This window comes from Nocardioides sp. NPDC127503 (assembly GCF_040302165.1).
GTDB lineage: Bacteria > Actinomycetota > Actinomycetes > Propionibacteriales > Nocardioidaceae > Nocardioides.
On the sequence record NZ_JBEORH010000004.1, the window covers coordinates 1 to 225,386 of the forward strand.

Sequence of the window (225,386 nt, forward strand, 5' to 3'; positions counted from 1 at the left end):
GCCCCCCCGCCCCCGCCCCGGGCCTGCCGGGGCCCCCCCCCCCCCCCCCCCCCCGACCGGGGTGACGTCTCGGCTAGGGGGTCAGGGTGAGGCCGTCGCCGTTGCGGTCGACGGTGACCTGGCCACCGTCGGTCACCTCGCCACCGATGAGCTTCCTGGCGAGGGGGTCGCCGATGGCGGACTGGATGAGGCGGCGGAGGGGGCGGGCGCCGTACGCCGGGTCGTAGCCGGTCTCGGCCAGCCACTCCCGAGCGGCGGGGGTGACGGAGATCGAGATGCGGCGGGCGGCCAGGCGCTTCTCGAGCAGACCCAGCTGGATGTCGACGATCTTGGTGAGGTCGGCGAGCGAGAGGGCGTCGAACATGACGACCTCGTCGAGACGGTTCAGGAACTCGGGCTTGAACGACGCTCGGACCACCGCCATGACCGACTCGTGCTTCTCGTGCTCGTCCATGACCGGGTCGACCAGGAAGTTCGAGCCCAGGTTGGAGGTGAGGATGAGGAGCGTGTTGCGGAAGTCGACCGTACGGCCCTGACCGTCGGTCAGACGACCGTCGTCGAGCACCTGCAGCAGGATGTCGAAGACCTCGGGGTGAGCCTTCTCGACCTCGTCGAGCAGCACCACCGAGTAGGGGCGGCGCCGCACCGCCTCGGTCAGCTGACCACCCTCGTCGTAGCCGACGTAGCCCGGAGGCGCTCCGACCAGCCGGGCGACCGAGTGCTTCTCGGCGTACTCGGACATGTCGATGCGTACGATCGCGCGCTCGTCGTCGAAGAGGAAGTCGGCCAGCGACTTGGCGAGCTCGGTCTTACCGGTGCCGGTCGGGCCCAGGAAGAGGAACGAGCCGGTGGGGCGGTTGGGGTCGGCGATGCCGGCGCGCGAGCGGCGCACCGCGTCGGCGACGGCGGTGACGGCGGATTTCTGCCCGATCAGCCGACGTCCGATGACGGACTCCATCTCGAGCAGCTTGGCCTGCTCGCCCTGGAGCATCTTGCCGGTCGGGATGCCGGTCCAGGCCTCGACGACCTCGGCGATCTGCTGGGCAGCGACCTCCTCACCGACCAGCCGGTCGGTGACGTTGTCCTCGTCCTCGGCCTCGGCAGCCTCGGCGATCTGCCGCTCCAGCTCCGGGATGCGACCGTAGAGGATCTCCGAGGCCTCCCCCAGCGAACCCTCTCGCTGGAGCCGCTCGGCCTCGCTGCGCAGCGCGTCGAGCTGCTTGCGCAGGGCACCTTCGCCCTCGAGAGAGGCCTTCTCCTGCTCCCAGCGCGCCTCCAGCCCGCGCAGCTCCTCCTCCTTGTCGGCGAGCTCCTTGCGCAGCGCCGCGTGACGCTCGAGCGAGGCGTCGTCGGACTCCTTGGAGAGTGCGAACTCCTCCATCTTCAGCCGGTCGACGGCGCGCCGGAGCTGGTCGATCTCCTCGGGAGACGACTCGATCTCCATCCGCAGCCGGGAGGCGGCCTCGTCGATCAGATCGATCGCCTTGTCGGGCAGCTGCCGGCCGGTGATGTAGCGGTCGGACAGGGTCGCGGCGGCCACCAGAGCGGCATCGGTGATGCGGACACCGTGGTGCGCCTCGTACTTCTCCTGGATGCCGCGCAGGATCTGCACCGTGTCCTCCACCGACGGCTCGCCGACGAAGACCTGCTGGAAGCGGCGCTCCAGGGCAGGGTCCTTCTCGATGCGCTCGCGGTACTCATCGAGCGTGGTCGCACCGATCATGTGCAGCTCACCGCGCGCGAGCATCGGCTTGAGCATGTTGCCGGCGTCCATCGCGGAGTCGCCGCCGGCGCCCGCGCCGACGACGGTGTGCAGCTCGTCGATGAAGGTGATGACCTGCCCCTCGGCGGCCTTGATCTCCTCCAGGACGGCCTTGAGCCGCTCCTCGAACTGGCCGCGGTACTGCGCACCGGCGACCATCGCCGCCAGGTCGAGCGACAGGAGGCGACGGCCCTTCAGCGAGTCGGGTACGTCACCGGCGATGATCCGCTGGGCGAGCCCTTCGACGACGGCCGTCTTGCCGACGCCCGGCTCGCCGATGAGGACCGGGTTGTTCTTCGTACGCCGCGAGAGCACCTGGATGACACGGCGGATCTCGGAGTCACGGCCGATGACCGGGTCGAGCTTGCCGCGCTCGGCGGCCTCGGTGAGGTCCTGGGAGTACTTCTCGAGCGCCTCGTAGGAGTCCTCGGCGTCCTGGCTCGTCACCCGGCGGTTGCCGCGGACCGCCTTCAGCGTCTCGCGCAGCCCCTTCTCGGTGAGCCCGGCCTTCTTGAGCACCTTCTGCGCCGACGACTCGACCGTGGCCAGCGAGATCAGCAGGTGCTCGGTGGCGGCGTAGTCGTCCTTCAGGGACGTGGCCAGGGTGATCGCCCCGGCCAGGACACGGGTCAGCCCACCCGAGGCAGCGGGCTGCTGCACCGTGGACCCGCTGGCGCGCGGGAGCCCGGCGAGATCGGCGGCCGCCGCTCGCGACAACTCCTCGGCGTCCACACCGGACTTGGTGACCATCGACGTCGCAGTGCCCTCGTCCTGCTGCAGCAGCGCGGCCAGCAGGTGGATCGGCTCGGTCGTCGTGTTGCCCGCCGTCGTGGCGGCGAGCTGCGCGGCCTCGATCGCCTCGCGAGCCTTGGTGGTGAACTTGTCTGCCGAAAACTGGCTCATCTGTGTCTGCTCTCCTCCTGGGGACGCACCTGAGTCTGCCGCGAGTGCCTGTCACCCGCATCTATCTCAACACAACCAAAGTTGAGTCTGTTCCACTCAACTTTGACATTTATATATTGCGGCGGCGGACCAAACGATCGGGCACACTCCTCACGTGGACTCCCGAGGCGCGCTACGCGACCAGCTCGCCGCGCGGCAGCGCGAGGTCCTCGACGACCTGCTGGCGGGACGTACGCCGCCGGGGTTCGATGTCGCCGGAGCGACCGCGACGACGCGGGTCCTCCACCACAAGCGCTCCTCGGCCGCCGAGCACGCCGCCCCGGAGCTCGACCTGCTCCCCGACTGGCGCGCCCGCTTCCACGCCTGGGCCGCGCAGCATCCACAGCAGGGCTGCGCCCACGATGACGTACGCGACTTCCTGACCACCATCGGCGCCGGCTGGCTCCGCCTGCACGAGGTCTATGACGGCCGGCGGCGGTGGGCGCTCACCCGGATCGGCGGGCGCCGGGTGCTCACCATCGGTCTCGGCTCGCAGATCTGGCACCTCACCCGCCGCACCTGGAAACGGAGCTCTTGATGAACCTCACGGACGCCTTCGGCATCTTCGTCTTCGTCGCCCTCGGCATCTTGATCCTGGTCCAGGTCGCGATCAGTATCACCCGCGGTAGGCGACGCCGAGGAGCCAGGAGGCGCAGCGGCAGCAGCTCGAGCTCGTGTGGCTCCACCTACGACTCCGGCAACGACCACCATTCGTGCAGCAGCTCCTCCTGCGGGTCGAGCTGCGGCGGCGGAGGCGGCGGCGACTAGCCGCCCTCCCCGACCCGATGATCAGAAGAGGTCGAGGGCGGTGACCTTCCACTGGCCGTCGACCTTCGCGGCCTCGACAGCGATCTGGGCGGCGGAGATCGACGACTCCTTGTCGGTCGAACGCTGGGAGGCCTGGTCCAGGAAGACCAGGAGCTCGGCGGAGTCGGCGTCGAGGGACTTGACCGCGGCGACCTGGACCTCGGCGCTGAGCACGAGCTTCTGACCGGGAGCCTTCTCCTGGAGCTGCTTGAAGAGGAGGTCGTACTCCTTGCGGGCGTCGCCGGCGAGGAACTCGTCAGCGGCGGCAGCGGTCGGCGAAGGGTCGGAGAAGTCGTAGGAGAAGACCTGGAGCAGGCCGGTGGTGACGGCCGACTGCACCTCGGTGGTCGCCTCGGCATCGACGACGGCGCGGTTGCCGACGTGGTCGGTCCTGCGTTCCCGGTCGGCCTGCCAGAACGCGCCGAGTCCCAGGATCAGGGCGAGCGCGGCGAGGAACGGGGCCCAACGGCGTACGAGATGGCTCATGACATGTTCACCGCTACCTGCTCGAGGCTCTCCAGGAGCCAGTCGTCGCCGACCTTGACCAGGTCGGCCGCGAACCTGTTGCGCTTGACTGTCGGCTCGGCGTCCTCACCGGAAGCAGAGCCGTCGCGGACCGTGATCTCGACCGCCGCGATCACGGTCGCGCTGTCGTCGTCGAGCTCGGTCACGGCAGCGTCCATCACCGAGCCGGTCGAGATCTTCTCCTGCTCGGCGAGGACCTTGCGGTCCTCCTCGGAGACGCTGGTCAGCTGGTCGTGCAGGGTCCCGGTGGTGACCGCGGCCCATCCCTTCAGCCCCTCGTCCACCTTCCGGTAGTCGAGCGAGTTGAGGGTCTCGATGTGGCTGGTCGCGACGATCAGCACCCGGTCACGCAAGGCGGCCTCGTCGACCATCTCCTGGTCGTGACCGCTCGCGCGCCACCATGTGAGCGCGCCCGCGACCAGTACGCACAGCGCCACCAGCGGCAGGGCCCAGGTGAGCACCCGATCGCGCCTCGACGGCGGGGGCTCGACCACCTCGACCACCGAGGCCTCCGTTCGTCTCTCCGTTGTCGTGCTCATCGCTCCCCCATCAGTCCGGCGAGCGTGGTGGGGACGCTAACCGTCCCCGGCTCGACTGTCTCCGTCTTCGTGGTTTTCGGCTTTGGCACGGCCTCGCAGCCGGCCGCGGTGTTGAACGGCTTGCCCTTGCTCTCGTCGGTGCCGGCGCGCAGGTCGGTGCCCTCGTAGCCGGAGACGCAGGCGGGCGGGTTGAAGAACGACGGCACCAGGCTCAGCCTCGGCCCGTTGGAGGTGTTGATCGCCCAGCCGATGCTGACCGCCTCCGGCACGGTTACGAAGGTCGACTCGAGCGCGGCCGCGTTCGTCCCGAAGAGGGTCGCGGGTGTGACCAGGTTGCTCATCAGGATCCCGAGCGGCTGACCGACCTCCTTGACCAGCAGCGAGATCTCGGTGGCCGTGCCGGGCGCGGCCCCGATCAGGTCGCGCAGGTCCTTGTCGGAATCAGCAAGGGTGGAGGAGAAGAGCGCGAGGTCGTTGCTCCACGCCTTGATGCTGGTCGCCGACTCCTCCTGGGTCGCGAGCACCTGGTCGGAGTTGCGGATCAGGCTCGCCGAGACCAGGAAGTTGCGGTCGGCCTCCTGCTGGAACGAGAGCGAGGTGTCGACCAACTTCCGCAGGTCGGAGCCGGCTCCCTGGGACAGCAGGTAGGACTCGTCGATCGTCGTCACCAGCGCCTCCTCGGGCACCGAGGCGACGAAGTCACGGCCGGTCTCGATGACCTGGGAGGCGTCGTACGGCAACGCCTCCTCCCCCGCACTCAGCCGGTCGCCGGCGGAGAGCCGGGCGGAGCCCACCGCGCCGCCGCGGAGGTCCAGATACTGCTCGCCGATGGCCGACCGGTTGGCGACCTTCACGGTCACGTCCTCGGGGATGGCGGGGGCGTCGCCCTCGATCTCCAGCACCGCGCGTACGCCGTCGGAGCCTGCTTCCAGCGAGGTCACCTCCCCCACGGGCACCCCGCGGTAGGTCACCTCCGAGTTGACGAAGAGGCCGCCGCTCTCGGGCAGCGAGACGTCGACGCGATAGGGCTCGTCGAGCAGGTCGAGGCCGACATAGCGCGCCCCGACATAGCTCGTGCCCACGAGCGCGAGGGCGACGAAGAGGCCGAGCTTGACGCGTACGCCTCCGGTGAGCCGTTGCATCATTCGCTCCCTTCCACGGAGCCGGCATCGCTCGCCGCGCCCTCCGGCGAGGTCTCGGAGGTCGCCGAGCCCGACTCGATCGGTGACTCAGATGGCGATTCGGAGGGATCGGACGGGGACGACGAGGGCGAGGAAGACCCGGACTCCGACGGATCCGAGGAGGACGAGGACGAGCCGGGATCGGAGGGCAGGATCGACTCCCCCGGGATCGACGGCGAGGACGAGCCCGGCACCGGCGACGTGGTCGACGGCAGCAGTCCGGGCGGTGCGTCCGACGACCCGGACTGGGAGCTGACCGAGCCGCCGGACCCGCCAACGACTGCCGGCTGCAGCCATTCGCAGCCCTTGGACTGGCAGCCGGCAGGAGTACGGAAGTTCGTGATCATGAACAGGTTCATGTAGTCGCCGCGGATCGCGTTGAGCACCTCGTCGGGGAAAGGGTAGGTGAAGAGGATCTCGAGCGCATAGGGCAGGTCGGAGCCGGCCTTGGCGAGCTGGTCGAGGATCGGGTCGAGCAGCTTCAGGTCGGCGACGATGTCGTCCTGGGCCGCGTCCAGGGTGCTGATGGTGACCTTGGAGAGCTTGTCGAGCGCCTCCAGCATGGCGACCAGCTGCGGGCGCTGGTCGACGAGCACCTGCATGCCCGGCGAGAGCCCCTCCAGCGCGTTCGAAATCTTGGTCTTGTCATTCTCCAGCGTGACCGCGAGCTCGTTGAGCGACTCGATCGCCGAGGTGATCGAGGCCGAGCGTGAGTCGAGGACCGAGACGAACCGGTCCATCTCCGACAAGAAGGCCTTGATCTCCTCCGGGCGTCCGTCGGAGATCTTCTGCATCTCGCGGGAGATCTCCTGGAACTGCGCGATCCCGCCGCTGTTGAGCACCATCGACAGGGCCCCGAGCACCTCCTCGACCTGCGCGGCCGCCTCGGTGTCGCCTCGCCCGACCACGGAGCCGTCGCCCAGGGGCTCGCCCGCGACCGGCCTGGCGGGGCGGATCAGCGCGACGTACTTCTCTCCGAGCAGGGAGGTCTGCTGCAGTCGCGCCGTGGTGCCGGCGGGGAGCGAGACGTCGTCCCGGACCACCAGCGACACCCGCGCGCTGCGGCCGTCCTCGGTCAGCCGGATCTTGGAGACCCGGCCCACCGCGACGTTGTCGACCTTGACGCTGGACTGTGGAACCAGATCGAGTACGTCGCTGAACTCGGCGCTCAGCGTGATCGGATCCTCCCCCACGTCGGCGCCGCCGGGCAGCGGGGCCTCGTAGACGCCTCCGCTGACGGCACCGAGGCCGCAGCCGGAGAGGGTCAGGGCGGCCGTGGCCAACACGGCGACGAGCGGTCTCGACAGGCGCGACATCACTGCTCCTCTCCGACACCGGGAAGCAGGACCGGTGGCGCGTCCTCAGAGGTCTGGCCGGTGAGGCCGTCGCCGGACCAGACGCTCAGCTCGTTCAGGTTGGTGCGACCGACGAGGCTGTTGGTCGCCGGGTCGTAGGCGTTGACGTACTTCTGCAGCACCAGCGGGATCGTGGCGACCGCCTCCTCGAGCGACTCGTTCTGGTCGACGAGGACCTGGGTCGGCCCCTGCAGGTTCTCGACGCTGGTGCGCATCTCGCCGCGGTTGTCCTTGATGAACGACTCCAGCAGCGCGAGCGCCTCGCCGAGGTTGCTGACCGCGGAGGCGAGGTCGTCGCGGTCCTCGGCGAGGTACTCGGTGACCTGCGCGAACCGGCGGTTGGCGTCCTCGACCCCGTCGTCGTGCTCGAGCAGGGTCTTGTTGAAGGTGTCGAGGTTCTCCACGGTGGCGAAGAAGTCCTGGTCGATGTCGGCCAGGGTCGCCGATGCGTCGGCGCCTTCCCGGATCACCTGGTTGATGTCGGCGCCCTGCCCGTCGAGGTTGGCCGCCATCACCTCCAGGAACCGCGAGAGCGCGCCGTTCTTGTTCGCGCCGTTGGGACCGAGCTGATCGCCGGCCTCGGTCAGCGAGGCGTAGAGGTCGTCGATCTCGACCGGCACCGCGGTCTCCTCGATGACCGTGCCGTCGCGGAGCTCGGGCCCGTCGACGTACGGCTCGGTGAGCTGGACGAAGCGGTCCGAGACCAGCGTCGGGGCGACGATCACGGCCTCGGTGTCGGCCGCGGCGGTCTGGCCGGGGTCGAGGGTCATCGAGACCTTCACGTGCTCGCCGGCCGGGGTCACCGAGGTCACCTCGCCGACCGGAACGCCGAGAATCTGCACGTCGGAGCCAGGATAGAGGCCCACGGAGGCCTCGAAGAGCGCGGAGAACGTGGTCCCCTTCCGCCCCTCCCGGATCCCGTACGCAGCACCCCAGCCGATAACGCCGACGGCGGCGATCACGAGGAGCCCAGCGATGAGCCGTCTCATCTCGTCCCTCCCGGCTTGCAGTCGCGCTGGGCGTCGTTGTCGAGAATCGGCGCGTTGTTCTCGTCGAAGAGGCCGCAGCCGTAGACGTCGATCCACGGACCGTTGCTCATCGAGGCGCCGATCACCCGGTAGAAGGCGCCGATCTGCGAGAGCGCCTTGTCGAGGTGGTCCTGGTTGCGCTGCAGGATCTCGGAGACCTGGTCGAGCTTCTTCAGGGCCGGCTGGAGACGCTTCCGGTTGTCCTCGACCAGGCCGGTGACCTGCTTGGCGAGGTCGTCGGTGTAGGTGAGCATCTGGTGGATCGCCTGGCGGCGGGCGGCGAGCTCCTCGAGCAGCTTGTCGCCGTCCTCGATCAGGAGCCCGATCTCCTCGTTGCGCTCGGCGAGGGTGCCGGTGACCTCGGTTGTCGTCCTCATCAGCTCGGCCAGCTCCTGGTCCCGCGAGGAGATGGTGCGGGAGAGCCGGGTGAGCCCGGAGACCATGCCGCGTACGTCCTCGGGGGTGTCCTCGAAGACCTCCGAGAGGGCGTCCATCGACTGCTCGACCTGGGCCATGTCGATCTCCCCGACGGTGGTGGAGAGGTCGGAGAAGGCGGCGTTGACGTCGTAGGGGGTCGTGGTCCGGGAGACCGGGATCGGCTCGCGGAGACGGCCCGAGCCGCCCGGGTCCAGGGCGAGGAACTTGCGTCCGAGCAGCGTCTTCACCTTGATCGACGCGGTGGTCTGCGAGCCGAGCGAGACATCCTTGGCCCGGAACCTGATCAGCACCTTGTCGCCGTCGAGCTCGAGCTCGGAGACCTCGCCGACCTTCACCCCGGCGACCCGCGCCTCGTCGCCGGGACGGATCCCGGCGGCCTCGGCGAAGTAGGCCTCGTAGGTGTCGCCACCGCCGATGACGGGGAGGTCCTCGGCGTAGAAGGTGGCGAAGAAGACGCCGGTCATGGCCAGGATCCCGACCACGGCGATGACGATCTTGTTGCGTTCGGCGAACGACTTCGGATAGCGGGCCATCATTGGCACCTTCCTGCCGGCGAGTCCACACCGAGGTCGCCGTAGTAGCCCTCGGGTTTCGGGATCCGCCCGTCGATGGAGCAGATGTAGAAGTTGAGCCAGCCTCCGTAGGTGGCCATCCGGCCGATCTGGTCGGTCTTCTGCGGCATGGTGGTCAGGAACTTGGTCAGCGCCTCGTCGTTCTCGGCGAGGTTCTCCGAGACGTCGCCGAGCGAGTCGATCGAGTCGCGCAGCGGCTCGCGGCCCTCCTCCAGCAGCCCGGTGACGCTCTGGGAGAGCTCGCCCATCCCCTCGATGGTCGAGCCCAGCGTCTTCCGGTCGGCGGCCAGTCCGGAGACCAGCCGCTGCAGCGTCACCAAGGTGGTGTCGAGCATCCCGGTGCGCTGGCTGACCACCTCGAGGACCGAGTTGAGGTTGGTGATCAGGTCGCCGATCACCTGGTCGCGGTCGGCGAGGGTCGAGGTCAGCGACGCCGTCGAGGAGAGCAGCGACTCCACCGTCGCCCCCTCGCCCTGGAAGACGGCGATGATCTGGGCGCTGAGGTTGTTGACGTCCTCGGGATTCAGGAACTTGAACAGCGGCTGGAAGCCGTTGAACAGCATCGTCAGGTCCAGCGCGGGCTGGGTCTCGTCGAGCTCGAACGTGTAGCCGGCGCGCAGCGGCTCGCCTCCGGGCGAGCCTGGTTCGAGTGCGATGTAGCGCTGCCCGATCAGGTTGCGGAACCGCAGCTCCGCCCGGGTCCCTTCGACCATCGGCGCCGACTCGGCCGCGGTGAAGACGACCTCAGCGGTGTCGTTGTGGCGCAGCCCGATGGACTGGACGGTGCCGACCTTCACCCCCGCCATCCGCACGTCGTCGCCCTTGTTGAGGCTGGTCACGTCGGTGAAGAGCGCCGTGAACGTACGCCCCGACGAGGTCGATCCGTTGGAGATCGTCGTCGCCAGCGCCGCCATCGCGAGCACGGTCACCAGCGCGAAGACCACTGACTTGGTGAGCGTCACCGCGACCGAGCCGCCACTGTTGATCCTCATCGCACGATCACCTCCGTGCCTCGCAGGGTCGGGCCGAGCAGCAGGCTCGACCAGGTCGGATACTCATCAGGTGCCAGGCCTTCCGCTGGTGCCATCACCTCGGCGATCAGCTGGTTCTCGCCCTTGGAGTTCTGCTCGCCGAGGCCCGTGGTCGCACCGAAGGTGCGCACCCGGTCCGTCGGTGGTGCCTCGATCCGCTCGGCGGTGTCGGCCGTCCCGGTGACGGCCGGCTGGCTGCCGGTCTGGCCGGTGACGTACGGGCATCGGGGGCCGCCGGTGCGCAGCTTCGGGACGTAGCCGGAGGGGTAGGGCTGCCGGATCTCCGAGACGCTGACCAGCGCATGGAAGCCGGGCTCGTCGGTGCCCTTGCCGAGGTTCTTGGCCATCGCCGGCGCGTAGTCGCGCAGGGCGCTGAAGAGGCACGGGAAGGAGGAGGCGTACGGGCTGACCGCGCGGAGCGCGTCGCGCGAGGTGTCGGAGAGCACCACGATCGTCTCCCGGTTGCGCTCGAGCCAGCGGTCGGTGTCGGCAGCCGTCGTGGTCACCGAGCGGAACGTGTCGGCGAGCTGTCTCTGCTGGTCGACGAGGGTCTCGGCGGTCACCGTCATGGTGTCCAGCGCGTCCAGCAGATCCGGCGCGGCTTCCTCGTAGTGGCCCGCGACCCGGCCGAGCGCGGCGAGGTCGTCGGCCATCTGCGGGACCAGCGGGTTGAGCTTCCTCAGGTAGTCCGCCCACGACGAGAAGACCTGGCCGATGTCGTCGCCGTTGTCGCGCAGCATCGTGGCCAGCTCGCTCAGCGTCGCGTTGAGCTTGTGGGGCTGGATCGCCTTGAGCACCGGGAGCAGCTCGTCGAGCACCTGCTCCAGCTCGACCGCCTCGTCGGAGCGGTCCTGCTCGATGGTGCCGCCGGCCGCCAGCACCGGCCCGCCCGGCGTCGGCTGCAGCGCGACGTACCGCTCGCCGAAGAGGGTCTTGGGCAGCAGCCGCGCGGTGGTGTCGGCGGATAGGTCGGAGAGTACGTCCGGCTCCAGCGCCAAGGTCAGCTCGGCGCCGCCCTCGCGGGCCGACACGGTGCGGACGGTGCCGACCGGCACGCCGCGCAGCTTGACATCGGAGCCCACCTGGAGCGCGTTGCCCAAGGTGCCGGTGGTCAGCGTGACCTCGGAGCGGTCCACGAAGGTCTGGTCGTAGGCGAGCCAGGCGCCGAGCGCCACCGCAGCGACCACGGCCAGGTAGCACAGGCCGAGGAAGGCGTCGCGAAGCCTTGAGAGCGTCATCCCGCGATCCTCACCGTCGTCGTCGCGCCCCACATCGCCATCGAGAGCGCGAGGTCGAGCAGCGCGACGACCACGATGGCCCGCCGCACCGATCGCCCGACCGCGATCCCGACCCCCGACGGCCCGCCGGTGGCGTAGAAGCCCAGCCGGCAGTGGATCAGGATGATCAGGATCGAGAAGATCAGCACCTTGCCGAAGCTCAGCAGGATGTCGATGGGCGGCAGGAAGAGCTGGAAGTAGTGGTCGTACGTCCCCGCCGACTGCCCGTGGAAGTAGACCGTCACGATCCGCGACCCCGCGTAGGAGGTCAGCAGCCCGACGACGTAGAGCGGGATGATCGCCACGAAGCCGGCGACCACGCGGGTCGAGACCAGGTAGGGGATCGTGCCCAGCCCCATCACCTTGACCGCGTCGATCTCCTCGTTGATCCGCATCGCCCCGAGCTGGGCGGTGAACCCGGCGCCGACGGTCGCCGACATCGCCAGGGCCGCCACCAGCGGGGCGATCTCGCGGGTGTTGAAGTAGGCGGAGATGAACCCGTTGAGCGTCGATGTGCCGATCTGGTCGAGCGCTGCGTACCCCTGCATGCCGACGACCGTGCCGACGAAGATGCTCATCCCCGTCATCACCCCGATGGTGCCGCCGATGACCGCGAGCGCGCCGGTGCCGAAGGAGACCTCGGAGAGAATCCGGAGGATCTCGCGCGGGTAGTGCCGGATCGCTGACGGGATCCCGACCAGCACCTTCCCGTAGAAGCGGATGTCGCGTCCGGTCTGCACCAGCCCGTCCAGCGAGCGGTCCAGCCGCGACCGCTTCTTGACCACGTCAACGGTGGCCATGTCAGGCCCCCTTCCCGGGAACGAGCTCGAGATAGAGCGTCGTGATCACGAAGTTGACGAAGAAGAGGAGCAGGAAGGTGACGACGACCGACTGGTTGACCGCCTCCCCCACCCCCTTCGGCCCGGGCTTGGTGTTGAGCCCCTGGTACGCGGCGACGAGACCGGCGATGAGCCCGAAGAGCACCGCCTTGAGCTCGCCCACCCACAGGTCGGAGAGCTGGGCGAGGGCAGTGAAGGAGGAGAGGTACGCCCCGGGCGTCCCGCCCTGGATGATGACGTTGAAGAAGTAGCCGCCGAGGACGCCGACGACGCTGACCAGGCCGTTGAGCAGCACCGCCGCGAGCACGCAGGCGAGCACGCGTGGCACCACGAGCGCCTGGATCGGATCTACCGCGATCACCCGCATCGCGTCGATCTCGTCGCGGATCGTCCGGGATCCCAGGTCGGCGCAGATCGCCGCTCCACCGGCCCCCGCGATCACCAGCGAGGTCACGATCGGCGCCGCCTGCTGCACGACGGCGAGCACCGAGGCGGCGCCGGTGAACGACTGCGCCCCGATCTGAACCGTCAAGGTGCCGAGCTGCAGCGCGATCACCGCCCCGAACGGGATCGCGACAAGCATCGCCGGGATCCAGGAGACCGAGGTGACGAACCAGAACTGGTCGAGCAGCTCGCGGGCCGCGAACGGCCTGCGGAACGGCGCCCGGAAGGTGTCCAGACCCAGCGCGAAGAGCGCCCCGACCTGGTCGAGCCCGCGGCTGACCGGGTCCTTGGTGCGGACCGCTGCAGGCGCTCGGTCGACCTCGTCGTCATCGGCGGTGTAGAGCGTCGCGGCTCCGCTCGCGACCCGGTCCGCGTGCCGCGAGGCACCCTCGCGAGGTGCGCCGCTGGCCGGGGCGAGCTGGCGCGGCAGCACCTCGATGGCGCGGGCGCCGGCGCGTACGGTCGCCACTCCCCCGGACGGGTAGTAGGCCTCGCCCTCGACGTAGTCGTCGTTGACGCCGTGGTCGGTCTCCTCGCTCATCCCGATCGGCCCGATCGGGTCGCCGCTCATGAACTGGGAGACGACCGGGTGGTCGGTGAGCAGGAACTCCTCGCGCGGGCCGTACATCACCAGGCGCCGGCGGTAGAGCATGCCGAGGTTGTCGGGCAGCGTACGTGCCAGCTCGATGTTGTGGGTGACCACGAGCATCGTGGCGTCGGTGGCCGCGTTCACGTCGACCAGCAGCTGGGCCAAGTTGGCCGTACGCACCGGGTCGAGCCCCGAGTCGGGCTCGTCGCACAGGATGATCGAGGGCTCGGTGACCAGCGAGCGGGCCAGACCGGCGCGCTTGCGCATCCCGCCGGAGATCTCGCCGGGCAGCTTCTGCTCCTGGCCCATCAGCCCGACGAGGTCGAGCTTGTCGCATGCGATCTGCTTGATCTCCGACTCGCGTTTCTTGGTGTGCGCGCGCAGCGGGAAGGCGACGTTGTCGAAGACGCTCATCGAGCCGAAGAGCGCACCGTCCTGGAAGAGCACCCCGAACCGCTTGCGCAGCTCCTGCCGCTGCGACTCGCGCGCCTTCACCATGTCGACCCCGTCGACCAGGCAGATCCCGGCCTCCGGCCGCAACAGCCCCATCAGCGACTTCAGGAACACCGACTTCCCGGTGCCAGACGGTCCCAGCAACGCGGTGATCTCGCCCTGCGGCAACGTGAGGGTCACGTCGCTCCAGATGTTCTGGGACCCGAAGCTCTTGGTGAGCCCGGTGACCTCCACGGTTCCGCCCATCGCGGGACCTCCTGATCTGCCGTTGTGGGGTGTGCTTCCGATCCGGGACAGTACGTGTGGCCCCGGTCACACGGGAGAGGAAATCGAGGCGCCCGACAAATGCGGGCCGGGTTTTGTCATGCGCATGACAAATCGACCCCGTCGGCGACCGGATCAGGCCGCGGGCTGACTCGGTTCCATGCCGTGACCGCTGACCGCGAGGAGGACGCTCGCGGCGAAGTCAGGGTCGGTGATCAGGCGCGGGCCGAACAGGTCGATGAGACGCTTGATGCGGTTGTCGAGCGTGTTCGGGTGGACTCGGAGGCGCGCCGCGACCTCCTTCTGGCCGTCATGAGCCACGAGCCACGTACGAAGCGTCTCGATGAGGACGGCGCGACGCCGCTCCGGGACGGAGCGGAGGGGCCGGAGGAGGTCTTCTCGCAGATGCTGCAGCAGTCGCCGGTCCGACCGCGCGAGCAGCACGAACCGGTAGCGCGAGCAGTCGATCTCGTCGCCGGAGGGGATGCACTGCTCGGCGTACAGCTCCAGGGCGCGGTCGACCCAGGCGAGTGCCGACGGAGCGTCGGCGATCCCCACCGGCCAGGTGAAGGCGACCGGGCTGCGGCGGGTCAGGCGTTTCAGCTCGTCGAGTACGCCCGCCGCCGCGTGCACCGGCACGACCACGGTCGCCCTGGTGCCCTCCAGCCGAACGAGCGCGACCGAGCGCAGCTGTGGCGAACCACCCTCGACGATCTCGACCTCGGTTCCGAGGACCACCACTCGATCGGACAGCGGCCACCCGACGCGGCTCGCGATCGACTCCACCTGCGCCGGGTGCGCGCCGCCGAGGACCAGGTCCACGAGACGTCGGCGCAGGTGAAATGGATCGGACGAGCGCCGCCGGATCTCGCGTCGGTAGCCGGCGACGACAGCCTCCATCAGCAGGTCCATGTAGGCCAGCAGCGCGTAGGTCAGGCGCGCCGCCGACTCATCGCGACGGTCTCCTTCGGCCAGCTCGCCGAGCATCTGCCGGGCGGCATGGGTGGCGACGTCGAAGGCCGCATGCATCGCATCGAGCGGCTGCCCTTCGGCGGCCACCCCCGATCCCAGATCGGCGAAGAGCCCGTCGACCCTTCCGGGCACGACGGGCTCCTTGTTGACCACTGCCACGAACTGACTGACCGCGGCATCGGCCGCGCCACTGATGATCCGGCCGCGTCTCCCGTCTGACGGCCCCGCGTACGCCATGACCTGCCGCTGGATCCGGCTGCTGATCGTGCGGGCCGCCGTCATGGCTACGCGGTCGTCCAGCGGCACGCTGGCCGCCGAGCACATGTCGAGTCCGATTCTGGCCCTCAGCCGTCGGGTCTCACCGCGACTCGGCATGTTCTGCAACGCGCTACCCGGAACCATTGCTGCCTCAACTTCACTCGTTGGTCGTCGGCAGATCAGGAGCGGGCGGGATCGTGCATCCGCCGTCTCGCCATTGCTCGATCGTCGTTCCCGGCGGGGCCGTTGTACCGCTGGGAAGCCCAAGGGGACCGCAACCGGTGGGGCCGGTGACGCGAATCCGAACGGCGTTGCCGGGGCCGGATATCGATGCCGTCAGCAACGGCGCGAGGTCGTCGCCCGTAGTGGTGCGGCAGCCGTCGAAGGCGCCGACCTCCAAGGTGCCCTCCAACAGCCCGCCTGCGCCGGCAGTGAAGTGGCCGGACTCCCACAGCGGGTTGCCCACACTCGGGTCGTCCTCGCGATAGCCCTTGCCACGGACCCGGAGCCGGGCAGGCTCCTGTGTCCGACACGCCCCAGCGAAGCTGATCCGTCGCCCATCTATCTCGAGGCTGTTGACCCGGACGTAGAGACCCTGGTTCAGGGTCGAATCGTAGTATCTGCTCACTCCAACCGCGTTGGTTCCGGGGCGAAACAGAACGACCTCGCTGCTCCTCAGCAGGATGGATTCGGGAGTGCCGTCGGCCGCCCGTTCCTGCTCGAGCTGAATGGTTGCCTCGACGGGCACCGCACCGAACGAGACAGTGCGGACCAGGATCTCCGGCGAGATGCCGTAGTTGTGCGCCGATCCCGGTGGCGAGACGAGGTTGACCATCGAACCCGCGACCCAGCACGACTTGAACTCGTCGGGACATTCTCGTGCGAATGCCTCCGGGTCGTCCGTATCGGGGAAGTCCGTCGCCGGATCGGCCGGAGCCCTGCGGTGGTTCTCGGTCCAGATCGGTGCCGCCGCGGACATCAACAGGTCGCCGGTGCGGACCCACTGGCGCTGACGCGACACCTCAGATATTCCCGACTGAGTTGCGCCAGACCACCAGCCGGCAGCCAGCCACTCCTGGCCGAGGCCGTACGCCGGTAGAGGCGGGTGCCCCGGATGGGACTCGTCTGCACCCTGCCCCGGAAGAGCTGACGCCAAGCAGATCGCTGCCCCGAGGGCAGCCGCTTGGGCGAGTCGGACTCGCCATCGTTTCGTCATGGCCCGACTGTCGCCCAGCGCCCTCGCGGTCGGCAACCGAACGGCTCGCCCCCAGCACCCAGAGCGCCAGAAGTTGTGACCTGCGTTACAAGTTTCTTCTGGCGATCCGCCGACGGGTGGCGCCCGGCACCACTGTGAAAGGGACGGCCGCGGCAGAACTGGCGATCGATACGACGTCAATTGTGACTCAGCCACAGATTCGGGCCATCGGCGACGAAAACTTCCCGCTTCCGGTCGACGCGAGGCCGTACGCCACGTCTGAATGAGCGAGTCCGAACCCATCCCCAGGAGGATCCATGAAGCTCATGAAGCTCGGCGTCGCCACCGCGGCTCTCTCCAGCCTCGCCTTCGCCGCCCCCGCCATGGCCGCACCGCCCTACGACGTTCTCGTCGGCGGCAACAGCGCCGACGCGGACTACCCGTTCACCGGGACGGCAGCGCCCATCGACTTCACCGCCCACGGCTCCGTTTTCGACGTCGAGATGGACTGCGCACAGTCGGTGGCAACCGGCACCGTGCACGGCGGTCCTGGACAGTCGGGAGCCAATGTCGCCACCATCGCCAACACCACCTGGACCGACTGCACCGGGCCCCTCGGACTCGACATGACCGTCGAGCACATCGGCCAGTGGCAGCTCAACGTCACCGACACCACGGTGACGGGTCCGCCGGCCGCGGACGCCGCGGTCGAGGGCAACATCTCCAGCGTGGGTGCCTACGTCCACGCGACCAACGACGAGGCCGGGTGCGCCTTCACCGTCTCGGGAGTGGCCGATGGCCACTTCGATGAGGTGAACCAGGATCTCGTCGTGGCCGAGGACGGCCTGGGCGCCGGCGACACGCTCACCATCTCGGTCGCGGGCGGCGGGTCAACCTGCAGCGGCCTCATCGCTGACGGTGACACCGCCAGCTTCGGTGGCACCTTCGGCGTCGCGACCAGCGGCGCGATCGACATCACCGACGGCGCCTGAGTCGAACAACCCATCGCGGAAGTGGCGCACTCTCCCTCCCCGGTGCGCCACTTCCGCCTGTATCCAGCACCTCGATCATCACCGAAGGACACACCATGAGAACCATCCTCCGCAGGTCGCCGCTTCGCCGATGGAGTCCGCTCGCGGCCATCGGCGCTGCCGCGGCACTCCTCATGCTGAGCGCCACCTCGGCGCAGGCGGCCACGCTCACGTTCGGCTACGACGCCTCGGGCAGCACCCACATCGCCAGCACCGACTCGACCGTCGCCCTCGGGCCGACCCAGCTCATCACCACGGTCGACATGACCACCGGCGCCTTCACCGGGTCGATGGAGCTGCCCGGCAGCCGTTCGTCGTTCAAGGTCGCCGGGTTCATCCCGGTGACCGCCGACGTCTCCTTCGAGCCGGTGACCCCGGTCTCGGGGACCCTGACCCCGCACCCCGAAGGCGGTGGCCACGTGGTCCAGGCGAGCACGTCGTACGACATCCGTCTCTCCAACATCGACATCGCCGGGTTCCCGACGTTCACCGGGTCGCACTGCCGCACCATCGATCCGGTGGCGATCAACCTGGCCACTCCCGCCGATGAGCGGTTCCAGCTGTTCTCCGGCGGCAACGTCTCCGCGACGTACGACATCGGCGACTTCGAGCACTGTGGTCTCAACACCTGGCTGATCAACCTGCTCGTCCCGGGGGACGGCAACACCCTGAGCTTCGCGCTCAGCAACGGTCAGGTCATCCCGTAGTGACCCGCGACTGAACCACGTACACAGTCCGCCGGGCGGCCACACGGCCACCCGGCGGGCTTCGCCCTTTCGGCCGCTCAACGGCACAGGCGTACCGAATTTCGGGGGCACGCCAAGCAAAGACGTGCCATGGTGGTCGATACCTTCTCGGGCATGTTGGACGAAGGAGTTTGACGTGCGACGGAGCACGAGATGACGCAGACCCATCAGTCCCCCGGGCTCCCCGGGTCCGCCGTGTGGATGCTGAAGAGCCTCGAGAACGAGGTGCGGCCGATCGCGCGCAAGATCACCCGCCACCTGCGCGAGGGGCTGCCGGCCGAGACCGAGGGCTTCGAGGAGCTCATCTTCACCGCCGTCCACGGCGCGATGTCGCACTTCATCGACCTGGGGCTCGGACGTTCGGCGCCCTACATCGCGATCGACGACCACTTCCGCAAGGTCGGCTTCAAGGTCGCCGCACTGGGCCAGGACCGGGCCATCGTCGACCAGGGCATCCACATGGCCACCACCGAGCTCTGGGACGAGCTGCGCCGCCGGGCGGTCGAGAACGAGCTCTCCGCCGCGGCGCTGAACGCGCTCAACGAGATGATGACGACGTACGTCGAGCACCTGACCTCGCAGGTCAGCAAGGGCTTCGAGGCCGGCACCGAGGCTCGGGACCAGGACAACGCCGTCGCCCGGGCGCGGCTGATCGACCGGATGCTGTCGGGCGCCTCCGCCGACGAGATCGAGGTGCAGGCGGCGCTGGGCGACTGGGCGCTGCCCGAGAAGGTGACGGTGATGGCGGTCGAGCTGCGTGACGGGGGCCGGATCCCCTCCGACGCCCTGTCGGCCACCGCCCTCACCCGTCGCCGCGAGCCGACCCAGGTGGTGATGTGCCCGCCTCGCGACACCGCGGCGGTGACCAAGGAGGTACGGGCAGCTGCGCCCAAGGCGCGGGTCTCGATCTGCTGGCCGGTGCCACCCGAGGACGTACCCGCCGCCTGGCGCTGGGCCAACCGCGCCCTGGCGCTGGTCAACGCCCGGGTGATCCCGGCCAAGCCGGTCATCAACTGCCTCGCCTACCGCACCGAGATCTGGCTCCACGCCGAGCCGGTGATGCGTCGCCAGCTCGCCCAGGAGCTGCTCGAACCGCTGCTGGCCGAGTCGGCCAACTCCCGCGAGATCCTCACCGAGACCCTGCTGGTCTGGCTCGAGACCCGGGAGAGCGCCCCGGCGATCGCGGCGGTCCTCGGCGTGCATCCGCAGACGATCCGCTACCGCTGGAAGCGGATCAACGAGCTCTTCGGAGAGTCCCTGCGCGACCCCGAGTTCGTCACTCAGCTCCTGCTGCTGCTGAAGGCGAGCGTGCCGCTGTGGGTCGCCGGCGACCAGAGCGACTTCGACCGCTATCAGCAGCAGACCGGCTGATCCGGAGCCGCTCATGGAGATGTTCGTTCTCGTGGCCGGTGCTGTCGCTGCGTACGTCCTGGGATTGGCGTTTCCGCGGGTCGTGGCGGGCTGGGCCGGGCGCCGGCGCGGGATCGAGTCGGTGCCGCGGTCCTCGTGGGCGGTCGCCGCCCGGGTCGACACGGTGGTGCTCGACCGGTGGGGAACGGTGACCACCGGGCGGCTCGTGGTGACCACCGTCGACCCGCTCGACCCGGATCATCTGCGCAACCTGCGCTGGTTCGCGGGGGCGCTGGAGCACGAGGCCGAGGGCCCGCTCGCCCGCGCGGTCGCCCGGCTCTCCGCGCGCGGCAAGGTCACCGACTTCGGTGTCGTTCCCGGATCGGGGGTGCGGGGGTCGGTGGACCGGCATCCCGTACGCGTCGGGCGGCCGTCCTGGGTCGGCATGGCCGAGCGCACCGACCGCGGCACCGTCCTCGGCGTCGAGCTCGACGGGCGGCCGCTGGGCTATCTCGTGGTCGGCGACCAGCCGCGCGAGGACGCGGGCGCGTCGGTGTCACGGCTGACTGCCGCGGGAGTGACGCCGGTGCTGGTCTCCGACGACACCGACCGCGAGACCGAGCACCTTGCCGAGACCTGCGGGATCGAGCGGTGGCACTCCGAGATCGCCCCCGAGAAGCGGGAGCGGTTCGTCGCCGAGCTGCAGGAGCAGGGGCAGGTCGTCGCGTTCGTGAGCTCTCGCCCCGAGGACGCCGAGGCCCAGGCGGTGGCCGACCTGGCCGTGGGCGGGAGCTCCGGCGTACGCCTGACGGATCTCGACGTCCGGCGCGTCGCCGAGCTGATCTCGCTCGCGCGCGGGGCCGTCGCGGGTCGTCGCTGGGCCGGGCCGGTCGCGCTGGCGCCGGCGGCGATCGGGGCGGTGCTGGCGATCCTGGGCGCCGGCTCGGTCGTGATCGCCGCGGGGTGCGCGTTGCTCTGCCTGGTGACGGCGGCCGTGGCCGGGGCGGTCCCGGTGGCGAGGTCGGGAAACTTGTCACGTACGTGAGTAGTTTCGGGGATTCTCGGCCCGGATCGCGCTCAGCGCGTTGTGGCGGGGCTCACATGATGGCTGGATCGGTGACATCGACCCACCCCGCCCGACCCGAGGATGTGACCGAGGATGACCCCACGACCCGGTCTGCTGTTCAAGGCAGCTGCGCTGCCCGTCGCCGCCGCCACCGCCGCCTGGACGATCCACGCGATCCAGGAGGGCCGGCCGCTCGACGCCACGGCCAGCGTGCGTCAGGTGCCGGTCGAGGTGCCGGCCCAGGAGCTGCTGCCGCCGGTGAGCGTCTCCGCGGTCAAGCCCGTCCCCAAGGTCAGTCCCACCCTCGCGGCCAAACCCGCCGGGTTCGCCGCCAAGGCCGCCGCCGGGTTCATCCCCGATACCGCGCTCTCCGCCTATCAGCGCGCCGCGACGGTGCTGGCCGATGCCGACCCGGGCTGTCATCTCGACTGGTCGCTGATCGCCGCCATCGGCCGGGTCGAGTCCGACCACGGCCGGGCCGGGGGTAACACGCTGTCCGCTTCCGGGGTCGCGACGCCGGGGATCTTCGGCGTACCTCTCACCGGGGCCGCCGGGACCGCACGCATCCTCGACACCGACGGCGGCACCTACGACCGCGACCTCGTCTACGACCGCGCCGTCGGGCCGATGCAGTTCATCCCGTCGACCTGGTCCGACGTCGGGGTCGACGCGGACGGCGACGGGCGCCGCGACCCGCAGGACGTCGACGACGCCGCGCTCGCCGCCGCGGTCTACCTCTGCTCCGGCTCCGCCGACCTCTCCACCGAGGCCGGGCAGCGCTCGGCGGTGCTGCGCTACAACCACAGCGAGGCGTACGTCTCTGCCGTCCTGCAGATCGCCAACGGCTATCGGCTCGGGACCTTCGAGGCGCCGATCGACGTCGTCCTGCCTGCCGCGCAGATCCCGGTCACCTCGTCCTCCGATCTCGAGCCGCTCTCTGGCGCCTCGTCCAGCGCCCAGCCGCCCCGGGGTGGATCCGGCTCCTCCTCGGGCGGGAAGGACACCACGCCCAGCGGCGGCTCGACCACGCCCTCCTCGCCGTCGCCGTCGGACTCCCCCGGCGACGGCGGGTCCGTCGTCCCGTCGCCCACCTCGAACCCGGATCCGACCGGCTCTCCCACGGGGTCTCCGACGGAGACACCGACCGAGACGCCCACGGAAACCCCCACGGAAACACCCACCGAGACGCCCACGGAGACGCCGACCGAAACCCCCACTGAAACACCCACCGAGACGCCCACCGCAACCGAGTCGGCCGGCGAATCGACCGGCGAGTCCGCCGGTACCGAGGCCTCCGCGAGCACGTCCTGAGACTCGGCCCCGAACGTGTTGGCCTCGGCACGCCCGCCGCGCCTCGTCTCGACCACCGCCCTCCCCCGCTGGTCGAGCCGCCGGCCCGCCGCGCGAACGTGTCGAGGCCAACACCCCTCGGTTACGTTAAATCGCGTTACAACCCCACGTAGTGCGGGCACACTGGATGCGCTGCAGACACCCCACCGGGAGCCGCCTCGATGCCGACCGATACCGACCGCCTCGTTGCTCATGTGGAGCGCCTCGGCGAAGAGCACCCACCGATCCCGATGGACTCCGTCGACTTCACCGTGAACGACCCGGCCGGCTTCGGAGCCCGCTTCGGCCATGTGCTCGACTACATGGCGCGGGTCGAGCTCGAGGTCGATCGCAACGTACTCGAGATCTCGACCATGCTCCCCAACCCACCCGAGGTCGACAAGCAGTTCTACGCCGAGGTGTGGCAGCCGCAGGAGATCCAGCACGGGCTGATCCTCGACCGGCTCCAGCAGATCCTCGGCCGCCCGCCGGCGACCACCGACCTCGACCACGTCGGTCTGAAGCTGAAGGTGCTCGGCCTACTGGCTCATCTGGAGCCGTTCCAGGACGTCTGCCGGATGCTCTACTACCTGACCGGGATGGCCACCGAGCGCTCCGCGGTGATCGCCTACAACCTGCTCCACGACGGGGTCATCGAGACCGGCGAGCACGCCGTCGCCGACACCGTCATCGCGCCGATCAAGCGCCAGGAGCCGGGCCACTACGCCTTCTACCAGCTCTCCGCCCGTGCCCACTGGGCCACGCTCGCCGCCTGGCAGAAGTGGCTGGTCAGACGCATGCGCCGGATCTCCTTCGCCCCCGTCGGGGTCAACAACGTCACCCAGCTCGCCGACTTCGGCGACGTCATGGAGACCCTCGGCGTCGACCACGAAGGCCGCGACCTCGCCGCCGACGTGGCCCGGGTCGAGCAGGAACTCCTCTGGGCTCGCGACCGCGGCCTCCCCGTCCCCGACTACGTCACCCGCGCCTTCCGCGACGCCGTCGAGGCAGCCCGAGTGCGCGCGGCTGCCTGAATGCTGACCGAGGTAACTCGGTCAGCGGTCACTTACTTCGTGGAACTCCACGAAGTAAGCGAGCATCCACCGAGTTACCTCGGTGAACATCCAACCCGTCACCCGCGCCACTTCGACACGAGCATCTCGACCGTCGCGCCCTTGATCGCCCGGCTGCCCGGAACCGTCCCGACGACCGTGCCCGCCTTCCAGCGCGACGTGACCCGCTTGCCGACGACCGGCTTGAAACCGGCGGCCTTGAGCCGGGCGGTGGCCCGGGCGACGGAGAGCCCCTCGACCTTCGGGATCTTGATGCCCTTGCCGTTGACGACGCTGGCGCCGGGGCGTACGAAGTTCGCGGAGCCGAGCTTGCCGTCGATCGCGCGCATCGCGTCAGCCCACATCGGGCCGGCGACGGTGGAGCCCGACGCCGACGCGACGTACCCGCCGCGGAGGCGCTGCCCGTTGAGGGAGACCCACTTGCCCTCGTAGTTGGCTCCGGCGATCATCGACGCGGTCGCGAGCTTGGGCGTGTAGCCGTTGAACCACACCGCGCGGTTGCTGTTGGTGGTCCCGGTCTTGCCGGCGGACGGCACGCTCAGCGCGAGCCGCTGCCCGAACCCGCCCGGCTGCAGCACCCCGCGGAGGATGTCGTTCATGGCATCCGCGGTGCCCGTACGCATCACCTGCTCGCACGAGGAGGCGTACTCCTTCATCGTCTTCCCGTCGGGGCCGACGATCTCGGTCACCGGCCGCGAGTCGCAGTGCTTGCCGCGGGCACCGAAGGTCGCGTACGCCTCGGCCATCTCCAGCGGGCTGACGTCGACCGGGCCGAGGGTGAAGGACGGCACCCGCTCGTGGGCGGGGTTGGTCAGGCTGATGCCCATCTTCTTCGCGAGCGTGTAGGGGGCGCAGACGCCGGTGAACTGCTCGAGCCGGACGTAGAAGGTGTTCACCGACTCGCGGGTGCCGGTGTAGAGGTTCTTGTTGCCCGAGGTCGTCGAGTTGCCGACCGGGTAAGGGTTCGGGTTGAAGTTGCCCTCGCCGGGGCAGTTGGCGAACGACGCCTGGTTGAACGTCCGCTTGGCCGGCGACGGGATCTCCTGCCTGAGCGGGAAGCCCTTCTCGATCGCCGCGGCGCCGACGAAGACCTTGAAGGTCGAGCCGGCCTGGAAGCCGTTGGCGTCGCCGTACTCCTTCGGCACCAGGTAGTTCAGGTAGGACTCGCCCTTCCTCCGGTTCTCACCCATCGGCCGCGACTGCGCGAGCGCCTTGACGTTGCCGGAGCCGGGCTCGACCATCGCAAGGGCGCCGACGGCGTTGTCGGTCGGCGAGACGCGGCCGGTCACCGACCGCTGTGCCGCCTTCTGGAAGCTCGCGTCCAGGGTCGTCCGGATGGTCAGGCCGCCGGTCTGCAGCAGCCGCCAGCGCTCGGCCTCGGTCTCACCCAGCGACTTGTCGGCGAGCAGCCACTGCAGCGCGTAGTCGCAGAAGAACTCCGCCGAGGATCCGAAGCAGCCGTTGCGGCTGTCCTGCACGTTGAGCCCGAGCTCACTCTCCTTGAGCTTCTCCGCGTCGGCCCGCGGCAGGTCGCCGACCTGGGCCAGCCGCTCGAGCACCAGGTTGCGGCGGGCCACTGTGGCGTCGGGGTAGTCGGTCGGGTCATAGCCGGTCGGGTTCTTCACCATCCCGGCCAGCATCGAGGCCTGCCCCCAGGTCAGGTCGGCGGCATCGACGCCGAAGTAGTGCTTCGCGGCCGCCTGGACCCCGTAGGCCGAGTCACCGAAGTAGGCCGCGTTGAGGTAGCGCTCGAGGATCCAGTCCTTGTCGTGGTTCTCCTCGAGCCAGATCGCATAGCGGAGCTCGCGGATCTTGCGGGCCGTGGACTTCTCGGTCGCGGCGGCACGCTCCTCGTCGGAGTCGGCCCCGTAGACGAGAGTCGTCTTGACCAGCTGCTGGGTGATCGACGAACCGCCCTGCACCGAACCCGACTCGGAGGCCGAGTTGCGCAGCAGCGCCCGCAGGGTGCCCTTGAGGTCCATGGCGCCGTGCTCGTAGAAGCGGCTGTCCTCGATCGCGAGCAGCGCCTTCGGCATGTTGGGCGAGATCTGGTCGAGCGCCTTGTAGGACCGGTTCTGGTCGTAGAGGGTCGTGATCACCTTGCCGTGCACATCCAGGATGCGGGTGGTCTGCGACAGCTCGCCCATGTCGATGTCCAGGGGCAGATCGTCGATCGCCTGGGCGCCGGACTTGGCCGCGACGCCGGTCAGGTGGATGAACGGGATTGCCATACCAGAGGCGACCAGCCCCGTCACCGCGGCGACGCCGATGAATGCCGCGAACCGCAGCGCGGCGCGGTGAAACGGCATGGAACGTACGACTTTGCGCGCCAAGATGGGGGCTCCTACCCGGGCCTCGAGCCAGGACCGGCGGTGGAAACTGAGCAACGGGAAAACGTTGCCAAGAATACCGGACCGGGGAAGGAATTCGGGAGACGGTCTACCACCGTCCGGTCCACACTCGATCCATGACGCGACAGGTCCAGGGGACGGCGGTGGCCTGGCGTCCGTCGATCGCCGACCTCCTGATGTCGTACGCCTCGTCCGGCCGTCTCGGATTCACCGAGGTCGTCGCCGAGAACCTCTCCGCCGAACGGCTTCCTCCCGCACTGACCTCGCTCGGCGTGCCCGTGGTCGTGCACGGGGTCACGCTGGGCCTCGGCGGGGCGTCCGAGCCGTCTCCCGAGCGCCTGGCTCATCTGGCCGGGCTCGCCCAGGCGCTCGACAGCCCGGTCGTGTCCGAGCACGTCGCCTTCGTACGCGCCGCCGACTCCCCGTCCGACCTCCACGGCGACGTACTGGAAGCCGGGCATCTGCTGCCGCCACCGCGCACGCGGGAGTCGCTGGACGTGCTGTGCGAGAACGTCCGCCTCGCTCAGTCGGCCCTCCCCGTCCCGCTCGCCGTGGAGAACATCGCGGCCCTCTTCACCTGGCCCGAGGACACCTATACGGAGCCGGACTTCCTCACCGAGCTCGTCGAGCGCACCGGCGTAGGGATCGTCCTCGACGTCGCCAACCTCTACGCCTCCGCGACCGCCCGCGGCACCGACCCGGCCGCCGAGCTCCGACGCTTCCCGCTCGATGCGGTGGCCTATGTCCACGTGGCCGGCGGCATCGAACGCGACGGTCTCTATCTCGACACCCACGCCCACCCCATGCCGCCGCCGGTGCTCTCGCTCCTCGAGACCCTGATCGACGCCTACGCCGGGCGAGACCTGCCGGGCATCATGCTCGAGCGCGACAGCGACATCTCACCGAAGACGGTCGCTCCGGAGTTCGAGACTCTGACAGGAGCAGTCAGTTCAGGCCTTCGGTAGATCGGCCCCACCGGTGACCGGAGCCTGATGCTCCGGGAAGGTGGACTCGGCCGAGACCTCGTCGACCAGCGTGGTGCGGCCGAAGGCCTCGCCGAACGGCGTCAGGTGCACAGAGCGGCGCACGATCTTGGCGAACTTCACCGAGTGCAGCGCCCCGAGCACGTCGGGCTGAGCCTCGAGGACCTGGTATTCCAGCGGGTCGGGCAGCGGCTCCTTGGAGAACCACACCAGCCCGAGCCGGAACAGGTTGTTGAGGTAGGCCGGCACCCGGTCCGGATAGCGCACACCGCTGCGGCCGGCGATCATGTTGAGACCGGGCGCGATCATGGTGCTGCCGACGAGACCGGCCGGCCCACCGGTGCGAATGTCCACCGAGGGCTGCGGCCCGGCCAGGAGCAGGTAGAGCAGCATCCGCGCCTCGTCCGGCGCGAGCTCGTCGAGGATCCGGGCGTACGCCGGGTGCCCCTGCTCATCGGCCCAGACGTCGCGGGACCGGTCGAGCAGCTCGGCCCCGCGTCGGCGCAGCACCGGCAGGGAGTCCTCGGACGCCTCGGCCTCCCGGGAACGGGCGAGCACGACATCGCGGCCGGCGGCCTCGTAGTCGGCGTCGGAGAGCTCCATCACCTGGTTCGAGCTGGGCAGGATGATCCGGGCCGCGGTGCCGGCGACGATGCCCACCGCCTCGGCGGTCTCCCGCGCCAACCCCGCGCGTACGTCCTGGTCGACCATCGCCCGGGCGACCCGGATGCCGGCGCGGCTGGAGGTGCGCAGACCCCAGCCGGCCGTGTGCCAGGCAGCACCCGCCGCCACCCTCGCCAGACCGGGAGCGGTGCCGGCCACGGCGGAGGCGGTCGGGATGACCTTGCCCAGGAGACTCATGTCGGAAAGATTAGAAGGTGAAGGAAGCCGCCCGCGAGTCCCATGATCGCGCCGTGGGCGTAGAGCATCCATTCGTCCTCCTTGATCGCTGACCTCATCATGTCCACGAAGTCGCCCGGCGGAAGCTCCTTGGTGCGCCGCGCGACCAGGTCACGGATCTTGTCCGCCTGGTGACGGCTGAAGCCGGGATCGCGGAACGGCACCAGCGTACGATCCGCCGCCTCGTTGGCGACCGAGGTGCTGATCCGGTCGAACCGCTCCGAGCCGAGCGCTATCCGCACCGCGCCTCGGTAGGGCCCGGCCGCCCTGTCCACCGCGGGCATCAACGCGTTGATCAGCAGCTTGCGCGTTGCGTCGCCGCGGGGGCCGTCGAGCAGGAAGTCGCCGATGCGCTCGAGCGTGATCACGTCGGTGGCGATGATGTCGGCGTAGACCTCCGCGGCCTGCTCCTGGCGGCGCGGGAAGAGGCCCTGCACCTTGATCCCCAGGATGCGCCGCGGCTCGGCGGGCTCGAAGATCAGCCACATGCCGAGCAGGTTGGTCACCCAGCCGACGACCACGCCGAGCACCGGCAGCAGCCACGACACGTGGAAGGTCTGGTCGACCAGCGCCACCGGGATGCCGAGCAGGAAGCCGAAGATGAACCCGAAGGCGACCATCAGGTTGAGCTCGCGCTGACCGAAGTCCCGGAAGATCCTGACCACCAGCGCGGGGTTCTTGCGGAAGTGGTCGATGACCATCAGCTTCGGGTCGAGCAGCTGGTCGATGTGTACGCCGATGTCGTCGGTGACCTTGTGCACGATCGAGGGGAGCTGCGCCTGCACCCGGACGGCGATCGCATCCTTGACCGGCCGCGGCAGGTCGCGCCAGAGGCGGGGGTGCTCGCGCATCATGATCTGTTCGACCAGCTCGGGAACCTCCGGGCGGAAGGTCTCCACGATGTGCGTGGCGATCTCCGAGGGGCCGAGCTGCTGGTAGAAGTCGCTGGGTGTGCCGAGCTTGGCGATCGCCTTGTCGACGGCGATCGAGCCCATCTTCGCGGCCCGGGCGGGGATGATGCCCTGCCAGCCGATCCCACCCTGGGCGAACCCCGGCACCTCCTGCAGCTTGTGCGGCAGCACCCTGGTCAGCTCGCGCAGCCCAGGGACCTGGAATCCCTTGAAGGCAAGCGGGGAGAAGAGCATGTAGAGGCCCGACCAGTTGATCAGCCAGCCGATCACACCGGTGAAGATCGGGATGGTGATCAGCGAGAGCCAGTGGACGTGGGCAGCCCAGTCCTCGAACCAGCTGACCAGCGAGTCCTGCCACTCCGGCGACATCCGAGCTCCTTCCGCCAGAGTTCCAGACCGTCAGTATGCGTACCCTACCCACAGGCGAACGCAAACACCCCGAAGCGTCTGCTATTCGGTTGAGGCTTCCGTCGCCGCGCCGGGCGGGATCTCATGGCTCGGCAGCCGGTCGAGATCCTGGACGTCAGCGAAGCAGGCTCGGGCGAAGTCCTGCCCGAACGGGGTCAGGTGGATCGAGCGCCGCTTGATCCGGGCACCACCCTTGGCGTGAAGAGCCGCGAGTACGTCGGGCTGCGCCTCGACCACCTGATAGCGGATCAGCTCGCTGACCGGATCCTCGGACTGCCAGACCAGACCGAGCCGGGTCAGGTTGTTGAGGTATTGCGGCACCAGTGACGGGTAGCGCACGCTGGCCTGCGCGCCGATCATGGTCAGGCCCCGGGCGATCATCCGCGCCCCGCGCAGATGGCCGATCAGACCACCCTCGACCACGTCGACTGCCGGCTGCGGGCCGTCCTTGAGCATCAGCACCAGGATGCGCGCCTCGTCGGGAGCCAGCTCGTTGAGGATGCTGACGAAGGCCGGATGGCGCTCGTTCTCGTCCCATACGTCGCGCGAGCGGCGCAGCAGCTCCTCGCCGGTCCGCCGCAGCCGGTCGGGTTCCGTGCCCGGAGCGACTCCGTTGACCCGTGCGGCACGACCCTCCATCGCCGCCCTCGCACTCTCGGCGGCCGGTAGCGCGAATCGTTCCAGCAGACCGGTGACCGGGTTGCCCGTGGCGACCCGCTTCGCGAGAGCGGTCACCTGGCGGGCGTTGGTCGCCACGTCCTCGGTGAGCCGCACCGCCTCGTCGGGGTCGACGACCGCCTTCGCGACCCGCCCCACCCCTCGCGCGTACGTCCTCAGACCCCAGCCCGCGGTGTGGGCGACCGTGACCGCGGAGATCCTGAGCAGGCCCGGAAGGACCTCCATCGCATCGTCGACGAGACCGCCGCTCGGGGCCGGCGTCGGCATGCGGTGCATCCCCTCACGGCCCTCGACGAGCTCTTCGGGCGGCTCGATCGAGCGGGGCCGACGGGCCTCCGGCTCGGTGTTGATGTGGAGGGCGCTCACAACACGTTCCACCATTCGAAGACTGCCACGTGCAGAAACCCGCCCGCCAGCCCCATGATCGCCCCATGGGCGTAGAGCAGCCACTCGTCCTCCTTGATCGCGGCTCTCATCATCTCAACGAAGGTCTTCGGAGGCAGAGCCCTGCACCGGTCGGCGATCAGCCGGCGGATGTTGCACGACTGCTGCTGACTGAAGGCGGCGTCGCGCAGCGGGGTGAGGGTGTATTCGACGGCCTGCTCGGCGACCGAGGACCGGATCGCATCGAACCTCCTGGTCCCAACGGCGACCCGGACCGCGCCGTAGGCCGGTCCGACCGCGGCGTTGACCGCCGGCTCGAGGGCCGCGGCGAGCATCTGCCGGGTGCGGTCGCCGGACGGCCCGTTGAGGAGATGCTCGCCGATGTGCTCGAGCGTGATCACGTCCTTGGCGATGTGCTTGCCGTAGACGTCGGAGGCCTGCCACTGCCGCCGGGCGAAGAGCGCCTGGATCTTGAACGGCCCGATCCGCCTGGGCTCGGCGGGCTCGAAGATGAGCAGCATGCCGAGCAGGTTGGTCGTCCAGCCGACCAGCACACCGAGGATCGGCAGCAGCCACCAGATGTGGAAGGCCTGGTCGACGACGGCGACCGGGATGCCGAGCAGGAAACCGAAGATCGCCCCGAAGACGACCATCATCCGCAGCTCACGGGCCCCGAAGTCCTTGAAGATCCGCACGATGATCGAGGGATCCTTCTCGAAGTTCTCGATCACCATGATCTTCGGGTCGAAGATCTGGTCGATGTGGTTGCCGATCTCGACGGTCACGTCACCGACGACCTCGGGGAGCCGGTCCTGGACCCGCTGGATCACGACCGTACGCAGCGGGCGTGGCAGATCGCGCCAGAACCGAGGATGCTCACGCCACATGATCTCGTCGACGAGCAGCGGGATCTCAGGACGGAAGACGTCGACGATGTGGGCGGCGATCTTGTCCGGCTCGAGCTGCTCGTAGAAGTCGCGGGCGGTCGCCATCTGCGACAGCGCCCGGTCGACGGCGATCGAGCCCATCTTCGCGGCCCGCGCCGGCACGATCCCCTGCCAGCCGAGCCCGCCGCGCAGAATGCCCGGGATCTCCTGGATCTTGCGCGGCAGCGAGCCGGCGATCTGCTTGAGCCCCGGCACGGTGATCCCGTGGAAATGGATCGGGGAGAAGAGCATCCACAGCCCCGACCAGTTGATGAGCCAGCCGATCACGGCGGTGAAGATCGGGACCGACCAGAACTCGAACCAGTTGAACTCGCCTAGCAGGGTCAACCCCGCCGAAATGGTGTTAGACACAAGACCTGACCTTCATTTCCTCATCCACGAGACCGCCCCAGGTTCAAGCGGTGTCGTGGTCTCCCTGGCGCGAAGGCTAGTCCACCGTTTGACAACTTGGGGCAAAATGTCCACCGATCACTCAGATATCGATCCAAAGATCGAGCCTGGCTCGACGGGAGCGAGTCGTACGTCCCGGGTGATCATCCCGTTCCGACGGAGGGGGAGCATTCGGAAGACCACCCTGCCATGGACGGCGTCGGCATCGACGAAACCGAAGCTGCGCGAGTCGGTGGAGGCGCTCCAGTTGTCGCCGAGAAGCCAGTAGGCATCCTCGGGAACGGTCAGCCACTCCAGCTCCGCACCAGCCTCGGCGGACCAGGCCGGGTTCTCGACCACGAAGGTCTCGTCCTCGCCCGCCGGCCGGACCAGCACCCGCGCATCACGGGAGATCGAGACCCGGTCCCCGGGCATCCCGATCACCCGCTTGAGGATCTGGGTGCCACCACCGGACACAGCGCTCGGCGCGTCCGCCTCGACGACGTCGAAGCGTTCGATCTCGTCGTGGGTCCAGAACTCCAGGAACATCCGGTCGCCGTTCTTCAGGGTCGGCTCCATGCTCGTGCCGTCGACAGTGACGGAGAAGGCGAGCGCGGCGACCACCAAGACGAGTGCGACGAAGGCCGCGACCCCGGCGCCGACACCGCTCGCGGTGAGGACCCTCCTCACGGCCGTACGTCCAGCCCGGAGACGGGCGCGTCCACCTCGACCAGCTCGACACGGCCGTCACCGAAGCCGCCGAACGATCCGGCCGGGAGCAACCGCAGCCACGCCTTGCCGGAGACGTCCGCCACCGGCAGGAAGCCGAACCCGCGGGAGTCTGTCGAGCCGCCCCAGTTGTCCCCGAGAACCCACAGCGAATCACCCGGGACCGTCGCCCAGACCCCGGACGCGGCATCGTCGTACGTCCCGTCCTCCCCGCAGCACATGTCCACCGCGGTCCCGATCCGGGTCGGCCAGGCAGGGTTGTCGACCCGGTAGACCTCGCCAGATCCGGCGGGGCTCACGTAGACGATCGGCTTCTCGCCGCCGACGATCGCGACCCGGTCCCCCGGCAACCCGATCACCCGCTTGACCACCTGCGCGCCACCACCGAAACGCTCCGGCCCCGGCTCGATGCCCTGGACCAGGTCGAAGCGTTCGATGTCGTCGTTGTGCAGCGGGTCGAGCAGGATCCGCTCGCCGGAGACCATCGTCGGCTCCATGCTGCTCCCCTTGACCGTGAACGAGCCGAAGAGCGCGGCGACGACCACGGTCATGACCAGCAGGAACGCCACCAGCGCGACCCACCCGACAACCGTTCCAGCAACGCCGCTTTCGTCAGCGACACGAGCGCTCCGAGGCCTTCCGAACACAACCAGACTCTCTTTCGGGCACGTCGACGACAGCAAGGCCAAACCCACGCAAGGATCGCCTCACTAGGTAGACATTTACGGATCAAATGTCCAGATTTGCTTGACCGTAGCACGTGGCGACCGTCACAGTCTGTGATGCCACCCAGGGTATTAGGGACCGTGGGCGGCGCAGTTTCTCGGGTTCATCAGCCCGTGAGGGACGGGTTCAACGAGGGAGACATATGAACAAGATGGGGCATACCAGTCTCGGCCGCTTCGCGGCCGTGACGCTGCCGGCGGCGGTCGTCTCCGCCGGTATGGGGTACGCGATGCTGTCCGGCATGGTCGGAGCGGTCATCTCGTCCACCGGCGGTTTCGACATGAGCACGAGCCTCACCGCCGACGCGCTGAAGATGCGCACCGGCGCCACTGAGATCGGCTCTGCCGGCAACAACCAGGGCACGATCTACGCCCAGACCGAGGGCTCCGTAGCCAACGGGCTCAACGTCGTGACACCCGAGGTCGAGGTGCTCCCGGGCCTGAGCCTCAACCTGGGGATCACCTCGACCGACTCGGCGATCAACCTGGGCGACGTGGCACTCAACGCCGCCTCGCTCAACACGCCGAGCGGCGCCACCATGGCCAACGTGACCTTGGGCCAGTCGCAGGCCGACGCCGGGTTCGACCCGGGCGGCCCCGGCTACGTGGCGGACGGCTTCGCGCTCCAGGCGGCGCAGTCCGCCGGCGAGAGCGGGCAGCAGGTGCTGAACAACCTTTCGGCGAAGGCGTACGCAGTGCAGCTCAGCTCGCTGAGCCTCGACAACCTGTCGATCACGCTCAACCCGTAGCACTCCAACTCATCAGCCCGCAGTAGTTGGCGGGCGTTCCGGAGCGCCCGCCAACACCTCTGCCCCCAGCCCCGCCGGAGAACCCATGCCTGACAAGACGCCCATCGATCCCGAAGCACCCACCGTGAGCACCTCAGCCGCCGCCTTCACTCCGAGTGGCTTCAAGGGCTTCCGCCGCACCCGCCCCTTCTGGGGCAGCCTGATCCTGCTGTGGTCGTCGTGGATGATCGGGTCCTCGATGCTCTCCAAGCAGCTCGACTTCACGATCTTCGCAGCCTTCGGCGACAGGACCCTGCCGCCGGTGCTGATCTCGTTCACCATGGCCGCCGCGGCGTTGATCGCGATGTTCATGCCGGCGCAGCGGACGTTCCCCGGGATCGTCTCGGTCGCGCTCGCCATCGCGGCGCTCCCGCTGGCCAACCTCGGCGGCCTGATCATCGGCACCGTCGCCGGCATCACCGGTGGCGCCCTGATCGTCGCCTGGACCCCCTACTCCGAGGAGCAGCTGACCAAGATGGCCGAGAAGGACGCCCGCAAGCGCGCCCGCAAGGCGGCCGGCAAGCCGGCCCGGAGCGGAGCGGCCGCATGAGCCCGCGCGCCCGCCGCTTCGAGCGGCCCGAACCCTGGGGCGAGGAGTCCGGCGTGCTCGGCCTGTGGGGCCGGCTCACCGGCCGCATGTACCGAGGGGCGTACGCCGCCGTCGACCGTGCCGCGGAGCAGTCGGCACAGATGAAGACCGATGCGGAGTCCGTACGCCGCGGCAGCCGCAAGCGCTCGCTGCCGCTGATGATCGTCGGGAGCGCCGCGCTCGTGGCCATGTTCGGCGCGGTCTCGCAGAACGCCCTGGCGGTCAACTTCACCACCGGGAACGCCAAGTTCAAGCTCTACTCCAACTACCTCGACGCCGAGCACGCGGCGGGCTACCTCGCCCCGACCAGCCGCCAGGGCGCCACCGACTGCGATCCCGGTGTCGCCGACGTACAGACCCAGTGCGGCGTCACCGAGCTCGGCATCCACCAGGCCAAGCTCGCCGGGCTGTGCGGGATCGCCACCGAGAACATTCCGCTCGTCGGGAGCTACTCGCTGATGATCACCGCTGGCGACGACATCCCCGACAGCTACAGCGGCAGCACGATCCCGACCGGCACAACCACCGACCCGAGCACGGGCAAGCTCACCGACGGCAGCCTCGGCAACGCGATCTCGGCGACCAACCTGTTCATCAACGCCGACGCGCTCAGCGGCTACGGGAACAAGATCTCCGGCATGAACCTCGGCCAGTCGGCCGAGACCGTCGGCGACTCGGCCGGTCTCACCTTCGAGGGCAACGCCAACCAGTTGCCCAAGGCCGGCGCCTTCGGCCTCTACGCCCGCCAGCTCAACGTCGCCGGTCTCAACGGGAACAGTTACGGGCTCAACCTCAAGGGCAACATCACCCTGCCGGAGCTGAACATCAAGGTCGTCCCCGGAGCCAGGACGCAGGCCGACTGCTCATGACCGAATCCAACACCCAGTCGTTGACAGACGACCTCGGCTTCTCCGCCGACTCCGGACAGGAGAACGTACGCGGCAACCGGCTCGGCGCGTTCCTGGCAGCGGTCCGCTCGTGGTTCCGCGCCTGGCGGCGTACGCGACCCTTCTGGGGTGCGTTGTGGCTCATCGTGGCCGGCGCCTGGATCATCTACTGGATGTCGTTCGACATCGGCATCGCGTTGACCGGCGGCTGGTCCTACTCCGCCGGCTACGTCATGGGCGGCGCGCTGATCATGTTCGGCCTGGTCACCTGGCTGGCGCCGCACTACAAGTCGCTCTCGGGGATCGTCGCGTTTCTGATCGCGCTCGGCGCCTTCCCGACGGCCAACCTGGGTGGCTTCGTCCTCGGCTCCGTCCTCGGCATCATCGGCGGCGCGATGGTCTGGTCCTGGGGCGAGAAGAAGCCGCGGCCGCCCAAGCGTGTCACCTCCGGCGGCTGACCGCCGTGTCCCACCAGCTCACCGTCGGCAAGCAACGCCTCGTCGTCGTCACCGCGATCGCGCTCCTCATCATGTCCTCGGCCCTGCGGCCCTCACCGGATGACCGGGCCGAGGCGAACAGCCAGAACAACAGCTATCAGCCGTTCCAGTGCGACCAGCCGGGCAGCACAAACCCGCAGCAACGGCGGCAGGTCGTACCGCTCAAGAACAGTGGCGACAACGGCACCTTCCAGAGCCGCCTCTTCGGGACGCGGATGTTCCCCTGCCTGTCCGGGACACGGTGGGTCCTGACCGCGGGCGAGCCGAACGGGAGCGGCACCACCAACGTGGCCGCCGACGTACGCGGCATCTACACCAACAGCAACGACGGCAACTGCGACAGCAACAAGGGGTTCACCTACTACTACGCCGCCACGGGCAGCATGTGCCTGTTCCAGATCGCCTTCAGCGACCTCGTCTTCCGCAGCAACGTCGCCTCGTTCGGCGCTCCGGTGCTCTCGGCGAGGTCGACGACGGCCCCCGCACCCAGCGCGAAGGTGGCGCACACCCTCCGCATCGCCCCGGACGGTCCGTTCACCGTCGGCGGGCCGGGAGTGAAGACGAACCTGCTCACCACCGGCGACTCCTGGGTGGCGATCCCGTGGAGAACGGTCACCAACCTGGCCGGCCTCCTGATCATCGCCGCCGGCCTGACCACGACCTCGCAGAAGAACACCATCTGCACCGCCGGCTGGAACGGTGACTCGTGCCGGCTGAAGATCCGTACGCTCGCCGGCGACGGCACCGGTGGATGGAACGACCTGGTCACCGCGATCCTCAGCGGTCTCGCGGCCGGCGGTGACTACAACATCCTGGCGGCGAACCTGGAGTTCTACTACCTGTTCACCCACGACAACAACGCGGGCAACGACCCGTACGTCTATCCCCCGGGCGGCACCACGAACCCGCTCAACTCGATCCAGCTTCCCAACACGACGATCACGGTGACCGCGGGATGAGCACGTACGGGACACGATGGCGCCGCATGGTCGCGGCGACGACGGTCGGCTTCGGCCTGCTCGCGGGGATGGTCGCGACGATGGGCTCCTCCGCGTCCGCAGTCTTCAGTCCCACGCTGACGATCAACAACGGCAGCTCGACGTTCTCCTCGACCAACATCCACGCCGCCGACGCGGCCTTCGGCACCTCGCTGGTGCAGACCCAGGCGGCCGCCAGCAGCGGTGGCGACTGGACGCCGGTGCTGCGTGCCGGCTTCGCGAGCGCGACGATGAACGGCTTCTGCCTCTCCCGGGTGGAGGAGGTCGGGATGCTCGGCAGCTACACGATCAGGCTCACCTCCGGGGACGACGACCCGGCGACCAACGAGATCAACGCGCAGATGGCCGTCTTCGACATCACCCAGCTCCGTGCCGCGGCTGCCCCTGGGATCAACCTCCAGGGAGTCGCCCAGATCGGGCTCGCCTCCACCGACCTGACCACCAATCCGGGAAGCGCGCCGTACGCCGCCAACCCCATGGGCCTGCCCCAGGCGTTCGACTCGAGCTGGTACCAGGCCAGCGGCAACGGCGGCCACAACAACGGCCAGGGCTTCACCGGCATCGACGCGACCGTCGCAGACCTCAACTCCGTCTACGGCGACGTCTGGCAGGCCCAGATCGAGGGCGAGGTCACCCTGCCGAACCTGGAGATCGAGCTGCTTCCAGGCAACCAGTCCTGCAAGGCGGCGGCCCAGGCCGGGAGATTCCCGAACTGAAGGCGCCGGCCGCGGAGCTCGCTTGAAATTGGAAGGACCCGGCGGGTCCGTCTCGGGTCGGCTCCACCGGGTCCGCCGCGTGTGCCCCGACCATATGGGGGTTGGTCCGACACCCGCGGCTTACTCATCAGTATGCGGGTATTGCACCAACATCGGTTTTACCCGAAATCCACAACTCGCCAACAAATCTGTCAAGCGATCAGTAGGGCGCGTGTTAGCCGTGTTGCTGCCGTCGCCAGACCACGATCGCCTGTCCTGGCGGCGCCTCGCGAACCGCCGGAAGCCTGCTGGCCGGACCCCTCGGTCCGGGCGCCGCCGCCCTCGCCTGGGCGAGCGCCTCGCGGGTCGCGGCCAGCTCGTGCAGCAGTTCCTCGTTGCGCCGGCGCAGAGCGTCGACGTGCTGCTCGAGGGCCAGGATGCGACGCACGCCCTCGATGCCGATGCCGGACGCGGTCAGGTCCGCGATCGAGCGCAGCAGCTCGATGTCGCGGAAGGAGTAGCGGCGCCCGCCACCCCCGGTGCGACCGGGGGTGATCAGGCCCATCCGCTCATAGGTACGCAGCGTCTGCGGGTGCAGCCCGGTCAGCTCCGCGGCGACGCTGATCACGTAGACCGCGGCATCCGGAGCCGGGCTGCCGAATCCCTCGCTCATCATGACTCCTCGAGAAGAGACGTACGCAGGGGCTTGCCGGCCATCGCGGCCCGGTAGGCCTCGACGGCGGCCTTGGCATCGGCGTCGAGCACGGCCGGAATCTGCACCTCGACGGTCGCGAGCAGGTCACCTACGGTGCCGTCCGAGCGCCGGAACCCCTTGCCGCGGACCCGGAACGTACGTCCGTTGGGGGTCCCCGCCGGGATCCGCAGCGTCACCGGCGAACCGGACAGCGTCGGCAGCTTGGCCTCGGCACCGAGGGCGAGCTCGTCGAACCCGACCGGTACGTCGATGGTGAGGTTGTCGTCCTTGCGGCCGAAGACGCGGTGCGGCGTGACGTGCACGGTGACGTAGAGGTCACCGGCCGGGCCGCCGTTCTCGCCGGCGGCACCCTTGCCCTTGAGCCGGATCCGCTGACGGTCCTTGACGCCAGCCGGGATGCGCGCCTGGATGGTGCGCGCGGAGGTGCCGCGGCCGGAGCCGTGGCAGGTCGGGCAGGCCTCGTCGTAGATCAGCTGGCGGCCACCGCAGCGCGGGCACGTCTCGTTCATCGAGAACGCGCCGCCGACGGAGTTGACGACGTAGCCGGCGCCCTCGCACTCCGGGCAGACCCGCGGCCTGGTGCCAGGCTTGCCGCCGGTGCCGTTGCAGTCTGGACAGGCGGCGTCCGAGGTCAGTCGCAGCGAGATGGTCACACCCTCGAGTGCGTCCGTGAACCCGATCGTGGCGCTCGTCTCGACGTCGGCACCCTTGATCGGCCGAGCCCTCGGGGTCGTACGCCGCCCACCGAAGCCTCCGCCGGCGCCACCGGCACCGCCGAAGAGGTCGCCGAACATGTCACCGAGGCCACCGCCCTGGGCGCCACCGGCGCCGAAGAGGTCGTCGAAGTTGTAGCCGCGGCCGGCACCCGTGCCGCCGAAGCCGCCCGGGAACCCGCCCGAGGCGCCGAGGGTGCGTACCTCGTCGTACTTCTTGCGCTTGTCGGTGTCGCCGATGACGTCGTAGGCCTCGGCGACCTTCTTGAACTTCTCGTGCTTGGCTTCGTCGCCCGGGTTGGAGTCGGGGTGGTTGGCCCGCGCGAGCTTGCGATAGGCCTTCTTGATGTCGTCGCCCGAGGCGTCCTTCGTGACACCCAGCTCGGCGTAGTAGTCCTTGTTGATCCAGTCCGGCCGGATCCCGTCGTTCTCAGCCACCTAGCCCCTCCTCCCTTCTTCTCGGTGGCCGAGGCTGTCGATGTCTCGACAGCCTCGACCACCCATCGTTGTCACTCCGGGTCACTCCGGGTCTACGACCAGGACCTGAGCGGCCCTGACCACCCGGTCGCCGATCGTGTAGCCGGCCTTGGCGACCAGCTTGACCGAGGTCTCCTCGACCTCCGGGTCGGTGCCCATGTGGCTGAGCGCCTCGTGACGGTTGGGATCGAAGACGTCGCCCGGCTCACCGAACTTCTTCAGGCCCAGGTTGGTCACGATCTTCTCGAGCTGGTCGGCGACGGCCTTGAAGCCGCCCTCGACCTCGCCGTGCTCGCGGGCACGGTCGATGGTGTCGAGCACCTCCACGATCGGAGTGAGCACCTTGTAGGTCGCGTTCTGCGAGACCAGCTCGCGGTCACGGTCGACCCGCTTCTTGTAGTTGATGTACTCGGCCTGGAGACGCTGCAGGTCCGTGGTCAGCTCGGCGACCCGCTTGTCGACCTCATCGGCGGCATCGCCCATGAAGTCCAGCTCGCTGTCGTCCTCGATCACCACGTCCTCCTCGACGGCCTCCTCGTCCGCCTCGTCCTCCGCCTCCTCGACGGAAGCCTCCTCCTCGGCGGCGTCGTCCGAGTCCGAGGTGTCGCCCTCAGGAGCGTCCACCTCGGCGTCCTCGGTCGACTCCTCGATGTGGTCGGTCTCGGGCTGCGGGGCCTCGGAGGTCGTCTCCTCGACGGCCTCGTCCGCCCCGCCGGGGCGGCGCTTCGTCACTTCTTGTCGCCCTCTTCGCCCTCGACAGGCTCGTCGACGATCTCGGCGTCGACGACGTCGTCGTCGGCCTCACCGGTCGCACCGGTGGCACCACCGGCAGCGGACTGCTCGGCCTCGGCCGCGGCGTACATGGCCGCACCCATCTTCTGCGACGACTCACCGAGCTTGGTGATCGCGGTCTGGATGGCGTCCTTGTCGGCCTCGGTGTCCTCGAGGACCTTCTTCAGGGCATCCAGGTCGGCCTGCACCTCGGTCTTCACGTCGTCCGGGACCTTGTCGCCGGAGTCGGTGATGAACTTCTCGGTGGTGTAGACGAGGCTGTCACCCTGGTTGCGGATCTCGATGGACTCGCGACGCTTGGCGTCCTCCTCGGCGTACTGCTCGGCCTCCTTGACCATGCGGTCGATGTCGTCCTTCGACAGCGCGGAGCCGCCGGAGATCGTCATGGACTGCTCGCGGCCCGAGGCCTGGTCCTTGGCGGAGACGTGCACGATGCCGTTGGCGTCGATGTCGAAGGTGACCTCGATCTTCGGCACGCCACGCGGCGCCGGCGGGAGACCGGTGAGCTCGAAGTTGCCCAGCGGCTGGTTCTCCGACCACATCGGGCGCTCGCCCTGGGCGACCTTGATCTCGACGCTCGGCTGGTTGTCGTCAGCCGTGGTGAAGATCTCGGAGCGCTTGGTCGGGATGGTGGTGTTGCGCTCGATCAGGGTGGTGAAGACACCGCCCTTGGTCTCGATGCCGAGGCTCAGCGGGGTGACGTCGAGGAGCAGTACGTCCTTGACCTCGCCCTTCAGCACGCCGGCCTGCAGCGCGGCACCGACGGCGACGACCTCGTCGGGGTTGACGCCCTTGTTGGGCTCCTTGCCACCGAGCAGGCTCTTGACCAGGTCGGTCACGGCCGGCATCCGGGTCGAGCCGCCGACCAGGACGACGTGGTCGATGTCCTTGAGAGCGACGCCGCCGTCCTTGAGGACGGACTCGAACGGCTTCTTGGTGCGGTCGAGCAGGTCAGCGGTGATCTTCTGGAACTCCGCCCGGGTCAGGGTCTCCTCGAAGTGGAGGGGGCCGGACTCACCGTGGGTGATGTAGGGCAGGTGGATGCTCGTGTTCTGCGACGAGGAGAGCTCGATCTTCGCCTTCTCGGCGGCCTCCTGGAGGCGCTGCGCCGCGATCTTGTCGGCGGCCAGGTCCACACCGTTGGCGGCCTTGAACTTCTCGACCATCCACTTGACGATCGCGTTGTCCCAGTCGTCACCACCGAGGTGGTTGTCACCGGAGGTCGCCTTGACCTCGACGACACCCTCACCGATCTCGAGCAGGGACACGTCGAACGTGCCGCCACCGAGGTCGAAGACGAGGATGGTCTGGTCGTCGCCCTTGTCGAGGCCGTAGGCCAGCGCGGCGGCGGTCGGCTCGTTGACGATGCGGGAGACGTTGAGGCCCGCGATCTCACCGGCCTCCTTGGTGGCCTGGCGCTGCGCGTCGGAGAAGTAGGCCGGGACGGTGATGACCGCGTCGGTCACCGGCTCACCGAGGTAGGCCTCGGCGTCGCGCTTGAGCTTCTGCAGGACGAACGCGCTGATCTGCTGCGGCGTGAAGTCCTTGTCGTCGATGTTCACCTTCCAGTCGGTGCCCATGTGACGCTTGACCGACCGGATGGTGCGGTCGACGTTGGTGACGGCCTGGCGCTTGGCGACCTCGCCGACCAGCACCTCACCCGACTTGCTGAACGCGACCACGGAAGGCGTCGTACGGGCGCCTTCGGCATTCGCGATGACGGTGGCCTCGCCACCCTCCAGAACCGAGACGACCGAGTTGGTGGTCCCGAGGTCGATACCGACGGCACGTGCCATCTTTGCTACCTCCGCTTGTTGAAGCTGTGTGTATGTGGAAATCCGGGGAGCCCCGGAAGACTGGGTGGTCTGCGCCGCCCCAGCGGCTGCCGCCGCCGAGTGTTGCAAACAAGTTGAGCCGATTCAACTCAACTTCGTTCACTGTCCACAACGAAGACCCTACGCCCCCTATTCCAGCGCCAGCCAAAAGCAGGCCGAGTCGGCTCGTCGTGACGAGCCGACTCGGCGTTTGCTTGCGTCAGAAGGACGGGATCCAGTCGAAGGTGTCGGGGTTGGGGCCGGAGCGGCCGGACTCACCCTTGTCGAGGGCCGCGAGGGCGTTGACCTGGTCGTCGGTCAGCTCGAAGTCGAAGATCGCCAGGTTCTCCTCGAGCCGCTCGCGGCGTACGGACTTGGGGAAGACGATGTCGCCGCGGTCGATCTGCCAGCGGAGCAGGACCTGGGCGGGCGACTTGCCGTGGGCGGAGGCGATCTCGGCGACCACCGGGTCGGTGAGCTCACCGCCGCCCTGTCCGAGCGGGGACCACGACTCGACCTTCGCGCCGTGGCCCAGGGTGGCGGCACGAGCGGCCTCGTTGGCGAAGTAGGGGTGGACCTCGATCTGGTTGACCGCGGGGGCGACGCCGGTCTCGGCGACGATCTTGTCGAGGTGGTCGGGCTGGAAGTTGGAGACGCCGACGGAGGTGGTCAGGCCCGCCTCGCGGAGGCCGACGAGGGCCTCCCACGTCTTCGCGTACGTCCCGTCGTACTGCGTCGGCAGCGGCCAGTGGATCAGGAACAGGTCGACGCGGTCGAGGCCGAGCAGCTCCAGCGACCTCTCCAGCGATGCCTTGGCCTTGGCCGGGTCGTGCTGGGAGTTGTTGAGCTTGGTGGTGACGTAGAGCTCCTCGCGGGCGAGTCCGGCGCTCTTCAGCGCGGCGCCGACTCCGGCCTCGTTCTGGTACATCTGCGCGGTGTCGATGTGGCGGTAGCCGACCTCGAGAGCCTGGCTCACCACCTGCTCGGTCTCGTCCTGGGGAACCTGCCAGACGCCGAGACCGAACTGCGGGATCGAAGTGCCGTCATTGAGCTTGATCGTGGGAACCGTCATACCCACATACAACCAAGCGTCCAATGGCCTATTCCATCCTCAGCCGATCGTCACGGTCACCACGTTGGAGTAGGTGCCGGCGTCGATGTCCTTCATCCGGAACTTGTGCTTCCCGACCCGGCCGGACTGGATCGGGGTGGAGAACTGCTCGCCGGTGACCCGTAAGTCGGGGATCCCGAAATCCTCCCAGCCCTGACCGTCGTTGCGCTCCAGGCGGAGAATCGCGCCCTCACCGCCGGGGTAGATCCCGGTGAGATCGATCCGCTCCATCGGCTCCGCGGCGACGGTGCCGGCCTGGAGGGTGATCTCCTTCGCCGGCTTCTCCACGACCGTCTTGGAGGGCGACGGGCTCGTGGAGGCTGTGCCCGCCTGCTTCTCCGGAGCGCTCGTCGGTGATGCGTTGAGGGTGATCGCAGGCCCGCTCGCGGACCTGGTCGGCTTCGGCGACGGCGCGTAGAGCGAGGCACCCGCGTCCGGGTCGGTGGCCTGGTCGTCGGCGGAACCGCCGCCACCGAGGCCCAGGATGTTGGCACCGACGAACATCGCGATCCCGATGATCAGCCCCACCCCCACCGCGACCGCCACGAGCGCCGTGACTCCGGCTGCGATCGGGTGCTGCCCGCCCTGCTTCACATCTGCTCCTCGACCCGCCTGTGGTGATGGTGACAATTCAGCCACACGTTGCTATCGAGCACCACAAGTTCAGCTGATCAGCTGCTGTCGGCGCGCGATGGCGGCCGCCTCCGTGCGGCTCCCAGCGCCCAGCTTGCCGAGGATGTTGGAGACGTGCACGGAAACCGTCTTCGTGGAGATGAACAACTGCTTGCCGATCTCGCCGTTGCTGCGTCCCGCGGCCACCAGCGTCAGGATCTCGCTCTCCCGCGGCGTCAGGGACGTCGATGTCGCCTGCTGCTGCTTGACCGCCGTCGCGCCGAGCGACCTCAGCTCGTCGAGCAAGGGCTGCAGCCCGAGTCGCTTCGCGGTCTCCCGGGCCTTGTCGGCGGTCACCCGCGAGCCGGCCACGTCGCCCGTGGCCCGCTGGATGGCGGCGTACCTCGTCCGGACGGCGGCCAGACCTGGGACGTCGCCGTAGGCCTCGACCTGCTGCTCGGCGCGCTCCCACGCCGCGAGCAGCGACTCCTGGGGCGGGGCGTCGATGCCGGCCAGCCAGTGGACGCGGAGCACCTCCGCCTCCAGCCTGGCGGTCCAGGACCGGCCTTCGGGGCCCCACTCCCCTGGCTCGTACTGCGCGACCACCTGCTCGCCGTCGCTGTGCAGACCGTCGACCGCCTCCACCAGCGCCGGCCATCGCGCGGCCGGCAGCGAGGGCAGCATCTGCGCGATCCCGGAGGCGGCCACCACCGCCAACCGCACCCGCCCACCGAACCACTCGGTCCAGAACTGGGAAAGGGTCTCGACCGCGTCCGCGTAGACCCTGAGCACCCCCTCGGGGTCGCCGGCACGGGCCCGCGCGGTCATCTCCACGACCGAGCCGTAGAGGGCGATCAGGCCCTCCTGGGTCCAGAACGGTCGCAACGCGTTGGCAGCCTCACCGACCGATGCCCCCTGCGCCTGCTCCATCATCATCCGGAGCATGTCGAGGAGCGCGACCGGGATCGGCGGCGCGTCGGGCAGGTTGCCGCCGGTCAGCGCGAGCGCCTCGTCCCACTCCCCCAAGACCATCTGGATCCGGACGATGTCGGAGCGGGCCCCGGCAACGTAGGGCGACCACTGCAGCGACTCCCCGCCGGCCTCGTCGATCACCGCCCGGAACCACTTCAGCGCCTCCCGGTAGTCCCCGGCCTCGTCATAGGAGCGGCCGAGCGTGTAGAGCCCCCGGCTGACGGCGTACGTCGATCCGACCTGCCGCGCCTGGTCGATCGTCTCGCGCAGCACCTGCCGGAAGCCCTCGACCTTGTCGCCGCCACCGCGACCGGTGCGGACCTTGAGCATCGACAGGCTGGTGGCCATGTCGGAGGCCAGCTTGGAGAGGCTGTGCCGCTCGGCGATCTCGATGCCCTCCAGCCCGACGGCCTCGGCCTCCTCGCTGCGGCGGTAGGTCACCAGCGTGCGGGTGCGCACGGCCAGGACGGAACACCGCACCTTCGGCTCGGCGTCGGCGGGGAGCGCGACCATCGCGTCATGGGAGTAGGTGAGCGGGTCGCCGTTCTCCATGAGGAGGGCCGCCTCGGCCCGGGTCGCCAGCAACAGCGCCCGGCCCACCGACGGGCCGGCCGGGATGGCGTCGAGCCGCTCGGCCAGGATCGCGTCGGCGCGCGAGGGCAGCCCGGCGAGGATGAGGGTGTCGGCGGCGCGCTCGTAGACCCGATCCAGGTTGACCGCGGCCGCCTTGGTGACCTTCGGGTCGGCGGCGAGGCCCAATGCCTTCTCGTAGTGGTGGGCCGCCTCGCCCACACCACTGACGCTGCGGGCCTCCTCGGCCGCGGCGATGCGAGCCCGCAGCGCGGTCGCGAGGTCGCCGGCGTGCTTGGCGTGCAGGGCGAGCTCCGCGGCGGCGCCCAGCCCGGGCGTCTCCTTCAGCACCTCGGCGAACCGGGCGTGCAGACGCACCCGCTCGCCGGGCAGCAGGTCGTCGTAGACCGCTTCGGCGAGCAGCGCGTGGCGGAACGTGTAGCGGGAGCCGGTCGGCTCGAGCACCTTCTGCTCGACCGCGGTGCGCAGCGCGTCGTCGAGCTCGTCGGTCTTCATCTCGGTGACCGCGGCGAGGAGCTCGTGGGTGACCCGTCGGCCGGCGATGCTCGCCGTGCGGACGACGTTCCGGGCGGAGCCGTCGAGCCGGTCCAGACGCACCAGCAGCAGGTCGGCGAGATCGACGGGGAGGTCCTCGTCGCAGCCCGCCTGGACCAGCTCCTCGACGAAGAACGCGTTGCCCTCGGCGCGACGTACGACTCGCTCGGCGTCGACCTTGCCGGGCGCCAGCTCGTGGACCAGCAGTCGCACCGAGTCGTCGGAGAGCGGCTCGAGGACGATCCGCTCGACGTCGGGCAGCCGGCCCCACTCGCCGACCTGGCGGCGCAGCGGGTGGCGGCGGTGGATGTCGTCGGCGCGGTAGGACGCGACCATCGCGACGGGGCCGACATATGGCCGGGTGAAGAGGTAGGTCAGCAGGTCGCGGGTGGACTGGTCGGCCCAGTGGGTGTCCTCGACCACGACCAGCAGCGGCGCCTTCTCGGCGGCCGCCTCGAAGAGGGTGTGGACGGCGTCGAAGAGCTGCCCGCGGTCGGTGCCCGTCGGGGCGGCTCCCTGGTTGGCGCCCATCACGCGGCGTACGGGCCTCAGCCTGGCCAGCGCCGGGTAGTCGGCCGCCACCCGCTCGACGACGTCGGGCAGGTCCGCGACGATGCGGTCGAGGATCTCCGAGAACGGCATGTACGCCACAGCGCTCTCGCCGAAGTCGACGCAGTGTCCGGCGTGCACCTGCCAGCCGTCGGAGACGGCGCTGTCGCGCAACGCGGTGAGCAGGCGCGTCTTGCCGACGCCGGCGTCGCCGGCGAGGAGCACGTGCTGGCGCCGGGCCTCGGTGGTCGAGGCGACTCCGAGCAGCCCGGTGAGGGTCCGCAACTCAGGGTCGCGGCCTACGAATGACCGAGCACTTTGCGCCATGTCCCCTATCATCGCGCCTCCGGGCCCGGGATTCTCCCGCATTACCGACCTCCGAGGACTCAGTTGTGTATCGAGTCCATCCGGCGCGGACGGCGGCGCTTCACCTGGCGGGCGAGACGGTCGGCCGCGGTCGCGCGGCGAATGGTCTGCTGGCGGTAGGCCAGCTCGGCGTCGTAGCTGATCTGGTTGCTGTAAGTCATGCATTCAGCCTCTGCCCCTGAGGTAGCACCACGCATGAGGCGCCTGCCTTAGGCGTACGTCAGGGGTGCCTCATTCGGCCGTGATGAGCGTCACTCCACCAGCCCCCGGCGGCGTCCGATGGCCGCTGCCTCGGTGCGGCCGGAGGCGCCGAGCTTGGCCAGGATGTTGGAGACGTGGACGGAGACGGTCTTGGTCGAGATGAACAGCTGCTTGCCGATCTCGCCGTTGCTGCGCCCGGCCGCGACCAGAGCGAGGATCTCGCTCTCACGGGCGGTCAGCTGGCCGGAGGGACCGGCCGTCGACCGCTGCGGCGTGGTGCCGAGGGTGAGCAGGTGGTCGAGAAGCGGTCGAGCGCCGAGCCGCTTCGCCGCATCCCTGGCCTGATCAGCCAGTACCCGAGCACCGGCGGTGTCGCCGCCGGCCCGGAGGATCTCGGCGAGCCGGACCCGCGACCAGGCGAGCTCGTGGACGTGCGGATAAGCGTCGAAGGCGGCCACGGTCTCCCGCCAGGCCTCGACGAGCTCGGCCTGTTCGGGAACGGAGACGCCGGCCAGCCAGTGGGCGCGAAGCCCCTCGGCCCGCAGCCGCGCCGACCACGCCTGCCCCTCCAGCCCCCAGGGCTGCTCGGTCCCGACTGGCCGCGTGCCCGCCTCGAGGATGCGGTCGACCTGCGCCATCACCTGCGGGCGCGCACCGACGGGCAGGTCCGGGACGGCGGAGCCGATCGCGCCGACGGCGATCGCCGCGAGCCGGGCATGGGCGCCGAACCACTTGCCCCAGCCGGTCGTGAGTGCCACGACACCGGCGTCGTAGGCCTCGATCGCTCCGTCGATGTCGCCACGAGCCGCGGCCGCTCTGATCTCCACCGGCGCCGACTCGCTCGCGGTCGCCACCTCCTGCTTCCACGACGGCCGCAGCCGCCGCGCCTCGGCGCCGACGTCGGCGCCGCGGGCCTGCTCGATCATAAGCCGCTTGGACTCCAGCCATGGCCACAGCGCCGGCGGGATGCCGTACGCATCCGTCAGCGCGAGCGCCTCGTCCCACCGGCCGGCGGTGCGGAGGTAGTCGAGCCAGGCGATCCGGGCGTCGAAGGCGTACGGCGCCCAGGGGACGCCCCGCTCCACACTGAGCTCGAAGGCGCTGCGGTAGCTCTCACCGGCCTCGTCGAAGCGGTCGGCCGCGTCGAGGGCGAAAGCGAGCTGGAGCCGGGCGCGGAACTCCGGGTGCAGCGCGCCGACATTGGCGGCCCGCGCCACAGCCGTACGCAGCGGCTCGATCCAGAGCTGGGGCGGCCGCCCCCACGACCCGGCCAGCGTCGCCGCGACCTCCGCGGCGAGGCCGGTCCGGCCGAGCTCCTCGGCCAGCGCCAGCGCCTCGCGGCCGGCCTTCTCAGCGTCGTCGTGACGGCGGTAGATCATCAGCGAGCGGGCGTACGCGGCGAGCAGTCGCGCACGCACCAACGGCGGGGCGTCCTCGGGCAGCTCGGCCATCGCCTTCTCCGCGAGCGCCCCCACCCGGACGTCGTTGACGTAGGCGAAGCTGGTCTCGATCTCGACCGTCATCAGCTGCGCCCGCCACAGACCTGGCGCGTCGGCCGGGAGCGATTCCCGCTGCTCACGGGCCAGTTTCCCGGCCCGGTCGGCGTGCCCGGCGGCCACCATCGCGTCGCTGGCCTTGACCACTAGGTCGACGAGGCGCTGGGTGTCACGCTCGGAGCCGGCACGACCGGCGAGCTGGGCGATCGCCTGCTGATAGTGCTGCGATGCCTCGTCGGGACCACCGGCGGCAGCCGCCTCGTCCCCGGCGGCGATCCCGGCGGTGAGCGCGGTCTCGTGGTCGCCGGCAAGACGGGCGTGACGCGCGAGACCGGCCGCGCTGCCGGTGGTGATGTCGCGGCTCAGCGCCTCGACGTATCGCTGATGGAGCCGGACCCGCTCGCCCGGCAGCAGATCGTCATAGACGGCCTCGCCGAGCAGCGCGTGCCGGAAGACGTAGTAGCCGTCGTCGCGCGGCACCAGGATCGCGCGCTCGATCGCCTGCCTCAGCCCGGCGTCGAGGGTGGCGCGGTCGAGACCGGCGACGGCCTCGAGGAGCTCGTCACTGACGTCGCGCCCGGCGGCGCTGGCCGTGTCGACCACCTCGCGCGCGGTCGCGTCGAGCTGGTCCAGCCTGATCAGGAGCAGGTCGGCGAGGTCCCAGGGCAGCTCGTCGGCGCCGGCGGCCTGCACCAGCTCCTCGACGAAGAAGGCGTTGCCGTCGGCGCGGCGTACGACGCTCTCGACGTCGACCCCGTCGGCGAGCTCACCGGCGAGCTCGCCGACCAGGACGCGTACGTCATCGTCCGAGAGCCTGCCGAGGTGGAACCGCTCGACCGAGGGCAGCCGGGTCCACTCCGCGAGCTGGCGACGCAGCGGGTGGCGGCGGTGGAGGTCGTCGGCGCGGTAGGAGGCGAGGATCGTGACCGGGCCGTCGAACGGCCTGGTGAAGAGGAAGGTCAGCAGGTCACGGGTCGACTGGTCGGCCCAGTGGGTGTCCTCGACCACGACCAGCAGCGGCGCCTTCTCGGCCGCGCGCTCCAGGAGGGCGTGGATCGCGGCGAAGAGGTTGCCCCGGTCGAGCGCCTCCTGGACGGCGGTGTCAGCCCCGCCGAGCGCACGGGCAACCGGCGCCATCCGCAGGAGCGCCGGATGTACGTCGGCGACCTGCGCGACCACGTCGGGCAGCGCGGTGGTGATGTTGTCGAGGATCTCGGTGAAGGGCAGGTAGGCCTCGGCGCTGTCGCCGAAGTCGAGGCAGTGCCCGACAAGCACCTGCCTGCCGTCGGCGGCGGCCCGGCCGCGAAGCTCGCGCAGGATCCGGGTCTTCCCGACCCCGGCGTCACCCGCCAGGAGGACATGCCTGCGCTCGCCCGGCTGTGTGGCGCCGTCCAACCCAGCCAGCCCCGCCAGCATCTCCAGGTCGGCGTCACGCCCGACCAGCCTCTCGGCACTCTGCGCCATGGACGCAATCATCGCGCCTCCCGACAACACCGGGTCGGCCCAGGGGTCGAAGCTGCGTGCCCTGGACATGAAGCAACGCCGAGCGGGATCTCTCCTGCTCGGCGTTGATGGTCCCGCGCCCGCATCTCAGCGGGTGCGGTTGCGTCGCGCCTGACGAGCCTCGCTGGCCCGCTGGCGCTTGGCCAGGTCCTTCTGGATCTGCTGGCGGCGGTACTTGACCTCTGCTTCATAACCTACGGTGCTGTACATCTCGATCTCCTGCTGAGTTGTCCTGCTTCGGTGTCCTGCTGACATCGAGAAGACTCCTCCGCTGAGGTAGGCACCCGAATCGGTCGCGCGCCCTACTTACCGACCCGGGCGCCTTACTTTCCGACCTAGGGCAGGCGCTCCTCGCCTTAGACGGGACACTGGGCCTATGGAGTTCTCCGAGGTCGTACGCCGCCGCAAGATGGTCCGCAGCTACACCAGCGATCCGGTGGACCCGGTGGTGATCGACAAGATCCTGCACAACGCCACCCGGGCGCCGTCGGCGGGCTTCTCCCAGGGCTGGGCCTTCCTGGTGCTCGACACCCCCGAGGACGTACGCCGCTACTGGGAGGCCACGGCCGACGTAGACAACCCCGACAAGTGGCTGACCGGGATGATGCAGGCTCCGGTGATCGTGATCCCCTGCTCCTCCAAGGCGGCCTACCTCGACCGGTACGCACAGCCAGACAAGGGCTGGACCGACCGCGACGAGGCCCACTGGCCGATGCCGTTCTGGCACATGGACACCGCGATGGCGACCATGCTGATCCTGCAGACCGTGGTCGACGAGGGCCTCGGCGCCCTCTACTTCGGCATCCCGCCGGAGGCCGACGCCGCGGTCCGCAAGGCGTTCGACATCCCCGACGAATTCGACCCGATCGGCGCCGTCACCATCGGCCACCCCGCCTCCGGCGGCGCCAAGGGCTCCCCCACCCGCCGCAAGCGCACCCCGCTCGAGGACGTTGTCCACCGCGGCCGCTGGTGACGGCGCGGCCCTTCATCGAAATACCAGGCAATTCAAATCGAACTCACAGGTTCTCGCCGGACCGTCCTGCCACGATGATTCCACTGGCGAGCACCGACCGATTCACGGGAGCCTTGTCCGGACGTTGCCACCGAAATCTCTGAATTTCGAGCAAGGAGAATGCCCGTGAAAACCGTCGGGAAGACAGCCATATGGACGGGGATCGTCCTCATCGGACTGTGCGGAATCGTGCTGCTCGGTGGCGGCAAGATCGTGTCCGGGACGTTGCTGGTCATCACGGCCTTCGTCATGGTGCTGCCGATCTGGCGACACAGGTCCCTCCGGTGGATCATGGCCGTCCTGACCTGCGCGATCTTCGGCCTGGTGATCTGGAACATCTCCACCACGGACCTCCCGGCCCCCTCGGACGGCATGGTGGTCGCCTGCACCGAATCCGCCATCGATGTGCCGCCCTCGACCGGCATCAAGTTCTTCGACCAGGTCGCCTATATCTTCAGCGGATTCCTCTCCCAGGCAGAAGGCTCATAAACCACACGGCCAGGACGAATAGGCAGGCGGTTCATCTCGCTCTCGGCGAGGAATCATCTCCACGAGCAGCGGCAGAATCCGGAGTACGTAGGTGGGAGACCGCCATCGCGAGATCGGCCAGACGCGGGGTGAGGATGTTGAGGACCTCGAAGACCGAGCCGAAGGCGCCGTCGACCGTCACCGGCCGGTCCTCGAGCGCGCGGACGACGCGCTCGGCGCACTCCTCGGGGCTCTCGCCGCGGCCCTCGTACTCGGCGGTCGGGGCGATCATCGGCGTCCGCACGATCGCGACGCGCATGTTCGTGCAGGTCACGTTCTCGAAGTAGGCCTCGCGGCTCAGGATCCGGCCGAACACGTCGAGCGCCGACTTCGCGGCGATGTAGGCGGCGAACTTCGGCGCCTTGATCTGGTTGCCCCAGGTGACGATGTTGACCACGTGGCCGAACCGCTGGGCGCGCATCGCCGGCAGCAGGCCCATCGTGAGCCGGACCGCGCCGAAGTAGTTCACGGCCATCATCCGCTCGAAGTCGTGGAAGCGGTCGTGAGTCAGCTCCAGCGACCGCCGGATCGACCGGCCCGCGTTGTTGACCAGGTAGTCGACCGCGCCATGCTCGGCGAGCAGCTGCTCCACCAGCGCGTCGATCGAGTCACCGTCGGCCATGTCGACGAGGTAGGTCGACGCCCGCCCACCGCTCTCCTCGACGGTCTTCCGCACCCGCTCGAGCTCCTCGGCCCGGCGGGCGGCGAGGAGCACGTGCGCGCCCCGTCGCGCCGCGGCGTACGCCGTCGCCTCCCCGATTCCCGAGCTGGCGCCGGTGACGAGCACCGTGCGGCCGGCCAGCGGACTGGGACCGCCGGTCACCGCCCGGACCGTGCGCGCCACCCGGGCGCGGGGTGTCTGCAGAAGCGGGAGCGAGAACAGGCTGGCCACGCCCTGCACCCTAGTGGCGTCAGGGGCGCACCGGTGCGTAGCGCAGGTCGACCTCCAGGTGCGGATCGTCGCCGATGAGGTTGTGCAGCCGGATCGGGTCGCCGCCGGGGTTGTCGTAGAGGCGGATGCCGTCGCCCAGGAGGACCGGCGCGATGTGCAGGTCGATCTGGTCGATCAGGCCCCGCTCGAGGAGCTGGCGGCCGATGTCGGCGGAGTGGACCTCGACGTTCTTCCCGTCGGCCGCCTCGATCGCGATCCGCAGCGCCTCCTCGACGTCGCAGCTGAGGAAGGTGACGTGCTCCTGCGGCCGGGCGTCCTCGGGGTGGTGGGTGAGGATGAAGACCGGCCCCTGCCAGTCTCCGTACGGCATCGCGTCGGGGTAGGCGTCGTGACCGTTGCGCCCGCCCAGGACGGCGCCGAGCTGCGAGGAGTACGCCTCCTCGACCCCGGGCTGTCCGGTGACGTCGCCCAGCCAGGCCATCCCCGGCTCGGGACCGTCGACGAACCCGTCGAGCGACATGGAGAAGTGCCACAAAACCTTGCCGCTCATCACGAGACCTGCTTCCGGTCGAAGGTGACGTGGGTGACGCCGCTCGGCGTGGTGGTCGACGCCACCTCGTAGCCGTCCTCCAGCGCCTCCAACCCGTCCCACAGCCGTACGCCACGGCCCAGGATGATCGGGACGACGGCGACGTGCAGGTGGTCGACGAGACCGGCTGCCAGGAAGTCCCGGAGCGAGGACGGGCCACCGCCGATGCGTACGTCCTGGCCGGCGGCCGCCTCCTTCGCCTCCGCCAGCACCTCCTCGATGGGGGCGTTGCGGAAGTGGAAGGTGGTGCCGCCCTTCATCTCGATCGACTCGCGAGGCTGATGAGTGAGCACGAAGGTGGGCGTGTGGAACGGCGGCTCCTCGCCCCACCAGCCGGTCCAGTCGGCGTCGTCCTGCCATCCCGGCGGGCCGAACTTGCCGGCGCCCATGATCTCGGCGCCGATCCCCTTCCAGGCGCGGGCGGCGAAGGCGTCGTCGGGATCGGCGGCCGGGTCGACCTCCATCCGCTCCCGCTCGCCGGACGCGCTCTGGAAGGTCCTGGTCGGGAAGAACCACTCCATCAGCCGCATGCCGGCGTGGCCGAACGGCGTCTCCAGGCTCTGGCCCTCGCCGGTGGCGAAGCCGTCCAGCGAGATGCCGATGGTGTGAGCACGTACGAGTGACATGTGGATCTCCCTCGATTCAGAGTGGTTGCACTTTGCAATCACCACGACCGAGGGTAGACTCAGCGATTGCAGATTGCAACCACTATTTTCGAGTGCAGGAGACGCCGAGTGAGCGAGCCCAGATCGGGGTGCCCGATCAACGCAGCCGTGGAGGTCTTCGGGGACCCGTGGTCGGTGATCGTGCTGCGCGACGTGATGTTCGGGAACCGTCGCTACTTCCGCGAGCTGCTCGGCAGCTCCGAGGAGGGCATCGCCTCCAACATCCTCAGCAGCCGGCTGAAGAAGCTCGTCGACGGCGGCCTGCTCACCAAGGAGGAGGCCGCGCGCGGCCAGAAGGCCGCCTACGCGCTGACCGAGGCAGGCATCCAGACGCTGCCGATCATGGTCGCCCTCGGCAACTGGGGGCTCGCCCATCGCGACGGCACCCGGCAGCTCCGGGTCCGCGCGGAGCTGCTCCGCGATGCCGGCCCGGAGATGGTGGAGTCGTTCATGGACGAGCTGCGCGAGCTCCACCTGGGCACGCCGCGCCCCGATCCGGATGCTCCGCGGGCGAGCGAGCAGCTCGCCGCGGCGTACGAAGCCGCGATGGCCGGTTGACCTGTTCCTCCATCAAGGTATGCAGGTGAGAGCACGCTTCCCTGGCGGACCTCCGCACGGGATCTGTTCCTTCGCCTGCATACCTTGACGAAGGAACCGCCTCACTTCTCCTTGGCGTGGAGCTTCAGCTTCGAGATCTGGTTCTTCAGCTCATCGAGGAAGAGCGACCTGATGCTCTCGGTGTCGAGCGCGCCGTTGACGCCGCGCAGCTTGCCCTCGCCGAGCTTGACGCAGACGGCCGACCAGGCGGCGCCGATGGCGCCGGTGAAGCCCGCGGCGACGGTGGCGTTGATCGCGCCGCCGCCGACGGTCCCGAACCCGGGGATCATCTTGAGCAGGTTGCCGGCGACGGTGCGGCCGGCCTGGGTGGCGGCCGCGGTGGCCGCGATCGAGGCCATCGCCGCCCTGTCGACCTCGATGCCGTAGATCGCCGAGATGCGCGCCATCATCCCGAGCTGGATCGGCACCAGGATGACGGCGTCGGAGAACGGGATCGGGGTGGCTCCGGCCGCCCCGGCCGCGGTCGCGGCACCCGCGATCACGGTGTTCGCCTGCTCCTGCTTCCGCTTGAGATCCACCCTCTGCGCCGCCGTGAGGGCCTCCTCGACCCCTGCAGGCGCGCATCGAAAGGTGGCATCGACGAGTTCCTGCAGCCCGTGGACCTGGTGACCGGCGAAGTCGTCGGCCTTGGCGTTGGTCAGGTAGACCCGGGCGCCGTGCACGGGCAGCCCGCGCGCGTCGATCTGCTGGGCGAACTCGACCGCGTCCGGGTGGTAGGCACCCGTCGGCGAGGTCGGCACCTGGGTCATCACCAGCACGACCGGCAGCCCGAGGTCGGCGAGCTTCTGGATGAACGCGGCCTCGGTGTCCTCGAAGCGGCGATCGGCGAAACGTACGGCGTACCAGGCGACGTGGATCTGCTCGGACTGCGGCTTGCGGCGACGCTCCTGGATCAGCTTGGCGAGGTCCTTGATCACCCGGTCGCCCTCGATGCCGATCTCCAGGCCCTGGGTGTCGAGCAGCCCGAAGAAGCCGCTGGTGTGCAGGTAGAGCGTGGACTCCTTCGTCACCGGCTCGCCGATCCCGGTCTTCGCCACCTCGGCACCGAAGACGGCGTTGACCAGCGTCGACTTGCCGACCCCGGTCTTGCCGAAGACGGCGAGGTTGAACCGGCCGATCTCCTTGGCGGACTCGGAGTACCTCTTGTGGAACTCGTCCTTGAACCAGCCGTCGGATGCGAAGTTGTTCACGTCGACAAGAATGCCAGGCCGCACCGACCCTTCCGGGAAATCGCAGAGCCACGGAGCCGACCTGGTGAATTCCGTGGCCGAGGCCTCGGATGAGGAATAGCGTGCCGGGCATGAGCCCTCGGTCTCGCCTCGCGTACGTTGCCGCCCTCGCCGCCGCAGTCGTACTGGTCGCGCCCACGACTCCGGTCCACGCGGCCGAGCCTGAGACCCAGCCCACCGACATCACCCTCACCCGGTGGAACAGCCTCGAGGACTTCGCGAAGGGCAGGTCGAGCAACCTGCGCCCGGACCGGCACGGCACCCTCCGGATCGGCCACGGCAGCGAGACGACGGCCTACACCGACCCCTTCGGCGACGGCACGGCCAAGACCTACGAGTACGGCACCTGGACCTCGCCCGTGGTCAGGACCGGGTACGCGATCGACGAGTCGGTCACCTCGTGGGACGTCGACACCCCGACCGGCACCTGGGCCGAGATCCGGTTCCGCGGCCGGAAGGCGGACGGCACCTGGACGAAGTGGTTCGTGATGGGTCGCTGGACCGCCGGCGACGACTTCGCGGCCGGCGACATCCACCGCACCTCGGTCGAGGGCCAGAGCGACACCGACGCGGCGCTCTACACCGACACGTACGTCGCCCGGACCGGCAAGGAGCCCGAGGCGTTCCAGACCAGGGTCACCCTGCTGCGCCCCGAGGGCGCGACCGTCTCCCCCAGCCTGCGAACGGTCTCGACGCTGACCAACGAATACCTGCCCGACTCCGCCTACCCCGGGACGAGCACGCCGACCCTCGACGACGCGATCGACCTCAAGGTGCCGCCGTTCAGCCAGAACATCCACCGTGGCGAATACCCGGAGTTCGGTGGCGGCGGCCAGGTCTGGTGCTCGCCGACCTCGGCGACGATGGTGCAGTACCACTGGGGTCACGAGGTCCCGGCGAGCGAGCTGGCGGACATCGAGGCCCCCAACGGCGACCCGCAGGTCGACTACGCCGCGATCAACACCTGGGACTACGCCTACGAGGGCGCCGGCAACTGGCCGTTCAACACCGCCTACGCCGGCCGCTGGGGCCTGGACGGGTTCGTGACCCGACTGCGATCGCTGGCCGAGGCCGAGACCCTGGTGGCGGCCGGCTTCCCGCTCGTGATCTCCGCCAACTGGGAGCGTGAGGAGATGCCGGAGGCCGGCTACGGCACCGACGGCCACCTGCTGGTCATCGGCGGCTTCACCGCCGAGGGCGACCCGATCGTCTACGACCCCAACTACCCCTCCAACGACGAGGTGCGCAACGTCTACACCCGCGAGAACTTCGAGCGGGTCTGGCAGACCTCGACCGACGGGGTCACCTACGTCATCCACCCGCGCGACGTGAGGCTGCCCGGGAGCGCCACAAACTGGTGACGGAGTCGCCATCAGGGTCATCCGCACCACCCTGGTCGGGCTAGGTTTCGGCCATGACACTCGATGCCGTTGCCGCTCTTCAGGCCGCACTTCGAGCCCCGACCGTCAACGACGGCGCCGGCGCGGAGGCGAAGGCTTTCGAGCAGCTCCACGAGGCGCTACGCGAGCACTTCCCGCGGCTGCATTCGACCCTCGACCTCACCCCGGTCGGCAAGCACGGGCTCCTCTTCCGCTGGCCCGGCGCCTCGGCCGAGAAGCCGGTCGTGCTGATGGCCCACCAGGACGTCGTCCCGATCGCAGGCGTTTGGACCCATGACCCGTTCGGCGGCGAGATCGTCGACGGGGTGATCCACGGGCGCGGCACCCTCGACGACAAGGGCCAGCTCGTGGCGATCTGCGCCGCGGTCGAGGGGCTCGTCGCGGGCGGGTTCGAGCCGGCGTACGACGTGTGGTTGTCGTTCGGCTCCGACGAGGAGACGACCGGCGCGGCCGCGCGGGCGGCGGTCCAGGAGCTCCGGAATCAGGGGGTCGAGCCGTGGTTCGTGCTCGACGAGGGCGGCGCGGTCGCGTTCGACGCCTTCCCGGGCGTCGCGGCGCCGATCGGGGTCGTCGGGGTCGCCGAGAAGGGCACCACCGACGTACGCCTCCGGGTGACCGGCGACGGCGGCCACTCCTCCACGCCACGGCAGAACGGCCCGACCGCGCGGCTGGCCCGCGCGATCACCCGGCTCGACCGCATGTCGATGCCGGTCCGCCTGCCGGCGCCGACGGTCGAGATGTTCGAGCAGATCGCCCCGTACGCGGCCAAGCCGCTGCGGCCCGTGCTGGCCAACGCCGGCCGGCTGGCGCCGGCGCTGGCTCGGCTGCTGACCCGGCTGGGGCCCGAGCCCGCCGCGCTGGTGCGCACCACGGTCGCGATCACGACGCTCGAGGGCAGCCCGGCTGCCAACGTGATCGCGTCGGCCGCCTCGGCCGGGGTCAACCTGCGGATCATGGTCGGTGAGACGGTCGCCGAGGTCGTCGAGCGACTGCGTGCCGCGATCGGCGACAAGCAGGTCGAGATCGAGGTCGTCCGGGCCGGCGAGCCGTCGCCGGTCTCCCCTCGCGACGAGGCGTTCTCGCTGGTCACCGACACCATCGCGGAGATCTTCCCGGAGGCCGTACCGGCTCCCTACACGGTCATGGCGGCGACCGACTCCCGCTTCTTCTACGAGATCAGCGACCGGGTCTACCGGTTCGCGCCGTTCCGGATGACCGCCGCCCAGCGGGCCACCATCCATGCAGCCGACGAGAACATCAGGGTCGATGACTACCTCGACGGGATCCGCTTCTACCGAAGGTTGATCGAGTCGTTGTGACCACTGAACATCAGCGCACCGGCCTCGAGAAGGCCGCCCGCGGAATCTGGGTGATCGTCGGCTTCCTGGTCGCCGTCGAGTTCGCCAGCGGCATCCTGCAGGGCTACTACACCCCGATCTTCTCCGACCTCGCCGACCATCTCGGCGTCTCCGACGCCGACCTCAACTGGCTCGAGGCCGGGCAGCTGATCGTCTCCGCGCTGTGCGTGCCACCGCTCGCCCGGCTCGGCGACCAGATCGGTCACAAGAAGGTGCTCCTGCTGGCGACCGGGATCACCGCGCTCGCCACCTGGTGGACCGTGGTCGCGCCCGACTTCGGCTCGTTCCTGGTCGCCTGGTCGATCCAGGGCGCCTACGTCATCTGGCTGCCGCTCGAGGTCGCCATCGTCCACAAGCGGACCGGCGGCGACACCGCCCTGACCCGTCGGGCCGCCGGTGTCCTGGTCGGCGCGCTCCAGCTCTCGGTGATCATCGGCGCGGTCGCTGCCGGCGCCCTCGTCGGCATCCTCCCGATGTGGGCGATCCTCTCCTTCCCGGCCGTCGCCGTGACCGCGGTCTTCGTCGTCATCGCCGTCGGCATCGAGCCCGACTCCGGCACCAGCGGCGGCACCTTCGACTGGCTCGGGCTGACCGTGCTGACCCTCGTGCTCGGCCTGGTCATGGCCGGCCTGGTCGGCGTACGCGTCCTCGGGGCCGGGTCCGTCCTCGCCTGGGCTCTTGTGGTCCTGGGACTGCTCACGCTGGTCCCGTTCTGGCGCATCGAGACCGGGCTGGACGATGCCGGCCGGAGCGAGCCGCTGATCGACGTACGTCTGCTGGTCTCGCGCGGGCAGTGGCCGATCCAGCTGACCGCGTTCCTGTTCGGGATGTCGGTGCTGGGAGCGCAGATCCCGCTGTCGACCTTCGCGCGTACCGATCCCGCCGAGGCCGGATTCGGGCTGGGCGCCGACGCGTCGTTCGTGTCGCTGCTGATCGCTGAGTACGTCATCGCGATGGCAATCTCCGCGTTCACCCTGCCGCTGTGGGCGCGGTTCCTCGGGCCGGTGCGGGCCCAGGCGGTCGCCTGCTTCCTGGTGGCCGCGGGCTACCTGATGTGGCTACCGTTCCACGACTCCACCGCGCAGGGGCTGATCAACATGGCCGTCGTCGGCCTCGGCTCGGGCGCGCTGGTGGCCTCGCTGCCTGCGGCGGCGGCCGCTGCCGCGCCGGCCTCCCGCACCGCGTTCGCGACCGGCATGACCAACGCCACCAAGACCGTCGGCGGCGCCATCGCCTCCGCGGTCTTCGCGATCGCGCTCGCCGCGGACGGGTCGATCTCGGGCGAGGCGCACGCGCCGCTGTCGGGCTACCTCACCGTGTGGGCGGTGTGTGGCATCACCGCCCTCGTCGCCGGGCTGCTGCTTCTGCTGCCCCGCCGCACAACCAGCACTGGGTAAACTTTCCGCGCTGGAGGTGACCACATGCCCACGAGCGAGGACCGGCCCGAGGAGCGCCCGGAGACGCAGGCGCCCCGTCTCGACGATGCTGCGAGCAAGACCGCTGCCGCCGCCCGGATACGGAACCAGACCAAGTGGGTCGACCTCCAGGTGCAGCAGTCGATCCAGCGCGGTGAGTTCGACAACCTGCCCGGTGCCGGCAAGCCGATCAAGAACCTCGACCGCGACCACGATCCTGACTGGTGGGTCAAGCAGCTCGTCGAGCGCGAGCGGATCGTCGTGCTCCCCCGGTCCGTCCAGCTCCGCAAGGACGACGCCGAGCTCGACGGACTCCTCGACACCCAGACCACCGAGGACGGCGCCCGCAGGATCGTCGAGGAATTCAACGAGCGCGTCATCGCGGCCCGCTACGGCGCGCCCGAGGGCCCGCCGCTGATCACCATGCCCCGCGACGTAGACGCCACCCTGGACGCCTGGCGCGAGCGTCGCGCCGCCCGGGTGGCAGCCGCCAAGGACCAACGCAGCCAGCAGCAGCGCCAGAGACGACGCTGGTGGCGCCGCCGCTGAGATCAGACCCCGAGAGGTCGATTTCTGACGGCGAATGGACCACTCGGCGTCAGGAATCGACGCTTCGACGTCAGATTCTGACCTCTCGGCGGTGCGAGAACCGCGACCGGTAGCGCCCCGGAGTCACGCCGACCTCCGAGGTGAACCCCGCCCGGAAGGTCACCGGTGAGTAGTAGCCGGACTCGTGGCTGATCCGCTCGATCGGCAGGTCGGTGGTCTCGAGAAGCGTCTTGGCGACCGCGATGCGTTCGGCGGCGACCCAGCGCATCGGCGTGGTGGCGAGGTCGCGCTCGAAGCGCCGGGCGAGGGTGCGCGGAGAGACCGCGGCGGCCGCCGCCAGACGCTCGAGGGTGATGTCCTCGTGCAGGTTGGCGCGGAGCCAGGTGCGCAGCTCGTCGAGCCAGTGGGCCTGCTCGGTGAGCGGGTCGGCTGCGACGTACTGCGCCTGGTCGCCGTCGCGGTGCGAGGCGATGACCAGGTTGCGGGCGATGGTGTTGGCGGCATGCTGGCCGTGGTCGGTGCGGATCAGGTGGAGGCACAGGTCCAGCCCGGCGGCCGAGCCCGCGCTCGTCAGCACGCCGTCGTCGACGTAGATCGCGCGCGGGTCGAGGTCGACCCCGGGATACGTACGCCGGAACACCTCCGCCCACCGCCAATGGGTCGTCGCGCGGCGACCGTCGAGCAGCCCGGCTTCGGCCAGGGCGAAGGCACCGGTGCACAGCGAGACCATCCGGGCGCCGCCCGCAGCTGCCCGGCGGAGCTCCCGGACCAGGGTCGGACTGATCGGCTCGCCCGGCCGGATCGCCGGCACCAGCACCGTTCCGAACTCAGTCAGCGCGGCCATCGGCTGCTGCGGCGTCAGCCGCGGCCCACCGTGGACGCGCACCCCACGCAGGTCGCCACACAGCACCACGTCGTAGAGCGGGCTGGCGTCGTGGTCCCAGTCGTAGCCGAGCGCCTCGAGCGGCATCCCGATCTCGAACAGGGTCATCCCGTCGACGATCGGGATGGCGATGGACGGCTTAGCAGGCATGGCAAGAATCTATCACTCTTAGTCAATCCTGCCACTCCTCCAGAGGGCTCCACGAGAGCACTCTGGAGTCATGACCAACTACAAGAAGAACCCCAGCAAGGTCCGCAACACCGTCCGCTCCGTCCTCGCCGGCTTCGACGCCGGCGCCCGGGTCCGTCACGGCGCCAAGGTTCCGAAGGACCATCCCTCGCGACGCCGGTCGTGATCGTTACAAGCCGAGACGCCTACCGACCGGTAACCCCCGGCCGTTAGGGTGACCGGCATGAGTCACAAGAGCCCCAAGGACTTCTTCGCACCGTTGGCGGTGGGCGCTCCCGCACCCCTGCGGGAGATCCCGGCGCGGCCGAGTCGCGCGATCCACTTCTTCGACCCGTCGAACCCGAAGATGGCGGCCAAGGTGCCCGCCATGGTCGGCACCGTCGACGTACTCCTCGGCAACCTGGAAGACGCCGTCAAGGCCGACAACAAGGTCGCCGCGCGCGAGGGTCTGGTGAAGATCGCCTCCGAGACGGACTTCGGTCCCACGCAGCTGTGGACCCGGATCAACTCGCTCGACTCCCCGTGGGTGCTCGACGACCTGGTCACCCTGGTCACCGAGATCGGCGACAAGCTCGACGTCGTGATGGTGCCGAAGGTGCAGGGCCCTGAGGACATCCACTACGTGGACCGGCTGCTCGCGCAGCTCGAGGCCAAGGGCGGCGTACAGAAGCCGATCCTCATCCACGCCATCCTCGAGACCGCGCGCGGCGTGGCCAACGTCGAGGAGATCGCGCTCGCCTCCCCGCGCATGCAGGGGATCAGCCTCGGCCCGGCCGACCTCGCGGCCGACCGCAAGATGAAGACCACCCGAGTCGGCGGCGGCCACCCGGGTTACCTGGTCCGCCAGGATCCAGTCGACGGCGACATCCACGGCAACCGCACCGTCTTCCAGCAGGACCTGTGGCACTACACGATCGCGAAGATGGTCGACGCGTGTGCCGCGGCGGGGATCTACCCCTACTACGGCCCGTTCGGCGACATCACCGACGTGGTCGCGGCCGAGGACCAGTTCCGCAACGCGTTCCTGCTCGGCTGCGTCGGCACCTGGAGCCTGCACCCCAAGCAGATCGAGATCGCCAACCGCGTCTTCTCCCCCAGCGTCGAGGACATCAAGCACGCCCGCCGCGTGGTCGCCGCCATGGGCGACGGGACCGGCGCAGTCATGCTCGACGGCAAGATGGAGGACGACGCCAGTCTCAAGCAGTGCCTCGTGCTCGTCGACCTCGCCGAGGAGCTGGCTGCCATCGACCCGAAGCTCAAGGAGCTCTACGACGCCATCGAGATCGAGGACTGAGATGACCGAGACGACCTTCCGCCCCCTGCGTTCGGTTCTCTACATGCCGAGCTCCAACACGCGTGCCCTCGAGAAGGCCAAGACGATCACCGCCGACGCGCTGATCCTCGACCTCGAGGATGCCGTCGCCCCCGACGCCAAGCCGGAGGCGCGCGAGAACGCGGCCGCGGCCGTGACGTCGAGTGAGTACGGCAACAAGTACCTCACCATCCGCATCAACGGCGCCGACACCGAATGGCACGCCGACGACCTGGCCGCCGCCGCCAAGGCAGGACCCGACGCCATCGTGGTCCCCAAGGTCAACAGCGCCCAGCAGGTGCACGACCTCGTCGCGGCCTTCGAGAAGGCCGGCGTCCCGGAGCACACCAAGCTCTGGGCGATGATCGAGAGCCCGTACGCCATCCTCCACGCCGAGGAGATCGCCTCCGCCTCCGAGCGGCTGACAGTGCTGGTCATGGGCACCAACGACCTGGTCAAGGAGCTGTACGTCGACCACGTCCCGGCCCGCGCCAACCTGGTCACCAGCCTCCAGCTGTCCGTGCTCGCCGCGCGCGCGAGCGGCAAGGTCATCCTCGACGGCGTCTACAACAACGTGAAGGACGCCGAGGGCTACGCGGCCGAGGTCGAGCAGGGCCGCATCTTCGGGTTCGACGGCAAGACCCTGATCCACCCGGCCCAGGTCGAGGGCGCCAATGCAGGCTTCGCGCCCAGCGAGCAGGCGGTGTCCGAAGCCAAGGGTCTCATCGAGACCTGGGAGGCGAGCGACGGCGGCGTCGTGACCTACAACGGCAAGATGGTGGAGAACCTCCACGTCGAGTCCGCGCGGCGCACGTTGAGCATCGCCGAGGCCATCGCAGCGTTGTAATCCACAGGAAGATATACCCCCGGGCGTATCTTCCTCGTTACCTCCTGCGTGCATTTCGCCTTGTCAGTAACTTTTTTCTGAGAAGAAGGTGACAAGTAGGCGAGATTCTGGTTCCGTTACGTGCTGCGCGACACTACCGACACTCGCTACGCGCTCAGGAGACAGCGTCAGATGACTGAAGCGAATCGTCGGCCCGCGACGGGGGACCACCAGAACGTCCCTCCCACGCCGGCTCGACACCCCGCCACACCGATGCTCCCCACGAACGACACCGCGCCCGAACCCCTCGAGATCGCTCGCCGCGCTCTCGAGGGGTTGTCGCCGGCGGACGAGTCGTGGTTCACCAATCCCAAGACGAACCCCGCCGCGGAGCGAGTGCGACCGCGTCACACGCCGTACACACCACAGCCGCAGCCCGGCACGGCGCTCGTCCTGCGACACCCCGATGCCGACCGCTCCCAGCCGCCGCGGGCCACCTACCAGCGCCCGATGCCGCCACACACCCGGCTGCCGCAGTACGCCTACCAGCCGAGCCCCTACACGGCACAGCAGTTCCACCCCGCCGGGCCGGTGATGTTCGCCAACCCGGCGATGCCGTCGTACGCCGCCGCGCAGGTGCCGACCCGGAACGGCGTGGTCGAGGAACACCGGATTCCGAAGAGCCGCGCCCGCAACAAGAAGGCCGTACTGCTGCCGCTCGCGGCAATGGCGATCGCCTCAGCCGGCATCGGCGCCTTCGCCCAGGCCAACGTCGGCCCCGGCGTCGAGACCCAGCAGGTCAAGGCCCACGCCGGCCAGTACGACGCCGTACCCGTGGTCGACACCGCCGCCCAGAAGGTCATCGATGCCCCTGGCGTGATCGCGCCGGAGACGACATCTCCCTTCGCCCCCGCGGCCGCCGGCACCACCTCCGCCGGCAAGCACTCCAGCGGCGACTACGATGCGCCCTCCACCGCCGAGGGCTACGGGGGCGCTCACTCCTCCAGCGGGACGGTCTCCACCCCGCAGGAGGGGGACACCTTGTCGGACAAGGATCCGGCCCCCGCTCCCGAACCGGCTCCCGAACCGGCCCCGGAGCCCGCTCCGCAACCGCAGCCCGAACCCGAGCCCGAGCCGACCCCTGTGCCGACCCAGCCGTCGCTGGGCGAGAACGTGGTGGCCCCGGTGCTCGACACGGTGACGGGCGTCATCGACGGTCTCACCGGAATTCAGCTCGACCTGACCCGGTAGTCATCGAGTGACCCAGAACGGGGTCGTGACCTCATCCGAGGTCACGGCCCCGTTTGCGTATGCCCGGGTGGGTTACCCATGGCAAGAGCGGGCCATCTAGAAATAGGACCTCCGTCCCGATAACTTCCGTGGTTTTCCCTCGTTTGAGCGATGTGCCACCCCTTAACTCGGGAGTGCGCCAGGTTCCCCCGGATCTGGCAGGTGGCACGGCCCCGTTGCGGGGATCTTGGGGGATCCCCACCGCAGAATCGGAGTCCAACCAACAATGCGAAGCATCCGTACGTTCGCGCTGTCCGCAGCCGCTGCCGCCGTCGTCGGCGCAGTCCTGGTTGTGCCGGCGCCATCACAGGCCGCGCTGACGAACACCTCCTTCGGGATGTTCGCCGCCGGCTTCGGCACCCGCGTGACCGGTGGAAGCATCCCGGCCAACTCGGGAGACCTCGGATACCAGACGATCGGGTGCACCCGTAAGGCTGGCTACGACGTCAACAACAACACCGCCGGTGCCAAGGTCCCGGGCGTCGGCACGATCGGCGCGACCACGACCAAGCAGCGCACGGTCAAGTCCGGCTCGACGGTCAAGTCCATCTCGGAGCACAAGATCGCCGACGTCGTGCTCGACAAGAGCCCGCTGGGCAAGGTCACCGTCGAGGGCCTCAGCTCGGTGTCCCAGGCTTGGTGGGACGGCAAGGCCTACAAGGCCGACTCCAAGGCGAAGATCGCTCACGTGGTCCTCGACCCGGCCGGCCCCGGCCAGAAGATCGACCTGCCGATCCCCGGCAATGACAAGCCGCTCGTCATCCCGGGCATTGCCACCATCGGTCTGGGCAACACCGTCGAGAAGACCAACGCCGACGGCGCCGAGGCTTACGCCAACGGCATCTGGATCAAGCTCCACGGCACCGACTCCGAGGTCATCGTCGGTCGCTCCCGCGCCGAGATCAACGGCCAGGCCTACTCCGCGACCTTCCGCGGTTTCGCCGACTCGATCGACGCCACCGCTCTCGGCGGTGCCGTCCAGGTCGGCAAGAACCCGCTGACCAACGCGTCCTGCGCCGGCACCAAGGGCAAGCTGAAGACCAAGTCCATCGCCGGCGTTCCGCTGGGCGACGCGGGCGACATCGTGGACGTCAAGGGCCTGACCAGCGGTCAGCGTTCGAACCAGACCAAGACCACCGCCGAGGGCTACACCTTCGGTGAGGTCGCCAGCGTCAACATCGGCGACGGTGCGATCCGCATCGAGGCCATCCGCGCCCAGGCGAACGCGAAGTTCGTCAAGGGCAAGGGCGCCACGACGTCCATCTCGGGCACCAAGTTCGGTGACATCTACATCGGCGACCAGAAGGTCTCCCTCGCCCAGCTCGAGTCGGCGCTCTCCCGCGTCGACATCCCCGGCCTGGCCAAGATCGAGACCAAGGTCATCACCGAGCGCAGCAAGAACCTGATCGAGGTCGTCGCCCTGCGGCTGACGCTCCTCGACGCCACCGAGGGCACCAAGACCGTTGTCAACATCGGTCACGCCAAGTTCAAGGTGAACTCGAACGCGTGAAGCCTTGATCCACTGAGGCTGTCCTAAGAAACGGCCCGCGTCCTGACCAGGTCGCGGGCCGTTTCTTCATTCTGAAGTTACTCACGGGTAGTATCAACCCACCCATACGCAGTCGAACCGACCTGAAGCATTAGGCTCGGTTCATTCCGGCAGTCCTGCCCCCTGATGAGGAGCGCCTAGGCATGTTGCAGATCATCGCCATCGTCGTGTGTCTTGCGGCAACGGTGGCCACCGCCTACCTGGTGATCAAGGCGGTCCGGTCGATGCTCGCGGTCATCAAGATCGGTACGCCGATCAGCCGCGTCGACCAGCCACTCGCCCGCACCCTGACGATGTTGAAAGAGACGGTCCTCCACACGCGCATGCTGCAGTGGACCTGGGTCGGCGTGCTCCACTGGTTCGCCTTCGCCGCGTTCCTGCTGCTCTCGACGGCGGTCGGCGCTGCGTACTTCCAGCTCTTCGACCCCGAGTGGACGCTGCCGGTCATCGGCGAGCTGTTCGCGTACGAGTGGCTCGCCGAGCTCCTCGGCCTGCTCGGCGCGCTGGGCATCATCCCGCTGATCATCTACCGGGTGACCCATCTGCCCTCGAAGATGGGCCGCGGCACGCGGTTCTATGGCTCCACGCAGTGGCAGGCCTTCTTCGTCGAGGCGATGGTGCTGCTCGAGAGCGCGGCGATCCTGTTCATCCGCGGTGCGGAGTACAACCTCGCCAAGGCCCACGGCGGCGAGGTCGCCGAGCACGCCACCGCGTTCCACTTCCCGATCTCGCAATTCTTCGGGGGGCTCTACCCCACCGGCACCGACGCGATCCCAACGCTCGAGAACGTCATCTACGCGATCGCGACCTTCAAGATCATCACTGCGCTGATCTGGCTGGCCGTCGTCTCCACCCACCTGACGATGGGTGTCGCCTGGCACCGCTTCACCGCCTGGTTCAACATCTGGTTCAAGCGCGAGCCGGGGTCGCGTACGTCCACCACTGAGGGCGCGCGCCCGCTCGGCACCGCACTCGGCGCGATCAAGCCGATGCTCATCGACGGCAAGGCCGTCACCCTCGAGGACGTCGAGGAGGACCGGATCCCCGAGGACGCGATCCTCGGCGTCGGCTCGATCCAGGACTTCTCCTGGAAGGGCATCCTCGACTTCACCACCTGCACCGAGTGTGGTCGCTGCCAGTCGCAGTGCCCCGCCTGGAACACCGAGAAGCCGCTCTCGCCCAAGCTGCTGATGATGGGCCTGCGTGAGCACGCGTACGCCGCTGCCGGCGACTCGGACCTCAAGGAGAAGCCGCTGATCGGCAAGGCCGACGGCGCTCCTGAGGGTGCTGGCGGCAACACCGAGGTCCTCGACTGGTTCTACAACCCGGAGGACGGCGGCTTCGTCATCGACGAGGACGTCCTCTGGTCCTGCACGTCCTGCGGTGCCTGCGTCCAGCAGTGCCCCGTCGACATCGAGCACGTCGACCACATCATGGACATGCGCCGCTACCAGGTGCTCGTCGAGTCCAACTTCCCCTCGGAGCTCAACGGTCTCTTCAAGGGCCTCGAGGGCAAGGGCAACCCCTGGAACATGAACGCCAACGCGCGCATGGACTGGGCCAAGGACCTGCCCTTCGACGTCAAGGAGGTCGGCAAGGACATCGAGTCGCTGGAGGAGGTCGACTGGCTGTTCTGGGTCGGCTGCGCCGGCGCCTACGAGGACCGAGCCAAGAAGACCACCCGCGCCGTGGCCGAGCTGCTCGACATGGCCGGCGTCTCCTTCGGCGTACTCGGCAACGGCGAGACCTGCACCGGTGACTCCGCCCGCCGCGCCGGCAACGAGTTCGTCTTCCAGGGTCTGGCTCAGCAGAACGTCGAGACGTTCAAGGAGTTCAAGGTCAAGAAGGCCGTCACCACCTGTGCTCACTGCTTCAACACGTTGAAGAACGAGTACAAGGAGTTCGGCATCGAGCTCGAGGTCGTTCACCACACCCAGCTGCTCAACCGCCTCGTGCGCGAGGGCAAGCTGACCCCGGTCTCCGACGGCGCCGGCGCCCACAAGCGCTCGATCACCTACCACGACCCGTGCTACATCGGTCGCCACAACGGCGTCTACGAGCCGCCGCGTGAGCTGCTGCAGATCATGCCCGGTGCCGAATACAAGGAGATGCCCCGCAACTCCGAGCGCTCCTTCTGCTGTGGTGCTGGTGGCGCCCGGATGTGGATGGAGGAGAAGATCGGGTCGCGGATCAACGAGAACCGCACCGACGAGGCCGTCGCCACCGGTGCGGACCAGATCGCCGTCGGCTGCCCGTTCTGCCGCGTCATGCTCTCCGACGGTCTGACCAAGGCTCAGGCCAACGGTGCCGCGCGCGAAGAGGTCGAGGTGCTCGACGTCGCGCAGATGCTGCTCGCGTCCGTGAAGGGCGAGCAGGCGACCAAGCTGGCCCCGGGTGAGGGTGCGAAGGTCGGCGCCGCCGCCAAGGCTGCTCCGGCCGTCGAGGAGGCCGCTCCGGCCGCCGGTGCTGCGACCGCTGCTGCGGGCTCGTCGCTGTTCGACTCCCCCGCCGAGACCACCGAGGCCCCGAAGGCTCCGGCCGACGCGTCCTCGCTCTTCGACAGCCCTGCCCCGGCCGAGCCGGCCTCGGGCGGTACGTCGGGTGGCGGATCGCTCTTCGACACCCCTGCTCCGGCCGCTGAGCCGGAGAAGCCGGCCTCCGGTGGCTCGCTGTTCGACGACAGCGGGTCGCTCTTCGACACGCCTGCGGAGGCGCCTGCCGAGGAGAAGCCCGCCTCGGGTGGCTCGCTGTTCGACGTTCCTGCCGACAAGCCTGCTGAGGAGCCTGCTGCCGATCTCGGGACGGGTGGGTCGCTCTTCGACGTACCTGCTCAGGAGGCGGAGCCTGCTGCCGCACCCGAGGCGAAGGCCGCGCCGGCTGCGCCGGCAGCGCCGGCGCCGGCCGAGGAGCCTGCTGTCGACCTCGGTGGAGGCGGCTCGCTCTTCGACATCCCGGCAGCACCGGCCGAGGAGGCCGCACCGGCCCCCGAGGCGAAGGCTGCCCCGGCAGCCGAGCCCGCGGCCCCGGCTGCTCAGCCGGCCGCCGAAGAGCCGAGCATCGACCTCAGCGCAGGTGGGTCGCTCTTCGACATCCCCGCCAGCGAGCCCACGCCTGCGGCTCCTGTCGAGGCCCCGGCTCCGGCCGAGACCGCGACCGAAGCCCCGGCCGCACCCGCTGCGCCTACCGCACCCGCCGCTCCTGCGGCAGGTTCGGGCGTGACCTCGGAGCCGAAGACGGACGTCGACTTCGACAGCCTCGGCTCGCTCTTCGACATCGAGGCGCCGGAGGGCACGGTCGCAGCTGCGGCTCCGGCCACTCCTGCCCCGGCTGAGGCCGCTCCCGTGGCCGAGGCTGCCCCGGAGACGGTGGCCGACGAGGCACCTGCCGCACCTGCCGAAGAAGCGGCGGTCGAGGTGGAGACGCCGGCCGAGCCGGAGCCCGAGCCGGAGCCCGAGAAGGCACCGGAGCCGAAGCCGGCACCGGCGGTGAGCGGAGAGGCTCACGCGCCGCGTACGGACGTCGACATCCACGAGGCAGGGTCGCTCTTCGACCTCTGACCCACCGCAGTCCGCTGCACCAGACGATGACACCTTGTGAGTGATTCACAAGGTGTCATCGTCATTTAGCGAGGCGTCGCTCGCGTCGGCCGAGATGGCACCAGTGTGCCCACTCGACCGACGCACCTGACGTTTCGGCCGGCCGGGGTGGCGCCTCGGCGAGGGGACTGACGTCACGTGATGTCAGATTGGGGTTGTGATGACGTCATCATGATGTCATAGTGGTGCGTATGGACATCACGCCGTACATCGACAGCCTGCGACGGGACCTGCTGGCCGCGGCCGAGGCATCGGGGCCGGAGGCGCGGGAGACCGCAGAGCGGCTCACCTATGCACTCGACCCGGCCGCTCGGCTGGCGGTGATGGAGGCGGTGAGTCAGGCGGCCGCGGAGATCACGGCGGAGCTGCCGACGGGCAACGTGGACGTACGTCTGCGAGGGCGCGACCTGGAGTTCGGGGTCACGCTTCCCGAGCTCACCGAGCCGGTTCCCCCGACGCCGCCGACGCCACCGACACCGCCCACTCCCCCGGCTCCTCCGGCCCCGCCGGAGCCGGAGGGCGACGACAACCTCGCCCGGGTGACCCTCCGGATCCCGGAGTCGCTCAAGGCGAAGGCCGAGGAGGCCGCGGCCGACGCCGGCCAGTCGCTCAACACCTGGCTCGTCGGCGCGGTGCGCGCGGCGACCCGCGACAACGCGGTCAACGTCGACGTCGACCTCTCCGCGATCCCACACATCGTCAACGAGGCGATGAGCAGCCTCGATCCGTTCCGCGAGAGCTTTCGCGGCAGGTCCGACCGCCGGATGACCGGCTGGCTCTGACCTGAGCTCACAGCACGACCACGGACGGCCGCCCGGCCGGTCCGGTAGATCAGCACACCCTGAGGAGCACCATCATGAGCACGTACACCTTCATGTCCACCGCCCCCGCCAAGCTCTTCGTCGAGTTCGGGAAGGGCAATCTCGAGGTCCAGGCGACCGACACCGACGAGACCGTCGTCGAGATCGACGGCGAGGACGCCGAGAGTCTGGTCGTCGAGCAGAGCGGCGACACGATCAACATCATCGACCCGCACAAGGGGCCGTTCAACCGCTCGCGGCGCTACGACATCAGCGTGACGGTCCCGGCCCGCAGCCAGCTGCGAGCCCGCACCGGAACCGCCGACATCGCCACCCAGGGCGTCCTCCGGGCAGCCTGGCTCCAGACCGGGTCGGGCGACGTACGGATCGACCGGGTCATCGAGGAGTTCCAGGTCGAGTCCGGCTCGGGCGACATCGAGGCGGACACCCTCGACGGGCGCGCCTCGATCAAGTCCGGATCCGGTGACATCCGGATCGGTACGGTCCACGACCTGCACACCAAGACCGGCTCCGGCACCGTGGAGATCGACGAGGTCGAGGGCGACGTGAGCCACTCGACCGGCGCGGGCGACTTCGCGATCCACTCGGTCAGCGCGGGGCGTATCTCGGTGAAGGGGGCCTCCTCCGACGTACGCATCGGGATCCCGAACGGCACCCCGGTGTGGACCGACGTCAACACGGTGACCGGCCGGTGCACCAGCACTGTCGAGAGCGCTGGCGCACCGGCCGCGGGTGAGCCCTACGTCGAGCTCCGCACCACCACCGTGAGTGGTGACATCACCCTCATCGGGCTCTGAGCCCGGGGGCTACTCCTCCTCGTTCGCCTTGTCGGCGCCAGGAGCGTCCGGCACCACCGGCTTGAGCAGACCCCAGGCGATGAAGGCGCCTCCGATGACGAGCAGGACGATGCCCGCCCAGAGGTTGGCGTTGGGCCCGCCGGTCTTGTCGACCTCGGGGTCGCCGAACAGGCCCATCAGCAGCAGGATGACGCCGTAGATCGTGAGCAGGGACCCGATCACGTTGCGGATGTCGAAGAGCGACAGCAGCGTTCCCAGGAACCCTTTGCTGGTTTCAGTGGACATCTCAGCCTCCTCAGAAGATCGCGTTCAGGATGGTGACCATGACCAGCGCGACGCCCGCCAGGGGCACCGGGCGCTGCCACCACGGGCGGCCGGCGTCCTCGGGATCCACCAGGTCCTCCGGCGGGGTCTCGGAGTAGACCAGACCCTTCAAGGAGCCTTCCGGCTTCGGCGCGGTCACCAGCGAGACGAGCACGCTGACGATGATGTCGACGAAGAAGGCCGCACCGGCAGCCACGAACGACGCACCCTGGCCGGAGAGGGGCAGGACACCGACGGAGAGGCCACCGAGCGTGCCGTCGGCGAGGATGCCGACGGTCACCGCCGCCAAGGTGCCGGAGACGAGACCCATCCAGCCGGCGGTCGCGGTCATCCGCTTCCAGAACATACCCAGGATGAACGTCGCGAACAGCGGCGCGTTGAAGAACCCGAACAGGGTCTGCAGGTAGTCCATGATGTTGGAGAAGTTGGACGCCAGGATCGCGGTGAAGATCGCGATGGCGGTCGCCGCGACGGTCGCCCACCGGCCGAGCTTCACGTAGAAGTCGTCGGGGCGGTCCTTGATGATGTACTCCTGGATGATGTCGAAGGACACCACCGTGTTGAACGCGGAGACGTTGGCGGCCATACCGGCCATGAACGCCGCCAGCAGACCGGTGATCGCCAGGCCGAGCAGACCGTTGGGCAGCACCTCAGCCATCAGGTAGAGCAGCGAGTCGTTGTACGTCACGCCCTCACCCGAGGCACCGCCGGCGACCGACTCCCCCGCCTTCGTCTGTGCGATCTCGGTGACCAGGACCGCCGCGATCATGCCGGGGAAGATGGTGATGAACGGGATGAACATCTTCGGGAAGGCGCCGATGATCGGCGTCTTCCGCGCCGCCGAGATCGAGTCGGCGGCCATCGCGCGCTGGACCTCGACGAAGTTGGTCGTCCAGTAGCCGAAGGAGAGGACGAAGCCGAGACCGAACACGATGCCGACGACCGAGAGGAAGTCGGAGGAGAAGCCGGTCAGGGCGGCGCCGGGCCAGGAGTTGAGCTGGTCGGCGGCGGGCGCGATGGTGTCGGGGTTGGCGGCCGCGGCCTTCTCGATCTTCGAGGTCAGGCCGTCCCAGCCGCCCACCCGGTGGAGGCCCAGGAGGGTCAGCGGCAGCAGCGCGGCGACGATCACGAAGAACTGCAGCACCTCGTTGTAGATCGCGGCCTTCAGACCACCGAGGGTGATGTAGGACAGCACGATCACCGCGGCCACGATCAGCGCCACCCACAGCGGCCAGCCGAGCAGCGCGTGCACGATCGAGCCGAGCAGGTAGAGGTTGATGCCGGCGATGAGCAGCTGCGCCAGCGCGAACGAGAGCGCGTTGACCAGGTGGGCACCGGTGCCGAAACGGCGCTTCATGAACTCGGGGACCGAGCGCACCTTCGAGCCGTAGTAGAAGGGCATCATCACGACACCCAGGAACAGCATCGCCGGGATCGCACCGATCCAGAAGTAATGGACGGTCGGAAGACCGACCTGAGCCCCCGTTGCCGACATACCCATGATCTCGACGGCGCCGAGGTTCGCTGAGATGAAGGCGAGACCGGTGACCCACGCGGGCAGGGACCTACCCGAGAGGAAGAAGTCGACCGAGCTCGACATGCCGCGGCTGGCCAGGAAGCCGATGCCGAGAACGAACGCGAAGTAGATGGCGATCAGGAGATAGTCGACCGCGTTGGCCTGGATCAGGGTGTCCGCGGCCAGGATGCTTGCTTGCATTCCGAGACCCTTCTATTTGATTGGGCGCACCAAACTTAACCACGCGTACGTCTCAAAACCGCGCTGGGTCACCCCTTCATCGACACGCCTTCGCGCCAGTAGCCCATGAAGGCGACCTGCTTGCGCGGCATCTCCAGCTCGTTGACCAGATGACGTCGCAGCGCGGTGACCATCCGGGACTCCCCGGCGATCCAGGCGTAGCGCCCGTCCTCGCCGCTTCCCGCACCGCTCTCGGTGCTGGCGACCTCCTCGCCCGAGGACGAGTAGTCCGGGGTCTCCCACAGGTCCGGGTCCTCGACCTCGACCGAGGTCACGTCGTCGGGCGTCGCCTCGAAGCCGAGCAGCCCACCGACGGCGGCCAGGGCCGGTCCGCCCACGGGCGCGCCCTCGCGCGGCAGCCAGCTGACCTGCAGCCCCTCAGGCGCAGAGACCTCCTGTACGTCACCAGCGACCGGCACCTCCAGGAAGGCCGATCCGGTGGCGTCCGCCGGCAGCGACTCGAGGATCGAGACGATCGCCGGGACGGCCGTCTCGTCGCCGACCAGGAGCAGCCGGGTGGCGTCACCAGGAAGCCACTCGATCCCGCCGTAGGGCTCGCCGAGCTTGGGTCCGGCGACCAGGATCTCGTCGCCCGGCTTGGCCGCGCCGGCCCAGTCGGAGCCGGGACCGTGCGCGCCGGGGTGCAGCACGAAGTCGACGTACAGACGCTTCTCGATGCCTTCCCCCTCGATCGAGCGGATCGTGTAGGTGCGCATCCGCGGGCGCTCGTCCTCGGGGAGGGCGAGCCATTCGGTGTACCAGTCCTCGGCGGTGAGCTCGGGCAGTACGCCCGGGGTGGCCGGGAAGAGGAGCTTGATGCGCTGGTCGAGGGTCGGGCCGTCGTTGCCGAAGTCGGCAAGGTCGTCGCCGGCAAGCTCGATCCGGGCGAAGGACGGGGAGAGGCGCTCGACGGAGCGCACCGAGACGCGGGCGAGGATGGGCATGTCAGGCTCCTTGTGCGTGGGGGTGAGCAGCGGGTCGGTGATGACGTCCGATGGGGACGACCATCGGTGTGCCCGAGACGGGGTCGACGATGACCTGGGACTCCAGGCCGAAGACCTGCTCGACGCGGTCGGCGGTGACCACCTCGGCGGGCGTGCCGGTGGCGGCGACCTTTCCGCCGCTCATCGCGATCAGGTGGTCGGCGTAGCGGGCGGCCAGGTTGAGGTCGTGGAGCACCATCACGACGGTGGTGCCACGCGACGAACGGAGCCCGTGGAGCAGGTCGAGCAGGTCGACCTGATGGGCGACGTCGAGGAACGTGGTCGGCTCGTCGAGGAGCAGCAGGTCGGTCTGCTGGGCGAGCGCCATCGCCACCCAGACCCGCTGCCGCTGACCGCCGGAGAGCTCGTCGACGACGCGGTCGGCGAGGTCGAGCGTGTCCGTCAGCTCGAGCGCCTCCGCGACCGCCGCGTCGTCTTCGGGCGACCAGCGCTTCAACGCACCGCGGTGGGGCTGGCGTCCGCGGCCGACCAGGTCGACGACGGTGATGCCCTCGGGGGCGACCGGCGACTGCGGCATCAGGCCGAGCGTCTTGGCCACCGCGCGGGTGGGCTGCTTGTGGACCGCCTTGCCGTCCAGGACCACCTGCCCGGAGATGGGCCGGAGCAGCCGCGCCATCCCGCGCAGCAGGGTCGACTTCCCGCAGCCGTTGGCGCCGACGATCACCGTGGTGAGGCCGTCAGGGATCTCGAGCGAGACCCCGTCGACGACCGGCTCCGCGCCGTAACCGAGGCTCACGCTCTCCGCAGCGAGTCTCATCAAGCCTTCCTTCCAGCCCGCCCAGCGGCGAGCAACCACAACAGGAACGGCGCCCCGAACGCACCGGTGACGACGCCTACCGGGAAGGAGACGCCGGGTACCGCATAGTCGGCGATGTAGTCGCCCGCCACCATCACGATCGCGCCGACGAGCGCAGCGCCGACCAGGGTCGTGCGCCCGCCGTTGAGCGCCCGCGAGATCGGTCCGGCCACGAACGCGACGAAGGCGACCGGCCCGGCCGCGGCGACGCCGAGAGCGGTGAGCAGGACGGCGATCAGGAGCAACAGGTCCGTACGCCGCCGGCTCACGCCCAGACCCGTGGCCACGTCTGGGCCGAGCTGGAGGATCTGGGCGGAGCGGGCGGTCCAGACCAGCGCCGGGAGGAGCACGACGAGGAAGCCGAGCAGGATCCAGATGGTGGGCCAGGTGACGCCGTTGAGTGCGCCAGTCAGCCAGCGCAGCACGAGCAGGGCGTCGAACTCGTTGGCGCGGGTGAAGAGGTAGTGGACGACCGCGGTCATCGCGGCCGCGGCGGTCACTCCGACGAGGACGAGCCGATAGCTGCCGTCGGAGCCGGCGACGAGCCGGACCGCCACCGCGATCGCGATCGCACCCACGATCGCGGCGATGCTCAGGGCCAGCCCCTGCAGGTCGAGCACCACGATCGCGAAGACCGCCGACGCGCTCGCACCGAGCGAGACGCCGACGATGTCGGGGCTGGCCAGCGGGTTGCGCAGGGTGCTCTGGAAGACGGCGCCGGCGCTGCCGAACGCGACCCCGACCAGCACCCCGAGGATCGCCCTGGGCAGCTTCTCCGACATCAGCAGGAAGGTGGCGCCGGGGATCTCGGCCCCGCCGAGGATCCGGAAGAAGTCGGGCACGGTGATGATGAAGTTGCCGAGCAGCACCCGGGCGACGAAGGCTCCGAAGAGGACCACCGCCAGGGCAGCGACCACGAAGGCATGGTGTCGTCGCGGGGCCCGTCGGGCCTTGCGTACGACGTCGACCGACCGGGTGGGTTCGACAGAAGTTGTGCTCACAGGCCGGCCATCCGTCCACGCCGCAGGAACCACACGAAAGCAGGTACGCCGACGACGGCCGTCATGATGCCGACCTGCACCTCGGTGGGCGGCAGCACCACCCGGCCGAGCGCGTCGGCGATGGCGGTGAGCGCGGCTCCGGCGGCGATGGAGAGCGGCAGCACCAGCGTGTAGCTGGGGCCTACCAGGGCGCGTACGGCGTGCGGGACGACCAGGCCGACGAAGGCGACCGGGCCGACCAGTGCGGTGGCGGTGCCGCTCAGCAGCACCACCGCGATCCCGACGAACACCCGGTCCAGACCGGTACGGCGGCCGAGCCCCTTGGCGAGGTCGTCGCCGAGCGCGAGCGCGTCCAGGACCCGGGCACCCAGCAGCGCCATCACGGCACCGATAGCGAGGAACGGAGCACAGATCGCGAGGTCACCCCAGTCGCTGCCGATGGTGCCGACCTGCCACTGCCGGAAGACTTCCAGGCCCTTGTGATCCATCAGCAGGATGCCGCTGGTCCAGCTGGTCAGCGCCGCGGTCAGCGCCGCGCCGGCCAGCACCAGCTTGGCCGGGGTGGCGCCGTCACGACCGATCGCGGCGACGCCGTGCACGAGGATCGCAGCCAGAGCGGAGCCGATGAAGGCGGCCCACAGCAGCGAGTCGAGGCCGGTGGCACCGACGTACACGAGCGCGACGACGACCGCGAAGGCCGCACCGGCGTTGAGACCGAGCAGCCCCGGGTCCGCCAGCGGGTTGCGGGTGAGTCCCTGCAGGCAGGCGCCGCCGAGCGCGAGCGCGCCGCCGACGGCGAAGGCGATCGCGGTGCGGGCGATCCGGTTCTCCAGGATCGCGTGCCCGAAGCTGCCGTCGTCGAAGAGTGCGGTGGGCGGAACCCACTCGGAACCGAGCAGGACCGAGGCGACGGCCGCGAGAAGCAGCGCCGCCAGGATCAGCCCGATCCCAGGCAGCCTCCTGCCCCGGACGACCGCGGCGGCAGCTGCTGCCGGGTCGGCCGGGGCCAGACGCGTACGTGTGGTCAACGCGGGCTTCACTCAGCCGCGGTGACGTTGACCTTCCCGCCGTCGACCGCCTCGGCGATCGAGGGAACGAGCTCGTCGATGAAGTACGGGATCGACAGGGTGCTCGCGGCGGAGAAGGTCAGGGAGAGCGGCTGGTCGGTCACGTCGAGGTAGTGGCCGTCCTTGATCGCCGGGATCTGGCTGAGCAGCTTGTCCTTCTGCAGGGCCTCGAAGCTGCCCTCGGTGTAGCCGAGGTTGATCAGCACCTCCGACTCCAGCTCGGGAGCCTTCTCCGCGGAGACGTCGGTGTAGAACTGCCCCTTCGGAACGAGCTTGTCGGCGACCGGGGCCAGCTCCATGCCGAGCTGGGTGAGCATCTGCGGGCGGGCGTCGCCGGCGCCGTAGAGGCCGATGGTGCCGAGCTTGGAGTTGTCCTGGACACCAGTGACCAGGTAGCTGGCGCCGACGATCTGCGGGTGGTCCTTCTGGGCCTGCGCGATCGAGTCCTCGGTCTCCTTCTTGACCTCCTCGGACAGGGTGACCCGGCCGGTGGCCTTGCCGATCATCTCGAGCGAGTCCTGCCAGGAGGTCAGCCACGGGTCACCGGGGAAGGCGACGGTCGGGGCGATCTCGCTGAGCTTCTTGTAGTCGGCCTTGGTGATGCCCGAGTTGGTGGCCAGGATCAGGTCGGGCGCAGCCTTGCTGATCTCGGTGAAGGGGATGCTGGTGTCGGCGTTGAAGCGCACCGGCTGCTTGCCGCCGACCTCCTTCAGCTCGGCGTCGAACCAGTCGGTCGACTGCTGCTCGTTGCCGCCCCAGGTGATCGCCTGGGCAGCGACCGGGACGACACCCAGCGACAGCGCCACGTCGTGGTCGGACCAGCCGATGGTGGCGACGTTCGTCGGCTCCTCGGTGATCTCGGTGCTGCCGTAGGCGTGCTCGACAGTGACGGGGAAGGCGCCCGAATCGGCCTTCGAGGCAGAGTCCGCGGAGCTGTCCGCGGAGTCGGTCGCGCCTGTGCTGCACGCAGCCAGGCCGGTGGCAGCGAGCACGAGGCTCGCAGCGATGAGTACAGATCGACGGAACACGGGGGAAACCACCTCGGGTTAGGCAATGCTTAGTTAGGACAGCCTAAACACATTCTGGTTTCCACGCGGTATCGGCCCCCAGGGTTTGGGACGACACAGCGGACAGGTCAGGGTCTGACGAACGCCGCCCGTTCGGCCTCGACCCGATCCCGGATCACGCAGTCGAGCGAGTGGTCGTTGATGATCCCCATCGACTGCATGAACGCGTACATCGTCGTCGGCCCGACGAACTTCCAGCCTCGCTTCTTGAGGTCCTTGGAGAGGCTGATCGAGGCGGCAGAGGTGGCCACCACCTCCGGGACCTTGAGCGGCTCGGGCTCGAATCCCCAGACGTACGCAGCCAGCGACCCGCGCTCCTCGACGAGGTCGACCGCGCGGCGGGCGTTGTTGATCGCCGCCTCGATCTTGCCGCGGTGGCGGATGATCCTCGCGTCCTGCAGGAGGCGCTCGACATCGCCCTCATCGAACTCGGCCACCTTGTGGAATTCGAAGTCGGCGAAGACCTCCCGGAACGCCGGCCGCTTGTTCAGGATCGTGCGCCAGGAAAGCCCGCTCTGGAACCCCTCCAGGCAGATCTTCTCGAAGAGCCGTACGTCACCGCCGGCCGGAAATCCCCACTCGGTGTCGTGGTAGTCGAGGAACTCCGGCGCCCCTCCGGCCCACGCACAACGCGTCTGGCCATCAGGGGCCAGGAACGGTGTCTCACTCATCCACCCGACCCTAGCGGCGACCACCGACAGCCCCTTCCTCAGAGCAGGTGACGGACGGAAGCGAAATGAGCACGAATCTCCTCGTCGGTTCCGGAGCCGTAGATCTGGAGCACCTCAGCCAGACCGGGGGCGACCTCGCGCAGGGCGTCGACGGCCTGCTGGAGCTCGCGACCGGACGCCACCGCGCGCAGTACGCCGCGCACCGCCGCGCCACCCTCGACAGCCACGGCCCTGGAGCCGGTGGTCAGCTCCGAGGAGAGCTCACGGATCTCGTCGAGCCGCTCGTTGATCTGAGAGGTGGTGAGGCCGCCCGCACTGGCACCGAGGTCGATCAGCGCGTGCAGGCGTCCGAGCGCGATCGGGTTGGCGATCTTGACCCGCTGCCCGGTCATCAGGTGCGACAGCATCGCCGGGCTGAGACCGAGCACCTTGGCAGTGGTCGCCTGGGTGAGACCCAGCGGAGCGGTCGCGCGGCGCACCAGCTCACCGAGCGGCTCGCCGTACAGCTCGCGCTGCTGCTGGATGTTCTCCTCGACCCCCATGCCGGCAATCTACACACGTAGACAGAAGATTTGCAAACGTACTTGCGGCGTATACGTTAGTGAACATAGGGTGCGACTCATGCGAACAGGACTTGTCATCGCCACCGGCCTTGCCGGGGTCCTCACCGTGGCCGTGGCCGGCACCGGTGCCGCCCCCGCTGCCGCCGAGGAGCAGAACCAGGGCACGTACGGCCGGATGATCCTGGTGCTCGACTCCTCCGGCTCGATGAAGGAGCCGGCCGGCGGAGGCACCACCAAGATCCAGGCGGCCAAGCAGGCGCTCGGCACCGTGATCGACGATCTGCCCGAGAGCGCCGACGTGGGCATGCGGGTCTTCGGCGCGAAGGTGTTCGGACGCAAGCAGAAGGGCGCCTGCGAGGACACCCAGCTGGTCGTCGAGCCCGGCACCGGCAACCGCGACGACCTGAGGTCGGCGGTGAGCGGTTACAAGCCCTATGGCGAGACCCCGATCCCGGTCGCCCTGGAGCGCGCCGCCGAGGACATCGGGTCCGAAGGCAAGCGGTCGATCGTCCTCGTCTCCGACGGGGAGTCGACCTGCGGCGACCCGTGCCCGGCAGCGCAGGCCATCGCCGATCAGGGCATCGACCTGCAGATCGACGTCGTCGGTCTCTCGGTCTCGGGCAAGGCGCGCAGGCAGCTGGAGTGCATCGCCGAGAAGGGCAACGGCACCTACTACGACGCCGACGATGCCGAGGGCATCGGCGAGTCGATCTCGGGCGCCTCGCAGCGGGCGCTGCGGCCGTTCGAGTTCACCGGCGCCCCGGTGAAGGGCACCCCTGACGCGACCGCCGCACCCGTCGTGAAGGCGGGGCAGTATCTGGACACGATCCAGACCCGCGGCGAGCGCTACTACCGCTTCGAGCGCACCGCGCCAGGCACCACCGTGCATTTCGGCCTGATCTTCGAGGGCGAGTCCGAGGATCTGGTCAGCAACCTCAACGCGCAGATCAGCGTCGAGGACGAGAACGGCGAGCTCAGGCAGTGCCGGCGGGCGGTCGTGCAGAGCACGACGCACGGCGACGGCAACCGGCTGATCTTCGGCTCGACCCACAGCGCGGACACCGACCCTGAGGCGCCGTGCAACACCGCCGACGAGCTCTTCTTCGACACCAAGTCGGGAGGCAAGGACACCGGCGCCATCGCCGGAAAGCAGGTCCAGCTGATGGTCTACGAGGAGCCGCCGGTCAGCGCGGCAGCCCTCGATGCCCTGCCTGCCCAGCCCGACCCGCCGACGTGGACCGAGCTGACGCCGGGCGAGCCGACGACCGGCATGGTTCCGGGCAGCGCGATCGCCAACGCACCGATCGTCGAAGCCGGCACCTACTCCTTCGACATCAACCCCGGCGAGAACCAGGTCATCGGCGTCCCGGTCGGCTTCGGCCAGCACCTTCAGGCCCAGTTCGACGCCAGGCTGACCGAGGAGATCCGCCGCGAGTGGGGCGTCGGAGCCGGCATCGAGCTCGACGTCATCGGGCCCCTCGGCGGCGAGGCCACAGTCGACCTCGGCAGCAAGTCGCCGGAGAGCTGGTGCACCACGGGCCTGCTGCAAAACTGCCCGGACGCCTGGCGGACCGGCACCCTGTCCAACGTCGTCGCCTACCGCAACCGCTTCGACTACGCCGACGCGGAGGCCTCGACCGGGCTGCCGGGCGTCCACTACGTCCGGGTGCAATACGGCCTCGACGAGAACATCAACGTGCCCTACACCCTCACCATCGACACCGTCGGCGACGAGGGCGAGGGTGAACCCGACTACGAGAAGGTCTCCGGGCTGTCCGCGCCGACCGCCGATCTCAACCTGAACTCGGCCGAAGGCACCGAGGACTCGGACGGCTCGGGTGGCTCCCGCGCGCAGGAGGCGACCGACGGGACCGGCAAGGGCGAGAACGGCGGCAAGTCGTCGGTCGACACCATCAAGCTGGTCGCCGGCATCGGCGGAGCCGGGCTCGGGATCGTCGCGCTCGCCGCGGCGGCCGTGCTGCTGATCCGGAGGCGGCGGGCCTAGCTCAGCAGGAAGGCACTGCCCGCCAGCAGCAGAACCCCGGCGAGCGCCAGCACGACGATCGGCCACACCGGCCGGTCGTCGTGCTGTTTCGTACGCCGCATCGCGGTCTTCTCGCGAGTGTCCCGAGGCGTCGGTGGAGGAGGCGGAGGTGGTGGCGACGACATGCGGCCGGCGGCGTACTGGTCCAGGACCTCGGCCTCCCCCGGCTCCCACGGCCGCGCAGGCACGGCTTGAGCGAGCAGCTGCCGGAACTCCCCGGCGGACTGCGGCCGGGCGGCGCGATCCTCGCCGACCGCGCGCAGCAGCAGCTGCCCCAGCGGAGTCGATGGCACGTACGCAGCATCGTGCGGCGGCCTCGTCCCGGTCAGCAGATGCAGACCGGTGACCGCGGTGGCGTAGAGGTCGTCGCGAGGGTCGGGGTCGAAGCCCTGGTCAGGCGCCATGTAGCCCGGCGTACCGATCGTCACGTTCGCCTCGGTGAGCCGCGGCTGGTCGGTGGGCACGGCCACGCCGAAGTCGGAGAGCCGCACATGCGGGACGCCCGCGCCGGTCACCTCCAGCAGCAGGTTGCCCGGCTTCACGTCGCGGTGCACCACGCCGGCGGCGTGCACAGCCTCGAGACCCGACAGCGTCTGGTCGAGGATCGCGACGACCCACTGCTCGGAGAGAGCGCCGTAGTCGCCCAGCAGCATGGCGACCGAGCCACCTCGCAGCAGCGGCATCGTGAACAGCACGTTGTCGTCCTCACCGGCCCAGCCGAGCGGGGTCACGACGTGCGGGTGGTGGATCCGGGTGGCCTGCTCGCGGATGAACCGGAGCAGGGAGGAGGCATCGCGCTGACGCAGCAGCTTGGCGGCCTTGATGTCGCCCTCGCGGCGGTCCTGGACCTGCCAGACCGCGCCCATCCCTCCCTCCGCGATGGGCTCCAGCAGCTCGTAGCGCCCCGCGAAGACCTCGCCCACCGGCCGCTCAGATCTTGGTGCGGTGGAAGCTCTGGAAGCTGCGCGAGGCGGTCGGGCCGCGCTGGCCCTGGTAGCGGCTCCCGTACTTCTCGCTGCCGTAGGGGTTCTGGGCGGGCGAGGTGAGCCTGAAGAAGCAGTACTGACCGATCTTCATGCCTGGGTAGAGCTTGATCGGCAGCGTCGCGACGTTGGCCAGCTCGAGCGTCACGTGGCCGGAGAAGCCCGGGTCGACGAAGCCGGCGGTGGCGTGGGTGAGCAGCCCGAGCCGCCCGAGTGAGCTCTTCCCTTCCACGCGCGCCGCGATGTCGTCGGGCAGGCTGACCGTCTCGTACGTCGACCCGAGCACGAACTCGCCCGGGTGCAGGATGAACGGCTCATCCCCCTCGGTCTCGATCTGCCGGGTGAGCTCGGACTGGTCCACGGCCGGGTCGATCGTGGCGTACTTGTGGTTGTCGAAGACCCGGAAGAACCGGTCCAGGCGTACGTCGACGGACGACGGCTGCAGCATCGACTCGTCCCAGGGGTCGATGACGATCCTTCCGTCGTGGATCTCGGTCAGGATGTCCTTGTCGCTCAGCAGCACGAGCCAAACCTAGTCCAAATCCGGTTGAATCAGAGCCATGGCACTGGATGCGCTGATTCCCGGCGGCTACCGCCGGTACGTCGCGCTCGGCGACTCCTTCACCGAGGGCGTCGGCGACGCCGACGCACGTCGCCCGAACGGCGTACGCGGCTGGGCCGATCGGGTCGCCGAGGTGATGGCCGAGCGGACCCCCGAGTTCACCTACGCCAATCTCGCCGTCCGCGGCCGAGGGATCGACCGGATCGTCAAGGAGCAGGTCGCGGCGGCGATCGCGCTCGAGCCGGACGTGGTGACGATCTACGGCGGATCGGTCGACCTGATGTGGCCGCACGTCGACATCGACGCCCTGCTCGTGACCTACGAGTCGGCGATCGAGCAGCTCGTCGACAGCGGCGCGAAGGTGCTCGTCTTCACCGCGTACGGCGCGCGGGCGTCGACCGTCGGGCGGCTGCTCCGCGGACGCTTCGCGGTCTACAACGAGGCCGTCCGCGAGATCGCCCAGCGGCGCGGTGCGACGCTGGTCGACTTCTGGCGGATGACCGAGTACGACGACGCCGGCTACTGGGACGGCCACGGCTTCCTGGGCTCCCCCGGCCACCAGCTGATGGCGATCAAGGTCCTCGACACCCTCGGCGTACGCCACCACCTCCCCACCCCGAAACCGCTGGTCGTCATCGAGGAACCGAGCGTCGGTGGCCCCATCCGCGAGGTCAGGCGGCTCGCTGCTCGAGCACTCCCCTGGGCCGTACGTCGAATGCTCCGCGGCCCCGCCGGCGACGGGTTGTCGGCCCGCTATCCCCAGATGACGCGACTTTCCTGACCGGTTTCACACCTGGCCGGGCGTGTGGGGTAACATCCTGGTCGCACCTGCGGACGTAGCTCAGTTGGTAGAGCGCAACCTTCCCAAGGTTGATGTCGCGAGTTCGAATCTCGTCGTCCGCTCCAATGAAGGCGGGCCGTGCCGTTTGGCACGGCCTGTTTCAGTTCACTTGCACGATCCAAGTGACGCAGCACACGATCGCGGGTGTTTGCGGCTTGCGTCCATTAAGATTGGGTTTCTGTTTTCCAATCATTGTGTGAACGACACGTAAAGGATCACTCGACATGCCCGCGGGCTCGAGCAGCCGATTCACCGACGGACGAGTCCCCGACCACGGCATCGGAGATCTCTTCACCTACGAGGCACGCCTCCAGGCACGACTCGACGTCGAGGCGGCCCTCGCCGGCGCCGAAGCGGCCGTGAAGGTGATCCCCGCCGAGGCCGGCGAGGCGATCGCCGAGGCCGCCGACCTGGACAAGCTCGACCTGGACCGCATCGAGAAGGCGACCGCCGAGCACAGCCACCCGCTGACGCCGCTGGTCGAGGAGCTCTGCCGGGTCGTCGGCGCGAAGCACGGCGGCTGGGTCCACTGGGGCGCGACCACGCAGAACATCACCCAGACCGCCGACCTGATCCTGCTGCGCCAGGCGCACGACAAGATCCTCGACCTGCTCGGCGACCTGCTGCGCTCGCTGTCGAAGGTCGCCGAGGCCGGCGCCGAGGTGCCGATGCCGGGGCGTACGCACTCCCAGCACGCGGTCCCGATCACCTTCGGCTTCAAGGTCGCCATCTGGATCGACGAGATCGCCTCCCACGTCGACCGGCTCCGCTCGGTCGAGGACCGTGTCTTCCGGCTGCTCATGGGCGGCGCGGCCGGCACCATGGCCTCCTTCGGCTCCCACGCCCGCGCCATCGAGACCGAGACGGCCTCCCGGCTCGACATGGGCTCGATGCCGGTCCCCTCGCGCGCGATCAACGACGGCATGGTCGAGTGGGTCTCGATCCTGGGCATGCTCGGTGGCACCGCCGGCAAGATCGGCAAGGACGTCTACTCGATGATGCAGCCCGAGTTCGGGGAGGCCTTCGAGCCGATCCCCGAGGGCACCATCGGCTCCTCGACGATGCCCCACAAGCGCAACCCGCAGCTCACCCTCGACGTCATCACCGCCGCCACCCAGCTGCGCGGGCTCGTCGCCCCGGCGATGGAGTCGATGCTGCACGACCACGAGGCCAACGGCGCCATGACCGGCATCCTCGAGGACGCCGTCGCGCAGGCGTCGCGCTTGGCCGGCGACGTACTCGCCAGGCTCGTGGTCATCTTCACCGGCCTGACCTTCGACGAGGACCGGATGCGCGCCAACCTGGCTCTCTCCGGCGGCCTCATCGGGTCCGAGTCGCTGATGCTCGAGCTCGGCGAGCGCATCGGCCGCCAGGTCGCCCACGACGTCGTCTTCGAGCTGGCTCAGCGCTCCGCGGTCGACGACATCGACTTCGCCTCGCTCCTCGCCGATTCGCCCGAGGTCTCCGAGCACTTCACTCGCAGCGAGATCTCCGATCTGCTCGACCCGTGCCGCCACCTCGGCGAGTCCGCCAACATCGCCCGCGCGATGGCCGAGCACGCCCGCCGGGTGGCCGACGGCATCCAGATCCCCGCCGTCTGAGGCTGGGGTTCCACGGACGTCGATAGGCTGCGTACGTGGCTTTCGAAGGTTTCCCCGTTGCAGCGCTCGACTTCTACGACGACCTCGAGGTCGACAACACCAAGTCGTTCTGGGAAGCCCACAAGCACGTCTACAAGGAGTCGGTCCACGCGCCGATGAAGGCGCTGACCGACGAGCTCGCCGAGGAGTTCGGCAGCGCCAAGATCTTCCGGCCCTACCGCGACGTACGTTTCTCGAAGGACAAGCTCCCGTACAAAACCCACCAGGGAGCCTTCGTGGCCGTGGCGCCGCAGACCGGCTACTACGTCGAGGTCTCGCCCCGCGGCATCCGCACCGGTGGTGGCTGCTACTGGTTCGAGCCGCCCCGGCTGGCCGCCTTTCGCGACGCCATCGTCCACGACCACTACGGCGCTGACCTGGAGAAACGCCTCGCAGTCGCGGAGAAGAAGGGGTACGAGGTCACCGGCGACCGCCTCAAGACCGCTCCGCGCGGCTTCGACAAGGACCACCCCAAGATCGAGCTCCTCCGCTACAAGTCGATCCACCTCGGCCGCACCATCGGATTCGAGCCGATCATCCACGCCCCCGACCTCGTCGGCGAGGTGAAGAAGGACTGGCGAGCCGTACGTCCTCTGGTCGAGTGGATCGCCGAGCACGCGATCGCCTGAGCTGCCCTCGAAACCTGGGCGGAGCACTTTCCCGCCATGGCGGGAAAGTGACGGCGGGATAGCGCTCTCCGGTCGCCCGAATCCCTCCATGGCGGGAAAGTGCACTGACCGATGAAATACCCAGGCGCGACCACGACATACCCACTACGGTGTGCGCCGTGCGTACCACTATCCCCCTCGCCGGCGCAGCATCGCTCCTGATCATCCCGGCGATTCTTGTGACCGCCGGCCCCGGCACCGCAGCCTCGACCTGCGGCGGCTCGCCGGTCACCATCGACATGAACCGGGGCCAGCAGCCCCAGACCTCCTCCTTCGAGGACGTCATCCTCGGCACGCCGGGCAATGACACCATCCACGCCGACTCCAACGACGTCGTCTGCGGCGGCGAGGGCGACGACAAGATCAGTGCGGCGTACTACGTCTTCGGGCAGGGCGGCAACGATGAGATCTGGTCCCGCCAGGCCGACGGCGGATCGGGCAACGACCGGATCCACGGCACGTCCGGAGGAGACGATCTCCGCGGAGGCTCCGGTTCGGACGTCATCTGGGGGCTCGGCAGCAATGACCGAATCCATGGCCATTACGCCCCAGGCATCTCCTCGGCCAGCGGGACCGACGCCGGGGACACGCTTTACGGTGGCGACGGCAACGACCTCATCGAGGGCCAGGGAGGCAACGACCGCGTCTATGGCGAAGGCGGATCCGACAACGTCTTCGGCTCGGCCGGGAGCGATGCCGTGTCCGGCGGTCTCGGCAACGATTACGTCCACGGCGACAGCGGCGACGACCGACTCTACGGCGGGAGCGGGAGCGACGGCGTCTACAGCGGCAGCGGCGCCGACCAGGCGTACGGCGGGACCGGGCCCGACAGCATCAGCGGCCAGTCGGGCAACGACGGTCTCTACGGTGGCAGCGGGCCGGACTGGATCAAGGGTTACGGCGGCAGCGACTACGTGGTCGGCGGCATCGGACGCGACTCGATCGCGGGTGGCGAAGGGCGGGACCGCATCTTCGGCGGGGACGACCGGGATCAACTTGTCGGCGGCGCCGACGCCGATGTCGTCAGAGGCCAGTCCGGAAAGGACCGTTGCGCGCCCGAGCCCTGGGCCGGCGCCACGTACTCCTGCGTGACAATCGGCGGTCTGCAGTCGTACCCGCCGGTGGGCACCGCCTATCCGACGATCTGATCGATTCTGCGAGTGGGCGAAAGTGGCAGGTTCTGGACTGGATCGGCTACCGCTTTCGCCCACTCGTGCGCTCAGCCCGCCGCAGTGAAGCTCGCCATCGTGCGCTCGGGCTCCCAGAAGGCCTTCATAGACTTGATGCGGCCCTCGTCGTTGACGGTGTAGACCATGATCAGCTCGGTGGTGGTGTAGCTGCCGTCGGGGAACGACGTCTTGATCTTGCCGATGTTGGCGCAGGTGTTGCCGCCGGGGTTGGCGAAGGAGTCGTTGATCTCGAACTCGAACGTGTGGACCGAGGCGATGGCCTTCTCCCAGAACGCCTTGAGGCCCTCGTGACCGTGGTGGCCCTTGCCCTCGGGGTCGAACATCGACGGCCCGACCGGGTCCTCGAGCACGCAGTCCTCGGCGTAGATCGTCAGCCACTCGTCGAGGTCGCCCTTGGCGACGGCAGCGTAGGAGCGTTGCCCGGCCGTACGTGCGGGGTGTTCGTCGTCGGGGGCGTTCCAGGTGATGGCGTCGGAGGAGATCATGCGCCAGATCGTACGCCGAAACTGGAACGTGTTCTACCTGATCGCCGAGTCCCGCCGGATAGGGTCACCGGGTGACCGTCTCGGAGACCGCTCGCGGGACTGCGGCACCCGGGCGGGACTTCGACCGGCTCTGGCTGGCCACGGCGACGAGCCAGGCCGGGTCGACCATCGCGTACGGCGCGCTGCCGCTGGTCGCGGTGCTGGTCCTCGACTCCTCCACGTTCCAGGTGTCGCTGCTGGCGGCGTTGTCCGGGTTCGCGGCCGCGGCGGCGGGGATCCGGCTGGGGCCGTGGATCGAGTACCGGTACAAGCGACCGACGATGATCGGCGCCGACCTGATCCGGTTCGCGGCGATGCTCAGCATCCCCGCGGCGGGGGTCTTCGACATGCTCACCTACGCCCACCTGTGCGTCGTCGGCGTCCTCGCCGCGACCTGCGAGCTCGCCTTCACCGCGGCCTCCGGCGCACACCTGAAGGCGCTGGTCAGCCCGGAGGCGAGGCTGGCCGCGACCAGCCGGCTGGAGACGACGTTCTGGACCACCTTCACCGCGGGCCCGCCGGTCGGCGGCGCGCTGGTCTCGGCGTTCGGGCCGACGCTGACCGTGCTCGTCGACGCAATGACGTACCTGCTCTCGGCGCTCGGCATCCGCTCGATCCGTACGCCGGAGCCGCAACCGCCGACGAGGAAGCCGCAGCACTGGCTGGCCGAGGTGACCGCCGGCTGGAGCTACATCCTCGCCCGTCGCGACCTGCGCGCACTCTTCCTGAACGCCGCCCTCTTCGGCTCGTGCGTGATCGCGACCAGCCCGCTGCAGACGGTGCTGACGCTGCGGGTGCTCGGCATGGAGCCGTGGATGTACGGCGTCGCCATGGGTCTGCCCTGCCTCGGCGGCATCCTCGGCGCCATGTGCGCACCTCGCCTCACGAACCGGCTCGGCGAGCGGGCGGTGCTGCTCGGGTCCGGGGTCGCCCGGACCCCTCTGGACCATCCCGATCGCCTTCACCCCGAGCGGGCCGGTCGGCTTCGTGTGGTTCACCGCCGCCAACTTCGGGCTGATCCTCTGCGCCGGGGTCTTCAACCCGACGTTCGCCACCTACAGGATGCGCGAGACCGCCGACGATCACATGGCCCGGGTGCAGGCGGCATGGTCGATCACGATGAAGGTCGCCCAGCCCGTCGGCGTCCTGGCGGCCGGCGCACTGGCCGCGGCGACGAGCCCTCGGACCGCGATCGCGGTGGCCGGAGGCGTACTTCTGCTCTCCTCTGGACTGCTTCCCTGGCGGAGCGCTGTGACGAAGAACCCTACCTGTGAGTAGCCCCGGGCTTGCCACCCCTCGAGAGCGAGCCTATTCTTAATGTTACCCGCCAGTAGTGCGTGCCGACCGGCGCTCCCGCAACTGGTAAATCCGACAAAGGTTATGAAGGTGGATCAGTGAGCCACTACAAGAGCAATCTCCGCGACATCGAGTTCAACCTGTTCGAGGTCTTCGGCACCGACAAGGTCCTCGGCACCGGTCCCTTCGCGGACCTGGACGTCGACACCGCGAGGGAGATCCTCGCCGAGGTCGAGCGTCTCTCGCGCGAGGATCTCGCGGAGTCGTTCGTCGAGGCCGACCGCAATCCGCCGGTCTTCGACCCCAAGACCAACACTGCGCCGGTCCCGGCCGCGTTCAAGAAGTCGTACGACGCGTGGATGGAGTCGGGCTTCTGGAGCCTGCACACTCCCGAGGAGATCGGCGGCCAGGTGGCCCCGAACTCGCTCGTATGGGCGACCGCCGAGATGCTGCTCGGTGCCAACCCGGCGATCTGGATGTACGCCGCCGGCCCGTTCTTCTCGAAGGTCGTCTTCGAGAACGGCAACGAGCGCGACAAGCGCATCGCCAAGTTCATGGTCGAGAAGCTGTGGGGCTCCACCATGGTGCTGACCGAGCCCGACGCGGGCTCCGACGTCGGCGCCGGCAAGACCTTCGCCACGCCCAACGAGGACGGCTCCTGGAACATCACCGGCGTCAAGCGCTTCATCACCAGCGCTGAGTCGGACCTGCAGGAGAACATCATGCACCTCGTCCTCGCCCGCCCGAAGGGCGTCGAGGGCGTCGGTGGCCCGGGCACCAAGGGCCTCTCGCTCTTCCTCGTGCCGAAGTACCACTTCGACCACGAGACCGGTGAGCTCACCGGCGAGCGCAACGGTGCGTACGTCACCAACGTCGAGCACAAGATGGGCATCAAGGTGTCCAACACCTGCGAGCTCACCTTCGGCGACCCGCAGGTCGGCGGCGGCGAGCCCGCCAAGGGCTGGCTGCTCGGCGAGGTCCACGACGGCATCCGCCAGATGTTCGACGTCATCGAGAACGCTCGGATGATGGTCGGCACCAAGGCGATCGCGACCCTCTCGACCGGCTACCTGAACGCTCTCGAGTACGCCAAGACCCGCGTCCAGGGCGCCGACCTCGTCGCCGCCGGCAAGACGGACCCGCGCGTCACGATCACCCACCACCCCGACGTACGCCGCTCGCTGCTGGTGCAGAAGTCGTTCGCCGAGGGCATGCGCGCGCTGGTCTACTACACGACCTCGTGGCAGGAGAAGGTCGTCCTCACCGAGGACGGCTCCGACGAGAACAAGCTGGCCGCCGCGGTCAACGACCTGCTGCTGCCGATCGTCAAGGGCTACGGCTCCGAGCGCGCCTGGGTGCTGCTCGGCACCGAGTCGCTGCAGACCTTCGGTGGGTCGGGCTTCCTGCAGGAGTACCCGATCGAGCAGTACGTCCGCGACGCCAAGATCGACTCGATCTACGAGGGCACGACCGCGATCCAGGGCCAGGACTTCTTCTTCCGCAAGATCGTGAAGAACCAGGGCGCCGCGCTCGGCCAGATCGCCGGAGAGATCCAGGCCTTCCTCGACGCCGAGGGCTCCGCCGAGCTCAAGGAGTCGCGTGCCCTGCTCGCGACCGCGCTCGAGGACGTCAACGCGATCGTCGGGCACATGTTCAACGACCTGATGGCCTCCCAGGAGGAGATCACCAACATCTACAAGGTCGCCCAGAACACCTCGCGCCTGCTGCTCGCCGTCGGCGACGTCGTCGTCGCGTGGCTGCTGCTGCGCCAGGCCGAGATCGCTCTCGCCGCCCTGGCCGGCGACGCCGGCAAGGACACGGACTTCTACACCGGCAAGGTCGCCGCCGCGAAGTTCTTCGCCTCCTACAACCTGCCGAAGCTGACCGCTGAGCGGGCCATCGCCGAGGCGATCGACAACTCGATCATGGATCTGCCCGAGTCCGCTTTCTGACTCTGATCCGTTCGTACGCTGCGGCCCGCCCGGTTCTCCGGGCGGGCCGCGGTGCGTCTGGCGGAATTCCTCAGGCACCCGAAGTGGTTGAGAAGTCACGTGACCTCTGTGACCGAGCCCCGGCTGCGTACGAACTCCGCGCATCACACTCGCGGGTTCTGGTCGGTGGCGTTCCTGTTCGCGGTGACGATGGGCTTCGCGGCCGCGCCGGCTCCGCTCTACGTCTTCTACGTCGACGAGCAGGGCTGGGGCTCGTTCGTGATCACGGTGGTGTTCGCGACGTACGGGGCGGGGGTGGCGGTCTCGCTCTTCCTCGCCGGCCACCTCTCGGACCGGTTCGGGCGACGGCGGGTGGTGGCGCCGGCGGTGCTGCTCAACGTGCTCTCGGCGCTGATCTTCCTCTCGACCCATGAGCTGGGCTGGCTGCTGCTGGCGCGGCTGCTGTCCGGGCTCGGCGTCGGGATGCTGACCGCGACCGCGACGGCCCACCTCGCCGAGTTGCACCGGCGTAGCCGTCCCGGGGCTCCGGCTACTCGGGCCGAGGTGGTCGCGACCGCGGCCAACATCGGTGGCCTCGGGCTGGGCTCACTGGTCGCCGGCGCCCTGGCCGAGTGGGCGCCGCGACCGCTCTACACGCCGTACGCGGTCTTCGCGTTCCTCATGGTGCTCGGGCTGCTCGCGGTCGTGGCGGCGCCGGAGACGGTCGACACCGACCAGCCGGGGTGGACCTACCGGCCGCAACGGGTGCGGGTGCCGGCGGATGCACGCGGCGCCTACTTCGCCGCGGGGATGGCGAGCTTCGTGGCGTTCGCGATGTTCGGCTTCTTCACCTCCCTGGTGCCGTCGTTCCTCGCCGAGGATCTGGACATGCACTCGCACGCCGTCGCGGGCGTGGTCGGCTTCTCCATCTTCGGGGCCGCGGCGCTCTTCCAGGTGCTGGCCGGGCGCTGGCCGCGCCCGAGGCTGTACGTCGTCGGGCTGGTCGCACTGACCACCGGACTGATCCTGGTCGTCGGCGCCCTGATGTCCGGCACGTTCTGGGTGCTGGTCGTCGGGGCCGTCGTCACCGGGGCCGGGTCCGGGATGTCGTTCAAGGCTGCGATCGCCACCGTGATCTCGGTGGCGCCGGCGAACAGCCGCGGCGAGGCGCTGGCCGGGCTCTTCCTGATGGCCTATCTCGGGATCACGGTGCCGGTGGTGCTGCTGGGGATCCTGCTGCAGTACGTCGCGACCGAGCCGGCGATGCTCGCCTTCGGCGCGCTCCTGCTGGTGCTGCTCGGGATCGCGGCTCGTGGGGTCTCTGGGGCGCGGCGTACGGCCTGAGTGGCGTCGACCGCGATGCAGGGGACGGTATGCCTGACCGAAACAGGCGGGTAGCGTTGAACGCCAGCCTTCTCACGTCTGGAGTTCTGTCATGACCATCGGCCTTGGGATCATTCTGTTGGTCCTCGGACTCATCCTGCTCACCGGAGCGGTCGATCTGCCCGACGACATCGCCAACGCCATCGCCACCGAACCGCTCGGCTGGATCCTGACCATCGCCGGCGCACTCGCGATCGCGATCGGCGTGCTGCTGTCGGTGAACCGCTCGCAGCACACCACGGCCGTCGAGCACCGCCGCTACGACGTCGGCCCCTACCCCGCGGAGCCGCAGGGCCCTTATCCCGGCCAGCCCCAGGGCAACTACCCGCCGCAGCAGGGCAACTACCCTCCCGGCCAGGGCCCGGGCCCGTCGCAGGGCGGCTATCCGGGCGGCCGGGGCTGACGCACCCGGCGCAGCTGCGACCTGGCGGCGCGGCGTACGGCTTCGCTCAGGTCGTCGAGAGCGATCGAGTCGAGACGCCAGCGCTGCCAGAAGAGCTGGATGTCGATCGGCTTCGCGCCCGGGAGCGGGACCGTCGCCCCTGACTCGAGGTCGGCCTCGGCCTGGGCGTCGAGGAGCATCCCCCAGCCGAGGCCGCGCCGGATGGCCTCGTGGAAGTCGTGGCTGCTCGGGACCCGGTGGACCACCGGTGGCCGGGTCGCGCCGTGCGCGGCCAGCACCTCGTCCTGGAGATGGTCCTTCTCGTTGAAGACGATCATCGGGATGGCGCCCCAGTCGATGCCTCTGCCCTTGCGGTGACGCTCGATGAGCGCCGGCGCCGCGCCGGGGGTGTAGCGAAGCCGGCCGAGCGGCTCAACCGTGCAGCCCTGGACTGGCTTCGGCTCGCTGGTGACCGCGGCGAGGACCTCGCCGCGGCGCAGCGCGTCGGCCGAGTAGCCCTGGTCCTCCACGGTGATCCGCAGCGCCGTCCGGTCCCAGGTCGCCACCTCGTCGAGGACCGGACGGAACCAGGTCGCGAGGGTGTCCGCGTTGACCACGACCGAGAGGTCGATGACGGTGTCGTCGCTGCTGTCGCCCGAGCTCAGGGTCGCGGCGGCCTCGTCGAGCAGCAGGCGGAGCTGGCGGCCGTGCCTGATCAGGGGCTCGCCGGCCTCGGTGGGCGTGCAGGGAGTCGTACGCCGCACCAGCACCTGCCCGGCCGCCCGCTCGAGCACCCGGATCCGCTGGCTGACGGCGCTCGGGGTGATGTGGAGGCGTCTCGCCGCGGCGTCGAAGGTGCCTTCCTCCGCGATCACGACGAGGGTCTCGAGCTGGGTCGGGTCGAGGGCGGTCATGACTTAAGTGTGGCTTATCTTCGGTAAGATTCTTTCGCTGGTCTGTAGGTGCGTGGCGGCTTAGCGTCGCTGGTGTGATCAACGCCAGCCTCGCCGGCCTCCTCACCGGACTCAGCCTCATCATCGCCATCGGGTCCCAGAACGCGTACGTCCTTCGGCAGGGCATCCTGCGCTCGCACGTGCTCGCGGTGGTGGCCGTGTGCGCGGTCTCCGACCTCCTCCTCATCTGCGCCGGGGTCGCCGGCATGGGAGCGGTCGTCGAGAGCGCGGGGTGGGCGGTGGAGGTGCTGCGCTGGTTCGGGGTCGTGTTCCTCGGTTGGTACGGCATCGGGTCGTTCCGGCGGGCGCTGCGGCCCTCGGGGATGGATGCTGCGGATGCGCCCCGCGAGACGCTCCCCCGCGTGATCGCCAAGGCCGCTGCCTTCACCTGGCTCAATCCGCATGTTTACATCGACACACTTGTGCTCCACGGGTCGATCGCGGCAACGTACGGCTCGGCGCGATGGGGGTTCGCCATCGGCGGCTGCGTGGCCAGCATCGTCTGGTTCGCCGGGCTGGGCTACGGCGCCCGGCTCCTCGCGCCGCTGCTTGCCAGCCGGCGCGCCTGGCAGGTGCTCGACAGTCTCATCGGGTGCATGATGCTCGCGATCGCGGGCGGGCTCGCGCTGGGCGGACTGGGCTGATCGGGCGGGGCGACTTTCAAATCCAGCCAATGTGTTGACCGGCGGCCTAGTGTGGCCGCATGCCGTGGACGACCTCCGATATTCCTGACTTGACCGGCAAGAACGCCGTGGTGACCGGACCGACGCTGGGCGGGATCGGCTACTTCATCGCGCGCGGCCTCGCTGCCGCGGGGGCACGAGTGATCCTGGCGGGGCGGTCCTGGGAGAAGCTCGACGCGGCTGCGGAGGCACTGACCGAGGAGGTTCCCGGCGCCGGCCTCGACCGGGTCGCGCTCGATCTCTCCTCGCTCCAGGCGGTGCGGGCGGGGGCCGAGGCGATCGCGGCGGCGACCTTCGACGGCGGCGGACCGCTGCACCTGCTGGTCAACAACGCCGGTGTGATGGCGACGCCGCAGTCGCGGACCGTGGACGACCTCGACCTGCAGATGGCGACCAACCACTTCGGGCCGTTCCTGCTGACCGGGCTGCTGCTCGAGCCGCTGGCGGAGAGCGGCGAGGGGCGGATCGTCACCATGGCGAGCGTGGCACACAAGGTGGCCCGCAAGGCGCCGCTCGGGTTCCCGACGGTCCAGGTCGGCCGCTATTCGCCGTGGGGCGTCTACTCCCAGTCAAAGCTCGCCAACCTGCTCTTCACCTTCGAGCTCCAGCGACGCCTGGAGAAGGCGGGGCTGCCGGTCGGCGCGTACGCCGCCCACCCGGGGCTCGCCGCCACCCACCTCATGGCGAACGGCGCCTCCCAGCGCATGATCGCTCCGATCGCGAGCATCGGCGAGGCCGCCGTCCGAGCGATGGCGCAGACCCCCGAGGCCGGCGCCTGGCCAGCCTTGATGGCGGCGACCTACCCGGACCTGGAGCCCGGGACGTACATCGGGCCGAGCGACGCCTTCGAGGGTCGCGGGGTGCCGAAGCCGGTCACCGCGACGCGCCTCGCGCGCGACCCCGAGGCGGCGCGGGCACTGTGGGAGCTCTCCGAGCAGACCACGGGGCTGTGCTACCCCTGATTGGCCTACCCCTGACCAAAGTCTGAGCCCGGTCGCTACCTCCGGCCGATGCCTTGACTGTGTCCCGGATCCTAGATTCACCAGGGTGAGCAAGAAGGTCCAGATCTGGTCGCGGACGATCTCCGAACACACCCACCATCTCGAGGTGACCGGGGAGATCATCCGTACGTTCGTGTGGACCGTCGACGGCGAAGAGGTCCTCACCAAGAAGACCTCCGACGACCGGGCGCGGCTGGAGAGCAAGGAGCACGGGACCCTGCTCGTCATCCACTCGGGGCTCGGCACGCCGCGCCGCGCGACCTACTTCGAGCCCGGCGAGGACTTGGCCGGGATGACCGGCATCGGTGGCGTCGACCTCACCCCGGAGCCGGGGTCACGGGCCGCTGCGTACGAACGCCGGGTGATCGACCACCCCAAGCGCTATGCGCTCATCGAGACCCTCGGCGGCGCCGCGGGCGTGGTCGGCGGCATCGTCGCCGCGATGGTCGTCGCGTGGATCGTCTCCCGGATCTCGCTCCCGGACGTCGACCTGCCGCTCCCGAACCTCCCGGACCTCCCCGACCTGCCGCTCCCCGACCTGCCCAGCGTCCCGTGGCCGTCGATCCCCTGGCCGGACCTGCCGAACGTGCAGGTCCCCGAATGGGTCAAGTGGGTCGCCAACAACCTGAAGTACGTCTGGCCCGTCGTCCTCGCCTTCGTCCTCGCCCAGGGCGAGATCAAGCGCCGCCGCAAGCACGCCGAAGCGTCGGCCGCGCAGGCCGAAGCGTCAGGTACGTCGGCCGAGACGTCACGCGCGCTGGCCGAGACGGCAGCGGATGACGCCTCGGGCGACGGGGGTGACGTCTCGGCCGACGCGGGTGACGCCTCGGCTGATTCGGGTCAGCGGCGGGGCTTGTAGGTCGGCTTCTCGCGCTTGAAGGCGGCCTCGCGGGCGATCTTGGTGTTCTCGCCGAAGAGGAGGCGGAGCTGCTCGATGCGCTCGCGGGAGAAGGTGCGCTTGATGGGCGAGTACCAGGTGTCGTTGAAGAGGCGCTTGGCGGCGGCGAGCTGGTCGGGGGAACGCTCGGAGAGCTTGCGGGCGAAGGCGGTCGCGGTGGCCACCGGGTCAGCGGAGAGCTCGGTGACCAGGCCCAGCTCGTAGGCACGCTCGCCCGAGAACTGCTCGGCGGTCATAGTGAGCTTCTTGGCGGTGTCGATGCCGACGACCTCCGAGAGCGACCGGATGCCGGTCATGTCGGGGATGATGCCCCACTTGCCTTCGAGGACCGACCACTGCGAGTCGGGCTCGGCGATGCGGAAGTCGGCGCCGAGGGCGATCTGTACGCCGCCGCCGAGGCAGTGACCGTGGACGGCCGCGATCACCGGGACCGGAAGCCGGCGCCAGGCCCACACCGACTCCTGGAAGAGGTTGGTGCCACGGAAGGGCACGGGCAGGAACGCGCCCACGATCTTCTTCGGGTCGCGCAGGACCGAGGCGAAGTCGAGACCGGCGGTGAACGCGTCCCCCTCACCGGCGATGACCACCGCGCGCAGATCGTGGTTCTTGCCGAGCTCCTTGGCGGTGTCGACCAGCTCCCGGAGCAGGTCGAGGGTCAGCGCATTGAGCTTGTCCGGGCGGTTGAGACGCACCTGGGCGATGCCGTCGTTGATTTCGGTGGTGACGAGGGGCATGGGGAGAACATTACGGGGCAGTAGGCATGATGGGGCACATGGCTGACCCACGCGCTGGAACGCTCGCTACGCCCGCCGACCTGGTCGACGTACCTCACCTGGTCGCCTCCTACTACAACCTGCAGTCGGACCCGGACGATCCGGCCCAGCAGGTCGTCTTCGGCACCTCGGGGCATCGTGGGTCCTCGCTCAAGTCAGCCTTCAACGAGACGCACATCCTGGCCACGACCCAGGCGATCGTCGACTACCGGACCTCGCAGGGAATCGATGGGCCGCTGTTCATCGGGCGCGACACCCACGGCCTCTCCGAGCCCGCCTGGGCGAGTGCGCTGGAGGTGCTGGTCGCCAATGACGTACGCGTGCTGGTGGACGACCGCGACGGCTACACGCCCACACCGGCGATCTCGCACGCGATCCTTCGTGCCAACGCCGGCCGGCTGTCGGGCGCCGGCCTCGCCGACGGGATCGTCGTGACCCCGTCCCACAACCCGCCCTCCGACGGCGGCTTCAAGTACAACCCGCCCCACGGCGGCCCGGCGGACTCCGACGCCACCAAGGTCATCGCCGCGCGCGCCAACGAGCTGATCCGCGCCGGGCTCTCCGGCGTCAAGCGAGTGCCGTTCGCCGCCGCGAAGCGACGAGCCGAGGCGTACGACTTCCTGGGCTCCTACGTCGACGACCTGCCCAACGTGGTCGACCTGGCCGCCATCCGCGATGCCGGGGTGAAGATCGCCGCCGATCCGCTGGGCGGGGCCTCGGTCGCCTACTGGGGCGAGATCGCCGAGCGGCACAAGATCGACCTCAACGTGGTCAACGAGCTGGTCGACCCGACCTGGCGCTTCATGCCGCTGGACTGGGACGGCAAGATCCGGATGGACTGCTCCTCCCCCAGCGCGATGGCCGAGCTGGTGCGGTTCTTGGAGAGCACTCCGGAGTTCGATATCGCCACCGGCAACGACGCCGACTCCGACCGGCACGGGATCGTCACGCGCGACGCCGGCCTGATGAACCCCAACCACTTCCTCGCGGTCGCGATCGACCACCTCTTCGGCGGCGCGCGTCCCGACTGGCCGGCGACCGCGCGCATCGGCAAAACGCTGGTCTCGTCCTCGATGATCGACCGGGTCGCCGGTGCGCTCGACAAGCCGCTGGTCGAGGTTCCGGTAGGGTTCAAGTGGTTCGTACCGGGGCTGATCGACGGCTCGTTCGGCTTCGGCGGCGAGGAATCGGCGGGCGCCTCGTTCCTGCGCTTCGACGGCACCGTGTGGACCACCGACAAGGACGGCATCATCCTCGCCCTGCTCGCCTCCGAGATCCTGGCGCGCACCGGGAAGACGCCGTCGCAGCGCTATGCGGAGCTGATCGCGCAGCACGGCGCCCCGGCGTACGCCCGGATCGACGCCCCTGCCTCGCGCGAGGAGAAGGCGAAGCTCGCTGGCCTCTCCCCCGATGCCGTGACCGCGACGAGCCTCGCTGGCGAGGAGATCACCGCCAAGCTCACCGAGGCGCCGGGCAACGGTGCGGCCATCGGCGGCCTGAAGGTGACCACCGAGTCGGCCTGGTTCGCGGCCCGACCGTCGGGGACCGAGGACGTCTACAAGATCTACGCCGAGTCGTTCCGAGGTCCTGACCACCTGGCGAAGGTCCAGGAGGAGGCCAAGGCGGTCGTCTCCGCCGCCCTGGCCTGACCTCCCGTCCGCCCCAGCTTCGAGATCAACGCATCCAGAACGGGTGCTCGGCGTCCTCCCGCACCGTCACGTTGACCCGGTTGAAGAGGTTGTGGGTGGCGATGCAGAGAACCAGGGCCGCGGTCTGCTTCTCGTCGTAGTGCTTGGTGACCTCACGCCAGAGCTCGTCCGGCACCGCGTCCTCGGAGTCGGCAAGGCGGGTGAGGGCATCGGCGAGGGAGAGTGCTGCCTTCTCGGCCTCGTCGAAGAAGGGCGACTCACGGAAAGCGGCCAGACCGACGACCTTCTCGATCGGCAGGCCGACGTCGGCGAGACGTACGGCATGACCCTGGAGGCAGGCGGCGCAGCCGTTGAGCTGGCTCACCCGGATGGCGACGAGCTCCGTCGTGGTCTCGTGAAGACCACCCTCGGCCACGGCGGCCAGGAGGTTGCCGATGCCCTTAAATGCCTGCGGGATGACTTCTGCGGGGTTCTTCATTCGGTTGCTCATGCCATCCCTGACCCGCCCCGCCGCAGCGATGTGACAGGTCGGTGAAAGAAAAATTTCTTTCACGGAAGCGGTCACATCTGGTCTGCTTCGCGGGTCGGGTCTATGAGGGCCCGCACTGTGCGGGCCGCACGATCGAGAGGACCGACGATGCAGCAGGAGTGGCTGGCCGAGCGTTTCGAGGAGGAGCGACGACACCTGTTCGGGGTGGCCTACCGGATGCTCGGATCGACCTCCGAGGCCGAGGACGCCGTCCAGGACGCCTGGCTCCGGCTGAGCCGCAGCGACGCCGACGAGATCGACAACATCGGCGGCTGGCTGACGACCGTGGTGGCCCGCGTCTCGCTCAACATGCTCCGCTCGCGCAAGACCCGCGGCGAGCTGTCCCTTGATTCCGAGCTACCCGGGGACCGGCTGCCGGACCCCACGGTCGTCCTCGCCGATGGCGCGACCCAGGACCCGGCCGAGCGCGCGATGCTCGCCGACTCGGTCAGCATCGCTCTCCTGGTCGTGCTCGACCAGCTCTCCCCGGACGAGCGGCTGGCCTTCGTACTCCATGATCTCTTCGCCGTGCCCTTCGACGAGATCGCGACGATGCTCGACCGTTCTTCGGACTCGACCCGTCAGCTCGCGAGCCGCGCCCGACGCAGGGTTCGAGGACGTACGCCCGAGAACGACGTCACCGCTCAGCGCGAGGTCGTCGACGCCTTCTTCGCCGCCGCCCAGGACGGCGACCTGGACCGGCTGATCGGTGCGCTCCACCCCGATGTCGTCCTGCACTCCGATATCGGCTCCGGGATCACCACCTACCGCGGCGCGGCGAAGGTCGCGGGCAACGCCGTCATGTACGCCCACGCCGACCGCATCACCCACTCGGCCCTCGTCAACGGCTCCGCCGGCGTCGCGATCACCTTCCACGGGAAGCTCTACAGCGTCATGGCCTTCACCGTGGTCGACGGACGGATCACCGAGATCGAGGCGTACGCCGCCCCCGCCCAGGTCGCGAAGCTCGCCGCGAGCCTGGGCATGGAGTCAGCGCACGACCAGGCTTAGGCGGCCTGGCGGCGGGGTCGGCCGCGGCCACGCTTGTGGGTGACCACCTGGCCGCGTTCGACGATCTCGCCGCCCCAGACGCCCCAGGGTTCGGAGCGGGCCAGGGCACCGGAGAGGCACTCACGCATCACCGGGCAGTCGAGGCAGCGATCTTTGGCCACCTCGAGGGCGGCGGGGGACTCTGAGAACCACAACGCAGAGTCGTCTCCGTGGCACGGTAGGCCGGCGGCGTACAAAGGCGGGATGATCTCCAAGGGCACCCCTTGAGAATCTGCGCCTGAGGTAGGCCCGCACATCGGGAAACTACCTTAGATCGCCCCTGAGGATCCCTCACTGAGAATCTCCCGAGGGCGAATCGTTTCGGACTCGTGTTTCGCGTTTGCACCCTTCTTCATCGCAAATCTCTCTACGATGCGAAATCGCCGCGACTCGACGCGGCGGAACCCCGAGAGGAGCAACCCGTGAAGCTCGGAAAGCAAGGAATCAGCCTTGCGCTCGTCGCGGCAGGCCTGGTGGTCACACCGATCGCTGCCATCGCTGCGGAACCGGATCCCAGCGGCATCGATCAACTGAAGGCTGCGGCCGATCAGACCGTGACCCTCAAGAAGGAGGGCGCCACCGGCCTGATCGGCTATGCGTCCACCAAGGGCGACCTGCTGCCCAGCGTCACCGCTGACAGCAAGTCGGAGGCGGCCGAGAAGGCACGCGAATACCTCGACAAGTACGCCTCGGTCTTCGGTGCCGAGGCCGGCCAGCTCGACCAGTCGAAGGTCAGCACCACCCCGGCCGGCTGGACGGTCGAGTTCGAGCAGGCCTACAAGGACGTGCCGGTCTTCGGCGGCGTCCTGAAGGCCCACGTCGACAAGGCAGGCGACCTGACCTCGGTCAACGGTTTCGCCGCCCCGAACCTCGACCTCAGCACGACCCCGAAGTGGTCGAAGGAGAAGGCCGGCGCCAAGGCGCTCGAGCTGGTGAAGGCGAAGCCGGCCGAGGCCCACGCCGACAAGGTCGACACCACCGGCGTCGAGGTCGTCAAGGCCGACCTCAACATCTACCGCATGGGCGCGGCCCAGGGCGTGAGCGGCAAGAGCCTGCTCGCCTGGGTCGTCGAGGTGTCCAACCGGTCCACCGTGCGCGAGGTCGTCGTACTCGACGCCGCCAGCGGCAAGCCGGTCAACCGCTACTCGATGCTCCACGCCGCCACCGACCGTGAGCTCGTCGAGAAGCACAACACCCCCGACACTGGCGACGACGCGACCGTCTGGACCGAGAACGACGCCTTCCCGGGCACGCTCGACCAGGACCAGCAGAACGAGGTCGCCACCACCGGCGAGTCCTACTGGCTCTTCAAGAACACCTTCGGCCGCGACTCCTACGACGGCAACGGCTCGAAGATGATCACGGTCAACAACGACCCGGCGATCTCGTGCCCGAACGCCAACTGGAACGGCGAGACCACCAACTACTGCTCCGGCGTCACCTCCGACGACGTGGTGGCGCACGAGTGGGGCCACGCCTACACCGAGCACACCTCCGGCCTGATCTACCAGTGGCAGCCGGGTGCGCTCAACGAGGCGTACTCCGACATGTGGGGCAACACGGTCGACTTCCTCAACACCCGTGAGAACACCACTGACGACGTGGCCCGTACGGCTGGAAACTGCTCCTCCTCCACCCGCGGCGCCATCACCCTGACCATCAACTCTCCCGCCGACGTGGCCGGCGACTGCCCGGCCGCCGCTGCCAACTTCGGCCCGGTCTACCCGACCGCCGGAGTGACCAGCGACATCGTGGTCGGCCTCGACGCCGCCAACAGCGGTGGGCCGACGACCACCGACGGTTGCTCGCCGCTGGAGAACGCCGCTGCGATCAACGGCAAGTTCGTGCTCGTCGACCGTGGCACCTGCCCGTTCACCCAGAAGGTCGCGAACGCGAAGAACGCCGGCGCCAAGGGCGTTGTGATCGCGTTCCGGCAAGGCGAGTCGATCGGCAGCATCTCCGGCAACTCCGACATCTACGGGGCGACCACCGACTACGCCACCGGCCAGAAGATCAAGAACGCCACCGGCACGGTCAACATCACCATCAAGGACACCTCGGCCGACACCAAGGACGAGTCCGTACGCTGGCTGATGGGTGAGGACTCCACCGCCTTCGGCGGCGCGATCCGCGACATGTGGAACCCGAACTGCTACGGCGACCCGGGCAAGGTCTCCGACGAGGAGTACCACTGCGACGGCGCCACCGACTCCGGCGGCGTCCACGTCAACTCCGGTGTCATCAACCACCACTACGCCCTGCTCGTGGACGGCGGCTCCTACAACGACGTCGACGTCGCGAGCATCGGCCTGGACAAGGCGGCCAACCTGATCTGGCACGCCCAGACGAACTACCTGACGCCGACCTCGGGCTTCCCCGAGTACGCCCAGGCGATCGTCTCCTCGTGCGCCGACCTGACCGGTGTGACCACGCTCAAGAAGCTCACCCTGGGCGGCTCGACGCCGCAGACCGGCGGCGGCGAGACTCCGGGTGGCGAGGCCGAGGCTCCGGCTCTGGAGCCGATCACGGCCGCTGACTGTGCGGCGGTCTCGGCGGCCAACACGGCCACCGAGCTGACCGAGGAGCCCGTCCAGTGCAACTTCGGGCCGATGCTCGACCCGAACACCCCCGCCCTGTGTGGCGAGGGCACCAACGAGGTCACCACCTACACCGAGGACTTCGAGGACGGTCTGACCGGTTGGACCCAGGACGCCGAGGCACTGGTCCCCGGCAACGACTACCCCTGGGAGGCCGGTTCGGACGTCGAGGGCAACGAGAGCGGTCTTGCGTTCGCACCGGACCCGAACGAGGGCGCCTGCGGTTCGGCGACGGGCGACATCACCAGCCGAAACGGCCTGGTCAGCCCGACCCTCACCGTCCCCGGCGGCCTGTCGCCGCGGTTGAGCTTCGACCACTCGGTCCTCACCGAGTGGGGCTATGACGGCGGCAACGTCAAGGCATCGGTCAACGGCGGCGAGTTCAAGGTCGTCGACCAGACCGCGTACGCCTTCAACGCGCCGGGCGGCACGATGAGTGTCGGCAGCGGATTCATGGAGGGCGAGGCGGCCTGGACCGGCTCGGACGGCAACAGCTTCACCGGCCAGTGGGGCACCACGATCGTGAAGCTCGACTCGATCGCCGCCGCCGGCGACACCGTGCAGTTCCGCTTCGACTTCGGTCGCGACGGCTGTGGCGGGGCCAGGGGCTGGGCCATCGACAACGTCTCGCTGAGCTACTGCACCGAGAAGGCGGTCCCGGAGATCTCCGCCACCTCGCCCAGGTGGGGCAAGGTCGAGATCACCGTCGACGGCAAGCGCGCCTCCGGCGAGATCGTCGTCAGCGAGAACGGCGTCCGCGTCGGCCGCTTCACTCTGAAGAAGGAGGAGGCGACCTTCCGGGCGATCCGAGGCACGCACACCTACAAGGTGGTCTACTCGGGTGACCGGAACAACGAGGCGATCACCAAGGTGGTGACCGTGAGGGTCAAGTAGGATCCTGCGTCATCTAACGGTCCCGCCGGGCGTACACCCGGCGGGACCGTTCCGCAATCAGACTCATCACATTCGCGGCTTCCCTCGGATGCGCGGGGTCAGCCGAACCGGGGCCAACATGCCGGCCGCTCGATACTTCAGGATCATCCGACGAACACTTGATCTCGTTCGAGCCCCCTCAGACACGCCGGGAGTGGCGCCGCCGATCAGACTGGTAATGAGTTCGCGACCCGCACCTATGCCACCCCTGTGGCACGAGTCAGGACGTAGGAGACGAACCCAAGCGGGACCCACGTGGGTCGATCCGCAGCCTGACCCGATCTGTGGATCGATCCGCCGTTCCTTTTTAGTAGCCGATCCAGCAGAGCTCGTATTCGATTCTCTGCCTCGAGGCGGAGCACGGCCACGTCGTAGAGCACGCGCGGCGGCGATCTGGCCGCCCCAGCAGCGTTCCTGGATCCGTTGCCACGACCAGAACCCGCAGTTGGACTCGCACATCATGCACAACGACGCCGGTCCACGCCCACCTCGATGAGGACTCGTCCCGAGTCGGCCTTCGAGTATCCCCGCCAACATCTGCCTGCGACGCCTTCGCTATGGCCACGGTGCGCTGGACTCCAGCACCGCCAACCCGAACCGTTGCGTGCCTTACCGACATGCTCAAGATATCGCGCGCCCAGCGCGGCGCTCACCGACCAGGGCCTTTGTGCTAACCGATCGCCCCGGGGTCGCACACGAACACTACCCAGCCGACCCTGCCGGCCACCTGGCTGCTACGCACGCCGACCAGATCACTGATCTTCGCCCAAGTGGGGCGGAGCCGAATCTACTCCCTCGAAAGAGGGACGCTCCTATCGCCGTGAGGTGACCCGCGTAGTCAAGTATGCTCCAACGCGACGGCCCCGCCGGAATTCGCTCCAGCGGGGCCGTTTACAGTTTTGCTATCTTTTGACGACTTGATCATCGCGCTGATTCAGTGACCGATTCCTGAATACTCGATCAGCCGACAGCCCCGCGAATACGCCCACGGCGACTCCAGAGGCAGTCTGGAGAAACTGACTCCGCACAAAAGAGTCGATTACTGACAACATGTCAAGCCCGAGAACCATCTCACCAACCAAAAATACCAAGGTCAGAGATAGAAGTACGACAATCAAGTTGCGGATCGAGCGCAAGATCTCTCCTAGAGTCTACTGTCCGTGACGATCGTCGTCACAGTTTTCACAGTGCCATTATCCCACTGGCCCTTGGCGTAATTCCTAACCTTGATCGGCCCGTAGGACCAGCCGCACTTGGACGGACTGATATGGGACCCGTCAAGGTCGACACCCCAAGTTACCCGGGTTCCGTTGAAGTAGCCCATCCATTTCCCAGTCACAATGTAGCAGAGTGAATACGATCCGTTGGCGTACTTGTAGACGCCACCACTACGGTAGATATCGACAATGTGCTCAGAGGGGTAGGTGTTCCCCAGTACACAATTGACGTGGTCCGCGTAGTCGATCCCGTCGATCTGCGCGCCGACGAGGTGTCCACTCTTGTCCGTGTAGGCCCTACTGACCACACGATCCGAATAGTAGCCTGATGAGCATGTCGTCTTCTCTGCCGCATTAGCACTGCCTGCGGACATGGTCAACGTCGCAATGGCCACTGAAAGCACGACGATTACACGGCGAATCATCCGAGACCAACCTCGCCTTCCATGACGAGCTCGTTGTAGATGGCCGCACCCGACTCACGTGCACCCGAGAAGTGGGCCATTCCCACATACAAATCGGAGCCGACTGGCTTGCCGTCCCAAACGAAGACCTGATCTCCACTTGGCAGTTCAAATCTGGCCCAGGTGAAACCCAACTGATTGGCCTCAACAGGACGGTCAACGGCTTCCTCCGCATACCATTCCTGGAGATCAGGCTCGTAGACCATCCGCGAAAATACGGTACGCGACTCGCCGAGTCCGTTAGTCGCCCTGGACACAACGATCCTGTCCGCGCCGAACTTGTACGCCGACCGCGCGGTCGAATTCGCCATCTCAGCCTCGATGGGTTTGATGTCATCGTCAGCAATTTGACGAGATACGACACCATCAACAACTGCAGTTTCGGCGGTAACCGACTGCGCGTACACCGGAGCTGCCACCGCGGCCGCAGCGACCGCACTGGAGCCTGACGCCGCACTGGCAGTTGATGACTGCGCCATCGCTACGGCACAACCCGCAGCCGCAACCGCCGCACTCGCGATGATGGCGCCGACGAGCTTCTGCTTGTGTTTCAACGCTGACGTTCTGTTGAAGCCCATACACCACTCCTGTCCTCTGGTGCGGACCCACTGGTGCGGCCCCGCTGGCCTCCGATATTGATCGATCGGGATGTCGAGAACAATGGAGGAACTCCGGCACTTCTCCGACAGTTCGGCGACAACGGAGCATCAAGCTATACCCAGGGGGAGAATCTACGCAGTGCGGCGGTTACATTGTCACGGCGTACGTAAACCCCCACAGGCATCGTCAGCAGTTCAGGAGTACACGTGGTTGCAGTCTCGGGTCCGGATCCCGCGAAGCCTCAGGTCCTGTGTATTGGTCTTCCGCAGGGCGCAGTCGAGCAGATCTCGCGCATCCTGGACAACGACGTTGTCTTGACCAAAGCCGCCGATGCCCACGCCGCCATCTCCACGTTGACCTCGATGGCAAGTCAACAGATCACCATGTCGGCGGCTGCACCGATCGATGTCAGGGCAGTCACGAGCAGGGTGCTACTCGATCACGGCGGTCGCCGGGCGCTTGCCGAAGGCCGAGACCTCAGGCTCAGCCCCCGAGAGTTCGACCTCCTGACACTTTTGCATGACCATCCCGGCCATGCGTGGTCGTATGAGGAACTGAGCAACCGCGTATGGCATCAGCCCTACCTCGGCGATCCTGACACGATCGCCACCGCCGTCCGTCGCCTCCGCAAGCGCCTCGGCCCCGCATCATCGGTTGAGATTGCCGCGCTGCGGGGGTTCGGCTACAGGCTCGACATTCTGGACGATGCAGCGGAGATCGCGTCCTAGACTCCGCCCATGCGCGGAACGATCCTGACCATGGGCGGTGGCGGCTTCTCGATGCCGGAGGTGCACGGGCGGGACGTCTCACCCCTCGATGCGGAGCTGCACCGGCTGAGTGGGAACACGCGGCCCAAGGTCTGCTTCATCGGCACCGCGAGCGGGGACGCGGACAGCTATCACGACAAGTTCCTCGCCGCGTACGCCGACCGTTCCGAGGCGAAGGTCCTGTCGCTGTTCAACAAGGCGCCCGAAGGGCACGCGCTTCCGATCAACGAGCTCGAGCAGCTGCTCGACCAGGACATCGTCTATGTCGGCGGCGGGTCCACGGCCAACCTGCTGGCGGTGTGGCGGCTGCACGGGCTGCCCGCCCTGCTGGAGAAGGCCGCCGCCGGCGGCACGATCCTGGCCGGGATCTCGGCCGGGGCCAACTGCTGGTACGAGGCTTCCTCGACCGACTCCTTCGGCCCCACCGCCCCGCTCCCCGACGGCCTTGGCTTCCTCCCCGGTTCGTTCTGCCCGCACTTCCTCGGCGAGGCGGACCGGCGCGAGACGTACGTCCGGTTCGTCGGCTCCGGGGCGCTGCCCGCCGGCTACGCGGCCGACGACGGCGTCGCCCTGCTGTGGCGCGACGGCGAGCTGGTCGAGGCGATCAGCGAGCGGCCCGACGCCGTCGCCTACGCCGTCGGGCCGGACGGGGAGACCCCGCTCGAGGTGAGGGTGCTCGACTAGGGCAGGTAGAGCAGGGCGTACGTCGCAACGTGGCAGAAGCCGAAGAGCGCGGGCGCCCACACCTCGATGTTGCTCATCGGCAGGTAGCGCGAGCTGTCGCGACCGAGGCCGACGGCCGACCACTCCGCGACGCCGGGCGCCGCGGGCAGCTGCTTCTCCAGGTGGGAGATGACGGAGTACTTCCCGCTCGCCATCTGCCGGTAGGAGCGGATGATCCAGAACCAGCCGAGGCACGAGCCGAGGGCGGCGATCAGGGCGACCGTGAAGAGCCAGGGCTGTTCGGGAGAGCTGGCCACGAGCGCCGTGCCGGCGACCAGGAGCCCGACGTTGAGGACCAGCAGGAACGCGCTGGTGAGCGTACGCCGCACGCTGAGCCGCTCGGCCTCGGCGACATAGAGCTTGTACTGGTCGAAGAGGATCGCGCGGTCACCGCTGGAGAGCACGTCGGGAGGAAGCACCCACAGACCCTCGGCGAGCGCCGACGGGTTCGGCTTGTTGGCGGTCACATAGCTGCGCACCGCGGTCGGCGACCCGGTTCCGGGAATCAACTCGTTCTCCATAGTGCCTAGTTGTCTACCGGTCCCGGCGGGGGATGTCCATACGACATTCGTCACCGTGGTCCAGGTGTGACCGAGGTGTTCCTCTGCGGCGCTCGGGCGCGTACGACCCCCGACGGGAACGACGGGGAGTTCGGCAGGGGTTACCGACTGGTACGCCCTGCAGAACTCCCCGTCGTATCGAACTAGATGGCCTTGCCGACCGAGGCCGCGCCGGCCGCCTCGAACTCCTTCAGCAGGCGGCGGCGGGTGCGGGTGTCACCGCGGACCGCCTTGACGAGCTTGACGACCTGCGAGGGGGCGTTGCGTACGTTGGTGGACTCGAGGAAGCCGTTGGGCAGCGAGAGGCGCAGGACCTTGTGCCACGCGGAAGCGACCTGCTGCGGCATCGGCGCGCTGTGGTAGTTGAGGTCGTACTTGTCGAAGAGCGCGCGGACCTTCGGCGCGATCTCGGCGTAGCGGTTCGACGGCAGGTCCGGGAAGATGTGGTGCTCGATCTGGTGGGACAGGTTGCCGGACATCACGTGCAGGAACTTCGAGCCGGAGATGTTGGCCGAGCCGAGCATCTGCCGGACGTACCACTCACCGCGGGTCTCGTTCTCCGGGATGTCCTTGAGCTCGAAGGTCTCGACGCCCTCGGGGAAGTGACCGCACATGATCACCGAGTGGGTCCAGACGTTGCGGGTGAAGTTGGCGATCACGTTGGCCAGCAGCGTCGTCGGGCCCGACAGGGTGACCATCGAGACGAGCGGGTGGGCGACGTAGTCCTTGAACGCTTGGCGGCGGATCTTGGCGAGCGTACGCTTCGCCGACATCTGCCACTCGGCGGACGGGCGGCGACCCTTCTTCTTCTGCCGGATCACCCGGCCGAGCTCGAGGTCGTACATCGCGATGCCATACTCGAAGATGCACATGTTGATGAAGTTCATCGCGGGCTGGAACAGGCTCGACGGCGTCCAGCGCTGCTCCTCGTCGACGCGCATGATGCCCCAGCCGAGGTCGTTGTCCTTGCCGACGATGTTCGTGTAGGTGTGGTGCAGCTCGTTGTGGGAGTGCTTCCAGCCCTCGCTCGTCGACGCGTTGTCCCACTCCCACACGGTGGAGTGGATCTTCGGGTCACGCATCCAGTCCCACTGGCCGTGCATGATGTTGTGGCCGATCTCCATGTTGTCCAGGATCTTGGCGATCGAGAGACCGACGGTGCCGACGACGAACGCCGGCGGGAAGATGCTCGCGAGCAGGACGGCACGGGAGCCGAGCTCCAGCGAGCGCTGGACCTTGATGACCTTGTGGATGTAGGCCGCGTCCCGCTCACCGCGGGTGTCGATGACCTCTTGGCGGATGGCGTCGAGCTCGCGGCCGAGCTGCTCGATGTCGTCGCGGGTCAGGTGGGCGATCGGGCCGGTGTAGGCCGGGGCATCAGGTGCGATGGTCATGGCTGTCTCGCTCTCGTCTTGTGGGGGATGCTTCAGGAGGCAGGGTGGTCGATGACGCACTCGCCGGCGGCGGCGGAGATGCAGGTCTGGATCGGTACCCCTTCGGGGCCGGTCTCACCCGGGCGGGCGACGGTGAGCTCGCCATTGCGGAGGTCGCGGACGGCGCCCTCCTTCATCGGGAGCACACAGCCGAAGCAGATGCCCATACGGCAGCCGCTCGGCATGAGGACGCCGGCCTCTTCGGCGGCGTCGAGGATCGGCCTGTCACCAGGTGCGTCGACGGTCTTGCCGGTGAAGGCGACGGTGCCGCCCTCGCTGGTCACGACGGTGGCCAGACGGAACTGCTCGGTCTGGAGCGGCAGCCCGGCCTCGTCGTACCAGGCCTGGAGGTTGTCGAGGAGACCGGCGGGACCGCAGGCGTACGCCTTGCGCTCCTTCAGGTCGGGGACGAGCTCGGTGAGGGTGTCGATGTCGATGCGGCCCTCGGAGCCGGTGTAGCGGGTCACGAGGCGGATCGCGCCGGCCTCGGCGAGGGACTCGAGATTGCGGATGAAGATCGAGTCGGGGCGGCTCGGGGCGACGTGGACGACGGTGACGTCGAGCCGCTGGTGCTCGACGACGCCCTCGTCGGTGACCGGGAAGAGGTTGCGCAGCATCCCGATGACCGGGGTCACGCCGGAGCCGGCGGTGACCATCAGGAACTTGTGGCCGCGCAGGTCGCTGGGCAGGACGAAGTCGCCGGCGGCCTGCTCGAGGTGAACGATCTTGCCGGGGCGCAGGCGGCGCACCAGGTGGCTGGAGACCTTGCCGTCGGGCACGGCCTTCACGGTGATCGAGATGAGGCCGTCCTTGCGGGGGCCGTGGGTCAAGGAGTAGGCCCGCCAGTGGCGTACGCCGTTGACGTCGACGCCCACGCGGACGTACTGACCCGGGGTGTGACCGTTCCAGTCGGCGCCCGGCTTGATCTCGATGGTGGCCGCGTCGGCGGTCTCCGGGGTGACCTTGACGACGCGTCCTCGCAGGTCAGCGCCGGGTCGGAGCGGGTTGAACATGTCCAGGTAGTCGGCCGGCGCCAGGGGCGTGGCGATCTTCTCGGCGACTCCCCACACCTTGCGGGAGAGCCTCTCCCGCAGCGCGGGTCGCCTGGCCTCGCCCGGGGCGAACAGGGCGGGGGATGTAGAGATCTCAGCCATGTATCCATAGTGCTACTTATACGAGGTAAACTCCTGTGTTAGCGACGTGAATCTGATAGGCGGATTTATACGTGACGAACAAAAGTTCCCGAGATGTGCCGGCTCTTTCGTCCTATGACGTCCATCTGACGCCCGAGGTCGTCGCCTCGATCCGTGCCGTGCTCCCCCAGGTCGGCGACGACGTGGTCGCCGCGATCATCGCCGAGGTGCCTCCCTACCAGGACGCACTCTCGGGGCACATGGGCGAGACCATCCGGAACGCGGTCGGCGTAGCGCTGGGCGGATTCTTGTCGCTCGCCTCCGGGGCGGGCCTGGCCTCCGACGTGTCGGCTGCGACGCCGCCGGCGGTCCAGGGGGCCTACGACCTGGGCCGCGGCGAGGCCAGGAGCGGACGGACGATGGAGGCCCTGCTGGCCGCCTACCGCATCGGTGCCCGGGTGGCCTGGCGAGAGCTCGCCAGCAAGGCCGTCGAGGGCGGCATGGCACCGGCGATGCTGGTGGAATTCTCCGCGCTGGTCTTCGCCTGGATCGACGAGATCTCGGAGGCCTCGGCGGCCGGGCATGCCGACGAGCGAGCCACGACCGGACGCGTACGCCGCCAGCTGCGCGAGCGGCTGGCCCGCAAACTGCTGGCCGAGGCGACCCCGGAGGAGCTCGACGACGCCGCGGTGCGGGCGGAGTGGACCCCGCCGAGCACGCTGACCGCCGTACTCGTCCCCAACTCCCAGGTCGGCACCATCCTCGCCAAGGTCAACCAGGGCACCCTGGAACACGACGACCTGCGCGACCTCGACGACCACACCCTGCTGCTGGTCCCCGACGCCCACGGTCGCCGCCGCCGGGCCCTGATGAAGGCGCTGGAGGGTCGCCGGTCGATCGCCGGTCCGGCCAAGCCCTGGCGCGAGGCCCGGATCTCCTACGAGCGCGCCCGCCGCGCCCAGGAGGCGGGCCTCGGCTCCGACACCGAGCAGCACCTGGTCGAACTCGTCCTCTCCGCCGACGCCGATGCTCGCGAGGACCTGCGCGCCCAGGTTCTCGCCCCCTTGGCCGACCTGCGCCCGGCCACCGCCGAGAAGCTCACCGAAACCCTCCGCTCCTGGCTCCTCCACCAGGGCCGGCGCGACGAGGTCGCCGCCGACCTCTTCATCCACCCCCAGACCGTCCGCTACCGGATGGGGCAGCTGCGCGACGTGTACGGGGACCGGTTGGACGACCCCGCGATGCTCCTCGCCCTCACCGTCGCCCTGGGCTGACCACCTCGAAGCCAAGCTCTTCGGCTACCCGGGCCATCTGGTCGTCGTACGTGATGATCTGCTCGACCGCCTCATCTCCCTCGGCCTCCTCGGCGAGGAGCAGGGCTGTGCCGAGATGGATGGCATCGAGCGATTTGACCGCCTGCTTGATCTCCTTCGCTTCCTCGATCACTTCCGGCAGAATCCCCATTCGAGACACGCTCGCCACGATCCGGCCCGCCAACGCCTGATCGATGCCTAGCCGGACGCAGATGCGCGCCAACTCGACATCAAGAAGGTCCGACGAGATCAGTCGGTCACCGCGATCCTTCATCTCCTGCAGGTGGTCGCGTAGAGATGAGCGCTCCGGCTCGTCGAGAAGAAGTTTCGCCGCCGCCGACGTGTCGATGTACGCGAGCATCAGATCGTGTCCGCTCGAAGCTCAGCCAGAACGTCGTCCAAGTCCTCCGACCGAGTGACCGGCTCGATGTCCAGCAGACCCCAATCGTTCTTGCTCGGCAGTCGAATCTGCCCCAGAGCGACCATCCGATCGAACTTGCTGGTCGGCGCAGGAACAAGCATCGCCACCGGACGGCCGTGGTCGGTGACGATCAGAGACTCGCCATTCTGGACTCGTCTCAGCACCCGCCCGGTCTGCTGGTTCAACTCCCCCACGCGTACTTCGCTCATGCAACCAGGATAACCCGGGTCGTAGAACTTTTCTATCGGATCGATCGGGCTGTGGCCACGCTGGCGCTCAAGCCTGATCGGGATAGAGACAGAAAGGGTGGCCGTCGGGGTCGAGCATGACGCGTACGTCGTCCTGGGGTTGGAAGTCCGCGAGCCGCGCACCCAGGTCGACGGCGTCGTTGACTGCCGCGGCCAGGTCGGTGACTCCGATGTCCAGGTGGATCACCTGCTGCTGGGCTTCGGGCTCGCTCGGCCAGGCACGCTAGGCCGGGTTCCGGACGTAAGCCTTCCGATTAGCAGAACTAGCTAGGCGTGGGAGCAGCATACGAGCGCAACGAACGGGTACCAGGCCAGGCATGACTGACGCCACTGCCTATCGGTCCATGACAGCAACGACGCTGCAGACCGCAGCGACGGTCGTGGCCGGAACGTTTCTGCTCGTCGGAGTCCTCGGGTTCATCCCGGGCATCACTACCGACTATGACTCGATGACCTTCGCCGGCCACGAGTCCAACGCCCAGCTCCTCGGCATCTTCCAGGTGTCGATCCTGCACAACATCGTGCATCTCCTGTTCGGGATCGCCGGGCTCGTCCTGGCCACCTCGTGGAACGGAGCCCGCGCCTACCTGATCGGCGGAGGGGCGATCTACCTGGTGCTCTGGATCTATGGCTTGGTCATCGACCAGCAGAGCACCGCCAACTTCGTACCGCTCAACGACGCCGACAACTGGCTCCATCTGGTGCTCGGTGCCGGGATGATCGGGATCGGCCTGGCACTGGGGCGCACCCCGCGGGCAGGAGATCGACCTGGCCCGCTCTGACCGATTCTAGAGAGGCGCTCGTGGCTCCGCCCGGACGTCGACAGAGAGGACGTACGCGATGGAGCGCTCGAGCGTGTGGCTGGCCACGGCCGAAAGGCCGCGGCTAGCCACTCTGATGACGGGTCCGCAGGCTGATCACGCGGTCGATGTGGCCGTGGTGGGTGGAGGCATCGTCGGGTTGACGACCGCACTCCTCGCCCAGCGCCGCGGCCTTCGGGTCACCGTGCTGGAGGCGGCGACCGTGGGTGCAGGCACCACGGGCTACAGCACCGGAAAGGTGACCGCGCAGCACGGGCTGATCTACGCCGATCTGGTCCAACGACACGGAGAGGCCAAAGCCCGGCAGTACGCCGAGGCGATGCGGGCCGGGGTGGAGCAGGTCGCCGATCTCGTCTCGGAACTGAAGATCAGCTGTGACCTGACCCGAGCGCCGGCGCTGGCCTATACGCAGCTACCGGAGCAGCGGTCCCGGATCGAGGACGAGGCCCGGGCCGCTGCTCGGCTCGGCCTTCCCGCACGACTGACCGACAGCACCGACCTGCCCTTCGACGTCGAGGCCGCGGTCGCGTTCGACGACCAGATCCACTTCCACCCCAGCCGCTACCTTGCAGGCCTCGCCGACGCGTTCATCGCGGCCGGAGGGGAGATATTCGAGGACACGCGGGTCACCGCCATCGACGAGCAGCGCGACCGAACCGTCGAGCTCACCACACCCACCGGGACCGTGGTGGCCAAACAGGTGGTCGTCGCCTCGCTGCTCCCGCCCGGCCTGCTCGGCGGGTACTTCGCGCGGACCAGGCCGTCTCGCTCCTACGGATTGGCGGTCCGGCTACGCGACCCGGCGCCGACCAGCATGGCGATCCGCGTCGACACCCCCGGCCGCTCGACCCGGCCGTGGCTGGACCCGGGCCCGAACGGGCTGATCGTGGTCGGCAACGGTCACGAGACCGGCGCCGAGCCCGAGACCGAGGCGATGTACGCGGACCTCGAGGGCTGGGCCCGCACCACCTTCGACGTCGAGGCGATCGACTACCGCTGGTCGTCGCAGGACTACTTCACCCCGGACCGGTTGCCCTACGTCGGCTACCCACCGACGAGCGACGCGATCCTGGTGGCCACCGGCTTCCAGAAGTGGGGCCTGAACATCGGGACCGTGGCCGCGATGGTGTTGGCCGACCTTCTCGCCCGTAAGGACAACCCCTGGCTACCGGTGTTCGACGCCTCCCGGATCGGCGACGTACGGTCCGTCGGCAAGCTCATCAAGGACAACCTGAAGGTCGGCCAGGAGCTCATCGCGGGCCGTCGCCACGACCCCGACGCCCGCCCCGCCTCCGAGCTGCGACCGGGCGAAGGCGGCCTGGTCGACATCGACGGCCACACCGTCGGCGGCTACCGCGACCCGGCAGGTGTCTTGCACACGGTGAGCGCCAGGTGCAGCCATCTCGGCTGCCCCCTGCACTGGAACCAGGCCGAGACCAGCTGGGACTGCACCTGCCACGGCTCCCGGTTCTCCCCCGACGGCTCCATCCTGGACGGGCCCGCCGTCGGACCGCTCGCACGACCCGAGGTCAACGAACCCGATCTGGGTTGACCTCAACTCAACTTGAGCACCGACGCTGGAGTCATGAAGTTCACCGACACCCAGCTCCGCTACCTCCGCACCCAGCCGCTGGGCAGGCTTGCGACCCTCGCCCCCGACGGCGGCCTGCAGAACAACCCCGTGGGGTTCAAGATCGACGAGGAACACCGGATCATCATCGGCGGCCACCAGATGGGCAGGTCGCGGAAGTTCCGGAACGTCCAGAAGCACGCCCAGGTGGCCTTCGTGGTCGACGATCTCGAGTCCACCAACCCGTGGAAGCCGCGGATGGTCGAGATCCGCGGCACCGCCGAGGCGCTCACGGACGTGGACCCGCCGATGCCGGGGACCTCGCGAGAGGTCCTCCGGATCACGGCGGACTCGATCAGGGACTACGGCCTCGGCGACTGAGTCAGCGTTTCCGGAACAGCCGAGCCGGCACCAGCGAGAGCGGGTTGATCGCCGCCCGGATGCGCTGCCACCTCGTGCGTGAGTCGGAGATCGACGTACGAAGCGTCCCAACTTGCTCCCAGAAGGCGGCGACCTCATCGTCCTGCGGCCCGGCCTCGCCGAACATGGTGGTGTCGGTGAGCAGCGCCAGCCCCGTCGCACCATCCATGCCCGGAGACTCGGACAGGGCTGAGGCCTGCTCGCGGCGGGTGGCGCCCACGGGCACCCCGACCCCGAAGTCACGGGCGTGGTCGAGCGTCTCGCGCCAGCCACCGGAGAGACGGGCGACCGGAGTGCCGCGCGTCCGACGGCGATGTCGCCGCCAGATCTTGGCGCCGATAATCGCCCCGCACAGGGCCGCGATGAGCAGCAGCGGGATGCCGACGTACGTGAAGACGGCGATCAGCCAGCCCGGCAGCGTGAACCCGTCGGGCCGCGAGTTGGCCTTCTGGTTGACCGACTCGTCCAGCGGGTCGCCGGAGGTCGCGGGCGGGCGTACGGGCGCGGGCGGTGGGACGACCTTGCCGGTGACGAGCTCCTCGGGCTGAGGGGCGTTCTGCTCGGGCGGCTTCTCGGTGTTCATGAACTCGGACCAGTCGAGGGTGGCCCAGGACCCGTCCGACATCCGCAGCTCCACCCAGGCGTGCATGTCCTTGCCCTGGACGACGCCGTCGGAGCCGACGACGGCACCCAGAACCACTCGGGCCGGCACGCCGACCTGGTTGGCGAGGATCGCCATCAGCGCGGCGTACTGCTCGTCGTTGCCGGCGAGCTGGCCGCCCTTGGCGGTGAAGTCGGCGAGACGACGCAGGGAATGGCCGGCCGGGTACTGCTGGTTGGGCGGCTCCCCGTCCGTGTAGGTGCCCTCCTCCTTGAGCTTCTCCGCCACCGCCAGAGCGTTGGTCATCGGTGAGTCACCGCCGCCGGCGTACTCGGCGGCGAGCGCCTGGAACTGGGCGGCCTCGTCGCCGATCGGCGACCCACCCGACCAGGTCTCGCTCTTCTTTCCGACTTTCTCGTCGGCGACCGAGGCGGTGAAGGAGTAGGAGTCGCCCGGCTTCAGCGCCGACGGCAGGACTCCGGTGGACGTCGCCAGGTTGTAGCGGAACGAGTCGGTGTCAGGACCGTCGAACGAGATGTGCGTGAGCGCGGTCGGCAGCGGCACCCAGACGCCGCCGAAGTCCTCACCGATCGTGATCGTCCCGCGCACCTGCTTGCCGTCGGCGAGCGGGTTGCGCAGCGTCGAGCTGATCTTCTGGAAGGTGTCGTCGGGACCTTCGGTCTCACCGGAGTCGTTGGCAGCGCGCCAGACGGTGCCGTCGTACGAGTCCATCGCGGCGACCCGGACCCGGGTGCCCTCGGGCAGGCCCGAGACGGTGAACAGGTCTTTCTCGTAGAGCCGGCGGTCGTCCTCCGGCGTCTGGTAGCCCTTGGTGTAGACCCGGTAGCCGGCCAGGGGCGACGGGTACTGCCCGACGTTGAACGGCGGCTCGATCTCGCCGCGCAGCACGGTGCGCTCGGGCGCGAGACCCGGAAGCAGCGGACCGGCGAGGAACGCCAGCCCGGCCGCGCCGAGGCACAGCGCGGCTCCGATCGCGGTCCGTGAGAGACGTCGGCCGCCTGCGGCGAGGGCGCGGGCCCGCATCCCTCGGATGCACAGCCAGGTGATCGCGATCGCTCCGAAGAGGGCGCCGAGCAGGGCGGTCTTGGACGGGTCCTGCACGCCGAGCAGGATCACTCCGGCCATCAGCGCGAACGCGACGAGCACCGGCGGCAGCGCCGCCTTCATCCGTACGGCCAGCGCGAAGCCGACACAGCCGGCGACCAGGCCGAGGATGTAGGGGATCGTCAGCAGCGCCCCACCGTCGACAGGCGGCAGCGTGGTCAGCAGTCGCTTCCAGCCGTGCACGGAGTTGTCGGCGAGGGTGCCGATCGTGTCGGGGACCGGGAGGAACGAGAGATCGCCGATCCCGTGCAGCGCGACCGCGCCGCCGAGCACGAAGAAGGCAGCCAGGAGCCCGACGGCCAGCACGACCACCGGCTGTCCGCGGCCGACGAAGGAGATGAGGATCCCGAGCAGCAGCCCGGCGACGCCGGCGACCAGGTAGGTCCAGCCGGCGTAGGTGTCGTCGAAGCCGAGGAAGGCGATGGTGCCGAGAAGGAACAGGAGGAGGGCGTCGACGGCGTGGTGCTTAGCGGGCATCGGCGGAATTCCTTCCAGGGTCAGCGTCGTCCAGGTGCGTGCAGCGCAAGGCGCCCCCGCGAAGGGCTACCGGGCGTAACGCGAGCGGGGGCAACGCAGCGATGTGCGTGCCTGGGCGGCGCTGGCCCCCGAAGGAATTCCGTTGATGCCCGCTTATCATCCGGACAACCCCTTCGACAGCACGATCGGCAGCTGGTCCAGGTCGGGCAGGGTGATCATCGGCAGGTCGGCGACGGCCTTGAAGCCTGCACGTTGCGAGGAGTCGACCCGCACGGCGACGGTGGTGGCATCGACCGAGAACTGGCCGGCCGCGCGCTGCAGCGCGACGAACTCCGGGTAGCGCCCGGTCACCAGCATCACCAGCGACGCGTCCGGCGCCTGCCGGGCGGCCTCGGCGGTGATCTCGATCAGGTTGGTCGGCTGCGGTTCGGCCCGGGAGCAGGCGTCCAGGGCCGTACGCCCTCCACCGTTCGCCGCGGTGGCGCGCACCATCAGCACGTCGCCGGTCGCGAACGACACGTCGAACTCGTCCAGGATGCCGCGGCGCAGCAGGGAGCCCGCGATCGACATCGCGGTCTCGTACTCGTCCTCGCTGTCGTAGGACATCGGCGAGGAGTCGACGATGACGACGATGTGGGAGCGGCGGGTGTCGAGGAACTGGCGCACCAGCAGCTGCCCGTGGCGTGCCGAGGAGCGCCAGTGGATGTGGCGCAGGTCGTCGCCGGGGACGTACTCGCGCAGCGCGTGGAAGGCGAGGTCGCTCATCGAGGTGTTCTGTGCCGTGGACCCCTCGAGGTCACGGACCAGACCGACGCCGAAGGGCTCCAGGTGGGTGGTGCGCGGGTGGACGAACACCTCGGTGCGGTCGGTCCACTCCTGCACCCGCCGAAAGAGCCCGAGCGGGTCGCCGCGCACCGTCCGGACGGGACCGACGTCGATCACGCCACGCCGCTGGGTCGGCACCACGAACAGCTCGGTGTGCTCGGCGCCGGGAAGCAGCATCGGCAGGTCGTACGTCACCCCACCAGCTCCGATGGGGAACTCCAGGCTCGTCGAGACGAGCGGACCGCGCGCCTCGTTGCGGGCCCGCAGCTCGCCGGTCAGGGCCTGACCGACGGCGACGCGCGGCGGCTCGACCACGGTCGCCACCGCGAGCCGGGTGCGCCCGATCATGAAGAAGGCCGCGCCGATCACGAGGAACAGCGCCGCCATCGCCACCACGGACGCCTCGATCCAGCCGAGCGCCGTCGCGGCGACCCAGGCCAGCGCGCCGAGAAGCAGCACACCCCAGCCGATCGAGGTCACCGTGCCGAACCACGGACGGACCCGGTCGGCGACGAACGAGTAGACCGAACCCGCCCCGGACGCTATCGGGGCGAGTCGTTTCCGCAGGTCAGCAACGATGTTGCGGACACTGAGCCTGCTCATCTCAGGCGACACGCTCAGTGGGAGCCGGGACCGAGGTGAGCAGGTCGCCGATGACGTCCTCGACCGTGACGCCGTTGAACATCGCCTCCGGGTCGAGGATCAGGCGGTGGCAGAGCACCGGCTCGGCGAGCGACTTGATGTCGTCGGGCAGCACCTGAGAACGGCCCTCGGCGAGCGCCCACACCTTGGCGGTGCGCACCAGAGCGAGGCAGCCTCGCATGGAGGCGCCGAGGCGGACGTGCTTGTGGCGACGCGACTCGTCGACCAGCGCGGAGACATAGGCGACGATCGCCTGGTCGATGTAGACCTGGTCGGCCATCTCCGCCATCTGGGTGACCGTCGGGGCGGTGATGATCGGGGTGACCAGCGTGGCGCGGTCGCGGACCGAGGAGTTCATCAGCAGCTCGACGGTGGCGTTCTGGTCGGGGTAGCCGACCGACGTCTTCATCAGGAAGCGGTCCAACTGCGCCTCGGGCAGCCGGTAGGTCCCGGCCTGCTCGATCGGGTTCTGGGTCGCGATCACCATGAACGGGCGGCCGACGTCGCGGGTGGCGCCGTCGACGGTGACCCGGCCCTCCTCCATGACCTCGAGCAGCGCGCTCTGGGTCTTCGGGGAGGCTCGGTTGATCTCGTCCGCCAGCACGATCGAGTGGAAGATCGGGCCCGGGTGGAACTCGAAGGCCCCCTTGCCCTGGTCGTAGACGGTCACACCGGTGACGTCGGACGGGAGCAGGTCCGGCGTGAACTGGATGCGGGCGTGCGACCCCTGGACCGTGTTGGCCAGCGCGCGGGCGAGCTGGGTCTTGCCCGTGCCGGGGTAGTCCTCGAGGAGCAGGTGGCCCTCGGAGAGCAGCGCGGTCAGCACCAGGCGGATCACGTTGCGCTTGCCCAGCACCGCCTTCTCGACGTTGTCGGCAAGCTTCTCGAAGGTCTCGTGGAACCAACGAGCCTGCTCGGTCGTGACGGTCATTTCTTCTCTCCTACCACGTTACGTTCTTAGTCAGGGTGGGACGCCCGGAGGTCGTGCAGGTGACGGTGAACGGGGTGTTGGCGCCGACCCAGCCGCGGCCGCTGCCCGAGCCCGTGCCGTCGTTGCCGATCGTCACGTTCCAGCGGGAGGTGGTGGCGTTGGTGCGGCACTCCCAGGTCTTGCCCGGGAACGCACGGTCGGTGATGGTGGAGCCGACGTACCAGCAGGTGCCGCCACACGCCACGTCCGGATCCGGGCAGCCGGCGCCGTTGCACTCGCCGGCCTTGTTGACCTGGAGCGTCGGGTCCGGCGGCGGGTCTGTCCGCACCGTGACCGAGTCGGACTTGCTCGCCCGCGGCGAGTCACTGATGGTCACGGTGTAGGTGTAGGACGTGTTCCATTCGGGCGCGGTGTCCGTGCCCGAGCGGCTGCCTGCGCCGGTGCCGGTGGTGAACTGCTCCACCTGGGTGCCACCACGCTTGACGGTGACGGTCGCGGCCTTGCCGTTGGGGTTGTAGCTGACCCGCCAGTTGACCTTGTTGCCGTCGACGCTCGCCGAGATCGAAGGCGTGCCCAGCGGACCGTAGGTGGTCACGTTCTTCGACGTGGTGGCGCCACAGGAGGCGCCGGCGCCGGTGCCGCCGGAGGAGTCGTTGCAGGCGCGCAGCTCGACGGCCGTCGAGTTGCCATTGGTGAAGCCGGTGATCGTCTTGGTCTGCTGACCGGCGCCGTCGGGCGGGTAGGTCCAGCTCCCGCAGGAGGAGCCGTTGCGCACGCACTCGACCCGGTTGGTCTTGCCGTGCGAGGCCTGCGGCGTGAAGACGATCTCCGCCGTGCCGTTCGCCCCGGTCGGGGTCGCGCTGGCGAAGGAGACCGCGTCCGGAGTCGCGGCCGCCTCGACCTTGCCGCCTGCGGAGTAGCTGGAGATGTGCGCCTCCGGCGAGCCGCCGGACCCGGTCTCGCGCGGCGAGGTCGCCTCCGCGTTCCGTGCCCTGACGGCGTACGTGTAGATCGTGCCGTCGTTGGCGACGTCGTCGCGGCAGCTGGTCTCGGCCACCCACGAGCAGACGATCTTCTCGCCGGTGCCGCCGGTGCGGCGTACCTCATAGGTGACCGGCCCGGGGCCGTTGGCGGCGACCGGGCTCCACGAGACGGTCACCGACTTGCCCGTGTTGTTGGCCGTGTCGTTCCAGGTGAAGGTCGGGGTCGCCGGGGTGTCCGGCTTGCCGGCACCCATCCCCTCGACCGTCGCGGAGGGGCCCTTGTTGGTCTTGACGCCCTTGTCGTTGAGCGGCACGACGGTGAACTGCACCGGGTCGCCGTTGGAGCTGACCGCCGCGGGATAGGTCGTCTGACCTGCGGAGATGTCCTTGATGCCGCCGCCCGGCCAGCTGATCCGGTATTTCTGCACGTCCGAGCAGTCGCACGGGGCCGGCTTGTCCCAGCTCAGCTCGACCCGGTGGTCGCGCTGGCGGGTGACGCGGAGGTTCTGCACCGGACCGGTGTAGGCGTCGGGCTCACCCTCGGCCGAGTTGCTCCACTCGCGGCTCGGTCCCACGGAGTTCACCGCGCGCACGCGGAAGTCGTAGACGACGCCGTTCTTCAGGCCCGTGATCCGGCACGAGGTCGACGGGCAGTCCTGGACGTGGTCGCCGTTGGCCTCCACCTCGTAGCGCTGGATCGGGTCGTCTCCGTTGTCCTTCGGCGCGTTCCACGACAGCGCGACCACGTTGGAGAGGAAGTCGGAGGTCGTACGCAGCGCCGTCGGCGCGCCGGGGACGTCGATGACGTCCACCTCGATGACGCCGTTGGCCTTGACCCGTTTGGAGTCCTTGCCAGAGTCGCTGACCTCGATCGCGTAGCGGTAGTGGCCGTGGCCCTCCTCCGGCGTATTGAAGGTGATCTTCGAGCCGCTGGTCTTGCCCATGTCGGGCGATTCGCTGTCGATCGGGTCGAGCTTGGTGATCACCACCTCCTGCGACTCCGACGGCACCGGTGTCTGCAGATAGTCGGCGATGTCGATCGCGACCGTCTTCCCGGCCTCGGTCTGCAGCGGCTTGATCGGAGAGAGGGACGGCGCGGGCAGCGCGATGACGGTGACCAGGAGCTGGCCGGTCGCGTCCGTACCCTCGACACCGATCTCCAGGGCGCCCTGGGCACCGGCGTCGGCGTGCTCGGCGGTGAGCCGCAGGCCGCCGTCCTCGGGCTTGACCTCGACCCCGTCGAGCCCGTCCCCGACCTCGGCGGTGAAGTCGAGGTCGTCGGCGTCGCCCGGGTCGGCGGTCCACACGTGGCAGATGGCGGCGATGTCGACCAGCGCGCCGTTGCCGCTCTCCGGGACCTCGACCGGGGTGCTCGGACAGTTGATCTCCGGCTCCTCCTTGCCGATCTGGACCGGCAGCGAGATCACCGAGAGGTGGGCGTCCGCGGAGGTGATCTTCTCGCGGTCGGCGACCTCGAACGTCAGGGTCGCCGGGCCCTTGGTCTCACCGGCGGTGACCTTCACGGTCGTCGCGGTGGTGTCGCCGGTGTTGAGCATGCCCTCGGGAGCGGCCACGATCTTGTCGGTCGTGGTCAGCACGACCGGGTCGCCCTCGGGGTCCTCGACGTAGTCGGTGATGTCGACGTTCTTCGTCTCGCCCGGGTTGAGCTGGAGCTCGGAGCCCGGCTTCAGGTAGGGAGCGTCCTTGGGGCGTGCGGGGACGTAGATCGAGCCGACCGCCTGGGCGCCGTCGGGGTCGGTGACCCGGTAGGTCCACACCCGGGTGGTGTCGCCGACCGGCAGGGTGACCTTGCCGTCATCGATCTTCGGCTTGGACTCGTCCTCGCCGACCGAGGGACCCTTGACCGCGTCGACGGTGAGGTCCTCGAGCGAGTCGTCGATGTCGGTCACCTTGGTCATCACGTCGACGGTGGTGGTCGACGAGTCGCCCTCGGGGTGGGCGACCACGATCCCGGCCATCGGCGGGTTGTCGTAGCCCTCCTGATAGCGGATCGCGAGCTCGCCGGTGTCCTCGTGGAGACCCGTGGTGGCGCGGTAGGGGATGTGCTGGAACGGCTCGCCGGAGCCACCCTGGACCGTGACGATGCCGTCGGAGCGCTGCTTGACGTTGGAGCCCTCGGTCGCGTCGGTCGAGGCCAGGTGCAGCTCGGTTCCCGGCGTACGCAGGTCGTTGGCGAGCACGTCGTAGGTCAGCTTCTTGGCGGGGTCGAGCGTGACCAGGTCGTCGACGGCGACCGGGCGCTGGGGCGCGCCGGGCGCGACGACGGCGATCCGTACGGTGCCGGTCGCGACGGCCCCGAACGGGTCGCTGACCTCGTAGGTGAACTCGTCGGTGCCGGCGGCGTTGGGGAAGGCCTGGTAGGTGATCGTGTTGGCGCCGTGGGCCAGGACGCGGCCGTAGGCGGGCGCGCTGTTGATCCTGGTCACCGAGACCGAGTCGCCGTCGGGGTCGGTGCCGACCGTGGGCAGCCGCAGCGTGACCTCGTCGCCCTGGACGACCCGCGACTCCAGCGCCTTCGGCGCGGGCGCGGAGTTGTCGGCCTTCTTCTTGGGCAGCGGCTTGACGTGGATGCGGATGTTGCCCGAGGAGTGCTCCGCGGAGGGGTCGCCGGTGTTCTGGACGACGTAGCGGACGTCGACGTCGACCGGCCCCTTCACGTCGTCGGGGGCTACGTAGCGGACCCGGTTGCCGTCGATGTAGGCCTCACCGACCGTCGGCTGGCCCAGCACCTGCAGCTGGCCCTTGGTCTCGATGGTCTGGTCGACGACCAGGCCGACCGGGTCACCGGAGGGTGTCGAGTCGTTGTCGAGGACCGGGATCGAGACGGAGTCGGCGGCCCTCACCGTGGCCTCGTCGTCGACCGCCTCGGGGGCGTTCTCGGCGCCGCGCAGCGCCGGGCGCTGGCTCACTGTCACCGATCCCTCGGCCTCGGCCGCGCCGTTGCTGATCGTGTAGCGGATCGCCTGGGTGGACGGGTCCATGTCGGGCTTGGACGCCTGGATCCGCAGCCAGCGCCCGTCGAGCACTGCGACCGTCAGGTCGCTGTCGCCGACCGGCTCGGCGTGGGTCACGGCGAGGAGCCGGCCCCGGGAGTCGTAGTCGTTGGCGAGGACGTCGAGGGTGCGGGTCGAGGTGCCGAGGACGGCGGTCGTGTCCGGGGTCGCGATCGGCTCGTCCGCCGCCTGGGAGGCGGGTTTGACGTCGACGCGGATCTTCGCTGCGGCGGGCTTCGCGGCGCCGAAACCGGCGTTGTAGCTGAGCTGGTAGGTGCCCGGAGAGCTTCCTCTGGCCCGCACCACGCCGGTCTCCCGGTCGGTGCTCACCTCGAGGCCGCCCTTGGGCGGGACATCGCCGGCGAGGGTGAGGGTCGCGTCGAGGTTGGACGGGTCGGCGCCGGGGATGTCGTTGTCGAGGGGACGGATCGTCACCCAGGAGCCCTGGGTGCCCTCGGCGACGTCGTCCTTCGGCTCCGGGGAGGCGGTGGTGGCCCCGGCGACGATGTTGATCCGCACCTTGTCCTTCGACGTCTTGCCGCCGGTGCTGACCTGATAGCCGAGGTTCTCGCTGCCGGACGCGTCCGTGGCGGCGGTGTAGCGGAGCAGCCCGTCAGGGGTCACGCTCGCCTTGCCCTTGGACGCCGTCGGGGACTGAGCGGTGACCGGGTCGCCGTAGCGCTCGTCGCGCCAGTCGCCGACCACCGGGACCTCCACGGTGCCGCCGGCCGCGACGGTGTAGTCGGTCGGTGTGTAGTGCTCACGCAGCGTCGGCTTGCCGGTGCCGCCCGAGCCCTCGATGCTGAGCTCGACGCTGGCGTCGTCCTGGCCGGCCTTGCCCTTCATCCCGTCGTCGACTGTGTATTTGAAGCTGGTCTTCTTCCCCTCGGCCGACTCGGGGGCGGTCACCAGGACCGACTGCCGGTCGGGGGCGATGGTGGCCTCGACGCCCTTGACGGAGGCCTCGCCGACCGAGACCACGCTCAGGATCGACTCCTTGGCCGAGGAGTCGTTGTCGAGGACGTGCAGGACCGTGGTGCGGCCGGCACGGGCACCGAGCTGGTCGTCCTTCGCCTTCGGCGCCTGGGCGGCCTTGGTCTGCTGCTGCTGCTTGTCCTTCTTCTGGTTCTGCTTCTGGGTCTGCGGCTGGAACGCCTCCCAGTTGGAGATCTTCTTGATGTCGGCGCCGTCGATCTCCCAGACATCGCCGTTGCGCAGGTCGTTGAGCACCAGCTGGCCACGGTTGACCCGGAACTCCAGCTCGGCGGCCGGACCGAGCGTCGGGATCTCGCCCAGGATCGGCTCGCCCTCGCCGCACTGGGTCACCACCGAGCCGGTCGAGCCGTTGGCCCAGGCGCCGAAGACGCAGTCGCCGAGACGTACGGGGGCCGCCGGGTCGCCTGCGGACTCGGCCACGTGGCGGATCTCGCCGTTGCTCAGGGAGACGGCCTTGAGGCCCGTCGCGTCGCCGACGAGCACCTCCTTGGCCTTGACGGAGGGCTGCTGGAGGACCGCGCTCTCCGCGGTGTCACCGAAGTCCACGGCGATGTCGGAGCCCTTGGAGGCGCCGAGCAGCCAGCCGGCCTGGTCGAGCGTGATGACCTCGCTGCCGACGGCGGTCGCCGAGGTCGGGGTCTCCGCGTACTCAGGAGCCTTCGGGAGCTTGGTCTCCGCGGGATCGGCGAACCGCTCACCGTCCGGGGCGAAGGCGGTCAGCGTGCGCTTGGCGGCGGAGACGGCGTACGCGGTCCCGTCGGTGCCGATGGTGAGCACCGCGTCGGCGCCGACCGTCTCGGTGGGCTTCGTGGAGCCGGAGAGATTGGAAAGGTCGCCGACGCCGGTGGTCGGGTCGACGGAGGTGAGCCAGACCTTGCCGGTCTTCTGCTCGGCGACGCCGATGGTGGTGCCGCCCATCACCACGCGACTGTCCTTCACGGTCACCGCGTCGTCGTCGATGCCCTCGGCGAGCTTGGTGTTGACCGGCGTGATCGTGCGGGCGTCGCGGTCGACGGAGGCCACGGCGATGCCGTTCTGCACCACGTCGAGACCGGCACGCTCGGACCTGGACCCAGTCTCGTTGCCTGCCCAGACGACGCCGTCGAGCTGGGCGACCGGGCGGTTCTGCCGGCCCAGAGTGCCCCAGGACTGGTTGGTCACCCAGATGCCGCCGTCGTCGAGATCGGCCTTGTGCACGGGGTAACCCGTCGACTGGATCGCGTAGACGGTCAACCCGCTCGCAACCACGGCAAGAGCGGCCCAGGACGCGATGGAGGTCCGATGACGCCGCATCCAGCCGGGCGCCATCCCGAAACGTGCCACCAAGACTCTCCCCAAGTCCTTCCATGCCAAATGGCCAGCCGACGCAAAAAGCCTGGCTTACTCTAGGCGCGCCTCGGGGTGAGAAGCCACACGAATGAGCCAAACGTGGCACACGGCTCAGTGAACACGCTCACCGATACCGTACGGGATGTTCTAAAGTGTCCGCTTCCAGCACCACTATTTCGCATCCTGCCAGGGATGTCCCAGATAATTGGCACCGCAAAGGAACAGCATGACCGGTTACCCAGCCCTGCGTGCCGCGGGGGCGACTGATGTCGGCCGGGTCCGCGAGGTGAACGAGGACTCGTTCGTCATGCTGCCCGCGGTGGCCGTCGTCGCCGACGGGATGGGCGGTCATGCCAGTGGCGATGTCGCCAGCGCCCTCGCGGTGGAGACCTTCCAGAGCCGCTTCGCGACCATCTGCCCGGTTCCCGAGGACATCCAGGACGCCGTCCACGCCGCCAACTCCGCGATCACTTCGGAGGCGGCACGCCACTCCGAGAAGCAGGGCATGGGCACGACCCTGACCGGGGTGGCGCTCGTCGAATACGAGGGCGCGCCCCACTGGCTGGTCTTCAACGTCGGCGACTCGCGCGTCTACCGGCTCTCGCCGGCCGGCGTCACCCAGGTGACCATCGACCATTCCGAGGTCGCCGTCATGGTCCAGGCGGGGATGATCACCGCCGCCGAGGCCCGCGTACACCCGCTGCGCAACGTCATCACCCGGTCGCTCGGCACCTACCCGTCGCCCGAGGCGGACACCTGGCTGATGGCCGTGTCGCCCGACGACATCTTCCTCCTCTGCTCCGACGGCCTCACCGGCGAGCTCGAGGACCACGAGATCCATGACATCGCGTCCCGGACGCTCGGTGTGGGCGGAAGCATCGACAACCTCGCCCAGAGGCTGGTGGACGCTGCGGTTGCATCGGGTGGGCGCGACAATGTCACTGTGGTACTCGTGACACCCCCTCCCTCGCTCTTCGCCGCCCCCGCGGAGACTGACGTCTCGACATCAGGCTCCTCACGATCCGCAGGGGACGTCTCGTCGTCCCATGAGTGATTCCGCTACCTACTGTGCTGGGCACTGGCTCGCGTTGAAGGGCGACCGGTGCTGGGCGCTGGTGCAGCTCGGGCCGGGTGACCCGCGGGTCCACGGCGTCCAGGCCGCTCTTTCCGACCCGCGGCCGGTCGACGCGATCGCCGGACTGCTCTCCGCGGACGGCCCGCGAGCCCCCGGCTTCGCGCTGATCGGACGCGAGGGCCCGCGAGTGCGGTACGCCGTGCGCTCCCCTGCCAAGGTGACCGCCGTCGTCAACGAGGTGCCGGTCTTCATCGACGGCATCGACGTCTCCGGCAAGTGGGCCGACGGCCACTTCGCCGCCGTCCCCGAGCGGGCCGAGCTCGCCAACGGGGCCTGGGGCGGGATGGAGGAGGACCAGCCGCTGGTCGACACCGCCCACGCACGCTCCCTGGACGTCGTCTTCGACCCCGACTTCTCCGCTCAAGTGCCGGTCGACTCGACCATGGCGCCGCTGGACCACACCATCCGGCGCTCGGACCTGGCGGCTTCTCCGCCGCCCCCTCCGGCGATGCCAGGCGTCTCGTCGTTCCAGAGCCCTCCGCCGGCTCAGGTGCCGCCGCCTGTAGCGCCGTCCCAGCCCGCGCCCGAGTCCAAGAAGGGCATCATCGACGGGCTTCCGTGGCGGAAGAAGGGTGCCAAGAAGCCCGACCCGAACGCGTGGGGCCCGCCGGACCGGCAGCCGTCGCCCCCGCCCGTCGCGCCGCCCGCGGCTCGGCCCTCCGTGCCGCCTCCCCCGATGCCCGCGCCGGCGCCCACGCCGCCCAACGACATGGCGACCCGGGTCCGCGACGTCCCGACGCCGACCCCGGTGCCGCCCGCGGGCGGGCCGACGGTGTGGGCGGTCTACTGCCCGCAGGGCCACGCCTCGCCGCCCTACTCCCCGACCTGCCGCATCTGCCGGATGGCGCTGCCGCCGCACCAGCAGCCGGTCTCGGTCCCTCGCCCCGCGCTGGGCCAGCTCAAGCTGGGCGACGGCCGGGTCGTCATCCTGGACCGAGGTGCCGTCTTCGGGCGGTCGCCGCGCGCGGATGCCAACGGCAACACCGGGGCTGGTGGCGTACCCCCGCATCTGGTGAAGGTGATGCTGCCCGACATCAGCCGGCTGCACACCGAGGTGAGGCTCGAGGAGTGGCAGGTGCTCGTGCGCGACCTCGGCTCCGCCAACGGGTCCTACCTCACCCTGCCCGGTGGGCGTCCGCAGCAGATGCGGCCGATGGAGGAGTACGCCTTGGAGGCCGGCGCCGTGGTGAGCCTCGCCGGCTCGATCAACCTGAACTACGAGGTTCTCGGGTGACCCAGACACCACACCCGGAGCTCGGCCCCGAGCTGCCCGGGATGAACTGCCTGGGCCGGCTCGGCTCGGGCGGCTTCGCCGACGTCTACCTCTACGAGCGCCACCACCCGAAGGTCCGGGTCGCGGTGAAGCTGATGCGGTCCTCCGACCTCGCCGAGGCGCAGCGGGCGCAGTTCGCCGCGGAGGCGGCGGTGATGGCCGAGCTGGCCGAGCACCCGTTCATCGTGCCGGTGCACAGCGCCGGCGAGACGCCGGACGGCCGCCCCTACCTGGTGATGGGCTACTACCCCAACGCCGACCTCGGTGCCCGCGTACGCAACAACCCGATGAAGGTGCAGGACGCGCTGCGCTTCGGGATCCAGATGGCGTCGGCCGTCGAGACCGCGCACCGCGCCGGGATCATCCACCGCGACATCAAGCCGTCCAACATCCTGCTCTCCCGCTACGACGTGCCCGGCCTTGCCGACTTCGGCATCGCCGGCCGCCCGCGCGACGACGAGGGCGACATCGGGGTCTCGCTGCCCTGGTCGCCGCCCGAGGTCCTCACCTCGGCGTCCAACGGTTCGGTCGCCTCCGACGTCTACTCGCTGTCCGCGACCGTCTGGCACCTGCTCGTGGGCCGCTCACCGTTCGCGGAGCGGGGCAACAACTCCGACCGCGCCGTCTTCTCCCGCATCCTGCACACGGCTCCGCCGGCCACGGGCCGGGCCGACGTACCTCCGTCGCTGGACCGGGTGCTGCAGCAGGCGATGGCGAAGGACCCGACCTACCGGCCGAGGACCGTCCTCGACCTGGCCCGCCACTTCCAGCGGATCGAGCAGGAGCTGCGGCTGGGACGCACCGAGGTGCAGGTCCTCGACCGCGATGCCGGTGGCAGCGGGTCGATCCCGGTGGTCCCGACGGTGCCGGCCTCTCGTGGCGACGGGCCGACGACCGGCTCTGGCCGCAGCAGCCTGCCCGCCCCGCCGTCGGACCCGGAGGCCGAGCTGGTCACCGAGGTCAAGCCGCCCTCCCAGGTCATCGCCCAGCCTCCGCCGCCCGTCCAGGCGGCCTCCTACCCGGATGCGGGCTCGGCCTCGGCCGACCGCACCCGGTTCAGCTACCCGCGTACGGATGAGGGCCCGTCCGTCCTCACCGGCGCCCGCCCGCCGGAGTCCCGCAGCAAGACCCCGGCGATCATCGGCGTCGTCGTCCTCTTCCTCCTCGCCGCCGCCATCGGCATCGTGCTCTCCCGCGGCGGCGAGGACGAGAAGCCCGACGAGGTCCCGCCCCCGCCCGTCGAGACCGATCTCCCCGGTGTCACCGGCCCCGCCGCCCCCGGCAAGGTCAAGGGCACGCTCAAGGGCAACCGCGCCGTCTTCACCTGGTCCGGTGTGCCCGGAGCGACCGGCTACAAGTGGGTCGGCGACAACTCCACCAGCGGCAAGGTGGACCGGCCCAAGGCGGTCGTACGTCTGGAGGGCGCCACCAAGGTCTGCATCCAGGTCCGCTCCCTCGGTGAGAACGGCAACGTCTCCCAGGGTGCAGCCCAGGCCTGCGTCAGCAAGTAGCCCGGCGCAGGCGATACTGGGCCCATGCCGAACACCCCTGCGCCGACCAACCCGGTGGCGACGTCAGCGAAGCTGGCGGACGGACGCGAGATCTGGTTCTTCGACGAACAGCCGACGCTGCGCTCGGTGCACGACGAGCGGCCGCTGGAGCCGCGGGCGGGCGGGTCGCAGCTGCGCTGGGACCGGCTGACCGCGACCTGGACGGCGGTAGCGGGGCACCGGCAGACGCGTACGTTCAAGCCGCCCTCGGACGAGTGCCCGCTGTGCCCGTCGGTCGACGGGCGGCTCACCGAGATCCCCGCCGAGAGCTACGACGTGGTGGCCTTCGAGAACCGGTTCCCGGCGCTCTCGACGGTCGCCGTCGGTGAGGCGACCGGGGAGCCGTTCGTCTCCCAGCCTGGGCGTGGCCGGTGCGAGGTCGTCTGCTTCACCAGCGACCACGAGCAGAGCTTCGTCGACCTTCCTCCCGAGCGGGTGCGCACGGTGCTCGCGGCGCTCGCCCACCGCACCGAGCAGCTGACGGCGATGCCGGAGGTGGCCTACGTCTTCTGCTTCGAGAACCGCGGCGAGGAGATCGGGGTGACGCTGCAGCACCCGCACGGGCAGATCTACGCCATGCCGGTGCTGCCGCCGCGGATCGAGTCCCTCGTGAACGCCGCCGACGCCCATCGCGAGGCGACCGGCGAGTGCCTGCAGTGTGCGGTGCTCGCCGACGAGATCGCCGACGGGTCGCGGGTGGTGGCCGAGAACGGGACGTTCGTGGCGTACGTGCCATACGCCGGCCGCTGGCCCTACGAGATCCGCGTCGTGCCGCGGCGACACGTGGGCTCGCTCCCGGGGCTGACCGCCGTCGAGATGAACGACCTCGCCGCGCTCTATCAGGAGTGCCTGCGGCGGATGGACGGGCTCGACGACGCCGGCCCGGTGCCCTACATCGCCGGCTGGCAGCAGGCCCCGACCGGCCGCGAGGACACCTGGCACCTGGCCGCCGAGATCTTCACCATCCGGCGGGCGCCGGGACGGCTGAAGTACCTGGCCGGCATCGAGTCCGGCGTCGCGCTCTGGGTCAACGACATCCCGCCGGAGACGGCCGCCGAGCGGCTCCGCGACGCTCTCTAGAGCCCCTGCCAGTCCGGCTTCCCGGCGTAGACCTCGCGGTAGTAGTCGCGGCGTACGAGCCGGGAGGCCGCGGCCTCGTCCAGGAGGACCGAGACGTGGCCGTGGAGCTGGAGGACGGAGGCCGGGCAGGTCGCCGAGATCGGTCCCTCGACCGCGGCGGCGACCGCCTCGGCCTTGCCCTCCCCGGTGGCGAGGAGAAGCAGGTGGCCGGCTCGGGTGATGGTGCCGAGTCCCTGGGTGAGCACATGGTGCGGGACCGCGTCGGGTGAGCCGAAGAAGCGGGCGTTGTCCTTGCGCGTCCGGGCCGTGAGCGTCTTGATCCGGGTCAGCGAGGCCAGCGACGAGCCGGGCTCGTTGAAGGCCAGGTGGCCGTCGGTGCCGATGCCGAGGATCTGCACCTCGATGCCGCCCGCGGCCACGATCGCCGCCTCGTAGCGCTCCCCCGCCGTCGGAAGGGTCTCCTCGGTCGGGTCGGGTCCGTGGACCCGCTCGGGCGGGATCCCGATCGCGTCGGTGAACTCGCGCCGGATGGTCGCCAGATAGGACTGCTCGTGCCCGTCGGGCAGGCCGACGTACTCGTCCAGGTTGAACGTCTCCACGCCCTCATACGACGGCCCGCGACCGTCCCGGGCGCGCCGGATGAGCTCCTCGTACGTCGCCAGCGGCGTCGAGCCGGTGGCCAGGCCGAGCACCGCGGGGGAGCCGGCGGCCGCACGGCGGCGTACGACGTCTTCGATCGCGTCCGCGGCGAGGGAGGCCACGTCGGCGGGGGTCTCGAGGACAACTACTTCCATCTCAGTCCTTCGTCGGGGTGACCAGGGCGGCACCGATGGCGGCGACCGGGGCGGCGGAGACCACCCGCAGGCGCGAGGCGAGCTCGAGGGAGGCGAGGAACGGCGAGGTCTCGGCCTGGCGGGCCAGCGCGAGCGCGATCGCCTCCCGCAGCGGCTCCCCGACCGTCGCGACACCCCCGCCGATGACGACGCGTTCGGGGTCGACGGCGAGAGCGAGCGAGCGTACGGCGGCGGCGACGCCGTCGGCGAAGCGGTCCCGCACGACGACGGCGGCCGGGTCGCCCGAGGCTGCTGCGGCGAAGAGCGCCGCGGCGGGGTGGCCGTTCGCCGTCGGCCAGGCGGCCGCGAGTGCGGCACCGGAAGCGACCAGCTCGAGGCAGCCGCGCTGACCGCACCCGCACACCGGGCCCTCCGGGTCGACCGGGAGGTGCCCGACCTCCCCAGCCGCGCCGTGGAAGCCTCGGCGGAGCGCGCCGCTGAGGTAGAGACCAGCGGCCAGGCCGGTGCCGAGCGAGAGGTAGACCAGGTCGTCGACGTCCTCGACGGCGTGTGCGCCGAGGGTTGCCGCGTTGGTGTCGTTCTCGAGGGTGACGACCGCTCCGGCCCGCGCGCCGAGCAGCTCCGCGAGCGGGAAGGCGTCGCCGTCCAGGCCCAGGTTGACCGCGTGCTTCACGGTGCCGGCGCGGGTGTCGACGATGCCGGGGATGCCGACCCCGATCGAGCAGATCTCGCCGCCGTCGAGCGCGTCGCGCAGGCTCGCGACCACCGCGGCCGCACTCTTCACGACCCCTTCGGCTCCGAGGATCGTGGGAGCACGCTCCTCGGCGAGCACCGCCCCGTCCGGCCCGATCGCGATGCCGTGGACCTTGGTGCCGCCGATGTCGAGGCCCACCCGCACTGGGCTCACTGGTGCGGGGTTCACCGGGTCCAGCCCGATCGTCGCAGCACCTCGGTCACCGCTGCCACGCCCGGCAGGGAGAAGCCCTGCGGACACAGTCGCGGCAACCCTGGTCCGTCGTACGCACCGGGCCACCCCCACTCCACCAGCACCACGGCACCCGGGAGCTCGGCGACGGTCCGGCCGACCTCGGGACGGCGGTGTGCGTCACGCACCTGCACGATGAGAGGTGCGTCGGGGAGATCCGGGAGCGGGTCGCCGGGGCGGATGACGATGTCCGGCGGCAGCCCCCAGGGCACGTCGCCCACGGCGATGTTGGCCTCGGTGTCGACGGTCACGACGTGGGCACCGGCGAGATCCGGGATCCCGTCGAGGTCGCTGAGGTCGCTGGCCGTCGCGAGCGCCCGGCGAGCGCCCTCGATCGAGCGCTCCTCGAACCGGGGGTCGAGGGCGCCGTCAGGCCGCTGCTGCGCACCGGCGAGGTCGGCGAGCAGCCGGTCGATGCGTGCGACCGCGTCCTGGAGCCGCTCCAGCGGCAGGTCACCGGACTCGGCCGCGGCCACGATCGCGGCGGTCGTGTCGTGGACCAGTGAGGTGGGCTTGTCGGGGCCGAGGAGGAGCAGGTCTGCACCTGCCTTGAGCGAGAGCACCGCAGCGGCCGGGATCCCTCGGCTCGCCGATGCACCGGCCATGTCGAGGGCGTCGGAGACGATCGGCCCGTCGTAGCCGAGCTCGCGCAGCAGTCCCAGCACCGGCGCCGACAGCGTGCCGGGCAGCTCGGGGTCCAGCGCGGGCACCACGATGTGGGAGGTCATCACCGAGGCGGCTCCGGCCTCCGCGGCAGCCAGGAACGGGACCAGCTCACGGTTTCGCAGGGTGTCCAAGGAGGCGTCGAGGACGGGGAGGGCGACGTGGCTGTCCTGGCCGGTGTCGCCGTGGCCCGGGAAGTGCTTGACGCAGGCGGCGACGCCGGTCGACTCCAGGCCCTTCACCCACGCGGCCACGTGCTTGGCGGCCACGCCGGCGTCGTGGGAGAACGACCGGGTCGCGATCACCGGGTTGTCGGGGTTGGAGTTCACGTCGGCGACGGGGGCCAGGTTGAGGTTGATGCCGGCTCGCGCCAGCCGCACCCCGATCGCTCTGCCGGTCTCCTCCGTCAGGGCCAAGTCGTCAGCAGCGCCGAGGGCGGCTGCACCGAGCACCGAGGAGCCGGCGAGCGCCTCCAGCCGGGTGACGTCCCCGCCCTCCTCGTCGATGGTGATCACCGGCGCCCAGCCGCCCGCGGCGGATGCGGACCGGATCTCGGCCGACAGGCTGCGTACGGACTCCTCACCGGCCTCGGTGTTCGGCCCGAACAGACAGATCCCGCCGAGGCCGTCGCCGAGCAGCTCGGCATAGCCTGCCGGCAGGGTGGGGCCGGCGAAGGCGGAGACCTGGACGCGCAGCGCCAGGGTCTCGACGGTTGTCGGGGACGGCATCACGACACCCCCAGCTCACCGGCGAGGACGAGCACCGCGGCACCGACGATGACGACGTCCTCGCCGAGCGTCGACGTACGGAACTCCAGCGGCTCACCGCTGACGGGCATCGTCCGCTCGCGGATGATCCGGTCGGCGGTCTCGCGCAGCGGTCCGTCCAGCAGATCGGCCGGCCCGGAGAGGACCAGCTCGTGAAGATTGAGGGTTCCGACCACAGGGGCCAATGCCTTTCCAAGATGTTCGCCGGCTTCCACGAGCGCATCGTCGTGGGCTGTCTCGAGGCGCTCGCGCAGTCGCGGCACCGCGAGGAAGGTCTCCAGGCAGCCCTTGCGCCCGCACGCGCAGAGCGGGCCCTCGGGGTCGACGGTCACGTGCCCGACCTCACCGGCGGCGTCGACGAACCCGTGGAGCAGCGCGCCTTCGAGCACCAGTCCGGCACCGACACCGGTGCCGACCCGCACGAGCATCAGGCCGCCGTCGCCGGACTGTCCGAAGGTGTACTCCCCCAGCACGGCGGTGTTGGCGTCGTTGGCGACGTACGTCGGTCGGCCGGTCTCGCGGCGCACCTGCTCGGCCAGGGCGACCTCGGTCCAGCCCAGGTTGGGTGCGGCGACCACGGTGCCGTCGGCCGCGACGACACCGGGGCTGCCGATCCCGATGCCGAGGATCGGCCGGTCAGTGCTCGCGATCAGCTCGGTGACCAGCTCCTTCACGAGGCGTACGGCCTCGCTTCCGGTGCGGCCCTCCCGGCACCTGGTGGTGCGGTGGACGACATCGCCCGTCAGGTTGAGTACGGCCCCGGCGACCTGGTCGTCACCGGAGACGTCGATGGTCACGATGTGGGTGGCGTCGGCGGCTAGCCCGACCAGCATCGGCGGCTTCCCGACCCGGCTCTCCACCGGCGCTCCGAGCTCCTCGACGAGCCCGTCGTCGAGGAGACTGCCCACCAGATCGGAGACCGTGGCCCGGGTCAGACCGGAGGCTCGAGCCAGGTCGGCGCGGCTCGCGGGACCCACCGCGAAGAGGTGCTGGAGCACCAGGGATCGGTGGTGCCGCCGCGCATCCTCCTGCAGCAACTTCCCGATCGGCCGCAACGTACGCCGTCTCGCCTTGGACATGTTTGTTAGTCCATCGTACTTATTAATGATGCGTCAAGTCGACGCGGCGATTTGGCCCATCCAGCGGGCAGAAAACGGCACATCGGCGAATCAGACGATGGCTGCGAGCTGGGCCCGGGTCGGGACGTACGGATCGATCCGGAGAACCATGTGCGCCTCCTCCGGGGTGCGGTTGCCCTTGCGGCCGTTGCACTTGCCGCACGCCGCCACCGTGTTCATCCACGTCCATCTCCCGCCGCGCGATTGTGGAAGCAGGTGGTCGATGGTGCGGGCTTGGCCACCGCAATAGGCACAACGATGCTGGTCGCGCTTGAGCACTCCCTCGCGGGAGTAGCCGGCCGGCCGATACATCCAATGCATGGCGATATAGCGGACCAGCCGCACCGCCTTGGGCCATGGATGTGGCCCGATCATCTTGTCGCCCTGTTGCTCGTGAACCACCGCCACCTCACGGAACAGCATCCGCACGGCGTGCTTGAACGAGACCCTCCCGAGCGGCTCGAAGGAGGCGTTATACAGGGTCACGGCGCCCATGGTCGTGGTCATACTCGGTTACCTCCCAGGAGAGTCGGATAGAGATCGCGTGCAGATCGGGTGGAAACACTGGACTGAAACAAAAAGGGGGCCGCCCCGACGAGACAGACATGTCTCGCAGGAGCGGCCCGGAGTGATCCGGTGCAGCTATGCACCCAGGTCACTGTCGGCTCCCGCGGGCATGAGGGTCGCGCTCGTGCGCAGCGGTCAGCGACCACGCCGCCGGGGCGGTGGTCGAGTGCTGCGTGCTCATGGTGGGCCCTTCAAAAGGTCAAGTGTTGGCACCCGGCGGCGAAACCGGGTGCTACCAGAATAGAGCGAACACCCTCCACCTACCAACGGTTTTCGCAGGTCAGGACCGTGTCTTTCCGGTTAACTACGCCCGACGTACGCCGTTTGGTCCCGTTAGCGCGACCCGGCCCGCCTCGCGGAGCCTCGGGATCAGCGCCTCGCCGACCCGGGCGACCTCGGTCCGATAGGGCGTGTCCGAGAGGACGAAGTGGGTCACGCCGAGCTCCTGGTAGCGGCTCAGCGCTGCGGCGACGTCGTCCGCGTCGCCGACCAGCCAGGTCGTTCCGGCGCCACCGCCGCCGTACTTCCCGGGAGCGGTGTAGAGGCACTCATCGAGCACGTCGCCACGGTCGGCGAGGTCGAGGAGGCGGCTCTGTCCGACCGCTGCCCTGCCCGCCCGCCGGAACTCGCGGTCGCCGACGGAGTCGGCCATCCGGCGCACCTTCTCCTCCGCGTCGCGCCAGGCCTCCTCGCGGGTGTCACGGATCAGCGTGGTGATCCTGAGCCCGAACTCGAGTGGCGCGAGGTCGCGGCCGAGCGACTGCTCGAGGCCTTGCAGGCGCTCGGCCCGCTCCGCGATGCCGTCCAGCGGCTCGCCCCAGAAGAGCTGTACGTCAGCCTCGGTCGCAGCCACCGCCTCGGCCTCTGGTGACGCACCGCCGAAGTAGAGCCTGGGGTGCGGGCGGCCGTCGGTGGCGTACGGGCGCGGGGTGATCGTCGAGCCGGCGACCTGGAAGTGGTCGCCCTCGAAGGTGACGTTCTCCTCGGTCCACAGCCGCCGCACCAGCCGCATGAACTCCTTGGTCCGCGCGTAGCGGGCCGCGCGTGAGTCCTCGCGATCGCCATAGGCGGCCAGGTCGTCCTGGCCGGAGACGATGTTGACCCGCACCCGGCCACGGCTGAGCTGGTCGAGGGTCGCGGCCGCGGTGGCGAAGTTGGCTGGGCGCCAGTAGCCCGGGCGGATCGCGACGAGCGGCTCGAAGGTCGTGGTGCGCGCGGCCAGGGCCGTCGCGACAGTGAAGGTGTCGGGCCTCCCCCAGCTCGTGCCGAGCAGGGCACCGGTCCAGCCGGCGTTCTCGACCGCCTCGGCGAGGCCGACCTGGTAGTCGAGGGTGCCGTAGCCGTCCTCCGGCGCCGCGATGTCGCCACGATGGCCGGTCTCGACGAAGTTGGGCAGATACCAGAGGAGCTCGGGGCTCGCGGGGGCGCTCATTCCAGACTCCTTGTATTTGTTTACTGAATTAATAGACTAACGCATTTGGTGTTGCTCCTTGAGACTGGCTCAGCCACTGAGCCAATTCTTGAGTATCGTCCGGTTCATGGGCCTGACCTCCGCTGAGCTGATCGACCTCGTCCTCGACCCGGGCACCTGGACGTCCTGGGACACCCCGCCCGTCCACGGCGAGCTCCCCGAGGCGTACGCCGCCGACCTGGTGCGCGCCCGGGAGCGGGCCGACACCGACGAGTCGGTGGTCACCGGCGAGGCCCGGATAGCCGGGCGACGGGTGGCCGTGGTGCTCTCGGAGTTCCGGTTCCTGGCCGGGTCGATCGGGCGCGCGTCGGCAGAGCGGCTGATCGCGGCCGTGGAGCGGGCGACGCGCGAGGGGCTGCCGCTGCTGGCCGGCCCCGCCTCGGGCGGGACCCGGATGCAGGAAGGTACGCCGGCGTTCGTGCAGATGGTGCGTATCGCCGAGGCGGTCACCCGCCACAAGGCCGCCGGTCTCCCCTACCTCGTCTACCTGCGCCACCCCACCACTGGCGGTGTGATGGCCTCATGGGGATCCCTGGGTCACGTCACCGTCGCCGAGCCCGCGGCACTCCTCGGGTTCCTCGGCCCGAAGGTCTACGAGGTGCTCAACGGCCGCCCCTTCCCCTCCGGCGTCCAGGTCTCGGAGAACCTCTTCGCGCACGGCCTCGTCGACGGCGTCGTACCTCCCGACGAGCTCGCCGGGCTCGTCGACCGCGTTCTCACCATCCTCGACCTCCGCCCCGAGAAGTCACCCGCGTCGGCCGAGACGTCGCTCGCGTCGGCCGAGTGGTCAGCCGGTGACGCCTCGGCCGACCGGAGTGACGTCTCGGCCGACGGGGCCGACTTCTCGGCGGTCGACACCTGGGACGCGATCACGCGGTCCCGGCGCGCGGACCGACCAGGGGCGCGGGCGCTGCTCCGGATCGCCGCCTCGGACGTCGTACCCCTCAACGGCACCGGGCAGGGCGAGCGGGACCCGGGGCTGATCATCGCGCTGGCACGGTTCGGCTCGGCGCCGTGCCTGGTGCTGGCCCAGGACCGGCGCGAGCAGGCGCATCAACCGCTCGGTCCAGAAGGCCTGCGCGAGGCACAGCGCGGGATGAAGCTCGCCGCCGGCCTCGGGCTCCCCGTCGTCACCGTCATCGACACCCCCGGCGCCGCGCTGTCGGCGGAAGCGGAGAACGGCGGCATCGCCGGCGAGATCGCGCGTACGTTGGGCACGCTCGTCAACGTCGAGACCCCGACGCTCAGCCTGATGCTGGGCGAGGGCAACGGCGGTGGCGCGCTCGCGTTCCTTCCCGCCGACCGGGTGGTCGCCGCCCAGCACGCCTGGCTCTCCCCACTTCCGCCGGAGGGCGCAAGCGCGATCGTGTACGGCGACTCCGACCACGCCGCCGAGATGGCCGAGGCCCAGCGGGTCCTCGCCGTCGATCTCCAGCAGATCGGCGTGGTCGACCGGATCGTCGCGGAGTCCCCCGACGCCGCCGACGAGCCGGAGACGTTCTGCCGCCGGGTCGGAGAAGTCCTCGAGGACGAGCTCCTAGCGCTGCTCGCCTCCGGGCCGGGCGAGCCGACCGCTCGGGCCGCGCGCTACGCGGGCTGAGGACGTACGCAGGAGATCTTCGGACACGCACCACGAACTCCGCCACGATGGGGTGGGCTCTCCGCGAGCCCTCGACCCCCACACTCGATCGGAGTTTCTCGTGCCTCAGATCAAGCGTCTCCTCGCCCTCGCCGCCACGACCTCGCTCGCCGCGGCCCTTCCCCTCCTCGGTACCCCGGCGCAGGCGGCCGAGGGCAGCTTCAGTGCGCTGACGTACAACATCGCCGGCCTCCCGGAGTTCCTCTCCAGCGCGCCGACCCCACGCAAGTCCGCCACCAACGAGATCGGCCGGCGGATCGACGAGTTCGACATCGTCAACGTCCAGGAGGACTTCAACTACCACGCCTACCTCTACGCGACCGACGTGCACGCCCACCGAACCCCGACCTCGGGCGGAGTGCCGTTCGGAAGCGGGCTGAACAGCCTGCACCACCAGCCGTACGAGGCGCTCGACCGCGTCACCTGGGACGACTGCTGGATCAACCAGGCCGACTGCCTGACCCCGAAGGGCTTCACCTTCCACCGCGCGCACATCGCCCCGGACACCTGGATCGATGTCTACAACCTGCACGCCGATGCCGGCGACGACCGCCTGGACGAGGCCGCTCGTCGCGGCAATCTCGCGCAGCTCACCGCGTACATCTCCGAGCACTCCGCCGGCAACGCCGTCCTGGTCATGGGCGACACCAACACCCGCTACACCACCGAGGGCGATCGAATCTCCGACTTCGCCGCCACCAACGGCCTCACCGACGCCTGGGTGGAGCTCGTACGCAGCGGGGACGAGCCCGACCGCGGCAGCCCCGCCCTGGGGTGCCCGGAGACGAACCCCGGCGTGGAGTGCGAGGTCGTCGACAAGGTGCTCTACCGCGACGGCGGCGGGGTCGACCTGAGCGCGACCGCCTACCGCAACCTGGACGCCGACTTCCGCGAGGACGGCACCGGCCTGATGCTCTCCGATCACTTCCCGATCGCCGTCGACTTCACCTGGGCCACCAACTGATCGGTTAACCCCTTGCGCAGGGGCTGAACACGTGTTTAGCATTAAACATGCGTTCAGCCCCTGACCCGACGACTCGCGAGCGGATCCGCGACGCCGCGGTGCTGCGGTTCGCGCGCGACGGTTTCGGGGCCTCGGTCCGCTCGATCGCCACCGACGCCGGGGTCAGCCCGGCCCTGGTGATCCACCACTTCGGCTCGAAGGACGAGCTCCACGCCGAGTGCGACGAGAAGGTGCTCGCCGAGATCCGCGCGGCCAAGAACGGCTCCATCGACGAGCTGGCCTCCGGGCAGAGCATCCTGCACAGGTTCGCGTCGGCGGAGGAGTACGCACCCATGCTCGGCTACGTCCTGCGCTCGCTGCAGGGCGGCGGACCGGTCAGCCAGACCTTCATCGAGCAGATGATCGAGGACGCGGTCGGCTACACCAAGCACGGCGTCGATGCCGGCCTGATCAAGCCCAGCCAGAACGAGCCGGCGCGAGCGCGCTACCTGGTGCTCTCCGCCCTCGGCATGCTGATGCTCGAGCTCACCCTCAACCCGCCCAAGGACCCCGCCGACCTCGGCGCCATCGTCCGAGAGTTCATGACGACCAGCTACTTCCCGATGATCGAGCTCTACACCCAGGGCTTCTTCACCACCCGTCGCATGCTCGACGAATACATGCTCTACGTCCCGGACCCGCCGGAGGACCCCGCGACGGAGCCCCCGATCACTTGAGCACAGCTGAGTGATGCCCTGCCCCGTCGGCGTACGTCCTCATACGTCTCCAACGTGGAAGTGAGTTCTTCATGTCCGACAACATCCCCGCGGTCGAGATCGCGGGCCTGCACAAGTCCTTCGGTTCCTTCAAGGCCCTCGACGGCCTCGACCTGACCGTCCAGCACGGCCAGGTGGCCGGCTTCCTCGGCCCCAACGGCGCCGGCAAGTCCACCACCATCAAGGTCCTGCTCGGGCTGCTGCGCGCCGACGCCGGCACCGCCCGCCTCTTCGGCGGTGACGTCTGGAGCGACGCCGTCGAGCTGCACAAGCGGATCTCGTACGTCCCCGGCGACGTCTCGCTGTGGCCCAACCTCACCGGTGGCGAGTGCATCGACTACCTCACCCGTCTCAAGCCGGGCGGCGACAAGGCCAAGCGCAAGGCCCGCCGGGCCGAGCTGCTGGAGCGGTTCCAGCTCGACCCGACCAAGAAGGCGCGCACCTACTCCAAGGGCAACCGCCAGAAGGTCGCCCTGGTCGCGGCGTTCCTCGACGAGTCCGAGCTCTACATCCTCGACGAGCCGACCTCCGGCCTCGACCCGTTGATGGAGGCCGTCTTCACCGAGTACGCCCGGGAGGCCAAGGCCGCGGGCTCGTCGGTGCTGCTCTCCAGCCACATCCTCAGCGAGGTCGAGAAGGTCTGCGACACCGTCACGATCATCCGGGCCGGGGTCGCTGTCGAGTCCGGCACGCTCGACGAGCTGCGCCACCTGACCCGCTCCTCCGTCGTCGCGACCGTCGGCGGCGACCCGTCGGCACTGAGCGGGCTGCAGGCCGTCAACGACCTCGTGACCAGCCAGAACGGCGCCGGGACCCGGGTCGCCTTCGACGTGGACAACCACGCCGTCGGCGAGGTGCTCAAGACGCTGACCGACCTCGACGTACGTGGCCTGACCATCACGCCGCCGTCGCTCGAGGAGCTCTTCATGCGGCACTACGGCGACGTCATCGAGACGGAGGACGCGCGATGAGCGCGCTCGCTCCGGCCCTCCCCCGGCGTACGCCCCTGACCTCCTTCGCCGGCACCTGGCACCTGACCCGGTTCATGCTGCGGCGCGACCGGGTGCGGCTGACCGTCTGGACCGTCTCGCTGCTGGCGCTGTACGCCTACTTCGTCACCGCGCTCAGCACGGTCTACCCCACGGCCGAGGACCGCGAGGGGCGCGCTGCGCTGATGGAGCAGCCGGCCTCGATCTTCCTCGGCGGGCCGAACTACGGGCTGGACGACTACACGATCGGCGCCATGTTCGCCAACGAGATGACGCTGTGGATGATCGGTCTGCTCGGGGTCATGAACATGTTCGAGGTCGTCCGCAACACCCGCGCCGAGGAGGAGAGCGGGCGGGCCGAGCTGGTCCGTTCCGGCGCCGTCGGCCGGCACGCGGCGGTCGCCGCGTCGCTGCTCACGGTGGTCATCGCCAACGTCGTCTTCGCGGTGCTCGGAAGCGCGCTGCTGATCTCCGCGGGCGACCTCGCGGTGGCCGACACCTTCGCTCTGTCGACGTCGATCGCCGTCAGCGGCCTGGTCTTCGCCGCCGTCGCGCTGGTCACCTCGCAGCTGACCACGCACGGGCGCGGCGCCACCGGCCTCGCGCTCGCCGTGCTCGGCGTCTCGGTCCTGGTACGCGGCATCGGCGACCTGCAGGCCGAGCCCGGCGAGCACGGCACCTGGCTCTCGTGGCTCTCGCCGATCGCGTGGACGCAGCAGATGAGGGCGTACGTCGACCTGCGCTGGTGGCCGCTCGCTCTGAGCGTCGTGGCGGTGCTGGTGCTCCTCGCCGTCGGGGCCTTCCTGGCCTCGAAGCGCGACTTCGACGGGGCGCTGCTCGCTGGCCGCTCCGGCCGGGCCGAGGCGACCGGGACGCTCTCGTCCCCGATCGCGATGGCGTGGCGCCAGCAGCGTACGGCCCTGTTCTGGTGGTTCCTCGGCACCTTCGTGATGTTCGGGGCGACCGGCACCTACCTCGGCGAGGGTGTCGAGGACATGGTCAGCGACATCCCCGAGGCGGCCAATATGTTCGGCGACGACCCACTCACCGGGTTCCTGGCGATCATGATCCTGTACGCAGCGCTGGCTGCCGCCGGGTATGCGATCGCCACCACCCTGCGGGCCAAGACGGAGGAGACCGAAGGACGCCTCGAGATCACGCTCGCCAAGCCGGTCTCACGGGGTCGCTGGTTCGCCTCACACCTCGTGGTCGTGGCGGTGGGCGCTTTCGTCCTGACCATGATCTCGGGCGCTCTCGCGCTGTGGGCAGGTGCGCTGGTCAACGGTGAGGTCGAGCTGGGCACCTTCCTGAAGGGCGGCACGGCGTTCCTGCCGGCCGTCGCGGTCTTCATGGCCCTCACCGCGGCGCTTTATGCCTGGGTCCCGAAGATCACGCCGGTCATCTGGGCGCTCTTCGCGTTCACGTGCATCACCGGGATGTTCGGGCCGCTGTTCGACCTCCCCGACTCGGTCGCCGGCATCTCCCCCTTCTGGTGGGTCGGCCGCTACCCGCAGGAGCCCATCGAGGCCTCGCACATGATCGGCCTCAGCGCCGTCGCGCTCGTCCTGCTGCTGGCCTCCTTCGTCGGCTTCCGCCGCAGGAACATCCCCGCCTGACCCCAACCGGGGCCGAGGCGTCACGTACGCCGGTCGAGTGGGCACCGAGGTGCCCACTCGACCGGCGTTACTGACGTCTCGGCGTCGCTGACCGGCTCTACCTAGCAGGTGCCCGCTACGTCGCGGGCGCCGATCGCGCAGGTGTCGCTACCCGCACCGCCATAGAGGACGTCCTCACCCGAACCGCCATCGAGGTTGTCGTTCTGGTCCCCTCCCTCGAGGTAGTCGGCTCCAGAATCTCCGCGGAGGACGTCCGAGCCTGTGCCGCCGAGAAGGCTGTCATCCCCGTTGCCTCCCCAGACGCGGTCATTACCAGCATCACCGCGGATGTAGTCGTTGTGGTCTCCGCCTTGGATCTGGTCAGCGCCACGGCCGCCGTACAGATCGTCGGCCTCGGTGCCACCGTAGATCCGGTCGTCACCAACGCCTCCCCAAACCAGGTCGCGCCCCGCACCGGTCGAGACGATGTCGTTGCCATCGCCTGCCGTGATGGTGTCGGTTCCGATCGCACCCCAGATGCGGTCGCTGCCGGCGCCGCCATAGATGTCGTCGCTGCCGCGTCCGCCGATGATCTTGTCGGCTCCTGACTCGCCGTAGAGAAAGTCGGGCCGGGCTCCGCCTCGGATGGTGTCGTTGCCCGCGTTGCCGTGGATGTGATCTTGCGAGTCGCCACCCAGGATGGTGTCACTGCCGTACCCACCGCTGATGATGTCGACGCCCGATCCGCCATCGATGAGGTCGTTGCCACCCCTCCCTTCGATCACATCGCCGCCGCCTCGACCGCAAATCACATCCCTGCCGGACGTTCCGCGGAGCTTGTCGTCACCGGACGTGCCGACGATCGTGCAACGTACGCCGGTTGATGTTGTCGCCGCGCCTGCGGGACTCGCCACGAGCACGGTCGCCGAGGCGGCCATCGCGACGAACCCGGCAAGCAGCGTGCGCCCCGTCAGGAGCACCATTCCTGCCTCCAGAAGATCCTCAGGCCCGCGTCAGCGCGGGCCTGAGGATCGTGCCAGATCCGATACCCCTCGAGGTAGCGAATTGAGGATCTGTGGAGCGATTGTCGAACGGGTCAGAACAGGAGGGCGGTGCTCGGGTCGCCGACGATCCTGGCCACGTCGGCGAGGTAGCGGGAGCCGGCCTCGCCGTCGATGTGGCGGTGGTCGAAGCTGAGCGCGAGGGTGCAGACGTCGCGGGGCTCGATGCGCTCGTCCTCACCAGTGCCGACGACCCATGGCTGACGTTTGATCGCGCCGACGGAGAGGATCGCTGACTCACCCGGGTTGATGATCGGGGCGCCACCGTCGATGCCGAACGGACCGATGTTGGTGATCGTGAACGTCCCGCCGGTCTGGTCGGCCGGTGGCGTCTTGCCGGTGCGCGCGGTGGCGGTGAGCTCGTTGATCGCGGCGCCGAGCTCGACCAGGGACATCCGGTCGGCGCCCTTCACGTTCGGCACCTGGAGGCCCCTGGGGGTGGCTGCGGCGATGCCGAGGTTGACGTACTCCTTGAAGACGATCTCCTGGGCGGCCTCGTCCCACCACGAGTTGATGATCGGCGTACGTCGCATCGCCAGCAGCGTCGCCTTGGCCACGATCAGCAGGGGGCTGACGCGGACCTCGGCGAAGTCGCGGTTGGCCTTGAGGCCGGCCACCAGCTCGGAGGTACGTGTCACGTCGATCGTTGTCCAGATGGTCACGTGCGGCAGCGTGAACGCCGAGTCGACCATCGCCTGGCCCATCTGCTTGCGCAGGCCCTTGATCGGCTCACGACGCTCACCACCGACCGGCGCTGCTGGCCCAGCCGACTCCGTCGAAGGCGCCGGAGCAGACGTCAGATTTTCCAGGTCGGCGGTGGTGATCACGCCGTCATCCCGCTCCGGGGTGACGGTCGCCAGGTCCACACCCAGGTCGCGCGCCAGCTTCCGGGCGGTCGGCTTGGCGAGCACACCGGTGCCCGCGGCGGCGGCCGGTGCGGAGGCGGTGCGGTTGCGGCGTACGACCGCGTCTTCCTTGGAGCCGTAGCCGACCAGCGTCAGCGGCTTCTCATGCTCGTCAGCGGCTGTGTTGGTCTCGACACCGCTCGCTTCGCTCGCGGGTCTGAACGAAGTGGCCCCGACCGACGGGGGCTCGGCAGGCTCGGACGAGGGTGCGGGCGCCTCCGCCGAGTCGCCGATGCGGATGATCGGGGTGCCGACCTGGACCTCGGTGCCGACCTCGACAAGGAGCTCCTGGACGACCCCGGCATAGGGCGAGGGGAGCTCGACGACGGACTTGGCGGTCTCGATGTCGCAGACGGGGTCGTTGACCTTGATGACGTCGCCGACAGCGACGTGCCACTCGACGATCTCGGCCTCGGTGAGGCCTTCGCCGACGTCGGGCAGCTTGAACTCGTTCACCATGCCAGGCTCCTGTCGACGGCATCGAGGACCCGGTCGAGGTCGGGGAGGAAGTACTCCTCCGCCCGCGCCGGCGGGTAGGGCGTGTCGAAGCCGCCCACGCGCAGGACCGGTGCCTCCAGGGAGTGGAAGCAGGTCTCGGTGATCCGGGCGGCGAGCTCGGCACCGAGGCCGAGGTTGACGTGGGCCTCGTGGACGACGACGGCACGGCCGGTACGCCGCACCGACTCATAGACCGGCGCCATGTCCAGCGGTGAGAGCGTGCGCAGGTCGATCACCTCGACCGACTTGCCCTCCCCCACGGCCGCCTCGGCGGCGGTCAGCGCGGTCTTCACGGTCGGCCCGTAGGCCAGCATCGTCAGATCGGTGCCGGTCCGCGTCACCCGCGAGGCGAACAGCGGGCCAGGCGTGGCGTCGACGTCGACGTCGGCCTTGGTCGAGTGGTAGAGCCGCTTCGGCTCCAGGAAGATCACCGGGTCAGGGTGGGAGATCGCCTGCTGGATCATCCAGTAGGCGTCGACCGGGTCCGAGCAGGCCACGACCTTGAGACCAGGGGTGTGCGCGAACTGCGCCTCCGGCGACTCGCTGTGGTGCTCCACGGCCCCGATGCCGCCGCCGAACGGGATCCGGATGACCATCGGCATCGCGACCCGGCCGCCGGAGCGGTAGTGGAACTTGGCCACCTGCGACACGATCTGGTCGTAGGCCGGGTAGACGAACCCGTCGAACTGGATCTCCACCACCGGCCGGTAGCCCCGCAGCGCGAGCCCGACCGCCGTGCCGACGATCCCCGACTCCGCCAGCGGCGTGTCGATGACCCGCGCCTCGCCGAAGTCCTTCTGCAGCCCGTCGGTGATCCGGAAGACACCACCGAGCCGGCCGATGTCCTCCCCCATCAGGACGACCTTGTCGTCGTCCTCCATCGCGCGCCGGAGACCCGCGTTGAGCGCCTTCGCCAACGTCATCTTCGTCATCGGGAAGCCCCCTCGTGCTCGAAGGAGGAGAGGTACGCCGCGTAGCCGTCGCGCTGCTCACGCAGCTCCTCGGGCAGCTCGGTGTAGACGTTGTCGAAGAGGCGTACGGGATCGGGCTCTGGCAGGGAGTGGATCCCGGCACGCAGGCGCTCGCCGAACTCCTCGGCCTCGGCCTCCACCTTGGCGAAGAAGGAGGTCGAGGCACCACCGCCACGGCGCAGATAGGCCTCGACCCGGGCGATCGGGTCCTTGAGCTTCCACGCCTCGACCTCGTCGGAGACCCGGTAGCGGGTCGGGTCGTCGGTGGTCGTGTGGGCGCCCATCCGGTAGGTGTAGGCCTCGATCATCGTCGGCCCACCACCTTCACGGGCCCGCTTGAGCGCCGACTTCATCACCTCGTACGTCGCCAGCACGTCGTTGCCGTCCACGCGGATGCCGGGGAAACCGAAGCCCTGGGCGCGCTTGTAGAGCGGCACCTTGACCATCTGCTCGACCGGCTCGGAGATGGCCCACTGATTGTTCTGGCAGAAGAAGACGACCGGTGCGTTGTAGGAGGCGGCGAAGACCATCGCCTCGTTGACGTCGCCCTGCGAGGAGGCTCCGTCACCGAAGTGGGCCACGACGGCGGTGTCGCGGGTCGGGTCGCCGGTGCCGACGAGGCCGTCCATCTGGACACCCATCGCGTAGCCGGTCGCGTGCAACGTCTGGGCGCCGATGACGATCGTGTAGAGCCCGAAGTTGTGCTCGGCGGGGTCCCAGCCACCCTGGTCGGTGCCTCGGAAGAGTCCGAGCAGCTGCATCGGGTCGACGTCGCGGCACCAGGCCACGCCGTGCTCGCGGTAGGTCGGGAAGACGAAGTCCTGGGGCGCGAGGGCGCGGGCCGCGCCGATCTGCGCTGCCTCCTGGCCCAGCAGCTGTGCCCACAGGCCCAGCTCGCCGTGGCGCTGCAGCGCGGTGGCCTCGACGTCGAGGCGACGGGTCAGCACCATGTCGCGGTAGAAGCCGCGTACGGCCTCGTCCTCAGGTCGGTCGGGTGAGAACTCGAAGTCCGGGTGCGAGACCCGTTCTCCCTCGGGGTTCAGCAGCTGCACCATGTCGGTGTGGCTGGGACTCGGATCCAGAAATTCAGTCATCACGCTTCCTTCACACGGGGTGGGGTTGCCACCGCTGGCTACGCCGATCACGGGCTTGTGATCCGTGGCACATCGGCATAGCCAAACGGTACCCGCCCCCGGGAGAGAAGAGGTTCGAGTCAGATGAACATAGACAACTAAGCAAGCGCTTAGTAAGTTCTACGAGACGTGACGGAGCCCCGGCCCAGGAGATGAGGAACCGATGACTCGATTTGCCCAGGTGGAGTCGCTCAAGAGCGACCTGGGAGTGGCTGATCTGGTGGACCTCCCGGCACCGCAGCTCGGCGAGGGCGAGGTGCTGGCACGGATCGAACGCTTCGCTCTGACGACGAACAACATGACCTATGCGGTCTACGGCGACACCCTGGGCTATTGGAATCTGTTCCCGGCCGAACAGTCCGGGTACGGCTGCATGCCCGCGTGGGGGCACGCGGAGATCGTCGAGTCGAGGGCGTCCGACATCCCCGTGGGGACCCGAGTCTTCGGTTACTTTCCCATCGCGACCCATCTGACGATGCGACCCACGGCTGTCACCTCCCGCAGCTTCGTCGACGGCGCCGAGCACCGCACCGGGACGCCCCAGGTCTACAACCTCTACGAGTTCGAACCCCGGGAATCCGATCCACGGCTGGACAGCCTCACCGCGATCTACCGTGCCCTGTTCATCACCTCCTACACCGCCGCCGACTACCTGCGTGACCGCGACTTCTTCGACGCCGAGCAGTTCGTGATCTCGAGCGCCTCGAGCAAGACGGCGTACGGCACCGCCTACTGCCTGGCCGACTCACCGGCACAGAAGATCGCGCTCACCTCGGCCCGCAACATCGACTTCGTGAAAGGCCTCGGCCACTACACCGCAGCGCATGAGTACGCCGACCTGACGGCCATCGACCGGACCAGACGGACCGTCTACGTCGATCTGTCAGGCGACGGTGATCTGCGCCGCCGGGTTCACGAGCACTTCGGTGACCAACTCGCTTTCGACTGCCTCATCGGGTCGACCCAAGCCGACGGTTTTCCCGAGGACGACGACAGCCTCGTCGGACCGGCTCCGGTCTTCTTCTTCGCGGCCCTCCAGCTCGACGCCTACAAGGCCGAAGGCCAGTCGCGCGCGTTCATGCAGCGCTATCGACGCGACGAGCGTGACTTCCTCGAGCGCATGGGAGGAACGGAGCAGCCATCGATCAAGCTGCTCGAACACACCGGTCTCGAGGACGCCCCGGCCGTCATCGCCGGCTTCCACGACGGGTCGACGGACCCCGCTGTCGGCCACGTCTTCCTCCCCAACGCGGGCTGATCGGAATTTCTGTGGTCGCGACCGTGGGGCGCCGCTAGAGTCGCGCCCCCTAGACCACCGGAGGCGCACCATGTCCGATCCGTACGGCTACAGCCAGCCCGCCGAACGGCCCAAGACCCTGACGTACGCGGTCTACGGGATGTGGCTCGGCGGCTTGCTGAGCATCCTCTCGACGGTCTTCCTCCTCACCATGGACACCACCGAGATGAAGACGCTGATGGTGACGGAGATGGAGAAGCAGCCGACGTACGATCCCTCGGTCCTCGACGCGCGTGAGATGGCGGACGTGTTCGTCCCGATCCTCCAGATCGGCGGCACCGTCTTCGGGCTGATCACCCTCGGGCTGTGGATCTGGATGGCGATCATGAACGGGAAGGGCCGCAACTGGGCCCGCGTCACCGGCACCGTCTTCGGCGGGCTCTCCCTCGCCGGGAGCCTGTCGAGCCTGGGCAACCTCGCCGGCAACGCGGCGCTCGGCGGCGCCGCATTGCCGACGTCGGCCGCCGGCACCGTGCTTGCGGTCGTGGGCCCGTTGCTGGTGGTCGCGATCCTGGTGCTGCTGTGGGTGCGGCCGTCCTCGGCGTACTTCAGCGCGGTCGGCGCCGCGAGGCAGCGACAGCGCGCCGGCTACTACGCCGGCTGAAAGAAAAGTTTCTTTCAGCCGAGCGACTCGCGCCCGTGCGGCTCGTCCCAGCCGGAGAGGTCAGGGCCGGCAGGCACGATCTGCGTCGGGTTCAGGTCGGTGTGGACGACGTAGTAGTGCTGCTTGATCTGGACGAAGTCGAGCGTCTCGCCGATCCCGGGGGTCTGGTAGAGGTCGCGCGCGTAGGCCCACAGCGCGGGGAACTCGACCAGCTTCTGCCGGTTGCACTTGAAGTGGCCGTGGTAGACCGCGTCGAAACGGGCCAGCGTCGTGAACAGCCGGATGTCTGACTCGGTGAGCTGGTCGCCGACCAGGTAGCGCTGCCCGGAGAGCCGCTCCTCGAGCCAGTCGAGAGCCGTGAAGAGCCGCTCGTACGCCGTGTCGTACGCCTCTTGGGAGCCGGCGAAGCCGCACCGGTAGACGCCGTTGTTGATCTCGGTGAAGACCCGCTTGTTGACCTCGTCCATCTCCTCGCGAAGCGCGCGCGGCCACAGGTCGGGCGCGTCGTCGGCGAAGAAGTCGGTCCACTCGTGGAAGAAGTCGTGGGTGATCCACGGGAAGTCGTTGGTGACGACCTTGCCCGAGGCCTCCTCGACGATCGCCGGCACCGTGATCCCGCGCGGGTAGTCGGGGTAGCGCTTGAAGTAGGCCTGCTGCAGCCGCTCGATCCCGAGCACGGGGTCGACGCCGCCGGGGTCGAGGTCGAAGGTCCACGACCGGGCGTCGTGCGTCGGCCCGGCGAGGCCGAGAGAGATGACGTCCTGGAGCCCGAGCAGGTTGCGGACGATGATCGCCCGGTTGGCCCACGGGCAGGCGGCGGCCGCGACCAGCCGGTAGCGGCCCGGTTCGACCGGCCACAACGGCACGTCGCTCGGCCCGAACTCAGGCGTCCGCGCGTCTTGAGTGATCCGGTCCGGGATGTAGTTCATGTCCCGGTTGAACTCGTTGCCAGGTTGTACGTAGGTCGCCTTCTCCCGCATGGACTCACTCTAACGTTGTGGTTGAATCCTGAAGCGAATCAGAGGAACGTCCAGGCGAGGCCCGCGGCCTCCAGGATCACCCAGAACCGCAGCGCACGGGAGACGAGCACCGTGAGCGTGAAGATCGGCAGGTTGAACCGCAGGGCGCCGAAGAGAACGGCCATCACCGCGAGCGGCGGAAAGCCCGAGAAGCCTGACGCGGCCAGAAGTGCGGTGGCCAGAACCGGGCGGCCCGAGGTCCGGGCGTACCAGCGGTCATAAGAACCCTGCCACTTGGGCGACTCGAGCTTCTTCCTGATCCAGGGGATCTTGGTGGAGCCGCGACCGGCGTAGTACCAGACCACCTTGCCGCCGGTCTGGCCGAGCCCGGCGACGAGCCCGAGCAACGGTGGCCACCAGTCAGAGCTCTGGGCGACGACGGAGAGGTACGCCTCGGCGTTCATCACCGGGATGAGCGCGGAGCCGAGACAGAAGAGGAGAGTGCCGATCAGAAGTCTCATCGAGGCACGGGCAGGCCGATCCTGAGAAGACGTCCCAGCGAGACGCATTTCATGACCAGCAGGGCCGTGGCGATCGCCAGACCCAACCACATCCAGCCGGTGACCAGCAGCAGGATCGCGAAGAGCCCCGAGTTGACCGCCTTGCCCGGGTGGGACCAGTTCCACCGCCACAGCGTCCGGTCGATGACGTAGAAGTAGTTCGGGCTCTTGATCGGCCAGGCCAGGAAGGCGATCGAGAGGAAGCAGTCGATCACCATGAACTCCGCCAGGTAGACGAAGATCGCCGGCGACAGGTCCGGCTGCAGGAACGCCAGTCCGACGTAGAACGCCGCGGCGCAGAGACGGTCGGAGAAGATGTCGAGCACCCCGCCGATCCGCGTCTCCTCATCGCGCCACCTGGCGACCGCCCCGTCGAGGCTGTCCCCGGCCCAGTAGACGACCAGTGCGATGACCAGGAGGGTCAGGCTGCCCTGAGACGCGGCGCTCGCCGACAGCACCACCGACGCGATGGTGCGTACGAACGTGATCACCGTCGCCGACGTCCACAGCCGTTCCGACTCGGGACGGGCGCGCTCCTTGGCGTCGGTGATGACGGCGGTGTCTGTCATGGTCCGGAGCATAGAGTGCCGATGGGTGTAGCCCGGTGGAATATCGCCCCGCGGTTCAGCGCGGATCGCGCACCAACGAGGCCACGAAGTCGAGCTTGTCCAGGACCGCGGGCGGGATGACGAAGGGGTAGAGGTCGTCGTGGCCCATGGACCGGTTGATGACGTTCAGCGCGGCCGAGAGGGGCACCCAGATGTCGGTCACGACCTGCCGGAACGGCATGTCGGCGGGCACCGGGTCGGTGAGCCCGTACGCCGCCGCGGACCCGAGCGTGTCGCGGATGTGCAGGAAGTGGGCCCAGGTCTCGGCGAAGTCCTCGAAGGGGTGCATGGTGGCGTAGGTCGAGATGTAGTTCTCGGTCCAGCCCGAGGGCGGCCCTTCGGAGTAGTGGCGCTGGAGCGACTCCTCGTAGGAGACCGACTCGTCGCCGAAGACCTCGGTGCACCGCTCCATCAGCTCGGGGCCGCGGACCAGCTGCCACTCGTAGTAGTGGCCGACCTCGTGCCGGAAGTGGCCCAGCAGGGTGCGGTAGGGCTCGTCGAGCGTCGCCCGGACGTGCTCGCGATAGGCGTCGTCGGACTCGGCCAGGTCGATCGTGATCACGCCGCCGTCGTGTCCGATGACCACGTCCGGGGTGGCCGCGACCCCGTCGCTGGCCAGCAGGTCGAAGGCGAGCCCCTCGGCGGGATCCTCGACCTTGGTGCGGACGTCCAGACCGAGGTTGTCGAGCTCGACCACGAGATGGCGTTTCGCCTGCTCAGCGAGGGAGTACTGCTGCTGGACGAACTCGGGCGCGGCGTCGTTGGGCCGGGTCCGGGTCAGCTCGCAGGCGAAGCAGATCCCACCCTCGATGCGGGCCAGCCAGGTGCATCCCGTCTCCAGCGTGTTGGCGCAGACCCACCAGATGTAGCCGTCGCTGTCGACGTACCTGCCCTCGGGCGAGACCGGGACGATCTCGCGCTCCTCGCGGGAGTAGGCGAGCCGGGTGCCGCACGAGACGCACGCCGAGTTCTCGAAGTAGAGGCGGTTGCCGCACTCCCGACAGCTGAACGCTTCCATGCCCTCAATCATCGGCCTTCTCAGGCCGTCCCCCAGCTCTCGACGCGCCACTCGCCGTCCTCGCGGACGAGGACCACGACCATCGACTCGTCCGGGACCGAGCCGTCCTCGGCGGTGTAGGAGACCCTGACGGTGACCTGGGCGGCGTCGCCGTACATCTCGGGCTCGCCGAAGACCATGTCCCGGTCCACCGCACGCGGATTGGGGTCGGCGTAGGTCCGCTTCCCCTCCGCGGCGTCGATCATCGCGCTGGCGCCACCACCGTCGAGAAGCTCGTCGCCCTCGTCGGAGGCCAGCTCGTAGAGGGTGGCGACCGAGGTGGTCTCCATGAACTCGCGGGTGACCTCGGCCGGGGTCGAGCCGCGCGCCAGCAGCCAGAGCGTGAGCGCGGTGAGAGCCGCGGCGACCACCAGCAGTCCAGAGATGCGTACTCCGCGACGCCAGCGGCTGCCGCGGGTCACGATGCTCGCCCGCTGCGGAGGCTGTCCCACGAGCAACACCGTAACTTCACTCCTGCTGGTCGGGGGCCACATCGACAGAGACGGTCAAGGTCGAGGTGGTGGCTTCGGTGTAGATGACCCCCTTCACAGGAGGCACATCGGCATAGTCACGTCCCCAGGCGACGCTCACGTAGCGATCGTCGGCCCTGGTGTCGTTCGTCGGGTCGAGGGCGAGCCACTGGCCCGTCCCCGCGCCGCTGAGGTCTGCCCCGTAGTGAGGCAGCCACACCTCCACCCAGGCATGGGAGGCATCGGCTCCGACGAGCCGCGGCTTCCCCGGCGGAGGGGTGGTGGCGAGGTAGCCGGAAACATAGCGGGCCGCGAGCCCGTGCGCTCGAAAACAGGCCAACATCAGGTGAGCGAAATCCTGGCAGACACCACCCTCCGCCTCGAAGATCTCCGGGATCGTCGAGGTGACGGTCGTGGCCGTGTCGTCGTAGTCGAACCCGGCATGGATCCGATGCATCAGATCCTCCGCCGCCTCCACGATCCCGCGCCCCTGCGTCATGGAGACGGCACCGAAGTCGTACGCCTCCTGGGTGTGCTCCACGAGCGGCGAGGCCACCGCCAGATCGGTCGCCCTCCAGGCGCCCGCAAGAGTCGGGTCCACCAGCGGCCGCGCCCGCTCCCACGGCTGGGCGAAGCTCGTCTCGTCATAGACCGGCGTGCTGACCTCGACCTCGGAGGCAGCGGTGATCTCGAGCAGTCGATGCGGCTCGAGGACCTGGAAGTACGTCACCGTGTTGCCGTAGAAGTCGATGTCGGTCGACTGGTCCGCGGGCGCCGGAGTGATCCGCACCTCCGCCTTCCCGACATGCTGGTGAGGCAGCTCCCGCGGCGTGACGTTGGCGATCCCGAACGAGTTCGTCACGTCCTCGTCGTAGGAGTAGGTCGTCGTGTGGCTGACCCGGTATCTCACTCGCGGGATGCTATCCCGATCCAACCGCCACGTCGCCGGGGTCGACGAAGCCTGGTCCTTCGAACTCGCCATCCTCGTCGATCCACCGCACGCGAAGCGCCCCGCTCTGCGAGACCTCGACGATTCGACCCCGATGGCCACGAGTCGGCGGCCCAGATGCGCTGCCGAACACTGCCAGCCTCCAGGCATTGTTGGACGGGTCCCAATCCTTGTCCCCGAGCACCGGCCCTAGCCACATGACCGGGGCACCGACGACGTACGGTGACGGTTCCGAATCGTCCACGATGTCGTGGGTGATCCCCTGCCAGCCAGGACTTTCGCGGACAGCCCGGACGAGGTCGTCGAACTCCGCGTCGGACATCGCTCGAAGGTTCTTCACCTCGTAGACCGCGTCAGGGCTGTACCAGCCGTCGGGCAAGTCCTCTGTGACGACGCCCGGAAGCGCGAGCGGGGCACCTTCCACGGCCGGTCGCCCTTTCCCCGCCCAGACCACACGGCGACCGTGTGGCGGGCGGGGAAACGGCTCCTGATGCTGCTGATCAGACGTACTCCCCATGCCGCCAACCTACGACGACTTGGATGCTCAAGTGAGCGATTGCGCCGGGAGGGCGTTGAGGGGTTGTGGGGCGGGGCCGGTGGCGAAGTGGACGTCGCTGATGGCGTCGGCGAGGCGGACGAGCTGGGCCTGGACCTGGTCGAGGAAGGACTCCAGGTTGGGGCGGCCGACACCGCCGATGGCGACGAGGCCGGCGACCTCGGTGCGGTCGAGCATGTCGGTGATGTCGTCGAGGAGCCGCTCGGGGCGGGACGAGCCGGTCGAGCCGGGGAGCTTGGTGAGATGCAGCCGTAGCTCGTCGAGACAGAAGGCCAGGGAGCGCGGGTTGTCGCGGTCCATGATGAGCAGGTCGAGCACGCCGCCGGTGCGTACGTAGCCCCGGTAGCGGCGACGGTGGGTGACTGCGGACTCGGCGGAGGCGAGGACCGCGTTGAGCACTGCCCGGTCGACCTCGAGCCCTCTCCGCACGGTGGTCGTCGTGCGGAGCAGGTGGCAGACCTGCATCGACCGCTCCAGGAACCGTCCCAGCCGGATCGAGTGGTAGCCCTCGTCGCGGATCATGCTCGCCACGATCCCCTGCATCGCCAGGATGCCGTGCAGCATCTCGGCCCCCGACTCGGCGATCTGCAGCGAGTGCGGGTTGACCCGGAGGTCTTCGGCGGCCCGGTCGGTCGCGGAGAAGATCCGCCACATGTCGGGGCTGAGCTGGTCGCGTACGCCGCTGAAGGCCTGTCGCATCCCCGCCAGCGACTGCGCCGCCGACCCGGGCCGGTCGGCGTCCAGCAGCATGGAGCGGAACTCGGCGTCGATATCGGCGTCCGCGTGGCCGTGCCCGCCCAACCGGTCGAGCGCGCTCAGCATCACCTCGAGGCTGATGCCTCCGGACGTACGCGGCCTCGTCCGGAAGTCCTCGGCGAGCACGTGCGTGGCCAGGATGAGCCGGATGAGGTCCTCGGCACGCTCCGCGTAGCGGCCCGACCAGTACATGTCCTCGAGCGCACGCGGGACGAGCACCGTGACCGAGCGGGAATGGGTCATCGGGAGCACGTCGGCCAGACCCTGGTCGGCGTCCTGCGGCGACTCCTTGAGCACCCAGACGTCCTTGCTGCACGGCGGCAGCCCGGTCGCGTCGGCGCGGATCGAGGCCAGGCCACCGACCAGCGGGCGGTACGCCGAGCCGTAGCGAAGCGAGAACGTACGCAGCGTCAGCGGCCGGGCGACCGCGCCGTGCCCTTCCGCCCAGGTCGGGGCCTGGGAGAGCGTGATCCTCTCCTGCCCGACATGGCGGTAGGGATCGGCCGCGATCCGGGCGCCCAGCTCCTCGGGCGTTCCGTTGACGATCGTCCCTTCCAGCGTCCGCACGACCAGGTCGTCCGCGGCCAGGCGCCGCTCGACCTCCTCGCGCTGGGCCGGGTCGCCGCACCACCAGGTGCCGAGCGACGCCAGCCGCAACGGCTCGCCGAGCAGGGCCTCGCAGGCGGCGGGAAGATAGGGAACGAGCCCCGGGTTCTCGAGTACGCCGGCCCCGAACCCGTTGACCACCCGCACATTGCCGCGGCGTACGGCCTCGATCAGGCCGGCCACGCCGAGCTGGCTGTCGCCGCGGAGCTCGAGGGGGTCGGACCAGGTCGCGTCGACGCGACGCAGGATGACGTCGACCCGCTCCAGCCGGTCGCCGTGGCCACGCATGAGGACCTCGCCGTTGCGTACGGTCAGGTCGGCTCCCTGGACCAGCGGGAAGCCCAGCGTCGAGGCGAGAAAAGCCTGGTCATAGGCGGTCTCCGAGTGCGTTCCCGGAGACAGGACGACCACCCGGGGATCGGCCTGGTCGCCGGGCGCCGACTCCAGCAGCGCGCTGCGGAGAGCCGCGAAGTAGGGCTCCATCCGGTGCAGCCCGGCGTCGCGGTGGAGCTCGGGGAGCACCCGGCTGATCACCCGGCGGTTCTCCATCGCGTAGCCGATCCCGCTCGGCGCCTGGGTGCGGTCGGCGAGCACTCGCCACTCACCGTCAGGGGTCCGGCCGAGGTCGGTGGCGGCCAGGACGAGCGGCCGAGGGTCGTGGTTGCTGGCCCGTGCGGCGACACGATGGAAGCCGTGATGGCCGAAGATCACCGGTGCCGGGACGATGCCGTCCCGGAGGAGCCGCTGCGGGCCGTAGAGGTCGACGAGGATCGCGTTGAGCAGCTCGGCACGCTGGGCCAGGCCGACCTCGAGGATGCGCCACTGCGCCGGATCGATGACGAGCGGCACCGGGTCGAGCCGCCAGGGCTCGGGCTTGGCGCCGGGGCGCAGGTAGGTGACCCCGTCGTCGGCGAGGAACCGCTCGACGTCGTGGCCGATCCGGCTCAGCGTGGCCGGTGTGATCGAGACGGCCGTCTCGGCCATCGGCTTCCACGCGGGACGCAGGGTGCCGTCGGGCCCGACGACCTCGTCGTAGGGCTGGTCGGTCGCGTCGAGGAGGCCGAGGGCGTCGGCGTACTCGCGGAGGACGGTCACCGCACCACCCGTCGGAGATCGAGGGTGTGCGGGTTGTCGGGCGTGGTTCCGCGGGCCGCCCGCTCACGCATCTCGGCGACGTCCAGTCGGCCGGAGGTGTGGCCGCGGGCCTCGAACCTGCTCGCGCGGCGCGCCTCGGCCTCGTTGGCGTTCACCGGCGGGTGATCGTAGCTGCGGCCGCCCGGGTGCACGACGTGGTAGGTCGCGCCGCCGAGGCTGGTCTCGGAGGCGATGTCGACGACGTCGAAGTGCAGCGGCGCCTGGACGTCGATGCTCGGGTGCAGGCTCGACCACGGGCTCCACGCCTTGAACCGGACACCCGCATAGAAGGTGTCTGGGACAGAGGTGGGGGTCAGCGGCACCGGAACACCCTGACACGTCACCAGCTGCCGGTCGAGGTCGATCCCTCTCGCCGAGATCTGGACCCGCTCGACCGAGGAGTCGACGTAGCGTGCGGTCCCCGACTCGGTGGCCTCCTCGCCGAGGACGTTCCACGGCTCGATCGCCTGCCGCAGCTCGAGCTCGATGTCTCCTACCTTCGCGAGCCCGATCCGCGGGAAGCGGAACTCGGCGTACGCAGCCAGCCACTGTGACTCGAAGGGGATCCCGTGGCGGCGCAGGTCGGCCACGACCTCCTCGATGTCGCGCAGGCACCCATGCGGGAGCAGGAAGTCCTCGTGGAGGGAGCTGCCGTGGCGGACCAGAGGCGCCTCGTACGGCTCCTCCCAGAACCACGCGACCAGGCTCCTGACCAGGAGCGACTGGAGGAGAGCCATCTGCGGGTGCGGCGGCATCTCGAAGCCACGGAGCTCGAGGAGGCCGAGGCGGCCTCGGGACGAGTCCGGGGAGTAGAGCTTGTCGATGCAGAACTCGGCGCGGTGGGTGTTGCCGGTCAGGTCGGTGAGCAGGTGGCGCAGCGCGCGGTCGATCATCCACGGGCGCGGCTCAGGGTCTTCACGGGTGATCCGGGCGACCTCCTGGAGCGCGATCTCCATCTCGTAGACCGCCTCCGGGCGGCCCTCGTCGAACCTCGGCGCCTGGCTGGTCGGGCCGATGAAGCGGCCGGAGAAGAGGTAGGAGAGGGAGGGGTGGCGCTGCCAGTAGCGGATCAGGCTGGCCAGCAGGTCGGGGCGCCGGAGCAGGGGGCTGCGCTCGGGGCTCCGGCCTCCGAGGGTGAGGTGGTTGCCGCCGCCGGTGCCGGTGTGGAGCCCGTCGAGGTCGAACTTCTCGGTGGACAGGCGGGCCTGCCGGGCCTGCTCGTAGAGCGTCGTGATCAGCTCACGCTGCTCCGCCCAGGTGGCTGTCGGCTGGACGTTGACCTCGATCACGCCGGGGTCGGGGGTGACCGTCAGGCGCGCCAGGCGGGAGTCCGGCGGCGGACCGTAGCCCTCGAGCACGACCTGTACGTCGGCTTCGGTGACGGCCTGCTCGATCACCCGGAGCAGGGCGACGTAGTCCTCCAGCCGATCGGTCGGCGGCAGGAACACGTGGACCAGCCCGTCGCGCTCCTCGATCGCGAGCGCGGTGGTCGGCGCCTCGTCGGGGTCGGTGACGGTGACCTGCGGGATCTCGGGGTCCAACGGCTCGCCCGCCGTCAGGTAGGACGGCTCGCCCGGGAACTCCGGGTCATGCCAGGAGATCGAGTCCAGCGGCAGTCGCAGCCCGACCGCCGAGGTCCCCGGCGCCAGCACCAGCCGCCCCCGCCGGAACCGCCACTGCGGACTCGTCCACTCCCCGTCGTTGGTGTTGATCGGGATCACCCACCCCACCGGCTCGGTGACCTCTTTGTCGAGCTCGGTGACGTTCAGGTCACCTCGGTCCGCGGCGTCGTCCGGCTTGGGGCCGTCGGGGCGGCCTACGTCCTGGGCGATCTTCGCGAGCGGATCCTCGTACGCAGCGAACACCTGCTCCGCGGGGAGCCCGAGGATGCTGCGGATGTTGGTGGCGATGGCCTCAGCGGCGGCGGGATCGGCCGGCTCGGCGTCGGTAGTGGCCCAAGGGTCGGCGAAGAGGGTCTGGTCGCTCCACAGGGGCTGGCCGTCCGTACGCCACTGCAGGTCGATGTTCCAGCGCGGGAGGGGCTCGCCGGGATACCACTTGCCCTGGCCGCGGTGGACGATCCCGCCCTTGCCGTAGACCTTGCGCAGGCGTTCGGCCAGGTCAGTGGCGAGCTCGCGCTTGTGCGGCCCGTCGGCGTCGGTGTTCCACTGGTCACTCTTCTGGTCGTCCAGCGACACGAAGGTCGGCTCGCCGCCCACGGTCAGCTCGACGCCGGCCGCCTGGAGACGCTGGTCGACCGCCTCACCCAGCGCGTCGATCCGGGCCCACTCCTGGCCGGTGTAGGGCAGCGTGACGCGCGGGTCCTCGTGGATCCGGGTGACCTCGTTGGCGAAGGAGAAGGTGACCTCGACCGGGTCGGTGGCGCCCTCGATCGGGGCCGCGGAGGACGGGTGCGGGGTCGCCGAGAGCGGGATGTGGCCCTCCCCCGCGAACAGGGCCGAGGTCGGGTCGAGCCCGATCCAGCCGGCTCCAGGGACGAAGACCTCGCACCACGCGTGCAGGTCGGTGAAGTCCTCGGTCGGGCCGGAGGGGCCGTCGAGCGACTCCTGGTCGGCGGCCAGCTGCACCAGATAGCCCGAGACGAACCGCGCGGCGAGACCGTACTGACGCAGCAGGGACACCAGCAGCCACGCCGAGTCGCGGCACGAGCCGATACCGATCCGCAGGGTCTCGTCGGGAGTCTGTACGCCCGGCTCCATCCGCACCGAGTAGGCGACGTCCGAGTTGACCGCCTGGTTGACGCTCGCCAGGAAGTCGACGGTGCGCAGGCCGTCCTCGGGCAGGGCGGGCAGCCGCTGCCGCCAGGCGTCGGCCGCGGTCGCCGACTCCACGTCACGGAGGTAGGGCGCCAGATCGGCCTTCAGCTGCGGCTCGTAGTCGAAGGGGAAGGTCTCGGCGTACTCCTCCACGAAGAAGTCGAACGGGTTGATCACCACCATGTCGGCGACCAGGCCCACGGTGACCTCGAGCTTGTCGGTCTTCTCCGGGAAGACCAGCCGCGCAAGCCAGTTGCCGAACGGGTCCTGCTGCCAGTTGATGAAGTGCGCCGCCGGCGTCACCGACAGCGAGTAGGCCTCGATCGGGGTCCGGGTGTGCGGCGCCGGGCGCAGGCGTACGACGTGTGGGCTCACCCGGACCGGTTGCGCGAACTCGTAGGTGGTCCGATGTTCGAGCGCAACCTTGATCGACATGGGTCAAGGGTGACCGATGCAGGTTGCACAGGGGTAACGAACCGCCGGGTTCGTGCCGCCGTCCCTCTCGAATGTGGCCTATCACGAAGGCAAACCGAGGGGATCCGAATCAGCTGATTGGTAAACGCATTTCACCCTGGCTAAATGCCGGGTCTTGACCCAAGGGAATTACCCAATCGCCAGTTCGAAGGAGATCTATTACCCCGGCAGGTACCCGAGAAGTGGCCCGCAGCAAGGCCATATCGTCCACCGCTCATCCAGGGGCTCACCTGGAACAAGACCTGGACGTCAGCGTCAGTTCAAATGCGATCCGATGAGTTTACGGCAAGCAAACCCGCTTTGGTATAGGAAACAATCAATTAAAGATTGTTCTTGACTTTATGCTTCAAATCGCTTCAGGATTCATCGGGCATGACAAAACAGCAAGTTAAGGAGATTTCGTGAATTCTCGGACTCGAATCGCCGCTGTCGTCGCTGGACTCGCACTGGCCACGGTCGCTTCACCAGCTATGGCCAGCCCCGTCCCGCCTCCACTTCCTGACCCGCCGGTCCCCGGCACCCCGGGTCCTCCGATTCCGGACACGCCGGACGTCCCGGGCACTCCGGAAACGCCTGACGTCCCGGAGACCCCGGACGTCCCCGGCACCCCGGAAACCCCTGACGTTCCCGGCACCCCGGAGACCCCTGATGTCCCCGGCACCCCGGAGACCCCTGATGTTCCCGACACTCCGGAGACCCCGGACGTACCCGGCACTCCGGACGTTCCGGAGACACCGGACGTTCCCGACGCACCGGAAGTCCCCGAAACCCCGGACGTTCCCGACGCACCGATCCCGGACGTCCCGGACGTCCCGGAGGGCCCAGGGATCCCGGAGACTCCGGACGTTCCCCTTCCGGACAGCCCTGCCGCTGACGTTCCTGCCGCAGACGTTCCCGTCCCTGAGGTCCCGGTCCCGGATGTTCCGATTCCGGACGTCCCGGTCCCGGACGTCCCCGTCCCCGGCGTTCCCGGAGTTCCCGGAGTTCCCGAGCTCCCCGGCGTCACCGACAGCCTGCTGGGCATCGTCAACAGCCTCCCGGTCGTAGGCCCGGTCCTGACCGACCTGCTCAGCTCGATCCTCGGGAAGCTCCCGCTGCCGTAGAGGCATCCACTCTCACCCAATTAGCAGAGGTCCAGCAGCATCGACGCTGTTGGACCTCTGCTATTTGTTCGAGCGACCCCGACTGTCAGCCCTTGGGGAACGAACCCGCGAGCTCGATGAGGCGGGTGTTGGCCTCGGCCTCACCGATCGACACGCGTACGCCCTCGGGCGGGTAGGGACGGACCATCAGGCCGACCTCGTCGGCAGCCGCGGCGAACTCGGCGCAGCGCTGGGCGGAGTCGAAGGCGAACCAGACGAAGTTGCCCTGGGCGTCGGGGACGTCCCAGCCGGCAGCGCGGACACCCTCGACCACTCGGGTCCGCTCGGCCACCACGTCGTCGACGCGCGCCAGCAGCTCGGTCTGCCGCTCGAGCGAGGCGACGCCGGCCGCCTGGGCGACCACGTTGACGCCGAACGGCAGCGCCATCGCCCGCAGGGTCGAGGCGATCGGCGCCGGCGCGAAGGCGTAGCCGACCCGGAAGCCGGCCAGCCCGTAGGCCTTGGAGAAGGTACGCAGCACGACCACGTTGGCCCGCGAGCGGTAGGTCGCGATCCCGTCGATGGCGTCGTCCATGCGTACGAACTCGGCGTAGGCCTCATCGACCACGACCAGCACGTGCTCGGGCACCTTCGCGAGGAAGGCGTCGAGCTCGGTCTGGGTGACCGAGGTGCCGGTGGGGTTGTTGGGGGTGCAGACGAAGACGACCTTCGTACGCTCCGTGATGGCCGCCGCCATCGCGTCGAGGTCGTGGTGGCCGTCGTCAGTGACCGGTACCTTCACCGCGGTCGCACCGGCCGCGAGCACCGCGATCGGGTAGGCCTCGAAGCTGCGCCAGGCGAAGACGACCTCGTCCTCGGGACCGCAGTAGGCCGAGATCAGCTGGAAGATGAGCGCCACGGCGCCGGTCGAGAGAGCGAGCTCCTCGGCCGGCACCTTGTAGGCCGTCGCGAGCGCCTCGTAGAGCTCGGTGTTGCCCGCGTCGGGGTAGCGGTTGACCCGGCCCGCCGCCTCAGCGGCGACCTCCACCACACCGTCCAGCGGCGGGTAGGGGTTCTCGTTGGACGAGAGCTTGTAGGTCACCAGACCGGGCCGCTCCACCGGCGGCTTGCCCGCGACGTACGCAGGCATAGCGGCGACACTGGGACGGGGCTGTGGGGTGCTCATATCGTGAGATCCTAGGTCGGGATGACCTCGCCCCCGTAAACCACGGGGACGTCGCGGCCGACCACGATGTCGAGCGGGTTGGTGACGCAGCGCACGGAGCCGCCACCGAGGTGGAGCTCGCTCATCTCGACGATCCGGATCGTGAAGCCCCATCCCTCGAGGACGGTGCGGACGCGGTCCGGGCAGGACGGCATCACGATGTTGCGGCCGATCACGATCGAGTTGGCGGCGAACGTGCTGAGCGCCTCCTCCTCGGTGATGACCAGCGGCTCCGGGACGAGATCGAGGAGCGCCTGCGCCGACTCGGGAGCGAGGGCGTCCGGGCAGATGATCGCGCGGCGCTCGTCGAGCGGGCAGAAGGCCAGGTCGAGGTGGTACATCCCCGAGTGGGTCGTCCGAACGCCCAGGACGCGCACACCCATCTCGGCGGCCAGGGTCTTCAGCGCCATCTCGTCGGTGCGCGGCCCGGTGCCGGCGACCAGGTAGCCGGCGTACGGGAAGACGTCGCCCGCCTCGAAGGTCGGCCCGACCCCGTCCTTGCCGACGTACGCCGAGCTCCAGCCGTTCGCGTCGAACCACTCGATCGCGGAGCGGGTCTCGTTGCGCCGCTCGGGGAAGCGCATGTGGGAGAGGAGCACGTGACGCCGGCCGTCAGGGACCGTGGCCGCGAAGCCGAGGTTCATCGCGTAGACCATGTCGGGGCTGTCCTCGCGGGGCGCGATGACGTCGACGCGGCCGCCGAGCTCCTCGATGGTGGCCTTCAGGGTGTCCCACTGCGCGCGAGCACGGACCGGATCGGGCTGGATCTCGGTGTCCATGAACGGGTTGATGGCGTAGTCGATGCGGTAGTGCGTCGGCTCGGTCATCAGGTAGTGACGGCCCCAGCTCAGCGATGTGCTCACTCGTACCCCTCTCAAGGTCTGATTGACTTCAGATCGTCCGATTGCCTGATTGACTGATTGTCAGACAATCCTGTGCCGTTAGGTTAGAGCACGAACGGTCATCACCGGAAGACGGCGCAGGTAGGACAATGGGGCCCATGTTCGAGTCGCTCACCCTGGACGAACCCGCATCGACGGTCGACCGCGTCGCCGACGAGCTCCGCCGGGCGGTGTTCGAGGGCGAGCTCGAGTCGGGCACTCCCCTGCGCGAGCACGGTCTCGCCGAGTCGCTGGGCGTCGGCCGCTCCACGGTCCGCGAGGCGCTGACCATCCTGGTCGCCGAGGGCCTGGCCACCCGCGCACCCAACAAGGGCGTCGCCGTCGCCACCCCCGAGGCCGCCTCCGTCCGTGATGTCTGCGCCGCCCGCTGGGTGCTCGAAGGAGCCGGAGTGCGCAACTGGCGGAACGCCTCCGCAGAGGACCGCCGGGCGGTGCACGAGTCGCTCGATGCGTACATCTCGGCGGTCCACTCGGAGCGCTCGACCTACCGCGAGCTCAACGAGCGCCACCTCGCCTTCCATCTCTCACTGGTGGCCCTCACCGGGTCACCGCGGCTGGTCGCGATGCAGGAGCACCTGGTCCTCGAGCTCAAGCTCTCGCTCGCCCAAGTCGACCGCATCCGCCGCAACGCCCACGACCAGGCCGAGGACCACGCCGCCCTCGTCCGCCTCCTCGACGCCGACCGCATCGACGAGGCCGAGCAGTTCCTGGACAAGCATCTCTCCGACGCCGCCCACTCCATCTGCAAGGCGCTCCGCCTGGAGCCGTGAGCAGGGGTAACACAGTCGCCACACCTGGCGCGGGCTCTTACGCGCGGTTGCGGAGCCTGCCAGACTCACCGGTATGCGCATCGTGACCTGGCTCATCACCAACGCCATCGCTCTGGCGGTGGCAACCTGGCTCGTCGGCGGGATCTACTTCGACGGCCCGACCAGCGGCATGGACGAGATCAAGCAGAAGCTGCTCCCGCTGCTGATCGTCGCCGTCGTGCTCGGCCTCGTGTCGTCCTTCGTCAAGCCGGTCGTGAAGTTCTTCGCGTTCCCGTTCATCCTGCTCACCCTGGGCCTGCTCCTGCTGGTGATCAACGCGGCGATGCTCGGCCTGACCGCGTGGATCCTCGGCCCGACCGGGGTGGGCTTCCACGTCGACGGGTTCTGGGCGGCGGTCCTCGGCGGCATCATCATCTCGATCGTCGACTGGGGCCTCGACCGCGTCTGGCCGGAGAGCGACGAGTGAGAGGTCACGCGGCGCTCCAGATTCCACATCCGCCACGCGTTCTTGGCCGAAATGTAAAACTCAGGCCATGAAGATCGCGGTCGTCTGCCTGGGCAACATCTGCCGTTCTCCGATGGCGGAGGTGGTGCTGCGGGAGCGTCTCGACGGTTCCGGGCTCGACGACGTGGAGCTCGTCTCGGCCGGCACCGGCGGCTGGCACGCAGGCGAGAAGATGGACCGCCGGGCGGCCGCGACGCTGCTCGAGGCGGGCTACGACCCCGAGCGTCACCGGGCCCAGCAGTGGCCGGTCGGGGACCCCGAGACGTACGACCTCGTGCTCGCGATGGATGCCGACAATCTGGCCGATCTGGCTGGTCAGGCACCGGACAGCGGGCTGCGGATGTTCCGTGATTTCGATCCCGAAGGCCCCGGGGACGTACCCGATCCCTATTACGGTGGTGCTGAGGGATTCCGGGAGGTGCTGGCGATGGTGGAGCGTACGAGTGATGCGATCGTTGCATCCGTGGCCTCGGCGAGGCCCGGTTCGTGACCCGCCAGCCCGCGGTCGCCCGTCGTGCCGAGCAGCTGCTCGGAGCGGCGGTGGTGAGCACATCTCCGGTCGCGGGCGGTGACATCTCGACCGCCACCAAGATCCGCCTGAGTGACGGCTCGCTGGTGCTCATGAAGGCTCTCTCCCCACCGCGTGACGACTTCGTCGCCGCCGAGGCTCGCGGGCTCCGCTGGCTGGAGGAGTCGGGGGCCGTGAAGGTCCCCGAGGTCCTCGCCGCCGAGCCCGACTGCCTGGTCCTGCGCTGGATCGAGCCCGGACGCCCCAACGCCGAGACCGCCGAGGAGCTCGGCCGCGCGCTCGCGCGCCTCCACAGCACCCCGGTCTCGGGTTTCGGTGCCGACAGGGACGGGTTCATCGGCCGGATGCCGATGCCCAACAAGCCCGCGGACACCTGGGCCGAGTTCTATGCCGTACGCCGCCTGCTCCCCTATCTCAGGGCCGCCCGTGACCGCGGCGCCATCGACGCCGCCGGCGCCGAGAGCGTCGAGCAGGTCGTCGGGAAGCTGCCCTCGCTGATCCCGGAGGAGCCGCCGGCCCTGCTCCACGGCGACCTCTGGAACGGCAACGTGCTCTGGGACCGGACCAGCGAGGCCTGGCTCATCGACCCCGCGGCGTACGCCGGTCATCGTGAGGTCGACCTCGCCATGCTCGCGCTCTTCGGCCTGCCCCACCTGGAGCGGATGATGTCCGCCTACGAGGACACGACGCCGCTCGCCGAGGGCTGGGAGGATCGCCAGGGCCTCCACCAGCTCTTCCCGCTGCTCGTCCATGCGGCCATGTTCGGTGGCGGCTACGGCGCTCGGGCCGCCACGGTGGCCGCTCGCTACCTCTGATTCTCTGGGAAACCAGAAAACCCCTGGTTACCCAGGGGTTTTCGGATGGCGGTGACGGTGGGATTTGAACCCACGGTAGGTCGCCCTACACAACATTTCGAGTGTTGCACCATCGGCCGCTCGGACACGTCACCGCCGAATAAGTTACAACCTCGGGTGGTCTTCGCCGAAATCGGGGCCGCCTCGCTGGGATCCGAAGAAGTCCTCCAGCAGCGCGCGCTGCTCCTCGGCCATCAGCCCGGCGACGACCTCGGGCCGGTGGTTGAGCCGGCGGTCGCGTACGACGTCCCACAGCGACCCCACCGCACCGGCCTTGTCGTCGAAGGCACCGAAGACGATCCGCTCCACCCTGGCCAGGACCGCGGCGCCGGCGCACATCGTGCACGGCTCCAGCGTCACCACGAGCGTGCAGCCCTCCAGGCGCCACTCGCCGCGGGCCTTGGCCGCCTCGCGCAGCGCGACCACCTCGGCATGTCCGGTGGGGTCGGCCTCGGCCTCACGTACGTTGCGGCCCTTCCCGATCACGACGCCGGACGGGTCGACGACGACCGCGCCGATCGGCACGTCACCGGTCGCCAGGGCAGCACGACCCTCATCGAGAGCGGCCCGCATCGGGGCCTCCCATCGACTGGCTGGGGTCACGCCGGCATGAGGCCGACGGCGTCGTCGAAGGCCTCGCCGCAGCCGATCGCCCGGGCGATCTCGGAGAGCGTCTCGTCGGGGTAGAGGTCGTCCTCGAACATGTCGTCGAGCAGCATGCCCATCTCGACTGCGCTCATCCCGAAGTCGGCGAGGATGCCGAGGTCACCGGCGGGGTCGGGCTCTTCCTCGTCCTCGACCTCTTCGGGCAGCGGAAGCCCGAGCACGTCGAGAGCCGACGCGGCCAGCTCCCACTCGTCGGCCGCGGTCACGTCGGAGAGCAGCACCTTGGTCGCTGCCCCGTGGACCCGGACGATCACGAAGAAGTCCTCGTCGATCGCCGCCATCGCGATCGCGCCGCCATCGCCTGGGAAGCGGTGGAGCGCGTGCGTCAGAGTCTCGACATCGGTCAGGAGGTCGTGAGCGAGTTCGCGCACAACCCAGGCGCCGTCCTCGCGATACATCGCGACGGCGAAGTCAACACCCTCGATCTGCTCCAGCTGATCAGACACACGACCAGAGTGACACCGAAACCGCCCTGGGTCTAGGCCGTATCGCTGAATTCCACGCTCAGGGCGCGGTGTTTCGGGTCTCATGCGCCCCGCTTGGTCAGCCCACGTCTCGGCGCCGGTAGCCGACGAGGGCCAGCGCTGCGACGACGGCCGTCGTCGCCAGCAGCGCGACGGTCGGACCGGCGGTCCAGGTCTCCGTCGGGTACGCTGGCAGGTGGAAGAAGGGTGACAGCGAGCGGACCCCGTCGGGCAGCTCGAGCGTCTCCCCGAGGAAGGCGTCCAGCACCACCCAGGCCACCAGCGCCCACGCCAGGACGGCGAACCGCGGCAACCACGCCAGGATCAGCAGGGCGAGGGCGGCGACGAGCAGCATCGCCGGCAGCTGGGCGAGAACGCCGAGGATCAACTCGGAGACGCGCGAGCCGGAGACCTCGCCGGCGACCGGGACGTACCCCAGCACCATCCCGGCGCTCATCGCCAGGGCCACCAGCAGCACGCCGACGACCGTCACGGCGAGCGAGCCGACCAGCCAGCGGGTCCGGGTGAGCGGGGTGGCGATCAGCGCCTCGAGCCGCCCGGTCTCCTCCTCCGCCCGGAGCCGCAGCACCGAGGCGACGCCGAAGACCGCGCCGATCACGCCGAGGGTGAGATTGACGTAGCCGAGGAACGCGTCGATCAGGGCGTCGCCGGCGCCGGCACCCAGACCCATCGCCTCGAGCAGGTCGGGGTTCCCCTCGAGCATGTCGGGCACCTCCGGGATGACGGAGCCGTAGATCGCGGCGAGCACCGCCAGCCCGATTGCCCAGCCGATCACCAGGCCCCGCTGTGTGCGCAGCGCCAGGCCCCACGGCGTCCCGAGGACGGCGGAGGCGCGCGCGGCACCCGGCCGCGGCTGCAACAGGCCGGCGCCGGCATCGCGTCGCGCGGTCAGCATTACGGCCAGACCGAAGCAGACGGCCGCGGCCGCGAGCAGCACCCCGAGCAGCCACCATCGCTCGTCACCGAACGCGTTGACCCCCTGGGCCCAACCGAACGGCGAGACCCAGAAGAGCGCGCTGTCGCCGACCGCGCCGACGCCACGGACGACGTACGCCGCCCCCAGCAGACCGCCTGCGATCGCGAGCGCGCCGCGGGCCGACGCGGTGACCTGGGCGGCCGCCGCGGCGAGGCCGGCGAAGAGGAGGCCGAGCGTCGCGACCTCCGCCGCGAAGGCCAGCGACCCGGTGCGTTCCAGGCCCAGGCCGATCAGCACCACGGCCAGCAGTCCGCTGATGACGACCGTCGCGGCGAGCGCGACCACGAGTGCGGCCACCTGTGCGGCGTGACGCCCCACGACGCCCGCGCGGACCAGCTCGGCCGCCCCGGACTCCTCCTCGGCGCGCGTGTGGCGGACCACCGTGAAGACGACCAGCAGCGTGATGCCGAGCGTCACGATCGGGGTGATCTCGTTGGCGATGATCCCCTCGACCGTGTCGAGGGCGACCTGTCGGCCACTGGTGATCCGTGACGCCGCGCTCGCCCCGGCGGTCGGCCCGTACGTGGCGATCTTGGCGGCCGTGTCGTACGTGCCCTTCACGGTGGCCGCACTGGCCGCGGAGACTCCGACGATGCCGAGGGCCCAGAGCGGGAGGCGCACCCGGTCGCGGCGCAGCGCCAGCCGGACCAGGGTCGACGTACCGGCGAAGAGCTCGTGGGCACTCATCGGGTCACCACGTCGCCGTACTGGCGGAGGAACAGCTCCTCCAGAGTCGGCGGGTGTGCCTGGAGGGAGACGATCCCGGCCCGGTGCAGGATGCCGACCACGTCGTCGAGCTGGGCGGTGTCGACGGCCAGGGTGACCGTGTGGGTGCCGTGGCTGTCGTCGTACTCGGGGTCATGGACGCCGGGCAGGGAGGCCAGGTCGGTGACCGGGGTCCGGGTCTCGGCGACAACCGTGGTGCGGGTCAGCGTGCGCAGCTCGGTCAGCGTGCCGCTCTGGACGGTGCGGCCGGACCGGATGATGCTCACCCGGTCCGCGAGCCGTTCGACCTCGGCGAGGATGTGGCTGGACAGCAGCACCGTCGCACCCCGCTGGACGACCTCCTCGACGCACTCCTGGAAGACCGCCTCCATCAGCGGGTCCAGGCCCGAGGTCGGCTCGTCGAGCAGGTAGAGGTCGGCCTCCGCGCTGAACGCCGCGACCAGCGCGACCTTCTGCCGGTTGCCCTTGGAGTAGGTGCGCGACCTCTTGCGCGGGTCGAGCTCGAAGCGCTCCACCATCTGCCCGCGCAGCTTCTCGTCGAGGCCGCCGCGCAGCCGGCCCAGCACGTCGATCACCTCGCCACCGGTCAGGCTGGGCCACAGCGGTACGTCGCCAGGCACGTACGCGATCCGGCGGTGGAGCGTGGCGACGTCGCGCCACGGATCACCGCCGAGCAGCCGCGCCCGGCCGCTGTCCGCGCGGAGCAGGCCGAGCAGCACCCGCATGGTGGTGGACTTGCCGGCGCCGTTGGGGCCGAGGAACCCGTGCACCTCGCCGGTCTCGACGTGCAGGTCGAGACCGTCGAGAGCTCGTACGCTTCCGAAGGTCTTGACCAGTCCGGTCAGCTCGATGGCGGTCATTCTTCCTTCTCCTCCTGGGTGACGGTGTGCGGCGCACGAGTGCGTTCGATGAGCAGGCGAGCGGCGGCCGCCTGGGCGGGGGTGAACTCCTCGACGACCGCGTCGATGACGAAATCGCCGCTGGCGCTCACCAGGTCGTGCTCGGAAAGGGCGCGCAACGACTCCTCCGGAAGCAGGTCGAGGATCCGGTCGACGAGCGTGGCGACTGCCGGGTCGTCCGGGTCCGCGTCCGCGAGACGGTCGAACTCGTCGTACATCCCGACCAGGCGCCGGGTGAAGTCCTCGTCGCCGAGCAGCGGCAGCATCGGGGCGATCCAGCGGCTCGCCTCGGTGCCGGGGATGAACGCGAGTACGTCGCGGTCGAGCCGGGCCATCGGGCCGGTGGCGCCGGCTGCCTCGACACGGGTGAAGAACTCGACCAGCCTCGGGTCGGGGAGGTCGTCGAGCGCGAGGCGGCCGTCGCGTACCCGTTCCTGCAGTTCGGCGAGACGTCGCCGCTGAGCGGCCAGACGCTCCTGCTGCAGAGCGAGCGCGGCGTCCATCGAGGCGACGATCTCGCCGAGGTCGCGTCCCTCCTCGTCCGCCAACACCTGCCGCACCTCGTCGAGGCCGAGGCCGAGCTCGACGAGCCGTCGGGCGTGGCTGAGGAACACCAGGTCCCGCATGCCGTAGACGCGATATCCGGACGCGGATCGCTCCGGCTCAGGGAGCAGTCCGACCTGGTGGTAGTAGCGCACGGTGCGGGTGCTCACCCCCGCCGCTGCCGCAAGCTCTCCGATCCGCATGAGACCAGTCAAGACCTTGACGGAGCGTCAAGGTCAAGGTCTGACTGGTGACGTAGGGTTTCGCCCCATGGAGACCCTCGTTGTGGACCACCCCCTCGTCGCCCACAAACTCACCACCCTGCGCAACAAAGAGACCGACTCGTCGACCTTCCGTCGTCTCGCCGACGAGCTCGTCACGCTGCTCGCCTACGAGGCGACCCGCGGGGTGAGGGTCGCCCCGGTCGACATCGTCACGCCGGTCGCTCCGACCCAGGGCGTACGCCTCACCGACCCGCAGCCGCTGATCGTCCCCATCCTCCGGGCCGGTCTCGGGATGCTCGACGGGATGATCCGGCTGCTGCCGACCGCGGAGGTCGGTTTCCTCGGCATGGTCCGCAACGAGGAGACCCTCGAGGCGACGACGTACGCCGAGCGTCTCCCCGCCGACCTCTCCGGCCGCCAGTGCTACGTCGTCGACCCGATGCTCGCCACCGGTGGCACCCTCGCCGCCGCGATCGACTTCCTGGTCTCGCGCGGCGCCGACGACATCACCGCCGTCGTGCTTCTCGCCGCCCCGGAGGGTGTCGCTGCGCTGGAGAAGGGTCTCGAGGGCGTCGACGCCCCCGTCCGCGTCGTCACCGCCGCGATGGACGAGAAGCTCAACGAGAAGGGCTACATCGTCCCCGGCCTCGGTGACGCCGGCGACCGGCTCTACGGCGTCGCGGGCTGATTTCGCGCCTCGGTAACACGCTGTTCGTGGCGCTCGCTCGCGTGTAACACGTCGTTCGTAGGACTATCCGGTCGTTCTGATAGGGCGAGTAGTCCTACGAACAACGTGTTACACGGGCGGCGGGCCGGGCCAGCGGAGGCTCAGGCCTTGATGGTCACCTTCTCCTCGACGTACGGCTCGGCCTCGGCGGTCTCGGCCTCGGCTGCCTCGGCGCGGGCCTTGCGCTTGGCGGCGATGGCCTTGAAGGGCCAGGTGAGGAGCTGGTCGAGGGTGATCCGGCCGGGGGCGACCAGACCGAGCACGAGGGCGGCGGCGCCGAGCGCGGCAGCAAGCTCCCAGCCGCCCTGGTCGACGAAGACCTCGGTGGTGCGGTGGGCGTACCAGACGGCTCCGGCCATCTGACCGGCGAGCACGATGCCGGCGATCGGGGCGAACAGGCCCAGCACCAGCAGCGCGCCGCCGACGAGTTCGACGTACGTCGCCACCTGAGCGGCGATGGCGGGCTCCGGGACCCCCAGGCCGCCCAGGAACTGCTCGGTGCCGGCGAAGCCCTGGTCGTACTTCTGCCAGCCGTGCGCGACGAAGATCCCGCCGACCACCACACGGGCGGCAAGCAGCACGACGTCGTTGAAAAGTCCGGTGTAGGCGTTGCGCCCCACTCGACGACTCATGTCCGGTTCTCCTCTGGTCAGGTCAGAAACAGGGCGCACACGGTAGCGATGCGGAGTCCCGACCGGTACCGCCCGGGGCTTCCTCTCAGCCGAAAGGAAACTCTGCTATGACCTCGTAGGCCGGACGCTTCCTCGGCCCCTCGCCGAGCCGTGAGTGCACCAGCGCGAAGGAGGAGACGGTCCAGGTCGGGCTACGGTACGCATCGAGCAGCCGCACCCAGTTGCTGAGCTCCATCGGCATCCCGGTCCGGGCGACCGTCAGGTGGGGCCGGAAGCGGCCGCCGTCGACCTCGACCCCGGCCTTGACCAGGGCGTTCCGGGTCCCGGCAGCGACCCGGTCGAGCTCCTCGGCGGCATCGGTCTCGACGCCCGCGTAGAGGACCTTGCCCTCGGTCACGTTGGGGAAGGCGCCGCCTCCGGTGACGGTCAGGTCGAAGGGCGTACGCCGTCCCGCGGCCGTCTCCAGCCGCTCGATCGCGTCATCGAGGGACCGGTCGGGAACGTGCTCGGCGAAGGCGAGCGTCAGATGGAGCTGATCAGGCGCCGACCAGCGAAAGGCGGCCGCGTCGCGGCGTACGGACAAGAACTCGTCGAGATCCTCGATCACCGACTCCGGCGGGATCACCGCCACGAACATTCGATTCATCGATGTCCATTGTGCCCGGCGGCAGGGGCCGGGTCACCTGAGTTGTGTGCCGAGGAGGTCGCCGACGACGTAGGTCACCAGCATTGCGAGCAGACCGCCGGCAACGTTGCGCAGCGCCGCGCGGCCAGGTGGTGCGTAGCCGAGGCGAGCACTGGTCCAGCCGGTGATGGCGAGCGCGACGGTGACCGTGAGAACGGTTCCCCAGATGCGGGCGCTGTCCGGCAGGAGCATGATCGACAGCAGGGGCAGCAGCGCGCCGAGGGTGAACGCCAGCATCGACGCCCAGGCAGCGGACCACGGCGACGTGAGATCGTCGACGTCGATGCCGAGCTCGAGGACGGCATGGGCACGCAGCGCGTCCCGATCGGTGAGCTGCTCGGCAACCTCGGCGGCGGTCTCGGGTTCCAGCCCGCGCTCCCGCAGGAACCCTTCGAGCTCGCGCAGCTCTTCCTCGGGCATGTCCCGCAGCTCGCGACGCTCCTTGGCGATCAGCGACTTCTCGGTGTCGCGCTGGGTCGAGACGGAGACGTACTCCCCCGCAGCCATGCTGATCGCGCCCGCCACCAGAGCGGCGACACCCGCGATCAGGACCGTGGTCGTGCCCGTGGTCGCGCCGGCGACGCCCATCACCACGCCGGCGGTGGAGACGATGCCGTCGTTGGCGCCGAGGACGCCGGCGCGCAGCCAGTTGAGCCGGTTCTTCAGGCCCTCGGCCCGCTCCTCGGCGTCCCCGTGGCCCGCGTGGGCACCCTCACTGGGGAGCGTCACTGCTCCCCTTGTCGGGAACAGGCTCCTGCGGGTTCTCGCAGAAGGCGACCGGGCCGCTCTCACCGCCGTGATACTCGTAGGTCTTCCCGGCGGCCTCGAGCACCACGCGTACGCCGTCGGTCAGGACCATCGTGTACATCTTCCCCGGCTCAGGGCAGCCGAGGCTGCCGTCGCGCCAGGTCACCTTGTCGTTGGAGACGACGGTGATCTCCTCGCTCTTCACCCCCTGACGCTTGGCCAGGTCGGCGATCGCGGCTGCGACCTTCGGGTCCTCGGCGGGCGTCGGGCTGGATGAGGTGGGCACGTCAGACACGTTAGCGCCTGGGTCCGTCGCCTCGGAGCCACATCCGGCCAACGCAGGTGCCAGCGTCAGCGCCAGAACGGGCAGAAGGTACGCCGCGGGGCGGATCTTTCGCTTGCTGTCGTCTGTGCTGATCTTGGTGGGGGTCATACCCATGGGTACGTCAGCGGTTCGAGGTTCGTTGCGCACGGTCAGATCCCGAACCGCTCTACACGCTCGCGGGTCCGCCCGCCGCCGCGGCCCGCGTCGACTTCGCTGTCCCAGCTGTAGACCTCGGTCCCGGTGATGAAGACGCGCTCTGCGCGATGGTCGGTGTCGAGGGGGTCCCCGGACCAGATGACCACGTCCCCGTCGAGGCCGGGCGCGATCGCGCCGACGCGGTCGTCGAGACCCAGGAAGCTCGCCGGGTTCGTGGTGATCGCGGCCAGGGCCGTGTCGCGCGGGAGGCCGTCGCGTACGGCGAAGGAGGCCTGGTGGACCAGGAAGTTGATCGGGATGACCGGGTGGTCGGTGGTGATCGCGACCCGCACGCCCGCGGCGGCCATGGCAGCGATGTTGCGGTTGGCGCGGTTGCGTACCTCCACCTTCGAGCGGCTCACGAACATCGGGCCGTAGATGACCGGGATGTCCTTCTCGGCGAGCACATCGGCGAGCAGGTGGCCCTCGGTGCCGTGGTTGACCACGAGGCGGTAGCCGAACTCCTCGCTCAGCCGGATGGCGGTGGCGATGTCGTCGGCACGGTGGGTGTGCTGGTCCCAGGCGAGCTCGCCGGCGAGGACGCGGGCGAGGGTCTCCTTGCCGAGGTCGCGGTCGAACGGCTCGCCCTTCTCCTCGGCGGCTGCCCTCTTGGCGGCGTAGTTCTGGGCCTCGACGAAGGCTTTCCTGATGATGTTGGCGACGCCGAGGCGGGTCGAGGGGGTCTTGTTCTGGTCGCCGTAGACGCGCTTGGGGTTCTCGCCGAGGGCGCTCTTGACCGAGACCGAGTCGGAGACGACCTGCTCGTCGATGGTCCGCCCGCCCCAGGTCTTGATCGCGACCGTCTGGCCGCCGATCGGGTTGCCGGACCCGGGCTTGATCACCGCCGTGGTGACGCCGCCGGCGAGGGCGTCGCGGAAGCCCTCGTCCTCGATGTTGATCGCGTCGATCGCCCGCAGGCCCGCGCCGTCGGGGTCGGTCATCTCGTTGGTGTCGTCGCCGGCCCAGCCCTCGCCCTGCTCGTGGGTGCCGATGTGGCCGTGTCCCTCGACGAACCCCGGGAGCAGCCACTTCCCTTCCGCGTCGATGGTTTCGATGCCGTCGGGGATGGCGACGTCAGTGCCCACGGCCGTGATTACCCCGTCCTCGATCAGGACAGTGCCGTTCTCGATCGGCTCGGCCGAGACGGGGACCACGTACGCATGGGTGATGGCGACAGAGGAACGCTGAGTCATGGCCGTCATCATGCCGGGCTCGGGTGACCGACGCTTCGGAAAAGGGCGGCGTAGGTGTGGGCGGCGGTCACCAGCTCCGCGACCGCGACGCTCTCGTCGGGGCGGTGGGCCTGCTCGGCGACGGAGCCCGGGCCGAGCACGACGACCGGGATGCCCGTGCTCGCGACGAAGCCGCCGTCGCACGCGGCGGTCCAGCCGGTCGGGGCGGGTGAGGGTGCGCCGGCTGCGGCCAGCGCGGCGGCGACGTTGTCGACAATCGGATCGTCGACCGGGGTCTCGAAGCCGGGCATGTCCATGGTCATCCGGATCTCGACAGCGAGGCCGCGGCCGGCGAGGTCGAGGGCCGCTAGGCGTCTCTCGACCTCCTTCCGTACGTCGCTCGCGGACTCGCCCGGGAGCAGGCGGCGGTCCGCGGTGATCCGGCAGTGTGCGGCGACCGTCGAGGTCGCCTGGCCGCCCTCGATCGTGCCGACGCTCCAGGTCGCCGGACCGCACAGCGGGTGCGGGCCCGCGGCCAGCTCGTCGTGCCAGCGCTCGATCTCGGCGATCACCTGGGCCATGCCATGGATGGCGTTGCGGCCGTCGGCAGGGTTGCCGGAGTGGGCGGCCCGGCCGGTGAGGGTGATCTCCAGGTAGGCGTCGCCGCGTGCCGCGATCACCGGCTGCAGGCTGGTCGGCTCGACGACCAGGCAGGCGGTGTGGTCGTCCGCCGAGAGTCCGCGGACGAAGTGGCGGATGCCGAGGCCGAGCTCCTCCTCATCGACGAGGACAGCGAGGGTGATCGGTGGCTGGTCGGCGGTGTTGTCGACTGTGGACAATGCGACGATCGCCGCCGCCAGGCCGCCCTTGGTGTCCGCGCTGCCTCGTCCGTGCAGCCGCCCGTCGCGTACGTCTCCGGAGAACGGGTCGCCGCTCCAACCCTCTCCCGCCGGCACCACGTCGGAGTGGCTCACGATCAGGAGCCCCGGCCCGGGACCTTCGCCTACCCGCGCGATCAGGTTCGCGCGGCCGGGCGCGACCTCGTCGAGAACCACCTCGAGCCCGCGCCGGCGGCACTCCTCGGCGAGCACCGCGACCGTCGCGGCCTCCGAGTCCGGCGGGTTCTGACCGCGGGCGCGCACCAGCCGCTGGGCGAGCGCGACGACCTCGTCGGCATCGACTGACGTCACCGCCCCTCCTCGACGAGGCGGTCGACCGCCCTCCGCAGCCGGGCGATGCCCTCGGCGATCCGGTCGGGCGGGGTGGAGGCGAAGCAGAGGCGCATCGCGTGCGGGAAGAGCCCGCCGGGCGAGAACGCGTTGCCCGGGATCAGCGCGACGCCCTCGGCGAGGGCGACCTCGAACAGTGCGGTGGTGTCGACCGGCGGATCGAAGGTGACCCAGAGGAAGAAGCCGCCGTCGGGGTCGGTCCAGGTGGCCCGGCCGTCGAAGTGCTTGGTCAACGCCGCGCGCATCGCCTCCTTGCGCTCCTTGTAGACAATCCGCTGATCGGCCACGTGGGCGTCGAACCCACCCGAGTCGAGGAACCCGGCGAGCTGACACTGCGCCGGCAGGTTGGTGCAGGTGTCCATCGCCTGCTTGGCGTTGATCAGCAGCTGTCCCAGCGACGGGTCGGCGTCGACCCAGCCCACCCGCAGCCCCGGCGCGACGGTCTTGGAGAAGGTGCGCACCGAGAAGACCAGCGGGTCACCGTCGGCAAGCTCGTGCAGCGTCGGCAGCGGGTCACCGGCGAACCGCAGCAACCCGTAGGGGTCGTCGTCGATGAGGATCGAGCCCCACTCGCGAGCGAGCTCGATGAGCCGGATCCGGCGCTCCAGCGACAGGGTCGCCCCCGACGGGTTCTGGAAAGTCGGGATGGCGTAGATCGACTTCGGACGGCTGCCGGTGCGGCGTACCTCTGCCTCCAACCGCTCCACGTCGAGGCCCTCCTCGTCGACCGGGATCTCGAGGAGCTCGGCCGAGTAGGAGAGGGCGGTCGCGCTGCCGTTGGTGTAGGTCGGCGCCTCGACGACGACCATGTCGCCGGGGTCGGTGAAGAGCTTGTGGACGAGGTCGAGACCCTGCATCCCGCCGGAGGTGATGGTCAGCCGGTCGGAGGTGGTCTCGTCGCTGGTGCCGGCCAGCTGGGCCAGCAGCGCCTCCCGCAGCGCCGGGTCGCCCTCTGTGGCGGCGTAGTCGAAGGCGTGCGGCTCCAGCGGGACCGCGGCCAGCGCGGCGGCCGGGATCGCGTCCTGGGCCGGACTGCCCATGGCGAGGCGGACGATGTCGTGGGTCTGCCCGGCCAGCAGCGACGTACTGGAGTCGATCACCGAACCCACGAGGTGCTCGGTGCGTGCTGCCAGGGGCAGCCGGATGTCCGTGCGGATTGTCGACATTCGACACTTCCTCCTTGGTGGACTACTCGTTGACGATCAGCTGACGAGGCATCGAGGTCAGCGGCTCGGGCAGGTGCTCGGTGACCAGGACCGACTCGGAGAGCTCATAGGCCCAGCCGTCCATCCACATCCCGAGGATCACATGAAAGGCCATCCCGGGCTCGAGAACCGTCTCCTCGCCGTCCCGGAGGCTGACGGTCCGCTCGCCCCAGTCGGGCGGGAAGCCGATCCCGATCGAGTAGCCGATCCGGGAGTCCTTGCTCAGCCCGTGGGCGGCGATCACCCGGGTGAAGGCGGCATGTACGTCAGCACCGGCCGCCCCCGGCTTCATCGAGCCGAGCGCTGCCTCCATGCCCTCGGCGGTCGCGCCGGCGCAGTCGAGGAGCTTGGCCGACGGCGGCCCGAGGCAGACGGTCCGGGCGAGCGGGGCGTGGTAGCGATTGCGTACGCCGGCCAGCTCGATCGTCGTCGCCTCACCGCGTCGCAGGACCCTGTCGGTCCAGGTCAGGTGGGGTGTGTCGGCACTGACGCCGGTCGGCAGCAGCGGCACCAGCGCCGGGTAGTCACCACCGACCCCGCCGACGCTGACCGTCTGCGCCGCCTGGATGTCGGCGACGACGTCGCACTCGCGCCGCCCCGACCGCACCCCTTCCAGCGCCGCGGTCATCGCTCGCTGGGCGACCGCGCCGGCGGCTCTCATCTCGTCCTGCTCGGCCGCCGACTTCACCAGGCGTACCCAGTTGACCAGCTCCCCGCTGTCGACGATCCGCGTGCGCGGGATGGCCCGCTGCACCGCCAGGAATCCGCGTACCGGCAGATAATGGGCGTCGAGCTCCATCGCGACGACGGCGTCAGGACTGTCGACAAATAGATTTAGCTCCCGCGCCCGCGCGGCGATGTGGTCGTAGGGATGGACATCGGGCCGGTGGACCAGCTCCTCCGGATAGGCGTGGATCCGCTCCTTCGGCAGCACCGCCGTGTGCGTCGCTCCGTGCGCGTCCATCGCCCGCAGGAACAGGTGTGGCTCCCCCGCCGCCGGCACGACCGCGCACTGCGGCACGTAGAACGACCAGGCGTTGTAGCCGGTCAGGTAGTAGAGGTTCGCCGGATCCGCGACCACCAGCGCCGACCAGCCCCGCTCCGCCATCCGCTGCTGCACCTTCTCCAGCCGCTCCGCGAACTCCTCGGGGCCGAAGACGCTCACCAAACCAACACCGTTCCCACCACCCGATCATCGTGACGGAGCCCGCTGATTGTTGACAATAGACAACCCGAAGATTTCGAACGGTCGTAGCGTCACCGAAACACCGAGAAATACGCCGACAGGCGCCCACCCGGAGGTGGACGCCCGTCAGGGACGTACGAGTAGAGAAACTCAGAAGCCGAGGTCGCGGCCGATGAGCTCCTTCATGATCTCGTTGGAGCCGGCCCAGATCTTGGTGACGCGGGCGTCGCGCCAGGCGCGAGCGACGCGGTACTCGTTCATGAAGCCGTAGCCGCCGTGGATCTGGACGCAGTGGTCGAGCACCTCGGACTGCGCCTGCGAGGACCACCACTTGGCCTTGGACGCCTCGACCGGGGTGAGTTCCCCGCGGGCGTGCGCGGCGACGCACTTGTCGACGTACGCCTCGGCGACCTCGATCTGGGTGACCAGCTCGGCGAGCAGGAACTTGTTGTGCTGGAAGGCGCCGATGGACTGGCCGAAGGCCTTGCGGTCCTTGGCGTACTGCACGGTCTCGAGCAGGATCTGCTTGGCCTGCGCGACGTTGGCGACCGCACACGAGACGCGCTCCTGCGGGAGCTCCTCCATCATGTGGATGAAGCCGCGGTTGAGCTCGCCGATGACCTCGGCGTCGGTGACACGTACGTTCTCGAAGAAGAGCTCGGCGGTGTCGGACTCCTCCATGCCGACCTTGTCGAGCTTGCGGCCGCGCGAGAAGCCCTCCTTGGTCGCCTCGATGGCGAAGAGGGTGATGCCCTTGGCGCCCTTCTCCGGGTCGGTGCGGACCGCGGTGATGACCAGGTCGCAGGAGTAGCCGTTGGTGATGAAGGTCTTGGAGCCGTTGATGACCCACTCGTCGCCGTCGCGGACCGCGGTGGTCTTCAGCGCGGCCAGGTCGGAGCCGCCGGACGGCTCGGTCATGCCGATGGCGAGCAGGATCTCACCGGAGGCCACGCCCGGGAGCCAGCGCTGCTTCTGCTCCTCGGTGCCGAGGCGGACGAGGTAGGGAGCGGTGATGTCGGAGTGGATGCCGACGCAGGTCGGGTAGGCCGCGCCGATCTTGGCGAGCTCCTCGGCGAGGACCGCGTTGAAACGGAAGTCGTCGGCGCCGGCGCCGCCGTACTCCTCCGGGATCGCGAGACCGAGGAAGCCGTTCTCACCGGCTTCGAGCCAGAACTCGCGGGGCAGCGCCTTGTCGGCGATGTGCTTGTCGGTGTGGGGCTTGACCGAACGCTCCAGCCACTGCTGGACGGAGGCTCGGAAGTCCTCGTGGTCTTCCTCATAGTGGTCGCGCTTCAGCATGCGTCGGAGTCTACGCGCAGTAGTTACTCAGTGGTAACCACCGTTTCAAAACCGGCAGAGTCACCCGTGGATCCGGACCGGCGTACGCCACGCCACCACCAGCAGCGGAAGCGAGACGACCAGGCCGACGACGAAGACGACGTGCAGCGCCGGCGCGAGGACGTCGGCAGGCAGGGCCTCGAGCGGGGGCACCTCTCCCCCGGCGTACTCACGCCTGACCAGCCCGTTCGCGACCGCACCGAAGAGCGCGACGCCCAGCGCCGAGCCGACCGAGCGGGCGAACATGTTGGACCCGGTCGCCACCCCGCGCACCTCCCAGTCGACCGCCGACCCGGCGGCGACGACGCCCGGGTTGACCGACCAGCCGAAGCCGAGGCCGAGTACGAAGCACGGGATGGCCAGGTGCCAGATCGACGAGCTCTCGCCGACCGTGATCAGCACCAGCCCGCCGACGATGACCAGCAGCGCGCCTAGCGCGACCGCGGTCCGGAACCCCTTCGAGAGGTAGATCCGGCCGGCCGTGGCGGCCGCGATCGGCCAGCCGATGCTCATCCCGGCGAGCGCGAACCCGGCCACCAGCGCCGAGTGACCGAGCACGCTCTGGGCGTAGAGCGGGACGTACGTCGTCAGCCCGAGCATCACCACGCCGACGATCAGGCTGGCGGCGTTGGCCGGCACGAGGACGCGGTGGCTGAGGACCCACGGCGGCAGCACCGGGTCGGCGGCACGGCGCTCGACGAACCCGAAGGCGACCAGGGCCGCGATGCCGACCGCGAAGATCAGGTAGGACGGCCAGGAGGCCCACGCCCAGGCGTGCCCGCCCTCGAGCAGGCCGAGCAGCAGCGCGATCCCGCCGATCGTCAACAGTCCGGCACCGGACCAGTCGATGGCGCGATCGACGGCGGCCGGCCGACGGTCCTCGCGGAAGTGCCGCAGCAGCCAAAGCGCGACCGCTCCGACGGGCAGGTTGATCAGGAAGATCAGCCGCCAGTCGAGGTAGTCGGCGAAGAGGCCGCCGAGCGTCGGCCCGACGATGGCGGCGGTGGCCCAGACCGAGGCGACGTACGACGTCGCGACCGCGCGCTCCTCCAGCGTGTAGATGTCGGAGACGATCGTCATCGCCATCGGCTGGATCGCCCCGGCACCGATCCCCTGGATCGCCCGGAAGACGATCAGCGCGGTCAGCGACCATGCCAGCCCGCACAGCAACGACCCGACCAGGAACGCCACGATCCCGGCGATCATCACCGGCTTGCGCCCGAGCCGGTCGGCGACCTTGGCGTACAGCGGCGTGGTCACCGCGGTGGCCAGCACGTAGATCGAGAAGAGCCACGGGAACTGCTCGAAGCCGCCGAGGTCCTTCACCACGCTCGGTACCGCCGTCGCCAGGATCGTCATGTCGATCGCGACCAGGCTGAGCGACACCATCACGGCGAGCAGGATCGGTCCGCGTTCGCTACGAAGTCCTACCGAGCTGCGGGTGGGCCTGATCGAAGTGGACACATTGGTTAGCAAGCCTCACGACTGCCCATTCATTCCTGGGGAGTCATTCCTCCCGCGCGCGGGCCGCGATGCGTACGTCCAGGTCGGCGAGCTCATCGAGGATGTCGCCAGCGCCCCACACCTGGTTGCGGGTGCGGTTGGTGAGCGGGCGGATGATTCCAGCACCACGGAGGCGGTCGATGACCCGATGTGTCGTCGCAACGGAGAGGCCCAGATCGTCCTCGACGTCCTCGGTGGTGACCACGGGCTCCGCCGCCAGCTTGTCCAACAGCGACTCGGCCGCACTGGCCTTGCTCGGCTTCACCCGCTCACGCCAGTCGTTCGGCAGCTCAGCCAGCCGGGACGCCGTCACCTTCGACTCCTCAGCGGCGACCGTCGATGCGGTCGCGATGAGGCTGATGATGGGCACTGTGTCGCCCGCATGGAAGTCGTTCAGAGCCTGGAAGTAGGCACCACGACGAGCCGCCAGTGCGGAAGCAACCGGAACCGTCACCGCACGCGAAATGCCGCGACGACGCACGACTGCCGCGGCAAGCGCCCGACCGATGCGGCCGTTGCCGTCGGTGAACGGATGAATCGCCTCCAGCTGCGCGTGCGCGATCGCGGCCTGCGGAATCACCGCGATGTCGTCGCGGGTCGCGAAATCGACCAGATCACCCATCAGGTCGGGGACACGGTCCGGTGGCGGAGGCACGTAGATCGCACCCCGGGGCGAGTGGTCACTGCCTCCGATCCAGTTCTGCATGTCACGCCAACGCCCGGCGTACGGCCCATCGATGGGATCGTCACGCATGAGTCGTCGATGCGCGTCCAGGAGCGTGTCGAGATCGAGCGGGCCGGAGACGAGCCGATCCAGAGCCCCGGTGGCACGGACCATCGAGAGCGCAGATGAGTTCGACTTGGCGCCATGCAGAGCACGGACATAGTCCTCGACCGAGGCGATCTCGTGCTCGATTTTCGACGACGCGATCGACTCGGCACGCAGGAGCATCGTCGCCAGCGGGCGAAGCTGAGGGCCATGGGTGGCGTCCAGCGACGCGATCGCTCGAACGGCCTCATCGCACTCGGCGGCCACTCCAGGCGGGACACTCAGGCTGACGCCGGCGATGCGCGCGGGGATGCTGACCGTCACCTCTGCCAACCGACGGTCATCGATGGTGCCGCCTTTGACGCTCTGGCGCCACGGCACGACGACGCGCTCAGCCGCTGGAATCAGCGCCGCGTCGTGCTTGCTCATGAGAAGAGCGTACGCGTTATTCTCACTTTTTCCTGAAAAGTGAGAATAACTCCAGGGACGTTCTCACTTCTCCAGCTCGGCGAGGTCGAAGACCTCGTCGGCAGGGGGCTCCTCGACCTGGAACTCCTTGTCGAAGTCGGAGAAGGTGAGCTCGCCGGAGCTGCCCTGGGTCCACTTCACGATCCGGTGGGGCTCCGAGGCCTGGACGTACGTCCGGCTCTCGGTCTCGCCGTGGGTGACATCGAGACGGACGGCGGGGCCGTCGGCGGCCATCGCCGGACCGATCGCCTGGGCCTCGGCCTCGGCCGGAACCATCTGGGCGGTGAGACTGTCGATGCTGCAGAAGGCACGCAGACTGGCCAGCTCGCCCTCGAGCTTGACCCACTTCTTGCCGACCCGCTTGGCGATGCGCTCGCCCTCGCCCTTGGCCGGCGCGATCGCCTTCCAGAACTCCTCGTCGCCCTGATACCAAGCCGAGCCGTCGATGGAGCGCAGCGAGATCCGGCCGTCGCCGATGCTGACCTTGCCGACGCACGCGTCGTCGGCGGAGACGTCGAGGTCGACGGTGATCTTGGTGCTCTCCGAGTCGAGCACGTCCCCCTCGACATGCACGGTCTTGATGTCGCCCATCGCGGCGCGGGCGTCCTCGGCGATCTGGTTGCCGGGCTCCTTCGCGTAGTCACGCGCCTGGGACAGCGATCCCTCCCCTTCACCACAGCCGGCGAGAGCGCTGGTCAGCGCGACGATGAGGGCGGTCGTGAGCACGGCTTGGCGAAACACCGGCCTATCGTGACAGAAATTACGAAAGGGTCAACGCGCGAGGGCCTGAACGTCGGCAACCCACTCAGGCACCAGCTTGCCGGCGGGCCCCTGACGGGCGTCGTCGAAGAGGTGCGAGGTCTCGGACGCGTCCAGGTTGAGCTCGAGCGTCTTGGCTCCGGAGCGGGCGGCCATGCGTACGAAACCTGCGGCCGGATAGACCGCGCCGCTGGTGCCGATGGCGACGAAGAGGTCGGCCCGAGTGAGCGCCCGCTCGATCAGGTCGAGGTCGTAGGGCATCTCGCCGAACCACACGACGTCGGGCCTCAGCGCGTCGTTGCCGCACCCCGGACAGGCGGGGGCGTCGGCGAGGTCGTCGTCCCAGGCGAACCGGCCCTGGCAGGAGTCGCAGAGGGCCGAGAGCAGCTCGCCGTGCATGTGTACGATCCGGCGGGAGCCGGCGCGTTCGTGCAGGTCATCGACGTTCTGGGTGACCACCAGCAGCTCGTCGCCGAGCACCTGCTCCAGCCTGGCCAGCGCGATGTGGGCGGGGTTGGGCACCACCGCGCGCAGCTCCCGGCGGCGGTCGTCGTAGAACCGATGAACCGTCGCGGGATCACGATGGAACGCCTCGGGCGTCGCCACGTTGTCGACGTGGTGACCCTGCCAGAGCCCATCGACATCCCGGAACGTCGCGAGACCGCTCTCGGCGGAGATCCCGGCTCCGGTGAGCACGACAACTTTCACAAGGATTCAGGCTAGCGAGGTTGACGAAACATCCGCTGCCCCCGGACCGCTGTTTTGGTCACTCGATCGGTAGTTGTGATCGAACCGAGGCCATCCCGACGCCGCCCGGCGAAGGTATGGACTTTTACTGTAAAGGACCCTTACTGTAATTCGGGTTCCTACAGTTCCCCACTCGGGAGGTCCCATGCTGACCAGACGATCTGTACTCGCCGCCACCTCTGCCGCCTTCGCCGTCCCCCTTCTCGGCGGGACGAGCTGGCAGGCCGCGCAAGCCATGCGCCCGCAACGGATCGGAGCCCAGGCCACGATCCAGCTCCGCTTCGCCAACCGGACCGGCGCGTACGACAACGCCTCCATCCACTTCTACATCGTCGGCACCAACCTGGCGACGGGCGAGCAGTCCCGGGTCACGCCGGAGGGCACGCTCGTGCCCGTCTCGCTCGCCGACAACGGCGCCGACGGCTATGCCGACTACGCGATCCCGTTCTCGGGCAGCGGCGACACGCTCTCCCAGATCCCCGCCGACATGTCGGGCCGGATCTACTTCTCGCTCGGCGAGAAGCTGAAGTTCAAGGTCAACGAGGGCAACGCGCTCGCCTATCCGGCGGCGTGGGTCGAGTCCGACCCCAGCTACGGCGTGCTCCACGACTGCGTCGAGTTCACCTACAAGAGCGGCCGGATCTACTGCAACACGACCATGGTCGACATGTTCAGCGTCCCGCTATCGATCGCGCTGACCGGCGAGGAGTCGCCGACCACCGGCACGCTCAAGGAGGGCGGTCGCGCGAAGATCTTCTCCGCCGTCTCGAGCTCCCCCGACTTCGGGTCCCTCGTCGTCGACGACCGCCGCATCCTCGCGCCGGGACACGGCTTGGACGCGGGGCTGTTCCCGACGACGTACTTCGACTCCTACATCGACCAGGTGTGGTCGAAGTACGCCTCCGAGTCGCTCGTCGTGAAGGCGAACAACACCACCTTCACCGGCCGGGTCAGCGGCGATCAGTTCGTCTTCGACGGCGGGGTCAAGGCGTTCAGCCGGCCCACGACCCGGGACGTGCTCTTCTGCGACGGCGCGCTGGCGGCCCCCAACGACGGCATCACCGGCCCGGTCGCCGCGGTGCTCGGCGCCGGCTTCAACCGAACCACGCTGCTCGCCTCCGCCGACCAGCCCACCGGCGACCCCGCCGGCTTCTACCAGGGCGACCCGGTCCATGCGTACTGCAAGGCGATGCACGACAACACCGTCGACGGGAAGGCCTACGGGTTCGCCTTCGACGACGTCGGCGGCTTCGCCTCGTACGTCGAGGACAACGCCTCCGAGATGGCGGTGACGCTGACCCCGTTCTGAGGCCGGTCCCGGCGGCGATCCCCTCTATCGGGGATCGCCGGCTCGGCTCGCCCACCGCGCCACGAGGGCCCGTACGGTCGCACCATGTCGTACGTCGTCCTCGTGGCGTGGATCGTCCAGGCAGCGGTCGGAGTCCTGCTGCTGACGGGCTGGTTCCGGCATGGCCGCGCCCGTTCACCGGTGGTCCTCGCCCACGTCGGCTTCTCCGTCCTGGGGGTCGCCTCCTGGACGACGTACGTCCTGGTCGACCAGGTCCTCTGGGCGTGGGCCGCCCTCCTGCTCATCACGATCGGCAACAGCTTCGGCGACAACATGCTGCTGTGGCGTACGCGGCGAATGGGCGGCGCCCACCTCTCGACGGTCAACGCCTACAAGCTCGCCATCCGCTCGATCTTCAAACGCAGGCTGCCGCTCCGGGTCGGGTTCCACGCCGTGTTCGCCGGCGTCGTCTACTTCTCCACCCTGGCCATCTGCGTCGTCGCGACCGTCTCCTAGCCCGTTCGGCCGTGCGGAGCACCGCACGGCCGGGATACTGGGGCCATGGGTGCGGGTGGGGCGGTTCTGATCATCGTCGTCGGGGCTGTCCTGCTGTTCTTCGTGGCTGTCGGGCTGATCCTGCTCGTGGCCGCCGGGGCGGTGCGGATGTCGGGGAAGAACCCCAAGCCGCTGGCCTGGTCCGGGGTCGGCGTGCTCGCGGTGCCGGTGCTGTTCATCGCCACGCTCGTCGTGTTCTCCCAGCTCACCCGCGACCCCGACACCATCGAGCTCGACCTGCGCGAACCAGTCCTGCTCTCCAGCCTCCCCGAGGACAACGAGGAGTTCCCGGGGATGCGCGACTACAACAGCGACCGGGTCGACCTCGTCCTGCCCGACGGCCACCGCTTCGAGGCCGAGGTCGACGGGGTGCTGGTCTGGTCCGACGACGGGTACGTCACGCGGGTCACCTTCGACCGGCGAGCCCGCGAGGAGGGCGAGACCGAGTCCCTCACCCGGGCGTGGGAGAGGGAGCTCGGTGGCGCCGGCACCGTGGAGGCGGATACGGACTACTCCGACCACGGGAGGGTCCGGGCAGCGGTGCTCGCCGATCCGGCCCCGTAGGGCATGCCGTCATGATTCTCGGGGCGGCTCAAGAGTCGGTCGGCGTGTCCGCTGCCGACCGGGACTCATCGCGAGTCTGCGAGCGGCCCAACAGCGCGGTCGCAAGCATGGGCAACAAGAGCACGGTGGTGGCGCCGGCACCCACGAGCACCGAGGCGTTCTCGGTCGACATCTCACCCGATGACACCGATACCGAGGTCACCGCGACGATGATGGGCAGCCCGGTGGCGGCGAAGAGCGCCACCGCGGCGCCGTCGCGGGTGTCGAAGCGGTCGTGGGGCGGCCCGAGAAATCGGCTGGAGATGAACACGGGAAGGGCGCGGGCGAGCAGGATGAGCGCAAGCACGGCCGCGAAGGCGCCGGGGTTGCGCCCGATGGCTCGTGGGTCGATGGCCATTCCCGAGGTCACGAAGAACACCGGCACGAGCAGTCCGAAGGCGATGCCCCCGAGCCGCGCCTCGAACCTCTCGTCGCCATCGGGGAGGGCCAGCCGGAGGATGAAGCCGGCTGCGAACGCAGCGAGCACGATGTCCAGGTCGAGTTCGTGCGCGACGAAGCTGAGGGTGACCAGCAGCAGGAGAGTCAGCCGAACTGGGGTCTGACTGGTCGACTCCGCCCCATGACGTATGTGCACGAGCAACCACGAGCTGCCACCGCGCAGCCGAAGCGACGGGATCGTCAGCAGGAGAGCCACCCCAGCGAAGACCAGCAGGATCAGGAGCGATGCCGTCGCGCCGCGGGTGCCCAGAAGCAGAGCCATGGCCACGACGGGCCCGAGCTCGCCGTACGCACCGTGACGCAGCACCGACTCGCCCACCCGTCCTGTGGTCATGCCAGAGTCCTTGAGGATCGGCAGCAGGGTTCCCAGGGCGGTCGACGTCAGGGCGATGGCCAGGGCCACTTCTCCATCAACCACCCCCGCTGCGGCCAGCAAGGCTGTGAGGGCGAACGCCAGGCCGAGACACGTCAACCAGGTCAGACCCGCGCGTCGCCCGGCCCGCCCGATCAGCTCCGCAGGTTTGATCTCGAAGCCGGCCAGAAGGAACAGCATCCCCAGACCGAGCTCGCTCAGCAGCTCGATGGGCGGGCCTTCGACGGCCAACTCGAGCCCGAACGGCCCGATCAACATTCCCAGTCCGAGGAGAAGGACGACCTCCGGGACCAGGCGGCGTGGGACCAAGCCAGCGACAATGGGAGCCGCGACGGCGACGATCGAGATCCAGAGCAGTGACTCGGCAACGGAAGGCATGCGATTCCTCTCCCTGGGATTCGGCCCTGGACTCCGTCAGCACGGTAGCTGGACGCTGGGGCCGCCCCCTCACCCACGATGGGCGATGTCGGGCCGTACGGTCAGCCCGTCCTGTTGACCACGACGAACGGGCAGGCGAAGGGGTCGCGGTCGCCGAGGCCCACGCGGTTGAGGTGGCGGACGACGATGGCGTACGACTCCAGAAGGCCGGCCTCGGTGTAGGGGACGCCCTGCTCGGCGCAGTAGGCGCGGACCAGCGGCTGGGCGCGGCGGAGGCTGCTGCTCGGCATGCTGGGGAAGAGGTGGTGCTCGATCTGCAGGTTGAGGCCACCCATGAGCCAGTCGACCCAGCGCCCGCCGCGGATGTTGCGGGAGGTCAGGACCTGGCGGGAGAGGAAGTCGATCCTGGTGTCGCGCGGGACCAGCGGCATGCCCTTGTGGTTGGGGGCGAAGCTGGCGCCCATGTAGACGCCGAAGACGGCCAGCTGCACGCCCAGGAACGCCGCGCCGAGGCCGAGACCCAGAACCGAGCAGACCAGCACCGGCCAGCCGATCAGCCGCAGCGCGAGTAGCGCTGCCTCCGTACGCCGATGCTTGAGGTCTCGGTCGCCGATCACAGTGCGGACGGCGCCGACGTGGAGGTTGATGCCCTCGAGGGTCAGCAGCGGAAAGAACAGCCAGCCCTGGCGGGCGGTGAGCCACCGCTTGAAGCCTGTGCGCCGCTCGACGTCCTCGGGCGTGAACAGCAGGACCGAGGGGCGGATGTCCTCGTCCGCGTCGACCTTGTTCGGGTTGGCGTGGTGGCGGGTGTGCTTGCGCATCCACCAGCCGTAGCTCAGCCCGACGATCAGGTTGCCGAGGACGCGGGAGGCCCATTCGTTCTTCGGGCCCGAGGCGAAGATCTGACGGTGGGCGCCGTCGTGGGAGAGGAACGCCGTCTGGGTGAACAGGACCCCGAAGGCCGCCGCGACCAGCAGCTGCCACCAGGTCTGCCCGAGGGCGAGCAGGGCGATCAGCGCGAGCGCGAAGCCGGCGCCGAGGAGGGCGATACGCCGGGCGTACGTCCTCGGCGACCGCGCCAGCAGACCCTCCTGCCTGACGCGACTCATCAGCTCGGTGTAGGCGTTGACCTGACGGTGCGCCTGGCTCGGGAGCGTGGTCATCGTGGTCACCGCCCCAGTCGCCGCAGGCGGGCCATGGCCAGCGGCAGGCAGATCGCGATGATGGCGACCGGCCAGAGGACGGCCATGGTCAGCGCGTGCTCGCCGACCCAGGTCGTGGCAGGGGCGGCCATGTTGCCGAAGAGCTCGCGGGTGGCGATGACGGTCGACGAGAGCGGGTTCCACTCGGCGGGTAGGGCGAGCCAGCCCGGCATCAGGTCGGTCGGCACGATCGTGTCGGCGACCATGGCGAGCGGGAAGACGAGCGCGAAGTACTTCATCGCCGCCTCGGGACCGCTGACCAGCAGACCGAGCAGGATGCCGACCCAGGAGAACGCCATTCTCAGGAGGATCAGGAGCCCGAGCGCGGCGATCACCGCACCGAGCCCGAGATGGGCCTGCCAGCCGAACAGGGTCCCCAGCGCGAGGAGGATGGTCAGCTCGACCACGGCCAGGATCATGTCGGCCAGGGCGCGCCCGGCCAGCACCGCCACCGGCGACATGGGGAGGGATCGCATCCGGTCCAGCACCCCGCCGCGTACGTCCTCGGCGACCGAGATCGTCGTGTTGCCGATGCCGAACGCCATGGTGAGCGCGAAGAGGCCGGGGAGCAGGAACTCGCGATACTCCGCCCCGGGCACGTCCATCGCGACGCCGAAGGCCTCGCCGAAGACGAAGCCGAACATGGCCACGGCCATCACCGGGATCATCAGGGTGCCGAGGAGCTCGTCGGGGCGGCGTACGAGATGGAGGAGGTGGCGCTTTGCCACGACCCAGGTGTCGACCGCCGCCCACGTGATGCGTGATCCGTGGGTGTCAGCGACCTCAGTTAGCGTGCTCATCTCAGGCCCCCTCGGTCAGCAGCAGGAACGCCTCGTCGAGGTCACGGCCGCCGACGCTGGACTTCAGCTCGGCGGGCGACCCCTCGGCGACGACTCGACCGCGGTCGACCATCGTGATCCGTGAACACAACCGGTCGGCCTCCTCCAGGTACTGGGTGGTCAGCAGCACGGTCGTGCCGGAGTCGGCCAGCTCGCGGACCGCGTCCCAGACCTCGAGGCGGCTGCGCGGGTCGAGGCCGGTGGTGGGCTCGTCGAGGAAGAGCACGCGGGGGCTGCGGATGAGGCTGACCGCGAGGTCGAGCCGCCTGCGCATGCCTCCGGAGTAACCCCGCACCGGGCGATCGGCGGCCTCGACGAGGTCGAAGCGCTCGAGCAGCTCGTCCGCGCGGGCTCGTGCCTCCCGGGCCCGCATCCGGTGCAGGCGGGCGAACATCTCCAGGTTCTGGCGGCCGCTCAGGATCCCGTCGACGGCGGCGTACTGTCCAGCGATGCCGATGCGCGCTCGCACCCCCGCCCGGTCACGGGCGACGTTGCGGCCGGCGACCCAGGCCTGGCCCGAGTCGAACGAAGCGAGGGTGGCCAGGATGCGTACGGTCGTGGTCTTGCCGGCGCCGTTGGGGCCGAGCAGGCCGTGCACGGTGCCGGCGGGGACGGCGAGATCGATGCCGTCCAGGGCGGCGCCGCGGCCGGGGTAGCTCTTGCGGAGTCCCTGGGTCCAGATGGCGGGTTCGTCGGTGATCATGCTGCTGCCTCCATGGCTGCGATGGATCGTGCGGGTCGGGTGGATCGGACTGGGGCGGTGGTGGTGCCGGCCGGGGTCACCTCGTCGTAGCGGCCCAGCGCGATCCGGGCGATGTTGAGCAGCGACTCGCTGCCCTCGGCGTAGTAGCCACAGTGGCCGGGGATGTCGCCGGTGCCGAAGCGGGTCGCGGCGAGCTCGGGATGCAGCGGGCCGCGTCCCAGACCGAGGCGGCCGAGCCGCACCTGCGGGACCAGCCGGATCCGGTCGGTCTCGCCGTACGCGGCCCAGAGCCGGGTGCGTGACCCGAGCTCGGAGCGGTGCACGACGCCCATCCCCGGGCTGCCCAGCGCGACGCAGTCCTCGGCGCGGGCGCTGGCGAGCGCGAGGCCGGCCACCGTCGAGCCGTAGCTGTGGCCGATCAGGGTGAGGTGGGCGGCGCGCGGCAGGTAGTGGGTGAGGTTCGCCAGATCCTGCGCACCGGCGTAGGCGGGGCCGTTGGTGATCGCGTTGTACCACTCCGGCGGCGAGTGGTAGCCCAGCCAGACCACGACGGCCGACCGGCTCTCCGGCGCGATCGCCTGCATCGTACGCAGCAACAACTGCCCGCGGGACCGCGGACTGTGGGCTTCGGTGCTGGTGAAGTAGTTGCCGAGGTGGTGGCCGTTGCCGGGCACGACGACGGCGATGTGGTCGGCGGTGGCAGCATCCCCGAAGGCCTCGACGACCCGCGCCCCTCCGGGAGGGTCGCAGGCGAGGAGCCGGGGTCCGATGGTTCCGTCGGCCTCGTTGAGGCCGTATCTGAGCGGCGTCACAACTGTCATGGCTGTGACGGTAGGAATCAGATCTCCCGCTGCGCGTCACTCTGGGGAGCCATTCGACCCCCTACCGGGGTAGTGCGGGATGACCCTTAGGACGCGCTCTTACACGTGGGGAGCGACGAGGCCGCTCTCGTAGGCGAAGACCACGGCTTGGGCGCGGTCGCGGAGCCCGAGCTTGCCGAGGATGCGGCTGACGTGGGTCTTCACGGTCTGCTCGGCCAGGAAGAGCTCGGCGGCGATCTCGCTGTTGGAGCTGCCGCGGGCGATGTTCTCGAGCACCTCGCGCTCACGCTCGGTGAGCTGCTTGAGGCGCGGGTCGGCACGCCTCTTCCTGGGCGCGCGGGCGAACTGCGCGATCACCTGCCGGGTCACCGACGGGGAGAGCAGCGCCTCGCCGGCATGGACCACCCGGATCGCGGAGGCGAGCTCGTCGGGCGAGGCGTCCTTGAGCAGGAACCCGCTGGCGCCGAGGCGCAGCGACTCGTGGACGTACTCGTCGGCGTCGAAGGTGGTCAGCATGACCACCTTGGTCTGTGCGGTGGCCGGGTTCTCGGACAGTTGCCGGAGCGCTTCGATCCCGTCCATCACCGGCATCCGGACGTCCATCAGCACCACGTCGGGATGCGTACGCCGCACCACCTGCAACGCCTCGGATCCGTCGGCGGCGGTGCCGACCACCTCGAGGTCCGGTTGGGCACCGAGCAGCGCCACGAAGCCGGAGCGCACCATCTCCTGGTCGTCAACGACCACGATCTTCACCGTCACGCCGCCACCCCCGTAGCGCAAGCGCCAGGATACGGACGCGGCGGCGTGTTGGACTCATGGTTCACTCGCTGGCGCTCGCTCACGAGGTCTTCCTACCGCGTTTGGCGGGTGTGCGCACCGCGGTTTGCGCCGGGAGCCGCGCGTCGACGACGAACTCGTCGTCGCGGGCCCCAGCGGTGATGCTCCCGCCGACTGCGCTTGCACGCTCGCGCATCCCGATCAGCCCATGACCTCCGCCGCTGGTCTCGGTGGACGAGGCTGGGGCGGCACCGTCGAGCGGGTTGGCGACCCGGATCCCGAGGCCCTCCTCCCCCATCGTCAGATCGACGCCGACCGGCTCGCTGGGAGCGTGGCGGCGGGCGTTGCTGAGTGCCTCCTGCACGATCCGGTAGGCCGCGGTGCCCACCTCGGGAGCCACGTCGGTGAGCTCAGGGAGATCACCGCGCACCTCGACCCGCTGCCCGGTCCCGCGGGCCGACTCGAAGAGATCGGCCAGCCCGTCGATACCCGGCACCGGGACCCGGCCCGACTGCCCCTCTTCCGTACGCAGCACATCGAGCACCCCACGCATCTGCCGTAGCGCCGAGGCCGCCAGGTCGGCGATCTCGTCGAACTCCGCCTCGGCCGCCGGGCTGACGTCGTCTACCCGGTGCGGCGCCGACCTGGCCTGCACGGTGATCAGCGACATGTTGTGGGCGATCACGTCGTGGAGCTCGCGGGCGATGCGGGCCTTCTCCTCGACGACCGAGCGACGCTCGTGCTCCTCGCGCAGGGCGCTGCGACTCTCGGCCAGCCGTCTGGCGACGGCGGCGAGGGCGCCGAACAGCAGCGCGAGCGAGGCGAAGTTGGCTACTTCCACGAGCGAGTCGCCGATGTCGTTCCAGGCCCATCCGACCATGGCCAGGACCACCCCGGCGGCGACCTGGATGCCTAGGGTGATCGCCGCCAGCCGCCACCCGGCGACCAGGGTCAGAACCACCAGCACCAGAAGCTGGGTCAGCGTCGGCGGCGGCACCATCCATGGCCATCCGTTCTCGCTCACCCTCGCGATCGCCAGTGCGGCCACGGTGACCGCGACCAGGGAGAGACCGGCCGCCTCCACCGGACGCCGGAGCGCCAACGGAATCGAGGCGGCGTGCGTGACCCCGATCAGCAGAGCGACCCCGCCCGCGACCTCGTAGGGGTCGGTGGTCAGGACCGCGGCCTCCACGATCCCGAGCACGGTCGCGGCGACGTACAACGCCAGACGACCGCGGCCGGGCCAGGTCTTCAACATGTTCAAGTAATACCAGGCACGAGAGCACGACCGGCGGCCCATCGACCGCTCGAAGAGTGGTCACTTTTGGCCCTCCCGAGCGGCTCCGGCGGGCCCAAATCGACCACTCCTCACCAGCAGATGAGGCGTTACCGGCCTACCGCGGCCTTGTCCTGGTCCTGCGTCCGGATCGTGCCCTCACCGGATTCGATCCGGCCCTTGAGGCTGACGGTGATGTAGTGGGTCCAGGCGTCATAGCAGACGTCGAAGCACTCGTCGCCGCGCGCGAGGCCCTCGTGGGTGAAGGTCACGCGGGTCTGCGCGCCGTCAGGGACGATGTCGAAGCGACCGGTCGTGCCGATCCATTCCTTCTTGTCCGCGATGAAGTCGAGGTAGCCGTCGGTGAACTCCCACACGACGCGCTCCCCCGGGACCAGCTCCTTGACGAGCTGCTTGGAGTAGTGGATGTCGGGCACCAGGTAGAACCACTCGGCACCGACCTGGTCGGTGGGCCCGGCGATGTGGTGACCCCACCAGGAACGTACGTCGTTGATGGCTTCGTACGCCTCCTGAGGGGTGGCGTCGACGGTGAAGGTTGCGGTCAGGTCGCTCATGGCTGTCCCCTTGAAATCGGCTGTGACTTGCATCATGCAAGTCCACCGTAGACGCACGCACTTTCATCATGCAAGTGATTTGCTAGAGTCATCCTCGTGCTCGGAAAGACGTACGACGGCCAGATCTGCTCCATCGCGCGCTCGCTGGAGATCGTGGGCGAGCGCTGGACGCTGCTGATCCTGCGGGACGCGATCTTCGCCAGCGTCACCCGATACGGCGACTTCCAGCACAACCTCGGCATCTCCACGAACATCCTGAAGACGCGCCTCGCGACGCTCGTCGAGTCGGGCCTGATGACACGCGACGACGCCGGCGACTACCGGCCCACCGCGATGGCCCAGGGCCTGCGGCCGGCGCTGATCGCGCTCACGGAATGGGGAGACACCTGGTTCGCACCCGACGGCCGGCCGATCGACTACCTGCACGCCGACTGCGGCGAACCGGTTCACGTCGAGACGCGGTGCGAGCAGCACGGGCAGATTCCCCCTGATCAGGTCGTGGTGCGACCCGGTCCGGGCATGCCCACGGAATACCTCGCCGCTCGGCGGCCGGTTCGAGACCGATAACGCCTCGGCGATCCACGTCGACTCACCGTGCCCGCCGCGGTTCACGCGGCGGGCGCGGTGTGCCATGGGGTCAGGCGTCGACGAGTTCTCGGTCGCTGGTCTCGCCGAGCCGGACCAGGGAGAACACGCTCAACAGGCAGAACGCCGCGATGACCGTGGAGAGCATGACGGTGCTGGCGCCGGCCTTCTGCAGCGAGGCGAAGAGGAGCGGCGACAGGCCCGCGCCCATGCCGGCGAGCTGGTAGCCGAGCGAGGCGCCCGTGTAGCGCGACGAGGTCTTGAAGACCTCGCTCATCAGCGCGGCGAGCGGGCCGTAGAAGGCGGCGTGGATGACCGACTGCCCTAGGACGACCGCGAGCACCAGCAGCGCAACGCTGCCGCTGTCGAGCATCGGGAAGAGCAGGTACGCGAAGACGGCGGTCGCGACGGCGGCGGCGAGGACCACTGGCCGGCGACCGACCCGGTCGGTGAGCGCCGACCAGCCGAGGATGCCGATGACCGCGCCGGCCGAGGAAACGGTCAGCGCATTGAGCACCGTCGGGCGCTCGAAGCCGGCCCCGATGGCGTAGCTGATCAGGAAGGTGGTCAGCGTCCCCTGCACGACGAAGGCACCGAGCCCGACGCCGACGGCCAGTAGGAGCGTACGCGGGTGGTTGCGGAGGACGTCGAGCAGCGGCGTACGCGCCTCTGCCTTCTTCTCCTTCATCGCCTCGAAGGCGGGCGACTCGATCACGCTGAGGCGGATCCACAGGCCGACCGCGAGCAGGACGATGCTCAGCAGGAACGGCACCCGCCAGCCCCACGCGGTGAACTGCTCGGGCGTGGTGACCGAGGCCATCACCGCCATCACCGCGGTCGAGAGGACCATGCCCGCCGGGGCGCCGGCGTTGGTGAACGAGGCCCACAGCCCGCGCCGAGACGTGGCGTGCTCGGCGGTGATCAGCACCGCGCCGCCCCACTCGCCGCCGATCGCGACACCCTGGATGACTCGGAGCAGCACGAGGAGAACCGGCGCGGCCGCACCGATCTGGCCGTACGTCGGCAGGCAGCCGATCAGGAAGCTGACCACACCCATGATCAGCATGGTCAGGACCAGCATCTTCTTCCGGCCGAGCCGGTCGCCGAAGTGGCCGAAGATCACGCCGCCGAGCGGGCGCGCCAGGTAGCCGGCGGCGAAGGTGCCGAAGGACGCGATCGTGCCTGTCACCGGGTCGAGGTTGGAGAAGAAGACCTGGTTGAAGACCACGGCCGAGGCGGTGGAGTAGAGCAGGAAGTCGTAGTACTCGATCAAGCTGCCCGTGAAGCTGCTGGCCACGATCCGGCCCATCTGCGTACGTGGACCGGTCGTCCTGCCACCGGAGGTGAGGGTCATTGGGGGCTCCATTCAGGATTCCTGTTTATCAGGATTCCTGGCAATTGTGAGTGACGCGCATCACGCCCGTCAACCCATCGCGAAGGCAGACCCGGTGCGGATCCCGGGATCTAGGCGCCCTCAGCGCTCCCCGCGCGCTGCCCGGCGCGCAGCCGAACCGCTTCGCGCTCGGTGTCCTCGTCTCCGAAGTAGCCACCGGCCAACACCTCGGCCGCGTGGTGGAGCGAGGAGAGCAGCAGACCCCGCTCGGCAGCCGGCATCCCCGCATAGATGCGGTCCTCGACAGCGATCATCTCGGCCAGGCAGGCGTTGAGCTTGGCGAGCCCGTCGTCGGTGAGGCGCGCAAGCCTGATCCGCCGGTTGTCGGGGTGAGGGGTCCGCTCGACGAGCCCGCGCGAGACCAGGTCGGACAGTACCAGATGGGCGGCCTGGGAGGAGACGAACATAAGCCGTGCGAGGTCGGCGTTCGACCTCGGCACGTGGTCGCTCAGGATCAGGAGCATGCGGTACTCCGAGACCGAGATCGACTGCCTCGCCGCGATCAGCTCGGTCGCCCGCTGGAGTGCGCGCGCGAGCCGCTGGGAGACGTACTCGATCCGCGAGAACGCCGCCGTGGGAAGCCGTTCCGGTCCGACGGGCGCCGCCGGGCGCGGCGTGGCCGCTGGCTCTTCAGACATGGGGTGAACCACTTTCACATCAGGGCGAGGGCGGGATCAGAGTCTCCCATGAGGCTGTTCCGGGCAGCGGGGATCAGGACACGACCACCGCCGTCCCACCGTCGGCCCAACGGAAGCTCGTCGTCAGCCCCGCTGTCCGGGAGATGCCCTCGATGTAGGCGACCACGGAGTCGCCCTCACCCTGCGCGAGTGGCGTCGGCCGCGCCTGCTCGTCGATCCAGCACGGGATCAAGGCGGGACGTACGCGATTGTCGTCGTCGACGTCGATCACCGCGATCGCCGTGTTGCGGCTCTCCGGATGGAACGGGTACGCCGGCATGGTGGGGTCGGGCTCGAAGCCGTACAGCTCCCGGCGGCGCTTCGCCCAGGCGCGCAGCTCCTCGGAGTCGTTGTCGGCATCCGGGGTCAACGCGTCGGTGACCGTGACGAAGTTGCCGAGCCCGTGGAAGATCGGGGCGCCGCGGTAGACCTCGACGCCGCGCATGATGTGCGCGTGGTGACCGACCACCATGTCCGCGCCGGCGTCGACGGCCGCCCTGGCGACCTCGAACTCGTAGTCGGCGATCACTGCCGGGGTGTGCCCGATCCCCTTGTGGAGGGCCACCACCACGATGTCGACCCGCTCGGCCAGCGCGGCGACCTGGTCGGTCATCGCGCGCAGGGACGTCTTGTCGCAGAACGTGTAGACGGTCGGCGGATTGCCCGGGTTGGCGTCGTCGAGCTCGTAGTGGGTGATCACCTTGACGTACGCCGCACCAGCCTTGAGGCTCGTCGCCCACGACTCCCGCGGGCCCACGCAGTTGTAACTGAGCACGCCTACGGTGCGCCCCCGGACGGACGTCACCACCGGGGTGACCGCGGCGGCGACGTTCGCCCCGGTGCCCGTCGTCGCGATCCCGTACGCAGCGGCCGCTTCGATCGTGTCGACGACCCCCTTCGTACCGAGGTCGAACGCATGGTTGCCTGCGGTCGTGCCGACGGTGAAGCCGGCCTCTGCCATCGCGCGGAGCGCCTCCGGCTCGGCCGGCGGCGACGGGACGGTGATGCCGGTCGTCTCGGTCGAGGTCGTGTGCGGCACCTCGATCTGACCGATGGCGACATCAGCCGCGCGCAGGATCGCCGAGCTGGGCTCGAAGAGCTTCTCGGTCTCGGGCTGCTGCAGCACGATGTCGCCGACTGCGGCGATGCGTACGGTCATGACGACACCTTCTCGAGGTCAACCGGAGAACGACGCTCACCGGAGTAGCGGGACAGGAATGCACGGAGCCGCTCGGTGCGGGGATCGGAGAAGAACCGGTCCGAGGGACCCTCTTCGACGACCTTGCCGTCGGCCATGAAGACACAGCGGTCGGCGACGTCCCGGGCGAACTCCATCTCGTGGGTGACCACGACCATCGTCATCCCGGTCTCGGCGAGATCCTTCATGACCTGGAGCACCTCGCCGACCAGCTCCGGGTCGAGCGCGCTGGTCGGCTCGTCGAACAGCACGACCCGGGGCCGGGTGGCGACCGCTCGAGCGATGGCCACCCGCTGCTGCTGACCACCGGACAGGTGACGCGGGTGCGCGTCGGCCTTGTCGGACAGGCCGACCCGGTCGAGGAGGTGGCGAGCGCGCTCCTCCGCCTGTCGTCGAGTCTGGCCGTGGACGGAGACCGCGGGCTCGGTGATGTTCTTGAGCACGGTCCAGTGCGGGAACAGGTTGAACTGCTGAAAGACCATGCCCATCCGCCGGCGCTGCACGCACACCCGGCTCTCGCTCAGCGTGCGGTAGCCCCCGCGATGCGCCTCGTAGCCGAGCAGCGCCCCGTCGAGGAACATGGCACCGCCGTCGATGGTCTCGAGCTGGTGGATGCATCGCACGAGAGTCGACTTGCCCGAGCCGGACGGACCCAGGACGGCAACGACCTCCTGCTCGTTCACCTCGAGCTCGACACCGTCGAGCGCCACCTTGTCGCCGTAGCGCTTGCGTAGATCCTGGACCCGGATGACGGGTTCCGTTGATGCCTGTGTCATGCGGGATCCCCTTCCAGGGAGCGGGCCCGGACGGACGTCGACCGGTCATAGCCGCGGCCGAGCCGCCTCTCGATGCGGCGCTGAACAAGGGTCAGGAGCGTCACGACGAGGAGGTACCAGATCACGGCCACGAGGAGCAGCGGCACGACCTGGTAGGTCCGGCCGTAGATGATCTGCACGGAGTAGAGGAGGTCGGTCAGGGTGATCACGCTGACCAGCGAGGTGCCCTTGAGCAGCGCGATGAACTGGCTACCCGACGGCGGCACGATCACCCGCAGGGCCTGCGGGAAGACCACCTTCCAGAACGTCTGACGCCCCGAGTAGCCCATGGCCCGGGCCGCATCGCGCTGCCCGCTGTCGACCGACATGATCCCCGCACGGATGATCTCCGCCATGTAGGCGCTCTCGTGCAGGCTGAGGCCGATGATCGCGGCAGTCAGTGGCGTGATCAGGTCGTTGACGGACCAGGACGCGAACCCGACCGAGAGCCGCGGCACCAGGTAGGCGAGGTTGAACCAGAAGATCAACTGCACGAGCGGCGGTACGCCTCGCAGCAGACCGACATAGAGCTGGCAGGTCCATCGGATCGGGCCGAAGTCGCTCAGCTGACCCGCGGCGGCCGCGGTGCCGATGGCGGTGCCGAGTGCCATGCAGACAACGGTGAGGAAGAGGGTCATCCCCAACCCGGACATCACCGACGGGTCGAACATGAGGTCCGCCACGACGGCCCACTCGAACCGAGGATTGGTCGCCGCCCAGATCAGGACCAGTACGGCGGCAACAGCGAGGGCCCCCACGGACGCGAGCCGCCCCGGCCGGAACCTGGGCCGGGCGGTCGCCGCGTCGGGTCGCGCCGAGTCTGGCCGTGCAAGGAGCGTGTCAGCCACCGTCATGAGGGCTCACGCTTCGTGGTCGGGTTGATCAGCGGCTCCTCGACGGCGACCGGCTCCAGGCCCCACTTCTCCAGAACCTGCTGGTAGTCACCGTTCTCGAAGATGTTCTGAAACGCCTCGTGCATCGTCTCCCCCAGACCGCTGTCCTTAGGTGTCAGCAGGGCAAGAAGACTCACGCCCGAGCCCTGTTCGTCCGTCTGGGTGACGTAGTCGTACGTCTCGTCAGCGGCCGTCACGTCGAGCGCAGCGGTCTCGGTCATCCCGGCGAAGTCGGCTCGGCCGCTCTTCACCGCGAGGAGCGTGGCGTTGGTGTCGGCGTAGTCGGCACGCTCGTTGGCCGGCTCACCCCGCTCGGTACACCAGGTGTTGAGCTTCTCGACCTCGCTCTCGGTGATGCTGCCGCCCACGATCGCGATGGTCTGGCCGCACGGCCCGTCGTCGCCGGCGAGCGCATCGGCGTTCTCCTTCGGAAAGACGTAGGTCGTCCGGGTCTGCAGCCAGGTGATGGCGTCGAACGCGCGTTCGCGTTCCGGGTTCGCCTGCACCGGCCCGTTCCAGGCCAGCCACCGACCGGACTGCATCCCGGTCAGGATGCTGGGCATCGACTGGGCGACCTCCATCCGAACGGGTACGCCGAGCTGCTCGCCCAGCACCTTCCACAGGTCGGGGTCGATGCCGGTGATCTCGCCATCCTTCTCGACGGTGCGATAGGGCGGGTGCGCATCGCCCACAACCACCAGCTCCCCGGCGTCCTTGACGTCCTTCGGAAGCGCGTCGTAGAGCGGGGCGTCGGTGTCCACCTTCCCCGACGCCGCGCCCGACTCCTCGGCCGCGCCGTTGGCGCAGGCCGCGAGAAGGGCTCCGGCGAGGGCGATCGAGACAAGTGAGGCAGTCGTCCTTACCTGCATGGTGCACTCCAGTTCGGTCGTGATCCGGTCGTGCCGCAGGTCGTGTGACGAACAGCACTTCTCATGTGACTTGATATCAGCATCAGTCAGGGATCCTGTCAATACCTTCGCAGAAATTTGTCGGAGGACGCCTCTGTGCGCCGAGAATGGCTCTCGAGCGCCTTGGCCTTGTGGACTTACGAATCTTCGTGATATCAACTTGCTTGATATTGAATGCCAGGAACCCTGAGAAGCCGAGGTGTGACATGAGTTCGGGACCTTTGGCCGGAAAGACCGTCATCGATCTGACGACAGCGCTCGCCGGCCCCTACGCGACACTGCTGCTCGCCGGTCTCGGCGCGCGGGTGATCAAGGTGGAGAACCCAACGCGGGGAGGCGACTCCTCCCGCAACAACTCGCCCTACCTGACCGCCGAGGGACTGCAGCTGCGCCGGTCCTCGCCGGACGACATGTCGGTGTCGATGCTGTCCCGCGGCCGCGGCAAGGAGAGCATCACGCTCAACCTGAAGCAGCCGGAGAGCAGGCAGGTCTTCTTCGATCTCGTCCGCAATGCCGACATCGTCGTCGAGAACTACAGCGCGGGTGTCACCGAACGGCTCGGCATCGACTTCCCGGCCGTCCAGGCGGTCAACGACCGCGTCGTCTACACCTCCATCAGCGGCTTCGGTGCCCAGGGCGTGGCAGGCGACGGCAAGGCGATGGACACGATCATCCAGGCGCTCAGCGGCGTGATGATGACCGCAGGCGAGCCCGGTGACCCGCCGGTGCGGTTCGGGCTGCCGATCGGCGACCTGGTCGCCCCGCTGTTCGCGGTCATCGGCACCCTTGCCGCCGTCCTCCACGCCGAGCGCACGGGCGAAGGACAGCATGTGGATGTCTCCATGCTGGGCAGTCTCACCTCGCTGGTCGCCTGTGAACCGTTCGATGCCCTGGAGTCGGTCGGCTTCCCGCTGCGTACGGGTTCGCTGGTGCCCCGGCTCGCACCCTTCGGCACCTTCCGGGCACAGGACGGCTGGTTCGCCATCTGTGCCCCGACCGATGCCTTCGCGAGCGGCGTCCTGGCCGCGATCGGCCACGGCGACCTGGTCGACTCGGACCTGTTCGGCACCCGGGACGCCCGCGTCGCCAACGCCGACACCCTGCACCGGATGATCGGCGACTGGGCAGCCGGGCGAACCCTGGAGTCGGCCCTCGCTGCGCTCGAGGCCAGCTCGGTTCCAGTCGCCCCGGTTCGCGACACGGCTCAGGCGGTCCGCGACGAGCTCGTGACGGGGCGCGGCGAGGTCACGCCGCTCATCCACCCCAAGTTCGGACACCATGACGGTCTTTATGGCAGCGGGATCCCGATGGTCTTCTCCCGTAGCCAGGTCGACATCACCGCTCCGGCTCCGGGCCTGGGCGAGCACACCGAGAGCGTGCTCGGCGACCTGCTCGGCTACGACGCCGACCGGGTCGAGAAGCTGCGGGAAGCCGGCGTCCTGTGACCGGCGCCGTGCCACGGATCGGGATCGTCGGCGACGACGTCCCCCGCCAGCTCGTGCTCGCCACGGGTGCCGTCCCGCAGCGCCTGCTCGGATCCTGGCACGAGGCCGTCTCCGCCGAGGCGGGCGAGCTGCTCGGCACCGTCGACGCGGTCGCGGGTCTGATCCTGGACGGTCTGTTGTCCGGTCGGCACGACGATCTCGCCGGGCTGCTGGTCTGCCATGACTCGCAGGCCAACCTCCGCATCTTCTACGTCCTGCGCATCCTCGCCCAGCGTGGGCGCCTGCCCTTCCCTGTCCACCTCGTCGATGCTCCGCGCCTGAGCAGCCCGACAGCCCGACGATTCGTGGGGAGGCAGTATTCCCGTCTGCTCGAGTTCTGCGAGCAGGTCACGGGCCACCGCGCCGACACCAGATCGCTCCATCACGCCGCCGAGCGGGAGCTGGCGGTTGGGCGTGCGCTCGAGACGATGCGTGAGCGTCGTCGGACCGGCCGCTGTACGGGTGCGGCGGCCCTCCGCGCCTACCATGCTGCCGCTGCGACGCCGCCCGAGAACGCGGTCGCCGCGGTGACCGAGGCCCAGGCTCCGACCGCACCCGGCGCGACGCCCGTCTACGTGACCGGGAGCAACCACCCAGACCCCGGCGTCTACGACGCCCTGGAGCGAACCGGAGACGTCGTCGTGGTCGGCGAGGACCACGACACCGGTGATCTGGCCTGGCTCGGTGTCGCCGTCGAGGCACCCACCATCGGCGAGGTGATCGACGGGTTGGCGGCGGCACACCTCGCCCGCCCCGCTGCGGCCACGGGTGGCCTGGCCGCAGCACGAGCGGCGTACACCGCGAGGTGCGCCGAGCAGGCCCACGCGCGAGCGGCGCTGGCGCTGGTGCGTGAGCACGACGACGCGCCGGCATGGGATCTGCCTCACCAGCGGTTGGAGCTTCGCCGCCGCGGAGTCCCGCTCGTGGCTCGCACCCGCATCCGGTCCGCCGAGGACCCAGTGGCCGCGGCACAGGAGGGCGTGGCCGAGATCCAGGCCGAGCTCGCATCCACAGCAGGAGTCATCTCATGAGCCGGCTCGAAGCGGCACGCGCCGCGACGCAGCACCAGAAGCAGTGGTTCGCCGACATGGCGGGACGTGCGCGCGACGGTGACCCGATCGCGCTCGTCAACGCCGATGCGCCGCACGAGGTGTTGCGCGCGTTCGACGTGCCGTACGTGGTCAACCAATGGTGGGCCTCGATCATCTCCGCCAAGCGACTCGGACCGGCGAGCATGCGCATGCTGGCCGAGACCGGCCTTCCGGACCACAGCCAGCAGTACGACGCCATGCCGCTCGGCGCCCAGGCCCTGCCGCTCGACCAGCAGCCCTGGGGCGGCTTGCCGAACCCGGCGTTCGCGATCGCCGACAGCCATGGCGACGTGACCCACAAGATATTCGAGCAGTGGGGCCGCCGGCCCGGGACCGAGACGTACCTCCTCTCGCGTACGGCGGCCGACCCGGTGCCTCCGCGATGGTGGGAGCTGGTGCCGTATGAGTGGGAGACGGCGTTCGGCACCGATCGCCTCGATCTCCTCCAGGACGAGATCGACGACCTGATCGGGTGGCTGGAGGAGCGCACCGGACGCGCCTTCGACGAGGACCGCTTCGCGGAGATCATGCGGCTGGCCAACGAGCAGGCCGAGTGGAACCGGCGCACCCGCGATCTCCTCGCCGCGGCCCGGCCGGCACCGGTCCTGGTCAACGACACGATGCCCGCGGTGATGGTCCCGCAGTGGCACCGTGGCACGCAGTGGGCGGTTGACGCGGCTCGCCGGCTGCACGACGAGGTAGCTCAGCGCATCGACGACTGCGTCGCCGTCTGTCCCGGCGAGCGGCGCCGGCTGATGTGGATCGGTCGGGGCCTCTGGTCCGACCTCGACCTCTACCAGCGGTTCCACAAGGACTTCGGTGCGGTGTTCGTCTGGTCGATGTATCTGGCGATCGCGGCGGACGGCTACGTCCGCTACGGACCCGATCCGCTCCGGGCGCTCGCGGCCCGGTTCGTCGGCCTGACCGACCTGCTCTACGTTCCGCCGTGGTCGGCGGAGTGGTACGTCAAGGAGGCTCAGGCCCACGGCGTCGACGGCGTCGTCCATCTGGTCGCCGACGACACCCCGGGCGGCCGGTTCATCTCCGAGGCTCTGGAGGCCGAGGGCATCCCCGTCCTGGAGATCCGCGCCAACAACGCCGACTCACGCTCGAGCGGCGCGGCTCGCATCCCTGAGCGGATCGCCGACTTCCTGCGCGAGCGGGTGCCGGCCGGGGACTGACCTCATGTCGTACGACGGGATCCTGTCTCCGCTCGCCCAGCCCGGCTTCCTCCGCTACTTCGTCGGGCAGGTGATCACGAACATCGGCACCTGGTTTCAGAATCTCGCCCTGTCGCTGGTGGTGCTCGAAGCGACCGGCAGCGCCCAGGCCCTCGGCGGCGTGACCTTCGCGCAGTTCCTGCCGATCCTGCTGCTCAGCATCCACGCGGGCCGGATCGTGGACCGGGTCAGCTCGCGAGCCGTCCTGCTGATCGGCGCGGCACTGTCGGCCGTGGTGGTGTCGCTGCTCGCCGCCGTGGTCTCGGCAGGCACCCCGAGCCTGCTCGCGGTCTATGGCCTGGTCGCGTGCCTCGGGGCGGTGAACGCGTTCGAGCGGGTCGCCGCCCAGGCGATCATCCGGTCGCTGGTGACCCTGGACCGGCTCGGCCGGGCGGTGTCGCTGAGCACGATCGCGGTGGCGGCCGGCCGCTCGATCGGACCCGGCCTGGCCGGGCTGCTGTTCCAGGCGGCCGGTCCGGTGGTGTGCCTGCTGGCGAACGCCGTCTCCTTCCTGCTCGTGTTCGTGCTGCTGCTCTTCGTACGTCCCCGCGAGGAGCGCCTGGTGCGGCGCCTCGACCTGGGTCCCGGTCGGCTCGGTGATCTCCTGCAGGACCCGGCGCTGCGGCTCCTCCTGGTCGTCAACGCCGTGATCGCGCTCCTGGCGCTCAACCTCAACATCGTCCTCACCTCCGTGGTGGCCCTGACCTTCGACGGATCGGCGACGAGCGTCGGCCTCAACCACGCCCTCAATGCCGTCGGCGCCGTGGCTGGAGGCCTGGTCGCGACCGCATTGCCCAGGGTGTCGACGGGAACGCTCGCAGCGGGCTGCGCACTGCTCGGAGCCACCCTGTTCACCAGCGCCCTGCCCGGCACGCTCGCGGTCTTCCTCGTGCTCGCCCCGGTGCTCGGGCTCGGCTTCGGCTTCTACACGGCCGTCATCCACGCGGTCGCTCAGGCCGCGGCGCCGGCACAGGCGGTCGGCCGCGTGATGGCTCTGATGTTGCTGGGCAACGTCGGGATGGCCCCGTTCGGCGGTCTGATCAGCGGCTGGGTCATCGACCGCACCTCAGGGCGGGTGTCCCTGCTGACGGGCGCTGCCGTGGCTCTGACCTGCGCGTTCGCCGTCGCCCTCCACACCCTTCGACGTGGCGAGAACCGCCTCGACGCACGACCCGACAATGAAAGTGAGCTGTGATGCACCTCAACGCAAGACCGAGAACCATGATCGCCGCGGCCGCCGCTGCGGTTGTAACGGCGCCGGCGCTGCTGGCCTTCAGCACCCCCGCGATGGCAGCGAAGGAGACCACCGTGATCAGCGGACACCTCGCCGACTCGACGCCCTACCGTTTCCTGGTCCCGGACGACTGGAACGGCACCGTCTTCGTCGACCTCGACTTCGCCGGCTCAGCCACGGTCTCCCCGACTGCTGAGCAGTTGGTCGAGCAGGGTGCGGCGTACGGCGGTACGACCCGCACGGTGACGGGATGGAACATCCCCGGGGCACTCGCCAACCAGGTGGAGGCGCTGGACCGGTTCGAGGACGCCGCCGGCGAGGCGGACCGGCGGATCACGATGGGCAGCTCGATGGGCGGCTTCGTCGCCGCGGGCGTCGCCCAGCACTACCCGGACTCGATCGACGGCGTCGTCTCGATGTGCGGCGGGCTGTCCGGCACCGTCTCGCAGTGGAACCAGAAGCTCGACACGGTCTTCGTCCTCTCGACGCTGCTCGACCCCGCCGGAACGCTGCCTGTCGTCGGCATCCCCGAGGACGTCAAGGGTTCGATCGCGGCCTGGCAGGAACGCCTCGCCGAGGCTCAGCAGACGCCGGCCGGGCGCGCCCGGATCGCGCTGGCCGCCACGATCGGCCAGCTGCCCGCGTGGTCCGAGTCGGAGCCTCGGCCGGAGGCTCGGGACGCCGATGCGTACCAGCGGGGCTGGTACGGCGCCCTCGCCGCTGACTCTCTTCCCTACATCGGTCAGGCCATGAGCAGCCGGCGGTCCTTCGAGGCCCTGGTCGGCGGCAACCCGTCGTGGAACACCGGCGTCGACTACGCCGCGCAGCTCGCGAACGCCTCACCGGAGACGCGCCGGGTGGTGTCCAGGCTCTACCGGCAGGCCGGGCTGTCGGTAGAGACCGACGTCTCGAGGGTCGACGACTACGACAGGATCAGCGCTGATCCCGCCGCGGTGAAGCGCTTCGCTCTCGGGACCGAGTTCGACGGCCGGATCAGCGTGCCGGTCGTGACGATGAGCAATATCGGCGACCAGATCTCGACGGTCGCCCAGCAGAGCGAGTATCAGAACGAGGTCACGCGGGCGGGCAACTCGGACCTGCTGCGTCAGACCTACGTCGAGACACCGAAGCACTGCGGCTTCTCCGACGCCGAGCGCGTCGCGGCAGCCAACCTCCTGCTGCACCGGCTCGACACCGGCGAGTGGCACGGCCGAGAGACCCCGGCCCGGATGAACCGGGTCGCGGAGTCCCTCGACCTCGGACCGGCCCGGTTCATCCCGTTCCGGCCGGACACGTTCAATCGGCCGTACTCTCCCGACTGGTCGTGATCGTTCGCTTGACGCGCTAGAACGTGAGCACCGGCTTGACCGTGACGCCCGAGACCATGTCGGCGACGGCCTTCTGGATGTCCTCGAACGGGTAGCGCCGGACCAACCGGTCCAGCGGCATCCGCCCGTCGGCGACCAGGCGCGCGAGTGCCGGGATGAGGGTGCGGGTCTCGGCGTCGCCGAGGGTCAGGCCGGTCACTCGCTTGCCGGGCAGCATCGCGTTCACGTCGATCCCGACCTCGGTGCCGAAGGGCGGCGCCCCGACGATGACCGCGATGCCCCGGGCGCGCAGGGCGTCGACACCCTGACGGAGTACGCCGGTGTTGCCGGTCGTCTCCACGACGCCGTCCGCGCCGCCGCCGGTCAGGTCCTTCAGCGCCGAGGCCAGGTCGTCGCCCTGACCCGCGTCGATGACGTCGGTCGCCCCCAGCTCGCGTGCGAGCTCGAGCCGCTCGGCCACCCGGTCCACCGCGATGATCCGGGTGGCCGGAGTGAGGCGTGCGGCCATCACGGCCGACAGGCCGACGGCACCCGCGCCGAGGACCACCACCGAGGACCCTGGGCGCGGCGCGAGCACGTTCCAGACCGCACCGACCCCGGTCTGCACACCACAGCCGAGCGGCGCGAGCAGGGACAGGTCGGCCTCCGGGCCGACGCGTACGGCGCTGCGCTCGTCGACGACCGCGAGGCGGGAGAAGGAGGACTGCCCGAAGAAGTGGCCGCCGATCGGCTCCCCCTTCCTCCCCACCGGGGAGACCCCGTCCATCCGGGCGCCGCCGATGAGGTTGGCGGGAAGCCAGACGTCGCAGTAGGCCGGATGGCCGTCACGGCACTGGGCGCAGGTCCCGCAGGAGCTGAACGACAGCAGCACCTGGTCGCCGGGGACGAGGCTGCGTACTCCGGATCCGACCTCCTCGACCACACCGGCACCCTCGTGCCCGAGTACGCCCGGGAGCGGGAACGGCAGTCCGCCGCTCGCCACACCGAGGTCGGTGTGGCAGAGCCCGGCGGCGACCATCCGCACCAGGATCTCGTCGGGACGGAGCGCGTCGAGCTCGACGTCTCCGAGGGTGAACGGGGCACCGGCGGACTCGACCACCGCTGCCTGGGTCGTGGTGCTCATGACTTTTCCCCGGTCGCGGACGTCGTGGGCGGGAGGGAGATGACGACCGATCGGACCTTCGTGTACGCCTCGAGTGCCTCCGGGCCGTACTCGCGGCCGAAGCCGGACTGCTTGACACCGCCGAACGGCACCGCGGGGTCGAGCATCGCCCAGTCGTTGACCCAGACGATGCCGGCCTCGAGCCTGCCCGCGACTCGGTGCGCCCGGGTGAGGTCGCTGGTGTGAAGGCCAGCCGCCAGCCCGTACGCCGTGGAGTTGGCGAGCGCCACGGCCTCGTCCTCGTCCGCGAACGACTGGACCGTGAGGACGGGCCCGAAGACCTCCTCGTTGACGACGCGTGAGTCCGCGGGCAGCCCGGTGATCACCGTCGGTGCGTAGTAGAACCCGTCGGCGAGGTCGTCTCCGAGGTCCGGACGTTCCCCGCCGGTGACGATCTCGCCGCCCTCTTGGCGGGCGAGGGCGACGTACTCCTCGACCTTCTTGCGGTGCTGGTCTCCGGCCATCGGGCCGATGATCGTCGCCGGGTCTCGCGGATCGCCGAGGGGTACGCCCGGGACCGCGTGCCGGAGGATGTCCACCACCGTGTCGTGGACCTCCGCGGCTACGAGCAGTCGCGGTCCGGCCATGCAGAACTGGCCGGTGTTGAAGACGAAGGCCTTGATGACGGCACCCACGGCGATCTCGATGTCGGCGTCGGCGAAGACCATGTGCGCGCCGTTGCCACCGAGCTCCATGGTGACCGGCTTCAGGTGCTCGCCCGCGACGCTCGCGGCCCGGCGGCCCACGGCCGTCGACCCGGTGAACGCGATCTTGTCGACCCCCGGGTGGCGCAGCAGTGCGTCGCCGGCCTCCGGACCGGTCCCGGTCACGACGTTGAGTACGCCGTCGGGCACCCCGGCATCGGCGAGGAGCCGGGCCATGAACAGCGCACTGAGCGGGGTGTCGTCGGCCGGCTTGTGCACGACCGTGTTGCCGGCCGCCAGGGCGGCCGCGATCTTGCTGCTGGACAGGACCAGCGGGAAGTTGAACGGGGTGATGGCACCCACCACACCCAGGGGCTCGCGCCGGGTGTAGGCGAGGGCGGCGATGGGCGTGTCCCGCACGGACCCGTCGAGGGTCTGCGCCAGCGCGGAGCAGTACTCGTACTGCTGGGCCGCGGTCTCGACGTCGACGTGTCGGGCCAGGGTCACGGGTTTCCCGACGTCGCGGCTCTCGACCTCGACCAGCTCGTCGGCCCGCTCGCGGATCAGGTCCGCGACACGGTGCAGGATGCGGGCGCGATCGCGTCCGCTCATCCGTGGCCACGGCCCGGTGTCGAAGGCCTCCCGGGCGGCCGCCACCGCGGCAGCGACGTCGGCGGCGTCGCCCGCCGGCACGCTCGTCAGCACCTTGCCCGTGCTGGGATCGGTGACGTCCATCCGTCGGCCGCTCACCGAGTCGGTCGACCGGCCGCCGATGAAGAGCTGCTGGTCCTCGTACGTGGCGGGCATGTCAGTGGCCCTTGCCGCGGTGCGTCCCGACCGTCGGCCGAGGGTCGTAGACGGGTCTGGGACGGCCGGTGGGGGTGCTGGCGAGGATCCGGCCCATGTGCGTCCGTGGGCCGGCCGGGCATCTGCCGTCGGGGATGAGGGTCATTGCGGGCTCCGTTCAGGATTCCTGTTTATCAGGATTCCTGTCAATACTGGGTGGTGCCCGTCACCCCGTCAATAGGTGCGATGGTCAAAACGCTGGTCAGGCCAGCCCGAGCAGGCGGATCGCGTTCTCTTTCAGCAGCAGCGGCCGGACCTCGTCCTTGATCTCGAGCTTCTCGAGGTCGCTGAACCAGCGGTCAGGGGTGATCACCGGGAAGTCGGAGCCGAAGAGAACCTTGCGGCGCAGCGGCCCGTTGAGCTGCTTGACCAGCTGCGGCGGGAAGTACTTCGGCGACCAGCCGGAGAGGTCGATGTGGACGTTGGCCTTGTGGGTCGCGATCGAGATCTGCACGTCGACCCAGGGGACGGCCGGGTGCGCCATCACGATCTGGAGGTCGGCGAAGTCGGCGGCTACGTCGTCGAGGAGCAGCGGGTCGGAGTAGCGCAGCCTGATCCCACGGCCGCCGGGGAGGCCGGCACCGATCCCGGTCTGGCCGGTGTGGAAGAGCGCGACCACGCCGAGCTCCTCCAGCGTGGCCCACAGCGGGCGGAAGTCAGGGTCGGCCGGCGAGAAGGCCTGCAGGCCGGGATGGAACTTGAAGCCGCGTACGCCGTAGTCCTCGACGAGACGACGGGCCTGCTTCACGGCGGCCTCGCCCTTGCGGGGGTCGACGGAGCCGAACGGGATCAGCACGTCGGCGTGCTCGGTCGCGCGCTCGGCGATCTCCTCGCTCGACAGCGGCGGATGGTCGAGGCCGGTGGAGGCGTCGACGGTGAAGATCACTGCTGCCATGTCGCGCTCGCGGTAGTAGGCGGCGAGGTCGTCGACGGTCGGGGTGCGTGGGTGATCGCCGCGAAAGTAGGCCGCCGAGGCGTCCATCAGCTCCTGGTCGAGCGAGAAGTGACCGTGATGGTCGGCCTCGACGTGGGTGTGCATGTCGAGGGCTCGGATCGAGCCGGTGTCGATGCGGGGCTGGTAACGCATGGTCACGGTCCTTTCGGGTTGCCGTACAGCTCGCGGACCCGGGACTTCAGCAGCTTCCCGGAGGCGTTGTGCGGGATCTCGTCGACGAAGACGACGGCCTTGGGGATCTTGTAGCGGGCGAGCCGTCCGTCGAGGTGTCCGAGCAGGTCGGACTCGGTGAGGGCGGAGTCGGGGCGGCGTACGACGACGGCGCGGCCGACCTCGCCCCAGCGCTCGTCGGGGACGCCGATGACGGCGACCTCGGCAACGCCGGGATGGGTGTAGAGCGCCTGCTCGACCTCTGCCGGATAGACGTTCTCGCCGCCACTGATGAACATGTCCTTCACCCGGTCGACCACATAGAGGAAGCCGTCGTCGTCGAGCATCGCGACATCACCCGTACGCAGCCAGGGCCCGTCGAAGGCAGCCTCCGTCGCCGCTTCGTTGCGCCAGTAGCCGGGTGTCACGTTGGGACCGCTGACGTGCACCTCGCCGGCCTGGCCGGGAGCCGCCTCCTCGTCGCCGGGCGCGACGACGCGTACGTCGGTGAAGAAGCAGGGGGTGCCGGCCGAGCCGAGCTTGTCGAGGCCGTCGCCGGCGCGCAGCATGGTCGTCCCTGGGGATGCCTCGGTCAGGCCGTAGCCCTGGATGATGTGCAGGCCGCGGCTCTGCCAGGTGTCGAGGAGCGTGCGCGGGATCGGGGCGCCGCCGCTCAGGGCCGAGCGGAGGCTGTCGAGGTCGGCGGTCGCCCAGGTCGGCTCCTGGGCGAGGGCCTGGTACATCGAGGTCACGCCGAAGAGCAGGGTGACCCGCTCCCGCTCGATGGTGGCGATCGCGGCGGCAGGGTCGAAGCGGGCAGCGATGAGGGACGTACCGCCCTTGAGGAAGGTCGGGAGCAGCACCTGGTTGAGCGCGGCGGTGTGGAACAGCGGGGCGGTGACCAGGGCGATCTCGTCGGAGCGGACGTCGACGTCGACGAGCAGGTTGAATGCGTTCCAGGCGATGTTTCCGTGCGTCAACATCACGCCCTTGGGGCGGCCGCTGGTGCCGGAGGTGTACTGGATCATGAACACGTCGTCCAGGCCGACCTCGACGTCGATCCGCTCCTTCGACGGCACGGCGAGGGCGTCCAGCCCGTGGCCGCCGGCGGCGGCGGCGAACCGATGGCTCGGCAGCCCGAGAGCCGCGACCGCCTCGGAGGCGACCGCCTCGTCGAAGTCGTCGGCGTGGATCAGCAGCGCAGGCTCGGCGTCGGTGAGGATCCAGGCCAGCTCGGGCGGCGCCAGCCGGGTGTTGAGCGGCAGGAAGACCGCACCCAGCCGGGCGGTGGCGAAGAGGGTCACCGCCAGCTCGATCGAGTTCAGGCCCAGGAAGGCGACCCGGTCGCCGGCCGAGACGCCGCGGGCGCGCAGGCCGTGGGCGACCGCCTCGACGAGGCGGTCGACGTCGGCGTACGTCACCACCGCGTCGTCCTGCACGAACGCCCGGGCGCCAGGGGTCATCCGGGCCCGGCGGGCGGGCCACGATCCGATGCCGCTGTCCAACATGTCGATCCTCGTTCGTCTCGTGGGCTCAGCCGAGCCCGAGGTCGGTCTTGATCTCCAGCAGTCGCCGCAGCGCCTGGTCGCGGCGCGCGACGAGGTCCTCGGCAGAGGTGCCGTCGAGCTCCTCCTGGACCCCGTCGACCAGCTTCTCGACCAGCCCGGTGGTGAGCTTCGGGTGACCGAGGTCGTCCCACCATTCGACCATCGGCGGACCGAGATGCTCGAGCACGTGCCCGAGCCCGCCCGGGCCACCGGAGAGGTGCTGGGTCGCGAAGGGACCGAGCAGGGACCAGCGCAGCCCGGGGCCGTCGGCGATCGCGGTGTCGATGTCGGCGACCGAGACGATGCCCTGGTCGACGAGGTGGTACGCCTCGCGCCACAGCGCCGCCTGGAGCCGGTTGGCCACGTGCCCGGGCACTTCGCGGCGGATATGGATGGGACGTTTGCCCAGGTGGCGCAGGGTCTCCAGAGCAGCGTCGACCGCCTCCGCGGACGTCGCCGATCCGCCCACGACCTCGACCAGCGGCACCAGGTGCGGCGGGTTGAACGGGTGCGCCACGAGCACCCGCTCCGGGTGGTGCGTGCAGGCGTCCTGGAAGGTGCTCGGCATCAGGCCCGAGGAGCTGCTGGTCAGCAGTACGTCACCCGCGGCGGCCGCGTCGAGCGCGGCGAAGATCTCGCGCTTGACCTCCAGCCGCTCGGGTCCGCTCTCGAGCACCAGGTCGGCGGCAGCGCCGACCTCCTCGAGGCTGTCCGCGAACCGCAGCGATCCCTTCGGGACCTGTGCACGCAAGCGCCCCTCGGCACCCTCGGCCGGGTCCCAGGCGACCACGTCGAGCCCGTGGTCGAGCCCGAGCACGACCCAGCTGATCCCGATCGCGCCGGTGCCGACGACCCCGAGCGTACGAACGTCCTCACCGCTTCTCATGCGGTCCTCCTGCTCAGCGCGCCCGAGGTCGCCAGGGCGACGAACGGGTCCAGGGATGCCGGATCGGCGAGCGCGTCCCGGCTGGCGACGTCCTCAGGACGTACGCCCTGCAGGATGCGTTTGGCCGGCAACTCGAGCTTCTTGCCGGTGAGGTTGCGCGGCACCGCGGGCACCTCGATCACCTGGTCGGGAATGTGTCGCGGGGAGAGCGCCGACCGCAGCGCGCGGACCAGTCGGGCCCGGAGCGGGTCGTCCAGGCGTACGCCCGAGTCGGTGACCACGAAGAGCAGCAGCTCGCCGTTGCCCCCGTCGGGATCCTCGAGGTGCACGACGAGCGAGTCGGCGACACCGTCCACCTCCTCGGCGACTCGGTAGAACTCGGCGGTGCCGAGGCGTACACCGCCCCGGTTGAGGGTTGCGTCGGAGCGGCCGGCGACGTGGCAGCTGCCGTTGTCGTGGAAGAGGATCCAGTCGCCGTGGCGCCACACCCCGGGAAAGTGGTCGAAGTAGGCGCTCCGGTAGCGGGACCCGTCGTCGTCGCCCCAGAAGCCGACCGGCATCGAGGGCATCGGTGAGGTGATGACCAGCTCGCCGAGCTCGCCGATGACCGGGCGGCCGGACTCGTCGTAGGCGTGGGCGTCGACGCCGAGGCAACGGCCGGAGATCTCACCGGCGTAGACCGGGAGCAGCGGATTGTTCTGCACGATGCCGGAGCAGACGTCGGTGCCGCCGCTGCCGACGTTGATCTGCGCCCCCGGGAGCTGGTCCCGAAGCCACGCGTAGCCCTCGGGCGGGAGCGGCGCTCCGGCCGAGCCGAGGACGCGAACCCGCAGGTCACCGAGGTCCTTGAGCTCGACGCCATCCTTGCGGCAGGCCATCACGAACCCCGGACTGGCACCCATCACCGTCGCCCCCGTCGAGGCCGCGAGCCGCCACTGCCAGGTGAGATCGGGGTGCATCGGGTTGCCGTCGACCATGACGATCGAGGAGCGGACGAGCAGTGAGGAGACCAGGGCGTTCCACATCATCCAGGCGGTCGTGGAGAACCAGAGCATCCGGTCCTCGGGCCCCATGTCCCACGAGAGCGCGTGGTTCTTGAGGTGCTCGAGCAGGATGCCGCCGTGGCCGTGGACGATCGCCTTCGGCCGGCCGGTCGTGCCGGAGGAGAAGAGCACCACCAGCGGGTGGTCGAAGGGCACCGGCTCGAAGGCGAGCTCAGCCGCCTCCTCCGCGCTGAGCAGGGAGGTCCAGGAGAGCGCGTCCTCGACGCGGTGCTGGCCGTACTCGACATCGACCACATGACGCACCGACGGCAGCTCGGCCCGAATCTCGGCCACCTGCGAACCCCGGTCGATGTCCTTGGCGCCGTAGCGGTAGCCACCGGCGACCAGCAGCACGACCGGCTCGATCTGGGCGAAGCGGTCGATCACGCTGCGCGGCCCGAACTCGCTGGCGCAGCTCGCCCAGGTCGCACCCAGGCTGGCGGTGGCGAGGTAGGCGACCAGGGCCTCGGGGATGTTGGGCAGGTAGCCGGCGACGCGGTCGCCGCGGCGTACGCCCAGCCTCTTCAGCGCCGCCCGCGCCCGGGCCACCTGGTCGCGCAGGTCGCCGAAGGTCAGCTCGACGTCGTCACGCGTCTGCGAACGGCCGAGCACGGCGACCCGGTCGAGATCCTCGTCGGTGCCGAGCGCGTGCTCGGCGTAGTTGAGCAGAGCTCCCGGGAACCAGCGCGCCCCGGGCATCTCTCGGGAGGCGAGGACGGTGTCGTACGGAGCGTGCGCCTGCACCTCGAAGAACTCCCATACCGCCGACCAGAAGCCGTCGAGGTCGGTCACCGACCAGCGCCACAGCTCCTCGTGCGTGATCATCTCCAGGCCGCGCTCGCGGGCGAGCCAGGCCAGGAACTCACCGACGCGGGAGGTGGAGAGCACGTCCGCCGGCGGCGTCCAGACGACATCGCCCTGCTCGAACTGCTGCTGGGTCGCGCTCACTGGTCCGTCACCTTTGCAGCCCTGCCGTCGAGGAAGTCCTGCATCCGCCCCTTGGCGTCGTTGGTCCCCTGCGCGATCGCGGCCATCAGCGACTCCATCAGGAAGCCGTCGCGAGGGTTGGCCTCGGCGATACGCGGCAGCGCCTGCACGACGGCGAAGTTGGTCTGCGGCGCGTTCTGGGCGATCCGGCCGGCCAGCTCGAGGGCGGTCTTGCGACCGGTGCCGTCGGCCACGGCGTACTGGCTCAGGCCGAGCCCCAGCCCCTCCTGCGCGTCGTAGCGACGGCCGGTCAGCATCATGTCGGCCATCCGCGAGACCCCGATGAGCCGCGGGACGCGCACCGAGGCACCACCGCCGACGAAGAGCCCGCGCTGCCCCTCGGGCAGGGCGTAGAAGGTGGACTCCTCCGCGACCCGGATGTGCGCGGCGGCGGCGAGCTCCAGCCCGCCCCCGACCACGGCGCCCTTCAGCGCCGCCACGACCGGGACCGGCCCGAACTCGATCTTCTCGAAGACCCGGTGCCACATCCGCGAGTGGCTGACCCCGGCGAGGGTGTCGCGCTCGGTCATCTCGGACAGGTCGAGCCCGGCGCAGAAGTGTTCGCCGTCCGCGTCGATGACGACGGCGCGTACGTCCTGCTCGAGACCATCGAAGAACCGCTCGATCCCGAGCACCGCCTCGTCGCTGAGCGCGTTCCGCTTCGAGGGGCGGGCGAGGGTCAGCACCGCGATGTCGTCGACGCGCTCCGCCCGCAGGGCATCGGGAAGGGGGGTTCCGAGCATGATGAACTCCTCATGATTGACAGGAATCCTGATAATCGCAGAAGTATCCGTCTCTCGCAAGCGCAGCGATGCTTGAATGACCGCATGACCGACGCACCCCTGCTGCTCTACGTCGTCAAGCAGCTCGAGCTCGCCACCCGAGCCCGCCTCGACGCCGTCCTGAAGGAATCAGGGGTCACCGCCCTGCAGTACACCGCCCTGTCGGTGCTCGAGCGCCGCCCGACTATGAGCGCCGCCGACCTGGCCCGCGCCTCGTTCGTACGCGCCCAGTCCGCCGCCGATCTCATCGGCGCCCTCGAGCGCCGCGGCCTCATCGAGCGCAGCATCGACCCCGACAACCGGCGCCGCATGCTGATCAGCCTCACCACCGAGGGCCGCGCCTTCCTCGACGCCTACGACCCTCGCGTCGAAGAGCTCGAGGAGCAGATGCTGGCCGAGCTCGGGCCGGAGGACCGAGAGTCGTTCCGTACGTTCCTCGACACCGCCCGCAGAGCCCTCTCCTGACTCGCCGACTCGGCGCAACTGCCCCGCGAAATCCCGCCGAGTCGGCGCGTCTGCCCCATCTCGGTTCGAGATCTGGGACAGATGCGCCGACTCGGCGATCGAATACGGGACAGACGCGCCCGCTCGTGGTGGGGTCAGCCGACCGCGATCTCGTTCGGCTGCTCGGAGAGCTCGACCGAGGCGGTGACCTCACCGGAGGTGAGGTCGACGGCGTGGACGGTGTTGCTGGCCGGCTCGGTGACGTACGCGATGTCGCCGTTCACCTTGATCGCCGGGTGCGGGTCCTGCCACTCCACCGGCCCCTCCCAGGGCTTCACGACCGGGAACTCGTCGGTGATCTTGCCGGTCGCCGGGTCCAGGACGTGGATCGAGCCGTCGGTGGCGAGGATGTAGGCCAGGTCCTCCGGGCCGCGCGCCACGTCGCGGAAGGTGTACTCGACGCCCTCGGGGAGCGCTACCGGCTTGAAGGTGCTCTTCTCGGTGTCGACGAGCGTGACCGTGTCGAGCAGGTAGCCCTCGGCGTCGGGGTCGGTGTTGTAGTCGCCGACGATGATCGGGCTGGTCTCCGAGACGTACGCGTTGCCCATCCGGCCGAACTCGTCGGGCGCCTGGAGCTTCTCGAACGTCCCGTCGCGGTAGAGCAGGGCGCCGTCCTCGCAGCCGAAGACCACCGCCTCGTCGGCAGCGGTGCCCTCGCCGTGGATGCCGGGGCACGTGTCGTTGACGGCGACCTCCTTGAAGTCGGCACCGTCCGGCTCGAGCGCGATCGCGCCCGAGCGGCTCTCCTCGGTGCCGACCGTGGTCAGCAGGGTGCCGTCCTCGAGCACGATCGAGACGCCGTGGTGGGCCTCGGGAGCCGTCCAGGTCGTCGTCCCCGGGAGCTTGCCGGCGTCACCGAGCGCACCGGTCTCGAAGATGGTCGTCTCGCCGCTGCCGTCGGCGAAGAGGACCGTCTTGTCGCCGTGGTGGACGACGTGCCCGCCGGTGTCGGCCGGGAAGACGAGGTCGGTCAGCTCGGGGGTCCGGGTGTCGAGCACCTGGAAGCCCTTGCTGGTGGTTACCGTGAGGTTGCGGCCGTCGCCGACCGAGTTGAGGCGTACGAACTCCTCGGTCTCGAACTCCTCCACGACCTCGAGGGACTCACCGTCGAGGACGGCGATCCCGTTGGCGTAGGACACCGCGAGGCGGCTGCCGTTGTCCGCCTTCGGGGTCGCCGACTCGTCGCCTTCGGCAGTGGATCCGCACGCCGAGAGCGCCAGCGATACGCCGGCCACCGCCGTCACGGCTCGGAGGGCACGGTTCTGTCGGGCCCGGCTCTGTGGGGTCAGCATGGTGCGCCTTTCAATCGGTGGGCTCTGGTGAGAGCCCGCTGGTGATGCGCTCGGTGTTGGCGCGCATCATGGTCAGGTAGGTGTCGGCGCCCTCGCCCTTCTCGGTCAGGGACTCCGTGAACAGCTCGCTGACGCCGACATCGACGCCCGCCTCGTCGGCGAGCACCTGGATGAGCCGGTCCGGCTGGGAGGACTCGGCGAAGATCGTCGGTACGCCGGCCTGCTCGATCGCCTCGGTCAGGTCCCGCAGGTCCGCAGCGCTGGGCGCGGCCAGGGTCGTGCCGCCCGGGATGACCGCGCCGACGACGCGGAACCCGAACCGCTCGGCCAGGTAGCCGAACACGTGGTGGTTGGTGACCAGGCTGCGGTGCTGCTCCGGGATGCTCGCGAAGGAGTCGGTCATCTCCTGGTCGAGCTCCTCGAGCTCGGTCCGGTACGCCGCGGCCGCCTGCTCCACGATCCGGTCGTCGATGCCCTCGATGTCCGTCGTCGCGGCTTCGAGGCCGTCGACGACGTCGCGCATCCGTGCCGGGTCGGTCCAGAAGTGCGGGTCCGGCGTGCCGGCGGACTCCCCGTCGGCATAGTCGAGGACGTCGATCTGCTCACCCGCGACGTACGTCTCGACGCCGGCCTCGGCCGCCTGGTCGAGGTGGCGCTGGAGGCCCTCCTCGAGGCCGAGCCCGTTGGAGACGACCAGGTCGGCCTCGCGCATCATCGCGGCCTCCCGGGCCGAGATCTCGAAGGAGTGCGGGTCCGCGTTGGGCCGCATCAGGGTGGTGACCTGGGCGGCGTCGCCGACCGTGCCGGCGACGACATCGCCGAGGATGTTGGTGGTCACCACGATGTGGGGGCGATCATCGCCGTCGTCGCCTCCGGCGCAGGCGGTGAGCGTCATCGCGATCGTGATCGCGACGGTGGTCCCGAGCAGGCGCCTCATCGGCCCGTCTCCGTGAAGAACACCGGGGCGGTGGGCGTCTCGAGCGTCCTCGCGATCCGCGCCTTGTCGGCGTAGTCGATCTCGTGGACGACTCCCTCGGCCGGCACGTTGAGGTAGGCACGCTCCTGGTCGACGACCAGATCGACCCCCTTGTCGCTCGGGTTCACGAGGGGCTCGGTCGCGGCGAGCTGCCTGCCGCTATCGGCGGCGAAGACGCGGACACGGCCGGCGGTGTCGAGGGCGAGCACGTGCCCCTCCTCGTCGTCAGCGGCGACCACCTGGCGCAGCGGTACGCCCGCGTCGAGGTGGCTCCAGGTCCGCTCGCGGGTGTCGAGGAGCCAGATCCCGGTCCTGCCCGAGAGCGCCGCGACCGTCGGGCGGCTCTTGCGGCCGTCGAAGCTCGTGGCCGGCGGGGCCGACGTGTCCTTCGGGTATTCGATCCGCTCGAAGCTGGGCCTGCCGTCGGTCTCGGTGGCCAGCACGGCGCCGTCGGCGCAGCCGACGACCACGCCGACCCGGGTGGTGATCGTGCCGCTCGCCTCGGCGCAGGGGATCTGGTTACCCTCCGCGCTGCCGTCGGTGTCGTGATAGCTCAGTCCGGTGACCTCACCGCCGTCGGCGACCGTCACCAGGGCACCGTCGCCGAACGGAGCGACCAGCCCCTCGTGCGGCTCCGCCTCGAGCCGGAACAGCTCGCGCACCTCGCCGTCGGCGAGGGCCTCGTTGTCCAGCAGGACCGCCTCGCCGCTGTCCTCGAAGAAGACCCCCGTCGAGCCGGCCGTCGACAGCGGACCAGTCGCGACAGTCGCCTTACCTTCGCCCTCGACCGTGCCGAGCACCCGCGGCTCGCCCCGGTAGTAGTGGAAGTGGTCGCCGTGGTCCCAGGTCCACATCCCGCTGTCGACGATCTCCACACCGTCCGCGGTGGTCGCGTACAGGTAGCGGCCGTCGGAGTCGACCGCGCTCGGGGCGCCGATGGTCCCGACCTCCGCCGAGCTCCCCTCGAGCAGGTCGAGCTGGGCGACCGCGCCGTCGGCGTCGATCGTGGTCAGGTGCAGCTGGGGCTCGGCGACCTCCTGCGCGCCGTCGACGGCGCCATGGTCCTTCCCGGAGCCGGACTCGGCGCTCGGGTCATCGGCCGAAGAGCTGCCACATCCGGTGGCGGCGACCAGCGTCAGCCCTGTGACGATGCCGGCGAGTGTCCTGCGGTGCATGAGGTCCTTTCGGAGGTGGGGGACGGACGTCGAAGAAGACCGAGGGCGCTGCGGAGCAGCCCCGAGGTGACCGCGGTGAGGATGGCCGCGCAGGCGATCGACGCCCCGGCGGCGGTTCCCGCGTACCAGGACGCGGTCAGGCCGATGAAGACCGCGACGGCGCCGATCCCGGCGGCGCAGGCCATGGTGGTCGGGATCCGCGTCGTCCACTGCCCCGCGGCCACGGCCGGCGCGAGGAGCAGCGCGATCACGAGCAGCGAGCCGACCGCCTGGTAGGACGCGACCACGGCGAGGGTCACCAGGCCGACGAGCATCACCTGCGCCAGCTGCGGGTGCAGGCCCAACGTACGGGCGATCCGGGGGTCGAAGGCCGAGGCGACGAACGGCCGGTGGAAGCCGCCGGCGATGGCCAGGGTGACGGCGAGTGCGATCGCGAGGACGGTGATGTCGTCGGGGCCGATGGCGAGTACGTCGCCGAACAGCATCGCCGTCGCGTCCGTGGCGAAGCTGCGGGAGTGGGAGATGATGATGACGCCGAGCGAGAGCATCGCCACGAACAGCAGCCCGATGCTGGTGTCGTAGGTCAGGCGACCGCGGCGCTGGAGCGCTCCGATCGTCGCGCTCATCACGATCGCGCTCACCGCGCCGCCGAGCATGACGGGTGCGCCGAGGACCGTCGCGAGAGCGACACCGGGGAGCATCCCGTGCCCGATCGCCTCACCGAGGAACGCCATCCCCCGGATCACGACCCAGGTGCCGACGACGCCGCAGATGGCCGCCACCAGCACGCCGCCGGCGAGCGCCTGCAGCATGAAGTCGGTCCGGAAGGGCTCGATGATCGATGGCACGGGGCCGGACTCTAACGGTTAATGAGAATGGTTACCAATTGATATAGTGAGGCGCGTGCTCCCCCGCGACCAGACCGACTCCCCACACCTCTCCGCCCACGATCTCTGCTTCGGCTACGACAGCCGAGACGTGATCCACGAGGTCAGCGCCGCATTCCGGGCCGGGACGGTGACCGCCGTCGCCGGGCCGAACGGGTCAGGGAAGTCGACCTTCGTCGAGCTTCTCGCCGGCGTGCGGAACCCGCGGCGCGGCTCGGTCACCCGCCACGGACGGCTCGCCCTGGTCGTGCAGCGCCCCTCGACGCCGGACACCCTCCCGGTGACAGTCCACGACGTCGTCGCGATCGGAACCTGGGGTCGGCGGGGCGGCCGACGGCGGGGCGACGTCGCGGAGGCGATCGGCCGAGTCGGCCTGACCGGCCTCGAGCACCGTACGTTCGGCGAGCTCTCCGGCGGACAGCGCCAGCGTGCCCTACTGGCTCAGGGCATCGTCCAGCGTGCGGAGATCCTGCTCCTGGACGAGCCCGCAGCGGGGCTCGACGCCGCCAGCCGGCAGCGCACCCGCGAGCTCCTCGCCGAGGAGGCCGCCCGCGGTGCCACGATCGCGTGCGTCACCCATGACGAGGAGAGCATCGCCGCCGCCGACCACGTCATCCGGCTCGAGGCCGGCCGGATCGTCGCCTGAGGTCGGCGCGGACCCGAACCTGTTGAACGTGGCCACGCCGGCCACGATGAGGGCCAGCGCGACGGCTAGGCCGACACCGATGAGCTCACCGAAGATCGGAACCGCGACGACGGCGGTCAGCACCGGGCTCACCGCGCCACCGACCGAGGCCGGTCCGCTGCCGAGCGCCCTGACAGCGAAGGCGTAGCAGAGCGTCGACATCAGACCGGTCCCGATGCCCTGGAGCACGGTGAGGAGCAGCACGTCGTCGAACTCGGCGGTGCCCGCGAGCAGGTGCGACGGCATCGCGCCGAACGAGGCCAGCACGAGCGCGGCCAGGCTCGAGACGGTGCAGATGGTCAGCACCATCTGCAGGAGCGTCAGGCTCGTACGCTGCAGGCCCGTCGTGAACACCGCCCAGGCGAACCCGCCGACGAGCAGCAGCCCGACCCCGCCCAGGGACGCGCCGCCACCGACCAGGACCCCACTCACGGCGACGCCGGCCGTGATGAGCCCCAGCGCGGTCACCCGCCGCGGCGACAGCGAGACCCGGCCACGTGCCAACGCGAGCAGCGTGACGAAGAGCGGCACCGTGCCCGGCACCAGCATTCCGGTCAGCGCAGCGCTGGTCAGCTTGGCGCCGAACGCGAAGACGAGGAAGTGCGGGAGCCCACCCACGAGCAGCAGCGCGAGGACGTACGGCCGCTCGCGGCGTACGGCCCTGATCGTGCTCGGGAGCAGCGGGGCCAGCAGGACCACCGGCGTCACGAAGCGGAGGAACGCCGCATCTGCGACGGTCAGGCTCGACCCACCGATGCCACGCGTGCTCAGCGCGAACGACGACCAGAGCACGACCGTCATCCCCAGCGCCGACCATCCCGCCAGCGCCCGATTCCCACCACTCTGCTGCGTCCCCATGGTGCGCCACGATAGGAAGAATCGCGGCGCAGACGATTGCCTGATCTGCCACGTTCACACGTCTCAGTGGCAGAATCTGCCAACATGCGTACGATCGACGAGACCGACAAGCACATCCTCTGGGAGTTGCAGCAGAACGGCCGCCTGACCAACCAGGAGCTCGCCGACCGTGTCGGCCTCTCCCCCTCGCCATGCCTGCGCCGCGTACGAGCCCTGGAGGAGGCCGGCGTGATCAGCGGCTACCGCGCCGTCGTCGACCCGCACGCGGTCGGCATGAACATCACCGCGTTCGTACGCATCAAGATGGCCACCCACACGACCGACGCGGTCGAGACCGTCGAGGAGCACCTCCGCGCCATCCCCGAGGTCACCGAGGCGTACGTCCTGGCCGGCGACCACGACTACCTGCTGAAGGTCGTCACCCCGTCGTTCGAGACCTACGAGCGGTTCCTGCGCGACAACCTCCGGACGATGCCGGCGCTCGCCTCGATCGAGACCACCTTCGCGTTCGGCAACACCAAGGAGAGCTCCCCGCTCCCCCTCGGCTGAACCTGGATCCGCGCCAGTCAGTCGGCCTCGAAGGAGCCGTGACGCCCGGCTCCGCTGGCGAACCGGGTCGCGCCCGCGACGGTGTCCGTGGTCACGGAGACGACACCGTGCGCGTACTCGACGGCCAAGGCGTCCTGCTCGCTGAGACCCTCCTGCTCCAGCATGGAGAGCCGGTCGTGGCGCATGCAGGTCTGCGGGAAGGCGGCGAGCTGCCGCGCCAGGTCCTGCGCCGCCGCGAGGGCCTGGCCGGGCGGAACGACACGGTTGGCCAACCCCATCCGCAGGGCCTCCTCGGCGCCGACGGGACGGCCGGTGAGGATCAGGTCCATGGCGTTGCTGGCGCCGATCAGCCGAGGCAGCCGGACCGTGCCGCCGTCGATCAGCGGTACGCCCCAGCGCCGGCAGAAGACGCCGAAGACCGCGTCCTCCTCCATGACCCGCAGGTCGGCCCAGATCGCCAGCTCCAGGCCTCCAGCGACGGCATGGCCGGCGACGGCGGCGATGACGGGCTTGCCCAGCCGCATCCGCGTGGGACCCATCGGGCCGTCTCCGTCGGGCTCGAACCGGTTGGGGTCGCCACCGGCGACCGCCTTCAGGTCGGCGCCGGCGCAGAAGTTGCCGCCTTCGCCGTGCAGCACCGCCACGGCGGCATCGGGATCGGCGTCGAACTCCTCGAAGGCGGCCACGAGGGCCTCCGCCGTCGCCCGGTCGACGGCGTTGCGTACCTCTGGACGGTTGATCCGGACCGTGGTGACCGGACCGTCCTTGGTGACCTCGACCGTCATGCCGGGAGCGCGCGCTCGATGATCGCGGACAGGTCGCCGCGCGGCGACAGCGTGCCGAACGCGCCTCCCCAGTCGCGGCCGAGGCGCGAGGAGCAGAAGGCGTCGGCGACCGGAGCCGGTGCGTGCCGGAGGAGTTGCGACCCCTGGAAGACCAGGGCCATCTGCTCGACGATCCGCCGGGCCCGGAGCTCGATGTCGTCGAAGGAGGTGAACTCCTTCTTCAACCGGTCCAGCGCAGCGTCGTAGCGGGCGTCGGCGCCGGAGGCGAGCTCCGCCTCCGCCACGAAGGCGTCGAGGGTGTGCGGCTCCTTCGCCAGCGCTCGCAGGGCGTCGAGCGCCGCCACGTTGCCCGATCCCTCCCAGATCGAGAGGAGCGGCATCTCGCGGTAGATGCGGGCGACGTCGAAGTCCTCGATGTAGCCGTTCCCGCCCAGGCACTCCAGGGCCTCGTTGACCATGAACGGCGCCCGCTTGCAGACGTAGTACTTCGTGACCGAGAGCGCGATCCGGCGCAGGGCGGCCTCGCTTTCGTCCCCGCGGATCGCCCCGTCGTTGGCACCTGCCAGCCGCAGCATCGCCGTCGTCGCGGCCTCGGACTCGATCTGCAGGTCAGCGAGTACGTTGCGCATCGCCGGCTGCTCGATCAGCCGCTTGCCGAAAGCCGACCGATGCCGGGCGTGGTGCGCCGCCATGGTCAGCGCGGTGCGCATGCCGGCCGAGGAGCCGATCACGCAGTCGAGGCGGGTCATATTGACCATCTCGACGATCGTGCGGACCCCGCGCCCCTCCTCGCCCACGCGCCAGCCGGTCGCGGCGTCGTACTCGATCTCGGAGGAGGCGTTCGACCTGTTGCCGAGCTTGTCCTTGAGGCGCATGAAACGCATCGCGTTGCGCTCGCCACCGGGCAGTACGCGCGGGACGAGGAAGCAGGAGACGCCGGCGGGCGTCTGGGCCAAGGTGA

Annotated in this window: 209 protein-coding genes, 2 tRNA genes and 2 pseudogenes (1 of these 213 running past the window's edge); 81 read left to right on the plus strand and 132 right to left on the minus strand. The window is 69.4% G+C overall.

Going from position 1 to position 225,386, the window contains the following annotated elements; all coding sequences use genetic code 11:
* Window positions 1-73: 73 nt before the first annotated feature.
* Complete coding sequence (gene clpB, locus ABTW65_RS09990; RefSeq protein WP_350659903.1) at window positions 74-2,665, minus strand: ATP-dependent chaperone ClpB; 2,592 nt, start codon at window positions 2,663-2,665, stop codon at window positions 74-76.
* Window positions 2,666-2,819: 154 nt separating this feature from the next.
* Here clpB and ABTW65_RS09995 point away from each other — a divergent pair, with 154 nt between their 5' ends.
* Together ABTW65_RS09995 and ABTW65_RS10000 are read left to right on the plus strand one after the other, a co-directional pair.
* Window positions 2,820-3,242, plus strand: coding sequence for an SCO6045 C-terminal-like domain-containing protein (locus ABTW65_RS09995; protein WP_350659904.1), 423 nt, complete (start codon window positions 2,820-2,822; stop codon window positions 3,240-3,242).
* Window positions 3,242-3,472: a hypothetical protein gene (locus tag ABTW65_RS10000; RefSeq protein ID WP_350659905.1), complete on the plus strand. Its 231-nt coding sequence runs from the start codon at window positions 3,242-3,244 to the stop codon at window positions 3,470-3,472. The genes ABTW65_RS09995 and ABTW65_RS10000 overlap by 1 nt, the downstream gene beginning before the upstream one ends.
* A gap of 21 nt (window positions 3,473-3,493) precedes the next feature.
* Here the strand turns inward: ABTW65_RS10000 and ABTW65_RS10005 are convergent, their stop codons facing one another.
* From ABTW65_RS10005 to ABTW65_RS10065, 12 genes are all read right to left on the minus strand, one after another.
* Window positions 3,494-3,997, minus strand: coding sequence for a hypothetical protein (locus ABTW65_RS10005; protein WP_350659906.1), 504 nt, complete (start codon window positions 3,995-3,997; stop codon window positions 3,494-3,496).
* Entirely contained in the window at window positions 3,994-4,575 is a 582-nt protein-coding gene (locus ABTW65_RS10010) for a hypothetical protein (RefSeq protein WP_350659907.1), read from the minus strand. Before ABTW65_RS10010 ends, ABTW65_RS10005 begins: the two co-directional genes overlap by 4 nt.
* Window positions 4,572-5,717, minus strand: a complete 1,146-nt coding sequence (locus ABTW65_RS10015) for an MlaD family protein (protein ID WP_350659908.1) — start codon at window positions 5,715-5,717, stop codon at window positions 4,572-4,574. The genes ABTW65_RS10010 and ABTW65_RS10015 overlap by 4 nt, the downstream gene beginning before the upstream one ends.
* Complete coding sequence (locus ABTW65_RS10020; RefSeq protein ID WP_350659909.1) at window positions 5,717-7,072, minus strand: MCE family protein; 1,356 nt, start codon at window positions 7,070-7,072, stop codon at window positions 5,717-5,719. The genes ABTW65_RS10015 and ABTW65_RS10020 overlap by 1 nt, the downstream gene beginning before the upstream one ends.
* Window positions 7,072-8,100 carry an MCE family protein gene (locus ABTW65_RS10025; RefSeq protein ID WP_350659910.1) on the minus strand — a complete coding sequence of 343 codons (1,029 nt, stop codon included), beginning with the start codon at window positions 8,098-8,100 and terminating at the stop codon, window positions 7,072-7,074. Before ABTW65_RS10025 ends, ABTW65_RS10020 begins: the two co-directional genes overlap by 1 nt.
* Window positions 8,097-9,110, minus strand: coding sequence for an MCE family protein (locus ABTW65_RS10030; RefSeq protein ID WP_350659911.1), 1,014 nt, complete (start codon window positions 9,108-9,110; stop codon window positions 8,097-8,099). Before ABTW65_RS10030 ends, ABTW65_RS10025 begins: the two co-directional genes overlap by 4 nt.
* Window positions 9,110-10,141, minus strand: coding sequence for an MCE family protein (locus ABTW65_RS10035; RefSeq protein ID WP_350659913.1), 1,032 nt, complete (start codon window positions 10,139-10,141; stop codon window positions 9,110-9,112). The genes ABTW65_RS10030 and ABTW65_RS10035 overlap by 1 nt, the downstream gene beginning before the upstream one ends.
* On the minus strand, window positions 10,138-11,418 hold the full coding sequence (locus ABTW65_RS10040) for an MCE family protein (RefSeq protein WP_350659914.1): 1,281 nt from the start codon (window positions 11,416-11,418) through the stop codon (window positions 10,138-10,140). The genes ABTW65_RS10035 and ABTW65_RS10040 overlap by 4 nt, the downstream gene beginning before the upstream one ends.
* The gene (locus ABTW65_RS10045; RefSeq protein WP_350659915.1) at window positions 11,415-12,257 is read right to left on the minus strand and encodes an MlaE family ABC transporter permease; all 843 of its coding nucleotides are present in this window, start codon (window positions 12,255-12,257) and stop codon (window positions 11,415-11,417) included. The genes ABTW65_RS10040 and ABTW65_RS10045 overlap by 4 nt, the downstream gene beginning before the upstream one ends.
* A gap of 1 nt (window position 12,258) precedes the next feature.
* Complete coding sequence (locus ABTW65_RS29415) at window positions 12,259-14,028, minus strand: ABC transporter permease (RefSeq protein WP_502890556.1); 1,770 nt, start codon at window positions 14,026-14,028, stop codon at window positions 12,259-12,261.
* Between the two features lie 153 nt (window positions 14,029-14,181).
* Window positions 14,182-15,324: an RsbRD N-terminal domain-containing protein gene (locus ABTW65_RS10060; protein ID WP_350659916.1), complete on the minus strand. Its 1,143-nt coding sequence runs from the start codon at window positions 15,322-15,324 to the stop codon at window positions 14,182-14,184.
* 109 nt (window positions 15,325-15,433) lie between these two features.
* Entirely contained in the window at window positions 15,434-16,111 is a 678-nt protein-coding gene (locus ABTW65_RS10065) for a hypothetical protein (protein ID WP_350659917.1), read from the minus strand.
* Between the two features lie 677 nt (window positions 16,112-16,788).
* Between ABTW65_RS10065 and ABTW65_RS10070 the strand changes: the two genes are divergently transcribed.
* From ABTW65_RS10070 to ABTW65_RS10095, 6 genes are all read left to right on the plus strand, one after another.
* Window positions 16,789-17,463: a hypothetical protein gene (locus ABTW65_RS10070; protein WP_350659918.1), complete on the plus strand. Its 675-nt coding sequence runs from the start codon at window positions 16,789-16,791 to the stop codon at window positions 17,461-17,463.
* A 95-nt stretch (window positions 17,464-17,558) separates the two neighbouring features.
* A complete protein-coding gene (locus ABTW65_RS10075; protein ID WP_350659920.1) occupies window positions 17,559-18,209 on the plus strand; it encodes a hypothetical protein in 651 nt (216 codons plus the stop codon).
* A gap of 192 nt (window positions 18,210-18,401) precedes the next feature.
* Window positions 18,402-19,619 (plus strand): PucR family transcriptional regulator, encoded by a 1,218-nt coding sequence (locus tag ABTW65_RS10080; RefSeq protein WP_350659921.1) that lies wholly within the window; start codon window positions 18,402-18,404, stop codon window positions 19,617-19,619.
* Window positions 19,620-19,632: 13 nt separating this feature from the next.
* Entirely contained in the window at window positions 19,633-20,643 is a 1,011-nt protein-coding gene (locus ABTW65_RS10085; protein ID WP_350659922.1) for an HAD family hydrolase, read from the plus strand.
* 114 nt (window positions 20,644-20,757) lie between these two features.
* The gene (locus ABTW65_RS10090) at window positions 20,758-21,975 is read left to right on the plus strand and encodes a lytic transglycosylase domain-containing protein (protein WP_350659923.1); all 1,218 of its coding nucleotides are present in this window, start codon (window positions 20,758-20,760) and stop codon (window positions 21,973-21,975) included.
* 200 nt (window positions 21,976-22,175) lie between these two features.
* Complete coding sequence (locus ABTW65_RS10095; RefSeq protein WP_350659924.1) at window positions 22,176-23,027, plus strand: GTP-binding protein LepA; 852 nt, start codon at window positions 22,176-22,178, stop codon at window positions 23,025-23,027.
* Window positions 23,028-23,125: 98 nt separating this feature from the next.
* Here the strand turns inward: ABTW65_RS10095 and ABTW65_RS10100 are convergent, their stop codons facing one another.
* Window positions 23,126-25,399 carry a transglycosylase domain-containing protein gene (locus ABTW65_RS10100; protein WP_350659925.1) on the minus strand — a complete coding sequence of 758 codons (2,274 nt, stop codon included), beginning with the start codon at window positions 25,397-25,399 and terminating at the stop codon, window positions 23,126-23,128.
* A gap of 134 nt (window positions 25,400-25,533) precedes the next feature.
* Here ABTW65_RS10100 and ABTW65_RS10105 point away from each other — a divergent pair, with 134 nt between their 5' ends.
* The gene (locus tag ABTW65_RS10105; protein WP_350659926.1) at window positions 25,534-26,382 is read left to right on the plus strand and encodes an MbnB/TglH/ChrH family RiPP precursor modification enzyme; all 849 of its coding nucleotides are present in this window, start codon (window positions 25,534-25,536) and stop codon (window positions 26,380-26,382) included.
* Here ABTW65_RS10105 and ABTW65_RS10110 read toward each other — a convergent pair.
* From ABTW65_RS10110 to lepB (ABTW65_RS10135), 6 genes are all read right to left on the minus strand, one after another.
* Window positions 26,368-27,261, minus strand: coding sequence for an Abi-alpha family protein (locus ABTW65_RS10110; RefSeq protein WP_350659927.1), 894 nt, complete (start codon window positions 27,259-27,261; stop codon window positions 26,368-26,370). The genes ABTW65_RS10105 and ABTW65_RS10110 overlap by 15 nt on opposite strands.
* Window positions 27,258-28,580: a DUF445 domain-containing protein gene (locus ABTW65_RS10115; protein WP_350659928.1), complete on the minus strand. Its 1,323-nt coding sequence runs from the start codon at window positions 28,578-28,580 to the stop codon at window positions 27,258-27,260. Before ABTW65_RS10115 ends, ABTW65_RS10110 begins: the two co-directional genes overlap by 4 nt.
* Before the next feature lie 81 nt (window positions 28,581-28,661).
* Window positions 28,662-29,663, minus strand: a complete 1,002-nt coding sequence (locus ABTW65_RS10120) for an Abi-alpha family protein (protein WP_350659929.1) — start codon at window positions 29,661-29,663, stop codon at window positions 28,662-28,664.
* Window positions 29,660-30,979, minus strand: a complete 1,320-nt coding sequence (locus tag ABTW65_RS10125; protein WP_350659930.1) for a DUF445 domain-containing protein — start codon at window positions 30,977-30,979, stop codon at window positions 29,660-29,662. The genes ABTW65_RS10120 and ABTW65_RS10125 overlap by 4 nt, the downstream gene beginning before the upstream one ends.
* A gap of 117 nt (window positions 30,980-31,096) precedes the next feature.
* Entirely contained in the window at window positions 31,097-31,687 is a 591-nt protein-coding gene (gene lepB / locus ABTW65_RS10130) for a signal peptidase I (protein ID WP_350659931.1), read from the minus strand.
* Entirely contained in the window at window positions 31,684-32,295 is a 612-nt protein-coding gene (lepB, locus tag ABTW65_RS10135; RefSeq protein WP_350659932.1) for a signal peptidase I, read from the minus strand. Before lepB (ABTW65_RS10135) ends, lepB (ABTW65_RS10130) begins: the two co-directional genes overlap by 4 nt.
* Window positions 32,296-32,594: 299 nt before the next feature.
* On the opposite strand from lepB (ABTW65_RS10135), the gene ABTW65_RS10140 reads away from it, so the two are divergent.
* The 6 genes from ABTW65_RS10140 (at window position 32,595) to ABTW65_RS10165 (ending at window position 36,926) form a co-directional block, all read left to right on the plus strand.
* Window positions 32,595-33,200: a hypothetical protein gene (locus ABTW65_RS10140; protein ID WP_350659933.1), complete on the plus strand. Its 606-nt coding sequence runs from the start codon at window positions 32,595-32,597 to the stop codon at window positions 33,198-33,200.
* A gap of 85 nt (window positions 33,201-33,285) precedes the next feature.
* The gene (locus ABTW65_RS10145; protein WP_350659934.1) at window positions 33,286-33,789 is read left to right on the plus strand and encodes a DUF6114 domain-containing protein; all 504 of its coding nucleotides are present in this window, start codon (window positions 33,286-33,288) and stop codon (window positions 33,787-33,789) included.
* Window positions 33,786-34,697: a DUF6230 family protein gene (locus tag ABTW65_RS10150; protein ID WP_350659936.1), complete on the plus strand. Its 912-nt coding sequence runs from the start codon at window positions 33,786-33,788 to the stop codon at window positions 34,695-34,697. The genes ABTW65_RS10145 and ABTW65_RS10150 overlap by 4 nt, the downstream gene beginning before the upstream one ends.
* Entirely contained in the window at window positions 34,694-35,173 is a 480-nt protein-coding gene (locus tag ABTW65_RS10155; RefSeq protein WP_350659937.1) for a DUF6114 domain-containing protein, read from the plus strand. Before ABTW65_RS10150 ends, ABTW65_RS10155 begins: the two co-directional genes overlap by 4 nt.
* A gap of 5 nt (window positions 35,174-35,178) precedes the next feature.
* Entirely contained in the window at window positions 35,179-36,171 is a 993-nt protein-coding gene (locus tag ABTW65_RS10160; protein ID WP_350659938.1) for a hypothetical protein, read from the plus strand.
* On the plus strand, window positions 36,168-36,926 hold the full coding sequence (locus ABTW65_RS10165; protein WP_350659939.1) for a DUF6230 family protein: 759 nt from the start codon (window positions 36,168-36,170) through the stop codon (window positions 36,924-36,926). The genes ABTW65_RS10160 and ABTW65_RS10165 overlap by 4 nt, the downstream gene beginning before the upstream one ends.
* A 214-nt stretch (window positions 36,927-37,140) precedes the next feature.
* Here ABTW65_RS10165 and ABTW65_RS10170 read toward each other — a convergent pair whose 3' ends face one another.
* The 10 genes from ABTW65_RS10170 to ABTW65_RS10215 form a co-directional block, all read right to left on the minus strand.
* Window positions 37,141-37,578, minus strand: a complete 438-nt coding sequence (locus ABTW65_RS10170) for a heat shock protein transcriptional repressor HspR (protein ID WP_350659940.1) — start codon at window positions 37,576-37,578, stop codon at window positions 37,141-37,143.
* Entirely contained in the window at window positions 37,578-38,771 is a 1,194-nt protein-coding gene (locus ABTW65_RS10175) for a DnaJ C-terminal domain-containing protein (RefSeq protein ID WP_350659941.1), read from the minus strand. Before ABTW65_RS10175 ends, ABTW65_RS10170 begins: the two co-directional genes overlap by 1 nt.
* 81 nt (window positions 38,772-38,852) lie before the next feature.
* Window positions 38,853-39,542, minus strand: coding sequence for a nucleotide exchange factor GrpE (grpE, locus tag ABTW65_RS10180; RefSeq protein WP_350659943.1), 690 nt, complete (start codon window positions 39,540-39,542; stop codon window positions 38,853-38,855).
* Window positions 39,539-41,398 carry a molecular chaperone DnaK gene (gene dnaK / locus ABTW65_RS10185; RefSeq protein ID WP_350659944.1) on the minus strand — a complete coding sequence of 620 codons (1,860 nt, stop codon included), beginning with the start codon at window positions 41,396-41,398 and terminating at the stop codon, window positions 39,539-39,541. Before dnaK ends, grpE begins: the two co-directional genes overlap by 4 nt.
* A 238-nt stretch (window positions 41,399-41,636) precedes the next feature.
* Complete coding sequence (locus tag ABTW65_RS10190) at window positions 41,637-42,488, minus strand: aldo/keto reductase (RefSeq protein ID WP_350659945.1); 852 nt, start codon at window positions 42,486-42,488, stop codon at window positions 41,637-41,639.
* Window positions 42,489-42,527: 39 nt separating this feature from the next.
* Window positions 42,528-43,121 (minus strand): hypothetical protein, encoded by a 594-nt coding sequence (locus tag ABTW65_RS10195; protein ID WP_350659946.1) that lies wholly within the window; start codon window positions 43,119-43,121, stop codon window positions 42,528-42,530.
* A gap of 69 nt (window positions 43,122-43,190) precedes the next feature.
* Window positions 43,191-46,154 carry a helix-turn-helix transcriptional regulator gene (locus tag ABTW65_RS10200; RefSeq protein ID WP_350659947.1) on the minus strand — a complete coding sequence of 988 codons (2,964 nt, stop codon included), beginning with the start codon at window positions 46,152-46,154 and terminating at the stop codon, window positions 43,191-43,193.
* A gap of 17 nt (window positions 46,155-46,171) precedes the next feature.
* A complete protein-coding gene (locus tag ABTW65_RS10205; RefSeq protein ID WP_350659948.1) occupies window positions 46,172-46,312 on the minus strand; it encodes a hypothetical protein in 141 nt (46 codons plus the stop codon).
* Between the two features lie 90 nt (window positions 46,313-46,402).
* A complete protein-coding gene (locus ABTW65_RS10210) occupies window positions 46,403-49,312 on the minus strand; it encodes a helix-turn-helix transcriptional regulator (protein ID WP_350659949.1) in 2,910 nt (969 codons plus the stop codon).
* A 126-nt stretch (window positions 49,313-49,438) separates the two neighbouring features.
* Window positions 49,439-49,561, minus strand: a complete 123-nt coding sequence (locus ABTW65_RS10215; protein ID WP_350659950.1) for a hypothetical protein — start codon at window positions 49,559-49,561, stop codon at window positions 49,439-49,441.
* Between the two features lie 166 nt (window positions 49,562-49,727).
* On the opposite strand from ABTW65_RS10215, the gene ABTW65_RS10220 reads away from it, so the two are divergent.
* Both ABTW65_RS10220 and ABTW65_RS10225 read left to right on the plus strand, forming a co-directional pair.
* Entirely contained in the window at window positions 49,728-50,324 is a 597-nt protein-coding gene (locus ABTW65_RS10220) for a nitroreductase family protein (RefSeq protein WP_350659951.1), read from the plus strand.
* Between the two features lie 165 nt (window positions 50,325-50,489).
* Window positions 50,490-50,852, plus strand: a complete 363-nt coding sequence (locus ABTW65_RS10225; RefSeq protein WP_350659952.1) for a hypothetical protein — start codon at window positions 50,490-50,492, stop codon at window positions 50,850-50,852.
* 31 nt (window positions 50,853-50,883) lie between these two features.
* Here the strand turns inward: ABTW65_RS10225 and ABTW65_RS10230 are convergent, their stop codons facing one another.
* The 3 genes from ABTW65_RS10230 to ABTW65_RS10240 are packed head-to-tail and all read right to left on the minus strand — an operon-like array spanning window position 50,884 to window position 52,998.
* The gene (locus ABTW65_RS10230) at window positions 50,884-51,783 is read right to left on the minus strand and encodes an SDR family NAD(P)-dependent oxidoreductase (RefSeq protein WP_350659953.1); all 900 of its coding nucleotides are present in this window, start codon (window positions 51,781-51,783) and stop codon (window positions 50,884-50,886) included.
* Window positions 51,784-51,802: 19 nt separating this feature from the next.
* Window positions 51,803-52,333, minus strand: a complete 531-nt coding sequence (locus ABTW65_RS10235) for a dihydrofolate reductase family protein (protein WP_350659955.1) — start codon at window positions 52,331-52,333, stop codon at window positions 51,803-51,805.
* A complete protein-coding gene (locus ABTW65_RS10240; protein WP_350659956.1) occupies window positions 52,333-52,998 on the minus strand; it encodes a dihydrofolate reductase family protein in 666 nt (221 codons plus the stop codon). Before ABTW65_RS10240 ends, ABTW65_RS10235 begins: the two co-directional genes overlap by 1 nt.
* A 108-nt stretch (window positions 52,999-53,106) precedes the next feature.
* Between ABTW65_RS10240 and ABTW65_RS10245 the strand changes: the two genes are divergently transcribed.
* Window positions 53,107-53,595: a winged helix-turn-helix transcriptional regulator gene (locus tag ABTW65_RS10245; protein ID WP_350659957.1), complete on the plus strand. Its 489-nt coding sequence runs from the start codon at window positions 53,107-53,109 to the stop codon at window positions 53,593-53,595.
* Window positions 53,596-53,696: 101 nt separating this feature from the next.
* Here the strand turns inward: ABTW65_RS10245 and ABTW65_RS10250 are convergent, their stop codons facing one another.
* Window positions 53,697-54,845 carry a GTPase family protein gene (locus ABTW65_RS10250; RefSeq protein ID WP_350659958.1) on the minus strand — a complete coding sequence of 383 codons (1,149 nt, stop codon included), beginning with the start codon at window positions 54,843-54,845 and terminating at the stop codon, window positions 53,697-53,699.
* Between the two features lie 110 nt (window positions 54,846-54,955).
* Here ABTW65_RS10250 and ABTW65_RS10255 point away from each other — a divergent pair, with 110 nt between their 5' ends.
* The 4 genes from ABTW65_RS10255 to ABTW65_RS10270 are packed head-to-tail and all read left to right on the plus strand — an operon-like array spanning window position 54,956 to window position 59,606.
* Complete coding sequence (locus ABTW65_RS10255; protein ID WP_350659959.1) at window positions 54,956-56,245, plus strand: C39 family peptidase; 1,290 nt, start codon at window positions 54,956-54,958, stop codon at window positions 56,243-56,245.
* 53 nt (window positions 56,246-56,298) lie between these two features.
* On the plus strand, window positions 56,299-57,603 hold the full coding sequence (locus tag ABTW65_RS10260) for a M20/M25/M40 family metallo-hydrolase (RefSeq protein ID WP_350659960.1): 1,305 nt from the start codon (window positions 56,299-56,301) through the stop codon (window positions 57,601-57,603).
* Window positions 57,600-59,039, plus strand: a complete 1,440-nt coding sequence (locus tag ABTW65_RS10265) for an MFS transporter (RefSeq protein ID WP_350659961.1) — start codon at window positions 57,600-57,602, stop codon at window positions 59,037-59,039. The genes ABTW65_RS10260 and ABTW65_RS10265 overlap by 4 nt, the downstream gene beginning before the upstream one ends.
* Window positions 59,040-59,063: 24 nt before the next feature.
* A complete protein-coding gene (locus tag ABTW65_RS10270; RefSeq protein ID WP_350659962.1) occupies window positions 59,064-59,606 on the plus strand; it encodes a DnaJ family domain-containing protein in 543 nt (180 codons plus the stop codon).
* 70 nt (window positions 59,607-59,676) lie between these two features.
* Here the strand turns inward: ABTW65_RS10270 and ABTW65_RS10275 are convergent, their stop codons facing one another.
* The gene (locus ABTW65_RS10275; RefSeq protein ID WP_350659963.1) at window positions 59,677-60,639 is read right to left on the minus strand and encodes a GlxA family transcriptional regulator; all 963 of its coding nucleotides are present in this window, start codon (window positions 60,637-60,639) and stop codon (window positions 59,677-59,679) included.
* Window positions 60,640-60,709: 70 nt separating this feature from the next.
* On the opposite strand from ABTW65_RS10275, the gene ABTW65_RS10280 reads away from it, so the two are divergent.
* From ABTW65_RS10280 to ABTW65_RS10315, 8 genes are all read left to right on the plus strand, one after another.
* On the plus strand, window positions 60,710-60,844 hold the full coding sequence (locus ABTW65_RS10280) for a hypothetical protein (protein WP_350659964.1): 135 nt from the start codon (window positions 60,710-60,712) through the stop codon (window positions 60,842-60,844).
* Between the two features lie 57 nt (window positions 60,845-60,901).
* Window positions 60,902-61,972 carry an HpcH/HpaI aldolase/citrate lyase family protein gene (locus ABTW65_RS10285; protein ID WP_350659965.1) on the plus strand — a complete coding sequence of 357 codons (1,071 nt, stop codon included), beginning with the start codon at window positions 60,902-60,904 and terminating at the stop codon, window positions 61,970-61,972.
* Between the two features lies 1 nt (window position 61,973).
* Entirely contained in the window at window positions 61,974-62,837 is an 864-nt protein-coding gene (locus tag ABTW65_RS10290) for an HpcH/HpaI aldolase/citrate lyase family protein (protein ID WP_350659966.1), read from the plus strand.
* A gap of 171 nt (window positions 62,838-63,008) precedes the next feature.
* Entirely contained in the window at window positions 63,009-64,067 is a 1,059-nt protein-coding gene (locus tag ABTW65_RS10295; RefSeq protein ID WP_350659967.1) for a hypothetical protein, read from the plus strand.
* A 265-nt stretch (window positions 64,068-64,332) separates the two neighbouring features.
* On the plus strand, window positions 64,333-65,616 hold the full coding sequence (locus ABTW65_RS10300) for a choice-of-anchor P family protein (RefSeq protein WP_350659969.1): 1,284 nt from the start codon (window positions 64,333-64,335) through the stop codon (window positions 65,614-65,616).
* 182 nt (window positions 65,617-65,798) lie between these two features.
* Window positions 65,799-69,212: a heterodisulfide reductase-related iron-sulfur binding cluster gene (locus ABTW65_RS10305; RefSeq protein WP_350659970.1), complete on the plus strand. Its 3,414-nt coding sequence runs from the start codon at window positions 65,799-65,801 to the stop codon at window positions 69,210-69,212.
* Window positions 69,213-69,442: 230 nt separating this feature from the next.
* Complete coding sequence (locus ABTW65_RS10310; RefSeq protein ID WP_350659971.1) at window positions 69,443-70,033, plus strand: toxin-antitoxin system HicB family antitoxin; 591 nt, start codon at window positions 69,443-69,445, stop codon at window positions 70,031-70,033.
* Between the two features lie 74 nt (window positions 70,034-70,107).
* Window positions 70,108-70,869 carry a DUF4097 family beta strand repeat-containing protein gene (locus ABTW65_RS10315; protein ID WP_350659972.1) on the plus strand — a complete coding sequence of 254 codons (762 nt, stop codon included), beginning with the start codon at window positions 70,108-70,110 and terminating at the stop codon, window positions 70,867-70,869.
* A gap of 9 nt (window positions 70,870-70,878) precedes the next feature.
* On the opposite strand, the gene ABTW65_RS10320 is transcribed toward ABTW65_RS10315, so the two are convergent.
* The 9 genes from ABTW65_RS10320 to ABTW65_RS10360 all read right to left on the minus strand — a co-directional run bounded on the left by ABTW65_RS10320 (window position 70,879) and on the right by ABTW65_RS10360 (window position 79,097).
* Entirely contained in the window at window positions 70,879-71,154 is a 276-nt protein-coding gene (locus ABTW65_RS10320; protein ID WP_350659973.1) for a hypothetical protein, read from the minus strand.
* Between the two features lie 10 nt (window positions 71,155-71,164).
* Entirely contained in the window at window positions 71,165-72,895 is a 1,731-nt protein-coding gene (locus ABTW65_RS10325; RefSeq protein ID WP_350660436.1) for a sodium:solute symporter family protein, read from the minus strand.
* 83 nt (window positions 72,896-72,978) lie between these two features.
* Complete coding sequence (locus tag ABTW65_RS10330) at window positions 72,979-73,893, minus strand: siderophore-interacting protein (RefSeq protein ID WP_350659974.1); 915 nt, start codon at window positions 73,891-73,893, stop codon at window positions 72,979-72,981.
* A 1-nt stretch (window position 73,894) separates the two neighbouring features.
* A complete protein-coding gene (locus ABTW65_RS10335) occupies window positions 73,895-74,710 on the minus strand; it encodes an ABC transporter ATP-binding protein (RefSeq protein ID WP_350659975.1) in 816 nt (271 codons plus the stop codon).
* Window positions 74,710-75,750 (minus strand): FecCD family ABC transporter permease, encoded by a 1,041-nt coding sequence (locus ABTW65_RS10340; RefSeq protein WP_350659976.1) that lies wholly within the window; start codon window positions 75,748-75,750, stop codon window positions 74,710-74,712. The genes ABTW65_RS10335 and ABTW65_RS10340 overlap by 1 nt, the downstream gene beginning before the upstream one ends.
* Entirely contained in the window at window positions 75,747-76,778 is a 1,032-nt protein-coding gene (locus tag ABTW65_RS10345; RefSeq protein ID WP_350659977.1) for a FecCD family ABC transporter permease, read from the minus strand. The genes ABTW65_RS10340 and ABTW65_RS10345 overlap by 4 nt, the downstream gene beginning before the upstream one ends.
* Window positions 76,779-76,786: 8 nt before the next feature.
* The gene (locus tag ABTW65_RS10350; RefSeq protein ID WP_350659978.1) at window positions 76,787-77,845 is read right to left on the minus strand and encodes an iron-siderophore ABC transporter substrate-binding protein; all 1,059 of its coding nucleotides are present in this window, start codon (window positions 77,843-77,845) and stop codon (window positions 76,787-76,789) included.
* Between the two features lie 107 nt (window positions 77,846-77,952).
* Window positions 77,953-78,555 (minus strand): DNA-3-methyladenine glycosylase I, encoded by a 603-nt coding sequence (locus ABTW65_RS10355; RefSeq protein ID WP_350659979.1) that lies wholly within the window; start codon window positions 78,553-78,555, stop codon window positions 77,953-77,955.
* A 38-nt stretch (window positions 78,556-78,593) separates the two neighbouring features.
* Window positions 78,594-79,097, minus strand: a complete 504-nt coding sequence (locus ABTW65_RS10360) for a DNA-binding protein (RefSeq protein WP_350659980.1) — start codon at window positions 79,095-79,097, stop codon at window positions 78,594-78,596.
* A 79-nt stretch (window positions 79,098-79,176) separates the two neighbouring features.
* Between ABTW65_RS10360 and ABTW65_RS10365 the strand changes: the two genes are divergently transcribed.
* The gene (locus ABTW65_RS10365) at window positions 79,177-81,123 is read left to right on the plus strand and encodes a vWA domain-containing protein (protein WP_350659981.1); all 1,947 of its coding nucleotides are present in this window, start codon (window positions 79,177-79,179) and stop codon (window positions 81,121-81,123) included.
* Here the strand turns inward: ABTW65_RS10365 and ABTW65_RS10370 are convergent.
* A complete protein-coding gene (locus tag ABTW65_RS10370; RefSeq protein ID WP_350659982.1) occupies window positions 81,120-82,085 on the minus strand; it encodes a serine/threonine-protein kinase in 966 nt (321 codons plus the stop codon). The two genes, ABTW65_RS10365 and ABTW65_RS10370, sit on opposite strands and share 4 nt — an antisense overlap.
* Before the next feature lie 7 nt (window positions 82,086-82,092).
* Window positions 82,093-82,668, minus strand: coding sequence for a dCTP deaminase (gene dcd, locus ABTW65_RS10375; protein ID WP_141794788.1), 576 nt, complete (start codon window positions 82,666-82,668; stop codon window positions 82,093-82,095).
* Between the two features lie 37 nt (window positions 82,669-82,705).
* Here dcd and ABTW65_RS10380 point away from each other — a divergent pair, with 37 nt between their 5' ends.
* The 5 genes from ABTW65_RS10380 (at window position 82,706) to ABTW65_RS10400 (ending at window position 87,004) form a co-directional block, all read left to right on the plus strand.
* Window positions 82,706-83,488, plus strand: a complete 783-nt coding sequence (locus tag ABTW65_RS10380) for an SGNH/GDSL hydrolase family protein (protein WP_350659983.1) — start codon at window positions 82,706-82,708, stop codon at window positions 83,486-83,488.
* Window positions 83,489-83,537: 49 nt separating this feature from the next.
* Window positions 83,538-83,613, plus strand: a tRNA-Gly gene (locus ABTW65_RS10385).
* A 159-nt stretch (window positions 83,614-83,772) separates the two neighbouring features.
* The gene (locus ABTW65_RS10390) at window positions 83,773-85,149 is read left to right on the plus strand and encodes a class-II fumarase/aspartase family protein (protein ID WP_350659985.1); all 1,377 of its coding nucleotides are present in this window, start codon (window positions 83,773-83,775) and stop codon (window positions 85,147-85,149) included.
* 35 nt (window positions 85,150-85,184) lie between these two features.
* Complete coding sequence (locus ABTW65_RS10395) at window positions 85,185-85,817, plus strand: DUF2461 domain-containing protein (protein ID WP_350659986.1); 633 nt, start codon at window positions 85,185-85,187, stop codon at window positions 85,815-85,817.
* Window positions 85,818-85,975: 158 nt separating this feature from the next.
* The gene (locus ABTW65_RS10400) at window positions 85,976-87,004 is read left to right on the plus strand and encodes a calcium-binding protein (protein ID WP_350659987.1); all 1,029 of its coding nucleotides are present in this window, start codon (window positions 85,976-85,978) and stop codon (window positions 87,002-87,004) included.
* Between the two features lie 71 nt (window positions 87,005-87,075).
* Here the strand turns inward: ABTW65_RS10400 and ABTW65_RS10405 are convergent, their stop codons facing one another.
* The gene (locus ABTW65_RS10405) at window positions 87,076-87,531 is read right to left on the minus strand and encodes a nuclear transport factor 2 family protein (RefSeq protein ID WP_350659988.1); all 456 of its coding nucleotides are present in this window, start codon (window positions 87,529-87,531) and stop codon (window positions 87,076-87,078) included.
* Between the two features lie 71 nt (window positions 87,532-87,602).
* On the opposite strand from ABTW65_RS10405, the gene ABTW65_RS10410 reads away from it, so the two are divergent.
* The 4 genes from ABTW65_RS10410 (at window position 87,603) to ABTW65_RS10425 (ending at window position 92,583) form a co-directional block, all read left to right on the plus strand.
* On the plus strand, window positions 87,603-88,844 hold the full coding sequence (locus ABTW65_RS10410) for an MFS transporter (RefSeq protein ID WP_350659989.1): 1,242 nt from the start codon (window positions 87,603-87,605) through the stop codon (window positions 88,842-88,844).
* A 120-nt stretch (window positions 88,845-88,964) separates the two neighbouring features.
* The gene (locus tag ABTW65_RS10415; RefSeq protein WP_350659990.1) at window positions 88,965-90,818 is read left to right on the plus strand and encodes an acyl-CoA dehydrogenase; all 1,854 of its coding nucleotides are present in this window, start codon (window positions 88,965-88,967) and stop codon (window positions 90,816-90,818) included.
* Between the two features lie 99 nt (window positions 90,819-90,917).
* On the plus strand, window positions 90,918-92,141 hold the full coding sequence (locus ABTW65_RS10420; RefSeq protein ID WP_350659991.1) for an MFS transporter: 1,224 nt from the start codon (window positions 90,918-90,920) through the stop codon (window positions 92,139-92,141).
* A gap of 91 nt (window positions 92,142-92,232) precedes the next feature.
* Complete coding sequence (locus ABTW65_RS10425) at window positions 92,233-92,583, plus strand: DUF6458 family protein (protein WP_350659992.1); 351 nt, start codon at window positions 92,233-92,235, stop codon at window positions 92,581-92,583.
* On the opposite strand, the gene ABTW65_RS10430 is transcribed toward ABTW65_RS10425, so the two are convergent.
* Window positions 92,562-93,476, minus strand: coding sequence for a LysR family transcriptional regulator ArgP (locus tag ABTW65_RS10430; protein ID WP_350659993.1), 915 nt, complete (start codon window positions 93,474-93,476; stop codon window positions 92,562-92,564). The genes ABTW65_RS10425 and ABTW65_RS10430 overlap by 22 nt on opposite strands.
* Before the next feature lie 74 nt (window positions 93,477-93,550).
* Here ABTW65_RS10430 and ABTW65_RS10435 point away from each other — a divergent pair, with 74 nt between their 5' ends.
* The 3 genes from ABTW65_RS10435 to ABTW65_RS10445 all read left to right on the plus strand — a co-directional run bounded on the left by ABTW65_RS10435 (window position 93,551) and on the right by ABTW65_RS10445 (window position 96,058).
* A complete protein-coding gene (locus ABTW65_RS10435) occupies window positions 93,551-94,159 on the plus strand; it encodes a LysE/ArgO family amino acid transporter (protein ID WP_350659994.1) in 609 nt (202 codons plus the stop codon).
* A gap of 59 nt (window positions 94,160-94,218) precedes the next feature.
* Entirely contained in the window at window positions 94,219-95,160 is a 942-nt protein-coding gene (locus tag ABTW65_RS10440) for an oxidoreductase (RefSeq protein WP_350659995.1), read from the plus strand.
* 85 nt (window positions 95,161-95,245) lie between these two features.
* The gene (locus ABTW65_RS10445) at window positions 95,246-96,058 is read left to right on the plus strand and encodes a hypothetical protein (protein ID WP_350659996.1); all 813 of its coding nucleotides are present in this window, start codon (window positions 95,246-95,248) and stop codon (window positions 96,056-96,058) included.
* On the opposite strand, the gene ABTW65_RS10450 is transcribed toward ABTW65_RS10445, so the two are convergent.
* Complete coding sequence (locus tag ABTW65_RS10450) at window positions 96,040-96,831, minus strand: crotonase/enoyl-CoA hydratase family protein (RefSeq protein WP_350659997.1); 792 nt, start codon at window positions 96,829-96,831, stop codon at window positions 96,040-96,042. The genes ABTW65_RS10445 and ABTW65_RS10450 overlap by 19 nt on opposite strands.
* 38 nt (window positions 96,832-96,869) lie before the next feature.
* On the opposite strand from ABTW65_RS10450, the gene pgm reads away from it, so the two are divergent.
* Window positions 96,870-98,519, plus strand: coding sequence for a phosphoglucomutase (alpha-D-glucose-1,6-bisphosphate-dependent) (gene pgm, locus ABTW65_RS10455; RefSeq protein ID WP_350659998.1), 1,650 nt, complete (start codon window positions 96,870-96,872; stop codon window positions 98,517-98,519).
* A 25-nt stretch (window positions 98,520-98,544) separates the two neighbouring features.
* On the opposite strand, the gene ABTW65_RS10460 is transcribed toward pgm, so the two are convergent.
* Complete coding sequence (locus ABTW65_RS10460; RefSeq protein ID WP_350659999.1) at window positions 98,545-99,009, minus strand: carboxymuconolactone decarboxylase family protein; 465 nt, start codon at window positions 99,007-99,009, stop codon at window positions 98,545-98,547.
* Window positions 99,010-99,156: 147 nt separating this feature from the next.
* Between ABTW65_RS10460 and ABTW65_RS10465 the strand changes: the two genes are divergently transcribed.
* Window positions 99,157-100,059: a sigma-70 family RNA polymerase sigma factor gene (locus ABTW65_RS10465; protein WP_350660000.1), complete on the plus strand. Its 903-nt coding sequence runs from the start codon at window positions 99,157-99,159 to the stop codon at window positions 100,057-100,059.
* Here the strand turns inward: ABTW65_RS10465 and ABTW65_RS10470 are convergent.
* Window positions 100,056-100,355, minus strand: a complete 300-nt coding sequence (locus ABTW65_RS10470) for a WhiB family transcriptional regulator (RefSeq protein WP_350660001.1) — start codon at window positions 100,353-100,355, stop codon at window positions 100,056-100,058. The two genes, ABTW65_RS10465 and ABTW65_RS10470, sit on opposite strands and share 4 nt — an antisense overlap.
* 165 nt (window positions 100,356-100,520) lie before the next feature.
* Between ABTW65_RS10470 and ABTW65_RS10475 the strand changes: the two genes are divergently transcribed.
* Window positions 100,521-103,589 carry a M4 family metallopeptidase gene (locus ABTW65_RS10475; RefSeq protein WP_350660002.1) on the plus strand — a complete coding sequence of 1,023 codons (3,069 nt, stop codon included), beginning with the start codon at window positions 100,521-100,523 and terminating at the stop codon, window positions 103,587-103,589.
* A 1,183-nt stretch (window positions 103,590-104,772) separates the two neighbouring features.
* On the opposite strand, the gene ABTW65_RS10480 is transcribed toward ABTW65_RS10475, so the two are convergent.
* Window positions 104,773-105,270 (minus strand): hypothetical protein, encoded by a 498-nt coding sequence (locus ABTW65_RS10480; RefSeq protein WP_350660003.1) that lies wholly within the window; start codon window positions 105,268-105,270, stop codon window positions 104,773-104,775.
* On the minus strand, window positions 105,267-105,887 hold the full coding sequence (locus tag ABTW65_RS10485; protein WP_350660004.1) for a hypothetical protein: 621 nt from the start codon (window positions 105,885-105,887) through the stop codon (window positions 105,267-105,269). The genes ABTW65_RS10480 and ABTW65_RS10485 overlap by 4 nt, the downstream gene beginning before the upstream one ends.
* A gap of 228 nt (window positions 105,888-106,115) precedes the next feature.
* Between ABTW65_RS10485 and ABTW65_RS10490 the strand changes: the two genes are divergently transcribed.
* Window positions 106,116-106,637, plus strand: coding sequence for a winged helix-turn-helix domain-containing protein (locus tag ABTW65_RS10490; RefSeq protein ID WP_350660005.1), 522 nt, complete (start codon window positions 106,116-106,118; stop codon window positions 106,635-106,637).
* 9 nt (window positions 106,638-106,646) lie between these two features.
* The gene (locus ABTW65_RS10495) at window positions 106,647-107,360 is read left to right on the plus strand and encodes a Type 1 glutamine amidotransferase-like domain-containing protein (RefSeq protein ID WP_350660006.1); all 714 of its coding nucleotides are present in this window, start codon (window positions 106,647-106,649) and stop codon (window positions 107,358-107,360) included.
* On the opposite strand, the gene ABTW65_RS10500 is transcribed toward ABTW65_RS10495, so the two are convergent.
* The 3 genes from ABTW65_RS10500 to ABTW65_RS10510 form a co-directional block, all read right to left on the minus strand.
* Window positions 107,357-107,908, minus strand: coding sequence for a RipA family octameric membrane protein (locus ABTW65_RS10500; RefSeq protein WP_350660007.1), 552 nt, complete (start codon window positions 107,906-107,908; stop codon window positions 107,357-107,359). The genes ABTW65_RS10495 and ABTW65_RS10500 overlap by 4 nt on opposite strands.
* 194 nt (window positions 107,909-108,102) lie before the next feature.
* A complete protein-coding gene (locus tag ABTW65_RS10505; RefSeq protein ID WP_350660008.1) occupies window positions 108,103-109,353 on the minus strand; it encodes a fatty acid desaturase family protein in 1,251 nt (416 codons plus the stop codon).
* 32 nt (window positions 109,354-109,385) lie between these two features.
* Window positions 109,386-110,546, minus strand: a complete 1,161-nt coding sequence (locus ABTW65_RS10510) for a ferredoxin reductase (protein WP_350660009.1) — start codon at window positions 110,544-110,546, stop codon at window positions 109,386-109,388.
* Window positions 110,547-110,617: 71 nt separating this feature from the next.
* Between ABTW65_RS10510 and ABTW65_RS10515 the strand changes: the two genes are divergently transcribed.
* Window positions 110,618-111,799: a PucR family transcriptional regulator gene (locus ABTW65_RS10515; protein ID WP_350660010.1), complete on the plus strand. Its 1,182-nt coding sequence runs from the start codon at window positions 110,618-110,620 to the stop codon at window positions 111,797-111,799.
* Here ABTW65_RS10515 and ABTW65_RS10520 read toward each other — a convergent pair.
* From ABTW65_RS10520 to ABTW65_RS10530, 3 genes and pseudogenes are all read right to left on the minus strand, one after another.
* Window positions 111,780-112,199 (minus strand): type II toxin-antitoxin system VapC family toxin, encoded by a 420-nt coding sequence (locus ABTW65_RS10520; protein WP_350660011.1) that lies wholly within the window; start codon window positions 112,197-112,199, stop codon window positions 111,780-111,782. The genes ABTW65_RS10515 and ABTW65_RS10520 overlap by 20 nt on opposite strands.
* Complete coding sequence (locus ABTW65_RS10525; protein ID WP_350660012.1) at window positions 112,199-112,468, minus strand: type II toxin-antitoxin system Phd/YefM family antitoxin; 270 nt, start codon at window positions 112,466-112,468, stop codon at window positions 112,199-112,201. Before ABTW65_RS10525 ends, ABTW65_RS10520 begins: the two co-directional genes overlap by 1 nt.
* Window positions 112,469-112,535: 67 nt before the next feature.
* Window positions 112,536-112,700 (minus strand): annotated as a pseudogene (locus ABTW65_RS10530) (VOC family protein); the annotation flags it as partial.
* A 124-nt stretch (window positions 112,701-112,824) separates the two neighbouring features.
* Between ABTW65_RS10530 and ABTW65_RS10535 the strand changes: the two are divergent.
* Genes ABTW65_RS10535 through ABTW65_RS10545 form a run of 3 tightly spaced genes read left to right on the plus strand, consistent with a single transcriptional unit; the run spans window position 112,825 to window position 115,279 of the window.
* Complete coding sequence (locus ABTW65_RS10535) at window positions 112,825-113,289, plus strand: DUF4383 domain-containing protein (protein ID WP_350660014.1); 465 nt, start codon at window positions 112,825-112,827, stop codon at window positions 113,287-113,289.
* Window positions 113,290-113,347: 58 nt separating this feature from the next.
* Window positions 113,348-114,880 (plus strand): FAD-dependent oxidoreductase, encoded by a 1,533-nt coding sequence (locus ABTW65_RS10540; protein WP_350660015.1) that lies wholly within the window; start codon window positions 113,348-113,350, stop codon window positions 114,878-114,880.
* Between the two features lie 33 nt (window positions 114,881-114,913).
* Entirely contained in the window at window positions 114,914-115,279 is a 366-nt protein-coding gene (locus ABTW65_RS10545; protein ID WP_350660016.1) for a PPOX class F420-dependent oxidoreductase, read from the plus strand.
* Between the two features lies 1 nt (window position 115,280).
* Here ABTW65_RS10545 and ABTW65_RS10550 read toward each other — a convergent pair whose 3' ends face one another.
* The 4 genes from ABTW65_RS10550 to ABTW65_RS10565 form a co-directional block, all read right to left on the minus strand.
* A complete protein-coding gene (locus tag ABTW65_RS10550; protein WP_350660017.1) occupies window positions 115,281-117,521 on the minus strand; it encodes a transglutaminase TgpA family protein in 2,241 nt (746 codons plus the stop codon).
* A 156-nt stretch (window positions 117,522-117,677) separates the two neighbouring features.
* Window positions 117,678-118,949, minus strand: a complete 1,272-nt coding sequence (locus ABTW65_RS10555; RefSeq protein WP_350660018.1) for a DUF58 domain-containing protein — start codon at window positions 118,947-118,949, stop codon at window positions 117,678-117,680.
* A 1-nt stretch (window position 118,950) separates the two neighbouring features.
* Window positions 118,951-119,919, minus strand: a complete 969-nt coding sequence (locus tag ABTW65_RS10560; RefSeq protein WP_350660019.1) for an AAA family ATPase — start codon at window positions 119,917-119,919, stop codon at window positions 118,951-118,953.
* 10 nt (window positions 119,920-119,929) lie between these two features.
* Window positions 119,930-126,235 (minus strand): Ig-like domain-containing protein, encoded by a 6,306-nt coding sequence (locus tag ABTW65_RS10565; RefSeq protein ID WP_350660020.1) that lies wholly within the window; start codon window positions 126,233-126,235, stop codon window positions 119,930-119,932.
* A 232-nt stretch (window positions 126,236-126,467) separates the two neighbouring features.
* Here ABTW65_RS10565 and ABTW65_RS10570 point away from each other — a divergent pair, with 232 nt between their 5' ends.
* Genes ABTW65_RS10570 through galT form a run of 4 tightly spaced genes read left to right on the plus strand, consistent with a single transcriptional unit; the run spans window position 126,468 to window position 131,279 of the window.
* On the plus strand, window positions 126,468-127,295 hold the full coding sequence (locus tag ABTW65_RS10570; RefSeq protein ID WP_350660021.1) for a PP2C family protein-serine/threonine phosphatase: 828 nt from the start codon (window positions 126,468-126,470) through the stop codon (window positions 127,293-127,295).
* Window positions 127,288-128,610, plus strand: coding sequence for an FHA domain-containing protein (locus ABTW65_RS10575; RefSeq protein ID WP_350660022.1), 1,323 nt, complete (start codon window positions 127,288-127,290; stop codon window positions 128,608-128,610). Before ABTW65_RS10570 ends, ABTW65_RS10575 begins: the two co-directional genes overlap by 8 nt.
* On the plus strand, window positions 128,607-130,160 hold the full coding sequence (locus ABTW65_RS10580; RefSeq protein WP_350660023.1) for a serine/threonine-protein kinase: 1,554 nt from the start codon (window positions 128,607-128,609) through the stop codon (window positions 130,158-130,160). Before ABTW65_RS10575 ends, ABTW65_RS10580 begins: the two co-directional genes overlap by 4 nt.
* Before the next feature lie 24 nt (window positions 130,161-130,184).
* Window positions 130,185-131,279: a galactose-1-phosphate uridylyltransferase gene (gene galT, locus ABTW65_RS10585; RefSeq protein WP_350660024.1), complete on the plus strand. Its 1,095-nt coding sequence runs from the start codon at window positions 130,185-130,187 to the stop codon at window positions 131,277-131,279.
* Here the strand turns inward: galT and nagB are convergent.
* The 6 genes from nagB to ABTW65_RS10615 form a co-directional block, all read right to left on the minus strand.
* Window positions 131,276-132,073 carry a glucosamine-6-phosphate deaminase gene (gene nagB / locus ABTW65_RS10590; RefSeq protein WP_350660025.1) on the minus strand — a complete coding sequence of 266 codons (798 nt, stop codon included), beginning with the start codon at window positions 132,071-132,073 and terminating at the stop codon, window positions 131,276-131,278. The two genes, galT and nagB, sit on opposite strands and share 4 nt — an antisense overlap.
* 1 nt (window position 132,074) lies before the next feature.
* Window positions 132,075-132,995: an ROK family protein gene (locus ABTW65_RS10595; protein WP_350660026.1), complete on the minus strand. Its 921-nt coding sequence runs from the start codon at window positions 132,993-132,995 to the stop codon at window positions 132,075-132,077.
* Window positions 132,992-134,449 carry a glycoside hydrolase family 3 N-terminal domain-containing protein gene (locus ABTW65_RS10600; RefSeq protein ID WP_350660027.1) on the minus strand — a complete coding sequence of 486 codons (1,458 nt, stop codon included), beginning with the start codon at window positions 134,447-134,449 and terminating at the stop codon, window positions 132,992-132,994. The genes ABTW65_RS10595 and ABTW65_RS10600 overlap by 4 nt, the downstream gene beginning before the upstream one ends.
* The gene (locus tag ABTW65_RS10605; protein WP_350660028.1) at window positions 134,449-135,567 is read right to left on the minus strand and encodes an ROK family transcriptional regulator; all 1,119 of its coding nucleotides are present in this window, start codon (window positions 135,565-135,567) and stop codon (window positions 134,449-134,451) included. Before ABTW65_RS10605 ends, ABTW65_RS10600 begins: the two co-directional genes overlap by 1 nt.
* A gap of 90 nt (window positions 135,568-135,657) precedes the next feature.
* Window positions 135,658-136,113: an HNH endonuclease gene (locus ABTW65_RS10610; RefSeq protein ID WP_350660029.1), complete on the minus strand. Its 456-nt coding sequence runs from the start codon at window positions 136,111-136,113 to the stop codon at window positions 135,658-135,660.
* 364 nt (window positions 136,114-136,477) lie between these two features.
* The gene (locus ABTW65_RS10615; RefSeq protein ID WP_350660031.1) at window positions 136,478-137,605 is read right to left on the minus strand and encodes an LLM class flavin-dependent oxidoreductase; all 1,128 of its coding nucleotides are present in this window, start codon (window positions 137,603-137,605) and stop codon (window positions 136,478-136,480) included.
* A gap of 106 nt (window positions 137,606-137,711) precedes the next feature.
* Between ABTW65_RS10615 and ABTW65_RS10620 the strand changes: the two genes are divergently transcribed.
* The 5 genes from ABTW65_RS10620 to ABTW65_RS10640 all read left to right on the plus strand — a co-directional run bounded on the left by ABTW65_RS10620 (window position 137,712) and on the right by ABTW65_RS10640 (window position 143,607).
* Window positions 137,712-139,244, plus strand: coding sequence for a carboxyl transferase domain-containing protein (locus tag ABTW65_RS10620; RefSeq protein ID WP_350660032.1), 1,533 nt, complete (start codon window positions 137,712-137,714; stop codon window positions 139,242-139,244).
* Between the two features lie 100 nt (window positions 139,245-139,344).
* On the plus strand, window positions 139,345-140,247 hold the full coding sequence (locus ABTW65_RS10625) for an exonuclease/endonuclease/phosphatase family protein (protein ID WP_350660033.1): 903 nt from the start codon (window positions 139,345-139,347) through the stop codon (window positions 140,245-140,247).
* Between the two features lie 47 nt (window positions 140,248-140,294).
* Window positions 140,295-140,963: a TetR/AcrR family transcriptional regulator gene (locus ABTW65_RS10630; RefSeq protein WP_350660034.1), complete on the plus strand. Its 669-nt coding sequence runs from the start codon at window positions 140,295-140,297 to the stop codon at window positions 140,961-140,963.
* Window positions 140,964-141,034: 71 nt separating this feature from the next.
* Complete coding sequence (locus ABTW65_RS10635; protein WP_350660035.1) at window positions 141,035-141,973, plus strand: ABC transporter ATP-binding protein; 939 nt, start codon at window positions 141,035-141,037, stop codon at window positions 141,971-141,973.
* Window positions 141,970-143,607: an ABC transporter permease gene (locus tag ABTW65_RS10640; RefSeq protein WP_350660036.1), complete on the plus strand. Its 1,638-nt coding sequence runs from the start codon at window positions 141,970-141,972 to the stop codon at window positions 143,605-143,607. The genes ABTW65_RS10635 and ABTW65_RS10640 overlap by 4 nt, the downstream gene beginning before the upstream one ends.
* Before the next feature lie 101 nt (window positions 143,608-143,708).
* Here the strand turns inward: ABTW65_RS10640 and ABTW65_RS10645 are convergent, their stop codons facing one another.
* The 4 genes from ABTW65_RS10645 to pdhA all read right to left on the minus strand — a co-directional run bounded on the left by ABTW65_RS10645 (window position 143,709) and on the right by pdhA (window position 148,115).
* On the minus strand, window positions 143,709-144,569 hold the full coding sequence (locus ABTW65_RS10645; RefSeq protein WP_350660037.1) for a calcium-binding protein: 861 nt from the start codon (window positions 144,567-144,569) through the stop codon (window positions 143,709-143,711).
* 113 nt (window positions 144,570-144,682) lie between these two features.
* On the minus strand, window positions 144,683-146,011 hold the full coding sequence (locus tag ABTW65_RS10650; protein ID WP_350660038.1) for a dihydrolipoamide acetyltransferase family protein: 1,329 nt from the start codon (window positions 146,009-146,011) through the stop codon (window positions 144,683-144,685).
* A complete protein-coding gene (locus tag ABTW65_RS10655) occupies window positions 146,005-146,982 on the minus strand; it encodes an alpha-ketoacid dehydrogenase subunit beta (protein ID WP_350660039.1) in 978 nt (325 codons plus the stop codon). Before ABTW65_RS10655 ends, ABTW65_RS10650 begins: the two co-directional genes overlap by 7 nt.
* Window positions 146,979-148,115: a pyruvate dehydrogenase (acetyl-transferring) E1 component subunit alpha gene (pdhA, locus tag ABTW65_RS10660; RefSeq protein WP_350660040.1), complete on the minus strand. Its 1,137-nt coding sequence runs from the start codon at window positions 148,113-148,115 to the stop codon at window positions 146,979-146,981. Before pdhA ends, ABTW65_RS10655 begins: the two co-directional genes overlap by 4 nt.
* Before the next feature lie 202 nt (window positions 148,116-148,317).
* On the opposite strand from pdhA, the gene ABTW65_RS10665 reads away from it, so the two are divergent.
* Window positions 148,318-149,412: a DUF2855 family protein gene (locus ABTW65_RS10665; RefSeq protein WP_350660042.1), complete on the plus strand. Its 1,095-nt coding sequence runs from the start codon at window positions 148,318-148,320 to the stop codon at window positions 149,410-149,412.
* A gap of 70 nt (window positions 149,413-149,482) precedes the next feature.
* Window positions 149,483-150,055: a hypothetical protein gene (locus ABTW65_RS10670; RefSeq protein ID WP_350660043.1), complete on the plus strand. Its 573-nt coding sequence runs from the start codon at window positions 149,483-149,485 to the stop codon at window positions 150,053-150,055.
* A 14-nt stretch (window positions 150,056-150,069) separates the two neighbouring features.
* On the opposite strand, the gene ABTW65_RS10675 is transcribed toward ABTW65_RS10670, so the two are convergent.
* The 9 genes from ABTW65_RS10675 to ABTW65_RS10715 all read right to left on the minus strand — a co-directional run bounded on the left by ABTW65_RS10675 (window position 150,070) and on the right by ABTW65_RS10715 (window position 160,922).
* Window positions 150,070-151,035, minus strand: a complete 966-nt coding sequence (locus ABTW65_RS10675; RefSeq protein ID WP_350660044.1) for a glutathione S-transferase family protein — start codon at window positions 151,033-151,035, stop codon at window positions 150,070-150,072.
* Between the two features lie 38 nt (window positions 151,036-151,073).
* On the minus strand, window positions 151,074-151,535 hold the full coding sequence (locus tag ABTW65_RS10680) for a hypothetical protein (RefSeq protein WP_350660045.1): 462 nt from the start codon (window positions 151,533-151,535) through the stop codon (window positions 151,074-151,076).
* On the minus strand, window positions 151,532-152,143 hold the full coding sequence (locus ABTW65_RS10685; protein ID WP_350660046.1) for a CDP-alcohol phosphatidyltransferase family protein: 612 nt from the start codon (window positions 152,141-152,143) through the stop codon (window positions 151,532-151,534). The genes ABTW65_RS10680 and ABTW65_RS10685 overlap by 4 nt, the downstream gene beginning before the upstream one ends.
* A 55-nt stretch (window positions 152,144-152,198) precedes the next feature.
* Window positions 152,199-153,200 (minus strand): zinc-binding metallopeptidase family protein, encoded by a 1,002-nt coding sequence (locus ABTW65_RS10690; protein WP_350660047.1) that lies wholly within the window; start codon window positions 153,198-153,200, stop codon window positions 152,199-152,201.
* A gap of 20 nt (window positions 153,201-153,220) precedes the next feature.
* Entirely contained in the window at window positions 153,221-153,691 is a 471-nt protein-coding gene (locus tag ABTW65_RS10695) for a nuclear transport factor 2 family protein (protein ID WP_350660048.1), read from the minus strand.
* A gap of 16 nt (window positions 153,692-153,707) precedes the next feature.
* Entirely contained in the window at window positions 153,708-154,619 is a 912-nt protein-coding gene (locus ABTW65_RS10700; RefSeq protein WP_350660049.1) for a transglutaminase family protein, read from the minus strand.
* A 10-nt stretch (window positions 154,620-154,629) separates the two neighbouring features.
* On the minus strand, window positions 154,630-155,082 hold the full coding sequence (locus tag ABTW65_RS10705) for a hypothetical protein (protein WP_350660050.1): 453 nt from the start codon (window positions 155,080-155,082) through the stop codon (window positions 154,630-154,632).
* A gap of 120 nt (window positions 155,083-155,202) precedes the next feature.
* Window positions 155,203-157,671 (minus strand): circularly permuted type 2 ATP-grasp protein, encoded by a 2,469-nt coding sequence (locus tag ABTW65_RS10710; protein ID WP_350660051.1) that lies wholly within the window; start codon window positions 157,669-157,671, stop codon window positions 155,203-155,205.
* The gene (locus ABTW65_RS10715; RefSeq protein WP_350660052.1) at window positions 157,668-160,922 is read right to left on the minus strand and encodes a transglutaminase family protein; all 3,255 of its coding nucleotides are present in this window, start codon (window positions 160,920-160,922) and stop codon (window positions 157,668-157,670) included. The genes ABTW65_RS10710 and ABTW65_RS10715 overlap by 4 nt, the downstream gene beginning before the upstream one ends.
* A 509-nt stretch (window positions 160,923-161,431) precedes the next feature.
* Here ABTW65_RS10715 and ABTW65_RS10720 point away from each other — a divergent pair.
* On the plus strand, window positions 161,432-162,064 hold the full coding sequence (locus ABTW65_RS10720) for a hypothetical protein (RefSeq protein ID WP_350660053.1): 633 nt from the start codon (window positions 161,432-161,434) through the stop codon (window positions 162,062-162,064).
* An 85-nt stretch (window positions 162,065-162,149) separates the two neighbouring features.
* Here the strand turns inward: ABTW65_RS10720 and hisC are convergent, their stop codons facing one another.
* Window positions 162,150-163,229 carry a histidinol-phosphate transaminase gene (hisC, locus tag ABTW65_RS10725; protein ID WP_350660054.1) on the minus strand — a complete coding sequence of 360 codons (1,080 nt, stop codon included), beginning with the start codon at window positions 163,227-163,229 and terminating at the stop codon, window positions 162,150-162,152.
* Window positions 163,230-163,240: 11 nt separating this feature from the next.
* Window positions 163,241-164,131, minus strand: coding sequence for a dimethylarginine dimethylaminohydrolase family protein (locus ABTW65_RS10730; protein WP_350660056.1), 891 nt, complete (start codon window positions 164,129-164,131; stop codon window positions 163,241-163,243).
* 137 nt (window positions 164,132-164,268) lie between these two features.
* Here ABTW65_RS10730 and ABTW65_RS10735 point away from each other — a divergent pair, with 137 nt between their 5' ends.
* The 4 genes from ABTW65_RS10735 to ABTW65_RS10750 all read left to right on the plus strand — a co-directional run bounded on the left by ABTW65_RS10735 (window position 164,269) and on the right by ABTW65_RS10750 (window position 166,789).
* Window positions 164,269-164,940: a GntR family transcriptional regulator gene (locus ABTW65_RS10735; protein ID WP_350660057.1), complete on the plus strand. Its 672-nt coding sequence runs from the start codon at window positions 164,269-164,271 to the stop codon at window positions 164,938-164,940.
* 73 nt (window positions 164,941-165,013) lie between these two features.
* Window positions 165,014-165,406: a phage holin family protein gene (locus ABTW65_RS10740; protein WP_350660058.1), complete on the plus strand. Its 393-nt coding sequence runs from the start codon at window positions 165,014-165,016 to the stop codon at window positions 165,404-165,406.
* A 67-nt stretch (window positions 165,407-165,473) separates the two neighbouring features.
* Window positions 165,474-165,935, plus strand: a complete 462-nt coding sequence (locus ABTW65_RS10745; RefSeq protein ID WP_350660059.1) for a low molecular weight protein-tyrosine-phosphatase — start codon at window positions 165,474-165,476, stop codon at window positions 165,933-165,935.
* Window positions 165,932-166,789: a fructosamine kinase family protein gene (locus tag ABTW65_RS10750; protein WP_350660060.1), complete on the plus strand. Its 858-nt coding sequence runs from the start codon at window positions 165,932-165,934 to the stop codon at window positions 166,787-166,789. The genes ABTW65_RS10745 and ABTW65_RS10750 overlap by 4 nt, the downstream gene beginning before the upstream one ends.
* Before the next feature lie 46 nt (window positions 166,790-166,835).
* On the opposite strand, the gene ABTW65_RS10755 is transcribed toward ABTW65_RS10750, so the two are convergent.
* The 6 genes from ABTW65_RS10755 to ABTW65_RS10780 form a co-directional block, all read right to left on the minus strand.
* Window positions 166,836-166,923 (minus strand) — tRNA-Ser (locus ABTW65_RS10755).
* A gap of 10 nt (window positions 166,924-166,933) precedes the next feature.
* Complete coding sequence (locus ABTW65_RS10760) at window positions 166,934-167,401, minus strand: nucleoside deaminase (protein WP_350660061.1); 468 nt, start codon at window positions 167,399-167,401, stop codon at window positions 166,934-166,936.
* 26 nt (window positions 167,402-167,427) lie between these two features.
* Complete coding sequence (locus ABTW65_RS10765; RefSeq protein ID WP_160026513.1) at window positions 167,428-167,940, minus strand: tRNA adenosine deaminase-associated protein; 513 nt, start codon at window positions 167,938-167,940, stop codon at window positions 167,428-167,430.
* A 97-nt stretch (window positions 167,941-168,037) separates the two neighbouring features.
* A complete protein-coding gene (locus tag ABTW65_RS10770) occupies window positions 168,038-169,642 on the minus strand; it encodes an ABC transporter permease (RefSeq protein WP_350660062.1) in 1,605 nt (534 codons plus the stop codon).
* On the minus strand, window positions 169,639-170,541 hold the full coding sequence (locus ABTW65_RS10775) for an ABC transporter ATP-binding protein (protein ID WP_350660063.1): 903 nt from the start codon (window positions 170,539-170,541) through the stop codon (window positions 169,639-169,641). The genes ABTW65_RS10770 and ABTW65_RS10775 overlap by 4 nt, the downstream gene beginning before the upstream one ends.
* Entirely contained in the window at window positions 170,538-171,326 is a 789-nt protein-coding gene (locus ABTW65_RS10780; protein ID WP_350660064.1) for a MerR family transcriptional regulator, read from the minus strand. Before ABTW65_RS10780 ends, ABTW65_RS10775 begins: the two co-directional genes overlap by 4 nt.
* Window positions 171,327-171,393: 67 nt before the next feature.
* Between ABTW65_RS10780 and upp the strand changes: the two genes are divergently transcribed.
* On the plus strand, window positions 171,394-172,035 hold the full coding sequence (gene upp, locus ABTW65_RS10785) for a uracil phosphoribosyltransferase (RefSeq protein WP_350660065.1): 642 nt from the start codon (window positions 171,394-171,396) through the stop codon (window positions 172,033-172,035).
* A 140-nt stretch (window positions 172,036-172,175) separates the two neighbouring features.
* Here the strand turns inward: upp and ABTW65_RS10790 are convergent, their stop codons facing one another.
* The 13 genes from ABTW65_RS10790 to ABTW65_RS10850 all read right to left on the minus strand — a co-directional run bounded on the left by ABTW65_RS10790 (window position 172,176) and on the right by ABTW65_RS10850 (window position 184,995).
* On the minus strand, window positions 172,176-172,706 hold the full coding sequence (locus ABTW65_RS10790) for a DoxX family protein (protein WP_350660067.1): 531 nt from the start codon (window positions 172,704-172,706) through the stop codon (window positions 172,176-172,178).
* 85 nt (window positions 172,707-172,791) lie between these two features.
* Window positions 172,792-173,352, minus strand: coding sequence for an RNA 2',3'-cyclic phosphodiesterase (gene thpR / locus ABTW65_RS10795; RefSeq protein WP_350660068.1), 561 nt, complete (start codon window positions 173,350-173,352; stop codon window positions 172,792-172,794).
* Window positions 173,353-173,385: 33 nt separating this feature from the next.
* The gene (locus ABTW65_RS10800; RefSeq protein ID WP_350660069.1) at window positions 173,386-174,120 is read right to left on the minus strand and encodes a VIT1/CCC1 transporter family protein; all 735 of its coding nucleotides are present in this window, start codon (window positions 174,118-174,120) and stop codon (window positions 173,386-173,388) included.
* Window positions 174,104-174,424 carry a DUF8738 domain-containing protein gene (locus ABTW65_RS10805; protein WP_350660070.1) on the minus strand — a complete coding sequence of 107 codons (321 nt, stop codon included), beginning with the start codon at window positions 174,422-174,424 and terminating at the stop codon, window positions 174,104-174,106. The genes ABTW65_RS10800 and ABTW65_RS10805 overlap by 17 nt, the downstream gene beginning before the upstream one ends.
* A 188-nt stretch (window positions 174,425-174,612) precedes the next feature.
* Entirely contained in the window at window positions 174,613-175,851 is a 1,239-nt protein-coding gene (locus ABTW65_RS10810; protein ID WP_350660071.1) for an amidohydrolase, read from the minus strand.
* A gap of 8 nt (window positions 175,852-175,859) precedes the next feature.
* Entirely contained in the window at window positions 175,860-177,020 is a 1,161-nt protein-coding gene (locus tag ABTW65_RS10815; protein WP_350660072.1) for a M20 family metallopeptidase, read from the minus strand.
* The gene (locus ABTW65_RS10820) at window positions 177,017-178,225 is read right to left on the minus strand and encodes an aminotransferase-like domain-containing protein (protein WP_350660073.1); all 1,209 of its coding nucleotides are present in this window, start codon (window positions 178,223-178,225) and stop codon (window positions 177,017-177,019) included. Before ABTW65_RS10820 ends, ABTW65_RS10815 begins: the two co-directional genes overlap by 4 nt.
* Window positions 178,226-178,247: 22 nt before the next feature.
* Window positions 178,248-179,429: a M24 family metallopeptidase gene (locus tag ABTW65_RS10825; protein ID WP_350660074.1), complete on the minus strand. Its 1,182-nt coding sequence runs from the start codon at window positions 179,427-179,429 to the stop codon at window positions 178,248-178,250.
* A gap of 171 nt (window positions 179,430-179,600) precedes the next feature.
* Entirely contained in the window at window positions 179,601-180,749 is a 1,149-nt protein-coding gene (locus tag ABTW65_RS10830; RefSeq protein WP_378725142.1) for an acyl-CoA dehydrogenase family protein, read from the minus strand.
* A 60-nt stretch (window positions 180,750-180,809) separates the two neighbouring features.
* On the minus strand, window positions 180,810-182,252 hold the full coding sequence (locus tag ABTW65_RS10835; protein WP_350660075.1) for an MDR family MFS transporter: 1,443 nt from the start codon (window positions 182,250-182,252) through the stop codon (window positions 180,810-180,812).
* 43 nt (window positions 182,253-182,295) lie between these two features.
* Window positions 182,296-183,489: a Fic family protein gene (locus ABTW65_RS10840; protein ID WP_350660076.1), complete on the minus strand. Its 1,194-nt coding sequence runs from the start codon at window positions 183,487-183,489 to the stop codon at window positions 182,296-182,298.
* A 63-nt stretch (window positions 183,490-183,552) separates the two neighbouring features.
* On the minus strand, window positions 183,553-184,269 hold the full coding sequence (locus tag ABTW65_RS10845; protein WP_350660077.1) for a hypothetical protein: 717 nt from the start codon (window positions 184,267-184,269) through the stop codon (window positions 183,553-183,555).
* A 30-nt stretch (window positions 184,270-184,299) separates the two neighbouring features.
* On the minus strand, window positions 184,300-184,995 hold the full coding sequence (locus tag ABTW65_RS10850) for an NAD-dependent deacylase (RefSeq protein WP_350660078.1): 696 nt from the start codon (window positions 184,993-184,995) through the stop codon (window positions 184,300-184,302).
* A gap of 184 nt (window positions 184,996-185,179) precedes the next feature.
* Between ABTW65_RS10850 and ABTW65_RS10855 the strand changes: the two genes are divergently transcribed.
* From ABTW65_RS10855 to ABTW65_RS10865, 3 genes are all read left to right on the plus strand, one after another.
* The gene (locus ABTW65_RS10855; protein ID WP_350660079.1) at window positions 185,180-186,343 is read left to right on the plus strand and encodes a beta-1,3-glucanase family protein; all 1,164 of its coding nucleotides are present in this window, start codon (window positions 185,180-185,182) and stop codon (window positions 186,341-186,343) included.
* A gap of 84 nt (window positions 186,344-186,427) precedes the next feature.
* A complete protein-coding gene (locus ABTW65_RS10860; RefSeq protein WP_350660080.1) occupies window positions 186,428-186,838 on the plus strand; it encodes a hypothetical protein in 411 nt (136 codons plus the stop codon).
* Between the two features lie 45 nt (window positions 186,839-186,883).
* Window positions 186,884-187,441, plus strand: coding sequence for a hypothetical protein (locus ABTW65_RS10865; protein WP_350660081.1), 558 nt, complete (start codon window positions 186,884-186,886; stop codon window positions 187,439-187,441).
* Between the two features lie 28 nt (window positions 187,442-187,469).
* Here the strand turns inward: ABTW65_RS10865 and ABTW65_RS10870 are convergent, their stop codons facing one another.
* The 8 genes from ABTW65_RS10870 to ABTW65_RS10905 all read right to left on the minus strand — a co-directional run bounded on the left by ABTW65_RS10870 (window position 187,470) and on the right by ABTW65_RS10905 (window position 194,886).
* Window positions 187,470-188,690 carry a cation:proton antiporter gene (locus ABTW65_RS10870; RefSeq protein WP_350660082.1) on the minus strand — a complete coding sequence of 407 codons (1,221 nt, stop codon included), beginning with the start codon at window positions 188,688-188,690 and terminating at the stop codon, window positions 187,470-187,472.
* Window positions 188,691-188,791: 101 nt separating this feature from the next.
* Window positions 188,792-189,853: a fatty acid desaturase family protein gene (locus ABTW65_RS10875; RefSeq protein ID WP_350660083.1), complete on the minus strand. Its 1,062-nt coding sequence runs from the start codon at window positions 189,851-189,853 to the stop codon at window positions 188,792-188,794.
* Window positions 189,854-189,858: 5 nt separating this feature from the next.
* Window positions 189,859-190,692 carry an ABC transporter permease gene (locus tag ABTW65_RS10880; protein WP_350660084.1) on the minus strand — a complete coding sequence of 278 codons (834 nt, stop codon included), beginning with the start codon at window positions 190,690-190,692 and terminating at the stop codon, window positions 189,859-189,861.
* Between the two features lies 1 nt (window position 190,693).
* Entirely contained in the window at window positions 190,694-191,434 is a 741-nt protein-coding gene (locus ABTW65_RS10885) for an ABC transporter ATP-binding protein (RefSeq protein ID WP_350660085.1), read from the minus strand.
* Window positions 191,431-192,255, minus strand: coding sequence for an alpha/beta hydrolase (locus tag ABTW65_RS10890; protein WP_350660086.1), 825 nt, complete (start codon window positions 192,253-192,255; stop codon window positions 191,431-191,433). The genes ABTW65_RS10885 and ABTW65_RS10890 overlap by 4 nt, the downstream gene beginning before the upstream one ends.
* A 99-nt stretch (window positions 192,256-192,354) precedes the next feature.
* The gene (locus ABTW65_RS10895) at window positions 192,355-193,017 is read right to left on the minus strand and encodes a response regulator (RefSeq protein WP_350660088.1); all 663 of its coding nucleotides are present in this window, start codon (window positions 193,015-193,017) and stop codon (window positions 192,355-192,357) included.
* Window positions 193,018-193,096: 79 nt separating this feature from the next.
* Window positions 193,097-194,293: a sensor histidine kinase gene (locus ABTW65_RS10900; protein WP_350660089.1), complete on the minus strand. Its 1,197-nt coding sequence runs from the start codon at window positions 194,291-194,293 to the stop codon at window positions 193,097-193,099.
* A gap of 128 nt (window positions 194,294-194,421) precedes the next feature.
* Window positions 194,422-194,886, minus strand: a complete 465-nt coding sequence (locus ABTW65_RS10905; RefSeq protein ID WP_350660090.1) for an SRPBCC family protein — start codon at window positions 194,884-194,886, stop codon at window positions 194,422-194,424.
* Window positions 194,887-194,982: 96 nt separating this feature from the next.
* Between ABTW65_RS10905 and ABTW65_RS10910 the strand changes: the two genes are divergently transcribed.
* Complete coding sequence (locus ABTW65_RS10910; protein WP_350660091.1) at window positions 194,983-195,453, plus strand: winged helix-turn-helix transcriptional regulator; 471 nt, start codon at window positions 194,983-194,985, stop codon at window positions 195,451-195,453.
* A gap of 70 nt (window positions 195,454-195,523) precedes the next feature.
* Here the strand turns inward: ABTW65_RS10910 and ABTW65_RS10915 are convergent, their stop codons facing one another.
* From ABTW65_RS10915 to ABTW65_RS10940, 6 genes are all read right to left on the minus strand, one after another.
* The gene (locus tag ABTW65_RS10915) at window positions 195,524-196,825 is read right to left on the minus strand and encodes an MFS transporter (RefSeq protein WP_350660092.1); all 1,302 of its coding nucleotides are present in this window, start codon (window positions 196,823-196,825) and stop codon (window positions 195,524-195,526) included.
* Window positions 196,826-196,935: 110 nt separating this feature from the next.
* Window positions 196,936-197,502, minus strand: coding sequence for a MarR family winged helix-turn-helix transcriptional regulator (locus tag ABTW65_RS10920; RefSeq protein WP_350660093.1), 567 nt, complete (start codon window positions 197,500-197,502; stop codon window positions 196,936-196,938).
* A 73-nt stretch (window positions 197,503-197,575) separates the two neighbouring features.
* Complete coding sequence (locus ABTW65_RS10925) at window positions 197,576-198,700, minus strand: CapA family protein (protein WP_350660095.1); 1,125 nt, start codon at window positions 198,698-198,700, stop codon at window positions 197,576-197,578.
* Window positions 198,697-199,515 (minus strand): amino acid ABC transporter ATP-binding protein, encoded by an 819-nt coding sequence (locus ABTW65_RS10930; RefSeq protein ID WP_350660096.1) that lies wholly within the window; start codon window positions 199,513-199,515, stop codon window positions 198,697-198,699. Before ABTW65_RS10930 ends, ABTW65_RS10925 begins: the two co-directional genes overlap by 4 nt.
* Window positions 199,512-200,408 (minus strand): amino acid ABC transporter permease, encoded by an 897-nt coding sequence (locus ABTW65_RS10935; protein ID WP_350660097.1) that lies wholly within the window; start codon window positions 200,406-200,408, stop codon window positions 199,512-199,514. Before ABTW65_RS10935 ends, ABTW65_RS10930 begins: the two co-directional genes overlap by 4 nt.
* Window positions 200,405-201,316 carry a transporter substrate-binding domain-containing protein gene (locus ABTW65_RS10940; protein WP_350660098.1) on the minus strand — a complete coding sequence of 304 codons (912 nt, stop codon included), beginning with the start codon at window positions 201,314-201,316 and terminating at the stop codon, window positions 200,405-200,407. Before ABTW65_RS10940 ends, ABTW65_RS10935 begins: the two co-directional genes overlap by 4 nt.
* A gap of 245 nt (window positions 201,317-201,561) precedes the next feature.
* Between ABTW65_RS10940 and ABTW65_RS10945 the strand changes: the two genes are divergently transcribed.
* Genes ABTW65_RS10945 through ABTW65_RS10965 form a run of 5 tightly spaced genes read left to right on the plus strand, consistent with a single transcriptional unit; the run spans window position 201,562 to window position 207,712 of the window.
* Entirely contained in the window at window positions 201,562-202,800 is a 1,239-nt protein-coding gene (locus ABTW65_RS10945) for a CaiB/BaiF CoA transferase family protein (RefSeq protein ID WP_350660099.1), read from the plus strand.
* Window positions 202,797-203,870 (plus strand): 2-hydroxyacyl-CoA dehydratase family protein, encoded by a 1,074-nt coding sequence (locus ABTW65_RS10950; RefSeq protein ID WP_350660100.1) that lies wholly within the window; start codon window positions 202,797-202,799, stop codon window positions 203,868-203,870. Before ABTW65_RS10945 ends, ABTW65_RS10950 begins: the two co-directional genes overlap by 4 nt.
* A complete protein-coding gene (locus ABTW65_RS10955; RefSeq protein ID WP_350660101.1) occupies window positions 203,867-205,111 on the plus strand; it encodes a 2-hydroxyacyl-CoA dehydratase in 1,245 nt (414 codons plus the stop codon). The genes ABTW65_RS10950 and ABTW65_RS10955 overlap by 4 nt, the downstream gene beginning before the upstream one ends.
* Before the next feature lie 4 nt (window positions 205,112-205,115).
* The gene (locus ABTW65_RS10960; protein ID WP_350660103.1) at window positions 205,116-206,345 is read left to right on the plus strand and encodes an MFS transporter; all 1,230 of its coding nucleotides are present in this window, start codon (window positions 205,116-205,118) and stop codon (window positions 206,343-206,345) included.
* Window positions 206,346-206,371: 26 nt separating this feature from the next.
* A complete protein-coding gene (locus tag ABTW65_RS10965; protein ID WP_350660104.1) occupies window positions 206,372-207,712 on the plus strand; it encodes an alpha/beta fold hydrolase in 1,341 nt (446 codons plus the stop codon).
* Window positions 207,713-207,728: 16 nt separating this feature from the next.
* Here ABTW65_RS10965 and ABTW65_RS10970 read toward each other — a convergent pair whose 3' ends face one another.
* From ABTW65_RS10970 to ABTW65_RS11005, 8 genes are all read right to left on the minus strand, one after another.
* Window positions 207,729-208,835, minus strand: a complete 1,107-nt coding sequence (locus tag ABTW65_RS10970) for an NAD(P)-dependent alcohol dehydrogenase (protein WP_350660105.1) — start codon at window positions 208,833-208,835, stop codon at window positions 207,729-207,731.
* Window positions 208,832-210,325: an aldehyde dehydrogenase family protein gene (locus ABTW65_RS10975; RefSeq protein WP_350660106.1), complete on the minus strand. Its 1,494-nt coding sequence runs from the start codon at window positions 210,323-210,325 to the stop codon at window positions 208,832-208,834. The genes ABTW65_RS10970 and ABTW65_RS10975 overlap by 4 nt, the downstream gene beginning before the upstream one ends.
* A 1-nt stretch (window position 210,326) precedes the next feature.
* Complete coding sequence (locus ABTW65_RS10980; RefSeq protein ID WP_350660107.1) at window positions 210,327-210,470, minus strand: hypothetical protein; 144 nt, start codon at window positions 210,468-210,470, stop codon at window positions 210,327-210,329.
* Window positions 210,471-210,566: 96 nt separating this feature from the next.
* A complete protein-coding gene (couO, locus tag ABTW65_RS10985) occupies window positions 210,567-211,451 on the minus strand; it encodes a 4-hydroxyphenyl-beta-ketoacyl-CoA hydrolase (protein WP_502890559.1) in 885 nt (294 codons plus the stop codon).
* Between the two features lie 2 nt (window positions 211,452-211,453).
* On the minus strand, window positions 211,454-212,977 hold the full coding sequence (locus ABTW65_RS10990) for an acyl-CoA synthetase (protein WP_350660109.1): 1,524 nt from the start codon (window positions 212,975-212,977) through the stop codon (window positions 211,454-211,456).
* Between the two features lie 25 nt (window positions 212,978-213,002).
* Window positions 213,003-213,902 (minus strand): 3-hydroxyacyl-CoA dehydrogenase NAD-binding domain-containing protein, encoded by a 900-nt coding sequence (locus ABTW65_RS10995; RefSeq protein ID WP_350660110.1) that lies wholly within the window; start codon window positions 213,900-213,902, stop codon window positions 213,003-213,005.
* Window positions 213,899-215,893, minus strand: coding sequence for an acetoacetate--CoA ligase (locus ABTW65_RS11000; protein ID WP_350660111.1), 1,995 nt, complete (start codon window positions 215,891-215,893; stop codon window positions 213,899-213,901). Before ABTW65_RS11000 ends, ABTW65_RS10995 begins: the two co-directional genes overlap by 4 nt.
* Complete coding sequence (locus tag ABTW65_RS11005) at window positions 215,890-216,675, minus strand: crotonase/enoyl-CoA hydratase family protein (protein ID WP_350660112.1); 786 nt, start codon at window positions 216,673-216,675, stop codon at window positions 215,890-215,892. The genes ABTW65_RS11000 and ABTW65_RS11005 overlap by 4 nt, the downstream gene beginning before the upstream one ends.
* Window positions 216,676-216,759: 84 nt before the next feature.
* On the opposite strand from ABTW65_RS11005, the gene ABTW65_RS11010 reads away from it, so the two are divergent.
* Window positions 216,760-217,179 carry a MarR family winged helix-turn-helix transcriptional regulator gene (locus tag ABTW65_RS11010; RefSeq protein ID WP_350660113.1) on the plus strand — a complete coding sequence of 140 codons (420 nt, stop codon included), beginning with the start codon at window positions 216,760-216,762 and terminating at the stop codon, window positions 217,177-217,179.
* 134 nt (window positions 217,180-217,313) lie between these two features.
* On the opposite strand, the gene aztD is transcribed toward ABTW65_RS11010, so the two are convergent.
* Genes aztD through aztB form a run of 4 tightly spaced genes read right to left on the minus strand, consistent with a single transcriptional unit; the run spans window position 217,314 to window position 221,509 of the window.
* Window positions 217,314-218,510 (minus strand): zinc metallochaperone AztD, encoded by a 1,197-nt coding sequence (gene aztD, locus ABTW65_RS11015; RefSeq protein WP_350660114.1) that lies wholly within the window; start codon window positions 218,508-218,510, stop codon window positions 217,314-217,316.
* A 10-nt stretch (window positions 218,511-218,520) separates the two neighbouring features.
* A complete protein-coding gene (gene aztC / locus ABTW65_RS11020) occupies window positions 218,521-219,447 on the minus strand; it encodes a zinc ABC transporter substrate-binding protein AztC (RefSeq protein ID WP_350660115.1) in 927 nt (308 codons plus the stop codon).
* Window positions 219,444-220,661 carry an ABC transporter gene (locus ABTW65_RS11025; RefSeq protein ID WP_350660116.1) on the minus strand — a complete coding sequence of 406 codons (1,218 nt, stop codon included), beginning with the start codon at window positions 220,659-220,661 and terminating at the stop codon, window positions 219,444-219,446. Before ABTW65_RS11025 ends, aztC begins: the two co-directional genes overlap by 4 nt.
* Complete coding sequence (aztB, locus tag ABTW65_RS11030) at window positions 220,622-221,509, minus strand: zinc ABC transporter permease AztB (protein WP_350660118.1); 888 nt, start codon at window positions 221,507-221,509, stop codon at window positions 220,622-220,624. The genes ABTW65_RS11025 and aztB overlap by 40 nt, the downstream gene beginning before the upstream one ends.
* Before the next feature lie 55 nt (window positions 221,510-221,564).
* Between aztB and aztA the strand changes: the two genes are divergently transcribed.
* Window positions 221,565-222,194: a zinc ABC transporter ATP-binding protein AztA gene (aztA, locus tag ABTW65_RS11035; protein WP_350660119.1), complete on the plus strand. Its 630-nt coding sequence runs from the start codon at window positions 221,565-221,567 to the stop codon at window positions 222,192-222,194.
* A 36-nt stretch (window positions 222,195-222,230) separates the two neighbouring features.
* Here aztA and ABTW65_RS11040 read toward each other — a convergent pair.
* A pseudogene (locus tag ABTW65_RS11040) lies at window positions 222,231-223,091 on the minus strand (DMT family transporter); the annotation flags it as partial.
* Between the two features lie 84 nt (window positions 223,092-223,175).
* Between ABTW65_RS11040 and ABTW65_RS11045 the strand changes: the two are divergent.
* Window positions 223,176-223,640, plus strand: a complete 465-nt coding sequence (locus tag ABTW65_RS11045; protein ID WP_350660120.1) for an Lrp/AsnC family transcriptional regulator — start codon at window positions 223,176-223,178, stop codon at window positions 223,638-223,640.
* A 17-nt stretch (window positions 223,641-223,657) separates the two neighbouring features.
* On the opposite strand, the gene ABTW65_RS11050 is transcribed toward ABTW65_RS11045, so the two are convergent.
* Together ABTW65_RS11050 and ABTW65_RS11055 are read right to left on the minus strand one after the other, a co-directional pair.
* The gene (locus ABTW65_RS11050) at window positions 223,658-224,425 is read right to left on the minus strand and encodes a crotonase/enoyl-CoA hydratase family protein (RefSeq protein ID WP_350660121.1); all 768 of its coding nucleotides are present in this window, start codon (window positions 224,423-224,425) and stop codon (window positions 223,658-223,660) included.
* On the minus strand, window positions 224,422-225,386 hold the 3' portion of the coding sequence (locus ABTW65_RS11055; RefSeq protein WP_350660122.1) for an acyl-CoA dehydrogenase family protein. It continues 661 nt past the right edge of the window; only the last 965 of its 1,626 coding nucleotides appear in the window; its start codon lies off the right edge, out of view; it ends in the stop codon at window positions 224,422-224,424. The genes ABTW65_RS11050 and ABTW65_RS11055 overlap by 4 nt, the downstream gene beginning before the upstream one ends.

What these genes read in the sequence shown, in the direction of transcription:
- clpB (WP_350659903.1), bottom strand. Translation starts at nt 2,665, where the DNA reads ATGAGCCAGTTTTCGGCAGACAAGTTCACCACCAAGGCTCGCGAGGCG.
- ABTW65_RS10000 (WP_350659905.1), top strand. Translation starts at nt 3,242, where the DNA reads ATGAACCTCACGGACGCCTTCGGCATCTTCGTCTTCGTCGCCCTCGGC.
- ABTW65_RS10005 (WP_350659906.1), bottom strand. Translation starts at nt 3,997, where the DNA reads ATGAGCCATCTCGTACGCCGTTGGGCCCCGTTCCTCGCCGCGCTCGCC.
- ABTW65_RS10010 (WP_350659907.1), bottom strand. Translation starts at nt 4,575, where the DNA reads ATGAGCACGACAACGGAGAGACGAACGGAGGCCTCGGTGGTCGAGGTG.
- ABTW65_RS10015 (WP_350659908.1), bottom strand. Translation starts at nt 5,717, where the DNA reads ATGCAACGGCTCACCGGAGGCGTACGCGTCAAGCTCGGCCTCTTCGTC.
- ABTW65_RS10020 (WP_350659909.1), bottom strand. Translation starts at nt 7,072, where the DNA reads ATGTCGCGCCTGTCGAGACCGCTCGTCGCCGTGTTGGCCACGGCCGCC.
- ABTW65_RS10025 (WP_350659910.1), bottom strand. Translation starts at nt 8,100, where the DNA reads ATGAGACGGCTCATCGCTGGGCTCCTCGTGATCGCCGCCGTCGGCGTT.
- ABTW65_RS10030 (WP_350659911.1), bottom strand. Translation starts at nt 9,110, where the DNA reads ATGGCCCGCTATCCGAAGTCGTTCGCCGAACGCAACAAGATCGTCATC.
- ABTW65_RS10035 (WP_350659913.1), bottom strand. Translation starts at nt 10,141, where the DNA reads ATGAGGATCAACAGTGGCGGCTCGGTCGCGGTGACGCTCACCAAGTCA.
- ABTW65_RS10040 (WP_350659914.1), bottom strand. Translation starts at nt 11,418, where the DNA reads ATGACGCTCTCAAGGCTTCGCGACGCCTTCCTCGGCCTGTGCTACCTG.
- ABTW65_RS10045 (WP_350659915.1), bottom strand. Translation starts at nt 12,257, where the DNA reads ATGGCCACCGTTGACGTGGTCAAGAAGCGGTCGCGGCTGGACCGCTCG.
- ABTW65_RS29415 (WP_502890556.1), bottom strand. Translation starts at nt 14,028, where the DNA reads ATGGGCGGAACCGTGGAGGTCACCGGGCTCACCAAGAGCTTCGGGTCC.
- ABTW65_RS10065 (WP_350659917.1), bottom strand. Translation starts at nt 16,111, where the DNA reads ATGGTCAACCTCGTCTCGCCACCGGGATCGGCGCACAACTACGGCATC.
- ABTW65_RS10070 (WP_350659918.1), top strand. Translation starts at nt 16,789, where the DNA reads ATGAAGCTCATGAAGCTCGGCGTCGCCACCGCGGCTCTCTCCAGCCTC.
- ABTW65_RS10075 (WP_350659920.1), top strand. Translation starts at nt 17,559, where the DNA reads ATGAGAACCATCCTCCGCAGGTCGCCGCTTCGCCGATGGAGTCCGCTC.
- ABTW65_RS10080 (WP_350659921.1), top strand. Translation starts at nt 18,402, where the DNA reads ATGACGCAGACCCATCAGTCCCCCGGGCTCCCCGGGTCCGCCGTGTGG.
- ABTW65_RS10085 (WP_350659922.1), top strand. Translation starts at nt 19,633, where the DNA reads ATGGAGATGTTCGTTCTCGTGGCCGGTGCTGTCGCTGCGTACGTCCTG.
- ABTW65_RS10090 (WP_350659923.1), top strand. Translation starts at nt 20,758, where the DNA reads ATGACCCCACGACCCGGTCTGCTGTTCAAGGCAGCTGCGCTGCCCGTC.
- ABTW65_RS10095 (WP_350659924.1), top strand. Translation starts at nt 22,176, where the DNA reads ATGCCGACCGATACCGACCGCCTCGTTGCTCATGTGGAGCGCCTCGGC.
- ABTW65_RS10105 (WP_350659926.1), top strand. Translation starts at nt 25,534, where the DNA reads ATGACGCGACAGGTCCAGGGGACGGCGGTGGCCTGGCGTCCGTCGATC.
- ABTW65_RS10110 (WP_350659927.1), bottom strand. Translation starts at nt 27,261, where the DNA reads ATGAGTCTCCTGGGCAAGGTCATCCCGACCGCCTCCGCCGTGGCCGGC.
- ABTW65_RS10115 (WP_350659928.1), bottom strand. Translation starts at nt 28,580, where the DNA reads ATGTCGCCGGAGTGGCAGGACTCGCTGGTCAGCTGGTTCGAGGACTGG.
- ABTW65_RS10140 (WP_350659933.1), top strand. Translation starts at nt 32,595, where the DNA reads ATGAACAAGATGGGGCATACCAGTCTCGGCCGCTTCGCGGCCGTGACG.
- ABTW65_RS10145 (WP_350659934.1), top strand. Translation starts at nt 33,286, where the DNA reads ATGCCTGACAAGACGCCCATCGATCCCGAAGCACCCACCGTGAGCACC.
- ABTW65_RS10150 (WP_350659936.1), top strand. Translation starts at nt 33,786, where the DNA reads ATGAGCCCGCGCGCCCGCCGCTTCGAGCGGCCCGAACCCTGGGGCGAG.
- ABTW65_RS10155 (WP_350659937.1), top strand. Translation starts at nt 34,694, where the DNA reads ATGACCGAATCCAACACCCAGTCGTTGACAGACGACCTCGGCTTCTCC.
- ABTW65_RS10165 (WP_350659939.1), top strand. Translation starts at nt 36,168, where the DNA reads ATGAGCACGTACGGGACACGATGGCGCCGCATGGTCGCGGCGACGACG.
- ABTW65_RS10170 (WP_350659940.1), bottom strand. Translation starts at nt 37,578, where the DNA reads ATGAGCGAGGGATTCGGCAGCCCGGCTCCGGATGCCGCGGTCTACGTG.
- dnaK (WP_350659944.1), bottom strand. Translation starts at nt 41,398, where the DNA reads ATGGCACGTGCCGTCGGTATCGACCTCGGGACCACCAACTCGGTCGTC.
- ABTW65_RS10190 (WP_350659945.1), bottom strand. Translation starts at nt 42,488, where the DNA reads ATGACGGTTCCCACGATCAAGCTCAATGACGGCACTTCGATCCCGCAG.
- ABTW65_RS10200 (WP_350659947.1), bottom strand. Translation starts at nt 46,154, where the DNA reads ATGCGGGAGAATCCCGGGCCCGGAGGCGCGATGATAGGGGACATGGCG.
- ABTW65_RS10205 (WP_350659948.1), bottom strand. Translation starts at nt 46,312, where the DNA reads ATGACTTACAGCAACCAGATCAGCTACGACGCCGAGCTGGCCTACCGC.
- ABTW65_RS10210 (WP_350659949.1), bottom strand. Translation starts at nt 49,312, where the DNA reads ATGGCGCAGAGTGCCGAGAGGCTGGTCGGGCGTGACGCCGACCTGGAG.
- ABTW65_RS10215 (WP_350659950.1), bottom strand. Translation starts at nt 49,561, where the DNA reads ATGTACAGCACCGTAGGTTATGAAGCAGAGGTCAAGTACCGCCGCCAG.
- ABTW65_RS10220 (WP_350659951.1), top strand. Translation starts at nt 49,728, where the DNA reads ATGGAGTTCTCCGAGGTCGTACGCCGCCGCAAGATGGTCCGCAGCTAC.
- ABTW65_RS10235 (WP_350659955.1), bottom strand. Translation starts at nt 52,333, where the DNA reads ATGAGCGGCAAGGTTTTGTGGCACTTCTCCATGTCGCTCGACGGGTTC.
- ABTW65_RS10240 (WP_350659956.1), bottom strand. Translation starts at nt 52,998, where the DNA reads ATGTCACTCGTACGTGCTCACACCATCGGCATCTCGCTGGACGGCTTC.
- ABTW65_RS10255 (WP_350659959.1), top strand. Translation starts at nt 54,956, where the DNA reads ATGAGCCCTCGGTCTCGCCTCGCGTACGTTGCCGCCCTCGCCGCCGCA.
- ABTW65_RS10260 (WP_350659960.1), top strand. Translation starts at nt 56,299, where the DNA reads ATGACACTCGATGCCGTTGCCGCTCTTCAGGCCGCACTTCGAGCCCCG.
- ABTW65_RS10270 (WP_350659962.1), top strand. Translation starts at nt 59,064, where the DNA reads ATGCCCACGAGCGAGGACCGGCCCGAGGAGCGCCCGGAGACGCAGGCG.
- ABTW65_RS10275 (WP_350659963.1), bottom strand. Translation starts at nt 60,639, where the DNA reads ATGCCTGCTAAGCCGTCCATCGCCATCCCGATCGTCGACGGGATGACC.
- ABTW65_RS10280 (WP_350659964.1), top strand. Translation starts at nt 60,710, where the DNA reads ATGACCAACTACAAGAAGAACCCCAGCAAGGTCCGCAACACCGTCCGC.
- ABTW65_RS10285 (WP_350659965.1), top strand. Translation starts at nt 60,902, where the DNA reads ATGAGTCACAAGAGCCCCAAGGACTTCTTCGCACCGTTGGCGGTGGGC.
- ABTW65_RS10290 (WP_350659966.1), top strand. Translation starts at nt 61,974, where the DNA reads ATGACCGAGACGACCTTCCGCCCCCTGCGTTCGGTTCTCTACATGCCG.
- ABTW65_RS10295 (WP_350659967.1), top strand. Translation starts at nt 63,009, where the DNA reads ATGACTGAAGCGAATCGTCGGCCCGCGACGGGGGACCACCAGAACGTC.
- ABTW65_RS10300 (WP_350659969.1), top strand. Translation starts at nt 64,333, where the DNA reads ATGCGAAGCATCCGTACGTTCGCGCTGTCCGCAGCCGCTGCCGCCGTC.
- ABTW65_RS10305 (WP_350659970.1), top strand. Translation starts at nt 65,799, where the DNA reads ATGTTGCAGATCATCGCCATCGTCGTGTGTCTTGCGGCAACGGTGGCC.
- ABTW65_RS10310 (WP_350659971.1), top strand. Translation starts at nt 69,443, where the DNA reads ATGGACATCACGCCGTACATCGACAGCCTGCGACGGGACCTGCTGGCC.
- ABTW65_RS10315 (WP_350659972.1), top strand. Translation starts at nt 70,108, where the DNA reads ATGAGCACGTACACCTTCATGTCCACCGCCCCCGCCAAGCTCTTCGTC.
- ABTW65_RS10320 (WP_350659973.1), bottom strand. Translation starts at nt 71,154, where the DNA reads ATGTCCACTGAAACCAGCAAAGGGTTCCTGGGAACGCTGCTGTCGCTC.
- ABTW65_RS10330 (WP_350659974.1), bottom strand. Translation starts at nt 73,893, where the DNA reads ATGCCCATCCTCGCCCGCGTCTCGGTGCGCTCCGTCGAGCGCCTCTCC.
- ABTW65_RS10335 (WP_350659975.1), bottom strand. Translation starts at nt 74,710, where the DNA reads ATGAGACTCGCTGCGGAGAGCGTGAGCCTCGGTTACGGCGCGGAGCCG.
- ABTW65_RS10355 (WP_350659979.1), bottom strand. Translation starts at nt 78,555, where the DNA reads ATGAGTGAGACACCGTTCCTGGCCCCTGATGGCCAGACGCGTTGTGCG.
- ABTW65_RS10360 (WP_350659980.1), bottom strand. Translation starts at nt 79,097, where the DNA reads ATGGGGGTCGAGGAGAACATCCAGCAGCAGCGCGAGCTGTACGGCGAG.
- ABTW65_RS10365 (WP_350659981.1), top strand. Translation starts at nt 79,177, where the DNA reads ATGCGAACAGGACTTGTCATCGCCACCGGCCTTGCCGGGGTCCTCACC.
- ABTW65_RS10380 (WP_350659983.1), top strand. Translation starts at nt 82,706, where the DNA reads ATGGCACTGGATGCGCTGATTCCCGGCGGCTACCGCCGGTACGTCGCG.
- ABTW65_RS10390 (WP_350659985.1), top strand. Translation starts at nt 83,773, where the DNA reads ATGCCCGCGGGCTCGAGCAGCCGATTCACCGACGGACGAGTCCCCGAC.
- ABTW65_RS10405 (WP_350659988.1), bottom strand. Translation starts at nt 87,531, where the DNA reads ATGATCTCCTCCGACGCCATCACCTGGAACGCCCCCGACGACGAACAC.
- ABTW65_RS10425 (WP_350659992.1), top strand. Translation starts at nt 92,233, where the DNA reads ATGACCATCGGCCTTGGGATCATTCTGTTGGTCCTCGGACTCATCCTG.
- ABTW65_RS10430 (WP_350659993.1), bottom strand. Translation starts at nt 93,476, where the DNA reads ATGACCGCCCTCGACCCGACCCAGCTCGAGACCCTCGTCGTGATCGCG.
- ABTW65_RS10440 (WP_350659995.1), top strand. Translation starts at nt 94,219, where the DNA reads ATGCCGTGGACGACCTCCGATATTCCTGACTTGACCGGCAAGAACGCC.
- ABTW65_RS10450 (WP_350659997.1), bottom strand. Translation starts at nt 96,831, where the DNA reads ATGCCCCTCGTCACCACCGAAATCAACGACGGCATCGCCCAGGTGCGT.
- pgm (WP_350659998.1), top strand. Translation starts at nt 96,870, where the DNA reads ATGGCTGACCCACGCGCTGGAACGCTCGCTACGCCCGCCGACCTGGTC.
- ABTW65_RS10460 (WP_350659999.1), bottom strand. Translation starts at nt 99,009, where the DNA reads ATGAGCAACCGAATGAAGAACCCCGCAGAAGTCATCCCGCAGGCATTT.
- ABTW65_RS10465 (WP_350660000.1), top strand. Translation starts at nt 99,157, where the DNA reads ATGCAGCAGGAGTGGCTGGCCGAGCGTTTCGAGGAGGAGCGACGACAC.
- ABTW65_RS10470 (WP_350660001.1), bottom strand. Translation starts at nt 100,355, where the DNA reads ATGTGCGGGCCTACCTCAGGCGCAGATTCTCAAGGGGTGCCCTTGGAG.
- ABTW65_RS10480 (WP_350660003.1), bottom strand. Translation starts at nt 105,270, where the DNA reads ATGATTCGCCGTGTAATCGTCGTGCTTTCAGTGGCCATTGCGACGTTG.
- ABTW65_RS10485 (WP_350660004.1), bottom strand. Translation starts at nt 105,887, where the DNA reads ATGGGCTTCAACAGAACGTCAGCGTTGAAACACAAGCAGAAGCTCGTC.
- ABTW65_RS10495 (WP_350660006.1), top strand. Translation starts at nt 106,647, where the DNA reads ATGCGCGGAACGATCCTGACCATGGGCGGTGGCGGCTTCTCGATGCCG.
- ABTW65_RS10505 (WP_350660008.1), bottom strand. Translation starts at nt 109,353, where the DNA reads ATGACCATCGCACCTGATGCCCCGGCCTACACCGGCCCGATCGCCCAC.
- ABTW65_RS10510 (WP_350660009.1), bottom strand. Translation starts at nt 110,546, where the DNA reads ATGGCTGAGATCTCTACATCCCCCGCCCTGTTCGCCCCGGGCGAGGCC.
- ABTW65_RS10520 (WP_350660011.1), bottom strand. Translation starts at nt 112,199, where the DNA reads ATGCTCGCGTACATCGACACGTCGGCGGCGGCGAAACTTCTTCTCGAC.
- ABTW65_RS10525 (WP_350660012.1), bottom strand. Translation starts at nt 112,468, where the DNA reads ATGAGCGAAGTACGCGTGGGGGAGTTGAACCAGCAGACCGGGCGGGTG.
- ABTW65_RS10535 (WP_350660014.1), top strand. Translation starts at nt 112,825, where the DNA reads ATGACTGACGCCACTGCCTATCGGTCCATGACAGCAACGACGCTGCAG.
- ABTW65_RS10540 (WP_350660015.1), top strand. Translation starts at nt 113,348, where the DNA reads ATGGAGCGCTCGAGCGTGTGGCTGGCCACGGCCGAAAGGCCGCGGCTA.
- ABTW65_RS10545 (WP_350660016.1), top strand. Translation starts at nt 114,914, where the DNA reads ATGAAGTTCACCGACACCCAGCTCCGCTACCTCCGCACCCAGCCGCTG.
- ABTW65_RS10550 (WP_350660017.1), bottom strand. Translation starts at nt 117,521, where the DNA reads ATGCCCGCTAAGCACCACGCCGTCGACGCCCTCCTCCTGTTCCTTCTC.
- ABTW65_RS10555 (WP_350660018.1), bottom strand. Translation starts at nt 118,949, where the DNA reads ATGAGCAGGCTCAGTGTCCGCAACATCGTTGCTGACCTGCGGAAACGA.
- ABTW65_RS10560 (WP_350660019.1), bottom strand. Translation starts at nt 119,919, where the DNA reads ATGACCGTCACGACCGAGCAGGCTCGTTGGTTCCACGAGACCTTCGAG.
- ABTW65_RS10570 (WP_350660021.1), top strand. Translation starts at nt 126,468, where the DNA reads ATGACCGGTTACCCAGCCCTGCGTGCCGCGGGGGCGACTGATGTCGGC.
- ABTW65_RS10575 (WP_350660022.1), top strand. Translation starts at nt 127,288, where the DNA reads ATGAGTGATTCCGCTACCTACTGTGCTGGGCACTGGCTCGCGTTGAAG.
- galT (WP_350660024.1), top strand. Translation starts at nt 130,185, where the DNA reads ATGCCGAACACCCCTGCGCCGACCAACCCGGTGGCGACGTCAGCGAAG.
- nagB (WP_350660025.1), bottom strand. Translation starts at nt 132,073, where the DNA reads ATGGAAGTAGTTGTCCTCGAGACCCCCGCCGACGTGGCCTCCCTCGCC.
- ABTW65_RS10600 (WP_350660027.1), bottom strand. Translation starts at nt 134,449, where the DNA reads ATGCCGTCCCCGACAACCGTCGAGACCCTGGCGCTGCGCGTCCAGGTC.
- ABTW65_RS10605 (WP_350660028.1), bottom strand. Translation starts at nt 135,567, where the DNA reads ATGTCCAAGGCGAGACGGCGTACGTTGCGGCCGATCGGGAAGTTGCTG.
- ABTW65_RS10610 (WP_350660029.1), bottom strand. Translation starts at nt 136,113, where the DNA reads ATGACCACGACCATGGGCGCCGTGACCCTGTATAACGCCTCCTTCGAG.
- ABTW65_RS10615 (WP_350660031.1), bottom strand. Translation starts at nt 137,605, where the DNA reads ATGAGCGCCCCCGCGAGCCCCGAGCTCCTCTGGTATCTGCCCAACTTC.
- ABTW65_RS10620 (WP_350660032.1), top strand. Translation starts at nt 137,712, where the DNA reads ATGGGCCTGACCTCCGCTGAGCTGATCGACCTCGTCCTCGACCCGGGC.
- ABTW65_RS10630 (WP_350660034.1), top strand. Translation starts at nt 140,295, where the DNA reads ATGCGTTCAGCCCCTGACCCGACGACTCGCGAGCGGATCCGCGACGCC.
- ABTW65_RS10635 (WP_350660035.1), top strand. Translation starts at nt 141,035, where the DNA reads ATGTCCGACAACATCCCCGCGGTCGAGATCGCGGGCCTGCACAAGTCC.
- ABTW65_RS10640 (WP_350660036.1), top strand. Translation starts at nt 141,970, where the DNA reads ATGAGCGCGCTCGCTCCGGCCCTCCCCCGGCGTACGCCCCTGACCTCC.
- ABTW65_RS10645 (WP_350660037.1), bottom strand. Translation starts at nt 144,569, where the DNA reads ATGGTGCTCCTGACGGGGCGCACGCTGCTTGCCGGGTTCGTCGCGATG.
- ABTW65_RS10650 (WP_350660038.1), bottom strand. Translation starts at nt 146,011, where the DNA reads ATGGTGAACGAGTTCAAGCTGCCCGACGTCGGCGAAGGCCTCACCGAG.
- ABTW65_RS10655 (WP_350660039.1), bottom strand. Translation starts at nt 146,982, where the DNA reads ATGACGAAGATGACGTTGGCGAAGGCGCTCAACGCGGGTCTCCGGCGC.
- pdhA (WP_350660040.1), bottom strand. Translation starts at nt 148,115, where the DNA reads ATGACTGAATTTCTGGATCCGAGTCCCAGCCACACCGACATGGTGCAG.
- ABTW65_RS10665 (WP_350660042.1), top strand. Translation starts at nt 148,318, where the DNA reads ATGACTCGATTTGCCCAGGTGGAGTCGCTCAAGAGCGACCTGGGAGTG.
- ABTW65_RS10670 (WP_350660043.1), top strand. Translation starts at nt 149,483, where the DNA reads ATGTCCGATCCGTACGGCTACAGCCAGCCCGCCGAACGGCCCAAGACC.
- ABTW65_RS10675 (WP_350660044.1), bottom strand. Translation starts at nt 151,035, where the DNA reads ATGCGGGAGAAGGCGACCTACGTACAACCTGGCAACGAGTTCAACCGG.
- ABTW65_RS10680 (WP_350660045.1), bottom strand. Translation starts at nt 151,535, where the DNA reads ATGAGACTTCTGATCGGCACTCTCCTCTTCTGTCTCGGCTCCGCGCTC.
- ABTW65_RS10685 (WP_350660046.1), bottom strand. Translation starts at nt 152,143, where the DNA reads ATGACAGACACCGCCGTCATCACCGACGCCAAGGAGCGCGCCCGTCCC.
- ABTW65_RS10690 (WP_350660047.1), bottom strand. Translation starts at nt 153,200, where the DNA reads ATGGAAGCGTTCAGCTGTCGGGAGTGCGGCAACCGCCTCTACTTCGAG.
- ABTW65_RS10715 (WP_350660052.1), bottom strand. Translation starts at nt 160,922, where the DNA reads ATGTCGATCAAGGTTGCGCTCGAACATCGGACCACCTACGAGTTCGCG.
- ABTW65_RS10720 (WP_350660053.1), top strand. Translation starts at nt 161,432, where the DNA reads ATGGCCAGCCCCGTCCCGCCTCCACTTCCTGACCCGCCGGTCCCCGGC.
- hisC (WP_350660054.1), bottom strand. Translation starts at nt 163,229, where the DNA reads ATGAGCACCCCACAGCCCCGTCCCAGTGTCGCCGCTATGCCTGCGTAC.
- ABTW65_RS10735 (WP_350660057.1), top strand. Translation starts at nt 164,269, where the DNA reads ATGTTCGAGTCGCTCACCCTGGACGAACCCGCATCGACGGTCGACCGC.
- ABTW65_RS10740 (WP_350660058.1), top strand. Translation starts at nt 165,014, where the DNA reads ATGCGCATCGTGACCTGGCTCATCACCAACGCCATCGCTCTGGCGGTG.
- ABTW65_RS10745 (WP_350660059.1), top strand. Translation starts at nt 165,474, where the DNA reads ATGAAGATCGCGGTCGTCTGCCTGGGCAACATCTGCCGTTCTCCGATG.
- ABTW65_RS10760 (WP_350660061.1), bottom strand. Translation starts at nt 167,401, where the DNA reads ATGCGGGCCGCTCTCGATGAGGGTCGTGCTGCCCTGGCGACCGGTGAC.
- ABTW65_RS10770 (WP_350660062.1), bottom strand. Translation starts at nt 169,642, where the DNA reads ATGAGTGCCCACGAGCTCTTCGCCGGTACGTCGACCCTGGTCCGGCTG.
- ABTW65_RS10775 (WP_350660063.1), bottom strand. Translation starts at nt 170,541, where the DNA reads ATGACCGCCATCGAGCTGACCGGACTGGTCAAGACCTTCGGAAGCGTA.
- ABTW65_RS10780 (WP_350660064.1), bottom strand. Translation starts at nt 171,326, where the DNA reads ATGCGGATCGGAGAGCTTGCGGCAGCGGCGGGGGTGAGCACCCGCACC.
- upp (WP_350660065.1), top strand. Translation starts at nt 171,394, where the DNA reads ATGGAGACCCTCGTTGTGGACCACCCCCTCGTCGCCCACAAACTCACC.
- ABTW65_RS10790 (WP_350660067.1), bottom strand. Translation starts at nt 172,706, where the DNA reads ATGAGTCGTCGAGTGGGGCGCAACGCCTACACCGGACTTTTCAACGAC.
- thpR (WP_350660068.1), bottom strand. Translation starts at nt 173,352, where the DNA reads ATGAATCGAATGTTCGTGGCGGTGATCCCGCCGGAGTCGGTGATCGAG.
- ABTW65_RS10810 (WP_350660071.1), bottom strand. Translation starts at nt 175,851, where the DNA reads ATGACTCAGCGTTCCTCTGTCGCCATCACCCATGCGTACGTGGTCCCC.
- ABTW65_RS10820 (WP_350660073.1), bottom strand. Translation starts at nt 178,225, where the DNA reads ATGTCGACAATCCGCACGGACATCCGGCTGCCCCTGGCAGCACGCACC.
- ABTW65_RS10830 (WP_378725142.1), bottom strand. Translation starts at nt 180,749, where the DNA reads ATGCTGAAGCGCGACCACTATGAGGAAGACCACGAGGACTTCCGAGCC.
- ABTW65_RS10840 (WP_350660076.1), bottom strand. Translation starts at nt 183,489, where the DNA reads ATGAGCAAGCACGACGCGGCGCTGATTCCAGCGGCTGAGCGCGTCGTC.
- ABTW65_RS10855 (WP_350660079.1), top strand. Translation starts at nt 185,180, where the DNA reads ATGCTGACCAGACGATCTGTACTCGCCGCCACCTCTGCCGCCTTCGCC.
- ABTW65_RS10860 (WP_350660080.1), top strand. Translation starts at nt 186,428, where the DNA reads ATGTCGTACGTCGTCCTCGTGGCGTGGATCGTCCAGGCAGCGGTCGGA.
- ABTW65_RS10865 (WP_350660081.1), top strand. Translation starts at nt 186,884, where the DNA reads ATGGGTGCGGGTGGGGCGGTTCTGATCATCGTCGTCGGGGCTGTCCTG.
- ABTW65_RS10870 (WP_350660082.1), bottom strand. Translation starts at nt 188,690, where the DNA reads ATGCCTTCCGTTGCCGAGTCACTGCTCTGGATCTCGATCGTCGCCGTC.
- ABTW65_RS10875 (WP_350660083.1), bottom strand. Translation starts at nt 189,853, where the DNA reads ATGACCACGCTCCCGAGCCAGGCGCACCGTCAGGTCAACGCCTACACC.
- ABTW65_RS10880 (WP_350660084.1), bottom strand. Translation starts at nt 190,692, where the DNA reads ATGAGCACGCTAACTGAGGTCGCTGACACCCACGGATCACGCATCACG.
- ABTW65_RS10885 (WP_350660085.1), bottom strand. Translation starts at nt 191,434, where the DNA reads ATGATCACCGACGAACCCGCCATCTGGACCCAGGGACTCCGCAAGAGC.
- ABTW65_RS10890 (WP_350660086.1), bottom strand. Translation starts at nt 192,255, where the DNA reads ATGACAGTTGTGACGCCGCTCAGATACGGCCTCAACGAGGCCGACGGA.
- ABTW65_RS10900 (WP_350660089.1), bottom strand. Translation starts at nt 194,293, where the DNA reads ATGTTGAAGACCTGGCCCGGCCGCGGTCGTCTGGCGTTGTACGTCGCC.
- ABTW65_RS10905 (WP_350660090.1), bottom strand. Translation starts at nt 194,886, where the DNA reads ATGAGCGACCTGACCGCAACCTTCACCGTCGACGCCACCCCTCAGGAG.
- ABTW65_RS10915 (WP_350660092.1), bottom strand. Translation starts at nt 196,825, where the DNA reads ATGACCCTCACCTCCGGTGGCAGGACGACCGGTCCACGTACGCAGATG.
- ABTW65_RS10920 (WP_350660093.1), bottom strand. Translation starts at nt 197,502, where the DNA reads ATGTCTGAAGAGCCAGCGGCCACGCCGCGCCCGGCGGCGCCCGTCGGA.
- ABTW65_RS10925 (WP_350660095.1), bottom strand. Translation starts at nt 198,700, where the DNA reads ATGACCGTACGCATCGCCGCAGTCGGCGACATCGTGCTGCAGCAGCCC.
- ABTW65_RS10930 (WP_350660096.1), bottom strand. Translation starts at nt 199,515, where the DNA reads ATGACACAGGCATCAACGGAACCCGTCATCCGGGTCCAGGATCTACGC.
- ABTW65_RS10935 (WP_350660097.1), bottom strand. Translation starts at nt 200,408, where the DNA reads ATGACGGTGGCTGACACGCTCCTTGCACGGCCAGACTCGGCGCGACCC.
- ABTW65_RS10940 (WP_350660098.1), bottom strand. Translation starts at nt 201,316, where the DNA reads ATGCAGGTAAGGACGACTGCCTCACTTGTCTCGATCGCCCTCGCCGGA.
- ABTW65_RS10945 (WP_350660099.1), top strand. Translation starts at nt 201,562, where the DNA reads ATGAGTTCGGGACCTTTGGCCGGAAAGACCGTCATCGATCTGACGACA.
- ABTW65_RS10955 (WP_350660101.1), top strand. Translation starts at nt 203,867, where the DNA reads ATGAGCCGGCTCGAAGCGGCACGCGCCGCGACGCAGCACCAGAAGCAG.
- ABTW65_RS10960 (WP_350660103.1), top strand. Translation starts at nt 205,116, where the DNA reads ATGTCGTACGACGGGATCCTGTCTCCGCTCGCCCAGCCCGGCTTCCTC.
- ABTW65_RS10965 (WP_350660104.1), top strand. Translation starts at nt 206,372, where the DNA reads ATGATCGCCGCGGCCGCCGCTGCGGTTGTAACGGCGCCGGCGCTGCTG.
- ABTW65_RS10970 (WP_350660105.1), bottom strand. Translation starts at nt 208,835, where the DNA reads ATGAGCACCACGACCCAGGCAGCGGTGGTCGAGTCCGCCGGTGCCCCG.
- ABTW65_RS10975 (WP_350660106.1), bottom strand. Translation starts at nt 210,325, where the DNA reads ATGCCCGCCACGTACGAGGACCAGCAGCTCTTCATCGGCGGCCGGTCG.
- ABTW65_RS10980 (WP_350660107.1), bottom strand. Translation starts at nt 210,470, where the DNA reads ATGACCCTCATCCCCGACGGCAGATGCCCGGCCGGCCCACGGACGCAC.
- couO (WP_502890559.1), bottom strand. Translation starts at nt 211,451, where the DNA reads ATGCGTTACCAGCCCCGCATCGACACCGGCTCGATCCGAGCCCTCGAC.
- ABTW65_RS10990 (WP_350660109.1), bottom strand. Translation starts at nt 212,977, where the DNA reads ATGTTGGACAGCGGCATCGGATCGTGGCCCGCCCGCCGGGCCCGGATG.
- ABTW65_RS10995 (WP_350660110.1), bottom strand. Translation starts at nt 213,902, where the DNA reads ATGAGAAGCGGTGAGGACGTTCGTACGCTCGGGGTCGTCGGCACCGGC.
- ABTW65_RS11005 (WP_350660112.1), bottom strand. Translation starts at nt 216,675, where the DNA reads ATGCTCGGAACCCCCCTTCCCGATGCCCTGCGGGCGGAGCGCGTCGAC.
- ABTW65_RS11010 (WP_350660113.1), top strand. Translation starts at nt 216,760, where the DNA reads ATGACCGACGCACCCCTGCTGCTCTACGTCGTCAAGCAGCTCGAGCTC.
- aztD (WP_350660114.1), bottom strand. Translation starts at nt 218,510, where the DNA reads ATGCTGACCCCACAGAGCCGGGCCCGACAGAACCGTGCCCTCCGAGCC.
- aztC (WP_350660115.1), bottom strand. Translation starts at nt 219,447, where the DNA reads ATGAGGCGCCTGCTCGGGACCACCGTCGCGATCACGATCGCGATGACG.
- ABTW65_RS11025 (WP_350660116.1), bottom strand. Translation starts at nt 220,661, where the DNA reads ATGCACCGCAGGACACTCGCCGGCATCGTCACAGGGCTGACGCTGGTC.
- ABTW65_RS11045 (WP_350660120.1), top strand. Translation starts at nt 223,176, where the DNA reads ATGCGTACGATCGACGAGACCGACAAGCACATCCTCTGGGAGTTGCAG.
- ABTW65_RS11050 (WP_350660121.1), bottom strand. Translation starts at nt 224,425, where the DNA reads ATGACGGTCGAGGTCACCAAGGACGGTCCGGTCACCACGGTCCGGATC.